The sequence below is a fragment of the Enterococcus sp. 4G2_DIV0659 genome (assembly GCF_002140715.2).
Lineage (GTDB): Bacteria > Bacillota > Bacilli > Lactobacillales > Enterococcaceae > Enterococcus_L > Enterococcus_L mansonii.
Genome location: NZ_NGLE02000001.1, coordinates 982,672 through 1,213,357, shown reverse-complemented (window position 1 = coordinate 1,213,357; position 230,686 = coordinate 982,672). Strand labels below are relative to the sequence as shown.

General features: G+C 35.7%; 203 protein-coding genes, 5 pseudogenes, 1 CRISPR repeat array and 1 other annotated feature (2 of these 210 running past the window's edge). Of the genes and pseudogenes, 162 read left to right on the top strand and 46 right to left on the bottom strand.

From position 1 onward, the window contains the following. From A5880_RS05680 to A5880_RS05630, 11 genes and pseudogenes are all read left to right on the top strand, one after another. A protein-coding gene (locus A5880_RS05680; RefSeq protein ID WP_086331173.1) for a cytosine permease crosses the window boundary here: on the top strand, positions 1–243 show its final stretch. Its footprint begins 1,209 nt before the window's first position; the window shows 243 of its 1,452 coding nt (coding positions 1,210–1,452); the start codon falls outside the window, past its left edge; it ends in the stop codon at positions 241–243. Between the two features lie 63 nt (positions 244–306). Then, positions 307–759 carry a nucleoside deaminase gene (locus tag A5880_RS05675; protein WP_086331174.1) on the top strand — a complete coding sequence of 151 codons (453 nt, stop codon included), beginning with the start codon at positions 307–309 and terminating at the stop codon, positions 757–759. Positions 760–1,147: 388 nt separating this feature from the next. Beyond that, positions 1,148–1,711, top strand: a complete 564-nt coding sequence (gene efp, locus A5880_RS05670; RefSeq protein ID WP_086331175.1) for an elongation factor P — start codon at positions 1,148–1,150, stop codon at positions 1,709–1,711. Between the two features lie 164 nt (positions 1,712–1,875). Next, positions 1,876–3,048 carry a cation:proton antiporter gene (locus tag A5880_RS05665; protein ID WP_086331176.1) on the top strand — a complete coding sequence of 391 codons (1,173 nt, stop codon included), beginning with the start codon at positions 1,876–1,878 and terminating at the stop codon, positions 3,046–3,048. A gap of 309 nt (positions 3,049–3,357) precedes the next feature. Further along, complete coding sequence (locus tag A5880_RS05660; protein WP_086331177.1) at positions 3,358–4,557, top strand: efflux RND transporter periplasmic adaptor subunit; 1,200 nt, start codon at positions 3,358–3,360, stop codon at positions 4,555–4,557. Then, positions 4,541–5,230, top strand: a complete 690-nt coding sequence (locus A5880_RS05655) for an ABC transporter ATP-binding protein (RefSeq protein WP_086331178.1) — start codon at positions 4,541–4,543, stop codon at positions 5,228–5,230. The genes A5880_RS05660 and A5880_RS05655 overlap by 17 nt, the downstream gene beginning before the upstream one ends. Next, positions 5,223–6,448, top strand: a pseudogene (locus A5880_RS05650) (ABC transporter permease). Before A5880_RS05655 ends, A5880_RS05650 begins: the two are co-directional and overlap by 8 nt. 93 nt (positions 6,449–6,541) lie before the next feature. Continuing rightward, on the top strand, positions 6,542–7,216 hold the full coding sequence (locus A5880_RS05645) for a response regulator transcription factor (protein WP_086331180.1): 675 nt from the start codon (positions 6,542–6,544) through the stop codon (positions 7,214–7,216). Next, positions 7,213–7,599: a hypothetical protein gene (locus A5880_RS05640; RefSeq protein WP_336577004.1), complete on the top strand. Its 387-nt coding sequence runs from the start codon at positions 7,213–7,215 to the stop codon at positions 7,597–7,599. Before A5880_RS05645 ends, A5880_RS05640 begins: the two co-directional genes overlap by 4 nt. 38 nt (positions 7,600–7,637) lie before the next feature. Continuing rightward, the gene (locus tag A5880_RS05635; protein ID WP_336577003.1) at positions 7,638–8,588 is read left to right on the top strand and encodes a sensor histidine kinase; all 951 of its coding nucleotides are present in this window, start codon (positions 7,638–7,640) and stop codon (positions 8,586–8,588) included. Between the two features lie 86 nt (positions 8,589–8,674). After that, positions 8,675–8,944 carry a hypothetical protein gene (locus A5880_RS05630; protein ID WP_086331182.1) on the top strand — a complete coding sequence of 90 codons (270 nt, stop codon included), beginning with the start codon at positions 8,675–8,677 and terminating at the stop codon, positions 8,942–8,944. Positions 8,945–9,223: 279 nt separating this feature from the next. On the opposite strand, the gene A5880_RS05625 is transcribed toward A5880_RS05630, so the two are convergent. Further along, a complete protein-coding gene (locus A5880_RS05625) occupies positions 9,224–10,693 on the bottom strand; it encodes a peptide MFS transporter (protein WP_086331183.1) in 1,470 nt (489 codons plus the stop codon). 215 nt (positions 10,694–10,908) lie between these two features. Between A5880_RS05625 and A5880_RS05620 the strand changes: the two genes are divergently transcribed. Further along, positions 10,909–11,307, top strand: a complete 399-nt coding sequence (locus A5880_RS05620) for a YbgA family protein (protein ID WP_086331184.1) — start codon at positions 10,909–10,911, stop codon at positions 11,305–11,307. A 40-nt stretch (positions 11,308–11,347) separates the two neighbouring features. Here A5880_RS05620 and A5880_RS05615 read toward each other — a convergent pair whose 3' ends face one another. Beyond that, positions 11,348–12,448: an NAD(P)/FAD-dependent oxidoreductase gene (locus A5880_RS05615; protein ID WP_086331185.1), complete on the bottom strand. Its 1,101-nt coding sequence runs from the start codon at positions 12,446–12,448 to the stop codon at positions 11,348–11,350. Positions 12,449–12,653: 205 nt separating this feature from the next. On the opposite strand from A5880_RS05615, the pseudogene A5880_RS05610 reads away from it, so the two are divergent. Both A5880_RS05610 and A5880_RS05605 read left to right on the top strand, forming a co-directional pair. Beyond that, a pseudogene (locus A5880_RS05610) lies at positions 12,654–14,299 on the top strand (peptide ABC transporter substrate-binding protein). A 28-nt stretch (positions 14,300–14,327) separates the two neighbouring features. Further along, positions 14,328–15,389 carry a C45 family autoproteolytic acyltransferase/hydrolase gene (locus A5880_RS05605; protein WP_086331187.1) on the top strand — a complete coding sequence of 354 codons (1,062 nt, stop codon included), beginning with the start codon at positions 14,328–14,330 and terminating at the stop codon, positions 15,387–15,389. 63 nt (positions 15,390–15,452) lie between these two features. Here A5880_RS05605 and A5880_RS05600 read toward each other — a convergent pair whose 3' ends face one another. From A5880_RS05600 to A5880_RS05590, 3 genes are read right to left on the bottom strand one after another with little or no spacing between them, the layout of a single operon-like run. Beyond that, positions 15,453–17,618 carry a transglutaminase-like domain-containing protein gene (locus A5880_RS05600; protein ID WP_086331188.1) on the bottom strand — a complete coding sequence of 722 codons (2,166 nt, stop codon included), beginning with the start codon at positions 17,616–17,618 and terminating at the stop codon, positions 15,453–15,455. Next, a complete protein-coding gene (locus A5880_RS05595; protein WP_218776227.1) occupies positions 17,608–18,654 on the bottom strand; it encodes a DUF58 domain-containing protein in 1,047 nt (348 codons plus the stop codon). The genes A5880_RS05600 and A5880_RS05595 overlap by 11 nt, the downstream gene beginning before the upstream one ends. Before the next feature lie 35 nt (positions 18,655–18,689). After that, the gene (locus tag A5880_RS05590) at positions 18,690–19,634 is read right to left on the bottom strand and encodes an AAA family ATPase (protein ID WP_086331190.1); all 945 of its coding nucleotides are present in this window, start codon (positions 19,632–19,634) and stop codon (positions 18,690–18,692) included. Between the two features lie 320 nt (positions 19,635–19,954). Here A5880_RS05590 and A5880_RS05585 point away from each other — a divergent pair, with 320 nt between their 5' ends. After that, positions 19,955–21,439, top strand: a complete 1,485-nt coding sequence (locus A5880_RS05585; RefSeq protein WP_086331191.1) for a MucBP domain-containing protein — start codon at positions 19,955–19,957, stop codon at positions 21,437–21,439. A 153-nt stretch (positions 21,440–21,592) separates the two neighbouring features. Next, complete coding sequence (locus tag A5880_RS05580) at positions 21,593–22,306, top strand: SDR family NAD(P)-dependent oxidoreductase (protein ID WP_086331192.1); 714 nt, start codon at positions 21,593–21,595, stop codon at positions 22,304–22,306. Positions 22,307–22,375: 69 nt separating this feature from the next. Here A5880_RS05580 and A5880_RS05575 read toward each other — a convergent pair whose 3' ends face one another. Then, positions 22,376–24,352: a MucBP domain-containing protein gene (locus A5880_RS05575; protein ID WP_086331193.1), complete on the bottom strand. Its 1,977-nt coding sequence runs from the start codon at positions 24,350–24,352 to the stop codon at positions 22,376–22,378. 351 nt (positions 24,353–24,703) lie between these two features. Between A5880_RS05575 and queG the strand changes: the two genes are divergently transcribed. Together queG and A5880_RS05565 are read left to right on the top strand one after the other, a co-directional pair. Beyond that, positions 24,704–25,849, top strand: a complete 1,146-nt coding sequence (queG, locus tag A5880_RS05570) for a tRNA epoxyqueuosine(34) reductase QueG (protein WP_086331194.1) — start codon at positions 24,704–24,706, stop codon at positions 25,847–25,849. Positions 25,850–26,027: 178 nt separating this feature from the next. Then, positions 26,028–26,864: a hypothetical protein gene (locus A5880_RS05565; RefSeq protein WP_086331195.1), complete on the top strand. Its 837-nt coding sequence runs from the start codon at positions 26,028–26,030 to the stop codon at positions 26,862–26,864. Between the two features lie 88 nt (positions 26,865–26,952). Here A5880_RS05565 and A5880_RS05560 read toward each other — a convergent pair whose 3' ends face one another. Together A5880_RS05560 and A5880_RS05555 are read right to left on the bottom strand one after the other, a co-directional pair. Beyond that, positions 26,953–28,728, bottom strand: a complete 1,776-nt coding sequence (locus tag A5880_RS05560; RefSeq protein WP_086331196.1) for an ABC transporter ATP-binding protein — start codon at positions 28,726–28,728, stop codon at positions 26,953–26,955. Continuing rightward, positions 28,725–30,470, bottom strand: a complete 1,746-nt coding sequence (locus A5880_RS05555) for an ABC transporter ATP-binding protein (RefSeq protein ID WP_086331197.1) — start codon at positions 30,468–30,470, stop codon at positions 28,725–28,727. The genes A5880_RS05560 and A5880_RS05555 overlap by 4 nt, the downstream gene beginning before the upstream one ends. 146 nt (positions 30,471–30,616) lie before the next feature. On the opposite strand from A5880_RS05555, the gene A5880_RS05550 reads away from it, so the two are divergent. Then, positions 30,617–31,381 (top strand): MerR family transcriptional regulator, encoded by a 765-nt coding sequence (locus A5880_RS05550; RefSeq protein ID WP_086331198.1) that lies wholly within the window; start codon positions 30,617–30,619, stop codon positions 31,379–31,381. A gap of 75 nt (positions 31,382–31,456) precedes the next feature. Further along, complete coding sequence (locus A5880_RS05545; RefSeq protein WP_086331199.1) at positions 31,457–31,789, top strand: thioredoxin family protein; 333 nt, start codon at positions 31,457–31,459, stop codon at positions 31,787–31,789. 107 nt (positions 31,790–31,896) lie between these two features. Here A5880_RS05545 and A5880_RS05540 read toward each other — a convergent pair whose 3' ends face one another. After that, positions 31,897–34,731: an RICIN domain-containing protein gene (locus tag A5880_RS05540; protein WP_086331200.1), complete on the bottom strand. Its 2,835-nt coding sequence runs from the start codon at positions 34,729–34,731 to the stop codon at positions 31,897–31,899. A 249-nt stretch (positions 34,732–34,980) separates the two neighbouring features. Between A5880_RS05540 and A5880_RS05535 the strand changes: the two genes are divergently transcribed. The 7 genes from A5880_RS05535 (at position 34,981) to apf (ending at position 45,539) form a co-directional block, all read left to right on the top strand. Next, positions 34,981–35,358, top strand: coding sequence for an OsmC family protein (locus tag A5880_RS05535; RefSeq protein ID WP_086331201.1), 378 nt, complete (start codon positions 34,981–34,983; stop codon positions 35,356–35,358). Positions 35,359–35,408: 50 nt separating this feature from the next. Further along, positions 35,409–37,043 (top strand): peptide ABC transporter substrate-binding protein, encoded by a 1,635-nt coding sequence (locus A5880_RS05530; protein ID WP_086331202.1) that lies wholly within the window; start codon positions 35,409–35,411, stop codon positions 37,041–37,043. Between the two features lie 338 nt (positions 37,044–37,381). Beyond that, positions 37,382–39,325, top strand: a complete 1,944-nt coding sequence (locus tag A5880_RS05525) for a heavy metal translocating P-type ATPase (RefSeq protein ID WP_086331204.1) — start codon at positions 37,382–37,384, stop codon at positions 39,323–39,325. Positions 39,326–40,225: 900 nt separating this feature from the next. Then, a complete protein-coding gene (locus tag A5880_RS05520) occupies positions 40,226–41,380 on the top strand; it encodes a coiled-coil domain-containing protein (RefSeq protein ID WP_086331205.1) in 1,155 nt (384 codons plus the stop codon). An 18-nt stretch (positions 41,381–41,398) separates the two neighbouring features. Then, a complete protein-coding gene (locus A5880_RS05515) occupies positions 41,399–43,237 on the top strand; it encodes a glucosaminidase domain-containing protein (protein ID WP_086331206.1) in 1,839 nt (612 codons plus the stop codon). 21 nt (positions 43,238–43,258) lie between these two features. Next, on the top strand, positions 43,259–44,494 hold the full coding sequence (locus A5880_RS05510; protein ID WP_086331207.1) for a hypothetical protein: 1,236 nt from the start codon (positions 43,259–43,261) through the stop codon (positions 44,492–44,494). Between the two features lie 481 nt (positions 44,495–44,975). Further along, positions 44,976–45,539, top strand: coding sequence for an aggregation-promoting factor (gene apf, locus A5880_RS05505; protein ID WP_086331209.1), 564 nt, complete (start codon positions 44,976–44,978; stop codon positions 45,537–45,539). A 391-nt stretch (positions 45,540–45,930) separates the two neighbouring features. Here the strand turns inward: apf and A5880_RS16230 are convergent. Both A5880_RS16230 and A5880_RS05485 read right to left on the bottom strand, forming a co-directional pair. Further along, a pseudogene (locus tag A5880_RS16230) lies at positions 45,931–46,859 on the bottom strand (transposase). A gap of 351 nt (positions 46,860–47,210) precedes the next feature. Continuing rightward, the gene (locus A5880_RS05485; RefSeq protein ID WP_086331210.1) at positions 47,211–48,311 is read right to left on the bottom strand and encodes a tyrosine-type recombinase/integrase; all 1,101 of its coding nucleotides are present in this window, start codon (positions 48,309–48,311) and stop codon (positions 47,211–47,213) included. Positions 48,312–48,761: 450 nt separating this feature from the next. Here A5880_RS05485 and A5880_RS05480 point away from each other — a divergent pair, with 450 nt between their 5' ends. The 15 genes from A5880_RS05480 (at position 48,762) to A5880_RS05410 (ending at position 70,869) form a co-directional block, all read left to right on the top strand. Further along, positions 48,762–49,469, top strand: coding sequence for a DNA-binding response regulator (locus A5880_RS05480; RefSeq protein WP_086331211.1), 708 nt, complete (start codon positions 48,762–48,764; stop codon positions 49,467–49,469). Between the two features lie 149 nt (positions 49,470–49,618). Continuing rightward, positions 49,619–53,740, top strand: a complete 4,122-nt coding sequence (locus tag A5880_RS05475) for an isopeptide-forming domain-containing fimbrial protein (protein ID WP_336577001.1) — start codon at positions 49,619–49,621, stop codon at positions 53,738–53,740. 18 nt (positions 53,741–53,758) lie between these two features. Further along, entirely contained in the window at positions 53,759–54,130 is a 372-nt protein-coding gene (locus A5880_RS05470) for an LPXTG cell wall anchor domain-containing protein (RefSeq protein WP_179190461.1), read from the top strand. Positions 54,131–54,132: 2 nt separating this feature from the next. After that, positions 54,133–54,930: a WxL domain-containing protein gene (locus A5880_RS05465; protein WP_086331213.1), complete on the top strand. Its 798-nt coding sequence runs from the start codon at positions 54,133–54,135 to the stop codon at positions 54,928–54,930. Positions 54,931–54,960: 30 nt separating this feature from the next. Next, entirely contained in the window at positions 54,961–55,752 is a 792-nt protein-coding gene (locus A5880_RS05460; RefSeq protein ID WP_086331214.1) for a WxL domain-containing protein, read from the top strand. 96 nt (positions 55,753–55,848) lie between these two features. Next, on the top strand, positions 55,849–56,925 hold the full coding sequence (locus tag A5880_RS05455; protein WP_086331215.1) for a WxLIP family cell surface protein: 1,077 nt from the start codon (positions 55,849–55,851) through the stop codon (positions 56,923–56,925). 24 nt (positions 56,926–56,949) lie between these two features. Continuing rightward, positions 56,950–57,615, top strand: coding sequence for a hypothetical protein (locus tag A5880_RS05450; protein WP_086331216.1), 666 nt, complete (start codon positions 56,950–56,952; stop codon positions 57,613–57,615). A gap of 17 nt (positions 57,616–57,632) precedes the next feature. Further along, positions 57,633–58,382, top strand: a complete 750-nt coding sequence (gene lepB / locus A5880_RS05445; RefSeq protein WP_086331217.1) for a signal peptidase I — start codon at positions 57,633–57,635, stop codon at positions 58,380–58,382. Positions 58,383–58,419: 37 nt separating this feature from the next. Next, entirely contained in the window at positions 58,420–59,094 is a 675-nt protein-coding gene (lepB, locus tag A5880_RS05440; protein WP_179190462.1) for a signal peptidase I, read from the top strand. 39 nt (positions 59,095–59,133) lie between these two features. After that, complete coding sequence (locus tag A5880_RS05435; RefSeq protein WP_086331219.1) at positions 59,134–61,728, top strand: YfhO family protein; 2,595 nt, start codon at positions 59,134–59,136, stop codon at positions 61,726–61,728. After that, complete coding sequence (locus A5880_RS05430) at positions 61,725–62,714, top strand: DUF5067 domain-containing protein (RefSeq protein WP_086331220.1); 990 nt, start codon at positions 61,725–61,727, stop codon at positions 62,712–62,714. The genes A5880_RS05435 and A5880_RS05430 overlap by 4 nt, the downstream gene beginning before the upstream one ends. Positions 62,715–62,741: 27 nt before the next feature. Next, positions 62,742–63,506: a hypothetical protein gene (locus A5880_RS05425; RefSeq protein WP_086331221.1), complete on the top strand. Its 765-nt coding sequence runs from the start codon at positions 62,742–62,744 to the stop codon at positions 63,504–63,506. A gap of 129 nt (positions 63,507–63,635) precedes the next feature. After that, the gene (locus tag A5880_RS05420; protein ID WP_086331222.1) at positions 63,636–66,512 is read left to right on the top strand and encodes an alkaline phosphatase family protein; all 2,877 of its coding nucleotides are present in this window, start codon (positions 63,636–63,638) and stop codon (positions 66,510–66,512) included. Between the two features lie 496 nt (positions 66,513–67,008). After that, positions 67,009–68,259, top strand: a complete 1,251-nt coding sequence (locus A5880_RS05415) for an MFS transporter (RefSeq protein WP_086331223.1) — start codon at positions 67,009–67,011, stop codon at positions 68,257–68,259. Positions 68,260–68,583: 324 nt separating this feature from the next. Next, on the top strand, positions 68,584–70,869 hold the full coding sequence (locus A5880_RS05410) for a glycosyl hydrolase family 18 protein (protein WP_086331224.1): 2,286 nt from the start codon (positions 68,584–68,586) through the stop codon (positions 70,867–70,869). Between the two features lie 50 nt (positions 70,870–70,919). Here the strand turns inward: A5880_RS05410 and A5880_RS05405 are convergent, their stop codons facing one another. After that, complete coding sequence (locus A5880_RS05405; RefSeq protein WP_086331225.1) at positions 70,920–71,522, bottom strand: hypothetical protein; 603 nt, start codon at positions 71,520–71,522, stop codon at positions 70,920–70,922. A 47-nt stretch (positions 71,523–71,569) separates the two neighbouring features. Next, positions 71,570–72,358: a MurR/RpiR family transcriptional regulator gene (locus A5880_RS05400; protein ID WP_086331226.1), complete on the bottom strand. Its 789-nt coding sequence runs from the start codon at positions 72,356–72,358 to the stop codon at positions 71,570–71,572. A 161-nt stretch (positions 72,359–72,519) separates the two neighbouring features. Here A5880_RS05400 and A5880_RS05395 point away from each other — a divergent pair, with 161 nt between their 5' ends. The 6 genes from A5880_RS05395 to A5880_RS05370 all read left to right on the top strand — a co-directional run bounded on the left by A5880_RS05395 (position 72,520) and on the right by A5880_RS05370 (position 78,325). Further along, the gene (locus A5880_RS05395; protein WP_086331227.1) at positions 72,520–73,968 is read left to right on the top strand and encodes a glycoside hydrolase family 1 protein; all 1,449 of its coding nucleotides are present in this window, start codon (positions 72,520–72,522) and stop codon (positions 73,966–73,968) included. Positions 73,969–74,289: 321 nt separating this feature from the next. Next, entirely contained in the window at positions 74,290–75,303 is a 1,014-nt protein-coding gene (locus A5880_RS05390; protein WP_086331228.1) for a lipoate--protein ligase, read from the top strand. 14 nt (positions 75,304–75,317) lie between these two features. After that, a complete protein-coding gene (locus tag A5880_RS05385) occupies positions 75,318–76,049 on the top strand; it encodes a methionine ABC transporter ATP-binding protein (RefSeq protein WP_086331229.1) in 732 nt (243 codons plus the stop codon). Continuing rightward, positions 76,046–76,720, top strand: a complete 675-nt coding sequence (locus A5880_RS05380) for a methionine ABC transporter permease (protein ID WP_086331230.1) — start codon at positions 76,046–76,048, stop codon at positions 76,718–76,720. Before A5880_RS05385 ends, A5880_RS05380 begins: the two co-directional genes overlap by 4 nt. A 17-nt stretch (positions 76,721–76,737) precedes the next feature. Continuing rightward, complete coding sequence (locus A5880_RS05375; protein ID WP_086331231.1) at positions 76,738–77,559, top strand: MetQ/NlpA family ABC transporter substrate-binding protein; 822 nt, start codon at positions 76,738–76,740, stop codon at positions 77,557–77,559. 157 nt (positions 77,560–77,716) lie between these two features. Further along, the gene (locus A5880_RS05370; protein WP_086331232.1) at positions 77,717–78,325 is read left to right on the top strand and encodes an HAD family hydrolase; all 609 of its coding nucleotides are present in this window, start codon (positions 77,717–77,719) and stop codon (positions 78,323–78,325) included. Between the two features lie 104 nt (positions 78,326–78,429). On the opposite strand, the gene A5880_RS05365 is transcribed toward A5880_RS05370, so the two are convergent. Beyond that, a complete protein-coding gene (locus A5880_RS05365) occupies positions 78,430–78,612 on the bottom strand; it encodes a hypothetical protein (RefSeq protein WP_086331233.1) in 183 nt (60 codons plus the stop codon). Then, positions 78,612–79,823, bottom strand: a complete 1,212-nt coding sequence (locus tag A5880_RS05360) for an MFS transporter (protein ID WP_086331234.1) — start codon at positions 79,821–79,823, stop codon at positions 78,612–78,614. The genes A5880_RS05365 and A5880_RS05360 overlap by 1 nt, the downstream gene beginning before the upstream one ends. A gap of 253 nt (positions 79,824–80,076) precedes the next feature. Here A5880_RS05360 and A5880_RS05355 point away from each other — a divergent pair, with 253 nt between their 5' ends. From A5880_RS05355 to A5880_RS05335, 5 genes and pseudogenes are all read left to right on the top strand, one after another. Further along, positions 80,077–80,733, top strand: coding sequence for a Crp/Fnr family transcriptional regulator (locus A5880_RS05355; protein WP_086331235.1), 657 nt, complete (start codon positions 80,077–80,079; stop codon positions 80,731–80,733). A 107-nt stretch (positions 80,734–80,840) separates the two neighbouring features. Further along, on the top strand, positions 80,841–81,311 hold the full coding sequence (locus A5880_RS05350; RefSeq protein WP_086331236.1) for a hypothetical protein: 471 nt from the start codon (positions 80,841–80,843) through the stop codon (positions 81,309–81,311). 87 nt (positions 81,312–81,398) lie between these two features. Further along, positions 81,399–82,337 (top strand): helix-turn-helix transcriptional regulator, encoded by a 939-nt coding sequence (locus tag A5880_RS05345; RefSeq protein WP_086331237.1) that lies wholly within the window; start codon positions 81,399–81,401, stop codon positions 82,335–82,337. Positions 82,338–82,427: 90 nt separating this feature from the next. Continuing rightward, positions 82,428–83,048 (top strand): DJ-1/PfpI family protein, encoded by a 621-nt coding sequence (locus tag A5880_RS05340; RefSeq protein ID WP_086331238.1) that lies wholly within the window; start codon positions 82,428–82,430, stop codon positions 83,046–83,048. A gap of 42 nt (positions 83,049–83,090) precedes the next feature. Then, positions 83,091–83,234: pseudogene (locus A5880_RS05335) on the top strand (type II toxin-antitoxin system RelE family toxin); the annotation flags it as partial. A 277-nt stretch (positions 83,235–83,511) separates the two neighbouring features. On the opposite strand, the gene A5880_RS05330 reads toward A5880_RS05335, so the two are convergent. Continuing rightward, positions 83,512–83,784 (bottom strand): hypothetical protein, encoded by a 273-nt coding sequence (locus A5880_RS05330; RefSeq protein WP_086331239.1) that lies wholly within the window; start codon positions 83,782–83,784, stop codon positions 83,512–83,514. 831 nt (positions 83,785–84,615) lie between these two features. On the opposite strand from A5880_RS05330, the gene A5880_RS05325 reads away from it, so the two are divergent. The 28 genes from A5880_RS05325 to A5880_RS05190 all read left to right on the top strand — a co-directional run bounded on the left by A5880_RS05325 (position 84,616) and on the right by A5880_RS05190 (position 116,525). Further along, the gene (locus A5880_RS05325; protein WP_143353658.1) at positions 84,616–84,717 is read left to right on the top strand and encodes a type I toxin-antitoxin system Fst family toxin; all 102 of its coding nucleotides are present in this window, start codon (positions 84,616–84,618) and stop codon (positions 84,715–84,717) included. Positions 84,718–85,396: 679 nt separating this feature from the next. Then, a complete protein-coding gene (locus tag A5880_RS05320; protein WP_086331240.1) occupies positions 85,397–87,826 on the top strand; it encodes a CRISPR-associated helicase/endonuclease Cas3 in 2,430 nt (809 codons plus the stop codon). A gap of 44 nt (positions 87,827–87,870) precedes the next feature. Beyond that, a complete protein-coding gene (gene cas5c, locus A5880_RS05315; RefSeq protein ID WP_086331241.1) occupies positions 87,871–88,602 on the top strand; it encodes a type I-C CRISPR-associated protein Cas5c in 732 nt (243 codons plus the stop codon). Then, complete coding sequence (cas8c, locus tag A5880_RS05310) at positions 88,602–90,524, top strand: type I-C CRISPR-associated protein Cas8c/Csd1 (RefSeq protein WP_086331242.1); 1,923 nt, start codon at positions 88,602–88,604, stop codon at positions 90,522–90,524. Before cas5c ends, cas8c begins: the two co-directional genes overlap by 1 nt. Before the next feature lie 3 nt (positions 90,525–90,527). After that, on the top strand, positions 90,528–91,385 hold the full coding sequence (gene cas7c / locus A5880_RS05305) for a type I-C CRISPR-associated protein Cas7/Csd2 (protein ID WP_086331243.1): 858 nt from the start codon (positions 90,528–90,530) through the stop codon (positions 91,383–91,385). A gap of 1 nt (position 91,386) precedes the next feature. After that, entirely contained in the window at positions 91,387–92,040 is a 654-nt protein-coding gene (gene cas4, locus A5880_RS05300; protein ID WP_086331244.1) for a CRISPR-associated protein Cas4, read from the top strand. Next, a complete protein-coding gene (gene cas1c, locus A5880_RS05295; protein WP_086331245.1) occupies positions 92,037–93,065 on the top strand; it encodes a type I-C CRISPR-associated endonuclease Cas1c in 1,029 nt (342 codons plus the stop codon). Before cas4 ends, cas1c begins: the two co-directional genes overlap by 4 nt. Before the next feature lie 9 nt (positions 93,066–93,074). Next, positions 93,075–93,365, top strand: a complete 291-nt coding sequence (cas2, locus tag A5880_RS05290) for a CRISPR-associated endonuclease Cas2 (RefSeq protein WP_086331246.1) — start codon at positions 93,075–93,077, stop codon at positions 93,363–93,365. Positions 93,366–93,536: 171 nt separating this feature from the next. Continuing rightward, positions 93,537–94,181: a CRISPR direct-repeat array (repeat unit 33 nt; unit sequence GTCTAGCTCTGTTTAGAGCTAGTGGATTGAAAT). Between the two features lie 797 nt (positions 94,182–94,978). Beyond that, positions 94,979–96,070: a tyrosine-type recombinase/integrase gene (locus A5880_RS05285; protein WP_086331247.1), complete on the top strand. Its 1,092-nt coding sequence runs from the start codon at positions 94,979–94,981 to the stop codon at positions 96,068–96,070. A 269-nt stretch (positions 96,071–96,339) separates the two neighbouring features. Next, positions 96,340–97,089, top strand: a complete 750-nt coding sequence (locus tag A5880_RS05280) for a helix-turn-helix domain-containing protein (RefSeq protein ID WP_086331248.1) — start codon at positions 96,340–96,342, stop codon at positions 97,087–97,089. 126 nt (positions 97,090–97,215) lie between these two features. Beyond that, positions 97,216–97,881 (top strand): hypothetical protein, encoded by a 666-nt coding sequence (locus tag A5880_RS05275; protein ID WP_086331249.1) that lies wholly within the window; start codon positions 97,216–97,218, stop codon positions 97,879–97,881. A 21-nt stretch (positions 97,882–97,902) separates the two neighbouring features. After that, complete coding sequence (locus A5880_RS05270; RefSeq protein WP_086331250.1) at positions 97,903–99,042, top strand: WxLIP family cell surface protein; 1,140 nt, start codon at positions 97,903–97,905, stop codon at positions 99,040–99,042. Positions 99,043–99,044: 2 nt separating this feature from the next. Then, the gene (locus tag A5880_RS05265) at positions 99,045–99,365 is read left to right on the top strand and encodes a hypothetical protein (RefSeq protein WP_086331251.1); all 321 of its coding nucleotides are present in this window, start codon (positions 99,045–99,047) and stop codon (positions 99,363–99,365) included. A gap of 9 nt (positions 99,366–99,374) precedes the next feature. Then, positions 99,375–99,599 carry a hypothetical protein gene (locus A5880_RS05260; protein WP_086331252.1) on the top strand — a complete coding sequence of 75 codons (225 nt, stop codon included), beginning with the start codon at positions 99,375–99,377 and terminating at the stop codon, positions 99,597–99,599. 86 nt (positions 99,600–99,685) lie between these two features. Beyond that, complete coding sequence (locus A5880_RS05255) at positions 99,686–100,429, top strand: WxL domain-containing protein (protein ID WP_086331253.1); 744 nt, start codon at positions 99,686–99,688, stop codon at positions 100,427–100,429. 341 nt (positions 100,430–100,770) lie between these two features. Beyond that, complete coding sequence (locus A5880_RS05250; RefSeq protein WP_336576996.1) at positions 100,771–102,426, top strand: hypothetical protein; 1,656 nt, start codon at positions 100,771–100,773, stop codon at positions 102,424–102,426. Further along, positions 102,411–105,080, top strand: coding sequence for a MucBP domain-containing protein (locus A5880_RS05245; protein WP_336576995.1), 2,670 nt, complete (start codon positions 102,411–102,413; stop codon positions 105,078–105,080). The genes A5880_RS05250 and A5880_RS05245 overlap by 16 nt, the downstream gene beginning before the upstream one ends. Before the next feature lie 172 nt (positions 105,081–105,252). Continuing rightward, the gene (locus A5880_RS05240; protein ID WP_086331255.1) at positions 105,253–105,789 is read left to right on the top strand and encodes an HdeD family acid-resistance protein; all 537 of its coding nucleotides are present in this window, start codon (positions 105,253–105,255) and stop codon (positions 105,787–105,789) included. 223 nt (positions 105,790–106,012) lie between these two features. Further along, the gene (locus A5880_RS05235) at positions 106,013–106,642 is read left to right on the top strand and encodes a nitroreductase family protein (protein WP_086331256.1); all 630 of its coding nucleotides are present in this window, start codon (positions 106,013–106,015) and stop codon (positions 106,640–106,642) included. Positions 106,643–106,670: 28 nt separating this feature from the next. Further along, a complete protein-coding gene (locus A5880_RS05230; protein ID WP_419469605.1) occupies positions 106,671–107,762 on the top strand; it encodes a FecCD family ABC transporter permease in 1,092 nt (363 codons plus the stop codon). Further along, a complete protein-coding gene (locus A5880_RS05225; RefSeq protein ID WP_086331258.1) occupies positions 107,759–108,523 on the top strand; it encodes an ABC transporter ATP-binding protein in 765 nt (254 codons plus the stop codon). The genes A5880_RS05230 and A5880_RS05225 overlap by 4 nt, the downstream gene beginning before the upstream one ends. Before the next feature lie 19 nt (positions 108,524–108,542). Continuing rightward, positions 108,543–109,559: an ABC transporter substrate-binding protein gene (locus A5880_RS05220; protein ID WP_086331259.1), complete on the top strand. Its 1,017-nt coding sequence runs from the start codon at positions 108,543–108,545 to the stop codon at positions 109,557–109,559. A gap of 710 nt (positions 109,560–110,269) precedes the next feature. Then, positions 110,270–111,199 (top strand): phosphate/phosphite/phosphonate ABC transporter substrate-binding protein, encoded by a 930-nt coding sequence (locus A5880_RS05215; protein ID WP_419469604.1) that lies wholly within the window; start codon positions 110,270–110,272, stop codon positions 111,197–111,199. Positions 111,200–111,423: 224 nt separating this feature from the next. After that, positions 111,424–112,191 (top strand): phosphonate ABC transporter ATP-binding protein, encoded by a 768-nt coding sequence (gene phnC / locus A5880_RS05210; RefSeq protein ID WP_086331261.1) that lies wholly within the window; start codon positions 111,424–111,426, stop codon positions 112,189–112,191. Continuing rightward, entirely contained in the window at positions 112,188–112,967 is a 780-nt protein-coding gene (phnE, locus tag A5880_RS05205; RefSeq protein WP_086331262.1) for a phosphonate ABC transporter, permease protein PhnE, read from the top strand. Before phnC ends, phnE (A5880_RS05205) begins: the two co-directional genes overlap by 4 nt. After that, positions 112,967–113,746 carry a phosphonate ABC transporter, permease protein PhnE gene (gene phnE / locus A5880_RS05200; protein ID WP_086331263.1) on the top strand — a complete coding sequence of 260 codons (780 nt, stop codon included), beginning with the start codon at positions 112,967–112,969 and terminating at the stop codon, positions 113,744–113,746. Before phnE (A5880_RS05205) ends, phnE (A5880_RS05200) begins: the two co-directional genes overlap by 1 nt. Before the next feature lie 17 nt (positions 113,747–113,763). Beyond that, positions 113,764–114,972, top strand: coding sequence for a metallophosphoesterase (locus A5880_RS05195; protein ID WP_086331264.1), 1,209 nt, complete (start codon positions 113,764–113,766; stop codon positions 114,970–114,972). Positions 114,973–114,998: 26 nt separating this feature from the next. Then, positions 114,999–116,525, top strand: coding sequence for a bifunctional metallophosphatase/5'-nucleotidase (locus tag A5880_RS05190; protein ID WP_086331265.1), 1,527 nt, complete (start codon positions 114,999–115,001; stop codon positions 116,523–116,525). A gap of 176 nt (positions 116,526–116,701) precedes the next feature. On the opposite strand, the gene A5880_RS05185 is transcribed toward A5880_RS05190, so the two are convergent. Beyond that, complete coding sequence (locus A5880_RS05185) at positions 116,702–117,241, bottom strand: LysM peptidoglycan-binding domain-containing protein (protein WP_086331266.1); 540 nt, start codon at positions 117,239–117,241, stop codon at positions 116,702–116,704. 717 nt (positions 117,242–117,958) lie between these two features. Here A5880_RS05185 and A5880_RS05180 point away from each other — a divergent pair. From A5880_RS05180 to A5880_RS05125, 14 genes and pseudogenes are all read left to right on the top strand, one after another. After that, a complete protein-coding gene (locus A5880_RS05180; protein WP_086331267.1) occupies positions 117,959–119,290 on the top strand; it encodes a dihydrolipoyl dehydrogenase family protein in 1,332 nt (443 codons plus the stop codon). A 255-nt stretch (positions 119,291–119,545) separates the two neighbouring features. Beyond that, on the top strand, positions 119,546–120,793 hold the full coding sequence (locus A5880_RS05175; protein WP_086331268.1) for an MFS transporter: 1,248 nt from the start codon (positions 119,546–119,548) through the stop codon (positions 120,791–120,793). 393 nt (positions 120,794–121,186) lie between these two features. Continuing rightward, complete coding sequence (locus tag A5880_RS05170; RefSeq protein WP_086331269.1) at positions 121,187–121,660, top strand: glutathione peroxidase; 474 nt, start codon at positions 121,187–121,189, stop codon at positions 121,658–121,660. A gap of 368 nt (positions 121,661–122,028) precedes the next feature. Continuing rightward, positions 122,029–122,168: pseudogene (locus A5880_RS16160) on the top strand (DUF3788 family protein); the annotation flags it as partial. Between the two features lie 130 nt (positions 122,169–122,298). Then, positions 122,299–122,385 (top strand): K(+)-transporting ATPase subunit F, encoded by an 87-nt coding sequence (gene kdpF / locus A5880_RS16155; RefSeq protein WP_086331270.1) that lies wholly within the window; start codon positions 122,299–122,301, stop codon positions 122,383–122,385. Beyond that, complete coding sequence (gene kdpA, locus A5880_RS05165; protein ID WP_086331271.1) at positions 122,382–124,064, top strand: potassium-transporting ATPase subunit KdpA; 1,683 nt, start codon at positions 122,382–122,384, stop codon at positions 124,062–124,064. The genes kdpF and kdpA overlap by 4 nt, the downstream gene beginning before the upstream one ends. A 19-nt stretch (positions 124,065–124,083) precedes the next feature. Further along, positions 124,084–126,144: a potassium-transporting ATPase subunit KdpB gene (kdpB, locus tag A5880_RS05160; protein WP_086331272.1), complete on the top strand. Its 2,061-nt coding sequence runs from the start codon at positions 124,084–124,086 to the stop codon at positions 126,142–126,144. A 36-nt stretch (positions 126,145–126,180) separates the two neighbouring features. Next, positions 126,181–126,711 (top strand): potassium-transporting ATPase subunit C, encoded by a 531-nt coding sequence (locus A5880_RS05155; protein ID WP_086331273.1) that lies wholly within the window; start codon positions 126,181–126,183, stop codon positions 126,709–126,711. Positions 126,712–126,788: 77 nt separating this feature from the next. Further along, complete coding sequence (locus A5880_RS05150) at positions 126,789–129,449, top strand: sensor histidine kinase (protein WP_086331274.1); 2,661 nt, start codon at positions 126,789–126,791, stop codon at positions 129,447–129,449. Continuing rightward, positions 129,449–130,132, top strand: coding sequence for a response regulator transcription factor (locus A5880_RS05145; RefSeq protein WP_086331275.1), 684 nt, complete (start codon positions 129,449–129,451; stop codon positions 130,130–130,132). Before A5880_RS05150 ends, A5880_RS05145 begins: the two co-directional genes overlap by 1 nt. A 49-nt stretch (positions 130,133–130,181) precedes the next feature. Next, positions 130,182–131,300, top strand: coding sequence for a glycerate kinase (locus tag A5880_RS05140; RefSeq protein ID WP_086331276.1), 1,119 nt, complete (start codon positions 130,182–130,184; stop codon positions 131,298–131,300). 228 nt (positions 131,301–131,528) lie between these two features. After that, the gene (locus A5880_RS05135; protein ID WP_086331277.1) at positions 131,529–132,209 is read left to right on the top strand and encodes an ABC transporter ATP-binding protein; all 681 of its coding nucleotides are present in this window, start codon (positions 131,529–131,531) and stop codon (positions 132,207–132,209) included. After that, complete coding sequence (locus A5880_RS05130; protein ID WP_086331278.1) at positions 132,210–133,493, top strand: ABC transporter permease; 1,284 nt, start codon at positions 132,210–132,212, stop codon at positions 133,491–133,493. Positions 133,494–133,647: 154 nt separating this feature from the next. Then, positions 133,648–134,589, top strand: coding sequence for an NADP-dependent oxidoreductase (locus A5880_RS05125; RefSeq protein WP_086331279.1), 942 nt, complete (start codon positions 133,648–133,650; stop codon positions 134,587–134,589). 47 nt (positions 134,590–134,636) lie between these two features. Here A5880_RS05125 and A5880_RS05120 read toward each other — a convergent pair whose 3' ends face one another. Next, positions 134,637–134,936: an ArsR/SmtB family transcription factor gene (locus A5880_RS05120; RefSeq protein WP_256924833.1), complete on the bottom strand. Its 300-nt coding sequence runs from the start codon at positions 134,934–134,936 to the stop codon at positions 134,637–134,639. 115 nt (positions 134,937–135,051) lie between these two features. Here A5880_RS05120 and A5880_RS05115 point away from each other — a divergent pair, with 115 nt between their 5' ends. The 6 genes from A5880_RS05115 to A5880_RS05090 all read left to right on the top strand — a co-directional run bounded on the left by A5880_RS05115 (position 135,052) and on the right by A5880_RS05090 (position 139,625). Beyond that, on the top strand, positions 135,052–135,690 hold the full coding sequence (locus A5880_RS05115; protein ID WP_086331281.1) for a nitroreductase family protein: 639 nt from the start codon (positions 135,052–135,054) through the stop codon (positions 135,688–135,690). An 11-nt stretch (positions 135,691–135,701) separates the two neighbouring features. Next, positions 135,702–136,067, top strand: coding sequence for a DUF1304 domain-containing protein (locus A5880_RS05110; protein WP_086331282.1), 366 nt, complete (start codon positions 135,702–135,704; stop codon positions 136,065–136,067). Between the two features lie 278 nt (positions 136,068–136,345). Further along, the gene (locus tag A5880_RS05105; RefSeq protein ID WP_086331283.1) at positions 136,346–136,942 is read left to right on the top strand and encodes a nitroreductase family protein; all 597 of its coding nucleotides are present in this window, start codon (positions 136,346–136,348) and stop codon (positions 136,940–136,942) included. A 25-nt stretch (positions 136,943–136,967) separates the two neighbouring features. Further along, a complete protein-coding gene (locus A5880_RS05100; protein WP_086331284.1) occupies positions 136,968–137,813 on the top strand; it encodes a VOC family protein in 846 nt (281 codons plus the stop codon). 415 nt (positions 137,814–138,228) lie between these two features. Continuing rightward, positions 138,229–138,867: an ABC transporter ATP-binding protein gene (locus A5880_RS05095; RefSeq protein ID WP_086331285.1), complete on the top strand. Its 639-nt coding sequence runs from the start codon at positions 138,229–138,231 to the stop codon at positions 138,865–138,867. Then, positions 138,867–139,625 carry an ABC transporter permease gene (locus tag A5880_RS05090; RefSeq protein WP_086331286.1) on the top strand — a complete coding sequence of 253 codons (759 nt, stop codon included), beginning with the start codon at positions 138,867–138,869 and terminating at the stop codon, positions 139,623–139,625. Before A5880_RS05095 ends, A5880_RS05090 begins: the two co-directional genes overlap by 1 nt. A gap of 240 nt (positions 139,626–139,865) precedes the next feature. Here the strand turns inward: A5880_RS05090 and A5880_RS05085 are convergent, their stop codons facing one another. Beyond that, the gene (locus tag A5880_RS05085) at positions 139,866–140,675 is read right to left on the bottom strand and encodes a TPM domain-containing protein (protein WP_086331287.1); all 810 of its coding nucleotides are present in this window, start codon (positions 140,673–140,675) and stop codon (positions 139,866–139,868) included. A gap of 6 nt (positions 140,676–140,681) precedes the next feature. Then, positions 140,682–141,281, bottom strand: a complete 600-nt coding sequence (locus tag A5880_RS05080; protein ID WP_086331288.1) for a LemA family protein — start codon at positions 141,279–141,281, stop codon at positions 140,682–140,684. A 299-nt stretch (positions 141,282–141,580) separates the two neighbouring features. Here A5880_RS05080 and A5880_RS05075 point away from each other — a divergent pair, with 299 nt between their 5' ends. From A5880_RS05075 to A5880_RS05010, 14 genes are all read left to right on the top strand, one after another. Then, positions 141,581–143,632 (top strand): BglG family transcription antiterminator, encoded by a 2,052-nt coding sequence (locus A5880_RS05075; protein WP_086331289.1) that lies wholly within the window; start codon positions 141,581–141,583, stop codon positions 143,630–143,632. Then, positions 143,629–143,910 (top strand): PTS sugar transporter subunit IIB, encoded by a 282-nt coding sequence (locus tag A5880_RS05070; RefSeq protein ID WP_086331290.1) that lies wholly within the window; start codon positions 143,629–143,631, stop codon positions 143,908–143,910. The genes A5880_RS05075 and A5880_RS05070 overlap by 4 nt, the downstream gene beginning before the upstream one ends. A 25-nt stretch (positions 143,911–143,935) precedes the next feature. Further along, positions 143,936–145,303 carry a PTS ascorbate transporter subunit IIC gene (locus tag A5880_RS05065; protein WP_086331291.1) on the top strand — a complete coding sequence of 456 codons (1,368 nt, stop codon included), beginning with the start codon at positions 143,936–143,938 and terminating at the stop codon, positions 145,301–145,303. Then, the gene (locus A5880_RS05060; RefSeq protein ID WP_086331292.1) at positions 145,303–146,133 is read left to right on the top strand and encodes a transketolase; all 831 of its coding nucleotides are present in this window, start codon (positions 145,303–145,305) and stop codon (positions 146,131–146,133) included. The genes A5880_RS05065 and A5880_RS05060 overlap by 1 nt, the downstream gene beginning before the upstream one ends. Further along, positions 146,133–147,059 (top strand): transketolase family protein, encoded by a 927-nt coding sequence (locus A5880_RS05055; protein WP_086331293.1) that lies wholly within the window; start codon positions 146,133–146,135, stop codon positions 147,057–147,059. Before A5880_RS05060 ends, A5880_RS05055 begins: the two co-directional genes overlap by 1 nt. 653 nt (positions 147,060–147,712) lie before the next feature. Continuing rightward, positions 147,713–151,156, top strand: coding sequence for an isopeptide-forming domain-containing fimbrial protein (locus tag A5880_RS05050; RefSeq protein ID WP_086331294.1), 3,444 nt, complete (start codon positions 147,713–147,715; stop codon positions 151,154–151,156). Further along, positions 151,156–151,524 (top strand): LPXTG cell wall anchor domain-containing protein, encoded by a 369-nt coding sequence (locus A5880_RS05045; RefSeq protein WP_179190463.1) that lies wholly within the window; start codon positions 151,156–151,158, stop codon positions 151,522–151,524. Before A5880_RS05050 ends, A5880_RS05045 begins: the two co-directional genes overlap by 1 nt. Further along, positions 151,514–152,314 carry a WxL domain-containing protein gene (locus A5880_RS05040; protein ID WP_086331296.1) on the top strand — a complete coding sequence of 267 codons (801 nt, stop codon included), beginning with the start codon at positions 151,514–151,516 and terminating at the stop codon, positions 152,312–152,314. The genes A5880_RS05045 and A5880_RS05040 overlap by 11 nt, the downstream gene beginning before the upstream one ends. A 28-nt stretch (positions 152,315–152,342) precedes the next feature. After that, positions 152,343–153,158, top strand: a complete 816-nt coding sequence (locus tag A5880_RS05035) for a WxL domain-containing protein (protein ID WP_086331297.1) — start codon at positions 152,343–152,345, stop codon at positions 153,156–153,158. 131 nt (positions 153,159–153,289) lie between these two features. Next, on the top strand, positions 153,290–154,369 hold the full coding sequence (locus A5880_RS05030) for a WxLIP family cell surface protein (RefSeq protein WP_086331298.1): 1,080 nt from the start codon (positions 153,290–153,292) through the stop codon (positions 154,367–154,369). Positions 154,370–154,401: 32 nt separating this feature from the next. Further along, entirely contained in the window at positions 154,402–155,067 is a 666-nt protein-coding gene (locus A5880_RS05025) for a hypothetical protein (RefSeq protein ID WP_086331299.1), read from the top strand. Between the two features lie 17 nt (positions 155,068–155,084). Next, positions 155,085–155,741: a signal peptidase I gene (gene lepB, locus A5880_RS05020; RefSeq protein ID WP_086331300.1), complete on the top strand. Its 657-nt coding sequence runs from the start codon at positions 155,085–155,087 to the stop codon at positions 155,739–155,741. Positions 155,742–155,897: 156 nt separating this feature from the next. Then, positions 155,898–156,431, top strand: coding sequence for a DNA-3-methyladenine glycosylase I (locus tag A5880_RS05015; RefSeq protein ID WP_086331301.1), 534 nt, complete (start codon positions 155,898–155,900; stop codon positions 156,429–156,431). A gap of 577 nt (positions 156,432–157,008) precedes the next feature. Next, entirely contained in the window at positions 157,009–157,158 is a 150-nt protein-coding gene (locus A5880_RS05010; RefSeq protein ID WP_179190465.1) for a hypothetical protein, read from the top strand. 226 nt (positions 157,159–157,384) lie between these two features. Here the strand turns inward: A5880_RS05010 and A5880_RS05005 are convergent, their stop codons facing one another. Continuing rightward, on the bottom strand, positions 157,385–158,632 hold the full coding sequence (locus A5880_RS05005; RefSeq protein ID WP_086331302.1) for an IS256 family transposase: 1,248 nt from the start codon (positions 158,630–158,632) through the stop codon (positions 157,385–157,387). A gap of 305 nt (positions 158,633–158,937) precedes the next feature. Here A5880_RS05005 and A5880_RS05000 point away from each other — a divergent pair, with 305 nt between their 5' ends. Beyond that, positions 158,938–159,372 (top strand): hypothetical protein, encoded by a 435-nt coding sequence (locus tag A5880_RS05000; protein ID WP_086331303.1) that lies wholly within the window; start codon positions 158,938–158,940, stop codon positions 159,370–159,372. Between the two features lie 73 nt (positions 159,373–159,445). On the opposite strand, the gene A5880_RS04995 is transcribed toward A5880_RS05000, so the two are convergent. The 5 genes from A5880_RS04995 to A5880_RS04975 form a co-directional block, all read right to left on the bottom strand. After that, positions 159,446–160,480, bottom strand: coding sequence for a trypsin-like serine peptidase (locus A5880_RS04995; protein WP_086331304.1), 1,035 nt, complete (start codon positions 160,478–160,480; stop codon positions 159,446–159,448). 390 nt (positions 160,481–160,870) lie between these two features. After that, the gene (locus tag A5880_RS04990; RefSeq protein ID WP_086331305.1) at positions 160,871–162,301 is read right to left on the bottom strand and encodes a 6-phospho-beta-glucosidase; all 1,431 of its coding nucleotides are present in this window, start codon (positions 162,299–162,301) and stop codon (positions 160,871–160,873) included. Between the two features lie 124 nt (positions 162,302–162,425). Next, positions 162,426–163,757 (bottom strand): PTS sugar transporter subunit IIC, encoded by a 1,332-nt coding sequence (locus A5880_RS04985; protein ID WP_086331306.1) that lies wholly within the window; start codon positions 163,755–163,757, stop codon positions 162,426–162,428. Positions 163,758–164,044: 287 nt separating this feature from the next. Then, the gene (locus A5880_RS04980; protein ID WP_086331307.1) at positions 164,045–164,788 is read right to left on the bottom strand and encodes a MurR/RpiR family transcriptional regulator; all 744 of its coding nucleotides are present in this window, start codon (positions 164,786–164,788) and stop codon (positions 164,045–164,047) included. A gap of 103 nt (positions 164,789–164,891) precedes the next feature. Beyond that, positions 164,892–166,403 carry an amino acid permease gene (locus A5880_RS04975; RefSeq protein ID WP_086331308.1) on the bottom strand — a complete coding sequence of 504 codons (1,512 nt, stop codon included), beginning with the start codon at positions 166,401–166,403 and terminating at the stop codon, positions 164,892–164,894. Positions 166,404–166,503: 100 nt separating this feature from the next. Between A5880_RS04975 and A5880_RS04970 the strand changes: the two genes are divergently transcribed. The 12 genes from A5880_RS04970 to A5880_RS04915 all read left to right on the top strand — a co-directional run bounded on the left by A5880_RS04970 (position 166,504) and on the right by A5880_RS04915 (position 176,842). Then, complete coding sequence (locus A5880_RS04970; RefSeq protein ID WP_086331309.1) at positions 166,504–166,932, top strand: GAF domain-containing protein; 429 nt, start codon at positions 166,504–166,506, stop codon at positions 166,930–166,932. A 9-nt stretch (positions 166,933–166,941) separates the two neighbouring features. After that, complete coding sequence (locus A5880_RS04965) at positions 166,942–167,952, top strand: sensor histidine kinase (RefSeq protein ID WP_086331310.1); 1,011 nt, start codon at positions 166,942–166,944, stop codon at positions 167,950–167,952. A 4-nt stretch (positions 167,953–167,956) separates the two neighbouring features. Then, complete coding sequence (locus A5880_RS04960; protein ID WP_086331311.1) at positions 167,957–168,604, top strand: response regulator; 648 nt, start codon at positions 167,957–167,959, stop codon at positions 168,602–168,604. A gap of 10 nt (positions 168,605–168,614) precedes the next feature. Next, the gene (locus tag A5880_RS04955; RefSeq protein WP_086331312.1) at positions 168,615–169,352 is read left to right on the top strand and encodes a sirohydrochlorin chelatase; all 738 of its coding nucleotides are present in this window, start codon (positions 168,615–168,617) and stop codon (positions 169,350–169,352) included. Continuing rightward, the gene (locus A5880_RS04950) at positions 169,340–169,771 is read left to right on the top strand and encodes a precorrin-2 dehydrogenase/sirohydrochlorin ferrochelatase family protein (protein ID WP_086331313.1); all 432 of its coding nucleotides are present in this window, start codon (positions 169,340–169,342) and stop codon (positions 169,769–169,771) included. The genes A5880_RS04955 and A5880_RS04950 overlap by 13 nt, the downstream gene beginning before the upstream one ends. A 272-nt stretch (positions 169,772–170,043) precedes the next feature. Beyond that, positions 170,044–172,446 (top strand): nitrite reductase large subunit NirB, encoded by a 2,403-nt coding sequence (gene nirB / locus A5880_RS04945; protein WP_086331314.1) that lies wholly within the window; start codon positions 170,044–170,046, stop codon positions 172,444–172,446. Between the two features lie 2 nt (positions 172,447–172,448). Beyond that, positions 172,449–172,754, top strand: a complete 306-nt coding sequence (gene nirD / locus A5880_RS04940) for a nitrite reductase small subunit NirD (protein ID WP_086331315.1) — start codon at positions 172,449–172,451, stop codon at positions 172,752–172,754. A 2-nt stretch (positions 172,755–172,756) separates the two neighbouring features. Continuing rightward, on the top strand, positions 172,757–173,743 hold the full coding sequence (cobA, locus tag A5880_RS04935) for a uroporphyrinogen-III C-methyltransferase (protein ID WP_086331316.1): 987 nt from the start codon (positions 172,757–172,759) through the stop codon (positions 173,741–173,743). Positions 173,744–173,766: 23 nt separating this feature from the next. Next, positions 173,767–174,552, top strand: a complete 786-nt coding sequence (locus A5880_RS04930; RefSeq protein ID WP_086331317.1) for a formate/nitrite transporter family protein — start codon at positions 173,767–173,769, stop codon at positions 174,550–174,552. 47 nt (positions 174,553–174,599) lie between these two features. Next, positions 174,600–175,508, top strand: coding sequence for a hydroxymethylbilane synthase (hemC, locus tag A5880_RS04925; protein WP_086331318.1), 909 nt, complete (start codon positions 174,600–174,602; stop codon positions 175,506–175,508). Beyond that, positions 175,505–176,176, top strand: coding sequence for a uroporphyrinogen-III synthase (locus A5880_RS04920; RefSeq protein WP_086331319.1), 672 nt, complete (start codon positions 175,505–175,507; stop codon positions 176,174–176,176). The genes hemC and A5880_RS04920 overlap by 4 nt, the downstream gene beginning before the upstream one ends. Before the next feature lie 132 nt (positions 176,177–176,308). Beyond that, positions 176,309–176,842 (top strand): dihydrofolate reductase family protein, encoded by a 534-nt coding sequence (locus tag A5880_RS04915; RefSeq protein ID WP_086331320.1) that lies wholly within the window; start codon positions 176,309–176,311, stop codon positions 176,840–176,842. A gap of 131 nt (positions 176,843–176,973) precedes the next feature. Here A5880_RS04915 and A5880_RS04910 read toward each other — a convergent pair whose 3' ends face one another. Further along, positions 176,974–177,591 (bottom strand): CPBP family glutamic-type intramembrane protease, encoded by a 618-nt coding sequence (locus A5880_RS04910; protein WP_086331321.1) that lies wholly within the window; start codon positions 177,589–177,591, stop codon positions 176,974–176,976. 354 nt (positions 177,592–177,945) lie between these two features. Here A5880_RS04910 and A5880_RS04905 point away from each other — a divergent pair, with 354 nt between their 5' ends. Both A5880_RS04905 and A5880_RS04900 read left to right on the top strand, forming a co-directional pair. Further along, on the top strand, positions 177,946–178,392 hold the full coding sequence (locus tag A5880_RS04905; protein ID WP_086331322.1) for a CopY/TcrY family copper transport repressor: 447 nt from the start codon (positions 177,946–177,948) through the stop codon (positions 178,390–178,392). Positions 178,393–178,427: 35 nt separating this feature from the next. Beyond that, positions 178,428–178,628: a heavy-metal-associated domain-containing protein gene (locus A5880_RS04900; RefSeq protein WP_086331323.1), complete on the top strand. Its 201-nt coding sequence runs from the start codon at positions 178,428–178,430 to the stop codon at positions 178,626–178,628. 127 nt (positions 178,629–178,755) lie between these two features. Here the strand turns inward: A5880_RS04900 and A5880_RS04895 are convergent, their stop codons facing one another. From A5880_RS04895 to A5880_RS04885, 3 genes are all read right to left on the bottom strand, one after another. Continuing rightward, positions 178,756–179,226 (bottom strand): GNAT family N-acetyltransferase, encoded by a 471-nt coding sequence (locus A5880_RS04895; RefSeq protein WP_086331324.1) that lies wholly within the window; start codon positions 179,224–179,226, stop codon positions 178,756–178,758. A 204-nt stretch (positions 179,227–179,430) separates the two neighbouring features. Beyond that, positions 179,431–180,813: a PH domain-containing protein gene (locus A5880_RS04890; RefSeq protein ID WP_086331325.1), complete on the bottom strand. Its 1,383-nt coding sequence runs from the start codon at positions 180,811–180,813 to the stop codon at positions 179,431–179,433. Between the two features lie 12 nt (positions 180,814–180,825). Further along, entirely contained in the window at positions 180,826–181,200 is a 375-nt protein-coding gene (locus A5880_RS04885; RefSeq protein ID WP_086331326.1) for a GntR family transcriptional regulator, read from the bottom strand. Between the two features lie 144 nt (positions 181,201–181,344). Between A5880_RS04885 and A5880_RS04880 the strand changes: the two genes are divergently transcribed. From A5880_RS04880 to A5880_RS04870, 3 genes are all read left to right on the top strand, one after another. After that, entirely contained in the window at positions 181,345–182,673 is a 1,329-nt protein-coding gene (locus A5880_RS04880) for a C1 family peptidase (RefSeq protein WP_086331327.1), read from the top strand. A gap of 898 nt (positions 182,674–183,571) precedes the next feature. Further along, on the top strand, positions 183,572–183,907 hold the full coding sequence (locus A5880_RS04875; protein ID WP_086331328.1) for a DMT family transporter: 336 nt from the start codon (positions 183,572–183,574) through the stop codon (positions 183,905–183,907). Beyond that, complete coding sequence (locus A5880_RS04870; RefSeq protein ID WP_086331329.1) at positions 183,904–184,218, top strand: DMT family transporter; 315 nt, start codon at positions 183,904–183,906, stop codon at positions 184,216–184,218. The genes A5880_RS04875 and A5880_RS04870 overlap by 4 nt, the downstream gene beginning before the upstream one ends. A gap of 172 nt (positions 184,219–184,390) precedes the next feature. Here A5880_RS04870 and A5880_RS04865 read toward each other — a convergent pair whose 3' ends face one another. The 3 genes from A5880_RS04865 to A5880_RS04855 form a co-directional block, all read right to left on the bottom strand. Next, the gene (locus A5880_RS04865) at positions 184,391–185,440 is read right to left on the bottom strand and encodes a chitinase (protein WP_086331330.1); all 1,050 of its coding nucleotides are present in this window, start codon (positions 185,438–185,440) and stop codon (positions 184,391–184,393) included. Positions 185,441–185,472: 32 nt separating this feature from the next. Next, positions 185,473–186,057 (bottom strand): lytic polysaccharide monooxygenase, encoded by a 585-nt coding sequence (locus A5880_RS04860; protein ID WP_086331331.1) that lies wholly within the window; start codon positions 186,055–186,057, stop codon positions 185,473–185,475. 254 nt (positions 186,058–186,311) lie between these two features. Beyond that, on the bottom strand, positions 186,312–187,157 hold the full coding sequence (locus A5880_RS04855; protein WP_086331332.1) for a helix-turn-helix domain-containing protein: 846 nt from the start codon (positions 187,155–187,157) through the stop codon (positions 186,312–186,314). Positions 187,158–187,619: 462 nt separating this feature from the next. Between A5880_RS04855 and A5880_RS04850 the strand changes: the two genes are divergently transcribed. The 4 genes from A5880_RS04850 (at position 187,620) to A5880_RS04835 (ending at position 191,091) form a co-directional block, all read left to right on the top strand. After that, positions 187,620–188,360 carry an acyl-ACP thioesterase domain-containing protein gene (locus A5880_RS04850; protein ID WP_086331333.1) on the top strand — a complete coding sequence of 247 codons (741 nt, stop codon included), beginning with the start codon at positions 187,620–187,622 and terminating at the stop codon, positions 188,358–188,360. Between the two features lie 273 nt (positions 188,361–188,633). Beyond that, the gene (locus tag A5880_RS04845; RefSeq protein WP_086331334.1) at positions 188,634–189,467 is read left to right on the top strand and encodes a DUF72 domain-containing protein; all 834 of its coding nucleotides are present in this window, start codon (positions 188,634–188,636) and stop codon (positions 189,465–189,467) included. Between the two features lie 35 nt (positions 189,468–189,502). After that, entirely contained in the window at positions 189,503–190,342 is an 840-nt protein-coding gene (locus tag A5880_RS04840; protein ID WP_086331335.1) for a Cof-type HAD-IIB family hydrolase, read from the top strand. Positions 190,343–190,563: 221 nt separating this feature from the next. Next, positions 190,564–191,091 carry a pyrophosphohydrolase domain-containing protein gene (locus A5880_RS04835; protein WP_086331336.1) on the top strand — a complete coding sequence of 176 codons (528 nt, stop codon included), beginning with the start codon at positions 190,564–190,566 and terminating at the stop codon, positions 191,089–191,091. Positions 191,092–191,190: 99 nt separating this feature from the next. On the opposite strand, the gene A5880_RS04830 is transcribed toward A5880_RS04835, so the two are convergent. Continuing rightward, the gene (locus tag A5880_RS04830; RefSeq protein WP_086331337.1) at positions 191,191–192,543 is read right to left on the bottom strand and encodes an aspartate kinase; all 1,353 of its coding nucleotides are present in this window, start codon (positions 192,541–192,543) and stop codon (positions 191,191–191,193) included. A 195-nt stretch (positions 192,544–192,738) separates the two neighbouring features. Here A5880_RS04830 and A5880_RS04825 point away from each other — a divergent pair, with 195 nt between their 5' ends. The 7 genes from A5880_RS04825 (at position 192,739) to A5880_RS04795 (ending at position 202,326) form a co-directional block, all read left to right on the top strand. Further along, a complete protein-coding gene (locus A5880_RS04825) occupies positions 192,739–193,404 on the top strand; it encodes an HAD family hydrolase (protein ID WP_086331338.1) in 666 nt (221 codons plus the stop codon). Between the two features lie 229 nt (positions 193,405–193,633). Continuing rightward, the gene (gene ezrA / locus A5880_RS04820; RefSeq protein WP_086331339.1) at positions 193,634–195,355 is read left to right on the top strand and encodes a septation ring formation regulator EzrA; all 1,722 of its coding nucleotides are present in this window, start codon (positions 193,634–193,636) and stop codon (positions 195,353–195,355) included. Positions 195,356–195,502: 147 nt separating this feature from the next. Beyond that, a complete protein-coding gene (locus tag A5880_RS04815; RefSeq protein WP_086331340.1) occupies positions 195,503–196,651 on the top strand; it encodes a cysteine desulfurase family protein in 1,149 nt (382 codons plus the stop codon). Between the two features lie 3 nt (positions 196,652–196,654). After that, positions 196,655–197,860 carry a tRNA uracil 4-sulfurtransferase ThiI gene (gene thiI / locus A5880_RS04810; protein WP_086331341.1) on the top strand — a complete coding sequence of 402 codons (1,206 nt, stop codon included), beginning with the start codon at positions 196,655–196,657 and terminating at the stop codon, positions 197,858–197,860. Positions 197,861–198,013: 153 nt separating this feature from the next. Beyond that, positions 198,014–198,667, top strand: a complete 654-nt coding sequence (locus A5880_RS04805) for a redox-sensing transcriptional repressor Rex (RefSeq protein WP_086331342.1) — start codon at positions 198,014–198,016, stop codon at positions 198,665–198,667. Between the two features lie 106 nt (positions 198,668–198,773). After that, positions 198,774–199,265: a thiol peroxidase gene (tpx, locus tag A5880_RS04800; RefSeq protein ID WP_086331343.1), complete on the top strand. Its 492-nt coding sequence runs from the start codon at positions 198,774–198,776 to the stop codon at positions 199,263–199,265. Positions 199,266–199,308: 43 nt separating this feature from the next. Further along, positions 199,309–199,529: a binding site (T-box leader), on the top strand. Positions 199,530–199,680: 151 nt separating this feature from the next. After that, the gene (locus A5880_RS04795) at positions 199,681–202,326 is read left to right on the top strand and encodes a valine--tRNA ligase (protein WP_086331344.1); all 2,646 of its coding nucleotides are present in this window, start codon (positions 199,681–199,683) and stop codon (positions 202,324–202,326) included. Positions 202,327–202,411: 85 nt separating this feature from the next. Here the strand turns inward: A5880_RS04795 and A5880_RS04790 are convergent, their stop codons facing one another. From A5880_RS04790 to A5880_RS04775, 5 genes are all read right to left on the bottom strand, one after another. Further along, the gene (locus A5880_RS04790) at positions 202,412–202,600 is read right to left on the bottom strand and encodes a hypothetical protein (protein WP_086331345.1); all 189 of its coding nucleotides are present in this window, start codon (positions 202,598–202,600) and stop codon (positions 202,412–202,414) included. A 13-nt stretch (positions 202,601–202,613) separates the two neighbouring features. Continuing rightward, positions 202,614–202,823 carry a DUF6973 domain-containing protein gene (locus tag A5880_RS16150; protein ID WP_419469603.1) on the bottom strand — a complete coding sequence of 70 codons (210 nt, stop codon included), beginning with the start codon at positions 202,821–202,823 and terminating at the stop codon, positions 202,614–202,616. Beyond that, complete coding sequence (locus tag A5880_RS04785) at positions 202,724–203,128, bottom strand: macro domain-containing protein (protein WP_086331346.1); 405 nt, start codon at positions 203,126–203,128, stop codon at positions 202,724–202,726. The genes A5880_RS16150 and A5880_RS04785 overlap by 100 nt, the downstream gene beginning before the upstream one ends. A gap of 139 nt (positions 203,129–203,267) precedes the next feature. After that, positions 203,268–203,861: a TVP38/TMEM64 family protein gene (locus A5880_RS04780; protein WP_086331347.1), complete on the bottom strand. Its 594-nt coding sequence runs from the start codon at positions 203,859–203,861 to the stop codon at positions 203,268–203,270. A gap of 15 nt (positions 203,862–203,876) precedes the next feature. Continuing rightward, entirely contained in the window at positions 203,877–206,438 is a 2,562-nt protein-coding gene (locus A5880_RS04775; protein WP_086331348.1) for a YfhO family protein, read from the bottom strand. Positions 206,439–206,789: 351 nt separating this feature from the next. On the opposite strand from A5880_RS04775, the gene A5880_RS04770 reads away from it, so the two are divergent. The 4 genes from A5880_RS04770 (at position 206,790) to A5880_RS04755 (ending at position 209,968) form a co-directional block, all read left to right on the top strand. Beyond that, positions 206,790–208,091 carry a bifunctional folylpolyglutamate synthase/dihydrofolate synthase gene (locus A5880_RS04770; RefSeq protein ID WP_086331349.1) on the top strand — a complete coding sequence of 434 codons (1,302 nt, stop codon included), beginning with the start codon at positions 206,790–206,792 and terminating at the stop codon, positions 208,089–208,091. 117 nt (positions 208,092–208,208) lie between these two features. Continuing rightward, the gene (locus A5880_RS04765) at positions 208,209–208,868 is read left to right on the top strand and encodes an HAD family hydrolase (RefSeq protein ID WP_086331350.1); all 660 of its coding nucleotides are present in this window, start codon (positions 208,209–208,211) and stop codon (positions 208,866–208,868) included. Between the two features lie 51 nt (positions 208,869–208,919). Beyond that, positions 208,920–209,615, top strand: a complete 696-nt coding sequence (radC, locus tag A5880_RS04760) for a RadC family protein (protein ID WP_086331351.1) — start codon at positions 208,920–208,922, stop codon at positions 209,613–209,615. Positions 209,616–209,767: 152 nt separating this feature from the next. Continuing rightward, positions 209,768–209,968, top strand: coding sequence for a cold-shock protein (locus A5880_RS04755; RefSeq protein ID WP_069636133.1), 201 nt, complete (start codon positions 209,768–209,770; stop codon positions 209,966–209,968). 261 nt (positions 209,969–210,229) lie between these two features. Here A5880_RS04755 and A5880_RS04750 read toward each other — a convergent pair whose 3' ends face one another. Beyond that, a complete protein-coding gene (locus tag A5880_RS04750; protein WP_086331352.1) occupies positions 210,230–210,379 on the bottom strand; it encodes a hypothetical protein in 150 nt (49 codons plus the stop codon). A gap of 175 nt (positions 210,380–210,554) precedes the next feature. Here A5880_RS04750 and A5880_RS04745 point away from each other — a divergent pair, with 175 nt between their 5' ends. The 3 genes from A5880_RS04745 to A5880_RS04735 all read left to right on the top strand — a co-directional run bounded on the left by A5880_RS04745 (position 210,555) and on the right by A5880_RS04735 (position 212,783). Beyond that, entirely contained in the window at positions 210,555–211,004 is a 450-nt protein-coding gene (locus tag A5880_RS04745) for a universal stress protein (RefSeq protein ID WP_086331353.1), read from the top strand. 127 nt (positions 211,005–211,131) lie between these two features. Then, complete coding sequence (locus tag A5880_RS04740) at positions 211,132–211,566, top strand: MerR family transcriptional regulator (protein WP_086331354.1); 435 nt, start codon at positions 211,132–211,134, stop codon at positions 211,564–211,566. Further along, the gene (locus A5880_RS04735) at positions 211,563–212,783 is read left to right on the top strand and encodes a glycosyltransferase (protein WP_086331355.1); all 1,221 of its coding nucleotides are present in this window, start codon (positions 211,563–211,565) and stop codon (positions 212,781–212,783) included. The genes A5880_RS04740 and A5880_RS04735 overlap by 4 nt, the downstream gene beginning before the upstream one ends. A 54-nt stretch (positions 212,784–212,837) precedes the next feature. Here the strand turns inward: A5880_RS04735 and rnjA are convergent, their stop codons facing one another. The 3 genes from rnjA to A5880_RS04720 form a co-directional block, all read right to left on the bottom strand. Next, positions 212,838–214,508 carry a ribonuclease J1 gene (gene rnjA / locus A5880_RS04730; protein WP_086331356.1) on the bottom strand — a complete coding sequence of 557 codons (1,671 nt, stop codon included), beginning with the start codon at positions 214,506–214,508 and terminating at the stop codon, positions 212,838–212,840. A 2-nt stretch (positions 214,509–214,510) separates the two neighbouring features. Continuing rightward, complete coding sequence (locus tag A5880_RS04725) at positions 214,511–214,723, bottom strand: DNA-directed RNA polymerase subunit epsilon (RefSeq protein ID WP_086331357.1); 213 nt, start codon at positions 214,721–214,723, stop codon at positions 214,511–214,513. 287 nt (positions 214,724–215,010) lie between these two features. Beyond that, positions 215,011–215,400 carry a YbaN family protein gene (locus A5880_RS04720; protein WP_086331358.1) on the bottom strand — a complete coding sequence of 130 codons (390 nt, stop codon included), beginning with the start codon at positions 215,398–215,400 and terminating at the stop codon, positions 215,011–215,013. A 190-nt stretch (positions 215,401–215,590) separates the two neighbouring features. Here A5880_RS04720 and A5880_RS04715 point away from each other — a divergent pair, with 190 nt between their 5' ends. From A5880_RS04715 to A5880_RS04705, 3 genes are all read left to right on the top strand, one after another. Continuing rightward, the gene (locus A5880_RS04715; protein ID WP_086331359.1) at positions 215,591–217,321 is read left to right on the top strand and encodes an ABC transporter ATP-binding protein; all 1,731 of its coding nucleotides are present in this window, start codon (positions 215,591–215,593) and stop codon (positions 217,319–217,321) included. Next, positions 217,318–219,084, top strand: coding sequence for a multidrug efflux ABC transporter subunit EfrB (efrB, locus tag A5880_RS04710; protein ID WP_086331360.1), 1,767 nt, complete (start codon positions 217,318–217,320; stop codon positions 219,082–219,084). The genes A5880_RS04715 and efrB overlap by 4 nt, the downstream gene beginning before the upstream one ends. 117 nt (positions 219,085–219,201) lie before the next feature. Further along, a complete protein-coding gene (locus tag A5880_RS04705) occupies positions 219,202–219,693 on the top strand; it encodes a gamma carbonic anhydrase family protein (RefSeq protein ID WP_086331361.1) in 492 nt (163 codons plus the stop codon). A gap of 189 nt (positions 219,694–219,882) precedes the next feature. Here the strand turns inward: A5880_RS04705 and A5880_RS04700 are convergent, their stop codons facing one another. Both A5880_RS04700 and A5880_RS04695 read right to left on the bottom strand, forming a co-directional pair. Beyond that, positions 219,883–220,503: a flavin reductase family protein gene (locus A5880_RS04700; protein ID WP_086331362.1), complete on the bottom strand. Its 621-nt coding sequence runs from the start codon at positions 220,501–220,503 to the stop codon at positions 219,883–219,885. A 20-nt stretch (positions 220,504–220,523) separates the two neighbouring features. Continuing rightward, positions 220,524–221,498, bottom strand: a complete 975-nt coding sequence (locus A5880_RS04695) for a ring-cleaving dioxygenase (protein WP_086331363.1) — start codon at positions 221,496–221,498, stop codon at positions 220,524–220,526. A gap of 215 nt (positions 221,499–221,713) precedes the next feature. On the opposite strand from A5880_RS04695, the gene A5880_RS04690 reads away from it, so the two are divergent. Together A5880_RS04690 and A5880_RS04685 are read left to right on the top strand one after the other, a co-directional pair. Beyond that, positions 221,714–222,535: an SPFH domain-containing protein gene (locus tag A5880_RS04690; RefSeq protein ID WP_336576989.1), complete on the top strand. Its 822-nt coding sequence runs from the start codon at positions 221,714–221,716 to the stop codon at positions 222,533–222,535. A 67-nt stretch (positions 222,536–222,602) separates the two neighbouring features. Then, the gene (locus A5880_RS04685) at positions 222,603–223,304 is read left to right on the top strand and encodes an HAD family hydrolase (RefSeq protein ID WP_086331365.1); all 702 of its coding nucleotides are present in this window, start codon (positions 222,603–222,605) and stop codon (positions 223,302–223,304) included. A gap of 121 nt (positions 223,305–223,425) precedes the next feature. On the opposite strand, the gene A5880_RS04680 is transcribed toward A5880_RS04685, so the two are convergent. Beyond that, positions 223,426–223,929, bottom strand: a complete 504-nt coding sequence (locus tag A5880_RS04680) for a cupin domain-containing protein (protein WP_086331366.1) — start codon at positions 223,927–223,929, stop codon at positions 223,426–223,428. Between the two features lie 254 nt (positions 223,930–224,183). On the opposite strand from A5880_RS04680, the gene nox reads away from it, so the two are divergent. From nox to A5880_RS04650, 6 genes are all read left to right on the top strand, one after another. Beyond that, complete coding sequence (nox, locus tag A5880_RS04675; protein WP_086331367.1) at positions 224,184–225,521, top strand: H2O-forming NADH oxidase; 1,338 nt, start codon at positions 224,184–224,186, stop codon at positions 225,519–225,521. A gap of 310 nt (positions 225,522–225,831) precedes the next feature. Further along, on the top strand, positions 225,832–227,250 hold the full coding sequence (gene mltG, locus A5880_RS04670) for an endolytic transglycosylase MltG (RefSeq protein ID WP_086331368.1): 1,419 nt from the start codon (positions 225,832–225,834) through the stop codon (positions 227,248–227,250). Positions 227,251–227,502: 252 nt separating this feature from the next. Beyond that, the gene (greA, locus tag A5880_RS04665) at positions 227,503–227,976 is read left to right on the top strand and encodes a transcription elongation factor GreA (RefSeq protein ID WP_086331369.1); all 474 of its coding nucleotides are present in this window, start codon (positions 227,503–227,505) and stop codon (positions 227,974–227,976) included. Between the two features lie 380 nt (positions 227,977–228,356). Further along, positions 228,357–229,088 carry a cell wall-active antibiotics response protein LiaF gene (gene liaF / locus A5880_RS04660; protein ID WP_086331370.1) on the top strand — a complete coding sequence of 244 codons (732 nt, stop codon included), beginning with the start codon at positions 228,357–228,359 and terminating at the stop codon, positions 229,086–229,088. Further along, the gene (locus tag A5880_RS04655; protein ID WP_086331371.1) at positions 229,085–230,152 is read left to right on the top strand and encodes a sensor histidine kinase; all 1,068 of its coding nucleotides are present in this window, start codon (positions 229,085–229,087) and stop codon (positions 230,150–230,152) included. Before liaF ends, A5880_RS04655 begins: the two co-directional genes overlap by 4 nt. A gap of 84 nt (positions 230,153–230,236) precedes the next feature. Continuing rightward, positions 230,237–230,686, top strand: the 5' portion of a protein-coding gene (locus tag A5880_RS04650) for a response regulator (protein ID WP_086331372.1). It continues 183 nt past the right edge of the window; 450 of the gene's 633 nt are visible here — the first part of the coding sequence; its start codon is at positions 230,237–230,239; its stop codon lies beyond the right edge, outside the window.

The following is a 230,686-nucleotide window of genomic DNA, read 5'->3' as shown; positions in this document are numbered from 1 at the left end:
AATTTAGACAACATTTATGTTGAAAATGGCGATTTAGGTGAATTTGAATCTGGTTATAATAAAAAAGCGATGATCACTTTAGCAACTAGTTTTGTAGTAACAATGTCGGGTGCTTTTTTACAAGCAATTCCATTGTTAAAAACAATCAATAACTTTGCTTTTTTCTCAGGATTAATTTTTTCATTTGTTGTTTATAGTATTTGGAGTAAAGGAACGAAAAGAAAAGGGAGTTACACAGCATAGTCTATCAAAAATCGGTTATAGCTGAATAGAGTTATAGCATGTTGAAATTTAGGAGGGGAAATCATGAACTACATGAAAATGGCGGCAGAGGCAACGGTCACTGGGATGAAAAAGAAATTTGGTGGGCCATTTGGAGCAACATTAGTTAGAAATGGCGAAGTGATTGTTTCGGTTAGTAATACTATGATGAGAGATACAGATCCATCAGCCCATGCGGAGATGGTCGCGATACGTGAAGCATGTAAAAAATTAAACACGATGGATTTATCGGACTGTGAAATTTATGCAACCTGCGAACCTTGTCCAATGTGTGTTGGCGCGATTTTATGGGCAGGAATCAAAACAGTTTACTATTCTAATACGAGAGAAGATGCAGCGAAACATGGCTTTTCTGATATGCATTTACGGAAGTATCTGGACGGAAGTGATGAATCACCATTAGCGATGATCCACACTGAGGGATGCCCAGAATGTGATTCATTATGGCAAACGTTTAAAGAGCTTTCTGCGGAATAAAAATCGTTATTATAGCGTCGACGAGTTGATTGGAAAAAAGAGGATAAGACAAACTCGTTTAGCTGCTTTTTCCTCACTGTTTATTCGGATTGAGAGAGTGAAGTGAGTGGGACATAACTCTTCGAGTCATATCCCACCCACGTGGAATCCGGATAAACGGTGGGAGTAGAAGCAATCCCTTCTTATTTTCTCGGAGTTAAACGCTTCTGTCCCATCCTCCTCACTCCTTTTTTTTCATTATTTCTCAAAAAATAATCATAGAAGAATATATTCGCTAGAATAACTGCAATTAATCTGCTACAATAGTTGAGAAGTATGGTGTAGTCTCTATTTTTCATCAATAAAAAATAGTAGCAATTAAACTTAACCAAAGAAGGAGAACTATAAAATGATAGCAGTAAGTGATCTTAAAGCAGGTATGACTTTTGAACAAGACGGCAAGTTAATTCGTGTCATGGAAGCAAGCCATCATAAACCTGGTAAAGGAAATACCGTTATGCGTATGAAATTGAAAGACGTTCGTACTGGTGCGACAACAGATACAACGATGCGTCCAGATGATAAAGTGAAAAAAGCATTTATCGAAAGTAAACCAGTTCAATATTTATATAGCCAAGATGATACAGCAAACTTTATGGATTTGGAAACATATGAACAATATGAAATTCCAACTTCTGTCATTGAAGATGAATTAAAATATCTTTTAGAAAATATGGAAGTAAAAATCCAATTTTACGGATCAGAAGTAATCGGTGTAACGTTGCCAACAACAGTTATCTTAAAAGTAAAAGAAACACAACCATCAATCAAAGGTGCGACTGTTTCAGGCTCAGGTAAACCAGCTGTTATGGAGACAGGTCTAGTAGTCAATGTTCCTGATTTTATTGAAGCAGATGAACTATTAGAGATCAATACACAAGAAGGCACATATTTAAAACGTGCCTCAAAATAAGAGAACGATTCAAAAAGCTGGCAGAATGGTAAAGTGTATCTGTCAGTTTTTTTGTCTAGATTTTGACGTGTATGTTCAGTGTCAAGGATCGTTGAAGAAGGAGTCAAAGTAACAGACATGGTACAATTGATTTATTAGCTTATTTATAAGAAAGGGAGAGATAAATGGGGTTTTTATTAACATTATGCATTGTATTATTATTTACGAAGCTTGCAGGACATTTCTGTAATCGAGTTGGTATTCCTTCTGTAATTGGGGAATTATTAGTTGGTATTTTAATAGGTCCAGCATTACTAGGATGGGTCAAACCTGATGAATTTATGCATTATTTTTCAGAAATTGGTGTCATTATTTTAATGTTTATTGCAGGATTAGAAAGTGATTTAGAGCTATTGAAAAAGTATTGGCGCCCAGCTTTGGCAGTTGCTTTACTAGGTATTTTGTTTCCAGCTGCAATGGGATTTGGTGTAGGGGAATTGTTCCAATTTTCCGTTCAAAATTCGATTTTTTTAGGAGTTCTGTTTAGTGCAACTTCTGTCAGTATCTCTGTTCAAGTATTGAAAGATTTGAAAAAAATAGATACTGAAGAAGGAGCGACAATTCTTGGTGCTGCTGTAGTAGATGACATCGTAGTTGTTTTAATATTAGGCGTTATGTTGAGTTTAATGAACCGATCAACGCCAGGGGAAGGATTACCGATGTGGGAAGTTCTGTTGTTGAAAGCCTTCTTCTTTGTGGTGATTTTTGCAGCAAGTAAATGGCTGGTACCTTGGGTGCTTAATCTAAGTGAGAAGTTGATTGCTGTTGAAGCAGTTTCTGCATTTTCTTTAGTCATTTGTCTAGGATTTGCTTACTTTGCTGAATTATTGGATATGGGAGCGATTATCGGTGCCTTTTTTGCTGGTGTAGCGATTGCTCAAACTAAATACCGTAAACGAGTAGATGAAAAACTAGAGACAATTGGTTATGCGGTATTTATTCCGATGTTTTTTGTTTCAATTGGATTAAATATGACTTTTTCAGGTATGTCAAATCATATTGTGTTTATTTTAGTCCTCTCATTAGTTGCGGTGCTTTCAAAATTAGTCGGTGGTGCTATTGGGGCTAGAGTCACTGGCTTCAAAGGAATATCTACATGGATTATTGGTTCAGGTATGGTGTCTAGAGGGGAAATGGCCTTGATTATTGCTCAGGTCGGATTAGCCTCAAAATTTTTAACAGAAGAATATTATTCTTCTGTGATTATGGTCATTATTGTGACAACGATTATTGCGCCATTACTTCTAAAAGCAACGATTGTGAAGCAACAATCACTGGGGCTTTCAAAAGATAAGTAGCATTAGTAAATGGACATGTGTAAAAATAGAAATGACAGAATTAATAGTGGAAAATGCTAAGAGCGTAGTGGTAGTTTGACTTTCAACTAGCTACGTTTTTCAAAAAGAGTATTTTTACTTCCACTGTTCATTTAGTTTTCATGTGACTGGGACATGACTCGTAGAGTTATGAACCAGTCTTTTTTTTACCATAAAAAGAGTAAATACATATTAATAAGCAAATATCCAGAAAAACTACAGATTAGATACAAATAGAATCCATGTGGTTTTGATAAATTAGAAGTATCAAATGAAGCAGGAGGAATAATCGTGAAAAATAAAAAAATACAAATAGGATTAGCCGCAATTATTTTAGTAATCATAGCAGGAAGTGCATATTTTATGTTAGCTAAAGGGGATAACAAAACAGATGCAACAGAAGCCGCACCTGTTGTATCTGAAACCGTGAATAACATAATGAAAAATTCTTTAAAGGGTTCGGATGCGATGCTAGCAGGTACTATCATTCCAAATTCTAAGAGTAAAATAACTCTGGATGCTACAAGAGGAATCGTAACAGAGCTTCATGTAGGTGAAGGAGATACGGTTACGAAAGGCCAAAATCTATTTACCTATTATAATGTAGAGAATGATGCAGAGTTAAAAGAAGCACAACTGACTGTAACAAATCAAGCAAATGCTGTAGCTCAAAAAAGAGAAGCAGCTGATTTAAAATGGAAAGAATACAATAAGAAAAAAGCGGATGCGAAGAAGGATGAAACGTCAGAATCAGATCTTAATGCAGCCTATATGGAAGCATCCAATGCGGAAGCAGAAGTTGCAAGTGCCCAAATCGAAGTAGACAAAGCACAGTTATTAGTCGATAAAGCAGAACAAAAAGCATCACAAAACACAGTAACTGCTCAATTTGATGGAGTAATAAAATCAATTGATAAGGATCAAATGAATAAACCAGCCGCTGAAAAAAGTGAAGTACCTTTCATGGAAGTAATTGATGCATCTATACAATATGTGGAAGGCAAAGTCGATGAATTTAACAAAGACAAATTTACGGTAGATCAACCAGTACAAATTATAGATCGAAACGATAACAAATTAATCTGGACAGGTAAAATTACAAAAATGGGTAGCTTAACTGTAGATGACGGGAATGAACAGAAAGAAGAAGATCAAACGACGTCAAAATATCCATTTAAAGTTTTGGTAGATAAATCAGATACGCCACCATCTATTGGGAAACACGTATACATTAAAGCCGCGCCAAAAGAGCCAGAACCAGGGAAAATTAACTTACCAAAAAGTTATCTGATGAAAGAAGAAAAAGGAACGTTCGTTTGGAAAGCCGTAAATAACAAATTAGTGAAGACAAAGGTGGAAACTGGAGAGGAAAATCAAGAAAATGCTACCGTAGAAATTAAATCTGGTTTGAAAAACGAAGATGCACTTGTACATCCGACCTCTAATTTAACCGAAGGGATGGAGGTCAAAGCCAATGCTCAACCTAAGTGATATTCGTAAATCTTATTGGCAAGGTTCAGAAGAGGTAGAAATTTTAAAAGGAATTAACCTCAATGTTTCAGAAGGAGAGTATGTTTCTATTATGGGACCTTCAGGATCAGGTAAATCTACATTAATGAATATTATTGGCTGTTTAGACAAACCATCAAAAGGAATTTATCGATTGAATGATAGAAATGTTGGAGACATGAAGGATTACCAGCTTGCTGATTTGAGAAACGAGACAATTGGTTTTGTTTTTCAAAATTTCAATCTAATGCCTAAATTAACTGCCTTGCAAAATGTGGAATTACCGCTTATTTATTCAAAGGTAGATCGAGCGGATCGTCGTGTTCGTGCTCTGGAAGCGTTGAAAAAAGTTGGATTGGAAGACAGAGTGTCTTTTAAACCTTCTGAATTATCGGGTGGACAAAAGCAAAGAGTAGCGGTAGCCAGGGCGCTGGTGACAAATGCTAATTTTATTTTAGCTGATGAGCCGACAGGTGCATTGGATACAAAGAATAGTGAGCAAATAATGGAATTATTTTCAGAGCTAAATATGGATGGAAAAACAATTATTATTATTACCCATGAACAAGAAGTCGCAGATTTTACAAAACGAAAAATTATTCTAAGAGATGGTCACATAACGAAAGATGAGGTGGAGGGAAAAGTTTATGCTTGAAAATATTATACTATCCCTACAATCCATTTGGTCACACAAACTTCGCTCTATTTTAACTATGTTGGGCGTAATCATCGGAATTGCCGCAGTTATTGCTATTTTCAGTATCATTGAAGGGAACACAGCAAACATGAAAAAGCAATTTGTTGGTGGAAGCAACAACACGATAGAAGTAGAGTATGGGAGAAAAAGTCAATTTAGTGGTGCAGGATTTACTGAAAATACAAAAGAAAAAAAACCGACTTATATTCCTGTCTTATCACAAGAACAAGTAAATAATGTGAAAAATCAAGTTGGGATCAAAAATATTGCACCAGTATATAAAAAGATGCCAAAGTTTATAAAGGGCAAAAAAGCGAAAGTGCAGAAATCTTAGCGACGACGAAAAACTATTTTGAAATGGAAACAAAAAAAATCGTTGAGGGTCGCTTGTTTACAGATCTTGACTATACAGGAAGCCAACAGTCGATTATAATGAATAAAAAAGCTTATGATTCATACTTTCCTGAAGGCAGCGGTGTTGGTAAGTATGTAGAAATTAATGGCTACCCGTTTCAAGTTGTGGGTGTCTATGAGGACATAGATAATAAAGAGCAGATGCCTGGATTTGAAAGAAATAGTGCGATTGTCCCGATTAGCCAATGGGATAAAATCACAAATGAGCTAAATCCAGAGCCTAGGGTAATCATTCAAACTGAAACAACAGATCAATTAAAGAATAAAGGATTAGAAACAGCGGATGTTTTAAATACGTTGATGCCAGAATCTGATTATGAATTTGGGATTAGAGATTCAGCCAATATCGAAAAACAAATTGAAGATTTTAATCGTTCAAACTTTTTACTACTAACAGGAATTGCCAGCATCTCTTTAATAGTCGGAGGAATTGGTGTGATGAACATCATGTTGGTTTCAGTAACAGAAAGAACCAGAGAAATTGGTGTGAAAAAAGCATTAGGTGCGCGAAGAAAAGTTATTTTAGAACAGTTTTTAGTTGAATCAGTTACATTGACAGTTTTTGGTGGAATATTAGGTATCTTTGTAGGAATAGGGATAGGCAAAGCTGTGACATCAATAATGAATTATCCATATATGGTTTCACCATTAGCCATTGTTGGAAGTCTTGCATTTTGTTCAATCATTGGTATTGTATTTGGGCTAATGCCAGCTATTAAGGCGTCTAAGCTAGATCCTATTGAAGCTCTTAGATATGAGTAGTATAATGTAAAAAAATGAACTATAGCTGATTAGCAACAAGCTGATCAACTATAGTTTCTCTGTATTTTTACCCGTATAAAGGAGGTCTGCTAAATGAATGTTAGAGTATTAGTGGTTGAAGATGACACGATGACAAATCAAGTTATTTCAGATTTTTTAGAAGAAAAAGGCTATGAGGTTCTTTCTGCTTTAGATGGTGAAGAAGCTTGGCAGTTTGTTCAAACAGAAGAGTTGGATTTGATTCTTTTGGATATTATGTTACCAAAAATCAGTGGCTTAGAGTTGTTAGAAAAGATACGAAAATCATCAGATATACCAATTATTATGTTAACGGCAATTGATGAGGAACACACACAATTAATTAGTTTTAAGCAAAAGATTGATGATTATGTGATAAAACCCTTTTCACCAACTATTTTGGTTAAACGAGTAGAAGCTGTACTTAGAAGAGCTAAAAAAGATGAGAAGAAAGAACAACAAGAGCTTCATTACGGGAACATTCATATCAATTTTGACTCAGCTATGATTTACTGTGATGGAGAACGAGTGGCCTTAACCAAAATAGAATATCGTATTGTTGAAACGCTAGCAAAAAGAAGAGGGACGGTTGTGACGCGAGAACAGCTGATCGAAACGATTTGGGGCTATGAATTTACAGCTAATGATCGAGTGATTGATAGTCACATGAAAAATATCAGAAAAAAAATACCTGATTTGACTATTGAAACACTTAAAGGAATTGGGTATATCTTAGAGGACAAGCAATGAACTCAAGAACAAAGACGTTTTTATTTACCTCAACGGTCATTAGTATTGTTATTACGAGTAGCTTTGCATTGCTGTATTTTTTATTACCCGTTGTTTATGAAAAAAATAAGCAGGATGAAGCCATACAAGGTGCAAAAGAAATTATCGCTAGACTACAAAATCAACCACTTGAAAAAATTATAGAAACAATCAAATTGGAACCTATGACAAGCAGTACAACCAGTTGGGCTTTGTTTGACAAGGAAGATAATATTGTTTATCCAGATACCTCGGTACCGATTGAAGACAATACAAGTAAAACAGCAGTTATAGCAGACGCTATTGTTAATATTTATAAAACAACGATTACTGATGCCAAAAAAATAACTATAAACTCGTTGTAAACATGTACTTAGAACCTGTTAGAGAATTAAAGCGAACCTTGATAAAAATTTATCCGTTCATTTTATGTATAAGTTATTTGATTGGAGGCGTTGGTGCGTATGTATATTCTTATTGGGCGACAAGAAGAATTGAGCGAATCAGCAAACGTACCAAGAATATGGTGATTCTTGAAGAGCCAACTGATTATATCGTTCAAGGAACCGATGAGTTAAGTGAATTAGAAAATAATATTCAGTTTCTGTATCTTTCATTATTAGACAATATTCATTCACTCAACAAAGAGTTAGAGAAAACCAATGCAGTCGAACATTCAAAATCAGAATTTATGCGAATTGCTTCCCATGAGTTGAAAACACCAATTACAGCTATGTTGGGGCTTATTGAAGGCATGATTTTAAATGTTGGGCGCTTTAAAGACCGAGATTACTATTTAAAAGTTTGTAAAGAAATATTAGAATCACAAAGTCAATTGGTACAAGATGTCTTGTTTATCTCTAAATTAGAAAGCATCGAAAAATTTGAAGCGACAAAAGAGCAGTTTTCGTTGACAGAGTTGATAAAGGAAACAATGACACTGTTTGAATTGATGGCTGTTCAAAAGGAATTAAATTTTGAAGTCGATTTAGAAGAAGTAGCTGTCGAAACCAATAGAGAAGACCTAAAAAGAGTGCTCATGAATTTACTTAGTAATGCGCTAAATTACACTAAAAAGCAAGGCACAATAAAGATCACGCTTAGGGCTAAAAGATTAATCATTACAAATCAATGTACGCCGCTAGAAAAAGAAGAAATCGATAAAATATTCTTACCTTTTTATAGACCAGATTACGCCAGAGCAAGAAAAGATGGTGGAACTGGCTTAGGATTGTATATTGTATCAAAATTGCTATTAAAGAATAATATGGTGTTTACGTTTGAACCAATGGAAAATGAAAGTGGCATGAAATTTGTTTTAAACATTGATCCTCCAGCTAAAACTATTGAATAATACAGAAAAAATCCACATTGCGTACAAATAGAATCTACGTAGCTTTGCTAAACTTACTGTATTAAGACAATAGGAGGAGTTCAATTATGAAAAAAAGAAGTATTACGATAATAGCGTTGTTGGTATTAATAGCTACAGTTCCATTAACTGCTTGCGGAAATAAGGAAAAAGAGGCTGAGCAAAAGTCAACAACTAAAGGGAAAAAGTTCGATAAAAAAGAAGCCGATGTTGTTAGTGAACGTACGGAAGTAATTGATGGGCAAGAAATGACCATCAAAACTTTTAATGACGGAACGGAAATAACGTTGCCAAAAGGAATCAATCTTGATGAAGTTGAAATGGAAGCCATTAACTAAACTTCTGACGAATAATAGGATTAACAAAACGTACAGGAAACTGTAGATGCTGTTGTGATAACCATTGTTTTTTTACAATAGGTTGTTGCAACAACATCTACTTTTTTTGATAACTAGTGAAAAATCAAGATTCCGATAAGGCAAATAACCGAAATAAAAAAAGAGCGAGAGCAATGCTCCTTTTTAGAGCCATTTCTCTCGCTTAAATAGAATCAATGAGCAGGGGATACGAATAAATTGACCGTGTTAATGATCTGCGTAAAACTCACTTCTCTAGAATTAGTGAATAGAGCCCATCAATTTTTTTATAGGATTTTTACAAAGAATTAATAGAATCCCTGCAAGTACAGCAACAAGACCCACGATTCCAAAATAGGCTGATTCTGTTTGAGGTGTATAAAAACGTGCGATTTGGGCATTGATCGCTTGTGAAGCGGCATCTGCTAACAACCAAATGGCAACAGTTTGGGATTCAAATGCTTTTGGCGCTAATTTTGTTGTGATCGATAATCCAACTGGAGAAATACACATTTCCCCAACAATCATAATGAAAAAACTAAAGAATAACCATAATGGACTTACCCGTCCACTTGTACCATGTAATAATCCTGGCAGCATTAAAAGAATAAAAGAGGAGCCCGCAAAAACTAAACCTAAAGAGAATTTGACAACGGTTGAGGGTTGTTTTTTACCTAAACGTGTCCATAAAGCAACGAATATAGGTGTTAGCATAACCACAAAAATTGGATTGAGTGACTGAAACCAGCTAGGTGCAATTGAAAAGCCGAATAAGGTATCATTTGTTCGTTCATTTGCAAATAGTGCTAAAATAGAGGAACCTTGTTCTTCTAATGACCAAAAAACAATTCCTGCAAGGAATAAGGGAATATAGCCAAGTACTTTTGGTTTTTCCTCATCGGTCACATTTTTAGAAGTCAGCATTTTAATAAAATAATAGACAGGCAATAAGATCCCTAAAAGGCTGACCGTATTGATAAAAAAGCCAATCGTTAAACGATCTAAAACAAAAGCTGAACCAAACAAAATAACAGCACCAATCACTGCAATTAAGAACGAACGCATGAATTTTCTACGTTCATTTGTATCCATTGGATTAGTAGGTGCAAGACCGATTGTTGCTAAGGATTTTTTTCCTTGTACGTAATACTGAATTAAGCCAAAAAACATCCCAAAAGCAGCAACAGAGAATCCCACATGATAATTATAGGTTTGACCAAGTGTACCAACAACAAATGGCGCTAATAATGCTCCAATATTGATACCCATATAAAAAATAGAAAAACCAGCATCACGCCTTGTATCTGTTTTGGAATAAAGATGTCCAACCATGCCGGACACATTTGGTTTGAGCATCCCAGTTCCGATGACAATCAGAAAAATAGAAAGAAATAAAGCCGCAACCCCAAAGGGAGTCGCTAAAACAATATGACCAACCATGATGAATAACCCACCGTAAAAAACGGTTTTTCTAGCGCCTAATACGCGGTCAGAAATCCAACCACCGATAATGCTGGACATAAAAACCAGTGAACCATAAATCGACATGATTGCTAGCGCTGTTTCTTTTGGTAAGCCTAATCCGCCATTTGCCACTGTATCATAAATATAGTAGAGTAAAATAGCACGCATACCATAATAACTAAATCGTTCCCACATCTCAGTAAAGAAGAGTGTAGACAATCCTTTTGGTTGCCCCAAAAATGATCTGTCTAACTGCTGATCGTCCATAAAAAATAACCTCAATTCTTTTTTTTATTCAAATAATGTATATAATCTCAAACATTTAAAAACACTATACATAGTTTATTGTAAACTGTTACTCTTTTAATTATCATAAATTTTCATGATTAGACCATAAGAAAAATGTATGATATATTCATTTTTTTTTAATAAATCGAGGAGACATTTAGGATTAGTCACACGTGACAAAGGGAGGAATCATTTTGACTGTAATTGTACAAAGACAACAAGAATGGGCCGAATTAAAGTATTTGATTTTATCAAAATCACAACAAGACTATCGAGCGATTAGAAAATTATTTGCAGATAATCAATGGACGCCAGAAAAAGAAGAAGCGTTTCGTTTTCATATCAATCATGCCTTAGCTGAACCAGTCGAAAAAGGCAATCAACGAAATGCCTATCAACATGTGTGGGGCTATTTTAAAAAGAAAGCAACAGAGGCAGAACGGGAAAAATATCAGTTATTACTCGAAACATTTTCGGTAGAACAGGATAAGCTATTGCCCTTTTTAAAAGAACTGACGCAAAAGTATCAAGAACAGTATTTACTACAGTCAAAGTTGCTTTTTGATGAAGAAGTGAGTGAGAAAAAAGGGTAGACGCCTAAGATCAACCGCTGTCTACCCTTTTTTATAGTTATTATTTTAAGTAATGATCGATTGTTTTTTGATACATAGACCATTCTTTCTTGCCGTGATTAAAATATTCGGCCAAAAGAAATCCTATATATGGACCTGTCGTCAGACCAGAAGAGCCTAGACCACTTGCGGCAACAGCGGTGGGGGTATTAGGCAATACGTTGAAAAATGGGGCGAAATCTGACGTATATGCTCTAGTTCCCACCCGATAGCTCCTTGCATATTCTTCAAAAAAAGACTCGTCTGAAAGAAAAGGAAGGGTTGTTCGTTTTAGCTGGTTAAACGCTTCTTTTGTTGGAGTTAGATCAAATCCCCCATCATTTTCATGTGTAGCGCCGACTAAAATGTTTCCCCGATCAAAAGGAATCAAATCACTTTCCCCGTCAAGCATTGCTACAGGCCAAGATCCACTGTCTTTGAATGCAGTTTCAAAAGCTAACAGTTGCCCTTTCTGTGGACGAATATCTGTTTTATAGCCAAGAGGCGCCAACAACGCTGGTAAACCAGCGCCACTACATAAAGCGATCCTATCGAAGGCCTCTACTTTGTCTAGAGTCGTCACGATCCATTGCTCTTGTTTTTGACTTAGCTGAACCTTCTCAGTGCTTAAAGTAATACCCTGATTCAGTGCTCGTTGTTTCAATACCTCTAGATAACTAGCACCATCCAGTTTTCCGCCGCCAGTAATGTAAAGGGCAGGTTGTTCTTTTAACAAAGGCAATTTTTGTGCGGTTTGTGCTCCCGTCAAGAGATGAATATCGCCAATTTCAGGGGCAGATAGTTTTCGCTCATGTGCCAGTTGAGCTAGCGAGTCAAGCTCCCCGTCTTTTCGGAGAATTAAGGTTCCTGTTTGTTGATAGACAGAAGAAGGCAACGAAAAATCGTTGATTAATTTAGGATAAAAAGCAGCACCATCTTTTGCTAATTGATACCATTTTTGATTGCGCCGTTTGGATAACCAAGGTGAAATGATTCCAGCACTAGCTTTGGTGGCTTGCCCAGTTGGATAATCATAAAGTGTAACGCTGTATTTTTTTAAATCAATATAATTGGCCAGTGTCATACCAATGATGCCGCCGCCAATGATTGCTAATTTCTTCATTGAAAACTCCTTAATAGTATAGACTTAAATTCAAGTAATTTATTTTCACATAAGTTTGTATAAGATGCAAGCGGTCGTTTTGTCAACAAAAAACTAGGCTTGTTGATGATAAAAAACTAAAAAAGAATAGGGTTTCATGAGAAAACACTTATTTTTATGGTATCATAATGAGTGGTATATTTATTAAAATTTAGGAGGTTACTGAATGAGAAAGACAAAGTTAGGGTATCTATTAGCAACATTAGGTTGTATTTTGTTGCTTAGTGGATGTGGTTTTGGGAAGGATAAAACGGATGACTCTGGACAAAAAAATACGACCAATAAACAAGAATTTTCAGTAGTTGTTAAACAAGAAATTCCTTCGATTGATGCATCTGTAACAAACGATGTGGTAGGTTGGGGTGTTTTGAAAAATACTGGGGAAGGACTGTTTCGTGGGGATAAAAAAGGGAAATTAGTGCCAGCAGGAGCTGCAGAAGCGCCTACGATCAGTGACGATGGTTTAACCTATACGTTCAAACTACGTAAAGAAGCAGTCTGGTCAAATGGAGAACCAATTACAGCCGCAGATTATGTTTACGGTTGGCAACGAACTGTTGAGCCAAAAACAGCATCTGAGGTGGCGTATTTATTTGAATCAATCAAAAATTACCAAGCGATCATGGATGGGAAATTACCAGCAACGGATTTAGGAGTCAACGCTTTAAGTGATCATGAACTGGAAGTAACCCTAAAATCCCCAGTTCCTTATATCGAATCATTGCTGTCATTACCGCCATTTTTCCCGCAAAATAAAAAGTAATTACTGACAATGGTGAAAAATATGCTAGTTCAAGCGAGCATATGGTCTACAACGGACCTTTTGTGCTTAGTGACTTTGAAGGAGCAGGCACAGATACTAAATGGTCCTATGTAAAAAATGAAACGTATTGGGATCAAAAAAATGTAAAAATGGAGAAAATCAATTTAGACGTTGTGAAAGAAGATGCGACAGCGTTAAATTTATTTCAAGATGGGCAAACAGATGATATCGTTGTGACAGGTGAACTAGCGCAACAAATGGTAGATGATAAAGCTTTCTTTTCACAAGAAATGTCAAATGCTACCTATGTAGAATACAATCAGAGTAAAAAAGAATTCCAAAATGAACATGTTAGAAAAGCTATTTCTTATGCCTTGGATCGTAAAACATTAGTAGAGCAAGTATTAGGTGATGGCTCAATTGCTGCTACAGGATTAGTCCCTAAAAATATGTCGTTTAATCCCGAAACAGAAGCTGATTTTGTGAAAGATTCCGGCAATCATTTGACGTACGATCCAGAAAAAGCAAAAGAAAACTGGAATAAAGCTAAAAGTGAACTAGGAATCCAAACATTGACCATCAATCTATTATCATCCGATGCGGATTCAGCTAAAAAAGTTGTTGAATACATGCAAGGAGCAATCCAAGAAACGCTAAAAGGAGTCAAAGTTGAAGTTTCATCTGTTCCGTTAGCTGTTAGACTAGAGCGAGGGAATAAAGGTGATTTTGATTTGATTTTGGTTGGATGGGGTGCGGAATATAATGATCCAAGCGTATTTTTAGAGCTATTCACTTCAGATAATATCAATAATAGCGGGAAGTATAGCAACAAAGCTTTTGATCGCTATTTAAAAGCCTCAGCGACCACTAATGCTAGTCATCCAAGTGCTCGTTGGCAAGATTTACTTGATGCAGAAGATGTACTGATGGACACGATGGGTGTCTGTCCTATTTATCAAAAAGCGGAGGCCCACTTACGTAATCCAAAAATCAAAGGTATTTTACCTTCTGGTCCGGAATATGATTATAAATGGACAACCATTGAGTAATAATAAATACTAGAGAAGGAGAATAGACATGATTCATCGTTATATAAAAGTATCAGGGTCAGCGTTTGAACGAGGTGTAACCATTGGCGAAGTGCTAAAAATGCAAATCGAAACCAATTTAGCTAGCCAAAAACTCTTCTATAAAGACTCAGAAGAAATAAGAACAAAATGGTTGGAAAAAGCACAAACCTATCTTGCATACACCGAAAAATTTGCACCAGATGTAGTTGCTGAAATGCAGGGAGTAGCTAATGGTAGCGGGCTGGATTTTCAAGAAATTCTTTATCTTTATACTGTTTATGAGCGTTCTTTTTTTGATGCGTTGATCAGTGATAAGTGTACATCTTTTGCGGTATCTGGACATGCGACCATCGACGGTTCGGTCATTTGCGGACAAACCAATGATGAACGTTTAGACGAATATCGCGCTGAAGTAGATTGTGTGGTTCATCATGTAGATACTGAATCTGAACTTGAATCATTGATTTATAGTCATCCGGGGATACCTGCTTATATGGGAATGAATAACTATGGATTAGCGGTTATGTGGACCTATATTGATAATGGACTTCGTCAAGAAGGCGTACCAACTGCGGGGATCATTCGAGAACTGATTAATAAAAAAACATTGAAGGAAGCACGGGAGTATTTATACACAGTTCCACATGCGGTGCCGAATCAATTTAGTTTATCCCATTCATTAGAAGGGATTGCAAGTTTTGAGTGTTTTCCCAACAAGATATATGAACATAAAACAAGCGATGTGATGATTCACGCCAATCACAACAGTATTGCTTTACAAGAACCAGAAGAAGGCGGGTCTAAAACCTCTCACTCTCGTTTTGAAGCAATGGAAGCAATCGTTACTGAAAGTTACGGAATGATTGATGCAAATGTAGGAAAACAGTTTTTAGCTAATCATCGTAACTTTCCTAAAAGTGTCTGTAATCACCCTTCACCAGAACATCCAATGTCAAAATCATTGGCTTCAATGGTTTTTGATTTAGGAAAAGGAGAAATGCATTTAGCTTTTGGAAATGCCTGTGAACAGCCATTTCATACGTATCGATTCAAACAATGGTTTGGATAAAATAAACAAACAGCTAGGACAAAAGCATCCTTTTGGGATCAAGCTTTTATCCTAGCCGTTTTTTTAATCATGAAATTTTTTCAAATGTGTTAAACACGTTGCTACATACCGCAATATTTCTGCATAATCAGCGTTCTTAAGTTTCGTTTCGCCGTAAAAGGTAGATTCATATAGAACTGTTAACTGGCTAAATTTACCACGAAATTGTGGGTAGATTTGTTCAAATCGTGTGGCATAGCTAGTTAAAGGTTCATTCACGTGACGATAAACAACTTTTTCAGCTTTCTTCAATAAAATTATATACGCACCAATAAAGTCAGTCGGTCTTATGCGTCGATAGAAAACAAAATGAAGCAAGAAAAAATATTTTTTCAAAAAGAAGCCACCAATGACTGTCAAGATAACACCTAAACTAATCGCGATCTTTCTAAAAAGAGGAAACCATTGAATCATTCCTTGACCCCAAGTTATTTTTGTATGCTCGCCTTTTGTATCGCTAGAAGTTGACGCAGTTATCTTTTGGGGAGCAGAGGAAGACAACGTTTCAGCGGTGGAACTTTCTGACGAAGGATTCTTAACGGACTCCTCAGTAGTTTTTTTCTGGCTAACAATAGTGGTAAAACCTGGTGTAGGTTCAAATGGAACCCAGCCAAAACCCTCAAAATAAACTTCTGGCCATGAGTGGGCATGACTCTCACGAACAATATATTCTTTATACTCTTCCTCAGAATTCGCATCAAGATCACCTTGAGTAAAGCCTTTTGTCCATCGACTGGATATCCCTAGAGAACGAAGCAAAATGATCATTGCACTAGAAAAATTATCGCAATAGCCTACATTTGACTCAAATAAGAAATAATCAACATAGTCTTCATTTTCTGGTGTATAAGGTGTATCTGTTTTGGAATAACGATAGTTCCCTTCTTTTTTTAAGTATTGTTCAATAGCTACTACTTTGTCATAAAGTGTTTTCTTATTTTTAGTTAAACGAATAGCCAATTCTTGAACACGAGTAGACACATTCGGAGGAAGTTGAGTCTCTTCCTGTGTTTGTTGCAGTGGTGTTTGCCTTAGTTGATCTGCGGTAAAGGTTGACTCTTGCCAAGTTAATTGAATTTTTGTGGGTTTATCTAAGAGATTGATCCGCTGTTTTGCTTCAATCTGTTCCGTACGACCAACTTCCTCCCAAGGGATAACACTATTTCCATAGGGATAAGGCAAAAATGTTTTAGACTCGTTAAAAGACAATGTAATCATTTTTTCAGGTGTAAATGAACCTTGGGATTCCGGATTTGTTGAAATACGTAGTGGTTGCTCAGATATTCCTCTAGTAACCTCAGAATTGTTTTTCCAGCCTTTCCCAGTATAATAACTTTTCGTTTCAACCCGCCAATAATGTGGAGTTGTTTGCAAGGCTGTAAACAACGCAGCCTGGCTATCTTTTATAGGACCGCCCAACTGAGCGTCATCTTCACCAAAACCGGTTTTGCTAGAAATTGGCGAGCCATATTCTTCAATCTGCTGGTAAAGCCCTTGTTTATTCAAATATGTTCGGAGTGAACTTGTTTGTATAAGCAGAGAATCTTTGACTTTAGGAAAAAGCAGAGGAAACAAGTAAGAACTTCCAGCAGTTAAAAACAATACGAGCACATAAACAAGAAACAGCTTACTTTTATCTTTACTTGGAAGTATTATTGAATAACGCTGTAAAAGATAAATGAGCGCTGCTGAACAACTGAGTATAAGCACATGGAAACTTAGATTTAAATTGTTAAAAACAGCTAACATTAGCAAATAGCCGATCAATAACAAGTAGCTAAACACCCAACGTTCATAGTGAATAAGCAGGTTTGCCAATAGAATCAATAAAAATAAGAGTATGGATAGTGCAAGAATATCAGGTATATAGTTTATTTCCTTGTTTATAATTTGGGAATAAACAGCCAGAATTTTCTGACAAAAAATAGCAATCCAAGTTAAGCCAAATGATCGATAGAAAGGAAAATAACAATACAATACAAAGAAATAACTAAAGAGATAACAAAGAAGCCGAAACAAGTAATTTTTGCCAATTACAGTAATGCTGCAGATGAATGCCAAGACAATTAGAAAAACAACTGGGGGTTGTTGGTTTAATTGATACACGTTAAAAAAAGGCAAACTAACAGTCGACAACATGACGAAACTAAGGAAAGCAAGAGTCCATTTCCGTTTAACTCTATTTTTCATGCATTGAACCTCCTTGATCAATAAATACAACTTGATCTTCCCAAGCAATATACAGACCACCAGTTGATTCAAGCGTGATGAGAACCACATCATTATTTTTCTTCAAAAAATCAATCTGTTGAGTGAGCTTTTTCGTTTGTGTAGGAGCAAAAAGTACTAGTTTTTTGTTAGAGAAAAACGGTAAATCCGTTTCCGTTGCCAGTGGTTGAATCTCTGCAAAAAGTTGATTGGTCGGTTGGGATTGCGAATATTCAGCTAAAATGGTTTGTTGAAAAGAAAGCTTGGATTCCGTAAATTGAATAAAAGAATAATAGATAGAGACCAACTCTTCAAATTTTTTATGAGGTAAGCCATAAAAAAGAAAATGAAGGACGGTTTCTGCTTCCTGTTCATACTCCCTGATAATCCACTTGTTTCTTTTTCCCGATTGCTTCCAATCGATACTGTTCAAAGAGTCACCCATTCGATATTCTCGGAAATTACGAACCGTAAATGTTCGATGACCAAATTGAGAAGCATGTTCAGGTTGAAACAATAACAATTGTTCATAAAGCTGTTGGGCAACATCAAGTTGTAACTGGGGTAATACAATAAAAGGCCCCTTCAAATGTCCGTTTCTTTGCTTAGACAGTACACCCAAGATATCAAATCCCGTTAGAACGAATGGAAGTTTGTCAAAAATGCCTCTTTTGGTAGGATGCCAATTAAAAACAATTTCTTTAGGTTGACCAGAATAAAGCGTGATATACAATTTTTCTGCTGTTGATTCATTGCCAAAAGAAACAACTAATAATGGTATTCTAAGTAAGTTTGGGTGATATCGGAACAGCTGAAAGTTGATTTGAGCTGTTTGGTGAATTTCATAGGTAGACTGTTTTGCTAAGACACAATGAATGTTTTTCAAAGATGGGATCAATGAAAGCACATCAATTACGGTTAAAAAAAACAAAAAGAAAAAAAGAATCCATCCAGTACTTTCGTTAAAAATAAGTGTATAGAGAAAAATGGCGACCAAAAAAAACAAAAGCCCAATCATTTTTATCCCTTTTTTAAGCCTGTATCGTCTCATACTCATTTCCTAACTGGAACAGGCACTTTTTTTAGAATCTGTTCGAAGATTTCTTGCAGCTGTTCTTTAGAAGCGGTATGAGGGGCATTTTTTAATAGTAAACGATGCCCAAAAGTTGCTGGTAAAATACGTTGTAAATCACTAGGTGTGACAAACGTACGTCCTTCAATAAACGCAAATGCTTTAGCCGCTTTAACAAAAGAAATTGCACCACGTGGACTGATACCAAGTGCAATATTCTCATGCGTACGAGACGCATGAACAAGTTGTAATGCATAGCGAGCTACTTGTGGATCGACATAAATGTCTTCAACAATTTTCTTTAATTGGCTAATCTCAGTAGTATCAAGAACTTGTCTGACTTGATCTAACTCTTTTCCCGTTTGATCCAGTAATAACGTTAGTTCATCCGAAAATTCGGGATAGCCAATATGAAGTTTGAATAAAAAACGGTCTAGCTGAGCTTCTGGTAACGGATAGGTTCCTTCATAGTCTAATGGATTTTGTGTGGCTAATACAAAAAAATGTTCATCTAGAGGATATGTATGATTATCGATTGTCACATGTTTTTCAGACATCGCTTCTAACAAAGCCGCCTGAGTTCGTGGTGTTGTCCGATTGATTTCATCAGCTAATAAAACGGTTGTAAAGATGGGACCGTAATGAAACTCAAAGGATTGAATCGATTTATTATAGATAGAAACGCCTAAAATATCGCTAGGTAAAAGATCGGGTGTAAACTGAATCCGCTGAAAGCTTCCATGGGTTGCTTTAGCTAATGTTTTAACCATCAATGTTTTCCCAACACCAGGAACATCTTCGAAAAGAACATGACCGCCAGCTAAAAATGCGGCCACAGTGAGTTGAATAATCGTGCGTTTTCCTAGAATAACTTTTTCCATTTCATCAATTAGTAAAGTAACTTTTTTATGAGCTAATTCCAACATATAATGTGTACCCCCTTTTTTACGCATAAAGAACTAGTTTGTGAAGTTAAATCAAGAGAAGAAGAGCGTCCTTTCATTTCATTGTATAGATAAGAATCGGTCGGTGCAAGAGGGCATAATGTTTTCTTAAATTACTACCGAGTGTGTAGCAAAAGTATTTAAGGTTAAAGAAGTAGGGATAAACTTATAAAAATATTTCTCATATTTTTGTGGAAAAAAGTAAAAAAATGAGAGAGCTTTTTCTCATAATTATGCTATGCTGAATTATAAGAATGAACAATAACATTCTTTAAAAAAAATATTCGAAAGAAGGAAGTAAAATGAAAAAATCTTTAAAAGGGATCATTCTAGCTTCACTGATCAGTACACAAGTATTAGCAGCGCCAATTTCAGCTTTAGCTGTGACTGCTGAGACTACTGAAACAAGTGAAACAGCTCCTCAACCTGTTGAAGAGCCAAAAGAAGAAGTTGTTGCACCAAAACCGGGAGAAGAATCAACTGTAACAGAAACACCAAATAAAGAAGAGTCTACAGACACGACTGTAGAAGAAGGCAAAAAGCCGGAAGAAACACCAGCTCCAGAAGAAACACCGACAACACCTACTACACCACCAACAGAAGAAAAACCAACTGAAAAACCAGCTGAAAAGCCAGGAGATTCAAAAGTAGTTGCAAGTGAAGCTAAGAAACAGGCTGTTAGAGCTGTAATTGCAGATGCACAAGCAACACTTGATGCTGGTACTTATACAGGTGAATCGATTGCTCCTTTAACAGCAGCAATGGCAGCTGCGACAACGCTTTTAGCCAAAGAGGGCGTAACAGATGCTGAATTAGATGCTGCAATTGCTGATATTGCAGCTAAAAAAGCAACTTTAGTTAAAGCGGATGTTGAGTTAAGTTTCTTGTTAAACTTAATTTCAGCTGTTGAAGAAGGAAAGAAAATTCTAAACAATGCAGATGAATTTAAAGATATCTATACACCAGCTTCTGTAGCAGCTAGAAAAGCAGCTATTCAAGCAGCTGTGGCTGCTGGCGAATCGCTTCTAGCAAGTCTAGTTGTTGGTGAGAAGATTGATCCAAGTTTAGCTATTCCTAAAGAAGCAGATATTAGAGCTGCAGCAGATGCAATCATCAATGCTATTCATAGCGATGGTGGTTTAGTTCGTAGAGATCATATGGCAGAAATCTTAGCTGAAGCAGATAAATTAGTAGGTTCAAATGCGGCTACTCTTCAAGACAAAGAAGCATTTGAAGCAGCGGTAGCAGCAGCCGTAGATGCTTATAACAATGCATTGACTGATAAAGAGTTAGATGATGCGATCAACGCTCTTAGAGCGGCAATGAATAATCTACAATTAGCAGTGATCATTTCTGCAGTTGATGAAAATGGTACATTGATTATGGATGAAACAACGATCACTGGCACTTACAAATCAGCTTGGTCTGTTACTCCTCCAGCCGTAGAAGGTTACGAGTTCGTTTCTGCTTCTAGCTTAGCACGTACAGCATTTAGTACTGCTTCATCAGGAACATTTGGTGATGGAACAAACAAAGTAACATTAGTTTACAAAAAAGTAGCAGAAGGTGTACCGACACCAGTACCAACACCACAAGATCCAAGTAATTCACTTCAAAAACCTGTAGTGATTGGTGCTTCAAATGATAAAGCGAAGAAAAATGTTACTGATACGAAGAAAAAATTACCACAAACAGGTGAAGAAACAAGCGCAGTGGCGAGTCTTGGATTTGTTGCATTAGCAGCAGGTGCTTTAGCATTTTTCAAAAAAAGAAAAATCGAAGAATAATTCGTTAAACTAGATAAAATAAAAAGAAGCGAGGGAGGGTACCTTTGCTTCTTTTTATTTTCGTTTACTTCTTTCTTAAGAAACAAAAAGTGAAGCAAACAGTTGAATGCTCTATCGGGAGCAACAATGCAAATCATGGTTGGAGGAGAAAAGATGATGAAAAAAGTAATTATTACAGGAGCGGCTGGAGGGATTGGAGTGGCCGCTGTGAAAAAGTGCTTGGATGAAGGATATCAAGTTCTTGCAACAGATAAGGATATCTCCGCATTAGAACAATTGCCAAAACATGAATATTTAGCTATTCAGGTTCTTGATATAACGAATACTAAGGCAGTTAAAGCCTTCTTTTCACGACTAGAGCAAGATTCCTCGCTCTATGGATTGGTTAATAATGCAGGAATTTATTTCGCCAAAAACATATTGGACTATTCAGATGCAGAAATGGAAAAAATTTGGCAAGTGAATATAAAAGGTCCAACGATTTGTACACGTTTTTTTGTAGAGTGCTTACTTTTTCAAAAATCAAAAGGTCGAATCGTAAATATTTCATCTATTTCAGGTCAAGAAGGGAGTTCAGATGCATTATATGGATTATCAAAAGCAGCTCTTTTAGGATTGACCAAAAGTACTGCTATGAATTTTGCGCCGAATATTTTGGTGAATGCGATCACACCAACGATGGTAGAGACTCAGATGATGGCCCACATTCCAGATTGGCGAAAAAAAGAGTACCAAAATCACCAGCTACTTACATCACCCGTTTTACCAGAAGATGTGGCGAATACGATTGCTTTTCTTTTATCAAAACAGAGTAGTCATTATACTGGAGCTACTTTTGATCTGAATAATGGTGGGTATTTAAGGTGAGTATTGATAACAAATAAAAAACACTCCACCTCAAAGGGCTAAGGAGTGTTTTCTATTTTTATGATCTGTTTACTTTTTTTGTTTTGCTTTTTTAAAGAAAAAAACAAAGCTTAAAAACCCAACAACGATTAGACCGAGGACGAGAAGGAGGTTGTTTTGTTGTTCACCCGTACTAGGTAATTTCTGTTTGTTTTCAGGGTCACTTGTCTTAGAAGATTCGCTAGTACTTGTTGATGTGTTCGCTAGTTTATTTGTTACCGCACTTCTTGTTTCAGTTGTTGACGTATTGTCGGTGGTAGAACTTGTTGTGTCTTCAGTTCCAGTTGAATCAGTAGATGTGGTAGGCTCTGTTTTATCGTCATTCTTGCTATAAATATAGGTAACTTCTTGATCTTCTTCGGTAAATAGACCACTAGTGTTGCCTTTGACCTCTTTAAACGTATACCCGTCAAAAACAAGTTTTTCAGTTTCAAAAGGACTGCCAACAGTGTCAGATTTTTCAATCGGGTTTATAATATTTTTGTTGTTTGTATCCATGTAGCGGATAATGACTTTTCCATTTGGCTCAATGATTGGTGCAGTTATTTTTTTGTAAACAAATGTTATCGTTTGTTCTTGGTCGCTGAACGTACCAGAAGTCTCACCTTGGGTCTCAACTAGTCTATAATTGGGAATTGTTGAAGCAGAAAATTCAAAAGATTGACCAACTAAACCTGAATGAGTTTCGCTCTCTAGTAATTTGTTGCCTTCAGTATCTTGATAGTGAACAGTTACAGGTTTTCCATCGTTAACAATATTGAACTGGTGTAAATAAGTGCCCGCCGAAATTGCATAAAAGGTAAAGCCTTCTGGTTTAGCATAAGTTCCTGCTAGATTATTTAGACGAGCGTTATATTTAAAGCTGGAAAGAGCTACAAATTCGTCTTTGGTCACGCCTAAAACAGTGATTCCTTGCTCTGTGATTTGTAGACGACTCGCTGGTAGCTGTTCACCATTAAAAGCAAAATAGGTATTGCTGGCAGAATTGGAGGTTGTAAATGGCGGGATGTATCCGTCAAAGTTTGTCAACCGATTCGGCATTATCGAAAATGGAATAAATAACGTTTCTTGATCAAAGTCATAGTCTAAGGAAGAACGCCCAAGTGTTGTTGGCAGGTCGCTTCTACCAGTGTTTTGTCCGAATGCTGCTAGATCATTAAGTGCAGGAAAATCATTGATTACAGTGAAATCTGTGATTCCACAAAACTGAACAGAAAGAGATTTCAGATTAGGAAGAGCTTTAAATGGTGCAATTGTAGTAATGTTTATATTCGAGTCCATGTAAATTCGGACTAATGAGCGTAACTGAGCAATTTTAGGCAAGACTTCATTGTCAATACTAGTACTACCTAGGCTAAGATTTGTAATCCCAGTACTTTTACTTAAATCTGGGAAGTTGGCGCTCGTCAAACTTCTGGTTTGAAGTGTGACATACGTCAATGAAGAGAGTTGTTCTAAAGGGCTAAAATCAGTTATGTTATTATCTGTATTATTATAAATAGTTGTTAAGTTTCTGGCATGTTCTAAACCTGAAAGACTGCTGATCTGGCTAGACCTAAGATCAAGATAGGTCAAACGCTCCAAGTCAGTTTTAGTAAGTTCGCTGCCATCAGGCAAACGTAAAGCAGTTATAATTTCTTGTTTTAAAAAAGGATCTGTAATAATCACAATATCATCTTTAGGAGCAGCGAATGTCGTTGCTTCTGATGTAACTGTGGAGTCTGTCGTTGTAGTAGTTACTTCAGTTTCATCCGAATTTGGTACGATTGCTGGTTCTTGTTGCGTCTCAAGAGTAGAACTTTCGACTGTTTCAGTAGAGTCAAAAGACGTTTCTGCTGTTTCCTCAGAAGCTTGCAGTTGAGACATGTTAGCTTGCTCAGTTGTGAGCGTGCTATCCTCAGCAAAAACAAGAGAGAACGTGAGAAAACTTGGTGCTAAAAGAGCAAGAAGCATGACTGTATGAATCGTTGTCTTTTTCAATATCCTTATGTTATTCCTTTTTTTCATGTGTGTTTCCTCCATAAATCATGATAATATGTGTGTTTGATATTAAAATAATAATATCATCATCATTTTATCATAAAAAATGAATAAAATTAACAAAATATTTGAAAAATAAAATATTTTAGTTATAAAAAAAGTATAAACATTGAGGTATAGGCGTTTTAGAGCGTTTTTTAAATTTGAAAAATCATGATAAATATACTCTATTCATATGGAAATTTATTTTTTTGGGAGTAAAGCTGAAAAAAATGACAAGGTTTTAAAGATTAGATTATAATAACAATGATAGGCTGAATGAGGGGAAGTTCTTTTTTTATTTCCCTACTTTCCAGCATTTAAAATAAGGAGTACATTATGACATTAAAACAAAAAATCATAGCTGAAAGCAAGCGTTTAGGGATTGATAAGATTGGTTTTGCTTCAGCTGAGCCATTTTATGAATTGGAAAATTCATTGAGAGAACAAAGAGAACGTGGATTTAACTCAGGTTTTGAGCATCAAGTGATTGAAGAACGAATTTATCCGGAAAAAACGTTTGAGAATCCTAAAACGATTATTTCCATTGCGTTAGCTTATCCTACCAAAATAGAGGGGAAAGTTCCAAGAGATGAAAAGCGCGGGATGTTTGCTAGGGCTTCATGGGGAATCGATTATCACGATGTTTTACGTGATCGTTTAACAAAATTGATTGATTTTATTCAATCGCAAGCAGAAAGTCTGGAAGAAACGGAAAACTGGCGGTTTGCACCTCAAGTCGATACAGGTGAATTAGTTGATGTTGCTGTTGCTCAACGGGCTGGGTTAGGCTTTATTGGAAGAAATGGGTTATTGATCACAGAGGAATTCGGTTCGTTTGTATATTTAGGAGAGATCGTAACCAATATTGATTTTGAAGTAGATGAGCCAGTACCTTTTGGTTGTGGTGAGTGCACTCGTTGTGTGACGGCATGTCCTACTCAAGCGCTTTTGGGGGATGGCAGTATGAATGCCAAAAAATGTTTATCTTATCAAACGCAAACAAAAGAGATGATGCCAGAAGAATATCGGAAAAAAATGCATAATGTGATTTATGGCTGCGATATTTGTCAGCTAGTTTGTCCATATAATCGCGGGAAGGATTTTCATTTTCACGAAGAAATGGAGCCGGAAGTGGATACTGTTTACCCTAAATTAAAACCAATGCTAAGTATTTCCAATAAAGACTTCAAAAAACAGTTCGGTCATCTTTCCGGTTCTTGGCGTGGGAAAAAGCCGATACAAAGAAATGCGTTGATTGCGCTGGCAAATTTAGGTGATCGTAGTGCGTTGCCAGAAATTTTAGTCTGTGCAAAACAAGATGTTCGTCCTGTAATCAGAGGAACAGCTGCATGGGCGATTGGCAAGTTAGGAAATAAAGAAGCGGATGTCTGGATAGATGTTTTGAATGAATTATTGAAAAAAGAACAAGACGAAGAAGTACTTGTGGAACTAAGAAATGCAATTAAACGTTTGGAAGGATGATACGTCATCATTGTTATTTGAGCTACTCTGATTTTCTATAAAACTCCAAGAAAAATATGAAATTCTGATACTATCACAACCTAAATATATGATAAACTTAATTAGGTGAATAATAATAAAATGAGTAGCGCTCTTTTATTGCTATTTAACTAAATGAATCATAAGGAGTTTGGGAGTAGTGAAAAATGTATTAAGTAGTCCGAAAAAAACAATGCTGATTTTTGTGGTATTGCTACTTGTTGTTGGGACAGGTTCTTTTGTTGGTGGCCATATAGTTGGAGAAACTAATGGATACCATAGTGGTAAAAAAGCAGGAGAGAAAGCTGGTCGCGAAAAAGGATACAAAGAAGGTCATTTAAAAGGCGAAGAACAAGGATTTGCAACAAAATTAGAAGAGGTAAATACTCAACCAAATACGTTTGTGTTACCAGATCTTGTTGGGAAAAAACTAGGTGCTGTTAATTTTAATACAACGCTTGGCGGGTACGTATTTTTGAGCTTTACAGAAGGTGACAAGAAGGCTCGGCTTTATATAAACACTGAATCAACGGATGGTGAAAAAGTTGATTGGAGTAAAAAGATGAGTTATGTAATTACAAAACAATCAATCGCACCCAATTCAGTATTTGATCTTACTAAGAACTTTTCAAAAGCAGAAACAGATGATTACTATGTAAGTGATGAAAAACTAGTATTGACTGTTGAAAAAAAATCTGCTGAAGCCTCTTCAAATTCAGACCAAGAAGCAAAAGCATTTGATATCATGGAAAAATCAACGGTAGGGAAAGACGGAATCGTTCCTGGAACCTATATCATGACCACAGATGCTAGCAGTGCATTAATTAGTATTGAGGACGCAGACGGAAATACAATTGTTTATGAGAATATGCAAAGTGTTGAAAGAGCTAAATCAGATTCAAGTAATAGTTTTATATCAGAAAAAACAGTCATACTTAAAGAGGGTTACACTATTTCGCCCGCTGGAAGTACATTGCACTTTGAGCCTAAAAAGTAAATATAATAAGTAAAAACAGTCACTTAAATTTCTTTAGCATATGCCAAAGAATTCAAGTGACTGTTTCTTATTTTTTAATTTCAAGCAATTATGTTTGCTGGAATTGACTGTTATACAAAGATGCGTACAATGAAGGTTTCGCCAATAATTCTTGATGATTCCCTTTTTCTACAATATCGCCATCTTTCATTACTAAAATCAAATCAGCATTTTCAATCGTAGATAAACGATGAGCAATAACAAAACTAGTTCGATTATTGGTCACTTCATCCATCGCTTTTTGAATATGAGCTTCTGTTCTTGTATCCACACTCGACGTTGCTTCATCCAAAATAACCACAGGAGGGTTGGCCAAAATGATACGAGCAATCGTCAATAATTGTTGCTGTCCTTGCGAAAGGGACCCGTTTTCGCTAGAAATGATTGAGTCGTAGCCATTTGGCAAGGTTCGGATAAAGTGATCACATTGGGCAATTTTTGCGGCTTCAATAATTTCTTCTTGTGTCGCATCCATTTTCCCATAAGCAATATTATCAGCCACTGTTCCTTCAAATAACCAAGTATTTTGTAAAACCATTCCAAACATTTCTCGAAGGTTCGTTCTAGAAAGCGTTGTGATATCTACGCCATCAAACGTAATCTTGCCGCTATTTAACTCATAAAAACGCATTAGTAAATTGACTAAGGTTGTTTTTCCTGCACCAGTAGGGCCAACGATGGCAACCATTTGTTTTGGCTTAACAGAAAAATCAACGTGTTTCATTAAGATTTTTTCTGGGGTATACCCAAATTGCACACTATCAAATGCAATCTCACCAGTGGGTTGTTCAATGAGTGTTCCATCAAGAGCTTCAGGAACATCCTCAGGGGCATCTAAGATGTCAAAGATCCGATCAATTGCTGCAAATGCTGCTTGAATAGAGTTGATCACATACGATGCTGTAGAGATAGGCTCCGAAACTTGATTGATATATTGTAAATAAGCTTGGAGTAAACCGATTGTAATCACTCCTTGTAAGACCAAAAATGCGCCTAAAATAGCACTGACGATAAAAGCTAGTTGATTAATCAAACGAATTGCTGGATAAATCGCGAAATTCATAAATTGAGCCTTTAAAAAAGCGTTATAATGCTTCTGATTTGTGTCCAAAATCGTCTGTTTCGCATGTGCTTGTTGGTTAAATGTTTTTGTTACCAAATTACCTGATAAAAATTCTTCTGTTTGATTGTTTAACCTCCCAAGTTCAGCTTGACTTTTGTCTGCTAATTCTTTGTTTTTATTGGCAATTTTCCCTGTTAAAAATGAACTTCCGGCAATTAAAACAATGACGATCAAGGTTAATTTCACATCAATGTAAAACAACATAACGCCTGCAAATAAAATAGTAGAAATTGATGTGAAAAATTGATTGATATCTGTCAGTAACACTTGAGAAAGTTGGTTCAAACTAGTTGTTGTTCTACTCAAAATATCCCCAACTTGATGTTGATCGAAAAATGACATAGGCAATGTTTTGAATTTTTTAGAAACTTCTTTTCTTACACGCAATGTAATTCGTTCGCTAAAAGAAGCCATCAACCTCTCTTGAATAAACGACATACCACTACTTAAAATTGAAAAGAGGACTAAAGTCAAAACAGGGAAAAACAATACGTCTGAGACCATTGAAGCTGTGAGTTGTGTAATCCCAGTCTCTTTGATCAAGGTCAGTAAATCATCAATAGCAATCCCCATAATAAAAGGCATAGCTATTACTAAAGCATTTCCAATCATACTGCATAAAATCAATAGGAAAAATATTGGACGCTCTTTATGAATTAAACGAAAGAATCGTTTCAATGTTTGTTTTTTTGTTTTTTTCATCCGATTTCCTCCTTCCATGTAAGTCCTTGTGAGCGGGCAAATTCTTGATAGGTTTGATTGTTGCCTAATAATTCTTGATGGGTTCCTTGTCCTACGATTTTCCCTTCATCTAAAACAATAATGTTGTCTGCTTGTTGGATGGTACTCAATCTTTGAGCGACAATTAGTAATGTCTTATCTGACATTTCTTCTTTTAATGCTGTTCTAAGTGCGGCATCTGTTCGATAGTCCAATGCTGAAAAACTATCATCAAAAATATAAATATCAGCAGGTTTGATTAAGGCTCGTGCAATACATAACCGTTGTCTTTGCCCACCAGAAAAGTTTGTACCCCCTTGTGCGACAAAAGAATCATATCCTTCTTCCAAAGTCGCTATATAATCAGAGAGTTGTGCAATTTTTGCCGCTTTATCCATCTCTTGGATTGAGGCAACTGGATTTCCCATGGCTAAATTACTTTGAATTGTGCCGCTAAATAAAAAAGCTTTTTGCGGAACGTAACTGATTTTAGAACGAAGCTTATTTTGAGGTAAATCACGAATATCAATCCCATCAAATAGGATCTGTCCTTTTGAAACATCACTGAGTCTTAACAGCAATTTGGAGAGCGTGCTCTTTCCAGAGCCAGTACCCCCAACGATCGCCGTTGTTTTTCCTTTTGGAATAGTGAAATGAATGTCTTCTAATACTGGTTCATCTGCTTGATCATAATGAAAGGTAACATGATTTAGTTGGATTAATGTATCTGTTTTTTGCTTTGGTTCTGTTTCTTGTATAGGAAGAGCGGCATCTAAAATTTCTTCATTTGTATTGATCACTTCCTCTAGTCGCTTGACTGAGGCAAAGGATCTAGGCATCATAACCAACACCATTGCAGCAATCATCAAATACGCCAAAGTTAGTAAGGAATATTCAATTACTGCTGAAACCGTTCCGATTTGAAGCGTACCTTCAGCCACAAAGTTTCCACCAAACCATAAAATAGAAGAAAAAACGACCCCCATCAATAAAAAAGCAACGGGTGTAATAAAAGAAAAAATCTTATTTACCCGTATCATTCCTTCCCCGTATTCAGAAAAACGTTTATTTGTCCGTTCTTCTTCATATTCTTGGTTGTTAAATGCACGAATCATATTGATCCCCGTAAAAAATTCCCTTAAAGTCACAATGATCTTGTCCATCTTCGGTTGAATCATTAAGGATAGAGGCGTTCCTTTTTTCATTAATACATAAACCACTAACACAAAGGCTAAAATCGCAATTAAAGGGACGAAAGCCAGTGTTGCTGAATACGTAAAGGTCATGTAAAGTGAAAAAATAGCGATGATAGGTGCAGGTAAAATCAATTGTAGAAATAAAACAGTCATCTGCTGAATATTATCCACATCACTAGTCATTCTGGTCAGCAAAGAGCCTGTTCCAAAACGATCTGCATCTTTAATAGAAAAAGCCTGTATCTTATCAAAAAAGAGTGTACGTATTTCAAAACCTAACTTAGCAGCCACTTTTGCTGAATAATAACTCCCGGCAATTGCTGCAAACGCACCAAATAAAGCCATTGCTAACATTTGTAAACCAATTGATTGAATTAGTTGGTTATTCCCACTGGCGATTCCTTGATCGATCAATTTAGCGACAAGTAAGGGAACGCCTAATGTACCGATGATTTGTAAACACAAGAAAAAGACTGTGGCAAGAATCAACCTGGTATTTTTTTTTATAAAAAATTGAATAAGTTTCATCTTAATTTCCTTCCTTTCAACTTCAGGGATTAATTATCACTCCCTTGATATAGATGATTGTAGTGTGTCACAATAAAAAAGTTTACACCTTCAAGCTACTTGAATGTCAATGCTTTTTATTTATAATTAGAGTAAGAGGTGAAAAGATGGAAAAAGACAAATTATTAACAATTGGACAAGTTGCAGAGATTATGAAGTTGTCTAAATCAAAAATCCGTTACTGGGATGATATGAATTTACTAACCTCCTCAAGAAATACTCACAACGGGTATCGGATGTTTGATATGGAAGATATATTAACACTTAGTGATATTGATTTTTATCGGAAGCTAGATATTCCTATTAATAAAATGACAAATTTATATCGAAAATCACCAGAAGAATTATGGACGATTTTAGATGAAACGCAAACGAGAGTTGCTTGTGAGTTAGCAGAATTAGAGAAGAAGTATCAAGGGATAAAACGCAGAAAAGAACAATTATTGAGTTTAATAGAATTGAAAGAAAAGGAAATCATTGATGAAGCACTGGATGTTGAAAGAATCATCCCAATTGATTTGGAGGATCCAGCAGAATTACAGACCTATATTGAGAACCCTTCAAGTTTGGTGGTGTACATCAATCCTACTCAAGCAAAAGAAATCATATATGGATTTGCGGTAACTAAAAACGAATTTATGGAAGAATCCACGATTTGGCAAAAAACAGAAGACAAAGTCTCGTACAAACAATTTTTACTAACCATCAGATCAGAAAACCCTTTAAAAAATAACGTACACTCAATTAAACAAAAATTAAAAAAACAAGGATATCAAACTGGAACAATGATAGGTCGTTATATTATGACGGCCGAGGACCAAGAGGGCTTTTATACAGATTATTACAAAGCTTGGATTGAGGCTGTAGATTAAAATGAGAGCAGAAAAATCGTCATTACACAGCTGAAGTGCTATGATGAGCCAAACAAGCAAAAAGGTGATGGAATCATGCAAAAATTAGAAACACTTGAAGAAATACGTTCATTTATAACGAACAATCATTTCGTTTTTCTATATGTGTCACAAGAAGATTGTTCTGTTTGTCATGCCCTTCAACCTAAATTAATGGCTCTATTAAGCAACTATCCAAAGATTGAATTAAGAGAAGTTGAAGCAGATAAAGTCAGAGAAATTTCAGCAGAATATTTAATTTTTTCAGCACCAACATTACTTTTTTTCGTTGCTGGAAAAGAATATATTCGTGAAGAAAAATTTGTTCAGTTTAAACAATTAGCCGCTGCCATTGAACGAATTTATTCCTTTGAAGAAGGTTTGCTATAAAGATAGAAAATATACGGAAAAAAGATAACGACTTTTTGAATGGCAAAAAAGACTAATACCTATGCAATGCGTTTTTACATACATTGCGTGGGTGTTAGTCTTTTAGTTTAAGGCCCTTTCACAAGAGACCACCAAAGTGTTGTTTGATAAGAACCTAGTTTATTTCCATAATACTCTTTTAAAAATAATCCAGAATCTTGATTTTCTGTTGAAGCTAAATTCAATGAAACATAAGGTGAAGTCGTGTTAAATTGGGCAAAAGGAAGACTTTCAGTTGTTAATTCAAATTCATTTTCAGAATCTTTATAAAATAAGTTTCCTTTAAATGTGCCGTTAGCATTTTGCAAGGGTTCAGCTTGTCTCAAGTAAAGGGTCCAGCTTTGTAGTTCTTTCGTATTTAGAATGTTAATTGTAGGATTATTGATAGGTGAATGATTAATCGTGCCTTTGTTTTTTATGGTAATTTCGCCAAAATCTACGGTATTTGCTTGATAGATATTAAATAAGCCATCGAAGTAATAGGCAATAGAAAAGTTTTTCTCTGGTACAACTGTGGCGCTAGTGATTTTTCCATCTATCTCTACTTCTGGAGAGGTAGAATGTAACGTGTAACCAAAATAAGTTAATGGAATCGCTAATGAATCAATAGTGTTTACCAGCTGCGCATCTGTGGGCATCTCATAATCAATACTTTCAACTTTTTTGGTAGATTCCCGAATATTTTGATAAATGGGTAATTTTGTATCAGAATAATAAAAATGAACTGTCATCAATACTTTATCTGGTACCCAAATAGCATACAGTGTTTCGTTTTGGCTTGTTGTCAAAAATGCATCTCCTGGGTGGTACGTTTTACCTGAACCATCTGCTTTTGTATTCCATTCCTTAAAATGATAACCATCTTTGGTTAATTCTTCTGGTGAGGAAATCGTCAATGATTGGTCTTTCTCGAATCGTTGTTTGGCAGGCGCTGTACCTTTAGAAGAACCATTTCCTTCATAGGTTAGATAAAAGGCGTATTGATCATAAATTGCTGTTGTATGTAACAACTCATTAGTAAACGTTCCAGTGATTGTATTTTTCGTTGGAAGCAAACTGCCATCGCCAGTAGCTTTTACTAATTTATAATCGCCAATAATCGCTGGTATATCTATAGCGTAATTGGGGTCATCAATGGATGTTTGATGGTGCATTGTTTTTTCTTTGAGAATGTCCCCTGATTGATTTTGATAAGATATAGTTGTTCGACCTAAAATATTTACCGTACTAGTAGCAATGGCTGTATTATGGGTTGTCCAATTATTTTTTAAGGTAAACGTGAGTGTGTTTTTACCAAGTCTAAATAAATTTTGTTGTTCAGAAGTCAAATCGCTCAATGAAAATGACCAGTTAATCGGAGCAGTATTTTTGGCTCCTTTGCCACTGTACACGGGAATTTCAACTGTAGAATCATTAATTTTCGCAGTTATTTCAAGGTCTTCCGCCTTTTTATCTATAAATGTTCCTGTGATAGAAGCTTTTGATAGATCCTCTACATAATAATTTAGTTCTTTGTCAGCAGTTATTTCTGGAGGTGATTGGTCAACAACAAAGCTTGTTGCTAAATTATTAGATGAAAAAAACTTATCGCCATACCCTTTAAATTCTAAGTAGTTTATCCCATTAGGTAAAGTGTCGGTTTGTGAAGCAGTCAGTTCATAACTGAATGTCGATGTATTATTTTCCAGAGCAAGATTTTCTTTGACTTTGTTGAACCCATCTAGATTTGTTTGGGTGAACAGGTCATATGTTTTAAAAAAGTTTGACTGCATTTGTCCAGTAACTGTTATAGATTCCCCAGGATAGATTATTGGTCGATTCTGTTTGTCAGTTGAATGACCACCAGTAATTTTTAAATTACTGATAACGGGAGCAGAGATATTGTCAAAGGATTCTAGGAACCACTGTTGGTTCATGTCGTTATTTTTGGTCTGAAATTGGATTTTTCCTAGATCTGTAATTGGATATATTGCGGTCAACAGTTCCTCAGTATAATATCGCCTTATAGAGTAAACATTCTTTTTGCCTGGTGTAGTAATAAAGCTAAATTGAATTTCCCTAGGGGGATTATTTACATCAATATTAAATTTTTTAATAGTTAGATTGGTATTGGCACCAGGATAATTTAACAAAAGCGAACGATTTTTATAATTACCAATCATATAGGAACCAATTGCAGGTACAAAGACGGAAAACCACTGCTGATTTGCTTGATTGATTCCTTTTGAATATACAATCAAGTCGTTACCGTCAACAACGCCGTTAGCGATATCCAATGTTTTTGATAAATTAGCATTTGGTTTGATATAGAAAAGCCCACTTAAGCTTGTAAACTTAAATAATTGTTTGTAGTCGGATGAATTAATGGTTTTCAGTTGGAGTGGTGCTGAATCATCATACCCAGAGTTAGTAAGAGCTAAATTGCTTTTTTTATTAACAATACTATAAAAGTTAGATTGGCTTGATGGTTCTATTTTCCACAAACTTTCGCCAGGAATATCTGCAAGGCTATTAATGAGTATATTCTTATACAAAAATCTACTGGCAGTACTACCATCAGTATTGCCGTCAGCGGTGACTAATTTTTGTTTATCCCCCCTAGCAAAAATAATATAGGCATCTTTATTTGGGATATATTCAAAAGCTAACGTTTGATTTCCTAATCCATGCTTATCGTAAAGTATTAATTTATTTGTAGTACCACTAATATCTAAAGCCTTATCTTCATTTGTGCTATTGGCGTAAGGAATTGAGATATAGTAATTAAATTTTATTGTTTCAGCTGCTTGAGAAATAGTAGGAATTGCTATTATAAATAGTAGAAACATTAGAGTAGCGCAAAACAGTAAATATTTGTTTGGCATTACACTTTGAGATGGTTGTTTTTTTAAGAAGATATTCACAATGATTAAATCCTCCTTTTCTATAGGAATAATATCACACTATATTTTAATGTGGTAATCCAATTATGATCATTTTTTGTGTCAATTTTGTATAATCGCGGTATAGGTTAAGCTGTTTCTAAAGATTAATATAGATAGTCTTTAGCTATCATACATAGGATATAACTATTATACGTTTACCATTATTTACATTATCATAGAAGAAAGAGAGTCATATGGACATCCAATGATAAAAAAGGGGGGGAAATCATGAAATTAATTCCAAGTGAAAAAGGATTTGAACTAGTTCATCAAAATGGAAATTGGGTATTGAAAAAAGAAATTGGCTTTTCACCAGTTGAGATGTTAGTGGCATCAATCGGTGCTTGCGGAGCCTATGTCTACGAAAAAATATTAACAAATTCTCACATTGCTTTTGCTATTGAGACAGTGGAGATTGCTTATGAACGTGCAGAAGAAAAACAAGCCAAACCGTTACGCCAAGTGCTCATCACTTTTTTTATCCGCGTTGGGGAAAACGAACAAGGCAAAGCAGAGCGAGCGTTAAAATTGATTGGGAAAAATTGTCCAGTAATGCAATCACTAGATCCTGAAATCAGCGTGATTGAACAAGTTATTTTTGTTTAATCTTATTTGCTAGACAGTGTTTTACCAATTTTTAACAATGGAGGAACAAGATGAAAAAATGGATACCTTTTAGTTTACTTGTACTTATAACACTATTGGCTAGTTGCACACCAACGAATAAAGCAGAAACAAAAAAAGCTGTTGTTCGTTTTACTGAACCCGCAGAATTATTGACTTTAGATACAACACAAGAAGAAGATTTCACTAGTTTTAATGCTCAAAATCAAGTATTGGAAGGTCTTTATCAGTTAGATGAAAACGATGAAATAATTCCGGCTGTTGCTAAAGCGCTTCCTGAAATCAGTGAAGATAAACAAACCTATGCAATCACCTTAAGAAAAGATGCAAAATGGTCCAACGGTGAACCCGTTACAGCAAATGATTTTCTTTATGCTTGGAGACGAGCAGTTACACCTGAGACAGCACCATCCTATGCTAGCTTATTTGTTTCTTCCATTAAAAATGCTGACGAAATCTATCAAGGAAAAATGACGCCAGATCAATTAGGAGTAGAAGCTCCTGACGAATATTCTTTAGTGATTCATTTGGTTAAACCAATTCCTTATTTTACTTCTTTATTGACATTTGAAACGTTTTTCCCGATAAACAAAGAATTTGCTGAAAAACAAGGAAAGAACTACGGAACGTCTAGTGAGACTACTTTGTATAACGGACCATTTACCTTAACCGATTGGGAACAAAATTCTGATACATGGAAATATGTAAAAAACCCTAAGTATTGGGATAAACAGAATGTCAATGTTGAAGAGATTCAAACAACCGTTGTAAAGTCAACAAGTACAGCAGTTAATTTATATCAAACTGGCGAACTTGATCGAGTTGTACTAGATGGAGAATTTTCAAAGCAGTATAAAAACGACCCTGATTTTCAAAATCAAAACGACACGAAAATGGGATATCTTCGTTTCAATCAAGATCAAGATAAATTATTACACAATACGCAATTACGTAAAGCCATTGCTTTAGCGATGGATCGTGAAACATTTGTAAATAATGTTTTAGGTGATGGCTCTATTGCGGCAACAGGTTTTATTCCCCAAAACTTTGTAAAAAATCCGAAAACTGGAGAGGATTTTCGTAAAGAAAATGGGGTCCAGCAAACCTTTGACAAGGATGCGGCAAAACAAGCATTCAATCAAGCGAAAAAAGAACTGAATAAAGAACACATGACATTCGTTTACTTGACGAAAGATACAGATACAGACAAAAAAATAGCTGAATATATAACAAGTCAAATAACGGAGGTTCTACCAGGAATCGAGTTTGAGATTGCTGCATTACCAAGCAATAACCTACAAGAACGCTATTTATCTGGTGAGTATGATGTTGCTTTCGGACAATGGATGCCTGATTTCAAAGATGCGATTACATTTTTAGATATGTTTGTATCTACATCAGGATTGAATCATGTGAACTATAACAACCCAACCTATGATCAATTGATTCAAGCTGCTGTGAGTACTGATGCCGCTAATGAGGAAAAAAGATGGTCTGATTTACGTCAAGCAGAACATGTTTTAATAGCTGAAGATTACACGATCGCTCCGATTTATCAGCAACAAACAGCATTATTACAAAAGAAAACGATTCATGGTGTGGTAAAACACAGTTTTGGTTCGCCGTATAGTTTCAAATATATTCAGGTAACAGAAAAAAATAAATAGAAATACACTGTAAAGAGTGAGGCTAGGACAGAATGCGTTTAGCCCCGAAAAATAAGAATCCATTCACGAAAATTGTTCTTCAAATTTTTGTGAATGGATTTTTATTTCCGAAGGGGTTGCTTCTGTTCCCGCGGTTTATTCGGTTTTTAGGGGTTCAAGATATGACTTTTAGAGTTATGTCACAGACCCATTTTTTTTTGAACAAAAAAGTATTTGTTTTTACTTGACACATGAGTGTTTGTTCATGTAATATAGACATAAGATATATGAGTAGTTGTTCATTTGAAAAAGATAAAGTGTATCTTTTCAGAAAACAACCAAAAGGGAGGATGAACGAAATGGAAACAACGAACACACACGAACGTAGCTGTTCAAATAAACAAGGCCATGATAGCCATGAGCACAATCATAATCATGGAAAATCTCCAGTAATTTTATTTTTTTTAGGATTAGCCATATTCATTACGGGATTTTTTATAGAAGAAGGTTCCTTAGTACAAAATATTCTTTTTATTAGTGCGATGCTCCTTTCTGGATATCACATCATGATAGAGGGGATCGTCGATACGATCAATGATACCAAAACGAAAAAAAAGTTTTCGCCAAATGTCCATATTTTAATGACTTTAGCAGCGTTTGGTGCAATGATTATCGGTAGCTATGAAGAAGGTGCGTTACTGATTCTTATTTTTGGTGCTGCTCATTTTTTGGAAGAATATGCTGAAGGCCGCAGTAAAAGAGAAATTACTAACTTACTAAAAATGAATCCCACAGAAGCTCGTTTGATTCAACCGGATGGGCGTGTGAAGATAGTGGATGTCTCTGTTTTAAAAATCGGAGATACATTGCAAGTATTAAATGGTGATCAAATTGCGACGGATGGTGTTATTCTTTCTGGAAGAACATCTATTGATGAGTCTTCTATTAACGGTGAAAGTATCCCAAGAGAAAAAACAGTTGGCGATGAAGTTTTCGGAAGTACGATCAACGGCAGTGGGACATTTACGATGGAAGTTACAAAAGATAGTAGTGATACTGTTTTTGCGAAAATTCTCCAACTAGTCAATCAATCTCAATCAAATTTGTCGAAAACAGCAACTAATATTCAAAAATTAGCCCCCTATTATGTAACTGGAGTATTGGTTATTGTGCCGCTTTTTATAGTAGCGGGCCCCTTTTTATTTCAATGGTCATGGGATGAAAGTTTCTATCGCGGGATGGTGTTCTTGATTTCAGCTTCACCCTGTGCGCTTGCTGCCAGTGCTGTACCTGCAACGTTGTCAGGAATTTCTAATTTAGCTAAACGAGGTGTGTTATTTAAAGGTGGTTCCTATCTTGCCAACTTAGCAACGATTAAGTCAGTTGCTTTCGATAAAACAGGTACTTTAACGAAAGGGAAACCATCAGTGACTGATTTTTATTTCTTAACAGAAAACACCGATACAACGGAACAAGAATGCATTGACGTAATTGTAGGGATGGAAAAAACAGCGAACCATCCTTTAGCTGATGCGATATTAGAAAAGTTTCAAGCAAAAGTTGAATTAACTTTAACTGTTGAAAATGAAATCGGTAAAGGGTTAGTGACGAGCTACCAAGGAAATACTTATCAAATTGGCAAACCAGAAATCTTTGGTTTAGTAGATACACAAATTAATGCACACAATGAACAATATGGGAAAGAAGGAAAAACTGTTGTTTATTTTGCAAAAAACAATGAAGTAATCGGCTTGATCGCGATGATGGATACGCCTAATGAACAAGCAAAAACCGTTATTAGCTATTTGAAATCCCAAGGTATCCATACGACAATGATCACAGGCGATGCTGAATTAACTGGTCAAGCTGTTGGGCGTCAAATTGGGATTGATGAAGTGATCGGAAATGTCTTACCAGAAAATAAGGCGGCAATTGTAAAAGAGCAGCAAAAACGATTCGGCAGTGTAGCAATGCTAGGAGATGGTGTCAATGATGCTCCAGCCTTGGTGAGTGCAGACATCGGTGTAGCCATGGGAGATGGAACGGATATTGCAATTGATGTTGCTGATGCAGTGCTGATGCAAAACGATTTAACAAAATTCAGTTATGCTCATAAAATATCTAAACGTTTAGATCGAGTTGTTTGGCAAAATATTATTTTTTCAATGTTTATTGTCGTTTTATTGATTACACTGAACATTCTCGGTAAAATGGACATCACGTTTGGTGTAATTGCTCATGAAGGTAGTACATTATTAGTTATATTAAATGGATTACGCTTATTGATTCCATCGAAAGAATAAAAAGTTAAAGTAGATTGATTTCCCCTACAGAAATCATTTGGATGTGACCAATAGATCGTCAAATGTTTGTGACAAGAGTTGTTTGGACTTGAACGATCGGACCAAAAACCGGACAATGTATTTTGTACATTGTCCGATTTTTAGTCCATTTCCGAAGATCACACCGATTAATCGGATTTTTCATGATGTTAATATAATAAAACTCAAAAAGTACTATCCCAAGCATCTTTTTACAAAGATTAACTCTTATCTTGCTTGTTGCATCAGATGATAAGAAGTATTGAATCAGAATAAACTATTCTGAAGGTAGGATTAAAGCGAAAAATGAAAGTATTACAGATTTCTTATTTAGTGGCGATCGAAAAAATTAATAACAAATAAATAACCAAATGATAACTATATAATCAATCGTGATTTCTACCTTTGTTTATTTTCAAATAGTTTTCAGAAGGTAAATGTTTATTTAATAGTACAAAATGATTAGATACATAAAAATAGATATGTATTTTTTTTGGATTTTTATACTAAAAATCTGAATTTCAAATCAATTAAATTGTATTTATATAATAAAAAAACAATTATTTATTTGGATTGAAAGGTGTTTCAGGACATAATCTAAACATGAACAACAATACTTCTACAAAAAAGAAAATAAACTGCTAATTCGGTTTGTTTGTTGAGTCATTATCTGATAAAATAGAAAAAGGTAGGTGCCTTTTTGGCTTTTTTGAAAGCAGTATTTAATTGAACCATGGATAGAATCTTTAGAATCTGAATAGCATATCATTATAGTTACATAAATAAACAATCTATAATAAATTACTTAATAGTCAAACCATACAATAAAAACAAACGGTAAAAGAGATAGCTTATATTATTACATTAGAAGGAAGTGAGCGTATGCTAAAAATTTTTGGCAAAGGTAAAGGGAAAAAAAGAAAAAAATATGAAGATTATGATGAATACGATGACGACTATGATGATGAAGATTACGACGATGATGAATATGATGATGATGACGACTATGATGACGAAGATTATGACGATGATGAATACGATGACGATGACGAAGATTACGACGACGATGATGAATATGATGATGACGACGAAGACTACGACGACGATGATGATGATGATGATGAATATGATGACGACGAAGACTACGACGATGAAGATTACGACGATGACGACGAAGAGGAATCACGCTCATTATTCTCAATGAAAAAGAAAAAATCTGTACCAGCACCTAGAAAACCTAAGCCAAAGAAAAAGAGACCACCAATAAATGAAGTCATTGATGACGAAGAGTTAGAAGAGCTTCAAGAAGAAAACGAACAGCTTCAAGCAGAGCTTAGAGACATAAAAGCAGAACTACGCAAAGCGAAAAGAGAAAGCACACAACTACAACATGAAGTAGAGGCTGCACGTAAAACAAATCAAACATTAGAAAATGAATTATCCATGGTTCAAGCTGTACCAAAAGATTATGATGCCCGTATGGCAGAACTTGAGCAAGTTAAAAGTAAGTACAACAGTCTTTTGAGAGAAAGCAATCGTCAAATTGATGAGAATGATTTAAACCGTAAAAAAGCAGAGCGCTTTGCAAATAAAATCAGACAATACGAACAAGAATTAATAGCGAAACAAGAAGAAATCGATAAACTTTCTGAAGATCGTATTGTGATTATGGCTTCGGACACACCAACGGATACAGCTACTTATGAAGAGTTAGCCAAAGTTCGTCATGAGTTAGAAGCGACAAAACGTCAATTAGCACAAAAAAGCATTGATATCGACCAACAATTATCAAAAGAAGATATTGGTGAAGTGCTGTTAGAAGCGAAGAAACAAGCAAAAGAGATCATTAACCAAGCCAATCAACGTGCAAATATGATTAATGAAGAAACGAAAAGAAAAGCTGGCGTTTTAAAACGTTTAGAACGTGCAGAACAAGAATATCAAAATTACTACAAACGAATCAAGGATGTGAAGGAAGAGTCAGAACATGCATTCAACCAGATCATTAACTTGGTGAAAGAAGACCCATATCAATAAAAAACGAGAGGACACAAGATGAAAAAAAGAAATCTAAACAGTAAAAAAATGCGTTTGTTGAGTGTAGGGTTGCTTACTTCAAGTGCTGTCCTTTCTGTTACAGATGCTCAACCGATTGTCGCAAAAGAAGTAGACAACCAAGCGACCATTGATTCTGAAGGACAAGAAAAAGTAACAATTTTATCTTCGACTAAGGAACGTGAAACAACAGAAAGTACAACAGAAGGCATGATTAGTAGCTCTTCTGCAGAGTCTAGTACAACAACTTCAGAAGAGTTATCTTCTGAAGAGACTACTGTTGATACGAGTGAATCGACAAGTACAACAGACGATACGAGTACAACACAAGATACAACAGATTCAACAAGTACAAGTTCGTCTGATACATCAACAAGCACAAGTACAAGTTCAAGTAGCTCGAGCAGTTCATCTAGCTCAAGTAGTTCAAGTTCAACAAGTACGACGAGTTCATCAACAACTCCGTCAAAACCTAAACCTAAACCTAAGCCAAAACCAAAACCGTCTCAACCAGCGAAACCGAAACCGTCTCGTCCGTCGACGACACGTCCGACTCAGGGACCTACACCGGCACCGCAACAGTCAGGCACGGCTTTGCCAAGTAGACCAAATACGGCAATTATTAATAATAGTAGCGTGAATAACTCAGCAGGGTCAGATCAGTCATTCCATATTAGTCCTAATCTGACAACTAAAAGTTTTGTTAAAGTTATTGGTGAAGATGCACGCTCAATTGCTGGTGAGAACAATCTTTACGCATCTGTAATGATTGCTCAAGCTATTTTAGAAAGTGCTTCTGGAAATAGCGCATTAGCTTCTGCACCAAATTATAATCTTTTTGGAATTAAAGGAAGTTATGAAGGTGCAAGTGCTAATTTTCTAACTAGTGAAGACAATGGTTCAGGTGGTATGTTCACGATTCGTTCTAATTTCAGAAAGTATCCATCATATAAAGAGTCACTACAGGATTATGTAAAACTTCTTAGAGGTGGTACTGATTATAGTAATGCTTTTTATAGTGGTACTTGGAAAACCAATACGAAATCATATAAAGATGCGACGAAGTTTTTAACAGGTCGCTATGCGACAGATACTAGCTATGCATCAAAGCTTAACGGTCTTATAGATGCATATAACCTAACACAGTATGATACGCTAAAAGACAAGAAACAAAACAAAAAAGCGAAAAAAATTACGCTAAACACTGCTTTTGATAAGCTAGAGAAGAAAAATGATCTAACTGATCAAAATATTGAATACCTGACTCACATTGTGAAAAAGGGTGAGTCGCTTAAATCAATTAGTGAGCTATACAATATTTCTACGTTAGCTATTTTAGAAAAAAATCAATTAGACCGTCGTATGTTATTTATCGGTCAGAAGCTAAGTATTCCAACGCAAGAAAAAACAGCTACTTCTGAGCCAAAAGAAGCCGCTGTTGATCGCTCATTAGACATGGTTCAAAAATTATCTAATGCGTTCAATGGAAAAGAATCTAAAAAAGAAACGAAGAAAAACGAAACAACGTCAACTACAAGTAAAAACGAAACAACGTCAAGTTCAAACAAAAAAGAAACGAAAGAAACAACCGAAACATCAAGCAAGAATGAAACAATCAATGCACTACCTAAAAAAGAAACAAAAGATTATCAAGTAAGTGCAACTAGAAAGAAAACAAAAGAAACCTATGAAGTAAAAAAAGGTGATACATTAGCAAGTATTTCGAAAAAAACAGGTATTTCTGTCTGGTCGTTAAAAGAGTGGAACGACTTAGATCAATACTTCTTAACAGAAGGACAATTACTTGTGTTAGCGCCAGTGTATGATCTTCAATCGTAAACAAGAAAGGAGAACGGTCTAATGAATGATTATTTTGATGTGTTTTTTCATCAGCAAGCAATCCCATTCACAACTGGGACCGTTCTCTATCAAAAAAATGCAGAAAAAATAGTTGATACGTGTGAAACACTCTATGAACGTTCAACAGGCGATTTTTTGACTGTACGGGAAAATGATGAAATTTCTAGAAAAGTTAGTTCTTCACCAATCAAAAAGCATATTGAAATTCAATTCTTCAATACGGAACTGAATTGGGACGTTCTGCTAGAAGAATTAGAATCACTTTTTCCTAAATTTATTTGGACCAAAATAGTTGAAGAAGTTGATGACCTCTTCAGTACATACTTCTGTGAGTTGATCCCAGTATCCTTTAGTAAGGAAGATGAGCCTGTTCAATTTACAGTTTCTGCTAGTTTAGAGCAGATGGGTTATTCAAAAAGTGATTCCGTTAGTAAGATTTTAGAAAGAAAATTACTTTCTATTTTTCAAGAAGAAGAAGCACCTTTTGTTCAAGAAACACTTAGCTTTCCAGTAGAATTTTCCATAAAAGAAGAAGTCGAAGAAGCGTTTGAAGACGATTATGAACAAGAGTTAGATTTTCTAATGGATGAAGAAAAAACATACGATACGCAAATAAGTGAAGATGAAGACGTCGACGTGGAAATAACAGCACCTATTCGTTCAGAAAAAAGTGAAGTTCTTTTTCTTAAAGAAAGCTTGAAACGAGAAAAGGCGTCAAAGGAACGCGTGCGAGTGGCAAAAGAAAAATTGGAATACGAGCTGCTCGCCATCGAAAATAGTTTGCTTTTTAGTGGACTCAAAAGATTTAAGAAGCATCAAAAATCCTCAATAGATGAAGAAGACTGGTATAAACCCGTTCGTATTGACCTTATTCAATACGATGATTTATACAAAAAAGCGAAGTTTATTGAACAATCATGGCGATTGAACCGTCAATTAGTAACTATTACAGAAAAAATGACTGTAACGAAAGATCAATGGATCTATGAACGAGCACGCGTTGAAAAAGTCAAAAATAGTGTTTCAGAAATGGATTTGCAGTCAATGATGGAACAATGCCATTTAATCAATGAACGGGTAAAAGTTCGTCCAGGTTTTCTCTTTTTCAAGCCAAGAGTGAAGCTATATCAAATTGATTATGAACAATTAGAAAAAATTAGTGCATTTTTTGATATTATTCAAACAGAGAACAGGTTATTAGAGTCAGTGATTGAACAAAGAGATTTTATTGAGTAATGTTAAAAGCAAGGACGAGGTCGAAAAATTAATATCTATTTTCTTGCTGATTATTCGGATTTAGAGAGGGAAACAAAACTGATTGTTGGTTTTGTTTTCCTCTTTTTTTGTGTAGTTTAATGTTTAAATGAGATTTATCTAAACCGAAAAAAGGCTGATTCAAGTGAAAAATAGTCATCTGAATCAGGAAGAGTGGGTAAAAATGTCTGTAATAATTCAAAAATTTTGTAATATGACGATTGTTATCAAGCTAAAAAAAGTTTTTTTCAGAAAAAATCATGTTTTTTTTCAGATGAAAGATCAAATGGAAATGCAGAGCGAACAAGTGTTTCTACGGTCCTTTTTAATAAACTGTTACTCAATGAAAATACTTGTAATGAGTTGTCATTGAATGTTCACCTATGAAATATTTTTAGATGGTAAAGTATGCAAAGTCGATAAACAAACGACAAAAAATATTTTTTTATAAAGGAGAAACAACATGAAATCACTTAAAACGATTTTATTAGCAACAACTTTGACTGCAGGATTTGGCATTTTTATGGGAACGACTGACGCGCATGCTGATAGCTTATATACAGTAAAATCTGGAGATACATTATCTACTATTTCTTATCAATTTAGCGGAGATAATCGTTTGATTGATTTAATTGCTAAGGATAATCATATTTCAAATATAAACATGATTTTTGAAGGAGAGCAATTAAAAGTCCGTACAGAAGAAGAGGCGCCACAAGCTGAGCCTTTAACAACCACAACTCCTACTGAGAATACTTCAGCAGTTCAGACACCGAATGTTGAGCCAACACCAGCAAATGCTGTGACAACATCGTCAGCTAAAGAATGGATTGCACAAAAAGAATCTAGCGGTTCATACAGTGCCACAAATGGTAAATATATTGGTAGATACCAATTAGATGCTTCTTATCTCAATGGAGATTATTCTGAAGCCAATCAAGAACGCGTAGCAGATAGTTATGTAGCAGGTCGTTATGGCTCGTGGGAAGCTGCTCAAGCATTCTGGCTAGCTAATGGCTGGTACTAATTAGTCAATTTTTTACGAGCTAAAGTTCTTTATAAATGAACTGCGAGAATCAACTGATGAGAATTCATTGGTTGATTTTTTTGTATGGACACTTAATTGTAGTTGTTGACTATTTTTTTAATAGAATCTAGCATTCTTCAAATAATCAGTATTATGAACAAAGCTACCTTTTAGCATGAAAACAGAAGTAGATCAAACAGATTGAAATTTAAGAGTGGTTTGAAGTGAAAGGATGAGGGAGGTGTGTACAAGCTAAATAAGACTTATCCAAGCAATTTAAGCTCTGATAAGCCCTAATTGAATTTAGGAGTGATTTAATTAGGCAACTAATGTTAATGAAGAAAACCCAAAGAATTAAATCGATTATTATGATTCCTAGAGGAACTTTCCTCTAGGTTTTTCTGTTTGCTTGAAAAAGAATGGTGCCAAAACATAAAGAAATTCTCAACTTGAAATTGTAAAAGTTACGAACCCCATAAGCATTTCTCTTCAACACTTTAATATGATTATTTAAACATTCCAGTGGTCCATTAGAATAAAGCAATTCTAGCGCATTTTTAATTTCATTTTGGCACTTCTTAAAAGTACCAATCGTCTTTTGATAGTAGGGAGGAAGACAGCGAAAATCTTCGTCTAATAGTGCATAAAATCGAGCGGAAACATTTGTCTGTACGGCATAAAGAAAGACTTGATAACAGGTGTAGCCACTTTTCAACTCGTTATCATACGCAAGTAATCGATCAACGATTTCTGTTTCAGTTAATAGGGTGCGAAAGGAAGAACGCTAAATGGTTTTTTCAAAATCAAGCTTTGATTGATTTTTTTTCCTCTTCATTTCCCAGATGAAGAAAGACATTCATTCTCTGAATACGGTGTTTTAAAAAGGCTCTCCCATCCATCATGATGAAACTCATAGAAGCCGCGACTTGCTTGACTGATTTAAATTCATCGTTGAGGTAAGGTGAGTCGATCAGCAATGGCTAACTTTACTTTAGTAGAAATCGAACAACATTTTTCAACAAGACTCGATTCAGCAACGAACGATCGATTGCAGGATTGACAGAAAAAACGACGTTTCTTCAAGCGTAAATACGTTTGATACTCCGAGACATCATTCAATAAGATCAAACACGAGGTGTAGCCCCGACGAATAATCGCGGATTTATCTTCAAATGCGCAATGTGGACAAGCATGAGCTGAATAATCAAGCGTACCTGAAAAGACCTTACAGCTTCTTCCTTTGATTCGTTCCTTTTTTAAGCAATTTTCGTTAAAGGGAATGTTTAAGTCTAGAATACCTAAGGGATTTGACACCTTGATTTCCCCTTTTGAATGGTTTTAGACGACTTAATTCTAAAGGATATCAAGGTGTCTTTTCTATTATTTTGCATTAAAAAAGATGCAGGTGGTTTTTCACCAACATCAGAAAGTATAGAGCCTAATACTGTTATATGTTTCAATCAGTTTTGTCTTTTAATTATAAAGAAAATACTATTTTTTCGTTTAATTTATAACAAAATCTACTTGTTTTTTTATACTAAGTAAGACTGGAATTTCTTGTTCTAAATAAGAACAGGAATACAGCCTCTAAACTCCTGCATATAAAGGATTGAGAATTTTTGTGACGGCGAATTTGACGGCGTAAACGATAACTTTATTCACTGGTTTCATTTATAAAGAGGCTATTGCTTCTATTGCGATTCTCTCTTCTGCTAGATTTGAGTTTGTATAAATATCAAGTGTCATTTTAGTTGAAGCATGTCCTAATAAAGAACTGATAACTGCAACATTTACTCCTTTTTCCAAACAGCGGGTGGCAAAAGAGTGTCTTAATGCATGAAAAGAACAATCTATCAACTTGAATTTTTGTAGAAGTTGTTTAAATTGATAACGAATAGTTCTAGGTTCTGTAAAACCTTGGTTATTAGAGATAACATAAGGGCTATTACTTTTCTTTTTTTTGTTCATTAGTAATTCTAATAGATTTCTGGATAGGGGAATCATTCGTTCTGAACTTTCTGATTTAGGTTTTTCTTCAATAATGCGTGTTTTAAAACCATTTTTTTTATATGATTTGACTCTTTGAAGTGTTCGTTTAACAGTTAGTATTCTATTTTCAAAGTCAATATCTTCCCATTTTAATCCTGAAATTTCTCCAATTCTCATTCCTGTTTTCAGTGAAATCAGCATAGGTAAACCATTCACTTCTTTGCTTGCTTCTTTTACTAAAAGCTTATGTTCAGATTGAGAAATACTTACTACTTTAGTTTTTCTGACTTTTGGTAACTCTATTGATTCATAAATTGAACGATGAATGAAATTAAGTTTTTCTGCATATTTTAAAGCTGTTTTCAATACTCTAACAATAGAATGAAGTGAATTTATCGAGATTTTTACTTTTATATCATTGATAAGTTGATTGAGATGACCAGAATTTAAATTACTTAAACGGATTTCACCAATAATTGGACGAACATGACAATCAAGTTTACTTTTATAGCTGTCAAAGGTTCCTGGTTTCACTTTAGTGGCAACTACTGTATCTAACCAATAATCCAACCAATTGTTCAATGTGCCGTAAAATTCTTCTTTATTTTCTTTTTCTAAAAAAAATGCTGCCTTTTTTATAGTTAACTTTTTCTTTACTTCTTTATAGGATTGACTATAGACATAACCATAGTGGATACCTCCGTTAGCTTTTCTACCTTTGACATACCGCCCTTCCCAGCGCCCATCTTTCCGTTTGTAAATGTTTTCACCTTTTCTAGCCAAGATAATCTTCCTTTCAAAAAAATTTTGACGGCGAATTTGACGGCGAAAAAGAAATAGGTTTTTCTCATTTTATTTAGAAATTAGTTAAAAAATTGATATTTTCTTATTAAGAAAATGAGTTATACTGAAAAAAGATATTTATAACACATAATTAACAAGTTTTCTATTTAAAAAAAGTAAATTAAAAAACACTGCACAAATAATATAACTTTTCAAAATAGAAAAATAAGATATAATATTTGTTTTTCTATTTTCTCGCAAATTCTATTTCCTGTTCTTATTTAGAACAAGAGAATTTCTACGGTGTTATAAAAAAAAGAGAATCAGCAACAAGTCTATCATAAATTAGATTAAAATGATACTTTTGGTCTAAATGTGAATATTATATTTGAGTCAAAAGGATTGAGTTTAAATTATTATCTGCACATAAAAAATCTAAGGAGGAAACAAATGTACAACATAGCAATAGTTAACAGTATTGAAAGTAATGAGACTCAGTACATAAAGGCATTGGAAGAAAAAAAATGCTCAATTCATCAGATTCATCCAACTGAACTAGATGACGGAATAAAAAAAATGGATGCTATCCTGATTTTTGAAGCCTCTCTTGAGGAAATTGGTCTGACATGTGAATTGATTATTAAAGTAAGAAGCCTGACGAACAAATTCGTCTGGGTTTTATCTGACGAGTCAACCAAAATTAATCGAATCGTCCATCTGCAACTTGGTGCGGACGGTACATTTGATAAACGAACAGAAGCAGATGAATTCTGTTTATATATCATGAGCACACTTGAGCGAAGATTAAATAAAAAAATACAGCAAACAGCAATTGCAACCAATACACAATTGCTAAAAACTGAAAAAGTCGCTGCAATCCAATTAGTTCCTAATAATTTCTCTGTAAATATAGAAGGAAAAGGTGAAGTAGGTCTAACTAAATTGGAATTTAAAGCCTTAGAGTCATTAATCCGACGCAAAGGTGAAGCGGTCACGTACGAAGAACTTTACAAAAGTGTTTGGGGCGAAGAAAAAGGCGAAAAAAAATATCGCGTAGCGAATCTAGTCTTTCATTTAAGAAAGAAACTAGAAGACGATTCGTTCAAACCAAAATATATCCGAACGGTGCGTTCAAGAGGATATATGTTGTCTAGTTAACAAGGAAATAAACAAAGGAGTTTTACAATTAGAGTTGTTTTCACTTTTTCAATTCAAACTGAATACCTTTAGTTTGAGTTGGAAAATTGAAATATAGTGTGATCCGACACACAAAAAATCACATGAATAGAGAGGAGTTGAGAAAAGTAATGAAATTCGGAAAAAAAAGTTGTTTTTCTGGGATATTTTTGGTGGTAATAAGCCTGTTTCTGATAGCAGGATTCAAATCAAACTCGATACTAAAAGCCTCAGAGAAAACAACAAAGTATTCAATAGAGGTACAGAATCAAGAAAAATTTATAGACGAAACCACCTCCTTAAAGGCTAAAATTAAGGTGGAAAACTCTAATCAGCAATCTTTCTTTTTGATGATGGAAGGAATGGAAACAGTTAAAGCAGAAGATTTTCTGGAAAGCTTAGATCAAGATATAGTTGATAAAATAAAGGTTTTCCAAAAAGATACTGGACTTTTAATTACATCGAAGGTTGATCAGAATCTAGAACTTGTATTTCCTTTATATTTTGAACCTCGACATTTTGGGAAAGAAGTAACAATAAAGGTGATGAGTTCAGATGAAGAACAGGAATTAACCAAGGTAAAGATAAAGGTTCCTAAAGCTAAAAAGAAGAAAGCTGAGCCAGAGCTACCACAACTAAAAGTTGATGCTACTAAAAATGATGTGACAATTACTTCGTATGGAAATGAAGTACATGCTAATGTAAGCGACTGGAACCAATTTCAAGTTGCGTTAGCTACTCCAACAGTTACGCATATCAATATTTTAAAGGATATAAATAATCCTGATCCAACAGCTAGTGTTGCTACTTCTGCTGGTATGATTAATCGATCTGTTACGATTCAAGGTGTAGATCAAATTGATGGTTCTGGAATCCCTATATCATTTGCAAAAAGACAAATTAATTTTGGGGATTCAGGCGGCACCAGAAATGTAAAAGGAATAGAACTGTCAGTGGTTACAGATCCGAGCACGTTAAGTATTAAGAACATTGAAATAGCGGGTCATTCTTCAAGTCGGAACGATAGCAGTACTGCATTGATTTATTCAAAAGGCACAGAAAGTGAAATGTGGACTGTAAAACTTACTGATGTAGATACTGTTGGAAATATTAGTAAGCGACTTGTCTATAATCAAAATGGTGATGTGATTTTCGATGGTGGAACAAATACTTTAAGCACGAGTTTTGGTACAGAGACTAGTTATACGGGTACTACTGCTGGTACGGGTTTTTCTTCCTGGTTCTCATTGATTGAATCAAAACGGTTAACTGTTACTAATAAGGCAAGCATTGTTTCTCACGGACAAAACTTATTTTATAGTTCGGTATCAGAAAACTCTGAGCTAATTGTAAACGACCAAGCAAACATAGACATTAGTTCACAACAAACTCCATTTGTTTTAATTAATGCGGCAAATTCAAAAATAGAATTTACTGGCGATAAGACAGTTGGAAATTTTTCTTCAGCAACTAGAAAATATGAACATTATGGCGGAGCCATGGTTATTGAAGGAGATAATGCACGTATTAACGTAGATGAGAAAGCGCATCTAAAATTTCATGCTACAAACAGACCAACAATCCTAATGCAAAGTCGATTTGGAATATTTAATATTGATAATGAATCAATTTTAGATGTTGTTCAAGATACAGATACGGTCAATTCAATGGGGGCGGCTATTCGTTTTAGATATGTTGGACAGATGACGTTTAATATTCGGAATAAGTCTAAATTGTTCGTTGAGAAAAAAGATGGAGATGAACGCTCGGCAGCAGTTCGAATGTATGGAGATAATAATGTAATCAATGTGGATTCTGGCTCAGAGTTTGAAGTTAACAATAACGGCACAGGGCCAGCCATACAATACGAGTCTGGATCGAACGCTGAATTTAATTTGAATGGAAAGTATTCTACCGTAGACATCTTTACCACTAAATATTCAGCGAGTACATCAACTGGTAATGGTACTGCAGCTATGGCTGGTCGCGCAATTACTGCTGATAATAATGTAACTGTTACTGCTGGAAAGGATACCATATTTAAAGTTAAAGGAAACACAAGAGGACCAGCTTTTAGAACTAATACAGGAAGTGGGACAAAAACGTTTTTTGAGTTTGAGAATATGTTGTATTATGATTTCAAAAATATTGGTGGAGGAACGCTGTTTTTCAATGGTGGTTCTAATAGTATTTTAAAATCAGTTTATTCCGATTTAAGTATTTGGCCGCTAGGAGACGAAGCCAGTTTCGAAAGGAATCCACAAAAAGCCTGGACTTTAGTTAATTTGGCTATGAGTGGGGCTAGAGGTGTATTTGATACAAATATAACAACTCCATTTTCAATGGATAAATTACAACCTACTTTACCTGGACCTTATATTATGGAAAAAGAAGTCTCTGACTATCTAAATGCTAATAGTAATCAAAGTATATCTAAGATGGGGCGTCTAAGTGGTAATAATGCTAGTCCGATCGTTGATGAATTAAGAAGACCAACAAATGCGGATAAGCACATAATCGGCCATGTGGGAATTCCGGAAGGTTTGGATGGTAATCGTGATGCTTGGACTGATGAAGTAACAGTTGAAGTTGAAGTTACACCGAAAGATAGTAGCAAGGCTCCTTATAAACTAACTGGAAAAACTTATGGAGCTGATGAAACTAATTTAAATGGGATTTCAATCTATGGTGAGTCACCTAGAGCTGGAATGTTCAAAATTCCTAATAAAGTCAATGGTCAAATTGAGTTTCTAAATATTGGAGATTCAGTGAAGGTAATAAGAGCATGGCGTGGGGGAGCTGGTGATGATCCGAATAAAATTCATGAGGGGAATCCTAATGATGATAACGCTGATCAATGGGTTCAAACTGCTGAAGTAACTATTGATGTTACGCCACCAACGCAAACCAAAGTTTCAACGACATTAACTAATGCAACAAAACAATTATCCGGTACTAGTGACGAAGATGGAGCAAAAGTGTTTGTTAAAGTGAATGGCACTGAATGGCTGAAAGATGCTAATGATGTTCTTCTTTCAACGACAGTTACTAACGGTGAATGGTCACTTGATTTGCCGAGATATTTAACAAAAGAAGACAAAGTTGATATTTATCTAAAAGACAATACAACAATTACACCATTACCAGCATATACATTACCAGGTACTTACACACAAGAACCAGATGGTGTATTCGGTAATATTAATGTAGATGTAGATGGATATGATGCTTATCTAGGATATCACGATGCGCTTAAAGAAGGTACGAAGGATGAACGCCTTAACTCGGCAAAACGTTTGATTGTGAAAGATGTTTTACCTGATCAACCTTCCTTGACTAAAACAGTCGTATCTAGTGGTGGTACAACTACAACTGTAGGAGATATCCTAACCTACACGATTACTGCTGGTAATAATAAAGGTGACAGTTTTGATACTACTTGGAAAGATGTAGAAATCACAGATATCATACCAGAAGGGCTAGTGTTTGATCCAGCAAATCATGGTATTACAGTTAATGGAACGCCATTAACTGATACTAGCAAATTTGGCTATAATTCAGAAACAAAAACACTATGGGTCAAAGTAGGGGATCTTCTTTCTGGAACTGGTAAAACACCTAAATCTGTAAAAGTTACATTTAATGCAAAAGTTGATGTTTCAGCAGTAGGTAAGCAGATTTTCAATACTGCTAAGGCTGCGGGCACAACGCCAAGAGAAACCCCATTTGTTCCTGGGATTAACCCTAATCCGGTATATGAAGTCAAGGACATCTCAGTTAAAGACAGTGGAACTCATACCATATTAGGTGCGTTAGTTCTCAAATCAGCACCAGAAAGTATCGATTTTGGTAAATTTGCATCGAATAAGAATAATAATGAAATTCGTGTAGATGAACCAACACTAAATGGTGACGATTTAGTTATTTCCGATACACGTAACCCTACGAAAGAATGGGAATTATATGTTCGAATGAAGGAGCCTTTCAAAAATACTGATGCTCCCACCGATCCAGCATATAATTTACCAGATGCAATCGTTTATAGACGCGGGAACAAAGAAACACCGATTACAGGGATTTCAACTCAAGTTTTAAGTAACAACAATAGTAATCAAGGTCAAGTTGAGTATAATGTGAGCGCAGGTTGGACCAAAGATGGTGATGGTATTAAATTAAGGTTACCAGCGGGTTCTGTAAATAAATTAGGGAAATATAAAGGTGTACTCGAATTTAAAATCCAAGATGCAAAATAGAACAGGAGAAAATGTGAAATGAGAAAATTAAAAAAAAATGTTGATATCCTCTCCTCTTTGGTGATTTTGAGTATGATATTTTCTTTGTCGGTATCTAATGTAAAAAGTGAAGCATCAGAAATCGGTGGAGCTGTTCAGACTAATGGTAAGATTAATTTTTATGAAGAATCTTCTAGCTCTGAACCGCCTAAATCAGATACAGAGCCACCAACTTCAAGTGTACCAGAAGCTGAACCGCCAAGATCAAAACCTAAAGGCGGATACCCGTCAACAGGTGAACTAGTAATGAAGAGCTTGTCTACAAGCGGTGTAGTTGTTGTCTTAACTGTCTTGATATTCTTTTTGCGCAAACGCAAAAAGGAAAAAGATGGACAAAGAAAGGAGTTCTAAAAATGAAGAGATATTTTCTAACTTTTGGTACGATATTCTTTCTTTCCTCAATCGTAATGACTAATGTTGAAATTGCAGCAGCTACAAGTAAAACTGGTGATGGGACTATTATCTTTGAAGAGGTGGAAGAAGATACAGGGGTGCGAGATCCAGAAAAGCCTGATGTAACTGTAGATCCAGGACCAAGTCCGAGTACTGATGGAAAGCTGCGGATTGATTTTGTTCCGCAACTAAACTTTTCCAGTAATAGTATTTTGAACAAAGATCGAATATACCCCGTGAATGCTCAGTTGTTCAAAGATGATACAGGGCCAAGAGCCAACTTTGTACAAGTATCAGACTACCGCGGAGGATCATTCGGTTGGAGTTTACAGCTCCGTCAGGAAACTCAATTTAAAAATGAGCAGACACAAAACAGTCAATTAAATGGTGCTGTACTATCTTTTGACAAATCTTGGGCCAATTCTAGACAAGACTCAAAGGTTGCGCCAGTTGTTTCTCAAGATATTATTCAATTGAATAACATTGGGGAAGCTTATGTATTAGCAGAAGCAAAGCCTGATACAGGTTCAGGAACTTGGGCTATTTCTTTTGGTGCATCTAGTACCAATCAAAATGGTCAAAAGGACACGCTAAAACCAAAAGTAGACTTAAAAGAGCAACCGATTGTAGATCCAGACTTTAATAATAAACAAGTCTATGAAAATAATGCTATCACATTGTCCATTCCGGAGGCAACTAAAATAGATCCGGTCGATTATACTACGGTGTTAACTTGGGTATTAGCCGAGTTGCCATAAATAAAACACAAATTTTAGGAGGAAACACAAATGAAAAACACACACAAGCTTTTAGGCGCTGCATTATTAGCAGCTGTAGGAGTATCAGTAGCAATTCCAAACACAACGAAAGCAGCTCCAGATTCAAAAACAGGCGATGGATACATTGAATTTACAAGAGATGGAAGTGGTGGAACAACTATTACTAAACCTGGTGACACCTCTTCTATCATCACAAACATAACTGGTGTAGAAAATAAATTATTCGGTGTGCTTGCAATTACACCATTAGATTTTAAATCACACAAAATTTTATCAGATGGAAGCGGACGTACCTATCCAGTTAAACCATTCCATGCAAACCCAGGCACTACTGATCCAAATAAATATCCAGAATTTCAACAAGCAAACTTTGTAAAATATAGAGATGACCGTTCTACATTAGATCACAAATACAAATTAAGCGGAAAAATCACAACTAACTTTACAACGACTTTAGCGAATGGAACTGATACTGCTGAATTAAATGGTGCTGAAATTACATTTAGTGATATGTCATTAAAATCTATCGCAGATCCAGCTTTACGCCCTGCTGCTAGTGCTCTTAAAGCAGGTCCTCATGTATTGAAGGCTAAAAACGGTACAGTTGAAGCTAACAGTGTTGATTTTGTTGTCAATGATGATCCTAAAAAAGGTCGTGGAGACTATGAATTAGTGTTTGGTGATGCTGCTGTTGCTAATAGTGCTGAAAATGCAGTGAAACTATCTGTACCAAAAGAAACTGAAATCATGCACGGGAAATATAAAGCTGTGATTACTTGGACATTGTCAGACACTATCTAAAAAGATTTAAATATAACACATGAACCAATTGAAACAAGATCGCCGATTCCTTTGAATCGGTGAGCTTGTTTTATGATTGATAGAAAGGGTAGGACCATGAAAAAAAGAATAATTGCACCAATCATTTTAGTATTATACATAGCTTGTTTTGTATGCTCATCAATTAGTGCACAAGCTGATAGTAAAACGGAACAAGCAAAAGCTTCAGCAATGAAATCCTTCACTTATAATGTTATTCATCCTGAAAACCAAAGAAATAAGGTTGGATATTTTGATTTACGAATGACACCAGGTCAAAAGCAAACCGTAAAAATAGAGCTAACTAATCCGTCAGATAAAGAAATTAGTGTAGCTATTTCTTTAAATAGTGTGAAAACAAATGGTAATGGCGTTTTAGAATACGGACCGACGTCGATTGAAAATGATAAATCATTGAAATATGATTTCGTAAATATAGTCAAAGCTGCTGAAAAAGTAGATATACCAGCTGGAGAAACAGTTCCTTTAGAGTTGGCAATAGATATGCCAGAGGCTAGTTTCGAAGGTGTTATTTCTGGTGGGATTGAAATGAAGCAATTACCGGATAAATCAGAAGAAAAAAAAGAGCAGACAGGTATCATTAATGAATATGCATTCTTAGTAGGTATGCTTTTGAGTGAAACAGATCAGCCGGTTGAACCAGACTTGGTGATGAATCGTGTTTATGCAGAGCTGGAAAATTATCGTAATGCAATTTTTGTTAGTATGTCTAATATTAAGCCAGAATATTTGAATGATGTGACTACTGATGTTCAGATCATGAAAAAAGGATCAGATGAAGTACTTTATGATAAAAAGAAAGCGAGCATGCGTATTGGACCGAACAATATGATTGATTTTCCAGTATCGATGAACGGAGATAAAATGATTCCTGGAGATTATACAGCCCATGTATTAGTCGTTTCAGGTGAAAAGCGTTGGGAATGGACGGAAGATTTTAAGATTACAGATGAAGAAGCAGATAAATTCAATTCTCAAGATGTTTCCTTACTTCAGGAGCGTGGGATTGATTGGAAACTAATTGGAATGATTGTTGGTGGAGTTATAGTTGTTATAATTATAATTTTCTTCATTGTTCGTGGTGTAAATAAAAAGAAAAAACAGAGTAAAAAAAGAAAACCAAAAAAAAAATAGATTCGGACTAGGAGGATAGATATCATGAATGTACTGGATCTAACATTTATTGGTTTACTGTCTGGCGCCATCCTCTTTCTCTTTTTTAGCATTATTTGCTTACTATTGATGATTAGAACGGCACGAAAAAGAACTGTTTTAAAAAAAAGTCGGCCAAAAAATAAGCGAAAACAAAAACTCTGGAAGAGAAAACTAAATAAACTACAAAAGCAGAGAAAGTCATTGCTACGTAATGCTATTTTGTTATTTCTGCTTATGCTGGTAACTGGCAGTGGTGCAGTTTATTCCCAATACTATCAAATGACAAACTTAAGTGCTGTAGACTCAGAGGCACTGGTAAAAAGTTACTATTTATTAGGAGAAACAAAAAAACAATTGGACAGTGTAAAAAATGGTGCAAGTCCAGAAAAAATTGCCAACAATTTAAGAGATATAACGAAACAGTTGGTTAGTGCAGTCAATCATTCGCCGAATGAGCGTTTGACAGAAGAAGGGCAACGGCTGTTGAAACGTTACTACACTGGTGCAACAGATGTTGCTTCAAATATTCATACACAAAGTAGCATGATTGTTCAAAATTCTTCAGTAGTAGAGGAATACGTAGCAGATCTTGATAAAGTTTTAGCTAACCAACAATCTGTATTTAAACACTTTAAAGTAAATGAATCAGCATTGAAAGAGAAAAAGTAAAGCTAGGAGTGCCGAACATGAAAAAAGTGCCTCCCAAAAAAAAACGGACTTATGAACAAGACAAAAAAAGAAAAAATAAGCCAAAAAGACTGACTAGAAAGAAAGTCAAGAATGTAAAAATAGCGAAGAACGAAAAAAAACGAATAAATAAGTCTACTAAGCAAAAGGAAAAATCTGTCAAAGATAGCAAAAGAGTAAAGCAAAAGAAGCACTCAAAGAAAAAAAGAAAGACTTCATTTCTTAAGCAAGTGATGATCGAGTTACTTGTTACATTTGGAATTGCAGTGGTCTTACTAACCCTAGTTAGTCATTTTACGATAGCTTTACCTTCAATTGAAGGATATTCTATGACGCCCACAATAGACAATGGGGAGCGTGTTTTAGTTAATAAATTGGGAAAAATAAAAAGATTTAGCTTAGTTTATTTCCGTATTCCAGGGAAGAAAGAACTGGCTGTTCGACGAGTAATCGGTTTACCTAAAGAAGAAGTGAAATATAAAAATGATCAACTGTTAGTTAATTCTGAAGAAATACCAGAGCGCTTTTTGACTGAACAAAAAAACGATGCCAAACAACAGTCATTTCTTTTTACAACGGATTTTTCTGTTGCACAAAAGACAAATCAACAGACGATTCCTAGTGATGGTTATTTAGTGTTGGGAGACAATCGTTTATATGCAACAGATAGTCGTCAGTTTGGCTTGATTAATAGAAAAGACATTGTTGGAGTGGTGGAAGCTAGAATCTTTCCGCTAACTCGTTTCTAATGAAAAAACGATATGTATGGGAATGAAGAGGATCAAAATGCTTACTAACAATCAACGAAAATTTCGTAAAAAGATGAAAAGCAAACATAGTCACGGCGTTCCGTTAAAAAAGGAACGTCGTCGTTCAGTAAAAAAAGTAAAGAAAAAAACATACATACGTGGTATTCATAATTATTTTTTAAATGGTTTGTACGTTTTTTTTGTCATAGCAGCCCTCTTTTTTTTGATCGCTTTTAAATCGCATCAAGTAGATGGGCATTCGATGGATCCAGCACTTGCTGATAAAGATCGAATAATTATTAAAAAAAAATCTTTACCTGCGCGTTACGATTTGGTTACCTTTGAGCCTAAGAATAAGCCAAATGCATCATATGTTAAACGTGTTATTGGCATGCCTGGAGATACTTTATGGATTGAAGGAAACTCTCTGTATATCAATCAGCAAATCGAAAGTAAAAAAACAGAGAAGATAAAAGATAAAATGCCAGCACATGATTTACCGGACAGCACAATCAAAATAACGGTATCAAAAGAAGTTTATGATCAAGCAAAAGGATTAAAAAAAATTCCTGAAAAAAAATATTTCGTTTTAGGAGATAATCGTAAACATTCTTCTGATAGTCGGTCATTTGGTTTTGTTACACAAGAGCAACTTGAAGGTGTCGTTACTTTTCGATATTTTCCATTGAACAAAATAGGAAGTATTCATTAAATTGATAGATAAAGAAATATATATCATAGAAGGTGGAGTATGAAAAAAAAGATAATAACGTTTTTTAAAATAAATGGCCTTTCATTTAGCCTCAGTATAGTAGTGCCTATGCTGATAATGGTTTTTGTTTACTATTCTATAGGAATATATCCTGGTAGTGATAGAACAGTCTTAGCAAGTGATGCTTTTACGCAATATGCCAATTTTCATGCTAGTTTCAATAATGTGCTACATGGAAAACAAAATATTTTTTATACCTGGTATGGTTCTTTAGGTTTAAATTATTGGTCGTTTATGGCCTATTATCTAAACAGTATATTCACTTTTTTTGTGTATTTTTTTGATAATATAAGCATGCCTGATACGCTATATTTTCTAACTATTCTGAAATTTGGTGGGATAGGAGGAGCTTTTTGGATTTTCGCTTCTCGGACATTCACTATCTCTAAATGGCTTTGGACAGGACTAAGTGTAGCTTATGCATTGATGTCTTTTGCAACAGCGTATTCAGCAGTTATTATGTGGCTAGATGCTTTAATGTATTTACCGTTAATTATTTTAGGTATTCATTTAGTCATGGATAAAAGAAAACCAACAGTGTTGTTTATCAGTTATTTATTGCTGTTCGTATCTAATTTTTATATGGCTTTTATAGTTGGCGTTTTTTCATTTCTTTATTATGTTGTACGAATGCTTACTGACTGGGAACGGTATAAAAAATCAATCACAACATACTTGATTACATCATTCTTAGCAGGTGGTGCTTCAATGGTGACAATTTTACCGACGATTTTAGATTTAAGCAATAATGGAGAAAGTTTAAATAATTTATCTAGTTTTTTGACAGCTGATACAGGTACTTGGGATTTTATTTCAAAAAGTATGGTAGCAGTTTATGATACAAGCAAATATGAAAGTGCTCCGTTTATTTATATTGGCTTATTTCCAAGTATTTTCTGTATCTTTTTCTTTATAAGTAAGAAATTTCCTCTAAAAAATAAAATACTCTATGGGTGCTTGGGAGCATTATTGATTGCCAGTGTCTACATTGAGCCTTTAAACCTATTCTGGCATGGTTTTCATAGCCCAAATATGTTTCTGTTTCGTTTTAGTTTTCTGTGTTCATTTTTAATTATTTTATTAGCTGGTTTTGCTTTAGAAAAAGTAACTAAAGAAGATTTTGATCAAATATTTAATATTATTATAGGTCTGTTACTTATTTTTATAGCATTGATTTTGTTTGCGAATAAACGAAAATATGATTATATCACTACGGAATCTTCTCTAGTAACCATTGTGTTTCTTATTTTATATTTAGTTTCATTATTTAGCTATTTTAGAATAACGAGAGTAAAAAAGTGGATACCGCTATTGCTTATGCTCTTACTTTTTGTTGAAGCGGGAATTAATACTAAAGGTATGATAGATGGTATCAGTCGTGACTGGGGATATCCTGATCGCAAGTTTTATGCAGAACATTATCCTAATATAAAAGAATTAGTTGATTATACTAAAGAAAAAAATCAAACCTTGTATAGGATGGAATCGCTAAATGGCATGACAAGAGATGATAGTTTTAACTACGGTTATAGTGGAATTACAATGTTTTCTTCTATTCGTAATCGTCATTCATCGTCTTATTTGAATAATTTGGGTTTTCGCTCTAATCATAGCAACTTAACAATCAATTATGAAAATAATACCTTGATCATGGATGCGATTACAGGTATACGCTATAATCTGGCCAAAGATGATCCTAAAAAATTTGGGTTTAAAATAATAAAAAAAAGTGGCGACTATTCTTTATATGAAAACGCATATGCATTACCTTTAGGCGTTCTAACGGATAAGGGAATTTATGCCAAAGATGCTGTAGAAAATCAAACATCATTGATCAATTATTTAGCTGGAAAAGAGACAGAACTCTTTTCATTTGTAGAAGCAAAGCAAATAAAAGCAGACAATGTCATCATTGAATCAGATGGAGAAAAAGTAGCTTATTCAGAACAAAATCCAGGGAAAAAAATGAATGTAACTTTTTCAGTAGAAGTTCCAGCAAAGAAACAAGCCTACTTGAGTATGTATCCAGTCCAATATACAGGAATGCGGGATGCGAGTGCGACTGTGACAGTTAATGGCGTTTCTCATGAAAGTAACATTTGGGAAAAAGGTCAATATTATAATTTAGGATACTATCCAGAAGCAAAAACAATCAATGTAACTGTAGCTTTTAGTGGTGAACCAACAATTCGAATCTTTACGCCAGATGTAGCCTTATTAGACACACAACGCTTTGAGCAAACGATAAAAGAGGTGCAAGAAAAAGGGATAGACTTTCAGACAAGTGGACGCAAAGCGTGGACTTCAGTTGAGTTGGATCAAGCAGGTGTCGTATTGACCACAATTCCTTATGATAAAGGGTGGAAAGCCTACATCGATGGGAAAGAAGTAGAGATACCGACATTTAAGGAGGCATTCTTAGCTGTACCAGTACCATCTGGAAAACATAAATTAGAATTGATATTTTTACCTCAAGGCTTTAAAACGGGAGTAAGTTTATTTATCGGTTGTAACCTATTGTTTGGATTATTCTTAGTTACTGAAAGAAGAAAGAGAAAGGGAGAGAGAAAATGAGCTTAGCAAAAAAGAATAGTAATAAATCGCTTTTTCTTCTAGTAATCGTATTGATGTTTCTTGCTGGTTGTACGCAAAAGTTGTCAGATAAAAAAGAAAAATTCAATGGAAATGGAATTTCCTACGAAATGAAATTACCAAGTAGTTGGGAAGTTCAAAAAGATCACAAGGAAAAATATAATGAAGCAGCATCATTTGGTGCAAAAGATAAAAAGAGTAATTCTGACATGTTTGTCCTTATCAATAAAAAGGTTGGTATGGATTTGAAGGGGTTTGGAGATAAGACAAGAACCGAATTGAGTGAAGCCTATGGGTATAAGGATGAAAAAGAACTATATATGAATACCTTTGAACTAAATAAATTTCCAGTTTATAAATATACAGTTTATTCAACATTTAAAGAAAAAAAGGTTTGGGGACATTTGTATTATGTTGAAACAGAGCATAGTTTAGTTCAATTAATTTTTTACTCGGCAGATGATAGTAATTATGAAAAAAGAGCTGAGATTATTGATGAATCTGTCAGAAGTCTAGTCGAAACCTCTTATAAAGAAGTTTCTGATGAACCTGTTAAAGACAAGGCTAGTGAAGAAACGGTTGAAATTAAAAATGATCAATTGACTTTTTCTATCAAGGGATTTCAAGTTCTAGATATAAAAAATAATGATAAAATCGTCTCAGTTCGATTTGATATGATGAATAATTCAGAAGAAGCAATTTCAGCTGAACGCTGGTTGCAGTTGATTAAAATGAAACAAAATGAAGAAGAATTAAAGAGTACGGATTTACCAGAAGCAAAAAAAGGAACAGTGATGGAAACTCAGTTCTTGAAACTAAAAGAAATGGTCAAACCAGGAGAATCAATAGAAACGATAGTATTTTATGAGTTGTTAGACGAAGAACCAGTTATTCTATCGTTTGATCAAGAAGCGTTTAATGATCAAGAAGATATGGTTTTAGATATTCCTGAGTACTATGCTAAATAAATGACAGAATATGAAAGGAACATATTGATGGGCAAAAAGAGTCTACTTTTGACAACAGTATTAGTTGTATTATTATTGAGCGGTTGTTCAAGTCAAAAAGAAGAGCGAATGTTGTCGGGTGTGGAGCAAACATTTGTTTATGAAAAAACGAGAGAAAAACCTTTTGGTGAGTTGGAGTACATGAATATTTCTGAAAAAGAAGCATTGGAGTTAATGAAAGATAAATTTGATGTTGCTGTTCCTGATGTATTTGATACTTATAAAAAACTAGGTTCTGAACAAATGGAATCAGAAAAAATGCCATTGGTATCAACGAACTATTCTGTGTATTCTCAAGGAGATGAACTCTATTTTTATGGTGAAAAAGCATATGGTGAAAAGGCAGATCCTCTATTGTATGACACGATTGAATTTAAATACAATTTTGATAGAGTGAAAAAAAAGGTTGTACTAACAAATATGTGGATATCTATTTATAACTTACCTATGGAAGATGGGGGGTATCGTGGGAAAAACTTACAGCAAACCTTAGAATTACTTGGTTCGTATTTACAGATAGACGATGAAGAGAACTTTAGTAATTTTGAAAAAGTTGCTAATGTTCCAATGAAAAACAGAAAGAATAAAACCATTCCATTTTTCGATAATCGGCAGACGGCTGAACAAGAAAAAGGACTTCGACGTGCAGTATTAGTGAAGTATGGAGAAGATGGAAGTCTGGTAAAAATAATGGCTGGATTTCAAGATTTACAACTTGTAGCAGAGGAAGAAGAAACCTCTAAGAGTGAATAATTATCAGATATGAGACAAAGTCATGGAAGTTTTTCAAGAAAGACTTTGTCTCAAATTTTCTATAGAAAAGAGTTTTAGGAATAAACATACATAAGTGTAATTTTTATTGAGAGACAAGGAGTATGGGAAATGGAAAAAGGAAACAATAATCAATTCTATGCCATCAGTATAATAGGATTTATTTTATTTATTATTAGTAGTTTTTTTCAAGATGTTTATAATGCAATGGATACGAGGGCAGTTAGTATAGAATTATTTTTATTGGGTATTTGTGCCCCAATAGGATTAAACGTAGTTTTATTGGTTTGGGGTTATTTATATGCAGATCGTTTACCTGGAAAAAAGGAACGACGTATTGCAATCAGTCAAACATATCTAATTACGATTTCTATCACAGTAGGTCTTTTTTCAATGGGGATTTCAATGTATACACAGCAATTATTTCTTCAAATGTTAACCTTATTTTTAGCTCCTCAAAATAGTATATTAGTTGGAGTATTGGCTTGGATCTTTTTAGGGAGTACGATTATTGAAGAGTTCGATAAAGTGTCCACTAAAAAGCAAATATCTATACTGATTTTTCTAACATGTTTGATAAGTTTGATCCCAACTTTTCTAAGTATAGCTAGTTTTTTATCTAAAGAATACTTTTATGTAATCTTATTTTTCTGGCCTAGCTACCTTTTTTTGATTGGTAGAACGATCCAAAAAAATAAAAAAACTTTGGATGTGTTACCCAAAAAAAGTAAGCGATCTTTTCTAATTGGTTCGTTAGTTTTAGATATTGGAGGATTAGCAACGTTATTTTTTTTATTAAAATATCAAGGTTTTTTCTTGGGAAAAGTGAGTTATTTGACAAATCTAGCATTTAATCTATTTCCATTACTAGTTGCTATTGGTATGGTTGTTATGATAGTACCTATGAGTTTTTCGATTCGCTTCTCTTTAAAATCTATCTATATTAAATTATTTGGTATTTATTTAGTGACAAATCATTTTTTGTTGCGCGAGGTACTGATTTCCGATTTTCTTCTAACAGATGAAGGATTTACTAGCTTTTTTGAGGTAGTGATTCGTATTCTGGAAATTAGTATAGGATTGCTTTTAAGTGGATATCTTTTAGCGTTATTAGTAGATAGAACCATTCATGATAGTAAGGAAAAGAAACATTCGTTTAGTTCAGTTTTTTTAATTTCGCTTGTTACTATTTTGGTCATTAATTTTACGTTGAATATGTTTTCTTATTTGTTTGATTTTAAAGCATTGTTTGCGTGGCATCATTACTTTTTTTGGTTGATGTTCTTAAACTTGATTTTTTTAACATTGATTTACTTAGTGTTGTTATCCATTATTAATCGTTTGTGGTTGACTATCTTAGTTTTCTCAGTAACTTTTATTGCCTTAGGATTTGCCAATTATCAAAAGTTGATACTACGTGAAGAACCGTTGTTACCTCTGGATTTTTCTAATATCACTGCTCTGCCAGAGATTGTGCAAATGGTTGGCGTTCAAAAAATTATGTTTGTTTTACTAGGAATTATCGTAATTTTTTGTGTGACGCTTTTTATTCATAAGACGTTGTTTTCTAAAAAAGTATTTAAGTTACCTTTTAGAATTGGTTTAGCAGTCATTACAATATTTATTTTATCAAGTTTAACAAAGGCTTTAGGTGATTTTCGTTATGCTTCAGAGTGGACAATGAGTATGAAATTACTCAAGAATTTGGACTATGAACCTCATCCAGAAGGGCTAAAATATAGTTATAATCGAAATGGTCCAGTGTTAACATTTGCGAGTATGCTTAAAGTTGAAACGATGAAAAAACCACAGAATTATTCAAAAGATACATTATTAAAACTTCAAGAAAAGTATCAAAAAAGAGCAGTTGAATTGAATCAGAATCGTCAAAAAACAATCAAAGATCAAACAGTTGTTTATATTCTAAGTGAAAGTTTTGCTGATCCAAGGAATATCCCTACTGTTCAAATCGACAAAGAACCTATTCCCTACATTAAATCTATTATGGAAGAAACAACTTCAGGTCATTTATTTAGTATGGGCTACGGTGGAGGGACAGCAAATATTGAATTTGAAGCGTTAACTAGTTTGTCAATGGATCATTTTTCGCCAGCTTTGACCTCAGCTTACTTATTTTTATTTCCTAAGCACGATAATTTACCCAGTGTCACTAGACTATTTGATACAACGACGGCAATTCACCCTTATACAGCTTCAACTTATAAGCGGGATAGAGCTTTTGAATTTTTAGGATTTGATAATTTTTATTATGAGGGGAGTAAACGCCCGCTAAAATATCAAGAAAAGCTAGAGAATCACATTTATATTTCTGATGATTCTGCTTTTAAAGAAACGTTGGATCAAATTCGTTCGGTGGATGGTGGACAGTTCATTCAATTGACGACAATGCAAAACCATACTCCGTATGATGAAGAAATTTATGAGAATAAATTTAAAGCAAAAGGGTACCTTAATCATGAAAGTATAAAAAAAATAGAAACATACACTCAAGGAATTCATTATACGGATAAAGCGATGAAACAATTCATTAAAGAAATTGATCAAATGGACAAACCTGTTACCATCGTATTTTATGGAGATCATCTACCAGGAATATATAAAGGCGATGCAGTTGATGAAGATAAAAACCACAACTTGTTGCATCAAACAGACTATTTTATTTATAGCAATCAAGAATCAAAAAACGTTTCCAAAAAGTATGTAACTGCTAATATGTTTACTCCGATGTTATTAGATCAGCTTAATCAACAAGTCACTCCGTATTATGCATTAATGACAGATGTTTATCAGAATTTGCCTGGTATGGAGTTGCAGAAGGTTATGAATGATCAAGGTGAATATATACTAGAAAAAGAGTTAACAAAAGAACAAAAAGAACTCATCCACGAATATCGATTGATTCAATATGATATTACAGCTGGAGAAAAATATGTATACCAAGGCAATAATTTTTTTGACTATCCGTAGAGTATAAAGATAAAAGGAGTTTAGTTAAATATCAGAAACAACACTTACAATTGTAGTGCCGTTTAGGCTCTATACTTTTTGATGTTAGTGATTTTTCATCAATATACAGAAAGTACAGTGTCAGTTTTCTGATTATCTTCTCCTTTTTTGCATACTCTGAGAATCATTTGCTATAGAGATACGTTAATTTTACAGTAAAAAATCCTCCTAATCTTCAGCCATGGTTTGTTTCTCGACCAACAAACTAAAAGCAAATATATGTTTAAAATGCATCTATACATGGTAAGTATTTCTCCAGAATTGAGCGTTTTTCATTTATTAATTATTGAACCTAAATTCCTTCAATAAAAATCTCGAATCTCCTTTCATTCATACAAAAGTCCGAACAAAACCAAGACTTTTGTATGAGTAGAAATCTATTTTAAAATGGTAAACTTATAAAAAAGGAATAACGAATAATTATATTTGCGTAATGAAAAAGATTGGGGAAGAGAAAATGAAAAAAGGGAAAAGGAATATTTTATATTTAATACTGGGGCAAGCGATTTCTGTGCTGGGGGGCGGAATTTTACGTTTTGCCTTATCTTTGTTTGTGTTAGATCAGACTGGAAGGGCAGACATTTTTGCAACAGTTTTAGCGATTTCAAGTATTCCAGTATTATTTGCTCCAATCGGAGGAGCGATTGCAGACCGCTTTGATCGGCGAATGTTGATGGTTTTAATGGATGTAGCAAATGCCGTTTTGGCAGTAGTTTTATTTTTAGTACTTGGAATGAATCAGTCTATTTTTTTAATAGGAGGATTATTGTTTGTATTGTCGATTGTGGGTAGTTTTGATACACCAGTGGTAACGGCTAGCATTCCATTATTAGTAGAAGAAAGCCAGTTAGAAAAAGTGAATGGCTTAGTTAATGGTGTTTTATCTATGTCTAATGTTGTAGCGCCGATTATTGGTGGGATTTTATATAGTCTTCTGGGAGCCCGAATTCTTGTTGCTGGCAGTGTCATTTTATTTATTTTAGCTGCAGTAATAGAAGTTTTTCTACAGATACCTTTTGAAAAAAGAACCACGGAAAAAGGAATGCTTCAAACGTTAAGAACCGATTTATTCGAGGGATTTAAAGAAGTTCGCAGGAACCAAGTGATTTTAAAATCCATTTTGATTGCGGCATTAGTCAATTTTGTTTTAGCGTCATTTTTCATTGTAGGTACGCCGATAATTTTGAGAGTAGTTTTGCAGGTTAATGATTCTATGTATGGTTTAGGAATGTCCTTACTTAGCTTAGCAACCATTTTAGGCGCAGTATTTGCAGGTTACTTTACGAAAAAACTGCGATTGAATAATCTGTATTTAACCTTTACGATATCAGGTTTATTATTGTTTATGATGAATATTAGTTTGGCTTTTACAGGAATTCTTTTTGGAAATACGGTCGGTTTTATCTTATTTGCAAGCACGGGTATTCCGATTGGGGCATTGATGAGTATTATTTCTATTTATTTGATTTCTATGGTTCAACGAGTGACACCAAAAGAAAACTTAGGAAAAGTAATGGCGACGATTGTTGCTTGCGCGCAGTGTGCTGTTCCTTTTGGTCAAGTAATGATTGGCATGATTTTTCAACAAACAACCAAAAATGTTTTTCTACCAATGAACGTTATGGTGGGTCTTGTTTTGCTGATATCTGGATTATGTTACTATCTTTTCAGAAAAACAACAGAAGCAGATATTTACGCGTCGAAATAAGCAGGTTAGGGAAAAACAAAAGTGATTCAGTTTTAGGCAGGCCATTTTTTGGCTTGTCTTTTTTATTTACCATAAAGGGGACAACTTGGCTACCGATCGATGATAAAATCTTTTATATTTTTTATGTAATAAAAAAATATTTTTGGAAAAGTATATCGTTCGCTTTAGATAGAAAAATATTATATTATTATGAAGTGGAATGAAAAGAATAACAGGGAGGTGCAACTTCAAATAATGTGTGATTTTTTCTTGTTAATAGAGAAGATCTAAATTAGTATGTTAAACCAAACAACACGCACAAAAACTTAAAACGAGGTGGAAAATTTGAGAAAGCTGTTTAAAAAGAATGTAAACGTTTTATCTGTTTTAGTACTTGTTATTTCTAGTGTGGTTTTATCATTACCTGTATTATTATCTGGGAAGGCTGCCCAAGCAGTAGAAACGCCCCAATATCGGAATGTCATGTATTATGGTGATTGGTCCATCTGGGGCGGGGAAGAAAATTTCTATCCTAAAGATATTCCTGCCGATCAATTAACGCATTTAAATTATGCCTTTTTAGATTTTGATAGTAGCGGTAATTTGAAATTTACAGATAAAGACGCCGCTGTTGGTGCGCCTGTCGGACAAGACGGAGTTCAATGGAATAGCGCTAGTGCAGGAGTGTTGAATGCGATTCAAGATATTCGTGCGAAGAATCCCAATTTAAAAATTGGTATTTCAATTGGTGGCTGGTCTAAATCAGGAGACTTCTCTGATGTAGCAGCAGATCCAACTATTAGAGCTAATTTTGTTAGTAATATCGCTAAATTTATTAAATATACAAATATGGATTTTGTTGATTTAGATTGGGAGTATCCTGCCTCTGTTCGTGAACCAGACAAAGTGGATAATACGAATGACGAAGGAACACCACATGCAAAACCTGCAGATAAACAAAATTTTATCACGCTTTTACAAGAGATTCGCACAGCAATTGATAAACAAGGGAAAGACTTAGGCAAAACCTATGAGCTTTCAGTTGCCTTACCAGCTGCACAAAATACCTTAAAAAATGGAGTAGACGTTGGGGAATTATTTAAAGTAGTCGATTTTGCTAACGTGATGACGTACGATATGAATGGGGCTTGGACACCAAATAGTGCTCATCATAGCGCGCTATACGGCAATCCGGCAGACCCTAATTATGCAAGTGGTTTTTCTGTGGACCAAACAGTCAAATACTTGCAAGCAAATGGCGCACCAGCAAGCAAAATTGTGATTGGCGCAGCCTTTTATACACGTGGATGGAATAAAGTAGCTCAAGGAACGGATGCACAACATCCTGGATTATTCCAAGCGGCTGAGAAAAACAATAAAGATGCTGATTTAACACCAACGTATGGTGCCAATAATAAAAATCCATTAAAATCAGGAGATGGTGGACGTGCTGGCGGTGTTTGGCCATATCGTAATATCGCTGACCTTAAAGTGAAATCACCAGACTTAAAAGAATATTGGGATGACGTAGCGAAAGCACCTTATATGTACAATCAAAAAACAGGCGAGTTCTATACTTACGATAATCCTCGTTCAATTGGTTATAAAGCAGAATACGTAAAAAATAACCAATTAGGCGGCGTGATTTCTTGGATGCAATCTCAAGATAAAGCAACAGATACAACGAAACGAGATGAACTAACAAAAGCAATCAAAACAGGTTTGTTTGGTTCAGCAAGTTTGGCAGCCAATAAAACGGTTTATGCTGATTTAAATGTCAAAGCAACCATTGCACCATACAGTGAAAATGGAGCGGGCTATGAAATTACTGTTAAAAATAATGAAACGTCTAATGAAACTGGCGATGTTTTAAAAGCCGTAGAAGCTGCCTTTGAAACAGTGAAATTACCTAAACTATATATCCCAGTCAATGCAGCTGAAACGTTGACTGCTGGAGATTATAAAGCAGGAACAGTCACTGTAGAAAATGGCAATGTGGTTGTTGATTTGTCTTCTGTATACGACGCACAACAAATTCCACAAGGTTCAAGTTATACTTTCAGATTAAAATCAAGTGCAGCAGCCGTTGATGTAAACCGTATCAGCAGTATTTCTCTAACACAACGCATTGCCAAAAACGGTGCTGAACTTAGCAAACAAACAATTTATGGTGGGGGTGCAGTGAATCCAGACCCAAGTGATACCACTCCGCCGACAACACCAGGCAATTTAACAGCTGGAACAATTACTGAATCAGCAGTTACTTTAAACTGGTCTGCTTCAACGGATAATGTTAAATTAGCTGGATACAAAGTTTTCCGTGATGGTGCATTAGTTGGAACGGTGACGAATACAACATTTACTGATACTAATTTAAAAGCGAATACAGCATACAACTACACTGTAAAAGCGTACGATGCAGCTGGAAATCTTTCTACAGAAAGTAATGCTGTTGCTGTAAAGACAAAAGAAAGCACTACACCACCAGTAACGAATGCGTGGGATGCAGCAAAAGCTTATAATGGCGGCGATATTGTTACCTATCAAGGCAAAACCTATAAAGCGAAATGGTGGACTCAAGGAAATGTACCAGGAACAGAACAATGGGGACCTTGGGAATTAATTGGTTAAATAAAAAGAAGTTAGGTCTAACACTCTTGTTAGCCTAGCTTCTTTTTTTGTTACGCTGGCGGTGTATCCAGATAGTCGTGGATAAAATCTGCGTATTTTTCAACGATAAATCTTCCTTTATCCGTCAAAGCATAAATGCCTGGATCAATCATATTCACAAGATACTCAGGTGTAAATTCTTTTTTCACTAATTCGATCGCCTGTTCTTTGGTTTCACAGGCTTCTAGACCATTTTCCTCTAGTACCTCATTTAACTGGAATAACGACCAATGCTTCATAACAGAGACATCCGTTAAAGTATTCAGATAATCAGAAAAAAGTAGCTGATTTGTTGCTTCGATTGGATCAATACCTAACTCCATTTCAAAAAAATCTGGGAAATTTGCATTAACTGCTACCTTTTCATTAAGCCAATCAAGCAAAATAACTTCTCCAGGCAATAAACCGTCTTCGTTTCGGATCATCATTTCTTTAGCAACGATTTTTCCAGAACCATTGGCAATGGTAACCAACCATTCATCCACATTTCGATCGGCCGACATGGCTGGAAATTCGGGATAGGTTTCATAAATGGCGATGATTTTTGCCACTTCCTTATCCAAATCAATCTCTTTTTTTTCTTCTTTTTGTTTAAAAAAATCAAATAATCCCATACCTAACTCCTTTTATTTATGTTAATCAATTTATTTTATGTGTGTTACTAATACAAACTTGCGTAGCGTCGTACAAAGTAATCCATGAAAAAAGTCAGCGGATAATTACCAATCCGAACATAATTAGTAGTAGTGACGTTGATGGATAAATCGAACTGGTTCGTCAATGTATTTTGTGTATGTTGGGTCAGTAGCACTGACTTTGCTGGGCTATCACTGATTTTTCTCATTAGCTCAGCACTTCGATTCAGTAGTGATCCATAAGAGGAAATCACAATAACGATCGATTTGGCCGTCAGTTGTTCGACGAATGCGTGCTGCGTTTCTTCGGTTTCCCCGACAAAAATCAATTTATGGCTTAATAAAAAAGATGTTTGTAAATCTTTTGCTAGTTCCAAGTTTGAACTATAGCCAATAATAAGGACATCTTCAGCTTGGTGGATATCAGCCAATAGTTGATCTACTTGGGCAATATCGATCGTCTGTAAAACATCATGGATAGCCGTGATGATCTCAGCGCCATAAGAATCAAGATACTGCTTTGGATCATTTTTTAAATCGATCAACTCTTGTTCTTTCATTCTTAAACCCCTATGATTTTTCATGCTTCCGAGAGAAACTAATGAGTCCCTTAAAGAAGTAAATGACGAAAGACCAAAATGTCGGCAAAAACGTGTCAGTGTTGCAGGCGAGACAAAACAGCGCTCGGCAATTTCAGTAATGGTCAATGAACGAATCTCGTTTAAATGGGTGAAGAGATAGATAATGATGCGAGAATAGGTGGCATCTCGTTTATTTGTGTTTAAATAATGAAGAAAATCGAACAGATCCAGCATCCCAAAACTCCTTTACTAGCTTTCATTTTCATAAAGGTGAAAATGAAGAGCAATAATGAAAATAATACACCAAACAAAAAAATCGTTTTCTCATAACTCATGCTAAGATATCTTTAGTAAGTTAATTATACACTAAATGAATGAGCGAGAGGATGGAAAATATGAGCGGATTTCCACAAAACTTTTTATGGGGCGGTGCAACAGCTGCCAATCAATTTGAAGGGGCATTTTTAGAAGATGGTAAAGGCTGGTCGACAGCTGATACTGCTCGTTATATCAAAGAAAATGGTGTAAGTATGGCAGAGTTGTTAAAACCAACGACAAAAGCAGATGTCGAATTTGCGATGAATGACAAAGAAGGAATTTATCCTAAACGCCATGGGATTGATTTTTATCATCGGTACAAAGAAGATATTGCCTTATTTGCGGAAATGGGTTTTAAGACATTTCGTTTATCGATTTCTTGGCCGCGTATTTTTCCAAATGGAGACGAGTTAGAGCCAAATGAAGCTGGGTTGGCTTTTTATGATGCTGTTTTCGATGAGTGTTTAAAATATAATATTGAACCTTTAGTAACGATTTCTCATTATGAATTTCCGTTAGGACTTGCCTTTAAACAAAATGGCTGGGAAAGTCGTAAGACGATTGAGGCTTTTGAACGGTATGCTCGAGTTCTTTTCAATCGTTATAAAGACAAGGTGAAATACTGGTTGACGTTTAATGAAATCAATATCATTGGAATGACTGGGTATTTAAGTGGAGGGATTTTAGCAGATGGACAGAAGAATATGCTGCAAACACAATATCAAGCAGCCCATCATCAATTTATTGCAAGTGCCTTAGCGGTCAAAGCCTGTCACGAAATCATTCCAGAGGCGAAAATTGGCTGTATGCTCGCTCGAATGGAAGCTTATCCAGAAACCTGTAATCCACTGGACGTAATGGAAAGTGTAAACAGCGACCACACGAATTTATTCTACTCAGACGTTCAAATTCGCGGCTATTACCCAAGTTACATGAATAAGTTCTTCCGTGAACACAATATTACGATTCAAAAAGAAGCCGGTGATGAGCAACTCTTGCGTGAAGGAACAGTTGATTTTATGTCCTTCAGTTATTACATGAGCAGTATTGCTTCACATGAGAAAGATGGCGATACTACTGGAGGAAACTTACTAGGTTCTAAGAAAAATCCTTATTTAAAAGCAAGTGATTGGGGCTGGCAAATCGATCCAGTCGGTTTACGAGTGACTTTGCATAAACTATATGATCGCTATCAAGTACCATTGTTTATTGTGGAAAATGGGCTAGGTGCTAAAGATGTAGTAGAGGCAGACGGCAGTATTCATGATAGTTACCGTATTGATTACATGCGAAGCCATATCGAACAAATGGAACAAGCAATCGATGAAGGTGTTGATTTGATGGGCTATACACCGTGGGGCTGCATCGATTTAGTCAGTGCAAGTACGAGTGAAATGTCAAAACGTTATGGATTTATCTATGTTGATCTGGATGATGAAGGATATGGAACATTGGCGCGCTCACGAAAAGACTCTTTTTATTGGTATAAAAAAGTAATTGAAACTAATGGAGTGGATTTAGCTTAATCAAAAGTGGACAAGATGAAATAAACCACTTATTTTCGTGTTCAAGAGATGACTCTTTGAGTGATGTCTTGAACACTTTTTTGTGTTCCTAGAGCGTTTATTAAGAGTATCTGTGTACTAAAAACTGTCTTTATAGAAAAAAACTGTTATATAAAAATAGAAAATATTCGAATTTATAAGGCTTTGTTGAGCAAATAAGTGTAATCTTAAAGTAGAGGATGATAGACTAAATCTGTTATTAAAGGGATCTCACTTTTTGCTAACGAATAGTGAAAGCACTTTTATAGAAAAAATGAGACTAAAATAGAAAAGAGGAAGACTATGTATTATGTTCTTATGCCCTCTCAGGATATTCGTCGGAACTTAGCGACTGAACAATACTTATTAAATCATCGTTCATTTGATGAACCTGTTGTGTTGTTTTACATTCAAAAGCCTTGCGTCATTGTTGGTAGAAACCAAAATGTTCGAGCAGAAGTTGATTTGAATTATGCTAGAGAACATCAAATTACGATTACGCGGCGATTATCCGGCGGTGGCGCAGTATATGATGATTTAGGTAACTTAAGTTTTAGTTTTGTGGTCAACACCGATCACGAATCCTTTGGTAATTTCAAATTATTCACTCAGCCGATCATTGATGCGTTGCATGAAATGGGTGCAGTGGGTGCTGAAGTGAGTGGGCGCAATGATTTAATGATCGATGGAAAAAAGTTTTCTGGAAATGCGATGTATACAAAAAATAAAAAAATGTACTCTCACGGAACGTTGATGTTGGATGTAAATTTAGATGAGGTTAGTCGGGTTCTGACTGTTTCTGAAAAAAAGTTAGCTTCTAAAGGCACAAAATCGGTTAGAAGTCGTGTAACCAATCTGAAACCCTATCTAGCAAAAGAATATCAAGCTATCTCTACAGAAGCTTTTCGTGATCGCTTACTCTTACATTTGTTTAAAGCCAATACGCTAGACGAGATTTCAGATAAAGAATATCGTTTAACAGAAGCGGACGAACAAGCCATTGACCAGTTGGTCGCTGATATTTACGGGAATGACGAGTGGATCTTTGGGGAAGAGCCTAAATACACCATCAAACGAGAAGAAAAGTTCAAAGGCGGCTTGCTGGAAGCCAATATTTCAGTAGAAAAAGGGCGAATGACCGCTATTACCATTTATGGGGATTACTTCAATCAAAAAGAAACACCAGAGATTGAAGCGTTATTAAAAGGATGCAGATATGAACGAAAAGATATTGAGCAGCTCTTGGAGGACATTACTATTGAAGAATACTTCAATAATGTGACCAAAGCTGAATTTGTTCAGTTACTCATTGACTAAAATGGAGGAGAAAAATGATTCGTTTTGAACGGGTATCAAAAACATATCCACACCACGGAACAATCGTCACAGCCTTAGATAATGTGGATTTACAAATCAAAGAACATGAATTATTCGGTGTCATTGGTGAAAGTGGCTCAGGAAAGTCCACGTTGCTAAGAATGATTAATACATTAGAAGAACCAAGTGCTGGTTCTGTTAAAATCGCTGGAGTGGATGTAAGTACATTGGATGATCGTGCAAAGAGGCAAAGTCGAAAGGAAATCGGCATGATTTTTCAGCAGTTTAACTTATTGTACAATCAAACAGTCAACGAAAACATCGCGTTACCGTTGCGTTTAAATGGACTGCATGACCCTGAAAAAGTGAAGGAAGTTCTAGAGTTTGTTCGACTTGCGGATAAAGGCAATCACTATCCAAAACAACTCAGTGGTGGAGAAAAACAACGGGTAGGCATTGCGCGAGCATTGATCACACAACCTAAAATTTTACTGTGCGATGAGCCTACATCAGCTTTAGATGGGCAAAATGCTTATGATGTCATGGCGTTATTACGAAAAATCAATCAAACCTTTGGAACAACGATGGTAATCGTTAGTCATGAATTGAATTTAATCAAGCAATTATGTAATCGGACGGCCGTACTAGAAAAAGGGAACGTACTTGAATTACTTGATATCGCTCCTGAACCCTCTCAAAAACAATTTGGTTCTTATTATGAACGGGTCAGGGAGAGTTTAGTATGATAAATGCCTATATTGAGAAAGTCAGTTACTATTTTCCAGAGATGGTTAAAGCCATGTCCGAAAGCGCTCAGATGATTTTAATTTCCATTATTGCGGCAATTTTTCTAGGGTTGCCCCTTGGAACGTGGGTTTATTTAACGAAAAAAATGCCGACAAAGGTCAATCGTCTTACAGGTGTCCTTTTAAACGGATATATCAATATTGTTCGTTCCTTTCCATTTTTACTATTTGTTGTAGCATTAATTCCTTTTACCCGTTTGATTCTTGGGACAGCTTTTGGTACGTATGCGGCAGCTTTGCCGTTAAGTTTTGTTGCTGTTGCGTTGTATGCACGTTTAACAGAGCAAGTGCTATTGGAAGTACCAAATGATATTTTAGAACTAGCTCAATCCTTAGGCAGTACCAAACGGCAATTGATTTTTCGGTTCTTGTATGTGGAAGCTCGTTCTGGGTTGGTTTTAGCATTGACATCGGTCATTATTAGTATGGTTTCTTATTCGACGGTGATGGGTGTGATTGGTGGTGGTGGAATTGGCGATTTTGCTTTACGCTATGGCTATCAGCGCTATGAATACGCTGTGATGTATACAGCGATTGTTTTGATGATTGTTTTTGTCAGTTTTATTCAACTTAGTGGAAGTTGGCTGGCAAGGAAAATAAATAAAAAATAAGGATTAGGAGAACGTGTATGAAAAAGAAGTTATTGATTAGTATGTTAGTGGTGGCAAGCGTAGTTGCAGCAGGGTGTAGCAAGCAGAAAAAAACAGCAGACTCGGAAAAAAAAGAAGATCAAATCATCAAAGTTGCTTCTCATATCCCGTCAACGGTTGAGGTTGTTGAATTAGCCGGGAAAGAAATTGAACCAGGCTATAAAGTCGAATTGGTTCAAGTGAACGACAATATCCAATACAATGAGTTGCTAAAAGCAAAAGAAGTCGATGCAAACTTTGCTCAGCATGAGCCGTTTATGCAAAAATTCAATGAGGAAAAAAAGGCAAATCTTGTTGTTGTACAAAAAATATACAACGCAAAAGTTGGTTTCTATTCTAAAGACTATAAAGAGATCAAAGACCTTCCAGAAGGAGCTACGATTGCATTGCCAAGTGATGTGTCCAATGAAGGACGTGCATTAGCAATTCTAGATGATGCAGGGTTGATCAAGTTGAAAAAAGGCGTTGGATTTAATGGAACCATCAAAGATATCGTAGAAAATCCGAAGCAGTTTAAATGGTTATCCGTAGATTTATTGAATTTAGCAGAAGCGTATAATGAAAAAGATGTAGCGATGGTCTACAACTACCCAACCTATATCGCTAAAATCGGTTTAACGCCAAAAGATGCGATTTTACTGGAGAAAAAAGTGGATGAACGCTTTGCCATCAGCTTAGTGGCAAGAGAAGATAACAAAGATTCAGCTAAAATAAAAGCACTGAAAAAAGCAATGACCAGTGACAAAGTGCGAGAATTGCTAGAAACAAAATATAGCGAAACATTGACCCCGGCATTTTAGAAAATAAAAGTATTTAGTTAGTTGCCAAGTTCCTTTTGTATCCAAAGTAAAGACTTCCTTAAGTCTGTTTAAAATGAGCCGAACAGAATCATTTGTTGTGCTAGACTATTATTATTAAGGAAATTTGAAAGGCAAGAACAAAAGGAGGCGGCATAGTTTGATTAAAAATATTGTCTTTGACATGGGGAATGTCCTGCTTCGATACAAGCCAGCAGAATTTATTAAAACATTCACCGATAATGAAGAATATCAAACCATTTTGCTAAAAGAAATCTTTCATTCGATGGAATGGATACAATACGATCGTGGTACGATCACAAAAGAAGAGCTAGGTATGAAGGTCTGTAAAAGGGTTCCGGAAGCGCTCAATGAAATGGTTTCAAAGATTTTGCTTCATTGGCATGAAGAAATCAAACCAATCGTGGAAATGGAACCTGTAATCAAACAGTTAAAAGAAAAAGGCTATCAGGTGTACTTGTTATCGAATGCATCCAGTGATTACTATACGTTTTGCAAAAAAGTCCCTGCTATTGCCTATTTTGATGGTGTATTTATCTCTTCTGATTGGAAATTAATCAAGCCAGAAGCGGAAATCTATCGCGCTTTTTACAGTCATTTTCAGTTAGTACCATCTGAATGCTATTTTGTAGATGATCTTCCTATAAATATTGAAAGTGCAGCGAATACTGGTATGCCTGGATGTGTCTTTCATGGAGAGCTCGCAGAACTCTTGGCAAACTTTGAAAAAGCCGGTATTCAACTTTAAAATAAAAGAACTAAGAATACCTTCACAAAAAATGGCAGAACCATTTTCGTGAAGGTATTCTTAGTTTTCAAGGCTGAGCGCATTCTGTCCCAGCTTCCAATTTTTTACCCCATAATATTGTTATTTTCAAGAGATAACTCAATTTCTTCTGCATAATGGGCAATGTTCATTCGATAATGTTCATCGGATGTCAAGTCATGCTCAATATGACTTAAACGAGTATTCAGTTCTTCTATTTTAGCTAATGTTTGTTGTAGCACTTCAAGCATACGTTCATCTGTAGTCATTATAATTCTCCTTTTAAGTGTTCAGTATAAATAGGTGTTTTTGAGCGGTAAAACAAAGCATAAAGAACGGTACAAACGACTGGAATCAATCCAGCAACGAAATACAATCCTTGGAAAGACAGGAAATTGTGTAACTCTCCTAAAACATAAGGACCAACACCAAGACCAAGATCTAAGCCGATAAAATAAGTAGATAAAGCAATCCCGATACGATGACTATTAGGACTCGCTTTTAAACAAATCGCTTGCCCATTGGACATAAAAGTACCATAACCAAGTCCAATCAATCCTCCAGAAACAAATAACATCCAACTACTTGTCGTCACACTTAATACCAACAAACCAGCCGTTAGAAAAAGAAAGCTAGGATACATGACCGCATTTTCACCACGAGCATCAAAGATTCGACCAGACATCGGACGAGTTGCTGTAATCACCAAAGCATAGACCACAAAGAAAAAGGAACTAGCATTCACAAGATCGATCACTTTGGCGTAAGATGAAAGAAAAGATAAAACACTTGAATAAGAAAGCCCCATTAAAAAAGCAATAAACGAAATAAACAACACTTTTTTTTCAATGAAACTATCCACTGTCCAACGAGATAAGCTCGCTTTATGTTCTGCACTCAATTGAATATTTTTTACAGGGAAGATAAAACAAGTAATTGTAGTGAAGAAAATTAGGACGATCGAAAATAAAATAATAAAATAGAAATTCATCGTATTCAGTAAAACCATCCCGATAAATGGACCAATAGCAGCAGCTAAACTCGTGCTTAATCCATAATAATTAATCCCTTCGCCATGTTTTGATTTAGGAATATACGCTGTTACGATAGCATTTGTTGCAGTGGAGACAGTTCCGTAGCCAAAACCATTTAGCAGGCGGACAAGATAAAGAATGCCAATACTTGGTATATAAAGATAGGCAATCGTTGTGAGGAGATAAAACAAGGCTCCGTACCGTAAAACAGCTTTTCTACCAATTAGTTCCAACAGTTTTCCCATAAATAAACGAGCAAATAACGTTCCGATAATATAAATCCCAGAGGCAAGACCTGCTTGACCTAATGAGGCGTGCAAGGTATCTTGAGCAATCACTGCAATGATTACCATTAATAAGTAGTACACAAGATACACCACGAAATTGATCAACGTAATACTAATAAACCCTTTGTTAAATAATTTTTCTTCTGAATGTTCCGTCATTGTAGAGAGTTCCTTCTTTCTTAGTGTGATAAGCTTAAATTGCAAGTTACAATTTTTTTCTGAAAGCCAGTTGTATAGATACTATACGAAAAAAGCCATGAAAAAAAATGCGGATTTGTTTTCAAAAAAAGTTAGCAACAAAAAAACACAACAAAAGTCATATACATTTGTTATTGTTTTTCGATGTGTTATGCTTTTAAATAAGAATAGATTTTTTACAGAAACTGGTCAAAAAAGAATAAGGAGTTAGTAAATGGATAGTCATGTCTTACAAGAATATTTAGATAATCATTCATTTCCAATCGTTGTGAAGAAAAAAAGAACCTATTTAACCTATGAAGGATTACAAGATCGCTATGCCTATATTTTGAAGAGCGGCACCATCAAAACTAGCGTGATTTCGCCTGATGGACGAGAGTTTAATTTGAGGTATATCAATAGTTTGGAAATCGTATCGTTGTTGAGAGATGAATACTCCCAGTTTATCGATGCACCGTTTAATATTCGGATCGAATCAGAGCAAGCAGAATTGTATCAAATCGATCGGGTTCAGTTTTGGAAGGATATCAATCAGAGTAAAGAATTACAGATGTATGTGAAAGACTATTACCGTGTCCGATTGATGTATTCGATGAAGAAGATGCAGCAAATGTTGATGAATGGCAAATTTGGGGCGGTTTGTACGCAAATCTATGAGTTATATGATACGTTTGGTGTGCAGTTAGATGATGGCATGTTGGTTGATTTTGTGGTCACCAATGAAGAAATTGCTCATTTTTGCGGGATCACCTCTGCTAGTAGTGTGAATCGCATGATGCAGCAATTGAAGGACTTGGGGGCAATCAAGATTCAGGATCGAAAGATTGTGATTACGGATATGGAGATTTTGAAAGATAATATTATTTTGTAAAGGTATGAAAATTTCTATGATGTGGTATCAGATGTAAAAGGTGGAATTGTGTTACCCTTAGTTACACAGTATAATGATAGTAGAAAATCAAGAAAGAAGGAGTGGCGATGAAAAAAAGGTTGTTGGTGATGGTTGTAGTGTTACTTGGTGTAGGAGTTACTGCTACAAAAGTAAATTCTGCTGAGATAAATAAATTTTCTGAAACGGTAGTATCTAGTGAAGAGTCGCAGAAAAAAGCGTTGAACGTATCGGAAGAAAAAACGGATTCTTTAACTGTTCCAATCTATGAGTTAAATGATAGTGAGTTATATCAACGCTTTGGTTACCTAGATGAGCAACAGATAGCAGAATATTTTATAGGGTTTGACGATACGGAGAAAGTCGTTCTTTTAAAAAATGGTGGCGTTCTTTCAGGTGGAATGATTGACAATTCTAATAATAGAGAGGTAGATAGTTATACTGATCCAAATGGTGTAACTGTTGAGGAGATCAAAGCCTTATTAAGAGAGCGCCAGGAAGCACTTTATCAAATACGAGAATCAGGTGAAGTAGAGGTTTTAGAAGAGGGCGAGTTTTGATTTTGTTTAATTGCACGAAGGAATCGATGAGCGATAAGCAAATAGATTCCTTCTTTTTAATACCTGACATATGAAAAGGAGAAACGCATGAAAATTGATCGTTTACTAAGCTTGGTACATTTGTTAGCAGCAAATGATCGCATGACAGCCAAGGATTTGGCTGAACGTTTGGAAGTATCTAAACGAACGATTTACCGTGATATTGAAACGCTGAATTTAGCTGGAATTCCGATTGTTTCTTATTCAGGCATTTCTGGTGGCTATGGCATTGTTGCAGGCTACAAAGTGAACAAACATATTTTTTCTACAGAAGATATTTCAACAATTTTGACGGGACTTTCCGCGATTCAAAGCATTTCAACATCCACGAACATTAGCCCTTTATTGGCAAAAATTGCACCGAATACGAGCTTACAGCAACCGCAAAGCGATTTATTGATCGATCTTTCTTCGTGGTTTACACCGAATGAAGGCAAGAATAAACTAAATGATTTACGACAAGCAATAGCGCTGCAGCGGACCATTATTATTCAGTATCATTCTAAGAAAGGCTATTCTAAGCGAAAAGTTGAACCATATAAGCTTGTGTTTAAAGCGTCTCATTGGTATCTTTATGGTTTTTGTTTAAAGAGAAAGGCCTTTCGCTTATTTAAACTGACCAGAATTCAAACATATAAGTTGTTAGATGAGGGATTTGAGCCTAGACTTTTAGAAGCTATAAAGCTGACTATTGAGTCTGAAAATGATTATCTAGAAGCGATGGCATTGCCAGCAAGTCAACAAGTGGTTTTAACTTATGATCAAAAGGATAAATTATATTTGATTGACAAATTTGGTGCAGAATTTTTTGAGGAACAGGATAAAGCCTCGGCTGTTGGAACAATCGTCTTTCCGTTGATCAATCAGGAAAAAACAGTTGATTTTATTTTACGTTTTCAGGACAAGATACGAGTCATTGAACCGCCAATAATCGTTGAAGCAGTCAAAGCGAAAATTGAACAAATGTATTTTCTTTATAAAAGCTGACAATCAGTTGTCACACTTCTGTTGTATGATGAACTCCTAAAGGTTAAAGAACCAGCTACGTTTTGACCTATATATAAGGAGGAATGAAACATGACAGAAGTGTTTTTTGTATTGTTAGAAGAGTATGCAGATTGGGAAGCAGCATCAGTTGCGGCTGTTCTGAATCAGGAAAAAGGGTTCACCGTTAAAACAGTGTCAAATGAAAAACAAGCCATTCGATCAATGGGCGGTTTTTCGACATTGCCAGATTATACACTTGCTGAAGCGTGTCAAAAAGAGTTTGCCGCATTGGTTTTGATTGGTGGAAAATCTTGGCGAACGGAGAAAGCAGAAGCTGTTGCAGCTTTAGTAGAAAAAGCGGAACAACAAGGTGCTTTGATCGCTGCGATTTGCGATGCGACTGTTTATCTGGGGACTCTAGGGTTACTAAATGATGGCAAACATACAAGTAACCAATTACAAGACTTGCAAGAGTACGCAGGTGATCGCTATACAGGTGGGAATCAATTTGTAGAAACCCAAGCAATTAGAGAGAATAATTTGATTACAGCTAATGGAACTGGGTATTTAGAGTTTGCTAGAGAAATTTTGTTGGCCCTTCAAGTAATATCGGAAAAAGAAGTCGCACAATGGTATAATTTTTTCAAGTTAGGGTATTATGAAGCGTTAAAACAAGAGCTTAGAAGTACAAGTGATGGGGATGCTGATTAAAAGTAGTGCTTCATAGGATGAAGGATTATTAGAGAATTTCGTTGCGGAAATTCCAGAATGATAGGAAATGGCTTGCTGGGCAATAAAAGTGGTCAATGGCGCTACCGAATTGGAGACTATCGTATTATTGCGAATATAGAAGATGAGACGATAACAATTGGACATAAAAAAGACGTGTATAATTAGCAGAAAAGGCTTAGAAGATGGTAATGAACTTCTAAGTCTTTCGTTTGTTTTAAAAAGGAAAATTGAAGTTTAGTAGAAAATGTTGCGCAACATTAAAAAAAGCCTTTGTTTTTAAATGACCGATTATTTGAAAAGTCAGTCCACCTTTTTCTGTAAAATCTGGTGAGTAAACTTGTTACATCTTGCAAAATTTTTCTGCTGCAGTAACGTATGCGTTTTTTCAATTTATCCCTTACAATATCTAAATACGCAAAAAATAGTCCTTTTTATTTTTTGATTAGATCTTTTGATTTTGTATAATACTGGCTAATTGATTTTGTGACTCGGCTATCAAAAGCGCATACTCTCTATGAAAGGTTTCAAATAATTTTGCACTTGCGTAGTATTGTTTGACTACTTGCTTTTTATTGATTGGTGTAGTTGGATTGGTAAAATACTTTTCCAAAACTTCTAGTGGTTTTTTCCAAGATTCTAAACGCTCGAGTGAATCTCGAAGGTTTAGAATCTCTTGATAAGGGACAGTTTTGATGCAGATGGCTGAATTTTTCATGGGAATGCTCCTTTTCTTTTTAGTATGTAGAGCAAAAGAAAAATGTAAAAGCTGTCCGTCTCTATCGTTCAATTATGCTAGTTTGTAGGGAACTTCTTTGGGTACCCAGAGAAAAATTTCAAAAGTGTCTAGAAATTCTTACAAGAATTAGGTACAATAAAGAAGCTGGTACTACGGTACTGGTAAATGGGCAACTTGGATAGAGAGGGATTGCTTTCTATTCAGGGCTTCATTGAACGGTTGGCGCCGAACGATGAAGTGCCTATTTTTCTTTTTCTCAAAGTTTGTAGGATAGAAATAAAAAAGACGATCTACAGGTATCCTGTAATCGTCTACAAATAGGCAAGATAAAGAGGCTATAAGAAGTGTTGTCGCTGTAAAAGTGTACAACAAAAAATAGATTTATCCTTATGCTATTGGCAAAGTTGTTTCACAGGGATTGCTGTTTCAACAGGGCTTCTGGTTTGGTTGGCGCCAGACCACGAAGAGCCAATTTATTTAGTTTTAATGTCAGTTATTTCTATCCTATGTGTTTTATTATACATAAAGAATAGCTTGTTCACAACGAGTTTTTTTGTGGAACGGCATTAAATAACATAAAAATCATGCTCCCTTATATATATAAAGAAAAATAACAAAAATTTTTTGAAATGCCTATTTTTTTCTGCGAAGTAAAAATTAATGAAAATAGTCAAAATAGTTTTAAAAATAGGACAAATTTGACAAAAGCAGAATTAATTACGGAGAAAAGGTAGTAAGAAATAAAACCTTTGCTATGCTAAAAGTGGTCGCTTTCTCTTTTGCGATGGCGATACGTATCGCATAAAGGAGGTGAACCTATTGTTTATTTTATTTTCCACAATCATTGGCCCGATTATTGTTGGAGTAGTCTTAGGATTATTCAAACATTGGCTTGATAATCGGCAGGACTAGAAAGCGGCTAAAAGCCAAAATAAACCCCATCACTTTCAGAGGAGTGATGGGGTCTTTGGTGAACCCATTGCTTATTATTTTCTATCTATAAGATACATGAAAAGGAAGGTGGAGTCAAGTTTTTCTTGCTTGATAGCTTTATTTATTGAAGACGGATTTAATTAGATAAATGAAAACCAGCCCAAATTCTAGAACTTGGGCTGATACTATCATTAGGTACTAAACACAGAATTATTTCAATCCACACATTTAAAATGTGACAGTTTCTAAAACCAATATAAATTATAACATATTATTTGTATTTAAACTAATTAGAAAGAAAAAGTTGACTATTTAGTTTTTGTGTAGTACGCTAAACTAGTAGATAATTTTACGCTCAATTCAGTGTTTAGTATATAAATTAAAAGATGTAGGAAGGGTAATAATAAAATGATTAATAGAGAAAATGGTAAAAAATTGTTGTTGGTAGCTATTAGTGCACTCGTTGTAGTTATGGCAGAGAAGCTTTGGGATGTTCTTTCTGTTTTGTTTATTTTGTTATTGCTAATATTAATACTAGTCTACCTTTTTTTCTTTAACTAAAAAATTAATCCAATTATTTAAAATTTTAGATAGTTCTTTTTTTTATAAGTGGTATAATTTATTTAAGACATTTAGAAATTAATTAAGGAGTTTAAGTATGTATATCGCACATGTGAGGAAATCAGATGGAGAAAAGCAACGTTTAAAAGATCACCTACTAGAATGCGCTGTATTGAGTGGTGATTGGGGGGCAAAAATTGGATTAAGAAAAGTTAGCTATATAGCAGGTTTACTTCATGATTTAGGGAAATATTCCAACGAATTCCAAGAATATTTGCGAAAAGCTATTGCTGATCCGAAAAGTGTGACACGGGGTAGCGTGGATCATTCAACAGCTGGCGGTAAACTTCTTTTTGATTATTGCCACAAAAATAGTCGTGATCCATTTTCATATATTTTTGCTGAATTGGTGGGGAATGCGATTATTTCTCATCACAGCAGTCGGGGGCTGCAAGATTTTTTTACACCAGAAGGAGAAGCAACCTCTGATTATCTTAGGCGAGTAGCGGAAATAGAGGTTGTGGACTATGAGCAGATTAAACTTCGTTTTTTTGAAGAAGTGATGTCAGAAGAACAATTTCAACAATTACTGTCAGAAGCAATAGAAGAATTGAAAGGGTTTTATCAATCAAATGGAAAAAGTAGAATCAAACAAAATGATACATTTTTCCTTTTGAAATTCATTTATAGTTGCTTACTGGATGCCGACCGAACAAATACGATGTTGTTTGAAGAAAATGAAAAATTTAAAAAGCATGAAAATGATGAGTTGCTGAAATCTTATAGTCAAAGCCTAGAAGAATATATTTCAACTTTTACCGCTGACACACCAATTAATCAACTTCGTGGGCAGATGTCAAATCAATGCAAGACCTTTGCTGAACGAGAAACGGGAATTTACACTCTTTCGATTCCCACAGGAGGCGGAAAGACATTAGCCAGTTTACGATTTGCCTTGAATCACGCTATAAAACATGGAAAAGAGCGCATCATTTATGTCGTGCCATTTACAACGATTATCGAACAGAATGCTGCGACAGTCCGAGAGATTTTAAAAGATGAAGAAAATATTCTAGAGCATCATTCCAATGTTTTTACAGATCAGGAGGAAACGAAAACAAGGAAATCCGAAGAATCCGAAGCTGAAAAAGAAGCGTTAGAACAAAAGCAAGCATTAATGAAAGACAATTGGGAAAGCCCTGTAATTTTTACAACAATGGTGCAGTTTCTAAATACGATTTACAGTCGAGGAACTCGAAACCCACGTCGTTTTCATAATTTAACCAATGCTGTGATTATTTTTGATGAGGCGCAAGGCGTGCCAACGAACTGTACGCATTTATTTAATGAAAGTTTGAATTTCTTAAAAAAATTCGGTGGGACAACGAGTGTTCTATGTACAGCAACTCAGCCGTCTTTAGAAAATGTTGGACGAGCGTTAACCAAAGACTCCGATGGCGAAATGGTTTCGAATTTATCAGAAGTAGAATCCAAGTTTAAACGAGTAGAGGTCATTGACCGAACAACAGATGAACCATGGAAGCTTGAAACTTTAGCTGATTTCAGTCAAGACATTTTAGTAGAGAAAGAAAATTTGCTAATTATTTTAAATACCAAAAAAGCTGTTCGGAGTTTATATCAATATTTGGAAGAACAGCAATTAGAAGATGTTGAATTATATCATTTAAGTACCTCAATGTGTGCCAAGCATCGGAAAGATTTGTTGGATGAATTACGTGAGAAACTAAAAAATAGCGAAACAAAACTAATTTGTATCACAACCCAATTGATTGAAGCAGGTGTAGATATCAGTTTTCAATCTGTGATTCGTTCGGTGGCTGGTTTAGATTCAATTGCTCAAGCTGCGGGACGTTGCAATCGACATGGTGAAACTAAGCAGCAACCAGTCTACCTAGTCAATCTTTCCGCAGACCTTGAAAATCTGACTCATCTACCAGAGATTAAACAAGGACAAACAATTACGCTAGATATTCTTAAAGAAAATCGTGAACTCGAACAAGAGGAATTACTTTCTCATGATGTTCAAAAGCGGTATTTTGATCGATATTATGATCGTTTTAAAAATGAATTGAACTATCCAGTTAAAAAGACATCGCTCGAACTATTTGGTCTATTAGGAGAAGGTGTTAATGCGCTGGAACATTATAAACGAACACACAGCTCTGCACCTATTTTGGCTCTTAGAAGTAGTCCTAAAACAGTAGGGAAATATTTTCAAGTCATTGATAGTCCAACGACATCAGTGCTTGTTCCGTACAAAGCTGGGAATGAATTGATTGCGGATTTAAATGGTGAGCTAAGACCTGAAGAGTATGCGCCAACGTTGAAAAAAGCACAGCAATATATGGTCAATATCTTCCAGCACGAATTGATGGAACTTCAAGCAAGTGGTGGAATTTATCCACTGTTGAATGGCGATATTTTGGCTCTGACCAGTAATTCATATGATTTGAAGTTTGGAATAGATATAGAAGCAGAAGCGGCTAGTGGTTATTTAGGATTTTAATGTTATCTAACTTCAAGAGTTTGATCATAAAGGAGGAAGCAACGATGAGATACAAAAATCAGATTTCATTTAGAGTTGAAGGTGAATACGCTCTTTTTACAGATCCTTTGACAAAAATGGGGGGTGAAAAAATGACCTATCAAGTCCCCACCTATCAAGCGCTAAAAGGAATCACAGAAAGCATTTATTGGAAACCATCGATTATGTACTATATTGATGAAGTTCGCGTGATGAACTCGATTCAAATGGAATCCAAAGGCATGCGACCGATGAAATACAACGATAGCAGAGCTAGTGATTTAGCGTATTATACGTATCTGAAAAAGCCTGTTTATGAAGTAAAAGTCCATTTTGAGTTTAATCCACATCGTCCTGATTTAAAAGGGGATTGGAATGAAGACAAACATTATCAGATTTTAAAACGTTCAATCAAAGCTGGCGGACGGAGAGATATTTTTTTAGGAACAAGAGAATGTCAAGGATATGTGGAACCAGTTGAGTTTGGGAAAGCTAAAGGCGACTATGACAATTATGAAGGGGAATTGCATTTTGGCACAATGGTGCATGGTTTATCTTATCCTGATGAAACAGGAAAAGAGGAATTGGCAGTTCGTTTGTGGCGTCCGATTATGGAAAAAGGCATTATTAAATTTATACGACCAGAAGAATGTAGCTTAGTTCGACCGCTTAGAACGATGCAAGCGAAAATATTTGACCCTTCAGGAATGGAAACTGTTGATCGACTATTTGAAACCTTGGAACAGGAGGTTGAATGATGAGTTGGTTAAATGATTTATATGAAACATACAAAGAAAATGCAGATCAAGCAGGGAAAGTTCAACGAACATCTTCTGGAAAAGAAATCGTTCTTTTGCCAATTGCTCATGCTTATCAAAATGCACAAATCGAAGTAACGATAACGCCAGAGGGTGAATTTTACGAGGCAGATGTCGTACCAAAAGAAGAGGCTCAAACAATGATTCCTGTAACGATTGAGTCTGCTGGAAGATCAGGTTCAACGTCTGCACCGCATTTAATCCATGATAATTTAGTCTATGTGGCGGGTGATTTCGAGGAATATGGTGGTGTTTACAAAAAGAATAAAGCTGGGAAAAATTCTTATCGGATGTATTTAGAAAATTTACGGGCATGGTGCGAATCAGATTATTCTCAGACAGCTGTTAAAAGTGTTTTGCAGTATTTAGAAAAAGGAACATTGATTGAAGATTTAGTACAAGCAAATGTAATGGTTGAAAAGAATCATCAACTTATCCCAAAATGGTCAAAAGAGCTTGAAGCAGAACTTGGTGAGAAGCCGCCGTTATTTAGTGTAGTAGTTGGGGAACAATCAGCTTCTTTTGTCAGATTTGCTGTTCAAGAAAAGGGAAAAGAAAAACGACCGCTCTGGGGAGATAAAGAAATAATTGACTCATTTGTCGCTTATTATACAAACGAACTGACAAATGAAGGGCTAGATTATGTCACTGGAGAAATGTTACCACTAACAGAAAACCATCCCTCAAAAGTACGCTATGGCGGTGATATGGCGAAATTGATTTCAGGAAATGATTCTACAAATTTCACATATAAAGGTCGTTTTACTGATAAAAATCAAGTCGCTTCGATCAGTTACGAAGTTTCTCAAAAAGGACACAATGCTTTGAAATGGCTGATTGGCAAACAAGCCTTTGTTTTAGACGGACGAGTCTTTTTAACCTGGGGGAAAAAAGAAACAAAGGTGCCTAATCCAGAAGAATCAAGTGCTGACTTTCTTGATTTTGATGCTATTTTTGCCAAAGATGAAGAAGCAGAAATGTTATTAAATCCAGATACAACGCATCAACAATTTTCTGAGTTATTTAAGCAAGCCTTAAATGGTTATAGCGTGAAGCTTTCTTACCGTGAGCCAATTTATATTATGATTTTAGATGCTGCGACTCCTGGAAGAATGGGCGTTCTCTACTATCGTTCATTTGAAAAAGAACAATACTTTACACGAATTGAAGCATGGCATCAAACCTGTTTTTGGCGTCATACGTATGGTAGTAAAAATAAACAACGCTACACATTTTGGGGTGCTCCATCACTTAGAGACATTGCTGAAGCGGCGTATGGTGCACGAGCTAGTGACACGCTAATAAAAAATACAATCCATGAATTATTTCCTTGTGTTGTGGATGGTAAAAAGATTCCAATCAATCTTGTTAGAAATCTCCTGCAACGAGCGTCAAATCCTGTAAGCATGGAAAAATGGGAATGGGAAAAAACACTAAGTATTGCTTGTGCAGTCATGAATAAACATTTTAAAAAGGGGGAAAGAATTGTGGCATTAGATAAAAATGAAACTGATAGAAGTTATCTATTTGGAAGAATGTTGGCGGTAGCAGATAAGGTGGAGAGAAAATCACTTTCTTTGGGTGAAAAAGATAGAATGACAAATGCAATGCGTTACATGAATACATTTAGTAATCATCCCTTACAAACTTGGCAAACACTTCAAGAAAACTTAATTCCATATTACGGACGTTTGAAAGATAGAGGTCTGTATTATCAACATTTAATAGATGAAATTGTTGTATCTTTTGAAAAAGGGGAAAGAACTAACAAACCATTAAATGGAGAATATCTTATGGGCTATTGTGAACAACGTTATGAATTAGACACTTATAAAAAATCAGAAGACAAAACGGAGGAATAAATCATGAGTACATTAGAAAATAAAATCGATTTTAAAGTCATTGTTTCAGTAACAAATGCAAACCCAAACGGTGATCCATTAAACGGAAACCGACCACGCCAAAACTTTGATGGTTTCGGCGAAATATCAGATGTCGCAATTAAACGTAAAATTCGTAATCGACTACAAGACTTAGGTGAACGTATTTTTGTTCAGTCTGATGACCGTGCGGATGATGGCTTTAAAAGTTTGAAAGACCGAGCAGATGCAGTCGAAGAACTAGAAGCAATCAATAAAGACAAGAAAAAAGATGCGGATCGTTACGCACAAGTCGCTTGTAAAACATTCATGGATACTAGAAGTTTTGGGCAAGTCTTTGCGTTTAAGGGCTCTGATTTATCGGTTGGTGTTCGTGGACCTGTTTCTATACAGACCGCTGTAAGTGTAGATCCAATCGATATCAACACGATGCAAATTACGAAAAGCGTGAACTCCGTTACGGGGGATAAAAAAGGCTCTGACACCATGGGAACCAAACATTTCGTTGATTTCGGTGTTTATGTCTTCAACGGCAGCATCAATGTTCAACTAGCCGAAAAAACAGGCTTTACCGAAGCGGATGCAGAAAAAATCAAAGAAGCTCTAACAACTCTTTTTGAAAATGATGCATCCTCTGCTCGTCCGGACGGCAGCATGGCTGTAGAAAAAGTCTACTGGTGGGAACATCCAAGCAAAATGGGCAAAGCCTCATCCGCTAAAGTCCATCGTTCTGTAAAAATCGAAAAAATTTCTGAAGTGGATCGGGCAAAATCATTCGACGATTATAAAGTAACGGTCGAACCATTAGAAGGAATCGAGCTAACAGTTATCGAAGGGCTATAATATGTACGACGAACAAGATTATTTAATGATTTCTGGGATTCAACATTTTCTCTTTTGCCGCCGTCAATGGGCGTTGATTCATATTGAACAACAATGGCAAGAAAATGTGTTGACGCTGGAAGGACAATATTTACACGAAAAAGCTGATCAGCCGACGATTCGGGAAAAACGCAAAGATCGTTTGATTGTTCGCGCGCTGCCTATCCATTCACCAACTTTGGGCATTACTGGAATCTGTGATGTTGTGGAATTTGTACAAGATCTAAATGGCGTACCGTTACACGGAGAATCAGGAACATTTTCACCGATTCCAGTTGAATACAAACATGGTAAGCCAAAGCAAGAGCTCAGTGATATCATGCAGTTAACAGCTCAGGCAGTTTGCTTAGAGGAAATGCTTGTTTGTGAAGTGCCAAAAGGCTATCTTTATTATCATGAAACAAAACGTAGAGAAGCAGTTGATATTACACTTGCTTTACGTGACGAACTCAAGAAAAATGTAGCTGAAATGCATCAATACTGGGCAAGACGCTACACGCCTAAAGTTAAAACCGGTAACTTTTGTAAAAAATGTTCACTACAAAATATTTGTTTGCCTAAATTGATGAATGTTCAAACTGTCAAAGGCTATTTAGATCGGAGGTTATGTGAATGAAAAAGCTATTGAATACCTTATTTATAACATCCTCAGATGCATACATGGCTTTAGATGGTGAGAACATTGTTGTTAAAATAGACGAAAAGAAAAATAGAGTGCCTCTTCATAATATAGAAGCCATTGTTACTTCTGGTTATTTAGGAGCAAGTCCGGCATTAATGCGCAAATGTGCTGAGAAAAATATAGGTATCACATTCTTAACAAATACCGGTAAATTTGGTAGTCGGGTGACAGGCGGCACAACTGGAAATGTGACGTTGCGGAAAAAACAATATCGTTTATCTGATAGTGAAGTAGAAAGTTTGCAGATTGCTCGTCATTTTATTATCGGTAAAGTGTACAATCAACGGTGGATGTTGGAACGTATGACTAGAGAAAACCCGATGAGAGTGGATATTGAACGGTTTAAGCAGATTTCTGGAGAACTGAAAAAATACATTGAAGATATTCGCCAAGTGGAGGAGCTAGAATCGCTAAGAGGGATTGAAGGACAAGCAGCAAATCGCTATTTTCTCTTGTTTGACCAAATGATTTTGCAACAGAAGAGTGATTTTGGTTTTTATGGTCGAAACCGCAGACCGCCCTTAGACAATGTCAATGCAATGCTTTCTTTAGCTTATACGTTGTTAGCTCAAGAATGTGCAGCCGCTTTAGAAACGGTTGGACTTGATCCTTATGTTGGATTTATGCACCAAGATCGACCTGGAAGGGCTTCTTTAGCTTTGGATTTAATGGAAGAGTTAAGGGGAATTTATGCGGATCGTTTTGTCTTAACGTTGATTAATAAAAAAATGGTGACGGAAAAAGATTTCGTTAAAAAAGAAAGTGGTGCAGTGATTTTAACAGATGCGGGTAGGCGAACCTTCTTTCAAAAATGGCAAGAAAAGAAACAAGAGCAAATTCAGCATCCATTTTTAGGTGAAAAAATTAATTGGGGCTTGGTTCCTTATGCTCAGGCATTGTTGTTAAGTCGGTTTTTAAGAGATGATTTAGATGGTTATCCGCCGTTTTTATGGAAGTAGGTGGGAAGTATGTTGATATTGATAACTTACGATGTTGCAACAAGTTCAAAAAATGGTACCCGTCGTTTAAGGAAGGTAGCAAAGAAATGTCAAGACTATGGGCAGCGTGTTCAGAATTCTGTTTTTGAGTGTGTCGTTGATGCGACGGAATTGACTCAGTTGAAAAAAGAACTGATTGATCTAATTGATGAAGAGTTGGATAGTCTTCGGATTTATCGATTGGGAAATAATTATCAAAACAAAGTGGAGCACATAGGTGCCAAAGAAAGTTTTGACGTAGAAGCGCCTTTGATATTTTAGCAATGGCAATGTGGTGCGGATCTAAAGTGCACATGGAAATACTGGGAGATCCGCACCAAAAAATAGCTATTTTTCATTGATGGAGAGCTGTTTTTATCATTGAAATTTAATTTTAAAGTTGTTTTTTTGTGAAATAGCAAAAATATGTCGTGTATTGTTGCCAATTTCACGGTCTAGCTCTGTTTAGAGCTAGTGGATTGAAATATATGCAGGCTCAACAGATAGTGACATCCAACCAAGTCTAGCTCTGTTTAGAGCTAGTGGATTGAAATTGCTAAGCGAGAGTTTAAAGCTTCTTCTTCTTGGTCTAGCTCTGTTTAGAGCTAGTGGATTGAAATAATTTCCACATTTGGGAAGATGCGGCGGCAAGAAGGTCTAGCTCTGTTTAGAGCTAGTGGATTGAAATAACAAATTAACTGAAAATGTTGTAAACGGCATGGGGTCTAGCTCTGTTTAGAGCTAGTGGATTGAAATAGAATTGATGAAATATATGTACCTAGTGAAGTGTCAGGTCTAGCTCTGTTTAGAGCTAGTGGATTGAAATATCAACAGTGAGTTCAGTTGTGATTTTTTTATCGTCTAGCTCTGTTTAGAGCTAGTGGATTGAAATAACAAATTAACTGAAAATGTTGTAAACGGCATGGGGTCTAGCTCTGTTTAGAGCTAGTGGATTGAAATAGAATTGATGAAATATATGTACCTAGTGAAGTGTCAGGTCTAGCTCTGTTTAGAGCTAGTGGATTGAAATCTAGAGTTTGGGGTTACGGTTGCTATAAACCCTGCGTCTAGCTCTGTTTAGAGCTAGTGGATTGAAATATTATCTGGCAAACTGCTAAAATATCTATAATTAGTCTAGCTCTGTTCAGAACTGGACTAATTATAATGTTTATCGGAAAAAGCAAAGAGTAATGTTGCTGTGTTTCGCTCTATTTAGAGCTAAACAATATATTTACATCATGGTTAACATGATGACTCTTTAATACATTAAATGAAAGATCCGTCTGTTTAGCGAGGGGTCTTTTTTTGTTTGGATTTGCAGAGAAGAGGAGATAGTACAGGCTATATGGTTATAACCTGGGATTATTACTATACAAATACAAGACCTTTTAGAATCAGTAGAAAAGGTAGGGAGTATGGATACAGGGATTGTATGTCTGTTTAAAATAACTTATTCGTTTCTAGGAAGAGGATTTGTTTAGGTTTGGAGTTAAAGTAGGCAACTCAAGAGTGTAGAAATTCTATATATTATAAGAAAAAACACAATTTTATATAACGTAATAACGATTATTAACAAATAAGGTAATACAAAAAAGGATAAAGAAGAAGAATTTTAGGATATAAACTACCTAATAAATGTGTATGTTTTTTATTTGTTATTTATTTTATTTTTTCTTGTTTTATTTACGAACGAGAAAAACTTGCTGTTAGCTTGTGGTCTGCGTTTCCTAGATGATGATATAACGTATATTTTGTTTTGTCAACAGTATTTTGTTTATTTTTTTATTTTCTAATTATTTAATTCTTTTTTATATCTTGATGTTTAGTAGTTGTTATACAATAAGTTTTATTCGCCGTCAAATCGCCGTCAAAAAAAACGAAAGGGGAGATGATTTATGGTAAGAAAAGGTGAGAATATTTATAAAAGAAAAGATGGTCGCTGGGAGGGAAGATATATTAAAGGAAGAAACAGCGATGGAAGTGCTGTATATGGCTATTTATATAATAAAACATATACAGCTCTAAAAGAAAATCTGTTAACAATGAAAGCATTACATTCACATAATTATACATTTAAAACTATTGGCTATAAAGGAACTCTTAATGATTGGGTAACTTGTTGGCTAACGGAGATACAAGAACAGCTAAAACCTAGCACATATGCAAGCTACACCAACAAAATGATAAAGCACATTCTTCCATTTTTAGGTGACGTCCCTTTACAATCAATCACCACCTCTATTTTAAATGATTGGATAAAAAAAATAGAGAATCATTTATCTCCTAATTCTGTTCGAATCGTTTATCAAGTGTTGATGACTTGCTGCACTGCTGCGGTAAAAAGAGAATTAATCTCGGAAAATCCTTGTAAATATGTTGTTTTACCTAAGAAAACACCGAACAATATAAAGGCCATAACATCAAAAGAACAAAAAAAACTGAAAGAAAAAGCCGCTGTGCATCCAAAGGGTCTTGCGATCATATTAGCATTAGAAACTGGAATGCGAATTGGAGAAATTGCTGGATTAAAGTGGCAGGATATTGATTTTTCGTCTAATATACTGACTGTACAACGGACGATTCAAAGAATACAAGTTGCCAGCGGTATAAGCAAAAAAACGCAACTTATTGAAGGAACCCCTAAAAGCATTAGTTCTAAACGAACGATCCCTCTATCGAAAAACGTAAGCCAACTTTTGAACAAACAAAAACAAAAAACTAATGGAGAGTTTGTGTTAGGTGGTAATAAGCCTGCAGAGCCACGTCTCATTTCAACGTGGCTAAGAAAGTTATGCCAAAGTTTTCATTTCCCTACTATTCGTTTTCATCAACTTAGACATAGTTTCGCTACTAGGTGTTTAGAAAAAGGTGTTAACATAGCAACGATTAGTGCACTATTGGGGCATCATTCCACTAAAATGACATTAGATACGTATGTAAACTCTTTTATGTCTGAGAAAAGAAAAGCGATTAATTTAATAAGTTAAGCGATCTTCTATAAACATTATAATGTTTATAGGGTGATTGCTTTTCTTTTTATTTTCATTTAACGTTCTTTTTTTGAAAGTGTGGATAGTATTGTTCCTTTTAATAATGCAAAGGAGGTTTCTAGTTAAATTTTAATATAATTTACGCCGTCTATTTTGCCGTCATATAGGAAAAATTTTGTTGGTATAAAGGATTTTTCAGAGGTTTTTCTTGTTTGTAAATAAAACAAGAAATAATGGATAGAGAAATTGGAGGAGGAAGAAGCCAAATGGAAAATACAATTGGCATATTACATATCAGCGATCACTCTGAACAAAACGAAAACATAGGTTTGCTGATTAAAACAGCTCTTGATGAGCAAGAGTATACATTAATTGAAGTGACAGAAAAAAAACAAATAGGTTTATTAGATGGTTTAATTATTAATTTAGAAAAATCATCAGATTATTTTAAGGCATTGCAATGGCTTATTGATTTGCAGGATGATCACTCCTTATTTATTTGGATTCTTAGTGGAGAAAAAGACTCGGAATTAACCAAACTATATCCTCATTTGAGTAAAAATTCAATCATTGAAATTATTCAATCAGATCAAGGCGTGGACACACTAGGGATTGTAGTAAAAAATGCAATCAATTATAAGAATCAATTATTGGAGAAATCAAAACTAAAAAGTAGACCTGATAATCACTTTCTTGATGCATCAAAATTAAGTTTGATGGTTTATGACCAAATCATAGCATTAACTCGAAAAGAATTCAAAATCATTGAACTGCTATATGAAAATATTGGGAACGTTGTTACATATGAAGAAATTAATAACGCTATTTACGGAGAATCAACAGGAGAGCTGATTGAAAAGTATAGAGTAGCAAACTTTATTTTTCATATCAGAAATAAATTAAAGGAACAGGATTACTTCGAAATTGAAATCATCCGAACAAAAGGATACTTGCTTACTTATTCGAAAAGTGAAAAACCTATTTTAGAAGAAGTAAATGAGAAAGTTTTACAATAATCAACATTCAAATCAAAAAAGGGAGAAGAAAATACGTCCTATTATATCAATGATAGTGACTGGATAATGAACAATTATCAGTTGGATAGCTTAAGCAATTATCTAAAGAAATGGATGGCTAAATGTGTGAAAGACAAAAAGAATTACTATCAAAACTATCGAAATTTTTATCTCTGCGAAATAACTCTTTTAATAGGATGGATCACTAATTTTATCCTTTTTTCAAGATTCTACGAAGATGCAGTGTTTTATGTTGATAAAGACGCAAGGTTCATTATTCAACTATTATTTATTGCAAATTACTATCTAGGCGATTTACTAAACTATTTATTCGCAGCGTTCTTGTTGATGTCGTTAAATCTTTTACTGATTTTGATGTTTTACATCAAAAATAAAAAAGAAGGGAATGACGCGAAAAAAACGAATTACTCAATCATTGCATTTCTGGCGATTATTGGAGTAAATAGTGCCATGTTACTAAGGACTATTGTGTGGCCGTTATTCTTATTACTATTTATTGCTTCTCTAACGCTTGTTTATATCATATATGTCATTACCAATTATTTATATGAAGAAAAAGATGAGACCTATGAAGAAAATGAACGACTTAAAATAGAAGGTCCTTTTCAATCAAGAGAAGAAGCTGAAAAATATAGCAAAGAATTTTTGTTGCACTGGACGGACTATTTTGCTAAAAAGGGCTATCGTTTAGTCGAATCATTGAATAGCGATGAACAAAATGAATGGTATGTAGAAATCACTATTCAATCAATTAATAAGAACAAATATTAGTAGTTAGGAGAAACTTTTTTCATGAGAAAGATTAATGCGGTATATGTAGCGTTTGTCTGTATCTTTTCATTATTTTTTTTAGCGGATCAAGCGATAGCAGCAGATGAAGATAATAATTTAGGGTATACGGTAACGCTGGTACAGTCGAGCAAGCAAATAGACCCCAACAAAAGTTATTTCTATGTGAAGACAACGCCAGGAGAATCACAAACATTAGAAGTGAGAGTAAAAAGCACCAAAAATGAGAGTGTTCACTTAAAGATATTTGGCGTCAATGCAATCACAGGAGATGCTGGAACGATTGAGTATAGTGATGATAAAACTTATTACGATAAGACGTTAAAAGAACCAATGACATCTATGTTGAAAATAGCTACCCCTACTATCACGGTTGGTAACTATGAAGAAAAAACAGTGAAAATCCAATTAACCCCTCCAAAAGAAAAATACGCTGGAGTCAAAATGGGCGCAATAGTCTTTGCTCTAGACAACGAAGAGAAAGCCCAAAGTGGTGTTTCTACCGAATTTTCTTATCGGGTAGGAGTGATTACATCAGAATCAGGAGACGAATTTAATAATGCACAAACATTGAATTTGAACTCCGTAAAAGCATCGATCAAACGTGGGAAAAAAATGGTTCTAGCTAATTTGCAAAATCCAGAACCTAAAGTCTTGGAAAATCTAAATATTGTAGCGACCATGACTAAAAAAGGAACGGAAGAAGTCGTTAAACGAAAATCTGTGGAAAATTATAGTATGGCTCCTAACAGTGTATTTGATTTTGAAATGGATTGGGGAATTGCCGACCTGCCTTCTGGAACATACACCTTGAAATTAGATGCGTCGAATGACTATCAAGAGTGGCAACTGAGTAAAGAATTTACGATTACCAATGAACAAGCGAAAAAAATGAATGAAGAGAGTGCTTTCAAAATTATTACGCCAACATGGATTAAAGGTGTCTCTGTTTTCTTGATGTTACTCACCGTTTTGATTATGTCAATGACTCTTTTTAGACGGAAAAAATGGGAACAGCAATGGAAGAAAGTGAGAATTGCGAAACGAAAAAAACAAGGGAATCAAAAAGGAAGTAAAAAAGAGACTCAAAAAGGAAATCAAAAAAAGAAACGAAAAAAAATCAACAGAAAAGATGGTGAATAAGTATGGAGAAGCCTTACATTATTTGGCCGTTAAGTATTATGATAACTCTCTTTATTGTTTTGTTTAGCCAAAGTGCTTATGGTTTCGCTGCTGATCAAGATAAAACTGAAACAGGTATTTCCTTCAATCAATTTATCGAACCAGAAAAACCAAAACCACCCATCTATGAGACAAAACCAGCAGAGTACCCAGCTACTGATGGTGCTCTACCTCATCTAGGGCAAATGATGACATCATTTATTTTACTGTTATTGGGTGTAGCGTGCTTGATTATCTTTTTAGGTGTCGTTAGTCTACGCAAAGTTTATAGCATACATGTATAGGAGCGTAATATGAAAGATTATTTATGGATTTATATACTAGGAGGAATTACCTCCGTGTCATTATTATTTTTCCTTGTGACACTTTCTAGAGATGTATTTTTGGTAAGAAGATTAAGGAAAAAAAAGGGTGAATTAGTCTTTAACTTTAGTTTATTAGTGGTATCTATTACAAGCTTAGCGTTGATTATTTATTTATTTATCTTATTAAAAGATCAAATAAAACTAATCGGTTAGCCTGTAAGGAAACTACGATTCTGTGAACGATTTATAACAGTAACTGTCGCCAATTTTATTTACAACAATAGAAGGGTGATTAAATTTTGAAAAAAATACTATTTACAACATTACTTGCATCATCAGCATTGATGATTTTTGCAAAACCTGCGAATGCAGAAGAAATAGGAAAAGAACAAACAGATTTGGGGATTCGTTTTGATACTGACGGACCAGTAAAACCTGGTTCAGGACCATTTAAAGATAACTTAGCGTTGGTATGGACACCATCTAAGTTTGATTTTGGTCGTCAATCAGCAACAGCGAATATTGCTACATATAGCAATACTGTAGCCGGAGATCAATATATTGTCGTGAATGATGACAGACAAACTGCTGAAACTGGTGGAGAACACGGTGGAGAAGGCGAACAAACAAGAGCTGCAACAACTTCAGCTTGGAAAGTGACTGCTTCTTTGTCTAAATTAGTTTCTAAAGATGATTCAGCTACAGAATTGCCATCAAAACTAACATTTACTTTAGGCGATCCTCAATCATATGATATCGGTGAAGTTGACCCAGATATCAATGACTTCTCTCCAAGTGTTCCTGGTGCTGGCAACTTAGGCAAATTGGATGATCCTAATAATATTGTTGTTGGTAAAAATGTAGTTTTAGAAGCAGGCAATACAACAGCAACAAACATTCTTGCAAAAACAAAAGCAGACAGTGTTAAAGGCGGTTTCGCTACAAAATTAACAGATACTAAATTAACTGTTACAACAGGTACAGGTGCTGCTGGTAAAGCATTTAAAGGTAGCGTGACTTGGAGTTTAGATAACACATACTAAAATTAATTGAGGGTATGTTGACAGATAAAAAGTAAGTAGATTGGTTGACAGTTATTGTTATAAATTGTTCACAGAATTGACTATTACCACGGGATTTAGTGATAACTACAAATGAAGGAGAGGATAGCAAATGGTCATGGATAGATGATTTCGTAATCACTACGCTAAAGGCTAAAAAATCTTAATAGGCAACTTAAAGAAAATAACCATATACAAATCTATTTTATGTGTAGGTATGTTTGTATTCATTTTAAGGTATAAAAGGATCAAACGTAGAAAAGTAGAAAATGAAAAGAAACGTTAAGCATCCTTTTTAAAAATTAAATAAGAAAGGAGAAAAAATGGATAACGAAAAAAAGAATCCTTCTAAAGCTAAAATACTATGGACGCTCGTTGGGCTGATAATAGTTGGCATTTTTTCTGTCACCGTTTTATTCACCACAACAAATCCTATATTAGCACAACCAGAAGTAGTTGTGAAAAAAGTAACAAAACAGACGACCAATAATGACTCTGCTGCAAGTGCCACTAAATCTGCAACAGTAAAAGCGCAAAAAAGTGATATAGTCCGGGGGTTGGATCCAGTAGAAAATGAAGCGGGCATGAAAGCGACTCCTAAAGTCTTGACAATGAAGCAAAATGAAGCATTCCCAGATCTCAACACTGAAGCTGGATTGACAAAACTTTTTTCAGAAAGGATTATTCCACATCCGGAGTATGGCGCTTTATATGGATATGTGGATGCAGATGGAACACCGGTTACTCCTAGCAGTGAACAAGCGGGATTTCAAACAATTTATGTGGAAATTACCGAAAATTATGAGCTGACCAGTATCCGTGTTCCTATACCAGTAACGGTTACTGACTTAGGAACGTCCTTTTTACTGGATAATACGATTGCTCTTCAAACAGATAGCGTGAATGGCAAAATTATTCTTTATCCAAACGAAATTGCGAATAAAACGGAAGAGCAGCTACAACAATTGGTTAAAACAAAATCCAATGTTCGTTCTTGGTATGTGGAAGACGGTGTGTCTGTTCCTGTAAAAGTGCTCAAAACAACGATTTTAACAACATCTGTAGGGGGTTACAAGGCTGAATTTGAAATTACCGTAGGAGCAGGTGGAGAAGAACAAAAAGCATCTGTTCAAAAAGACGTAGTTGTTTTTGGGGCTGATCCACAAGCTTTTGTGTCTGTTGCACAAAATGCAACACTCGCTTTAGGGACAATTCCAACCAATTTATTTTCGAAGTTTCAAACAGTGAATAATGCAACAGCATCAAATGCTTCCTATCAGTTCGTCAATGAAAACGGCGAAGTGTTGGAAAAATTTGATACAAGTACAGTCGGATTTCATTGGGCTTATGTAAAAATCACAGAAAAAACGAATGAACATGTAACAACGACAATCAAGGTTCCTGTCAATGTGACAAGCGCAGATACTACGGCATTATTAAGCAATAAAGTCATGGTGAAATCTGATGCAAAAGTGATACTTTATCCTGATGAAATTAAAGGGAAAAGTAAAGAAGAATTGATTGCATTGATTCAATCAAGAGCCCATCTAAGTGCCTGGAATACGAGTACAGGATCAGCTGTACCGGTATCATTTACCGATACGACTGCGGTTAATGATTCTGTTGGATTTTATAAGGGTACGATTAAAGTAGAACTAGACGGAGCATCTGCAACAACGACACGAAATATCACAATTTTTGGTGCGGATGTGAAGTCTCCTTATTATTTTAAAGTCGATCAAAATAAAGACATGGCGATGGGGACAAATGCAGCGAATATTTTTTCAAAATATCAGTCCTTAAATGATGGGATAGCTACCAGTTCCACATATGAATGGGTCAAAAACCCAGCTGGTGATCCTACTGAACCTGTCAATAAATTTGATACGAGCAAAACAGGATTTCACTGGGGTTATATAAAAATGACGGATAAAAAGATACAAGTATATCGACAATTATTCCTGTGCCGATTACAGTAACGTTGGAAAATCAAACAGTTATTGTAGACGCAAAAGCAGGGATGAGTTTCAATTATCTACCATTCTTAAATGTGAGTGAGATCAAAGGAAAAACTGTTCCGCAAATCATTCAAGTATTGACCAAAAAATTAGCACCAAAAGCTTGGGATTTGACGACAGGGCAAAATCTGGATGTACAGATCACCAAGTCAATGATTGTTAACTCCAGCAGAGGATTAAAAGAAGTAACGTTCACCATAACATTGAGTGAACAGTTATTGAACTATAAATTTAATTTGATGATACTTCCTGATCAGGTATTCGGAGACGGTGCGATAGATGGATGGAGAACTGTTCCTTTATCTTCTAATGATGGAGTTATTACGAATCCTCTGAATAATTCTAAAATGGGATTTCCAGAAAGAGGTATATCTGTATCGTCAATTAAAAATGAATTAGGTTTTATAATCAAAGATAGTGCTGGCAGAGGGTATGTTTATAGTGGCGGTGAAAGCAAAGTAACCGATATTCCAGGTGTGAATAATAGTGGTTTATATGGAAGAACTTGGGATAGAAACTATGGAATTGGCCGAGATGGGATTGTTTCAAAAATCACCTCTAAATACTTTTTACGAAAAGGGAACGCGTTGAAGCAGATTCTAATAGATGAGCCTAATCAGATTCTTTATGTATATAGCCTTTCTTTGAATCGAAATTTAAATTTTACTGTCCAATTAGATATGTATAACCTTTCTAATACAACCAAGAATTTTTCTATGTTAGAAAGTGTAGATACGGATTACTATACAGATTTTGTTCCAATTTATTCATTGGGGAATAATAGTGGTTTTTATATTCAGCCTTCATCGGGCAAGAGATTTACCATTCGATTAAAAGACTCTAGAGGAAATTGGCTGTCTGACTATACTAAATATATAGCAGGTTCTTATAGTAGCATTGGTGTTTCTGCTGCATTTAATTACTTCGGAAACGATTATATGAGAACGGGTTCAGAAAGTAAAAACTATAATGCCGGACAAGTTATTGCATCAAATGTTGATTCGGCGTATCAATTAGGTGCGCCATGGAAAAATATTGCACCAGATGAAGCATTAAATACAGGTTATGAGATATTTGCGGGCGATGAGCTTCCGTATATGCAAATAAAAGCTGACCCAGAAGTATTTGATATTTATCCGGACTACGTAGGTGATTTTGATACTAATTATAAGCTAAGTAAAATTCCTACAGAAACGGATCATGGAACGGTTTATGTCACCTATCCTAATGGTGAAGAAATAACAATGCCTTTTACTGCAAATAGTCAAAAAGAATTTAATAGTCCGTTGACTATTCCAAGGACAGAGTTACCTGAACAGATAAATGGAGAAGCAGGTACAATCACAAGGTATGACATTTCTTTACTAGCAGTCAATGAAGCAGAAGGTTCTTATAAGGGGTTGCCTTCACAAGATTATGCGGTACAGATTAAAGTTTACAATCTCGGAGCAAAACCGATTCCGCAAATTCTAAAAAAAGGAACAGTATTTAATAAAAAGGCCTCAGAAGTAATCCAAGATACGGTAATTTTGCCAGGTCATACAGCTTTGTATGAATACGAAGGAGAAATGCCAGATACATCAACTGTTGGCTTGAAAAGTGTAACAGTACGAATGACGGATTCAGATCAACCAGATAAGACGGCTTTAATCAAAGTTCCAGTGCAAGTAATCGATGAAACACCGCCAAGTAAGGGACTTTATATCGGAGTCAATGATTTTAACAGTCGACCTGAACATTTTCAAAATCTAAATGAGAGTGAAACCAATCAGCTAATTCTAAAAAAATCGGAAGCAATTGCTTGGGATGTTGCGACTGGTTCAAGTAAAGATATTATCCTTTCGGTCGAATCAACGACGATACCTAAAAATCCTAAACAAGGACGGTATAAGGCAACGCTCAAGGCGGCTAGAGATTCAGAAACAATCAAAAAAACAATCACGATCGATATTCAAAGTAATCAAAAAGTGAACGTGGAATTTGTAGATGAAACAGGAGACACATTGCATGATAAGATCACTTTTGATAAAGCAATTGGAACAACCATTGATTTAACTGAAGAAAAAGAAGTCCTGCAAGCACTGAATGATATTCTGAAAAAAAACTATCAACTCGAGAAAAAACCAGAAAATGAAACCCAAATTCCGGTTACAAGTGAAGAAAGTACTGTTCAATACCAATTCAAAGGACGTTTGTTTGTCCAATCTTCCCCAAATTTCTTAAACTTTGGACGTAAAACATTAGGAATTCCATTTATAAAAGTAGAAAAAGCCAAATACGATCAACCGTTGATCGTTTGGGATAATCGTAAAAATAGTGGTGCTTGGCATTTAACAGCTACTTTGACCAAACCACTAACAAGTCAAGAAGACCCAAGTAAAATTTTACCATCTGCTATTCGCTATAAAATAAACAATACAGAAACAGTTATTTTATCCGAAAATACCACACAATCAATCGCTGAAAGAACACATGAAAACAAAGGGCAATACAATATCAGCAAAGAGTGGGATAAAAATGAATCAGGATTTATTCTGGAAGTCCCCTCACGAGAGGTTTTACAGTCTGGTAGTTATCGAGCGACGATCTTATGGCAAGTAGAACAAACACCGTAATAAAAGAATGAGAAAGTTTCGCCCAGATAATTGAAAGATGGGCGAAGCTTTTTTGATTTGAAGACGTAAGATTCATAAAAATAACCCTCAATAATCCATATTATTCGTCTTATTCAAAGAAATTCTATACAATGTAAGTATAAATAACGAGAGATAATGGAGGGGATAATTCGTGAATAATGTTATGGAGCAATTAAGAAAATATGCACTTTTGCGGGGAATTGTTTATATTATTTTTGGTTTTTTAATTTTGATTAATCCGAGAAGTGTTTTTCAATTAGCAGTCTATTTTATATCTGCTTACATTGCAATTATGGGGATTTTAAATCTGTATGATGGCTTTAAAGTAAAAAAAGTGACTGGAACATATGGGATGAGTTTTCTTGGAGGAATTTTATTAATCGTAATGGCAGGGATCGTCTTAGTTTTTGCTAAGGGGATTGTTAGTATCTTGCCAATTTTTCTAGGTTTAGTCATTGTGGTGGTTGGTGTTACTCGTGGCATTCAATCAATCAATTTGCGTAGCTACGCAACTGTTAATTGGCTACCAATGCTGATTTATAGCGTAGTTTTAGTTCTTGCTGGCTTGGTTTTAACCTTTAATCCTTTCAGCAGCCTATTAGTTTTATTTCAATTATTTGGAGGCATTCTGATTTTCATGGGGATTGGCGAAATGACCTCATATTTTCAATTGCGTCATATTAAATAGAGCGAGGAAAAGCTTTGAAAAGTATTCAACACTGAATTTTAAGGTGCTGAATACTTTTTTTGTATGGAAGTGTTCCTTTCTTTTTTTTTGAGAGCTGAAATCCACTTGCAAAAAAAAGGATGAAATGGTACTCTTAAATTCTAATTGAGAATGATTTTCATTTTCAGTTAAAGTGTATCATTATATTAATAATAAATTAATCACAGAGGGATAGGAGATAACGATGGATAGAGAATCAATCCAACAAACAATTAGAGAGCGTCGAACGATACGCACATTATCGGATCAAGAAATCTCTATAGATATTATAAATGAACTGCTGGAAAGCGCTAGTTATGCACCCTATCACTCAAAGAATGAGCCTTGGGAAGTTATCATAGTCAAAACATTACAAGACCGTCAGCTATTTGTTGAGAAGATAATGGAGAGTTATGATCGATTGAATAGTTGGGCGCGTTATGATCAGCAAAATCAAGGGAGCGCTCGGAAAAAAACGCAAGACTATTTTCTTAATGTTCCACTGACGTTGATTGTTACAGCGCCAATTAACGAAAGCCCCAAAAAAAATTTGGAAGCTATTGGAGCTGTTTCAGCATTTATTCAAAATTTTCAACTGGTTGCGTGGTCAAAGCAGATTGGTGTTACTTGGCGGACGATTCCAGTGATTTTTGACGAGGCATTTAAACAAGAAATAGGCGTAGTTGCTGACCGACAAATTATTGGTTTACTTAGTGTGAATAGGATAGATGAACCTATAAAATTACCGACAAGTTATAGAAAGCCAGTAACTCATTGGAGCGCTCACTTATCAGAGAAATTAAAAGGAATGAGTGAGTCTGATGAAATCTCTTAAGTTTAACAAGATGCAGGAGTGTATGTTTGTGCGGTTGGGTAAGGAAAAAAATAGTAGAACTAAAATAATGCAGTATTACCCATTAATTCTATTCGTACTGGTGCTACTTATTCTTTTTTCAATCGTTTATTCCTTAATCAACGGACAAGCAAATATTTCAATAGAAGATATAGCTCAGATAATGTTAAACAAAATATCTGGCGGAAAACTCGGCTCCCTAGATGGGCTTGTCAGTAATTCTTCAGTAAATATTATTTGGTTTGTCCGAACACCTCGAGTAATACTAGCTGTTTTGGTTGGAATGGGTCTGGCAATAACAGGTGCTGTGATGCAAGCTGTTGTTCAAAATCCACTCGCTGATCCATATATCTTAGGGATTTCTTCTGGTGCTTCATTAGGCGCAACTTTTGCTATTTTAGTTGGTTTTGGCTCAGCAACGATTTTTTCTCAATTGGGGTTGGCTTTTGGTGCATTTATCGGTGCAATGGCAGCGGCTTTTGGCGTATTGATTTTGTCTGGGATTGGCGGGCGGATGACATCAGTCAAACTAGTGTTATCAGGCTCTGTGATTGGTGCGTTGTTTAGTTCGTTATCTAGCTTCATTGTGTACCTCGCAAATAATGCAGAGGGGATGAAAACAGTGACGTTTTGGGCAATGGGGAGTTTGGCTTCAGCTAGTTGGAACAAGCTAGGGGTGTTAGGGATAATTGTTGTCGTGATTACTGGATTTTTTTTATTTCAATATCGTATTTTAAATGTGATGTTGTTAGGAGATGAAGCTGCAATTACTTTAGGGATTCCTTTGAGTAAATATCGTCAGCTATATCTACTGTTCGCGGCTCTTTTGACTGGTGTGATTGTGGCTTATTCAGGAATGATTGGATTTGTAGGATTGATTGTTCCTCATATCGTTCGTGGATTGGTTGGTTCCGATCATAGACGATTGTTGCCTTTAGTTGCTTTATCGGGATCGCTTTTTATGATTTGGGCGGATGTTTTGTCTAGAACACTGATTTCAAGTGTGGAACTGCCGATAGGGATTATCACATCAGCTATTGGAGCGCCGTTATTTATCTATATTATTGTTAAAAAAGGGTATAATTTCGGAGGTCAACAATGAAATTAAGTGTAAAAGATTTAGACATTAGTATCGGTCAAGAGTCGATTGTTAAAAGTATCTCTTTTCAAACAGAAAAACAGCAGTTTGTGGGGATTGTTGGTGCCAACGGTTGTGGAAAATCAACCATGCTTAAAGGTATTTATAAAGGAATCAAACCTCAAGCAGGACATGTATTTTTAGATGATTTAGACTTGTTGTCTACATCGGAAAAGAAGGTTGCACAAAAATTAGGCGTGGTGAATCAATTTAATGAATTGAATTTTGATTTGAGTGTTTTTCAAATGGTTTTGCTTGGACGGACACCACATAAAAAATTGTTAGAGTCTGATACGCAAAAGGATCTAGAGATTGTGATGGATGCGTTAGTTAAGACCAATTTGACTAGTTATGCGGATCGCAGTTTTTTATCACTATCTGGTGGTGAGAAACAACGAGTGATATTAGCACGGACGATTGCCCAACAACCTAGTTACATGATTTTAGATGAACCAACCAATCATTTGGACATTCGTTATCAATTGGAAATATTGCGATGTGTGAAAAAATTAGGGATTGGTGTTTTAGCTGCACTTCATGATCTAGAACTGGCGGCCGATTATTGTGATTATATTTTTGCGATGAAAGCCGGGAAAATCATTGCGGAAGGAAAGCCGGAGGAGCTATTTACAGGAGAATTAATTGAAGAGATCTATGGCGTTAAATGCATCGTTTATCAAAATCCAGTAACTGGTCGTTTAGGATTTTCCTATTCGCTAGATTGAAATGAAAAGGATGAAAAAAATGAAAAAAGTATTTACGATTAGTTTACTAAGCTTACTTCTATTGACAAGTTGCGGTCAAAAAACTCAACAGACTGCTGAGAAAAATCAATCAGAAGGCTATCCTGTGACTGTTCAGAACTTTTCTAAAGCAGAAGGTGCAGAAACTTGGCAGAAGAAAGAACAAACGTTTGACCAAATACCTAAAAGAGTTTTAGCCAATACACAACCAGCTGCAGAATTGTTGTTGCATTTAGGCTTGAAAGATAAAATAGTTGGTGTAGGGGCTGTTTTTGGTGCACCAGATAAAACGGTTGAAAAGGATTTTAAAGAATTAAACCATTTATCGCCGGACTATATTGGTAAAGAGATGGCGTTGAGTGTTGATCCTGATCTTATCTATGGTCGTGGAGGGTTGTTTGATAATCAGGACTGGGGTGTTGGAACCGTTGATACATTAAACGAGATGGGCATTAAGACATTTGTGTTAAACTCATCTGTAACTGGCGGTACATTTGATTCAGTCTATACGGATATCGATAATTTAGGCAAAGTATTCAATGTAGCGGATAAAGCAGAGGCATTTAAATCAGAATTGAAAGAAAGACAAGCAGCGGTTCATAAAAAAGTAGCTAAAATCAAAAACAATCAAACCTTTGCGTATCTTCATACGACAGACCCAGCAGAGGTATATGTTTACCCTGCCCGCAACGAAACATTTTTCAATGATATCTTTGAAATGGTGAAATTAGATAATGTATTCAAGGAAGAAAAAGGAGAGGTGAGTGTAGAAAAATTAATTGAAACAGATCCAGATGTTTTAATTGTTGCGGACTGGAAGACATATAAGAATGGTATTTCTGGTGAAAAAATGATTGATGCTGTATTAAATAATCAAAAATTATCTAGTATGAAAGCAATCAAAAATAAGCAAGTCTATGCTGTTGATTATAATTATATGTTTGGTTATGGGTATCAATCCTTAGAAGGGATCGAACAATTAGCAGATGAAATGTATCCAGTATCAAAATATAATTAAGCGGCTGAAAAGAGCGGCTAACCTGTAGTTTTACGAGTGATATGACAGTTGAAAAAAATAACTGTTACCTAATTTCAACAAAAATCCCAGACAACATTATTTTCGCTTGTCTGGGGTTCTTTTTATCATCTCAAAGGAATAAAATCATTCCATAGTATACTGAGTGTAAAAAAAGAATGGTTTTGTTAATGAAAATTCGAGGTTTAATTTAGAAATAAATCCTTATTATAAAAGCTATTGTAGTGCTGGGGTGAAAATAACGAATTTAAAAAAGAGAATTTCAGTATGATCAGCTCTTTTGTTGGATTGTTCGTGAATTAAAGGATAACAAGAATTTAATGTAATCAGTCAATAACAATTAGTAACGAACAATAGAAAACGCAGTGAATAAAGGTTTTAAATACCTTTAAATAAAGAGAATAGCAATAATTAAATAAGAAAAAAATGAAAACGAGTCTAGAAAAAACTTGAATTTATGCTATACTAATTTTAGTTTGGTCATTTTATTTTTTAGTGAAAAATACTGTAAAAGCCGAACATTGATGTGGTTATTCAATGTAAATAATAGTGAAGTGGATTTCAAGAAAATTTACACAATGTTTACTTCATTATTATGATAAATTTACACCACTAAAATACAATGGGGATGACTGGGGCAGAGAAATAGCTAGCTGCTTTAGCAAAGCCAAAGATGCGAAGGGATGGAAAGAGTGAAAAAGAGAACGAAATTGTTAGGATTGCTGTCAGTTATTGGATTAAGCGTAGGACTACTTACTGGATGTGGGTCAAGTAGTGATAAAAAAGCGACCGATGAGAAGAAACCACTAGAATTACAATTTGTACCAACCAACAACGATGGCTCAATGGAAGCAAAAGCGAAACCTTTCGCAAAATATTTAACAGAAAAATTAGGCCGTGAAGTTAATGTTACTTTGGCAACAGACTATTCGACGATTGTTGAAGCAATGGCTTCTGGCAAAGTAGATATCGGCATCATGCCGCCATCCGCCTATGTTCAAGCACGTAATCAAAAAGCAGCAACCGCCATTTTATCTTCTGAATTAGGTGCGTACAATAGAGAAACAGGTAAAGCAGAAGCGGATAAGTTATCTAGCACATTTAAAGGTGAAGTTTTAGTTAGAGCAGATAGTGGAATCAATTCTTTAAAGGATTTAAAAGGGAAGAAAATTGCTAGTTTAAGTCCAAATTCAGCGAGTGGCTACATTTATCCTGTTGTTGAAATGAAAGAAGCGGGGATTGATCCAACGAAAGATGTGACATTAACAACGGTTAATGATATCCCAAGTGAAATTACTGCTGTTTTAAATGGTCAACAAGACGCTTGTTTTGTTTTTGAGGGTGCGCGGAATGTATTTGCTTCAAAATTTGAAAAAGATGATTTATTCAAAGATTTGAAAGTTCTTTATTTAACAAAAGGTGATATTCCCAATGATGCAATTGCTGTTCAACCAAAAATGGACAAAGAGTTGCAAACAAAAGTTAAAGATGTATTTTTGGCAATGCCTAAAGATAAAGAAGGTTCAGAAGCAATGGCGATGTGGGGACACAAAGGTTATGTAGAAGCAGATGATAAAAATTACGATACAGTTGAAGAATATACAGAAAAAGCAGCAGAATAAAGCTTTGCTACATGAATGAGTGACATTTAGAGGATGAGGCAAAACGAACGAACAGTTTTGCTTTATCCTCTAAAATTAAATAAACGGCGAGATATAAATAGCTCCTTCTTATTGCTGGAAAACACAATAAGGTACAAGTCAATGGTGTACAATACGGACTTGTTTCTCGGAGCTAAATACGTTTATCTCGACCTTTTTCTATTTTTTATTCAAAAGGAGAAATCATGATTCAGTTTGAAAATGTAACGAAAACCTATAAAAATGGGGTCAAAGGTCTTAAAAATATTAATTTAACAATCAATGACGGTGAGTTTGTTTCTGTGATTGGACTCAGTGGTGCGGGGAAAAGTACCTTATTACGCTCGATTAATCGTCTGAATGATATCAGCGAAGGAAACATTATTATTGATGGTGCTTCGATCACTAAAGCAAAGAAAAAAGAGTTACGTAAAATTCGCAGAAATATCGGCATGATTTTTCAACACTTTAATTTAGTGAAAAAAAGTTCAGTTCAAAAAAATGTTATCTCGGGTAGATTAGGCTATTATTCAACCTTTAAAAGTATAGTTGGATTGTTTTCAAAAGAAGATTATGCCTTAGTTAGTGATGCTTTAGGACGTGTTGGTTTAGCCGATAAGTTACATTCAAGAAGTGACGAACTAAGTGGCGGCCAACAACAACGTGTATCTATTGCACGAACTTTAGTACAACAAGCTTCGATTATTTTAGCTGATGAGCCTGTAGCTTCATTAGATCCTATAACCACCCAAAAAATCATGAAAGATTTGAAAAAAATCAATCAAGACTTAAACCATACCGTTGTCATTAATCTTCATTCAGTGGAGTTAGCCCGTGAGTTTTCTAGCCGAATCATTGGACTACGTGATGGAGAAGTCGTATTTGATGGAACGGCAGAAGAAGCAACAGATGAAGTGTTAACAAGTATTTATGGTGCGGATATTTTGAAACAAACTGAAGGTATCAGCGAATGAAGTTAAAAGATACGATTCATCGGGATTTATATAAGCATTTATTTATTGTCGTGCTAGTTCTTATTTGTGTGTTTTCTAGTGCTCGTGTTACAGGAGCCCAGATGGCAGATGTTTTTAATAATTTGGATCAGATGGGGCTTTTTTTACAACGATTTCTTAGCCCGGATTGGAGTTATATTCCAAAAATTATTGAACCGATGTTAAAGACGATAAAAATGTCAGTGGTAGGAACAACATTAGGTGTAGTGTTCGCTGTACCATTTGCCTTTTTAGCAACAACGGTCGTTACGAGAAACTTTTTTGTAACAACAATCATTCGTTTTTTGATGAGTATTGTTCGAACGATTCCTAATTTATTGTTGGCAGCGTTATTTGTGGCGATGTTTGGAATTGGTGAATTTACGGGTGTCTTAACGATCGCTGTTTTTACATTTGGAATGGTTTCACAACTTGTATATGAAGCGATTGAAACGATTGATCATGGACCAATCGAAGCAGCAGAATCAGTTGGCGCAACAAAAACACAGATTGCCTTTTGGTCTATTGCCCCTCAAATCACCCATCAAATTGCTAGTTATTCATTATATGCCTTTGAAGTTAATATTCGTGCATCTACGATTTTAGGTTATGTTGGAGCTGGAGGAATTGGTGTGATTTTGAATTCTTCATTGAGTTTGATGCGCTATGATCGTGTATCAATCATTATTTTGTCTATTTTAGTTGTTGTCATTACAATCGACTGGATTAGTGAAATTATCAGAAAGAGGTTGGTATAATGAGCATAAATAGAAAAATAAAAAGCTATGTACCAATAATCGTTGTTGTAGCAATCATTCTTTATTCAGCCGCTGGTATTGATTATTCAGAAGCTGGGAATATGTCCTTTGCGATGGTTAAATCGGTTCTTTCAGGTTTGTTTCAACCTGACTGGGGATATGTGTATGACGGCAGTGGGGAAGATTTACTGAGTTTACTTCTTTTAACGATTGGCATTGCTTTTTTAGGAACGGTTATTGCAACAGTCTTGGCTTTGCCGCTTACCTTTATCAGTGCGCATAATTTATGGAAATCAAATACGATTGTTTCAAAAATCGGGAAGTTCATTTGTAATGTGTTAAGAGCATTTCCAGAACTTGTTTATGCCATTATTTTTGTAAAAATGGTTGGTCCAGGTCCCTTTGCCGGAGTCTTGGCGATTGGTGTTCATCAGATTGGTATGCTGGGTAAATTATATACAGAAGAAATTGAATCGATGGACGAAGCGCCGGTTGAATCAATGAATGCTGTGGGCGCTAATTTTTGGCAAACGATGTTTTATGCTCGATTACCCCAATTGATTCCGACATTTTTATCGTTGGCTTTAAATCATTTTGAAATCGCGGTTCGTAGTGCGGCTACGCTTGGATTAGTTGGAGCAGGCGGAATCGGCGCACCAATGATTTTTGCGATTCAATCAAGAGCGTGGGATAAAGTCGGTATTATTTTAGTTGGTATTATTATTACGGTATTCTTAATTGATGCCGTGACTGGATATCTGCGTAAAAAATTACAGTAGTTCGTGAGGATAAAAAAATGAATGAATTAACACTATTAAGTACGACAGACATTCATGGTTTTTTAACAGCTTCTGCACAGGAAGAAAGCGGTATTTGCTCTCTTCCTGCGATTGCAGAACAGTACCATGAACCGATTTTAATTGACAATGGGGATTTTTTAGTAGGTAGTCCTTTGACTACTTTTTTTAATACAACGACTGCCATTTCTCCGTTGGTTGAGTTGGCAAATCAGCTTGAATTTGATGTGATGGTTCCAGGTAATCATGATTTTGATTATGGGATCGATTTTTTGAAACGTCAGGTGGATGCTTTTAATGGCAAATACCTTTGTGCAAATGTTTTGGATTTAAAAGATGAACTTATTTTTGATCCGTATACAATTATTGAACGTGGTGCTCTTAAAGTGGGGATCATCGGTGTTATCACTAGCGCAATGCCTCAAATTACCGATTACGATCGAATCAAAGAGGTGAAATTTATTCGTGTGCTTGATACCTTAAAACACTGGGTGCCTATTGTTCGTGAGAAAGTAGATATCTTGATTGTGAGCTATCACGGCGGCATTGAGCGAGATATGGTTAGTGGAAGCCCTACTCAATATGACACAGGTGAAGATCAAACCTATCGCATCCTTAATGAAATTACAGGTATTGATGGACTGATTTGTGGACATCAGCATCGAGTGAATCAAGGAAGTTTAAAAAATACACTTTTTGTACAACCTGGCTATCGAGGAAATTATATCGGACAATTTACGTTTTCTGTTCAAGATAATAAAGTGATCGACAAAAAAGCGCAATTGATCAGTACTAAGGAATATCCGATTACTAGCTATCAGCTATATAGTAAAGCTGAGTATGAAAACTGGTTGCAAAAGCCATTAGACTTAAGTCAATTTAATCAGTATTTGGCAAAGAAAGTGCCTGAACATTATTACGCAATTGAGTTGAAAGGAACAACGATTGGCGATTTTTTAGCTAGTTTTAGACCACCTTATACGCTTTCCACATATCATATGTCAAAAGAAGAGGTACGCAAAGTATTACGAACGCATACAATTGATGGTGTAAAATTAGAAAATGCAGAACTGATCCCAAATCAAGCAGATTATCGTGTTACTACGAATACAGAGTTTTTACCAAGTTATCGTTTAGAAAGTAACTTTATCTATAATGTTTTTGATGAATATATTTCTAAAGTGAACAACTATTCTGATTGCTTGTGACTAAATGACAGATGAGGTGAAACAAGATGAAACAACGTATAAAAATCTATTATACATCTGACGTGCATGGCTATTTGTTTCCAACGAATTATGCAGATACAGAAGAAAAAGCGATGGGGTTACTAAAATGCGTCCCTAATTTTCACAAAGATGAAAATACATTGATTATTGATGGGGGAGATATGCTTCAAGGTTCCGCAATGGCAACCTATTGTCAAGCAAATCCAGAAGAAGGCTTTCCTCAAGCGACCGTATTAAATGAAGCGGGGTATGACTTTGTGACATTAGGCAACCATGATGTTAATTATGGCACAGGGTACTTACATCAGTATTTAGAATCACTAAAGGCTACCTGTGTTTGTGAAAATATATTAGATGCCAAAACCCAAGAGAGGAAGTTTCCTTTTACAATCAAAACATTAGCAAATGGATTGAAAGTCGGAATTGTCGGCGCGGTCACTGACTACATCAATGTTTGGGAAAAAGATGAAAACATTCAAGATATTATAGTCGCAAATCCTTTTGAAGCGGTGAAACGTGCCTTAGATGAACTGAAACCCCAGGTGGATGTGACGATTTGTATCTATCATGGTGGTTTTGAAAAAGATGTGAAGTCGGGAGCTGTGTTGTCGAAAACAAATGAAAACATTGGCTATAAAATCTGTAAGGAACTTGATTTTGATCTTTTATTGACAGGTCATCAGCATTTATTGATTGAAGGCCAATTACTACATGGCACCTATATTGTTCAACCATCTGCCAATGGTATGAGTTACTTTGATATTACTATTGAAAAAACGCAAAACAAGATAGAAATAATGTCAACGATTGGTAAACCTAGTCAAAAAGCAGAGCCAGACTTAATTAATCAGTTGCAATCGTTGGAATTGAATGTACAAAATTGGTTAGATCAAGCAATTGGTCAATTGGATAAACCAGCATTAGCTGAAGATAAATTACAAATGGCCTTATACGGCAGCCCCGTTGTAGAGCTAATTGGAGCTGTTCAACTACAAGCAAGTCAAGCCCAACTCACTGTTGTATCTTTAGCCAATACCTCTCCTGGATTTCATGAAAATGTGACGATGCGGGATGTAATTGCGACGTATCCTTATACGAATCAATTGATTACAATGAAGATTACCGGAGAGCAATTAAGACAAGTGATTGAGAAAAATACAGATTATTTTACCTTGAATGATCAAAACGATGTGATCATTTCGCCAAGTTATTTGTATCCTAAAATTGAGCATTATCATTTTGATTTTTTTGTCGGTGTGGACTATACGATCGACCTTTGCCGGCCAATTGGAAAACGTTTAGTAGCATTAAAATACAACAATGAAGAAGTTAAAAATTCGGATACCTTTACAATTGCTTTGAGTGATTATCGTGCTAGTGGTGGCGGCGGTTTCCCTACCTATAAAGAGTGTCCTGTGATGAATGAGGGAGCTGAGGAAATTATTGGGTTGATTGTCAAGTATATCCAGTCTCAATATAAAATAAATGTGCCGAAGAACTTAAAGTACAGAATCAACCACTCATGTATTTAATTTTAATGTTGCCATGGACAGGGTGAAAAAGTGTGTAAAATGAAAGAAATAAATCCGGCTGATCGTTAAAAACGATTAGCCGGATTTATTTTTTAGTAAAGGAACGCCCCAGTTTTCCTTTTATAAATAACACACGTGATTGTTTGGATAACTGTATGTAAGGGCTGAATAGTTAATTACTTTAATGATAATACTTGACCGATATAAACAGTTGAATCAGTCAAATTGTTTTTAGTCATTAATTCTTGAAGCGAAAGTTTATTTTTTTCGGCAATACCTGAAAGTGTGTCTCCAGATTGTACTGTATAAGTAGTGGCTGCAGGAGTCACTACAGGTTCTGCCGAAGGTTCGGTTTGTTGCTCAACAGCCTGTGATGAAGGCGTTGTTTGATTAGGCTGAACAGAATTTTCAGTGATTGACTCAGGCTCTTGCGCTGTGCTTACTTGAGTAGAGTTTTCTTTTACAGGTACATTGTGCTCTGTTTTAGCAACGGATGAAGGTTGTGTGTTTGTTCCTTGCGCTTTGTCAATTTGGCTGACATGTTTTTCTATAGTACTCAATCGTTCTTCTTGTTTAGAGTTTGCTTGGAAGTTTAAAAACAGTAACATGCCCAAAGCAAGCGTATTTATCAATAACAATAAAATAACAAGTACGATCGATGATTTTGATGACGACGAAGGTCGTTGTTGTTTACGTCTTGAGTATTCTTTTTCCAAAATAGGTTCACTCCTTTCATAAAAAATTCACGAGAGAAATACTGTAAAACAAAGCATTATTAGTATATCACACTGTTATAGCACTCTCCAAGAGGAATTTTAATGGGAAGTAAAGCGGTCAACTTTTTTTGAAAAAAATATGAAATAAAAAAACGAGTAAATTTAAAAAAAACAGGTCACAATGACAAATTTTGAAAAAAATAGTTCTATCTAATCTGTAACTTTGGTAATTATTTTATTTATATGTATTTTTATTTATAAAAATCATTCGATTTTTTTTTGATTTTCCTGTTTAATGAGCCTATAAAAATTAGAGGTTGTTGAAAAACTTGAATTTTATAGCTTGTTTCAGAGAAAAGGGATGATTGTATTCATGAAAACCATGATTTTCAGTTGCGAGATTTATTCTAAATATCATTTTAACTTCTTTATTTTAAAAGATTCAATCGTAGGTATTTTTCTCATCACTTGCTATAATGAATTTGTATTGTAAGATCTAGAATCATGCTTGATCGGTGTGTGATTAAACAGATAGGTATCTACTTCGCGGGCCAGCACCACTGGGGTATAAATATGAATCTACGGGCGTATCCTAGCCACCTGAAAATCGAATAAACGGTGGGAAAAAAGAAACGCCTTCGGAACTAAGCTTCTATCCAAGTCTTCAGTCAGAGCAGAAAGAGCCCATTATGCTTTTATTATAAGGAGGATATGCACATGAAACGATTTGAGATCATCATTATCGGCAGTGGACCAGGGGGGATGGCCGCTGCTTACGATTTGAAAGAGGCAGGAAAAAGTGTTGCTGTAGTAGAAGCCGACTTGTGGGGAGGCACTTGTCCTAATAGAGGCTGTGACCCCAAAAAGATTTTATATGGAGCTGTTGAAGCTAGAGATATTCTACTTCAATTAGAAAAAAAGGGATTTAATACAGTCCCTAAAATTAACTGGTCAGATTTGATGACTTTCAAAGAGACCTTTACTCAAAAAGTACCAGTGGAACAAAAAGAGGGGCTAACCAGTATGGGGATTCAAACAATCACTGGGAACGCAATATTTAAAGATAGTCACACGATTACAGTTGGTAATCATGAGTATCAGGCGGACAAGTTTATCTTAGCAACGGGCCAACGTTCAGCTATAGTAGATATTCCGGGAAAAGAACATTTTGGTACGAGTACTGATTTCTTGAGTATGAAGAAGTTACCTAAAAAAATCGCTTTTGTTGGCGGTGGATATATTTCACTTGAATTGGCGAATATTGCAAATAGTTGTGGCAGTGAAGTGCATTTGATTCATCATAATGAACGACCCTTAAAAGAGTTTGATGAGGAATTGACTAAAGAGTTGCTCGATCATTTAAAAAGTCGTGGGGTTCATATGCATTTCAATGAATCTGCTGAGCTACTTACTAAGCCAAGCGATCAAATCAATATTACTTTGACAAGCCAATCAATATTGTCAGTCGACCGTGTCTTTTGCGCAACGGGGAGAATACCCAATGTTGAAGGGATGAATTTGGAAAAAATAGGTGTGGGCTATACTCCTAAAGGAATTAGTGTTAATGAATATTTGCAAACAACCATAGAAAACATTTATGCATTAGGAGATTGCTTACAAAAAAAACAACCGAAATTAACACCAGTTTCTAGTTTTGAAGGCAGGTATCTCGCCCAACTTCTTACCGGACGATCGCAAGAGAAGATCAAATACCCTGTGTTGCCAACGATCCTTTTTAACTCACCGAAACTAGCTCAAGTTGGCTTAACGAATAAAGAGACATTGGAGAATGAAAAATATAAAGTTCAGGCATTCGATTTATCTCAATGGTTTACATATAAACATTTCAATGAACCTTTAGCCAAAGCTAAGATTGTTACTGAAAAAGCGACTGGTCAATTGGTAGGAGCGACTGTGTTGGGAAATGAAGCGGATCAATTGATCAATCTATTTACTCTAATGATCAATCAAAAATTATCATCTGAGAAGATCAATAAGATGATTATGCTTTATCCAACGGTTGGGAGTGATTTGAGTTATCTTTACTGATAAAAAGCTATAAACGCTAGATTTATTGATGCGTTTATAGCTTTTTATTTTAAAGGTTGACTTGTATGGATAGCTAAGTAATAATAGGATAATTATATCAAGACACGTAGCAGTTTCTCAAGAAATGAACCAATTCATAAATAATATTTATCGATTGTATAAAAATAAAGCATTAGATATTATAAACATTTCTTTTTAAACTATAGATAGTGAACAACTGAACAAAGTTGATTTTAAATAGCTAGGAGAATTAGGATGGAAGCAAAGAAAAAAAACTATACCCCTTTGATCGGCTCTTTATATACAAATTTCATTTTCCAAGGGATGGCGGCAATTATTTTATCTCAAAATCTTCATGCTTTGATGGATAATTGGCAAGCGACTGTGCAGCAGGTTACTTTGGTAATTAGCGGTATTGGTTTGGGGCGTGTGCTGATTTTGTATTTTGCTGGATATTTTTCAGATAAATTTGGACGTAAGAAAACGGTACAGTTGGGCATCGTTAGCTATTTGATCTTTTTTTTAGGCATCCTGATTAGTCAAAATTATTTACAAGGACTCTTTTTTGCTTTATTTGCTGGATTTAGTAATGCGTTTTTAGATACAAGTACGTATCCGACGTTGATGGAGGCCTACCCAAATGAAAAGGATAATAGTTCTCTTAGTGTGTTGAATAAAGCGTTTATTTCTTTAGGACAATTTATTTTGCCGCTGCTTACTCGTTTTATGTTGGATCACGAAATTTATTTTGGGCTTGTTTTTATTGGTTGTGCATTAGGCTTGTTTATTAATTTACTTTATATTTCTAAACTAGGGTTTCCAGACAGAATGCAAGTAGATGAGTCCACTTCTAAAATAGTCGTAGAAGAGAAGCCGATTACTGAGAAAAAACAACCACTATTTAAAGTTGAGGGATTGGCGCTACTGGTTTTCAGTTTTACTTGTGTGTCGACGTTTAATATCTTTATTTTGTGGGTTCCCACTTTTGCTGAGTCATTAAATCTGATGAATCACTCGAATAGCCTAGTTTTGGTTAGTGCGTATAGCATAGGATCATTTGCGTCAGTCTTTTTAACATCCCTGATTGTAAAACGAGGTGCTGCGCCGACAATATTACTTGTCTGGTGTACCTTAATTTCATTATTCTTGTTGATTGGAATGACTCTTTTTCCTAGTATACCAATGTTTTTGGTTGGCTCAATTGGTATCGGTGTCTTTGCTGCAGGAGGGATTTGGCAATTAGGGTTAGCGGTATTGCTGGAGTTGTTTTCAAAAGGCAAAGGGCGAATCACTAGTTATTATTCAATTGCGACATCTGTTTCGGTGATGATTGTTCCTTATATTACAGGGCAATTGGAAAAGATCAATGTATCAATGATTTTTGGCTTAAATATTGTTTTAACAGCTATCGGTTTCGTTGCATCAGTAATTATTCGGTATCGTTATAAAAAGGTAATGAGTGAGTGGAAAGAAATGGTTGAATTAAAAGAGATTGTTGATTGATTTGTAAAAAAGTAGGCGGAGGAGACAAACGTGTTCAGTTCCGATAAATAAGAGGGAATTCACGACAATTACTTAAAAAAATTTTGTGAATTCCAGCTTATTTACGAAGCCTTCAACTAGCATTTAGAAATTGATGTGATCGAAGCGTAGTAGCTGCTTTTTTGCCGTTTATTCGGGTTTTGGGTGTCTAAGATATAACTTGTAGAGTTATGTCCTAGACACTTACTTTTTTGACTTTGGTGGATAAGGAATTTATTAATGGAGGGGATTTGGTAGGTTATAGGCATTTTTTTAAAAGAAAAAAAGCAAATGAAGAAGTCTGTTTCCTTGACGAGAAACGATCAACTAGCTACTATTTTGGTAAAGATGAGTAACATGAGAGGAAGATAAAGCATGAGTATTTATGATTATCAGGTGAAAACAACAAATGGTGAGACTGTTTCACTAGAAAATTATCGAGGAAAAGTGCTTCTGATCGTGAATACAGCGACAGGTTGTGGATTTACACCTCAATATGAAGGGTTAGAAGAACTGTATAAAAAATATCGTGAGCAAGGTTTTGAGATTTTAGATTTTCCTTGTAATCAATTTGGCAATCAAGCACCTGGGACAAATCAAGAAATCAGTGATTTTTGTCAATTGACCTATCAAACAACCTTTCAAACGTTTGGAAAAATTGATGTAAATGGTGAAAATGCGGATTCGTTATATCATTTTTTGAAAAGTGAAAAAGGTGGTCTTTTAGGCGGTGCCATTAAATGGAACTTTACTAAATTTTTAGTCGATCGTAACGGACAAGTCATAAAACGATTTGCACCGACAGTAGAGCCAGAAAAAATTGCTGGAGATATTGAAAAATTATTGTAAGAAATACTTTTTTATTCTTGTTATTAATGAGGAGCTCATGGTATAATTATTTTGCTAAGAATGAACATAAAGAGTAAGCCCCTGGAGAGTGCGATCTCCAGGGGCTTTTTGGCTAATGTCGCCTTATTTTCTGTTACTTCTTGTATTTGTTCGTTAGCCAAAGCTCAAATAATGAGAGCAATAGTCCAACAAGAAGTTGGCAGACAAATGCTATGAACATAAAGAGGACACCTCCTTTCAGTCGCAAGACTGTTAGATAGGCGACAAAATAAGATACGCTAAACGGAGTCTAAATCCATTATTTTAGTGAATGAAAAAGTAAAAATTTTTTCATGAAGAATAAAAGTGAAGAAAATCAATTCTATTAAAAGAGGACGAGACAAAAGTGTTTAGCTCCGAGAAATAAGAAGGAATTCACGAAAATTGCTCTTCAAATTTTTGTAAATTTCAGCTTATTTCCGAAGGAGCTGCTTTTTTCTCGCCGTTTATTCGGATTTTGGGTGTCTGAGATATAACTTGCAGAGGTATGTCTCAGACACTTTTTTAGCGTATAAAGATTGTATAAAGAAACAGACGTAACTTTAACACTATCTTTATATAAAATTTGATATCATACTCTCATCAAATGAAGGAGAGGAATGTCGATGACGATTATTTCTGGAATTATTGCAGTATTACTGCTAGTTTACTTATTTTATGCACTATTTTGGGGGGAGCAACAGTGAGCGCTATTTTTATTCAACAAGCTATCTTTTTTATTGTCTTAATCGGTTTAGCGATTCCGCTAGGCTTTTATATTCATAAAGTGATGACGGGGCAAAAAACAATACTGACTAAAATTATCCGTCCGCTAGAAGAAATAATCTATCGGTTTTTAGGAACGCCAGCTCGTAAAGAAATGAATGCCAAACAATATGGGCTAAGCGTGTTGTTTTTTAGTTTCTTTTCATTGATTGTGCTAATGGCGATGATGTTAGGACAAGGTTTTTTACCTTTAAATCCAGAGAATTTACCTGGAACAAGCGTATCCTTAGCCTTTAATACAGCAGCAAGTTTTGTGACGAATACCAACTGGCAAGCCTATGCAGGAGAAGATACTTTGTCGATTTTTACTCAAGCATTCGGTTTAACCGTTCAAAACTTTGTTTCGGCAGCAGTAGGAATTGCAGTACTCTTTGTTTTATTAAGAGGATTTACCAATCGGACGACAAAATATATTGGGAATTTCTGGCAAGATTTAACCAAAATTACATTATATATCTTATTGCCGCTTTCATTCATCGTTTCATTGATTTTGATTTCTCAAGGAGTCGTTCAAACCTTTGCTGGTTCAGTTGAAACAAGTAGTTTGGAATTAGGCGAAAAAATCTTTTTACCTTTAGGAACAGTTGCCAGCCAAGTAGCAATCAAACAACTTGGAACCAATGGTGGTGGATTTTATGGTGGGAATTCTACCTATCCATTTGAAAATCCTAACCTAATTAGTAACTTTGTGGAAAATATATCGATTTTATTGATTCCAGCAGCGCTGATTGTTGCTTTTGGTTTGTTTGTTAAAGAGTGGAAACAAGGCAGAACAATTATGATCGTTTCACTAGGCTTTTTAATCGCCGCAATGATTGGTGTAACATTGAGTGAGTATTATGGACCTGAATTTACTCATGTACTTGGTCGAATGAACTTAGAAGGAAAAGAAATGCGTTTTGGTATTGGTTGGTCAAGTCTGTGGGCAGTTAGTACGACCGCGGCTTCTAATGGATCGATCAATGCGATGCTAGATAGTTTTATGCCCCTTGGCGGATTAATTCCAATGTTTCTAATGCAGTTAGGTGAAATTATTTTCGGTGGTGCAGGTAGTGGCTTATATGGTATGATCGCGTTTATTTTATTAGCGATTTTCATTGCTGGTTTATTGGTTGGACGGACGCCGGAATATTTAGGCAAAAAAATTGAACCTTTCGATATGAAAATGGTTTGTTTAGTGATTTTAACACCGCTTCTTTTAACGCTGATTGGAACGATGCTCTTTATCTTAAATCCGCAAGCAATGAGTTGGCTGACAAATTCAGGCCCTCATGGTTTTTCTGAAATTTTATACGGCTTCTCTTCATTAGCAAATAATAACGGGAGTGCTTTTGCAGGGTTGACTGCAGATACCACATTTTTAAATTTTCTAGGTGGCGCGATTATGATCCTTTCTCGTTTTATTCCTATGCTAGCGATAATTTACCTTGCCTCTAACTTAGGGAAAAAGAAAATCGTTGCAACAGGTTCGGGTACACTCTCAACAACAAACGCTACATTTGTGACAATGTTGATTATTGTTATTTTGGTAATTGGAGCATTAAGTTTCTTACCAGCGATGGCGTTAGGTCCAATTGCAGAACATTTCATAACAAAATAAGAAAAAGAAGGGGATTCTTTTGAAAAATACGCAAAACAAACGCAGTGTTTATATGGATGCATTTGCATCTTCTTTCAAAAAACTTGCGCCAAACATTCAAGTCAAAAATCCAGTGATGCTGGTGGTTTACACAGGAGCAATTTTAACAACAGTTCTTTATGTATTAACATTTTTTGGTTACACTGATGCGAATCCGTTCTTTATCTTAGCAATCGCTGTTATTTTATGGTTGACGATTTTATTTGCCAATTTTGCAGAAGCGATCGCAGAAGGACGAGGCAAAGCACAAGCAGAAAGTTTGAAACAAGCCAAAAAAGACGTAACAGCCCATAAAGTGAACGCTTTAGAGGATGTTAAAAAGAAACAATTTATTCAAATCAAATCGTCTGAATTAAAAAAAGGTGATCTGGTTTATGTCGCAGTTAACGAGCAAATTCCGATGGATGGAGATGTAGTTGACGGTGCTGCTTCTGTTGACGAAAGTGCTATTACGGGTGAGTCCGCTCCAGTTATTCGTGAATCAGGTGGTGATCGTAGTGCTGTGACAGGTGGTACAACCGTCGTTTCCGATTATCTAGTCATCAAAGTGACTGCTGAAAACGGTGAATCTTTCTTAGACAAAATGATTTCAATGGTGGAAGGTACCGAGCGGAAGAAAACACCAAATGAAATTGGTCTTCAAATTATTTTGATTATGCTGACTATTATCTTTCTAGTCGTTTCGGCAACGTTATTGCCATTTACTCAGTTTTCAAGTGAGTTAGTTGGCACAGGTTCTGCACTATCGTTAACAGTGATTATTGCTTTACTTGTTTGTTTAGCGCCAACGACGATTGGTGCCCTTGTTTCTTCTATTGGAATTGCTGGGATGAGTCGTTTAAATAAAGAAAATGTAATTGCGATGAGTGGTCGTGCGATCGAAGCTGCTGGTGATGTAGATATTTTGTTGTTGGATAAAACAGGAACCATCACATTAGGGAATCGTCGTGCGAGTGAATTTCTTCCGGTAACAGGTGTGAAAGAATACGACTTAGCTGATGCTGCGCAGCTCTCTTCGTTAGCTGATGAAACAGCAGAAGGTCGTAGTATCGTTATTTTAGCCAAAGAAAAATTTGATATCCGTGGACGTGAATTAAAGGATGTAGACGTTGAATTTATCGAGTTTACAGCTAAAACACGGATGAGTGGAATTAACTATCAAGGCGCTGAAATCCGCAAAGGCGCTGCCGATACTATGAAACAATACGTAGAAGAAAACGGCGGTATCTATCCAGAAGAATGCGACACAATCGTTCAAAGAGTGGCTAATGAAGGCGGAACGCCTTTAGTTGTGGTAAAAAATAATCAAGTATTCGGTGTAATCTACCTAAAAGATATTGTAAAAAATGGTGTAAAAGAAAAATTCGATGACATGCGTAAAATGGGCATCAAAACAATTATGATTACAGGAGATAACCCTATGACCGCTGCGGCAATTGCAGCCGAAGCAGGTGTAGATGATTTCTTAGCTGAAGCAACACCAGAAAATAAAATGAGTTTGATTCGTGAGTACCAAGAAAAAGGACATCTTGTTGCAATGACAGGAGATGGTACGAACGATGCGCCAGCATTAGCACAAGCTGATGTAGCGGTAGCGATGAATACAGGAACCCAGGCAGCGAAAGAAGCTGGGAATATGATTGATTTAGATTCTAGTCCAACTAAATTAATTAGCATTGTAAAAATTGGAAAACAATTATTAATGACTCGCGGTGCACTAACAACGTTTAGCATCGCCAACGATATTGCAAAATACTTTGCGATTATCCCTGTGTTGTTTTTCAGTATTTATCCTGCATTAGATGCCTTAAATATTATGCGATTAACTAGTCCGACAACAGCAATTTTATCAGCGATCATCTATAATGCATTGATTATTATCGCGTTGATTCCATTGGCTTTAAAAGGGGTTTCGTATAAAGAAAAACCAGCCAGTCAAATTTTACGTCATAATTTATTGGTTTATGGATTAGGCGGTGTCATTGCACCGTTTATCGCGATCAAACTGATTGATATGTTTTTGACATTGATTTTGTATTAATTAATTCCTTACACTTTTAAAATAGGAGAGAAAACCGTGAAAAAGATAATGATTGCGTCATTAAAAAGTATTTTATTATTCACTCTATTGTGTGGTGTCGTTTATACGGTAGCAGTGACAGCTGTTGGACAGATCGTTTTTTCTGCACAAGCAAATGGTAGTTTAATAAAAAAACAAGAAGCAGGAAAAAACGTTGTGATCGGCTCTAAGTTAATCGGCCAAACCTTTACAGGAGAAAAATACCTTCACGGACGTTCTAGTGAAGTTAGCCAGTTATCTCCTGTTTCAAAAGAACAAAAACAGCGAGTTGAAGAACGCGTGAGAAAAAGCAATGCAACTGCTGTTCCTGTTGATTTAGTGACAGCTTCAGCTAGTGGTGTTGATCCTGAAATTTCTGTAGAAGCAGCACTTTTCCAAAGCGAACGAATTGCAGCCGCTAGAAATATGAAAAAAGAGGATGTCCGTGCTATAATCAAACAAAACATTACTGGCGTAAAAATTGGCGGGATAACTTCACAACGTGTGAATGTTTTAGGAGTCAATCAAATGCTGGATGAATCTAAATAAATGATAGGATTAGAGATGACTCCTTCAAAAAGAGGACACTCTCTATTCCTAATTTTTGAATAAAGGATGGAGCAAAAGTGGAAGAGGAACGTTTAGATCCAGAACAACTTTTAGCAAAATGGAAAAAGAACGAACAAAGCCTGAGGTCTGGAAGACTGAAGGTTTTCTTCGGTTATGCGGCTGGTGTAGGAAAAACCTATGCGATGCTAAAAGAAGCACACGAACAACAAAGTGAAGGAAAAAAAGTGTTGATTGGCTATGTTGAACCACACGCTCGACCAGAAACCCAAGCCTTGGTCAGCGGGTTACCAACATTGCCTACTAAAACCTATGAATATAAGGGGATCAAAATCAATGAGTTTGATGTGGATGCGGCATTACAAGAAAAACCAGAGCTTATTTTAGTCGATGAGTTGGCACATACAAACGCTGTCGGCGCCAGAAATCGCAAAAGATACCAAGACATTGAAGAATTATTAAAAGCAGGAATCGATGTGTATACAACCGTTAATGTTCAGCATATCGAGAGCTTGAATGATGTGGTTGAACAAGTCACAGGAGTACATATTTCTGAAACGGTACCAGATACTTTTTTTGAAACCAGTTCACTAAAAGTTGTCGATATCGAAACAGAAGAATTATTGGATCGACTGAAACAAGGAAAAATTTATCACTCAGAAAACGCTAGAAAGGCAATGGCTAATTTTTTTACGTCTGATAATTTAACGTTATTAAGAGGCTTAGCGATTCGTAAAGCGTCGGATCATATTAATACAACGAACCAACAAGAAACACAAAAAAGCACAGGAATTCATTCCAAGTTACTGACTGTAATTGATGAAAAGAATCCAGATATGACAAAAAAATGCCTGCGCTGGACGGCACGTCTAGCTCAAGCGTTAGGGACAGAATGGATTGCATTAGAAATTTTAGAAGACACATCGGAACATGCAGAATCTGAAAATTCAAAACTAGCGGCTAAACTTGGCGGTGAGGTGGTCACATTAGAAAGTGACAATCAACGAGAAACTATTATTCAGTATGTCAAAATGCGGGGAGTCACCGATTTAGTGATGGGCAAAATCATCAATCGCTCTCGTTTTATTCGTCTGTATCGTCCAGATTTAGAAGATGAACTCATCGCTTTTATACCTGATGTAGATATTCACTTAGTTCCATATCAATCAAACAAATATTTGTTGAATAAATACGCAACAAAGAAAAAAAATCTCAAAAGCATCTTTACTTGGCAAGACTTTTATATGACTGTAGGATTACTTACTTTAGCAACAATACTTTCTGAATTAGGTTCATATTTTCGCATCGGGGATCAAAATTTGATTTTGATCTATATTATGTTTGTTTTGTTGGTCGCCAGAGTGACAACTGGGTACTTATGGGCAGCCTTGTCATCGATTGCTAGTGTATTGATGTTTAATTGGTTTTTTGTTGAACCTCTCTACTCGTTAACCGTCTATAAACAAGGTTATCCGTTAACGCTGATTTTTATGCTCTTAGTCGCTTTATTAGTCAGCAATTTAATGATGCAAATCAAAAAGCAAGCCTTCTATGCTATGAAACGAGAACATCAGCTAGAAATTCTATATGAGCTGAATAAAAAATATTTAGTTACCCATGACCAAAAGGAAATATTGGCAACAACGGCTGACTATTTATCAACGATGTTGGATCGGGAAGTTGTCCTTTACGGAGAAGAAGAACTGAAAAATCCGTCAGGCGCGCCAATTAAAGGTCCTTTAAGAAGCTTGGAAGAATTGGCGGTAGCCAACTGGGTGTTTGTAAACCAAAAAGAAGCAGGTTATGGAACAGATACATTGATGGGAGCGAAAGCTCTTTATTTACCAGTATTATCAAATGGCCTGACTTTAGCTGTTATTGGGATTGAAAAAAGTAAAGAAAATCCAATTACAGATGAAATTATCACCTTCTTAGACTTGATTTCTACCCAATTAGCTCTAGCCATAGAACAAAATAACTTGACCTTAGAACGTCAACAAATTCTATTTGAAAATGAGAAAGAGCGTATGCGAGGCAATTTATTACGAGCAATTTCCCATGATTTGAGAACGCCGCTGACAGGGATTTCAGGTTCTGTAGAAACGATTTTAGACGATCACGAAGCAACAAAATTACCAGAAGAAACCAAACGGAAACTGCTTGTTGGAATCAAAGACGACGCCAATTGGTTGATTCGGATGGTGGAAAATCTACTTTCGATCACTCGTATTAATGAAGAGACCATGAAAGTTGCAAAAAGCAAAGAAGCTGTAGAAGAAGTTGTTTCATCAGCGATTCAACGTATCAAAAAAAGCTATCCTAAAAGTGAAATTAGTGTCACCTTACCAGAGGAATTTCTGTTTGTTCCAATGGACTCAATTTTAATTGAACAAGTCTTATTCAATTTAATGGAAAATGCAATCCGGCACTCAAATAGTCGTTCCCCTATTTTTGTGACTGTTTCAGCGAATGATAAAGAAGTGTCGTTTGAAGTAGCTGATCAAGGAAAAGGATTGACCAATGAGCAAATTAAACTGTTATTCGACGGTATGAATAAACAAAACACACCTGTTGATTCTAAAAGTGGAATGGGAATTGGTTTATCCATTGTAAAAACAATTATTATGGCTCATGATGGCACACTAAATGCAACCAATCGAGCACAAGGCGGAGCCGTATTTACCTTTACATTACCCTGCGAAAGAAAGGAGCAACTATAATGGCGACAATTTTAATTATTGAAGATGACCATGTGATTGCAGAATTTATAGGTGCTGTTTTAGAAAAAGAAAAACATGACATTCGTTTAGCTCATTCAGCTCTAGAAGGATTATCAACTTTTCGGATGTGGCCAGCAGATTTGATTCTCCTCGATTTAGGGTTGCCAGATCAAGATGGGATTGAAATCTTAAAGAAAATTCGCGAAACCTCAGCTGTCCCAATCATTATTATTTCTGCTCGTGATCATGAACATACCAAAGTTGAAGCACTAGATCTCGGTGCCGATGATTACATTACAAAACCTTTTGGGACACCGGAATTACTTGCGAGGATCAGAACAGCTTTACGGCATGCTGTAACTGGAACGAATGCCCCAGAAATCAAGAAAATCATCAATGGCGAATTATGTATTGATAGTGAAAATCACATAGTCAGTAAAGCTGGAAAAGTCATTCACCTCACACCGAATGAATATAAAATTATTCAAGTACTTGGGGAAAATGTAGGAAAAGTGTTGACCCATACGTATATTTCTCAAAAAGTTTGGGGACCATACAGTAATGAGAGTCAGACACTACGAGTGAATATGTCTAATATCCGAAAAAAAATTGAAGACAATCCTGTCGAGCCAGAGTATATTTTAACTGAAATTGGCATTGGCTACCGCATGTTGGAAAAGTAATGATCACAAGTATAGAAAAAAATACACTGTTCTAGAGAAGAGGGATAAGATGAAACTATTGACAGCTATTGATTCAATGAAAGGTTCTTTAACCAGCATTGAAGCAAATCAAATCATTGCAGATACGTTTACTGCATGGGGGCATCAAGTAGCGCAAGTAGCCATTGCGGATGGTGGAGAAGGAACGGTGGATGCCCTTATAAAAAATAAGAATGGACAAAAAAAGGTTGTACCTGTTCAAGCTCTAAATGGTCGTCAACAGTTCGCCTCTTTTGGCTGGTTTGAATCCGAAAAAATGGCAATTATTGAATCCGCCGCAGCATCAGGTGTGCAATTTCTGGATGGTACACTAGCGACTCATCCTAAAAATACCTCTTCTTATGGAACTGGACAATTGATCTTAGCGGCAATGGATCAAGAAGCCAAAAAAATTGTCATCGGTTTGGGTGGGACGGGAACCGTTGATGGAGGAATTGGTCTATTAAGTGCTCTAGGTATAGAATTTTTCGACGAGAATCATCAACGATTACCAGCTAAAGGAAGTAGTCTAGCGAAAATAGCTTCTTTTTCCAAAGAGAAGTTAGATCCTAGAATCCAAACAATTGATATTCAAATTGCTGCAGATGTTGAAAGTCCTTTAACGGGGGAAAAAGGTGCTGTCAAAATGTTTGGTCGCCAAAAAGGTCTACTCGAATCAGAAATTGAACCCTATGAAACAGCGATGAAGCACTATCAATCAATTGTAACGAATGAGGAAAAAACACTATCAGGTGATGGTGCTGCTGGAGGACTTGGGTTTGCGATTAGAATTTTTTTAAAAGGGACTGTTCGTTCTGGGTTTGAATTGATTTCAGAGCAAACCGATTTAGAACAATTGATCCAGCAAGTGGATGTGGTCATCACAGGTGAAGGGAAAATGGACTATCAAAGCTTACAAGGAAAAGTACCGATCGGTATCAGTCGACTCGCTAAAAAGTATCAGCTTCCTGTCATTGCGTTTGTAGGAAGTTTTTCAGGAGATGACGTGCTGTTTTATCATGAAGGTATATCAGTAATCATTCCGATCGTTGACCAAATTATGACGTTAGAAGAAGCGATGACATCTGCTGATGAACTACTTAAACGGGCGGCAAAACGTTCCCTTCAGTTGTTAACCTTACTAAAATAAAAAAACAAGATCGATTGGTAGATACTTGCCAATCGATTTTGTTTTTATGTAAGCGTGTACTTGCATGAAATAGACAAAGATATAGGTCTTAGGTACCATGACAAGGCACTTAGCTTCCTTCAAAATAGATAATAGTGGGAGGAAGAAAAATGGAAAAAGGGTGAACAAGCTTGGGAATTTTGAATTATATAACAAAGATCAAGTGAATAGAATCAATGGAGGGATAACATGTCTGTAATTGAAGCAAGAAATATAAAGAAAAGTTACGGTCGCAATGAGTCAAAATTTGACGCATTAAAAGGTGTAAATCTACAAATCGAAGAAGGGGAGTCCGTAGCAATTATTGGAAAAAGTGGTTCAGGTAAATCAACCTTGATGCATATTTTAGCATTATTAGATAAACCAACTTCAGGAGAAATCTTACTAAATGGTCAAAACGTTACAAGTATCAGTAAAAAAGAACTTGATAAAACAAGAAATAAACAATTTGGGTTCGTTTTCCAGCAATTTTTTATGAATCCTAAAGATACAGTGTTAAATAATGTGATGTTGCCGCTAAAAATCGGTGGTGTCTCAAACGGCAAGCGAAAACAAATGGCTTTGGATGCACTAAAAGCTGTTGATTTAGAAGATAAAGTCAACAACAAAGCAAATAACCTTTCAGGTGGACAAAAACAGAGAGTCTGTATCGCTAGAGCATTGGTCAATAATCCACAAATTCTTTTTGCTGATGAGCCGACAGGAAATCTAGATTCTACAACAGGAGAAAAAATCGAAGAGTTATTATTCAATTTGAATAAAGAAAAGGGGATCACGTTGATTATTGTTACCCATGATCCTGAGCTTGCCGAGCGCTGTGACCGTCAAATCCATGTGCGAGACGGACTAATTGTAGGAGGAGACGAATAAATGAAATTTAGTGATATTTTAAAATCAGCAAGTTCCAATTTGATGCGTAATAAAGGACGAACAATATTGACAATTATAGCAATCTTTATTGGTGCCTTTACGATTTCACTTACGACGGGTGTCAACATTGGTGTCAATGATTATATCGACAAACAAGTAAATAATGTCGGCGCAGATAGTCAAATTATCATCCAGCCAAAAGTCAGCGGTAGTTTTGGTGAAGACGGTGAGCCACAAAAATATGATGCTGACAAAAAAACAAGCACAATGTCACAAATGAAACAATTAGATAGTAATGATATTGAAAAAATCAAAAAAATCAAAGGGATCAATAAGGTAAGCCCTTTAAAATCCTTTACGATTAACTATATTTCAGGCGTAAATAAAGAAAAGTACGTATTTTCAGCATCTGAAACAGTAGATGATTTGAAAATCGATCTTGAAACAGGAAAAGAAATAAACCAAAAAAGTTCTGATTTTGAAGTGAATTTAGCACCAGAATATGTAAAAGCTTTAGGTTTTAAGTCTAAAAAAGAAGCAATCGGAAAAAACATCAAAATTGCCGTCTCTTCTTCAGTCACACAAAAAGAGACCATTCTTGAAGCCAAAATTGTTGGTATTCGTAATGCAAGTTTAATTCAAGGCGGTATGTCTATTTTAAATAGTGCTCTTGTCAATGAAATTACGAAGATCAACGAAGAAGGTCTGCCAGAATCTATGACAGGTCAATATGGTGCCGTAATTGGAGAGATGAACAAAGATGTGACTGCTGATGAAATTAAAGATGTGAAAGAACGTTTAGATAAAGCTGGTTACGCAGGACAAACAGTTGAAGATCAAATCGGTATGATCCGTAATGTAATTAATGCAATTACTAGTGTCTTAACAATGTTTGGCGCAATTGCTTTACTGGCAGCAAGTTTTGGAATCATCAACACGCTGTATATGTCTGTTCAAGAACGCACAAGAGAAATCGGTTTGATGAAAGCAATGGGGCTTGGCAGTGGAAAAGTATTTACGATTTTCAGTGTAGAAGCGGCGTTGATTGGATTTTTAGGTTCCCTTTTAGGTATTTTAGGAGCAATTGGCGCAGGAGCATTGATCAATCAAATTGCAGCCGATTCGTTCTTGAAGTCACTGACAGGATTTACCTTGATTCAATTTTCACCAACTTCTTCTGCTGTGATCATTCTTGTGATTATGGGCATTGCCTTCCTTGCAGGAACTCTGCCAGCACGAAGAGCAGCCAAATTAGATCCAATCGAATCATTACGTTATGAATAAAAATAAACAGTAAGAACGCAAGAACCTAGAACAAAGCTTGATTTTGAGCTTTGGTTTGGGTTCTTCTTTTATTATAAGCATATTCTTTACCTAAATAAAAAATAAGGAGTATACTGAGTTCACATTTTGTTGAATAAACGGAGGCACAGAGAATATGAAAGCAGTAGTTATCAATCAATACGGTAGTAAAGAAGAATTAACAGAACAAGACATAACATTACCTGAGTTAAAAGAAAACCAAGTGCTAGTCAAAGAACATGCAACGTCAATTAATCCGATTGACTGGAAATTAAGAGAAGGCTATTTAAAACAAATGTTTGACTGGCCATTTCCAATCATTTTAGGCTGGGATGTTGCTGGTGTTATCACTGCAGTCGGCAGTAAGGTGACAGACTGGAAAGTAGGGGATAAAGTTTTTGCTCGTCCAGAAACTACACGCTTTGGCACTTACGCAGAGGAAACAATCGTTGATGAAAACCTATTAGCGAAAATTCCTGAGAATATTACTTTTGAACAAGCAGCTGCTGTTCCTTTAGCTGGTTTGACGGCATTACAAGCGTTATTCGATCACGGAAAGCTTCAAAAAGGGGAAAAAGTGTTGATTCATGCTGGTGCTGGTGGCGTTGGAACGTATGCAATTCAACTAGCAAAACAATCAGGTGCCTATGTAATAACGACAGCTAGTGAAAAAAATCATGGGTTGTTAGAAAAACTTGGTGCAGATGAAATCATTGATTACCACACAACAAACTTTGCTGATGTGTTGACGGATATTGATTTAGTCTTTGACACGATGGGCGGAGACATTCAAAAAGAAAGTATTTCTGTATTAAAACCAACTACTGGTCGTTTGATTTCAATTGTTGGGATTGCAGATGAAGCATTAGCGAAAGAAAAAAATATTAAAGCAGAAAGTATTTGGCTTCAAACAAACGGAAAACAATTACAAGAAATTGCAGATCTTATGGCTGAAGATAAAGTGATTTCAGTAGTTGGCGCAGTATTTCCATTTTCTAGACAAGGAATCTATGATGCTCACGCATTAAGTGAAACCCATCATGCAGTAGGAAAAATCGTCATTACTATGGATAAATAAACAAATAAATAACCAGTTATCAACGAACGAAAATAGTTGATAACTGGTTATTTCTCTGTCCTTTGTGCTCTAAAGCGAATCAGTTCCAATAATCCAGGTAATTCTTGTTGGATGTAATCATTGTTTATAATATAGGTTTTGTATGTTCCGATTTTAATCTCTTGAATGAGTTGAGCATCCTTAAGCAATTTTATATGGTGGGATAATGTAGATTTAACAATGTTATATTTTTCTGAAGTAATACGTTTCTCTCCATCAAGTAATAAGCAAGTAAGGATATTTAAACGGATTGGATCACTGATTGCTTGTAGTGCTTGAAGTACAGGATCGTTGTTGTTGGTAGTCATTTTGTTTTTCATACACAGATTATAACACAAACATTCTACTTTACATATTGCTTTGGGAATGATATATTCTTAATGTTCGATGGAAATCGAACAAAAGAGAGAGATGAGGGATATTATGGAAAACACATATAAAGAAAACAATTTTGAAACAATTATGAAAGGCAGAAGATCCATTCGTAGCTATGATCCAGCGGTTAAAATCAGTCAAGAAGAGATGGAGCAGATTATTAATGATACAGTCAAAGCCCCTTCTTCAGTGAATATGCAGCCTTGGCGTTTTGCTGTTGTTTCAAGTGATGAAGGTAAGGAAGCTTTGGCACCTGTCGTTCGTTTTAACAAACTACAAAATGAAACATCTGCGGCTATGATCGTTATTTTTGGTGATTTAAATAGTTTTGAACATGCAGAAAAAATCTATGGCACAGCAGTTGAACAAAACCTTATGCCACAAGAAGTCAAAGAACGTCAATTAGAAATGCTAAGCCCGTTATTTGCACAAATGTCTACAGAAGAAAAGAAAGAAATGGCCATCATTGATGGTGCTCTAGCCGCAATGAACTTGATGCTAGTTGCTCGTGCGTATGGTTATGATACAAATCCTATTGGTGGTTTTGATCGTGAGAAAATCGCAAAGGCTTTGGATATGGATGAAGAACGTTATTATCCAGTTATGATCATTTCAATCGGTAAAGCAAATGAAGAAGGTTATCCTTCTTATCGTTTACCAGCAGCAGATATCACCACTTGGAAATAGGGGGAGAGACAATGCAGATTATTCCGTTAATTTTCGCAGTGATTGTTGCGCTGGAACATTATTACATTTTATATTTAGAAATGTTTCAAACAACTTCTCCAGCAGCGCAACGTTCATTTGGTCTTGATAAAGAATTTTTAGAAGATCCACGTGTTCAAACCTTATTTAAAAACCAAGGTTTATATAATGGCTTTTTAGCTACAGGTATTTTATGGGGCGTATTTTTTGCTTCAAACAGTTGGAGTGTAGTCACATTTTTCATTATTTGTGTAGTAGTGGCTGCGGTCTATGGTGGTGTAACTTCGTCTAAATCGATTTTATTGAAACAAGGAGTTCCTGCAATTATTACATTCATAACTCTGCTCATTTTTAGATAGCCAAAGAAAAGTTTAGGACAGGAATGAGGTTGAGACAAAAGGCGATTAGGTTCGAGTAATTTTTGCGAAATTGCTGAAGAACCTGACTTTTGGCCAACGTTTATTAGGTTTTAGGGTGCACATCAAAACTATTTTTTAGTTTTGTTCCGCACTCTTTTTTCTGTTCTTTTGAAAAAAACTTATAAAAAGTAAGTCAAATCTCTTTACTTACTTTTAGTAAGGAATTATACTGTGAAAGTAATCTAAAAACTAATTGAAATCGAAAAGGAGCAATACACATGACAGAATTTACTCAAGCATTAAAAAAACGCCGTTCAATCTACGCTTTAGGAAATAACCTTCCACAATCACAAGAAGAAATCACAGCTTTGGTCAAAGAAGTGGTTAGAGAAAGTCCAACTTCATTTAACTCACAAACACAACGTGTGGTTTTCTTATTTGGTGACGCACATAAAAAATTATGGTCAATGACAGAAGAAGCATTGAAACCTCTAACTCCAGCAGAAGCATTTCCAAATACACAAGCGAAATTACAAAGCTTTGCTGCAGGAACTGGAACAATTCTTTTCTTTGAAGATATGGATATCGTAAAAAATCTACAAGAACAATTTGAATTATATGCAGATAATTTCCCAGTATGGTCAGAACAAGCGAGTGGTTTGACACAAGCTAACGTTTGGACTGCATTAGCACAAGAAAATATCGGCGCAAACTTACAACATTACAATCCAGTAATTGATGAAGCTGTAGCAAAAGAATGGTCAATTCCAAGTCAATGGAAACTAAGAGCACAACTTGTATTTGGTTCAATCGAAGCTGAAGCTGGCGAAAAAGAATACATGGAAGATAGCGCTCGTTTCCTAGAATTTAACTAATTACAAGCAAATGGGGGAGAAAAGTATGGTGTACACATTACCTAAAGAGACGATCGTAAAACAAGTAAAATTGAACGTGAAAAATCTGGATGTAATGACAGAATTTTATACGCAGATGATTGGTCTTGTTTTATTAAAAAAGGAAACTAACAAAGCTTTCTTAGGTGCACAAGGGTCCTCTGAAACAATAGTAATTCTAGAAGAACTTGTTGATCCTATCGTAAAAGATAAAACAACAGGATTGTACCATACTGCTTTTCTCTTACCAACTCGTAAAGATTTAGGCAATAGCCTGCTATGGCTAATGCAAAACAATATTGAAATTGGCGCGGCTGATCATGGTTACAGTGAAGCAATCTATCTAAGCGATCCAGAAGGTAATGGCATCGAAATCTATCGAGATAAACCAATGACAGAATGGGATATTCGAGCGGATGGAGAAATCATTGGTGTGACGGAAGAGATGGATGGTGACGGTGTGGTTGCTGAAGCTGATGGACAATGGTTAGGGATGGCACCAGATTCCAGAATTGGACATGTTCATCTGCAGGTTGCAGACTTGGATGAAACGGAGACGTTTTACGAACAGCTTGGATTTTCGTTAAAATCCAATTTTGGCCGACGCGCAAAATTCTTTGCAGCAGGTGAGTATCATCATCACATCGGGACAAATACTTGGAATGGTGAGCATGTTGCATTAATTGGTGAGAACCAATTAGGTTTGGCATGGTATAGTTTCCAACTACCGTCCGAAGAAGCTTTTGAGCTGTTTACCAAGCGGTTAGAGGAATTAATCGTCGAATATGTAAGCAAGAACAATCAGATAACCATCCCAGATCCAAATGGAATGCAGATTAAGTTTGGGTATTGAATCAAGAAAGTCAACTTTGTAATAGAGGTTGGCTTTTTTTATTTTTAAACAGTTGACTAAAAGCTACAATGGATATAATAGTGAGAAGTTTATCAGTAAATAGTCAATAAACTATTACTTCGGAATAGTTACTTTTTTATCTTATGGTATTTCAACTTTCCGCTCATTTTAGAATACACTCAAAAGAATGTTGGCATGAAGAAGATTTTTGAATTGAGTACAAAAAAAGCCAGAAGATATTTTTAATTAAGTCTACTTTTGAAACATATTTCGTTGGTAACATTGAAATTTGAACTAGTTTGGCTCATGAGTGAAAAACGATTATAATGGTAATAGTTATAAAAATTTTTTGTGAGTATTCGGTAGCCAATGCTAGAATTCTCCCAAAAAATAACATAGGAAGGAATGCATAAACTTGTTAAAAACGGAACATATCTCTTTCCAACTAGAAGAGCAATCAATAGTAAACGATATTACAATGAATTTTGAAAAGGGCAGTCATACAACGATCACAGGCCCTTCAGGTAGTGGAAAAAGTACCCTGCTCAAGCTACTAGCATCATTATTGACACCGACTAAAGGAAAGATATATTTCAATGACCAAGATATTGAGACGTTTACGCCTGAAAGTTACCGCATGCAGGTGTCTTATTGCTTTCAGCAACCCTCATTATTTGGTGAAACAGTGCGGGATAACTTTATGCTTCCATACGAGATCCGTAAAAAAGAATTCCAAGTGGAGCATGTAGTAGAGTTATTAAAAGAAGTACAATTGTCTGAACGTTATCTTGATAAAAAAATAACGGAATTATCTGGCGGAGAAAAACAACGTATCGCTTTGATTCGTAATGTGATATTTTTACCGGAAGTGTTACTCTTAGATGAGGTGACAGCAGGGCTAGATGAAGAAAGTAAGAAAATCGTCAATCAATGGCTAATGCAATTGAATCAAGAAAAAAATGTGACCTTGATTCGAGTGACCCATGATACAGAAGAAATTGCTCAATCAACTATTGTCAAAAAAATCGTAGCGGGACGATTGGAGGAAGAATAATGGATTTAGCAGTAAACGATCTGTCGTTATTATTTGCAGGAATGTTAGTGATTGTGGCTCTACTGATTAGCTATAAAGAAAAATTAGGCTTTACCAAAGACATCATTATTAGTGTATGTCGTGCAATTATTCAGTTAATTGCAGTCGGTTATTTACTTAAATATGTTTTTCAAGTAGATAATAAGATATTGACTGTTGTGATGGCTGGAATCATTATCATTAATGCTGCCTTGAATGCGAACAAGCGTAGCGATCATTTAAAAAAAGGTTTTTTGATTTCGTTTATCGCTATTGCTTGCAGTACAGGCATCACAATCAGTGTGTTGGTTCTTTCAGGTGCCATTCGTTTTATTCCTTCTCAAATTATTCCAATCAGCGGCATGATCGCAAGCAATTCGATGATAGCGATTGGGTTGTGTTATCGGAATATGGACAGCTTATTTCATGATCAAAGACAGGCGGTTTTAGAAAAACTAGCATTAGGTGCTGATAGTAAATTGGCTTCACAATCAATTGTAAGAGCGAGTATTAGAACGGGCATGGCACCAACCATCGATTCTGCAAAAACTGTGGGGATCGTTAGTTTACCTGGGATGATGTCAGGACTGATTTTTGCTGGGGTAGATCCTGTCCATGCAATCAAATATCAGATCATGGTGACATTTATGTTATTGTCTGCGACAAGTATTGGTTCAGTAATTGCCACTTATTTAGCATATAAGAGTTATTATAATGAACGGAAGCAATTACTTGTTTGATTTTTTATTAATAATCTGTTGATAAAAGGTAGAGAAAACGAATTATACGTACTTATAGTAGATGGAACAGAAGTGTCTAATCCTGAGAATGATATTGTGCAACATCAACCGTTTATACGGAGTTCACGTGAGTCTGGGATATAAAATCTAAAAATAGAAAAAATCGCATCTAATCAGTTTTTTAAACCGTTGATTAGATGCGATTTATATTTTTTAAAAAGGTAAGACTTGTTAAAAAAACTAAATACTAGCTCCGCCGCCGCCAGAAGAACCTCCTCCGCCAGAGAAGCCACCACCGCCGCTGCCACCAAAACTTCCGCCACTTGAAGAACCGCCGCCAAAACCGCCGCCGCCCCAATACCACGGACCACCACCACGACCGCCGCGACCTCCTTTAGAAAGTAAGAAAGGCAAGATAACAAGTAATACAATGAAAATACCGAAAAATCCATCCCCATCGGAGCTGTCATCTGAGGTGACTTGATCTATGTCAGCATCAGATAAGGCATTTTCGTCTGCTGGGTACTCATAATGTTTATCAATTAATGTGCTGACTGCGTTAAATGCATAGCGTAATCCTTTATTGATTGATGCTGTATTATCTGATTTCAAGTCCTCTTTGGCTTGTTGCAAGATATTTCCAGCGATACTATCTGTAATTATATCTTCTAAACCATACCCGACTTCAATTCGAACATTCCGCTCGCCATCATTAACAGCGTAGAGAATCAACACACCATTATTTTCGGTTTGGTTTCCGATTCTCCATTTTTGAAATAAATCAGGTGCGTAACTGTCAATGCTATCACCGTTAGTCGAATCGATCACAGCTAAAACGACTTGGGGAGCTTCTTTTTTCCCTTTATAGAGTTCGCCTTTTTTATCGACTAAATGTTTAGTTGTTTCATCAAGAATTCCAGGTTGATCTAAATAAAAGTGATCAGGTGCTTTAGGCAATTGATCAGCAAAAACAGGTGTTTGGAAACTGACGAAAAAGGCGACAAGGAAAAATCCTACGCTTAAAAATAATCCTCGTCTAAAAAGTTTCATCGTTCATCACTTCCCACTTGATGAGCTAGTCGAATTGTCAAAATTAACAGAAGGCACACTACTGGCTGTGGGTTCTGCTTTAAAGTACTCCTTTTTACCTAAGCCCATCATATTTGCAAAGATATTTTTAGGGAACGAAACGACTTGTTCATTGTATTCTTTTACGACGTCATTGTAACGTTTACGCTCAACGGAAATTCGATTTTCAGTGCCTTCTAATTGAGTCATCAATGTTTGGACGTTGTTGTTAGATTTTAATTCTGGATAATTTTCATTGATCACATTGATCAGTGTACCCACAGATTGATCCAATTCTTGACTGGCTTTGATTTTATCCGAATCTTTATTTGCTGAGCCGTATGCTTCACGAGCTTTAGCGATATCACCAAAAACCTTTTGTTCTTGTTGCATGCTGCCTTTTACGCTATTGACTAAGTTAGGTACCAGATCGGCTCTACGCTGCATGACATTTTCAACTTGGCTCCATTGTGATTCTACGGATTGTTCTTTTTTTGCCAAACCATTGTACTGACTGATGCCAAAAATACCAAATAAAATAACGACGATCAAGGCAATCAATCCAATTTTTACGTTGTTTTTTTTCATTCTTTTTTCCTCCTAATGATTGAAAGTTAAACAATTAATGAAACTTTAAAGTAATGATATTGTAACAATTCTGTAATGATAAAACATCCATCTTAAGTCCTATTTTTTGATAGAGGAACTGTAGCTCAGGGTGTTTTTGACTGACTTTATTATAATGAGTTTTGTAAGATAAGCCAAAGGAAGGGACTTATTGAATAAAGAGTTAAGCCCAATTATTTATGAAAGCTAAACGAAAATTAGACCCAATGTTTCTTTTGTCTGTAGCGCTTACATTATATATTGAGTATAGGAGGAACAAAATGATTGATTATCGAATGAGCTATCTTTTCAATATGTCGGACAAAGTAGAGTATACCCTTCAGGAATTTCATGTAATCACAGGATTGTCTGCTGAAACTATAATTGATCAGCTAAGAAAAATAAATGACGTATCCACGCGATTTTCTTATGAAAAAATCGGTGTTGAAAATGACCATGTTTATTTTCCAAAACAATTAGCTGATAAATGGTTAGAGATTCATTTTGGCCAACAAGAAGTGGATATTTATTATTCAGAGCAAGAAAGACAGGCATTGCTTTATTTGTTGACACTGATTGCAGAAGAAGATTTATCAGTCTATCATTATCAAGAATTTTTTCAAGTCAGCAAAAATACAGTTTTAGCAGATATTAAAAAATTACGAAAACGTCTAGCGAAAAAGGAGCTGACCTTAGATTATTCTCGTAAAAAAGGGTTTTATTTATCTGGTAGTGAAGAAAAAATTCGTATTCAAACCCATCAAATGATTGCCAAAACAATTCAATCAACTGCTGGAAAATGGGGACTGAAAAAAGGCTTGATTATGGTTTCTAAAACATTTGAGGCAGATGTTCGCGTTGCTTTTTTTAAAGCGATCAAAGAAAGTAAATTGGTGATTGTTCCAAGTAGAATCGAAGAGACAGTCTATTTTATGGCTTATGTTTTGTGTCGAAGTCAGAGGTATTCATTTCGTTTGACTCAACAGGAAGAAACGTTTTTAAAAACGTTGAATGCCTTTTGCGGAAGCCAGATATTTTTGTCGAATTTCTCAACAATTTTGGATATTCAAAACGAAGAACTGTATTTTACTTTAGTATTTATGACTATTACCCAAGGAGAAATCAGAGACACATCTTTGGAATTTTTATTGGAATGTGGACGTCAAATCATTCATGAAATGGAGCGTTTGGCAGCGATTGAATTTAAGTCATATCGTAAGTTGCTGTTGGATTTGTTTTATCATTTAGTACCGGCTTTTTTTAGAATCCACTACAATTTTTCTTTATCCAACGTTTTAATTGGGGAAATTAAGGATCAGTACGGTGAAATATTTACCCTAACCAAAATGGCGCTATTACCTTTAGAAGCGTTAATCGGCAAACCAATTCCAGATGAAGAAATTGGCTATTTTACGATTTTATTTGGTGGAGAAATTGGAAATCAGCGGGAATTAAATCGTGTGATTCGATATAAAGCGTTAGTGTTATGTCCAAATGGGATTAGCTCATCATTGATCATGCAATCGGAGCTAAGAGAATTATTTCCTACGATCGACTTTAGTTTGGCTACAACTGTGGATCAACTAGAAAGTATTTCAGAAACGGAGTATGAGGTGATTTTTTCAAGTGTGCCACTGAATACCTCTAAAAAACACTATCTTGTTAATCCAATCATGACGCAATTAGAAAAAAATGATTTGATTCGTCGTGTGCAAGAAGAGTTGTTAATTCCAGGAATCGTTGTTCCTTCTGTAAATGAAATTATTGAAGCTTTGCTACCTTACATTGAATTAAAAAAAGGGGTGACCAAAGAAAAAATTTACCGTATTTTGAATCGAAGAATGATCAAAAAAATGAAAATGAAAGAAGATGAGAGACCGATGTTATCTGAGTTGCTGACAAAAGACATGATCCAGTTGACGGATAAAAAATTAAATTGGGAAGAAGCGATCGCCTATGCTGCAAGCCCTTTAAAAGAACAAGGACGAATTACAGAGAATTACATTGACGCGATGATCCAAAAGGTCAAAGATTATGGTGCGTTTATTCATATCGGCAAAGGAATTGCATTACCTCATGCTAGACCAGAAGATGGGGTTAACCAATTAGGAATGTCGCTATTAAAGGTGACAGAGCCTGTTTTACTGTTAGATGATCCTAGACATGAGATCAGCATTTTTATCTGTTTAGCAGCTGTAGACAATGAAATGCATTTAAAAGCGTTGGCGAGTTTGACGAAAATACTTTCAACGAAAGAAAGGTTAGAAAATTTATTAGCAGCATCAGATCAAGCAATCATTATGGAGTTATTAAAGGAAGGGGAATTGTTATGAAAATAGCAGCAGTTTGTGGATCAGGATTAGGTTCTAGTTTTATGGTGGAGATGAATATTACTAGTGTGTTAAAGGAGTTAGGGGTGACAGGGGTTGAAGTAGCTCATTATGACATGGGGAGTGCGACGTCCGATTTGGCAGATGTCTTTTTTGTGGGTGGAGATTTAGCAGACAGTGCCCAGCATTTAGGCAATGTAGTTGTTTTAGACAGCATTATTGATATGGATGAGCTAAGAGAAAAAGTCAGAGCCGTTTGTGCAGAAGAAGGATTACTCTAAAGACTAAAGAAAGTGGGAAAAAAATATGAATAGTATTTTAACTATATTAATTGATATTGCAAGTACGCCGGCGATTTTAGTGGCACTGATCGCTGTTCTTGGATTAGGTTTGCAGAAAAAGCCGATTTCAGATGTTGTCCGTGGCGGTATCAAAACATTTGTTGGTTTTTTAGTTGTTACGGCAGGTGCTGGTGTGATTGAAGGTTCGTTAGCCCCGTTTGGTGAGATGTTCCAGCATGCGTTTAATATGCAAGGGGTGGTGCCGAATAATGAAGCGATTGTTGCCTTGGCTTTAACAAAATATGGTACCTATACAGCACTTATTATGTTAGTAGGAATGGCATTTAATATTTTGATTGCGCGTATTACGAAATTTAAATATATCTATTTAACAGGGCATGCGACGCTTTATATGGCGTGTATGATAGCAGTGATTATGAGTGTAACCAAGATGAGTGCTGTTCCGTTAGTTTTAGTAGGCGGTTTAGCGCTAGGGTTGGCTAATACGATATTTCCAGCGATTGCCCAACCCTTTACCAAACAAATTACGAAAAATGATTCAGTTGCGTTAGGTCATACAGGGAATGTTGGTTATGCTCTGAGTGGTTTTATTGGGAAATATGTAGGAAACAAGGAAAAATCCACGGAAGATATTAACTTTCCTAAAGGACTAGCCTTTTTAAGAGATTCTACAGTTAGTATTACGTTGACAATGGGGATCGTCTACACAATTGTGGCGTTGTTTGCAGGAAATGAATTTATTTCCGAGAAGCTTAGCAATGGGACGAATTACATCATTTATGCGTTGCAACAAGCAGGAATGTTTGCTGCAGGTGTTTTTGTTATTTTGGCAGGGGTTCGTTTGATTTTAGCTGAAATTGTACCTGCTTTTAAAGGGATTTCTGAAAAATTAGTGCCGAATTCGATTCCAGCGCTAGATTGTCCAATTGTTTTTCCTTATGCACCAAATGCGGTATTGATTGGATTTTTAACTAGTTTTCTTGGGGGGATCGTTAGTCTGTTTATTATGATTCTGACAGGGACGACGGTGATTATTCCTGGTGTAGTACCGCACTTTTTCTGTGGGGCAACAGCAGGTGTGTTTGGCAATGCGACAGGCGGGATTCGTGGAGCAGTTGTGGGTTCCTTTATTCATGGGGTGATTATTAGTTTTATGCCAATTTTGTTGATGCCAGTTATGGGAGATTTAGGTTTCCAAGGATCGACGTTTTCGGATACAGATTATGGCGTGGCAGGAATCTTCTTGGGGAAACTAGCAGATATGGGTGGACAACTAGCAGTGGTTGTTGGCGTATTAGCTGTGTTGGCTTTGTTAATCGGATTGACTGTTTTTGGTAAGAAGAAAACGACTGAAACAAAGGAGGTTGCATAATGAACACACAGAAATTTGCAGATCAGATTCGTTATTACACAATGAGAGAGCTGGCTCATTTAGGCTTTGGGCATTTTGGTGGCAGTTTATCGATTGTTGAAACGCTAGCGGTGTTATATGGAAAAGTGATGGATGTGTCACCAGCAAAAAAAGACGATTCTGATCGTGATTATTTTGTTTTATCTAAAGGACATGCAGGACCCGCTCTTTATGCTACCTTATTTTTAAAAGGTTATTTTGATGAAGCATTTCTTTTCAGTTTAAATCAAAATGGAACGAAACTTCCTTCACACCCCGATCGAATCAAAACCCCTGGTGTAGATATGACTACAGGTTCCCTAGGTCAAGGGATTTCAGCTGCAACAGGAATTGCGAAGGGCAATCAGTTGTTTGGAAAAGAGAATTATACGTTTGCGATTGTTGGAGATGGGGAATTGAATGAAGGTCAATGTTGGGAAGCTTTTCAATTTGCCGCGCATCAAAAATTAGATCATCTGATTGTATTGATTGATGATAACAAGAAACAGTTAGATGGTTATACTGTTGACATTTGCGATCCGTTTGACTTTGTCGAAAAAATGCAGGCTTTTGGGTTTAATAGTTGGCGTGTAGATGGAGGAGATGTAGAGGCAATTGAAGCAGCTCTTAAACAGGCAAAGGAATTGATCGGAAAACCGACAGCGATTGTTTTAGATACGATTAAAGGACAAGGCGTTCCTTACTTTGAAGAATTAGTGGACAATCATCATGTTCGTCCAGATGGAGCAGGTAAAGTAGCCATCAAAGAAGCGATTGAAGCGTTGGCTGAAAAGATTGAGGTGAATCAGTAATGAAAGACTTAGAAATGAGACAAGTCTACACTAAAACAATATTGGAATTAGCAGAAAAAGATCCAAAAGTCGTAGCGTTAGAAGCAGATTTGGCCAGTTCGATGGGAACAAGTAAATTAAAAGAGCAACTGGGCAAACGCTACATCAATGTGGGCATTATGGAAGCGGAAGAAATGGGGGTAGCAGCTGGTTTGTCTGTTACAGGATTTATTCCATTTATTCATACATTTGCTCCATTTGCGACCAGACGCTCCTTTGATCAAGTTTTTCTTTCTCTTGGGTATGCTCAAAATCATGCAGTAATCGTGGGAACTGATCCAGGCGTTACTGCTGAAATGAATGGCGGTACCCATATGCCGTTTGAAGATATTGCTTTGATGCGAGTAATTCCAGGAAATCATATCTATGAAGTGTCAGATCCGTACCAGTTTAAAGCGATTTTAGACTATGCACATGTGACAAAAGGACTGTTTTACATTCGGACGATACGTAAACAAGCAAAGTCATTTTATAATGGAAATGAAGATTTTTCTAAAGGATACTGTAAGTTGAAAGAAGGGACGGATGGCACGATTTTCGCAAGTGGGATTATGGTGGAAGAAGCACTTCAGGCAGCAAATGATTTAGAGGAACAAGGCATTTCAGTTCAAGTGATTGATTTGTTTAGGATTAAGCCGATGAATGAAGATATTGTGATCGAAGCAGCTAAACGAGGACCGATCGTAACTGCGGAAAATCATAACGTTATTGGCGGTTTAGGTAGTGCAGTTGCAGAGATTATTGTTGAAAATAATCCTGTACGAATGAAGCGAATCGGTGTAAAAGAGCAGTTTGGTCAAGTAGGTAAATTAGAGTATTTGAAAGAAGTCTATGGATTAAGGGCATTAGATATTTGTAAAGCAGTCAAAGAAGTCATTACTGAATGAAATGAAGAACGAATAGCGAGAAAGTTGGATTTTGGAAGAAAGGATGAAAAAAACGTTTAGAATCGAGTAATTAGGACAAAAACCGCAATGCCTTTTGGGTATCGTGCGGTTTTTTGTTCTATTTGTGTAGTGGATTTCACTAGTTTTATATAGAAATTCACTTGATTTTTTAGAGAATTTTAATTTTTATTGGCTAGTTGAAAAAAATAAAAAGAAAATTTGTTTTAAGTAAAATGAATTTTCCTTGGATTTTAATTTTATATTTTTGTTTTTATTGTATGAAATCATGATTTTGTCTGTCATTTACACTTGTTTATTTCATTTTAAATTATTTGTATATCTTTATATATTTGTTATGTTTTAATTATTTTATTTAATGGAAAAAACGATTTTTTTTGGGTGCTATTGTAAAAAAATATAAAATTGTTAAAATGAAAAAGTGCTATATATCGTTATTATTTTTTTTATATCTCTTTAACGAGATGGTTTTCGATAAATTGGGTAGTTACTTTTTTAGAAGTAACTTGAATCAGGAAGATAGTTTTTTATTTGGAAGAGATGAGAAGTAAGGTGAACAGCATTTTTTATCTAACTTAGTGCTGAAGTTTGAGCAATCGATAAATTATTAAGTAGCGAAAGGGGTTAAAAAGGAAATGCAATTCAGAACAAAAATGTATTTTATGGGGATAGTTATCTTAATGCTTAGTCTATTAATGCCGATTTTTTTTAATGGCTCTAAAAAAATCAAAGCCTCCAATGAGAACTATAAAATCGAAATTTCTTATAGTGCAAAAGGCTCAGCAATGACAGCTACTTTAACAGTAACTGATCCTGTTGACGAAGAACTTTATTTTTCTTATGAAGGGATTGAATCTATAAGCAATGAACAAATTCAAGAAGGGGTAGCCTCAGATTACAATGGAAAAATCAAGGTTTCAAAAAGAGACGGTGCTCATGAGAACATACTAAAAATAAAAAAAGATTCAAAGCCATTAGTGATCACATTCCCAGTTAAACCTAGAAACGGGCAGAAATCAGGCTATCTCAAATTATTAAATTCGGCAAATCAAGAATTAACTTATCAAAAACTGCAATTTGAACGTGCTGATACAAAGATAAAGGACAGTGAAAAAGATACTGAATCCATCGAAGAACAAGTGGTTGATGAAAATCAAGTTGCTTCAAAAGCAATAAAGCCAAGAGCTGAAAATATTGTTTCAGTGGGGACATGGCCAACCTTTCTGGCAGCTTGGAACAATCCAGCCGTGACAAAAATCAAAATGACTAGTGATATCACAAGATCTGGATCAGCCAGAGTTGAAGCAAGGACAACAGATATTGAGATTGATGGAAGCAAAGAAATACCTGGTGTAGGACAATCTAGATATTATAAGTTGGATCTAACCTCAACTTCTCTGCCATTAGGAAAGATAGGTTCAGGCACAGCATTACTACATGTGCATGATTTAGTCGTTCAAAATCGTTCAGATGATGGTGCGCCAAGCTCACACGGGAATACAGCCGCTGTTTTTGGGGATCAATATTATGATCCAAATAATACACAGGTGGCGACCAATCGATGGAATTTAAGATTTGGAAACGTAATTGTTCCAAGAGGGACGACTTCTAGATTAGCTAGAGTTCCTAGAGGAAAAGTGACAGTGTACGGTGATATGAATTTGCATACGCGTTCTGAAAATTTTTACTTAGGAGCAATGTATGTTGAAGATGACACGACTTACTACGGCGCAATAACTAACTCAAACTATTCAACTATTTGGTTTCGTCAAGCATCAATAGAAGGAGATACAGGGGATAACAAATTTGTTGTTGGAAAAAATTCAGATGTCAAATTAAGAAATGTAGGTAATGGTACAACGTTTCCAGCAATCTACAGATATTATAAAGAAATTATTATAAATGAAGGCGCTAAGTTTTCAGCGACAGTACCAGGGAATGCGGTAGGTTTTGGTGGAGTGAATCAGAAATTCATTGCCAAAAAAGGAGCTGTGGTTACCCTAACCAGTAAAAATAGTAATTCTAGTGTAGCCACAGTAGGGCCAACTCTTGCTAGCGGTAATGGTCCAGCAGATAGTGGTTTTGGAGATAATGGAACAGCAAATGATGTACTTTTTCACATAGAACCAGGGGCTTCATTTTATTCAATTGGTCGAGCAGGAGCGACTGGAATGATTAACTGGTCAAGAGGTACAGGGAATAAATTTATTATGGATACACCAGAAAAGTATGATATACGTAATAATGAAAGTAATGTAGCGGTCAATGTAGCAGGGACAGGAAATACTTTCGAAATTAGAAATAGCGAAGTAAGTCTTTGGAAAAATACGACCAATGTTTCTTCAGTTGCCGACTATAGCCATGATAACATTACAAATTTTTCAATACTTAATCGAACAACTGCTTCCAGCCTACCAACAGATTTAGCTACAGATTTTAATAGCAATCAAGGAAATTTTCGGCGGATTCTTGGTTTGAATACAGATCCTTCAATTGAAATGAAGCCATTAACCGATGCGGATAAAACAATCACGAATTATTTTCGTGTGAAACTGGGTGAAGTTCCAGATGATTCTGGTATTGCAGAAGATGGATCAATAAATTTTATCCCTGTGTATGCTAAAAAAGATCAGGCAACAGTGACTATTAATTATCAAGGAGAACTTCAGAATGTTTTGACAAATAGTGAAGGGTATGCAAATTACGTCATTCCTGAATTTTATAAAGCAGGCGAAAAAATCACAGTTAAAGCAAAGCGTTCTGGTTTAGAAAGTAGTTTACAAGAAACGGAACCCGTTATTGATATCACTCCGCCAGAACCAGCTAAATTAACTGAAGGAAGAGTGACGACTCACACGAAACAATTAAAAGGAACAAAGGCAGAACCTAACGCAAAAATCTACGTTGATATCAATGGTGTACGACAAGCAACTGTTGGACGAGTTAAAGAGGATGGGCAATGGATGTATGATTTGCCACGCTATTTAAATGCAGGTGAAGTCGTTGAGATATTCTTAGAAGATAACGCTGGTAAGATTACCGAAACACTTAACCCAGCTGTGCCTAGCACGAATAGTGAAAATGGAAATATCAATCCAAGTAAGACAATGAAATACAGAGATGCAGAGTTTAAAGCACCTGAAAAATATACAGTAGTTGATACGTTACCCGATAACCCTCAAATGACTAAAGAAGTCGTCTCTTCAGGGAATACAACGACTCAAGTAGGAGATACATTAACCTATACGTTAACTGCAAAAAACGGAAAAAGTGATACCCTTTTAGAAGCCGTTTGGAAAAATGTAGAGATTGTTGATGTAATCCCAGACGGTTTGATCTTTGAGCTTGAAAAAAATCCAGTCATGATTAATGATCGAGCAGCTGTAGCTGAAGAGCATTCTTACGATCCTAATACACGTAAGCTAAAGGTTAAAGTTGGTGATTTAGGAGCAGGAGAGTCTGTCAAAGTGACATTTACAGCGAAAGTGGATCGTTCAGCGGTTGGCATAATTATCAAAAACACAGCTGAAGCAACTGGGCATTCTTTACGAGAATCCGGTACATTTAACCCTGGACCGCCAGACCCTGATAGACCACTTGAAAATTATTCAAAATCGGCGAGTGTTGAGAATCCAGGAGGCAAAGTTTTAGGGACATTGGATTTAATTTCTGCTCCTAAAGAAATTGATTTTGGTGAAAACATTTTTAACGGAAAAACAATTCGAATAGATAATCCCTTGTATAGGGGAGGAGAACTAATTGTGAGTGATAGCCGTGAAGTTCGTAAAAATTGGACATTGACAGCTAAATTAGACCAAGAGATGAGACATACTGCAAATAAAGATTTAGTTTTAAAAAATGCTGTTCGCTATGTAACCAATAAAAATGAATTCGTTCTGAATAGGACTGATTCAATAGATGTATTGGTGCATAAAAACGTGACTGATTCAGATTACAATGTGACGAACACTTGGACTCCCAACGGAGATGGTCTGAAATTAGAGGTTTCCGCATCTGATGTGAAACAGACCGGTTCCTATAAAGGAGTCATTTTATGGCAATTAGGAGATACAAAATGATGAGTAAAAAAAATAATGAATTATTGAAATGGTTAGTTATTTGTTTGTTGTGTAGTATCTTTTTGTCCGGTTACTTATTGTTTCCTCTTGAAATAAATGCGCAAGAAGGAGGAGCGGTTGAAACGAAAGGGATCATAAATTTTTACTCAGAAGAAACACCGCCGACTTCTTCAAGTGAGGAAAAGCCACCCACTTCTTCAAGTCAGGAAGTACCTAAAGTAGAGAAACCTAAAGGACGATACCCAAGTACTGGTGAGATGGTCAAAACGAGTTTGATGATTAGTGGCTTGCTCTTGATTTTATTTGCTGTTCTTACAAAACGATTGAAAAAAAGTGATAGCAAAGGGGTGTCAGACAATGAAGGATAAAACAAAAATAACTATATTTTTTCTCATAATCGTTGTCCTTTTTCAATCGTTGTCTTATGAAACGGCCGCTTTTGCTGAACCATCGACAGTGGATGGAGAAGGAAAAATTGGGTTTTCTGGCAAATATGAGCAAACTATCCTAGATCCGGAAAACCCAACAATTGAAGTAGATCCTGGGGAGAGTCCCAAAACGGATGGTAGCTTAAGAATTGACTTTGTTCCTACTTTAAATTTTTATAAAAATAAAATCTCGGATCAAGGTAGAACCTACTATGCAAACGCGCAGAACTTTTTTTCAGATATTTCTGCGCGAGGGAATTTTATACAGGTAACCGATCGAAGAACAGAGCCTAAAGGTTGGACATTACAATTAAAACAAGAGAATCAATTTGTGAATACTACAGAGAATAGTGAATTAAAAGGAAGCTTTTTATCTTTTGATAAATCTTGGGCTAATTCAGCGGAACAATCAGCGGCTCCCCAGATTTCAAAAGATGCCATTATTCTTGATAATTTGAATACATCATATGACTTAGCTAAAGCAGCTAAAGATGAAGGGATAGGTACATGGGCGATTGTTTTTGGCGCATCCGCAGAAAACACTAGCAATCAGCTAGCGACCTTAGAACCCAGAATAGATGAAAAGCAACAAACAGTGGTCGATACAGAAGTTCAAAATAAACCTTTATATCTAAATAAGGCTGTATCACTGCATATTCCTGAAGCGACTCAGATCGTTTCAGGCGATTACTCAACGGTGCTAACTTGGATTTTAGCCGAGTTACCATAGATAACACAAATAATAGGAGGAAAACACAATGAAAAAAACAACACTATGTTCCATCGCTCTTGTAGCGTTTATCGGAGGAGGGGCTTTACTACCTTCAGTAGCATCAGCAGCACCAAAGGAACAAAAATCAGAAGGATTCATCAAATTTAACGAGGATAGTGACGGTGCAGAATTAGGAGATCCTGAAAAACCAGAAGAAAATATTGATAAACCAGAGATAACTGATCCAATTAAACCAAATGAAGATCGTGGTACGTTTAGTGTGGATGCAGTAACAGAACTACGCTTTGGCGATACTCACAAAGTTGGTGCAACAAATGATGATAGAAAATTCTTTGCAGCACCAGTTACTGCTAAATCGAATGGTACAGATATTATTCGTGGGAACTATGTTCAATTTACAGATAAACGAGCAACATTGAATCATAAATATACACTAACAGCACAAATGACTCGTCCATTTGAATCCAAGGCTGCAGGTAGCTCAGCGAAATTAAAAGCAGCAGATATTACTTATACAAATGGCGTAGTAACATCGACAACAAAAGATGAATTATGGCCAAGTTCTGAAGCTGATGGGAGTAAGTTAGTAAAAACAATTCCTACATTTACCTTAGCACCAGATGCAACTGGCTTAGGTGCTGGTGATACAGTAACGGTTATTGATAATAAGAGTGATGATCGTGGGATTGGAACGTATTATGTTGAATTTGGTCAATACGCTGACGGATCAAAAGAAAAAGATACAAGTGGGAAATCCGTAGAATTACGAATTCCTTCAACAGTGAACTTGACAGCAGAAGAATATACTGCTGATATCACTTGGACATTGTCAGAGATCTAATAATTTAAGTAATTGAAAATTGTACGTAGAATAGCTAATAGATGCTTTATTGCCATTTTGATGGCTATTCTACTTCAATTTTAGCAAGTATTGGAAGCACTATACTTGCTTATTAAATGAGGAGATGAACCATGAAACAACGTTTAGTCTATTTTAGTCTATTTTTAATTTTAATTATGTGGATGTTTCCATCTGCACCAATCTATGCACAGGACTCCGATTCTGCTGGAGGAGTAGCTGGTTTTACCTATGAATCAATTAAGCCTGACAATCAAAGAAGTGAAGAAGGGTATTTTGATTTAAGAATGAGCCCAAGTCAAAAACAAACGGTTCAAGTGCGAATCATGAACCCAGCAGATAAAGAAATTGAACTTACAGTAAAATTGAATGGTGTTAAAACAAATGCTAATGGTGTACTTGAATATGGACCAAACCTAATTGAAAATGACGAGTCATTAAAATTTGATTTTACGGATATTGTAAAAGCACCAGAAACAATAAAAATCCCTGCCAAAGGAGAAACACGTTTAGATATTGATATTTCGATGCCGGAAACCAGTTTTGATGGCCTAATTGCTGGCGGTATACAATTACAAAAAAAGGACACAGAAACGCAGAATAAAACAAAAGGTGCAGGAATTATTAATAAATATGCTTATTTATTAGGAATGGTCCTATCAGAAACCGATGTTGTTGTGGAACCAGAATTAAAATTTAATAAAGTCTATCCAGAATTAAATAACTATCGAAATACATTTTTTGTAAATTTCTCTAATATTAAAGCGAATTATTTAGAGAATATGACAACAGACGTTCAAATCATGGGTGAAAAAAGCGATAAGGTTTTGTATGAAACCAAAAAAACTGGAATGCGTATGGGTCCAAATACAAAAATTAATTTTCCAGTTAGTATGGATGGTGACAAAGTAGTCCCTGGTAACTATCGGGCACATATCCTTGTCACATCAGGTGCTAAAAAATGGGAATGGAATGAAACCTTTAAAATCACCGATGAAGAAGCAGATAAACTGAATCAAGAAGATGTAAATATGCTAGAGACACAAACCGTTAATTGGAAATTCGTTGGGATTCTTGTAGGAAGTATTTTAGTTGGTTCCTTGCTCTTATTTTTTGTTATTCGGTTTATTGTAAGTAAGAAGAAAAAATCTTCCAAGAAAAAACAAGTTCCTAGAAAGCACAAAGAAAGATGATCATACTTAAATGAAGGGCAGGAGATAAATAAATGATAGTGTTAGATTGGATTTTTATCGTTGCTTTATCTTTTGCCACATTATGTGTAGCGATAATGGTAATGAGCTTAATTTTACGTGCAGGAGCACGAAAGCAATTAAAAGTTATTTTAAAGAAGCGACCAAAGAATAAACGAAATAAAAAAAAATGGTTGTTACATAAGAAGAATTTAAGTAAGAAGAAGAAAAAATATACCGTACGAAGTATTATTTTTTTGTTTTTGACATTGATTTTAAGCGGGATTTCATACGGTTCTTTGTATTACCAATCAATTCGTTTAAATATGGAAGATTCTAAAGCTGTGGTAAAAGGATATTATTTGTTAAGAGAGCTTGATGAAGAAATGAAAAAAGCGAAAGAAACTGATAATCCTGTAAAAAGTGGTAAAAATATCCAAGTATTATCAGCAAGATTTTCAAGTTATGGTGTTCAAACAGCGACTGTTCGAAATACCGTAGAAAGACAAGCGTTGTTGAATAAGTATTACAAATATATGAAAGAACTAGGGATAAATCTCTCTTCTCAGCCAACTCAATTTTTTGAAGATGAGACAATGTATGACAGCTTTATGGCAGATATAAAGAAAATAAAAGGGTTCGAGAAGGAAATTTTTGATTTATTTAGTGTGAACAAAAAAAGTCTTGAAAAAAGAGAGTAGACTGAAGTGATAAAAGGATGGCCAGACAAGTAAAGAATAAACAATCCAAAAAATCTAATGTTCATGGGAAAGTGTCAGATGCTTTACAATCAGATAAAAAACGAATGTATAGAAAGAAGAAAAACATTCGTAAAATCCGTAAAATGAAAAGAAAGAAACTTTTATGGCAGATGTTTTTTTCTGTCGTTGGCTCAATTATTATAGTCATTTTCTCAGTGTCTTTCTTTTATTCTTTGACGTTGGTCAAAGGATACTCAATGATTCCCATGTACGATAATAATGATTTGCTTTTAGTCAAAAAAACGAAAAAAATTAAACGATTTGATCTAGTTTGTTTTAAAATACCAGGAGAGAAGAAAACATCGGTTCGACGTGTAATTGGGTTGCCTGGTGAAAGCGTTGAATATAGGCAAGATCAGTTGTACATAGATAATAAAGAAGTGTTTGAACGTTTCTTAGTAGCTGAATTGGAAAAAATAGATCAGTTAGATATGGTGTATACATCTGATTTTAAAAGCGATCAGTTAACGTATGATAGCTTTACCAAGAAATCTGATCTAAAAAAATATCTTGTTTTAGGGGACAATCGCCCCTATTCTACGGATAGTCGTTATTATGGGGTTATTGATGAAGACATGATTATCGGGATCATTGAAGCGAAGATATGGCCTTGATTAGGAAAAATGGTGAAAGGGCTTTTAAGTGTCATGTTTTTTTTGTATACTTTTTAGAAAGACGATGGAATTATTGAAAATTTACATAAGTATTCGATCGATTCATTGGTCATTTTGAGAGAAAGTAAGTCATCAAGACAAGCATGGGGTAATGAGATGAATAGCCAAAATGGAAAAAAATACGGCTGGTATCATGAGCAATGGGGAAAGCCTACACGTGATGATCGGTTGCTTTTTATTTTGTTGACTGTGGGAACATTTCAAGCAGGATTAAGTTGGAAAGCAGCGGCAGGGAAGTTGGATGTGTTTTTAAAAAATTTCTATAATATGGAGATTCAAAAAGTTGCGGGAATGATGCCGGATGATGTGGAGAGAATCATGAAAGATCCCGATATGATTCGTAATCCAAGAAAGATCAATGCAACAATTCAAAATGCTCAGGCGATTTTAGCTGTGCAAGAGGAATACGGTAGTTTCGCTGAGTATATGTGGGATTTTGTAGGAGGAGTTCCTCGGTTGAATGTCTATGAAGAAGCCTATGAAGTGCCTAATGTCACACCTTTGTCTAAACATGTTGCTAAAGATATGAAAAAACATGGGTTTACTTTTGTGGGGCCAGTAGTGACATATATGTTTATGAAAGCAAGCGGTATGATTCAAGACGAAGTGTTGAATCATGAACAACATTAGAAATAAAGCGAGACAAACATCTATAAAGGCGATAGTCCTCATGGTTGTTTGTCTCACTTTATTTTTTGTGTTTCAATAAAAATCAGAACTAGGAAAATCTTCAAAAAAGTCAGGCTCTAAAAATTGAATCAACGCATAAATATATTTGGTAGAAATCATTTGACGCTTCAGTAATTCATTCAAAGCACGTAAGATGAGAGATATGCTACTACTATTTACAAAAATGGTATCGAAAGTAATGATCAATTTTTAATGGAAATTTGGGATACTACTACTGGGGAGTTTGAAATAGTGTTTAATTTCAGTGCGTTAGATAAACAATCTAGCTACAAACTCGAAGTGAATCAAATCGACGATACAGGAAATGCCATTAACGCAGTTGGATCATTTGAAATAGATAATAAATGAATTTTAGATTTTTCTTGAGAGTTGTAAAGTAAACTATAAAAAGGCTAGTATATAATCCGATTTCAGAAGGCTTCATGACTGAAGAAAGCTCTAAGGCGTATGTAGAGATTATTGAAAAAAATTACTTGAAAATCAGGAAGAAGCAAAAGAAGATATCCTGCCAGAGGTAATGGAAGAGACTCAAGATTTAGAAGTAATAGATTCAGAAACGTTACCTGAACCACCTGCTGATATGAGTAGACGTGCTAGCAAACCAACAGCTGTAAGATATTTAGACGAAATTCCTATGGACAAAGGTTCAGGAAGTGGATGGAGATAGTCTGTGTTTTTACAATCATTATCAGTTATTGCACACTAACTATATAGGCATTTTAACAAGTAAAAAAAGTTCAAAAATGGGTTTGTCAACTAAAGTGTGTAACTGACAAATCTAAGAACGAAAAAGAACATTAAACCATTCCTAAATAACCTTCGGTTAAAAGGGTATAAGAAAGAAACCTTACCAAAAAAGGAAAATTTGATGTTCTTTTTTGATGCGTTAGTGACTAAGAAATATATAAGCTATAAGTGTTGATGCGCTCAGAAAACTGTTCATTCGCCATTAATTGATTTAAGACCATCGGCCAATTGGGAATAAATCCAGCTGTCCATTTCTTTTCCAATTCTGTTGCTCGTAGATAAAGAAGTTTTAAAAGAGCGGTTTCATTTGGAAATGCGCCTTTTTTAGTTACTTTTCTAAAGCTGTAATGAATACTTTCAACGGCATTTGTTGTGTACATAATTTTACACACTGCGCTACCATAATCATAAAGTTGTTCCACATGAGAAAAATTCCGTTTCCAAACCTCTACTGCACCAGAGTAGTGAGACCAACGTTTTTGAAAAGCATCAAAAGCACTTTGACAAGCTTTTAATGAAGGAGCACCATAAAACTTTTTCATTTCCCGAGAAAATTCCTTGTAGTCTTTATAAGGAACATACCGAAGCGCATTACGCACTAAATGGACGATACAGCGTTGAACGATCACCTTTGGAAAAATAGATTTTGCGCCATCTTCAAGCCCAGAAACACCATCCATAGACATAAAGAAAATGTCCTGTACACCGCGAGAGTTCAATTCATCAAAAATCTGCATCCAGCGGTTTTTACTCTCGGTTTCATTCAACCACAACCCTAAAATATCTTTTTTCCCTTTTAAATCATAGCCAAGAATTGTATACACAGCGTATTCTTTGACTTCATAATTTTCTCTTAACGTCACATACATACAATCCACAAAAACAAAGGCATAACACTTCGCCAAAGGGCGATTTTGCCATTCCTCCAGTTCTGGAAGAACAGAATCGGTGATTGTAGAAATCATTTCGTGAGAAATGGAGAACCCATAAATATCATCAATGGTATGAGCGATATCTCTTTGAGACATGCCTCTGGCATACATGGACAAAACCTTTGATTCGATAGCTGAAACATCCCGTTCACGTTTCTTAATAAGTTCTGGTTCAAACGTGGCTTCTCTGTCTCTAGGTACATCAATAGGGACTTCTCCAAAGCTTGTTTTTACTTTCTTAGAGCCAAATCCATTTCTTCGATTGTTCGTTTCTTTCTCCTGTTTTGAATGAATATCGTAGCCTAAATGATGGGTCATTTCGCCTTGAAGCATTTGTTCAAATAAGGGACCAAAAATATCTTTTAGAGCGTCTTGCATGTCATCGACATTTTCAGGATTGTAGCTTTCTAGAATGGTTTTCGCTAATTCAACAGTTTTAGGATCTCTTTTCTGTCTCGCCATATTCTCGCATCCTTTCATTTTTATTTTATCTGAATTTCCTTTGCATGAAAAGAAAAACTGTATAAGTAGCTTATCTAAAATGAGCTACTTACACAGTTTATTTTACACTCTCTCAAAAATCATCATTAGGCACCACAAGAAAAATTTTTTTCTTGGTCAATAAAATCTCAATTACCACGGGCAAATTATATTTTCTAATCAGAACTCAAAAACCTTCCTTGACTAATTATTTCATCATTCGAAGGTACTATGTGATATGCTATAATAAACTTTAGTATTGATTCTACATGAAATGGAGGATAAAAATGAAATTTTTGCTGCTTACGCTAGCTCTATTTTTTTTAACTAGTTGTTTCCCCCCTGTTAATACTACCCATAATGAGTCAACTACCGATCAAGATACTAAAGATATTACGATATCTTTTAAACTTAATAAAAATACACCTATAGAATTCTTTATATCAAATAGCTCTAATAATAATATGTACTGCGATTTAACAAAAACTTATTTCGAAGTTTATGAAAACAATCAATGGAAAAGTACTTTAAGTGAAATTACTGGTTCTAGTAGTATTGGGTTCACTCTCCCAATACCTCCTAAATCAAGTATTCTAGCTCCTTCCACAGAAGAAATAGATAGTTTAACTACTAATAAAACTTATCGAATCGTATACACTTTTTATCATGACCAAAAACTAGAATCATCACCTATCGTTGTTTCTTGTAAATTTACACTATAGCTACTTAAAAGTATATAAAGAGCATCGTAAACTGACTTATTAAATCAGTTTACGATGCTCTTATACTATTGTTCTAGTTTGCTAAAATTTGGTTATATGCAACTGAATTCATTTTAGTATACACTTTAGTTTTAGATGGATCACCCATTGATGAAGAATTGATTCCAATAACACGTCCAGAACTGTCTAATAATGGTCCCCCGCTCATTCCACTGTAAAGAATTCCCAACCGATCTTCATATACCCAACCAAACCAGTCACTCCTTAAAGCACTCGTCTTCACATTACCTACCGAACGAGTTAAATATCTACTTGTCGCTCCAAATCCCCAAGAAACTGTATTATTTGCAGACTTAGGAGGATTCGCCAACATTGTTACGTTAGGTGGAGTTATTCCAGATGAACGTGTCACGTGTAACGAACCAAAATCAGAACGGATGCCTTGAGAATGATCCTTTGCGTTAATATAATCGTTATTAGTAGTCATTTTTTTCACAGTGTAAACAGAGCTTGCAGACCACCCAACTCTTGGATCATTCCGAAAGCCGAAATTTAATGTGACTATTTTAGCCCAACCTAGCCTACGCTGTTTATCATAAACAACATGGGCAGCTGTTCCAACTTTGGTAGCAGATACTTTAAAACCACTGCCCTCAGCCATTGCTAAATTGCCGCCACCAGTATCAAAAAACAGATACGCTTTCGCTATATTATTATTTGATACATTAGGTCCCGTTGTTGCTGCTCCTCTTGTCATTTTTTGACTCTCTTTAGTCTCAAAAAGCTCTTCAAGAGTTCTATCCCTGACTTCCTCTGGCTTTTTACCAGCATCATATTCATCCATTGTCATAATTGTGACCTGACCATCAAATTCTGGTTGTTCCTCCACAAATTCACGCTTTATCTCTTCTTCCCATTTGTCCATGTCAATCTTGACTTCTTGACTTCCGCTACGAGTTCGTATAGGTGAAGTATATTTTGATGTATCTATTTCAAGAGTTTCTGATGAAACTGGCTCTAGAATACTCTCTTCCGCTAAAACTATATCTGCGTTACCAATTATACCTCCTAGTAAAATTATTGACATCATCCCTAAAAATTTTTTCAAAAAATCACTCCTTATTCAAGATATTCTTATTGTATTGTTATTCATACTTATAGTCAATGTTAAAAATGTAATTATTTATATAAATCTATTTTATCAGAAATTCCGAATAAGAAAGATACTAGTCTTAAAATTAATAAATAGCATAGGCATTAATGCATAAAAACTGTTGTACTTAATTACAGTGGATACTATTTTAGGTTTAGGAACACAAAGGCTAATCCTGATTATGCAGTTGCTGTTTCTGGAGATTCTTTTCTACGTTTAACTATGTTCGCCCAAAACGAGCAGAAAGATTCTTGTCTGCCCATTTTTTTGCTCTTTATCAACTAATATTGGTAAAGAAAATCCAAAGAATTAAAATGAGTATTATGAAGTTACTCATCTAAACTCTTACAACTCTTCACCATTACTATTAATCACTTGTTGATACCAATCAAACGACTTCTTCTTAGAACGCTCTAACGTCCCTTGCCCCTCATTATCCTTATCCACATAAATAAACCCATACCGTTTCTTCATCTCACCAGTCCCCGCAGAAACCAAATCAATAAAGCCCCAAGGCGTATAACCAATCAAAGGAATCCCATCAAATTCAACCGCTTCTTTCATCATTTCAATATGAGCTTTCAAATAATCAATACGATATTGATCGTTAATTGTGCCGTCCGGTTCAACTTCATCAATCGCGCCAAAACCATTTTCCACAATAAACAAAGGCAATTCATAGCGCTCATTAAACCAGTTCATCGCATAACGCAAACCAAGTGGATCTATTTGCCAACCCCAATCAGACGCTTTTACATAAGGATTCTTGACTAAATCTTGCGACTCATCATAATCAAAAGCAGGGCCCTTATCATGGTCTTTGATAGCAAAGGACATATAGTAACTAAAGCCGATATAATCCACACAGCCATGGGCTAAATCAGTTAAATCTTGTTCTGTAATATCTAAATCAAACCCTTTACGAGCTAGATAATTTTCCATAAAACTTGGATAATGCCCGCGCACATGAACATCGGTAAACCAGTAACGTTTTTGCATCGCACTGACCGACATCATCATATCTTTGGGATCACATGAATACGGATAAATGGGGCACATGGCGATCATACAGCCAATTTGGAAATCAGGATTGATTTCATGCCCAAGTTTAACTGCTTGTGCACTTGCTACTAACTCATAATGTGCCGCCTGATACATGATTTTCTCACGATCTTCCCCTTCTTGATACTTGATGCCAGAGTTGGTGAATGGCGCAAAATCTTCCGCATAGTTCGCTTGATTGTTGATTTCATTGAAAGTCATCCAATACGTGACTTTATCTTTATATCGTTCAAAACAAACACGAGCGAACTTGGCAAAGAAATCAATCATTTTACGATTACGCCAACCCCCGTACGCAGTCACTAAATGATAGGGCATTTCAAAATGTGATAGGGTGATTACAGGTTCGATCCCGTATTTTAAACATTCATCGAATAAATCATCGTAAAACTGTAAACCTTCTTCATTTGGTTCTGCTTCATCACCATTGGGGAAAATCCGTGTCCAGGCAATCGATGTTCGGAAACAATTCAAGCCAAGCTCCGCAAATAATTTTACATCTTCTTTATAATGATGATAAAAATCAATCGCTTCATGGTTAGGGTAATTTTCACCTTGCAATACACCAGCTGTGATTCGTCTAGGTACACCATGAGCGCCGACGGTCATTACATCAGCAACACTAACCCCTTTACCACCTTGATCCCAACCGCCTTCTAATTGATGAGCAGCGACAGCGCCGCCCCAAAGAAAATTTTCTCTTAAAATCGACATACAAACGTCTCCTTTTTATTTGTTATGGTTCATGTTTAACGATTAAAATCACCACACAGCTGGGAGGAATTACTTGAACGGAATCAGCCGTGTAGTGATGTTTACGTCAGTTTGAAATGGATGTTTAAGCTTCCGCTTCAATTTCTTCTAACACTTCTTCTGTTACTGGTTGATTGGTTTCTTGTGCATAGTTAATGGCATCCATTTTTCTAGCAAATGGTAAGTAAATAAAGAATCCTAAAGTCAAAACGAATGCTTGAAGTAACGCTGCTTGCCAACCGCCGACTAATAATCCTGAGATAATCGGAGGTGTCGTCCAAGGAACCTGAACCGCTGTAAATAATGGCACTAAACCAGTATATAAAGCAAAGTAAGTAATAATTGATGAAACGACTGGTGTTAAAATAAACGGAATCGCCATGATTGGATTCATGACAATCGGTGTAGCAAAAGTGATGGGTTCGTTAATATTAAACACTGCTGGACCAATGGATAAACGGCCTAATTGTTTGAACTGTGCAGATTTTGCAAAGAATACCATATAAACGACTAATCCAAGCGTCATCCCAGCCCCAGTTACAGTTAAAAATTGATCTAAAAATTGTTGGGTTACGATATGTCCACCGTTTGCCACCGTTAATTCTTTACCTGCTTTTAAAATCTCTGTGTTTTCTAAAGAATTAGCTTGTAAAATCGGTCCCATGATACCACCAACAATCGTTGAACCATGCACTCCGAAGAACCAGAATAAAGGAACTAAGAAACCAAGGACCAAAGCACCGCCTAATGAATCAGTCACGCCTTGAAGTGGTGATTGTAACACGTCGTAAATAAAATCAAAGAAGGTTGTTTTAAAGACTTTATCAAAGAAAATATAGACAAGCATTGCGCTAGTGATTAAAGCCGAAGCTGGAATCAAGGCAGTAAATGAGTTCGCTACATTTTCAGGAACCGCTTCAGGTAATTTGATCCGAATATCATGACGTAAGAACCAGCTGTAAACCCAGCCAACAATCAATCCAACGATGATCGCTGTAATCATTCCCTTACCAGCAGTCCAGTCTTTATTGATGATATTGCCAATTGTCACACCGCTATCTGCATCAGTGATTTCAGAGGACATAAATAAAATAAAGACAACAAGTGAAATCATCCCAGCAGGCAACCCTTCAAAACCTTCTGTTTTTACATAAGAGTAAGCAATTCCGATAACCGCAAAGACTGACATGATCGCAAACGATGCGCCATACGCCTGATTAAAGTAAACAACCAAACCACTGTCAGTAATCCATTTTGCAACAGATTCAATCGGTAAATTGGCTAATAATAGAAAAATCGAACCGACAATCGTAAATGGCATCGTGTACAACATACCATTTCTTAACGCTGTAATTGCTTTGGTATTGACGAATTTTAAAACGGGTGGCAGAACTTTTTCGTTGATCCATTCATTCATTCTAAACCTCTCCTTTGCTTAACTAAAGTAACGGAAAATAATTGCGTGTAGTAATTTAATAGAGCGGCCGCTCGTATATTAATTCACTGAATGCGTTTACATGTATACTATAAAAGAATTTTTCTTTCGTTTAAATAGATAAAAGGTTATTAGAAACATGTACCATGTGAAAAAACAAAATAAGAGAAGTCGCTAATTCAAGATGCATACAGAGAGAAAGTTGTCAGAGAAACAAAGGAGCGTTCAAAAACAAGTACCACATAGGTCGTTGTTTTTGAACGCTCGTTTTATTTGTCGGATAGTTCTTTACCAGCTTGATGTGCAAGTAATTCCAATAAAGCAATGACTGGAACTTGTGTTGTGAGGTTGATGAATGGATCAAGAGAACTTGCCCGTTCATCCGGCATATAATACGAAATATTGTAATCGGCTAAACGAGCAATCGTTGAATGTTCATCGTTTGTGATACTCAAAATCTTAGCACCAGACCGTTTTAGCTCAGTAATCTGTTTAATTACTTCTTGGGTTTCTCCTGAAACAGACAAAATAATGGCTAGTGTATTTTCAAATCCTCGTTGAGGGATCGGGGTAAATGGATCGTCAATACTATATGCATTAATCCCCATATTTGCAAAGTAACGACTGCCGTAAGTCCCTAAGATACCACTAGTACCAATTCCAGAAAAGACAATGTGACGAGCGGAGCAAATCATTGTAATGGCAGGTTTTAAGGTTTCAAAATACGTTTGTTGGTTCAGTCGTTTCAAAAAAGAATCGACATGAATCGTTGCATCATAAAATTGTTCAAACGCCTGCTGTTTTTTTTCTTTTTTTAAGGCATATTTTAATTCTGAAAAACCATCAAAGCCCATTTTAGAACAAAATCGTAAAATAGTTGATGTAGATACATGACAATTAGTAGAAAACTGACGAATAGTTAATTTTGGTACACTATCCATATGTTCTAAAATATATTGATAAACAAGCATCTCTAAATCATTTAATGACTGAACTTTTTCTACATCGAACAAACAGATCCCTCCTGTACAAATGATAAAAATGTAAATAAACTTTCCTTATCATTGTACAGGAAATAAAGGGATTTCGCTTATTATTACTTTTCTTTCAACTAAGCTAATTATCCCAATTGGCTTGTGCTTGTTTTTTTATATGAAAGTAGCTATACAATAAATAAGCAGTTAAAGAAAATAGCAAAGGTCCAACAATTAAAGCAGCACTTTGCAAGATATTTCCTTTTGAAAGAGGTTGATACAATTGAAAGCTGATAGCCAAAAGAATACTAACAATCACGCTGCGGCTAATAAACAAACTAAGCCTTTGTGAATGAATGAATTGAGAAGCTGGACAGGCAATCAATTGACGTTTCTTAAACTCGGGATAAGCAAGAGCAACCAATAAGTAAGGAACGGCTCTAGAAATATTGGTCATCAAAGTTAGTTGATTATATAAAAAGACCACATAATGACTACCAAAACTAATTCCTAAAATAAATAAACTGATTAAACCACCTTGAATCACTAAAGCATAAATCGGCATATCATGTTTATTTTTTTGTTTCAATTGAGCATGCCAATAGTACTTTGGTGTCCCTTCTATCAATGTCCGAATGGGCAGATAGAAAATAGTCGATAGCAAACTACTATAAGAAAGCAACAAGGTTAGTGCGGTAAATCGGATGAATAATTGTGCTAATAAAGTAGACTGATTTTTTGTTAAAGCAAGAGCTTGTCCAACAGAATGACCTAAGTTTGCCATTAATTCGTACATTAAATTTCCTAAATGAATGCTTTGATTTTCTTTTAATGTCGCTAAATCATTGCCGCCACTCCATAACAGTATCCCTAAAAAATAACAACCAACCACTAAAAGGCTACTAAAAATCAATAACTTTGGGAAGTGTTTTTTTTGCTTGCCTGTTTTATCAACTAAGCTGGCAATCGTATCTAAACCGCCAAAAGCTGTGATAGCAAAAATTAAAAAAGACAGCTGAGTAATGACTGTTTGACTTGTGGAAGAACCTGATTGAACTCCTTTAAGACTAGTCAAAAGATTTGGTAATATATCTTGTTGATTCTTGATCCAAAGCAACATATTTCCACCAAAACTGATGCCAATCAGCACAATCATCATTAATCCGCTTAAATACAATACCGAAGCGATTCCTTTAAACCCTTTACTGACAAAAAAGAGTGTAATCCCCACTGCTATTACCGATAAACAGCCAATCAAAGCAGAAGACGATAGAAAGGAAATCGGGCTACTTTTTTTGGTTAAATCTTCACCAAAAAGTAAAATAGACAATGGAATCCAAAGCTTCATAAACAAGCTAATCATCCAGATAAAATAACTACAATACCATAAAAAAGCCGCAATAAAAGCAACCTTTTCAGACAAATGACCAGCTAACCAATGATATAAACCACCAATATGATTTTTATAAACACCTGTAAATTCTGCTATAATAATAGCGTAGGGAATAAAATAGAACAACGCAGCTGCAATAAAATAGGGAAAAGCCTTGATTCCCATTAAGAAAAAAGCCGTTGTCATACTAGAAAATGAAAAGACAGTCATCGTAATAATCATGACTAACCGTTTCGGACTAAAAGTAGTTGTTGTTTTCATAAAAAATCCTTCTTAATATAAGTGATGTTGGCTTAAGAATAAGAGAAGTGAGAGTGGAAAACAAGCCTTTTATTAAAAATTAGGGAATAGGAGTAGTCGAATGACCGACCAAGTTCAACAGCAAATTGATCAAATTAAATCAGAGTTAACCGTTGATTTTGTTGCCTTAGCTCTTTCTACGATCAATAATGTAACCAAAGTACGTGAGATTCGCTGGAAATATGTTGCTGGAAATACAAATCAAAATTATCAACGCATTCGTTTACAAGTAGGAAAAGGAATTGGTGGAATTGTTTGGCGAACAGGTAGAGCATATCAGGCAACCAATTTGCAAAACCAGTCAGAAAAGTTAGTTGAATTGCCGATTACACGAATGGAAAAATTAGAAACAATTGCTGCAGTTCCAGTAGTGAAAAAAGGCGAAGTTAAAGGGGTTCTTTTAGTTGGTTATCGGCAGAACGTAACTATTTCAGAGGGATTTATGATTGTCACAAAGGACAAAGCAGATGAACTTCTTGCTTATTTATAGGTGAAAAATATGAATAAAACGAGTTTAGAACATTTATTTACAGAAGCAAAAGATGCTCTTTTTTTGATAGAAGAAAATCGATGCATTAAGTGCAATAAGAGTGCCGTTGACTTAGAAACCCGCTATTGTTTTTCTTTAGAGAAAGTCTTGGAAATTGCTAGAGGAGAAGGGTGCATGCTTCATTCTACAATGGAGAAATGTTTAGATTGTGAAGTCAAAGAAGAATGGGATCAAGGGGCTTTTCCATTGGTTTTAGAAGATTCAAAAGGGGTGCAAGAACAATTCAGCGGAAGTTACACACGAATCGATCAGAACGCTTCATTGTTAAGTCTTCGCCGTGTAGCTGTGCAAGACCGTCTCCAACAAGTCATCCAAAATAAACGCTTGATTGAATATGTGAATCAAGCGCATGAAAACGAAAGACGCGCCCTGTCTCAAGAACTTCACGATGGACTGGCGCAAAGTATTTATAGTTTGATGTTGGAAACACGCCAGCTAAAGCGGAGCAGAGAACCAGAAGCCTTAGCAGATAAATTACAAAAAATCGATGAAGATTTTGTCGCGTTACTTGGTGAAGTGAAACAATTAGCTGTTGATTTACGTCCGACAACATTAGATGATTTAGGCCTGATCCCAGCAATCGAAGCCTTATTACAGCGCTTGACGGAGACAACAGGGGTAGCGATTCATTTTATTCCGATGATAGACAATCTACGTTTTTTGGAGAAGGTCGAAACAATTACGTACCGTGTCCTGCAAGAAAGTGTGATGAATAGTATAAAACATGCTGACGTGGATGAACTGTGGGTAACCCTTAGTAAAGAAGATACATACTTAGTTCTTAACGTAAGAGATCATGGCAAAGGATTCGATCTTCAATCGGTGAATGTGCATAGTCAAGGTTTAGGTCTGTTACATATGCAAGAACGCGCAGAATCAATTGGTGGTTTTTTAGAGATTCAATCAGAAAAAGCAGAAGGAACAACGGTGACATTACGTTTGCCTATACAGTGGAGGTGACAAGATGAATATTATCATAGCGGATGATCATGCCGTTGTTCGTAGTGGCTTAAGGCTGCTCATAGAAGGGCAAAAAGAATTAACGGTGGTAGGCGATGCGGCTGATGGAACAGAAGCCTTTTTATTACTTGAAAAATATCCCGTAGATGTGGTGTTAATGGATATGCGGATGCCGCCAGGAGAAAATGGGTTGTTAACAACGAAACGAATCAACGAGCATTTTCCTAAGGTAAAAACGATTATTTTAAGTATGCACGACGAAGAAGAATATGTTCGTACCGCCTTAGAATATGGAGCGAAAGGATATATTTTGAAAAGCTCACAAGATACAGTATTATTAGAGGCGATTCAACAAGTTGCTGCTGGAAAAATTGTCATAGATCCCTTCTTTGGGGAGTACGATCAAGAGCGTTGGTCAAATCAAAACCAACTATCTAAAAAAGACGAAAAATATGAACGCTTGTCTAAAAGAGAACGTGAAGTATTGCCTTTAGTAGCACTAGGTTACAGCAATAAAGAAATTGCTGAACGTTTATTTATTTCTGTAAAAACGGTTGAAGTACACAAATCTAACTTGATGAAGAAACTAGCATTTGAATCGTTTAGCGAATTATTGCAATATAGTATGAAACATCAATTAATCGACTTATGAGGTGAAAAAAATGATTGGAATTCTGTATGTCTTTCATGGTAGTCAAAAAAATGAAAAGAACCAAGCAGCAATGGCATTTATTCAACAATTAGAAAAAAAGATTGATCCAACGATCCATCAAGCAATAGCTTTTTTAGAAAACCATCCAGATAGGATTTCGACGGTTGCGAAAAAAATGATTCAAAGTGGTGTCAATAAAATGATTGTTGTTCCAGTGCTGTTATTTGCAGCCAAACACGCTTTAGTGGATATTCCCAACGAACTGGAACAAATAAAAGAGGATTATCCAGAAGTTGAATTTATTCAAACTGAAACCTTTGGTAGTAAAAAAGGAAGTCGTCAAGTATTATTGGAACGATTTCAAGAAGCAGCCGCTACTTATTTAGAGGAGCAATTAGTGGGTATTTTAGTTGCTCATGGAACGAAACAAACCAATAAACCGCAACGAGTTTTAACTGAAATTGCCGAAGAAATTCAGCAACAAGTTGGGTTTTCCATTATCCCGACAAGTCTAAAAGGACAAGAAGATTATGTGGCAGACATCAAAAAACACGTATCGAAGAAGCAACAAATCGTGATTGTGCCTTTCTTTTTATTCGATGGACACTTGATTACAATCATGAAAAACAAATTAAGCGAAGTGTTTCCCGCAGAAGAATTTGTTATCACACGAACGTTAGAATTCGATCCACGAATCTTAACTGATTTGGAACACATCGTCAATGAGGCTGTCCAATGTATCCAATAATGCTTGAACTAACAGGGAAAAAAATTGTGATTGTTGGTGGTGGAAAAATCGCGTTGCGTAAAACCTTAGGGATTTTAAAAGCAAAAGGGAAAGTGACGCTAGTTGCACCAATATTTCTGAACGAATTCAATGAATTGGACAATATAGAGCTAATCAAGACAACGTATACTCCTGACCATATTAAAGAGGCTCATCTTATTTTTGCTTGTACGAATTCTAAAGCGATCAATCAACAAATCGTGAATGATGCATCGGAACACCAATGGGTCAATGATTGCAGCCAAAAAGAAAATAGCGATTTTTATAATATGAGTACGATTGAACAAGGAGAATATCTGCTGGCATTGTCGTCTTATGGGAAAGATCCGGCAGCTGTGAAAAAAAAGCAGGAACAGTTGAAAAAAATGTTTGAAGAATAAAAAACATTTTATCGATTGTTGAAATCTATAGTTAAGCAACCTCCAAAAGTTAGACTAGAAAATCTAACTTTTGGAGGCTGTTTCATTTGATAGCTCTTTTATCTTGAACATCAATACTTTCTCTATAAGAGAGTGACTGAATTTATTAGAGTCCTTCTTTCAGTTATTAGGCAATTCCCTAATAGTCACCTCCCGTCATTCTTGCTATTCTAAAAAAGACAAAGTATCAACTAGATTGCTCAAAAAATCACAAAAAGGAGAACCTACATAAAATGAAAGAAAAGCTTGTCTTAATTGGAAATGGAATGGCTGGTGTCCGTACAATCGAAGAAATCTTAGATCGTGATCCTAAACGCTATCAAATCACCATCATTGGAGAAGAAAAATACCCAAACTACAACCGAATCATGCTAAGTAATGTTTTACAAAAGAAAATGACTGTCTCAGAAATCATTACCAACCCACTTGAATGGTATGAAGAAAATCAAATTGAATTGATTAATCATGATCCCGCAGTCAAAATGGATACCAATAATAAAAAAATTACCACAAACTCAGGAAAAGAAATCACTTATGATAAGTGTATTTTAGCGACCGGTTCAAGAGCGTTCATCTTACCTATTGAAGGCGCTCAATTGTCTGGTGTTGTTGGCTTTAGAACAATAGATGATACAGAAAATATGCTTGAAGCCGCCCGGAAATACCAAAAAGCAGTCGTGATCGGCGGCGGTTTACTTGGGTTAGAAGCGGCAAAAGGTTTGTTAGATCAAGGCATGGATGTCACTGTGGTTCATTTAGAAAAATGGCTAATGGAAACACAATTAGATGAAAAAGCAGGAAAAATGCTGCAAGCTGATTTAGAAAAACAAGGATTAAAATTCTTAATGGAAAAAGCCACGCAAAAAATTCTTGGTGAATCTCGTGTGACAGGTTTAGCATTTAGTGATGGTACAACGATCGAAACAGATATGGTTGTGATGTCGATTGGGATTCGTTCTGAAACAACATTAGCAAAAACAACGACTATCGAAGTGAACCGAGGTATTGTTGTCGATGACTTTATGAGAACCACTGTTGAAGATGTTTTTGCGGTAGGCGAATGTGCGGAACATAATGGCAATGTATACGGCTTAGTTGCGCCGTTGTTTGAACAAGGAAAAGTCTTGGCAGATATGTTGACCGATAACGAAACAAAACCGTATCAAGGTAGCACCACATTTACCTCCTTAAAAGTGTCAGGCTGTGACTTATATTCTGCTGGAACGATCAGAGAAACAGAAGGCGTCAATAGCATTGAAGCCTTTGATGGTATCAACTATACGTATAAAAAGATTTTTGTTAAAGACAATCAAGTTATAGGCGTTGTGCTATATGGTGATACAAGTGAAGGGAATCGCTATTATAATATTTTAAAGAAAAATGAAAGCATTGAAGAATATACGCCGGTTTCTTTACTCCATATGGTAGGTGAGGAAGCTAGTGCTGATGTCAGCGAATGGCCGGAGGATGAAGTAATTTGCGGCTGTAATGGAATCGACAAAGGAACGATCATGACGGCCATCAACGAAAAAGAGTTAACCTCAGTTGCTGATGTCACAAAGCATACCAAAGCTGGTGGTTCTTGCGGTAAATGCAAATCAGTAATTGGCGATGTTTTAGCTTATGCATTAGGCGGTGAAGTTGTTTCTGCTCCAACTGGAATTTGTGGTTGTACGGATTTAACAAGGGATCAAATCGTTACCCAAATCTACGCCAAAAAACTCACTTCTTCTGAAGAAGTCTATCGTGAACTGCATTTCGTAAATCCAGAAGGTTGTTCAAAGTGCCGACCTGCAATCAATTTCTATTTAAATGTAGCGTGGCCTAAAGAACACAAGGATGAAAAAGAATCTCGTTACGTTAATGAACGGCTATATGCCAATATCCAAAATGATGGTACATTCTCTGTGATTCCACGAATGCGCGGCGGAAAAACAAATCCACAGCAATTGCTATTGATTGCAAAAGTTGCTGAAAAATATGATGTTCCAATGGTGAAAGTAACGGGGAGTCAACGGATTGGACTATATGGGGTCAAAAAAGAAGATTTACCAAAAATTTGGGAAGAATTGGATATGAAAGCAGCAGGCGCGTATGCTAAAGCTGTTCGTTCAGTTAAAACCTGTGTAGGTGCGAATTTCTGTCGTTTTGGCACGCAAGATTCAATGGGGCTGGGGATCAAATTAGAACAACGTTACGAATTTATCGATACACCACATAAATTTAAGATGGGTGTTTCGGCCTGTCCAAGAAGTTGTGTGGAAAGCGGTGTAAAAGATTTTGGGATCATTGGTGTAGACAATGGCTTCCAAATTTATATCGGTGGAAATGGTGGAACTGAAGTGAAAGAAGCTGTTTTACTGACGACGGTTGAAACGGAACAAGAAGTGATTGATATTTGTGGAGCAATGTTGCAATACTACCGTGAAACCGGCGTTTACGCTGAGCGGACTGCGCCTTGGATTGAACGTATGGGCTTTGAAGTTGTGAAAGAAGTCTTGTTAAATCCAGAAAAACGTCAAGAATTGTTAGCGGCTTTAGATGAAGCGGTCGCAGGTCGTCGTGGCAATCCTTGGGATGAAGTCGTTGAAGATTCAAAAACACGCCAAGAACTATACACAGTGGGGAGAGTATAAGCATGGAAAAAATTTTTGTTGCACAATTAGATGAACTAGCACCTAGAATAGGCAAAGAAGTCATTGTAGGAGAGCAAAAACTCGCTGTTTTTCGTTTGAACGATAATCGTGTGAAGGCAATTGAAAATGTTTGTCCCCATAAACAAGGGCCATTAGCTGAAGGAACGGTTTCAGGTGAGTATGTTTTTTGTCCGCTGCACGATTATAAAATCAATTTAAATGATGGACAAGTTCAAGAGCCAGATGAAGGTTGTGTTCGTACTTATGAAACGATTGTTGAAGATAACCTTGTGTATGTCATGGTGTAGTTATGGGTAAAGTTTATTTTGTCGGTGCAGGGTCAGGTGATCCGGAGCTATTGACACTTAAGGGGAAACGATTGCTGGAGTCAGCGGATGTTATTATTTATGATCGACTCGTACATCCCGTATTATTATATTTGGCTAAAGATTCAGCGCGTTTTATTTATAGTGGAAAGTATCCCAAAAATCATGTGTTAAAACAAAAAAATATCAATCAATTGCTTTTAGAAGAAGGTGGAAAACACCAAAGCGTCGTTCGCTTAAAGGGGGGCGATCCTGGGATTTTTGGTCGTGTGGGTGAAGAAGTTTCAACACTTCAAGCTAAAGGAATCAGTTATGAGATCGTACCAGGTGTTACTGCTGCATCAGCTGCTAGTAGCTATAGCGGTATTCCGCTGACACATCGTGAGTATAGCAGTAAAGTAACCTTGGCAACTGCTCATCGACAGGCGGGGGAATCGATTGATTTCAAAGGACTAACAGAAAATGGAACGATATGTTTATATATGGGCGTGGAGCGGGTAGAAGACACTCAGCGTAAGCTTTTAGAACAAGGTGTCTCACCCAATTTACCAGTAGCAATCGTTGAATGGGGTAGCTTAGGTCGTCAACGCACAATGACAGCATCGATTCAAACGATGGTAGAAGCAATTGAAAACTATCAACTCCAAAATCCCTCATTGATTATTGTAGGCGAGGTTGTTTCCTGTCGTAAGGGTGCAGAGTGGTTTGAACAATTGCCGCTATTTGGACAAAAAATTTTGTTGCTTGATATCGAAAAAATCGATTTTGAAATAATTCTATCCTATACACAAAAAGGAGCGGATGTCTATGCGATTCAAGTTGGCGAGCAAAGAGATCTGCGCTTTGATGAGGTACACCGTTGTTATTTAAGGGATCATTCTTTTGATGAAGTTGTTTATCTAGATCAAAACTTGAAGAACATGTATATAAAAGAATTGGATAGTTTAAATGTAAGAGTTCGCAAACGATAATTTAAATTAAAGGAGATAAATAGATGGGTTCACTTCAACCACCAGAGATAGTCGATGTTACGATTGAAAAAGGAGTTCAAAAAGCGCGTGCAAGCTTTTTGACTTTAGCAGTATTAGGATTTTTAGCAGGGGTGTTTATCGCTGTTGCAGGGATTGCCATGATTCGGGCGATGGGAACGATGCCAAAAGAGTGGGGAACACTTGTAAATGTGATTGGCGCAGCAGTGTTTCCGTTTGGTCTGATTTGTTTGTTATTGGCTGGCGGAGAATTGGTTACAGGGAATATGATGGTTGTTTCTATGGCGTTATTTGCTAAAAAAATCAACGGGAAAGAATGGCTGAGAAATATTGTGATTGTGACGCTTTTTAATTTAATTGGGTCGTTATTTGTTGCTTATTTCTTTGGGTATCTAAGTGGAGCATTACAGGGAGATTTTGCTGAGCGAGCGATTCAAGTTTCTCTTGGACGTACCAAGGATACCTTTTTACAAGGCTTTCTTTCAGGAATTGCCTGCAACTTTTTAGTCAGTACGGCTGTCTATCTGAATTTTGCTGCTAAAGATTTTATTGGAAAAATCGTCGGTATTTTCTTACCTATCATGGGTTTTGTGATTTGTGGATTTCAGCACGTGGTCGCTAATATGTTTTTGATTCCGATGGGGATTCTTTTAGGCGGCAATACATGGGCGGCTTTTGGACAAAATATGATTAGTGTGTATCTGGGGAATATTATTGGCGGAGGCTTTTTTGTAGCTGGGCTGTATTTTTTAGCCTATAAAGTTGGCACAGGTCAGTTGTCAAATAAGTAAAATCTAGTATGATTAGAAGATAAGAAAAGATAAAGGAAGTAAGTAAAATGAAAACCGTCCGAGTCGGCACCAGAAAGAGTCCGTTAGCGATGAAGCAAACCACGATTGTTTTAAATCTACTGAAAAAAGTTCATGGAGAGTTTCCCGTTGAAATCGTTCCGATGACGACGAAAGGAGATCAAATGCTTTCAGTCAGTTTATCTAAAATTGGCGGAAAAGGCTTGTTTATCAATGAAGTAGAGCAAGCATTATTAGCAGGGAAAATCGATTTTGCTGTCCATAGCTTAAAAGATATGCCAGCTAAAATAGCGGAGGGACTGACACTAGCAGCTATACCTGAGCGAAGTGATCCAACCGATTGTTTGATTTTTCGGGAAGTCACTTCATTGGCTGAATTGCCGCTTGGTGCCAAAATAGGAACAAGTAGCTTGCGTCGTGAATTTCAAATGAAAAATTTACGCAAAGATATACAAGTTGAATCCATTCGAGGGAATGTCGGAACACGTTTAAAGTGGATGGAAGAACAACAATTAGATGGGATTGTTTTAGCTACAGCCGGGTTAAAACGTTTGAACTGGTTTGATAAACCTTCTTACCCTTACTCAATTTTGACTAGTGAGCAGTGTATACCTGCCGTTGGTCAAGGAGCTTTAGCTGTAGAATGTCGCAGTGAAGATTATGATATGCTTAAGTTTTTGACCCCTATCAATCACACAATTACTAAAAAGTTGGTTATGGAAGAACGAGCCTTTTTAGCGATGCTCAACGGCAATTGTGATATTCCGATCGGTGCATTCGCTTGTCAGGAGAAGGATGGCTACCGCTTTTCTGGTTTTCTCGGCGATAGGAAACTGCAGCAATCTTTTACGCAGACCCTTGTAGTTCAGAAGTTAGCAGGAGTTGGAGGCCGAGTGGGGGAAAAATTATTGAAAGAGATGACTAGGGAAACTACATGAAAAAAGTTCTTTTAACGCGTTTAATTGAAGATAATCAAGAAGATCGCGTATTTTTTCAAGAAAAAGGGTTTGATATTTTAGAGATTCCGTTGCTTACTTTGAAAAAAAGAGAATTAGGACTGTCTTTTGAAAAACAGCTAAAGCAAAGTGAATGGGTCTTTTTGACAAGTCAGCATGCAGCAGAGTTTTTTTTCCGCCAATCAACGATCGATGATTTAAGGACGAAAAAATTCGCAGTTATCGGCGCAAAAACTGGTCAAGTTCTTATAAATAACCGTGTAAAGATTGATTTTCAAGCACCGATGCCAACCAAGCAGCATTTATTTGATGCATGGGCAGCTTATTACAAGTCACCAACAACGATTTATTATCCTAAAAGTAATTTGGCAGACAGAGTCGGAGAAAGGAAATTAATAGAAATGGGGCATCGTTTGTTTACACCGGTTCTTTATGATAATTTCTTTTCTGATGAGAGCCGACAACAATTAAAAAATTGTTTAGTTACTGAAAAAATCACAGCAGTTTATCTAGCAAGCCCTTCTTTGTGGCGACGATTTTTATCTGTGTTTATTGAAACTGGGCTAACGAAAATGCCAGAATTATACTGCCTTGGTCAAACGACACGACAGGCAATTATTAAGGATGGCTATAAAGTAGTCATAAAATAAAACATAGTTGGAAGGGGGAATCATTTTTCTTTTAACTATGTTTTTTTATTGAACAAACTAGTTGACTAGAAAAATAAAACCAGTACAATGAATAGTTCAGAGTGTCTTTGTGAAAGAAGGGAGAGATTTTTAATGAGTAGAGAAGTTATTTTATACATTGCTGCAAGTCTGGATGGATATATCGCAGAACTTGACGGCAGCATCGATTTTTTAGGCGGCGGTATTGAATTGGTCGAAGAAGATACGAGTTATCAAGAGTTGATGGAGAAAATCGATACAGTCGTAATGGGGCGTACCACGTATGATCAAGTCGTTAACGAGCTATCACCAAATGAGTATCCTTACGAGGAGCAAACGTCTTATATTATCACCAGTCATCCAGAAGAAAATACGGAAAACCTTCTCTTTACGAGGCAAAATCCAGTTGAATTGATTCAAGAATTAAAAGAACAAGAAGGAAAAGCGATTTGGGTCGTAGGTGGCGGCAGCATCATTGCTCCTTTAGTAGAAGCCAATTTGATCGATACCTATATTCTCACCACCATTCCAACGATTTTGGGAGACGGCATTCCTTTATTCAATAAATTCGATGGTCCGGTGAATTTAAACGTAGAGCAAGTCTATGTAAAAAACAATATGGTGTATACAACTTATTCAAGAAAATAAAGTGAACTGTGCTTAAACAAACTAAAACAGTAAGTAATCTGTCAAAGTTAAACAATAGCATTGGCAGAAAAATAACCAATCAACTGAATCCAGTCATTAGACAAAAGATAGATTCAGTTGATTATTAATAATCACATAGCAACTGATAAAGCAATTAAATCAATTAGTACATGAGCGATCCATGATCCCCAAATACTTTTTCCTGTTTTTAGATAGACAATATTTAAAATTAGTCGAGCAACGCCCTGTAAAAGTAAAACATGTGCTAGTGTAGAAAACCAAGAACCATCCCAATAAGCAGGGATATGTAAAAGACCGAAAATAAGAGCACTTAATAACGTACTTGTGCTAAGAGAAAGACCTTTACTTTGTGCACCTTCAAGTATGCCGATGCCTAATAATTCTTCTCCCATTAACATAAAAGGCAGCATAAAAATAATCGCGTTCAAATGACCATTAGCAGGGTTTGCAGCCCAATGGAATCCTAGAAAGTTGGATAAGAGTCCAATCAGTATTCCAACAACAAAATAGCTAATGACAGCGATTGGAATCGTCCATAATTTGCGTGGAACACGAAAAGCAGCTAGGCTATTTTTTCCAAAAGCTAATGCCCAAGCAAGCACACCACCAGCAAAAAGTCCCCACCAAAGCCAAGAAAAACTTAACAGTCCCCAAAAGCCAACAAGCATCAATAAAGCACCCATAATAAGTCCAGCAGTTGAGCTTTGCATAGTGTCAGTTGTTTTCATATATACCTCCTTATTTTATATACTTCAGAAAAACCAGATAAAACTATTCTAAAAAATCTTTATGACTTAGTATAGTATTTATTAAGAAATTCACCAAAAGATATGATCGTTCTATATAAAATAAGATAGAGCTTAAAAAATTACATAAAGTAACATGGAATGAAAGAACGCATGACTGACGGGTATTATTTTATAAGTACAGTACAAAATAAGGGGTGGAAATTTAGCGAATTACATAGCGAGTAAAATCTCTCTTTTGACAAATCAAAAGAAAAGAGCTATTATTAATACATAGTTTGACTACATATGTAGTTTCATCCTTTTAAATACTACGGCTAAAAAGGAGACTTTTTTATGTCAGATAAGAAAAAAGGACTAAATATTACCGATGCAGAATGGGAAGTCATGCGAGTTGCTTGGGCTTCTGGAGAAACGACCAGTAAGGAAGTTACAGAGATTCTTAACGAAAAGACTGAATGGAAAAGCACCACAGTCAAAACGTTACTAAGTCGTTTAGTTGACAAAGGAATGCTGGGAACAACGCGTAATGGAAACAAGTTCACCTACTTGCCATTAGTTGAAGAGCGTAAAAGTATTGAAGCTGTTTCAGAAGAAATGCTGTCTAAGATTTGTAGCAAAAAAGTCGGTAAAGTTCTTGAATCAATGATCAATGATAGTCTATTGAGTATTAATGACATTGACCTACTGGAATCGATTCTAAAGAACAAGCGTAAAACAGCAGTGAAAGAAGTACCGTGCAACTGTACACCTGGACAATGTCAGTGTCATTTGGTTCATTAAGGAAACACAAATAAAAAATTGAAGGAGTGTCTATGATGGAAAAAACAGTAACAATTAATGGAATGAAATGTGATGGTTGTGTCACAATCGTGAAAGAAAATTTTGAAAAAATTACAGGGGTTCAAGTGGCTAGTGTTGATTTGGAAAATAAATCAGCTTCTGTCACTAGTGATAGAGAAATTTCCAACGAAGAACTTCAAGCAGCATTATCTGAAACAAAATTTATTGTTGCATAACTATAAAAAAACATCTGTTTGGGAACGATCTTAAGCAGAAAATAAGCGGCTATGACGAAAATCCTTCGTTCAGCCGCTTATTTAACTTTCGAGTATCTGAGGATATCTCAAATATTCCTAACTTATTTTATTTTTCATAAACCATTAAATAGTTGATCAGCAATACATTACTACGATAATTATTTCTTTGTTCTACAACGACAAATCCAAGTGACTCAAAAAATGGTTTTGCAGTAATGGATGAATGGACAGTAATTTTTTTTGCCCCTGCCTTAAGTGCGTGATCAATCAAATTTGTCGCTAGTTTTTTCCCAATACCATAGCCAATCCACTCTCTATCTACATATAAATACTCAAGATAACCTGAATCTGAAATACTACCGAAACCAAGCATTTTATTGCCTAATTGAGCAATACATGTATACGAAGATGAGAACGTTTGGTCCAATTTTTTATCATCAGGTATTGACTGAATCCATTGCTCGATTTGTTTTTCAGTATAATCTTTTTTATTGATTGCACGTACAGTTGTATTGAATAAAGTAACCATCGCCTGTAAATCTGATTGTTGATAGTCTCTTAGTTTGAATCCAATCATTGTTATTTCACTCCTATTCGTTATAGTTTAGTTTAATCATACTGATCGAATATGTCAAAAGGATAATCTAAAAAAACGAACTATTTTGATTTATTTGTCAATTTTGGTTATTAGATGAGAAATAATATTAGTGAAAATAGCTAAAAAGGTTGGGATCAAACGCAATTTTCATAGAAAAAAGTCGCTGACCTCAACCTTAAGTCGTTACTTGTTTATTTTTTTTTGAATCTCGTGATAATAGTTTTTAGTTAGCTTGCTGTCTTTATTTGTATAGTAGTAAAACTTATCTTTCGTTTGGATTCTTAAAATCGGTTGTTTATTTTTAAGTACAAGCAAATAAGCTGGTTTATTGTCTACTTGAAATTCGCCGGTCAGATAATTTTCTGTTGCAGTACCATATACTCGAATGAAATCTTTTGGCATCGTATCCAATAATTCCACACTTTCGATGTCTTTCCAAGCAATTTTTCTACTTTGAGACAAAGGAGCAGATAAAGAAACCGTTGTACGAGAAGTAGATAATTGAAATGGATTGGCTGAAAAATCACTAATCAGCATTGGAATACTAGATGCAATCAATGCAATCAATACTAAAATTCCTACAATCCCCATACTTAATTTTCCGCCCAAATTGCCTAAATTTGTCGAAATATTCATTCCCACACGATCAGGAACAAGAATTCGTTTATCGTTTGGATTGATATAAATACCGTATTTCCAATATTGATCTTCATCGTTATAACGATATTCTTGCGCCAATGAAATCAATTGATCTTGTTTTTTTCTAGATGAGAACAAATAATAAAATGTGAAAAACACGAATGCAAGAATAAAGAAGGCATAACCAATAGTAAGCATCATCATTTGTTCATATGGAATGGTAATGGAAGCAGCCGGCATAAAAGCTAAAGGACTCATAACTAGTGCAGAAACAGCCATTAAAACAGACCAATGATGCCGCATTAGATCATTAACTTGTTGGTTGATTGTTTCGTCACTTGTTAACGGTTTAACTGGAAAACGAGCAATAAAGTAATAGAACGCTAAAAACATTCCAACTATACCAATCGAAACAAGAGCAATAATCCATGAGCCATTGGCTAAATCAAGTACGCTAAAAGAATAAAGACAACCGACAATAGTAAGCAAAATACTAGGTAAAAACCACCAGACTGAAATCAATTTTCGATTCTTATTTGCGACAAGTTTTGTATCAACGAGTATCGGACTGGTTGGCATAGTCCAATTATTTTGAACTTTCACAGTGGTCATTTTTCGAATGTAGATGACCTGTAAGTAAAAAGAAGTGCCGATAAAGCCAAACATTTGCACTAAAAAATAAATCAAAGTTAATGAATCATAAGGAATAACGATGATCGGTAGTGCAATAATAGAGAAAATAAACGCGCATTGCAACAATCTTTTTTTATAAGTTGTGCTTACAGTAAGCACTTGCTGATCTTGTAGTTTTTCTTTAGGCAATGTTGTTTCTAAAATAATATTTTTATGAGGATTTGCAGGTATTCTTTGAGCAAACGCCATTAAAAAGTTGACTCCGACGAGTATTAAATATAAAAATAAATTCATTTTATCCACCTTCTATTGTTCGAATTTTTGATACGTCTGTTTTATCTGTTGTAATAGCTCACTTTCGGGTACTTGATGAATGTATGCTTCAGCTAGTAATAATTCTAAACTGTCTGAAAAATGCTGTTGAAATGAGAGCGTAGCTTCTTGTTTTGGAGCTATCTTCGTTCCATTCCGTCGATCGGTTACAATATATCCATCATTTTTCAATAAAGTGTATGCCTTTGAAACAGTCATCATATTTACACCGATTTCATCCGCCATTTGTCGCACGGAAGGAAGCACCTCATTTGGTTGTATCTCATTTTTAGCGATTCCTAGGATAAGTTGATTACAAATCTGTTGATAAATAGGGATGTCACTTTGGCTATCGATTTCTAATAACATGTTTTCACCTCTTTTGTTCTTTGTATTGTACATAGTAATACACGTGATGCAAAAAAGCAATGTTTATTTTGTTAAAGACTTGAGGGATTGAACATTCAGGCATATAATAATGAAGAAATGTTATGAGTGAAAGGATGAATCAATATGTCAGCAATTGAACCAAACGTGACAAAAAAATTCTATGATACATTTATGAACAATAATAAAAAAAACGCTTTACAGCGCGGAGTTGTTAAAAATGGAATTACCGCTTCTGCACAAAATCAGAGTGCCGAAGTAACAAATGTACCTGTTTTTTCAGTAGATATCACAACTGGCAAAGTAGCAAATCAAAAACAAAGCGGTCGTTGCTGGATGTTTGCGGCGTTAAATACATTTAGACACAAAATGATCCACAGTTTTAATTTAAAAGATTTTGAACTTTCGCAGAACTATACTTTTTTCTGGGATAAATATGAAAAATCCAATTATTTTTACGAAAATATTATTGCAACGGCCGACCAACCGTTAGATAGCCGAAAAGTTGCTTTCTTATTAGCAACGCCGCAACAAGATGGCGGCCAATGGGATATGATCGTCTCTCTTTTCCAAAAATACGGTGTTGTACCTAAAACCGCAATGCCTGAAAGCAGTAATAGTTCAAACTCTCGTGATTTAAATAATTACTTAAACAAAAAATTAAGAAAAGATGCAACAATTTTGCGTGAGCTAGTAATAAATGGGGAATCTTCTGAGAAAATTCAAAAAAGAAAAGAAGGAATGTTAGAGGAAGTCTATCACTTTTTAGCGATATCATTAGGAACACCACCAGAAACATTTGATTTTGAATACCGAGATGAAGAGAAAAATTATCACTTGGATCAAGGGTTAACACCACAATCATTCTATGATAAATATGTTGGTGTCAATCTGGATGATTACGTAAGTGTAATCAACGCACCTACAGCTGATAAACCATACAATCAGACTTATACTGTAGAAATGTTAGGAAATGTGGTTGGTGGTAAAGAGGTAAAATATATCAACGTAGATATGACTACATTCAAAAAATTAGCTATTGCTCAATTAGAACAAGGAGAATCCGTTTGGTTTGGCTGTGATGTAGGTCAATCTTCTACGAGAGATACTGGGATTATGGCTTTAGATGCTTATGATATGAATGATTTATTTGATATTGATTTTACGATGACTAAAGCACAACGCTTAGATTTTGGTGAAAGTTTGATGACCCATGCGATGGTTTTAACTGGAGTAGATGTGGTTGCTGGTGCTTCTACAAAATGGAAAGTCGAAAATAGTTGGGGTGAAAAAGTCGGGGATAAAGGATTCTTTGTAATGAGTGATGAGTGGATGGATGAATATACGTATCAAATCGTTGTTCGTAAAGAATTATTATCGCCAGAATTACAAGAAGCGTGGAAACAAGAGCCAACAGTTTTAGCACCTTGGGATCCAATGGGCGCATTAGCATAATAAAAAAGACAAGACTCGCAAAACGTATTAAAGGATTTGGAGCAAACGAGATAGACTTAAAAAGGACTGGACAAGCATTCTTTTTACCCTGATTAGGCACCGTCTTTTAAAAAGTTCTTAGTATGTTATGATTTGCCTATAAAAAAGAAAGACGCTGATATTACTACCGCCTAAAGTAAGTAACATCAACGTTAACCGATTCACTAAGAATCTTTTTTTGATGAATTAAGTGTATCATATGTTGATTGAATTTACAAAATCATGATGCCTGAATTTTCAGAAAAACTTATTTCGAGAACGTTTCTTTATATTTGGAAATTATCCCTATAATAAAATCAGGCTATTTTTGTTGGAATAATTGAGCTGTGAGTCTATCTAAAGTACCATTAGGTTGGGGGATCATTCATTTTAGGAACAATAGTTAGCTAGTGCATTAATTTATTAAGTTTTTTTTAATAATTAATTACGTATACAAATCTATTGCTAATTGGTTTGTTATAGAGTAGAATGGGAATCAGTTTTATAAACGTAAAGTCAAAATAAATAACTTTAGATAAGAAACGCCGGTTACTTATCAATAAAAGTGTGAACCAATTATTCTTAGGCCTTAGATAGAATAATTGATTGGCACTTTTTTTGTTATCTAGCGAGAAGAGCTAGCCTTTCGGGAAAAAGATAAAAATAAAAAGGAGCAAAAAGCACTCCTCATATTTTTCCTATTTTCCATTCAAGGCTGGACGAGCTCATCTAGCTTTTAGATGTTATCTAGCGAGAAGAGCTAGCCTTTCGGGAAAAAGATAAAAATAAAAGGAGCAAAAAGCGCTCCTCATATTTTTTCTATTTTCCATTCAAGGCTGGACGATTTTACTGTACTTTTAAATTTTAAGGAGGAGTTTCTATGAACAAAGATTGGTTAAAATTAATGATTGGTGCTTTTTTCGAAGTATTATGGGTGATTGGCATGAAATACAGTACGACTTGGTGGGAAATTTTGTTAACTGCTTTGCTGATTTTGATTAGCTTCTATGCGTTGATTAAAGCCGGAGAAACTTTACCAGTGGGGACAGCTTATGCAGTATTTGTCGGTTTAGGGACTGCAGGAACTGTTATCACAGGAATTCTATTCTTTGGTGAAGAATTCAGAATATCCAAAATTTTATTGATTGTTGTGTTATTGATTGGTGTTATAGGATTGAAAGTTGTAACAGGTGAGAAAGGAGAAACAAAAAGATGAGTTGGTTATTTTTAATGATTGCAGGGATTTTTGAAATGTTAGGTGTTGGATCAATCAATCGTTTTAATGTAAATAAAGACAAAAAATCTTTATTATTGTTGTTTCTAACGTTTGGTAGTAGTTTTCTTTTTCTTTATTTAGCTATGGAAAGTTTACCTATGGGTGTTTCTTATGCTATTTGGACAGGTATCGGGGCTGCTGGGGGAGCTATTTTAGGCATGATTTTTTATGGAGAATCTAAAGATTGGCGCAGAATTGCTTTTATTGGTGTGATTTTAGCGTCTGTGATCGGATTAAAATTGATTGGTTAAGTAGTGAAATAATAAAGACTGTTTGGAGAAAAAACTCAATAAGTGATCAACCTACAAGCAACTGCCATCATCTTTAGTATGACAGTAAATACATGTAGGTCGATCACTTTATTTTCATTCTGATTGGTGAAGACGATAGTCCTCATGGAGGATTGTTTCGTCCTCTTATTTACTATTGTAAAAGTTGAACATATCTATTAGCAAATTCGTTGTTATAAGGAACACCACTGGAATTAGTCCCTACATCCCAATTAGCAGACCAAGTCATTAACCCTTTGATTGGGTTTCCGTCTTTGGCTAATTGACCAAACGTTTTATAAACAGCCGTTGGATCAATGACATACCCGCTTCCGGCACCATCGTTGTTGGCAGGAAGACCAAGCACCAATTTATTATTTGGAATCTTCAAGAATGTTCGCGTGCCATGAATCATTGAGTCAGACATATAATAAAGAAATTCATATTTCAACGCATCATTGCTTTGTGGAATCCATTTATTGATCTCGTCCACCCAAACGCCATCCCCACCTTGATTGTATAGCTGAGGTGCAATATAGTCATAATAGCCATCTAGGGAAGTTAGGTATTTTTCATATGCGCCTCCTGGTTTTAAATAGGGAAATTCAGGTGCCATTGTAATAGTGAATGTTTTTCCTTGTGCTTTATAGTAGTCTTTAACTTTTTTCAACGCTGTTGGAATAACGGTTTGATTGTCTCCAGCAGTAATCGCTGACTGTTCTAAGTCAATATCTAATCCGTCAAATCCATACGTCTCTACTTGGCGAATAATTTCATCAGCAAAAGCTTGCTCATCCCCAGTTTTCAATTGGATATGTGCATCTGCACCACCTAAAGCAAGTAAAACAGTTCGCCCTTGACTGTTGAGTGCTCCTACATCTTTACGAAAATCTGCATCTGTTTTATTGTAAGGTGCGAATGTTGGAATACGGTTAATCCCGTCACTTTTCATAAAAGAAACAGGAACAACATTGTACGCTTTGTTTACTTCTGCTAATGAAATATTGGCAGAAGTTCCTTGTTTGTAGCCATCTTTTCCTTTAGAAGCCCAATTGTGCCAATAACCAACAAGGACTTTTTTGTTCGTAACATTGACCATCTCACTTGCAGAATCGGCAGCATTCACAGGTGTTGTTACAAATATATTTGCAGCAAGGATACCCGAAAGTAATAAAAAATGAGGAATAAGTTGTTTGATTTTCATAAAAGACGCTCCTTTTCCATATGCTCTATCAATTATTTTACATTTACGTCAATGGCTTGATAAAAGGCATTAGCTGTGTCATAGACATTCCAGACAGCGTAAATCACATGATAACCTTTACGGTCAGTTGGAACAGTGATTGTATGATTAACGGTTGTTTCTGGAATCGTTGCTTTATCATCAATTTGTCCGATCAATTCAAAATTTTTAATATCCAAAGGTTGATTAGGATCCCATCCTTGTTTTGTCATATAATAATCCCAAGTAGATGTTCTGTGGCGAGCGGTCAATGTCCATTTAAGGGCAAGAGGACCTGTTGTAATATCTGATTTATACCAACGATCCGCAGTTTGGACATCTAATGGTTCAAAGCCGCTAACACCCGCACTTGCTAATTTTCCTGAAATAAATGTATTTTTAAATGTTTCGATACTTTGAGGTTCCCATTCAGCTCTGCCGACATTTTTGTTAAGCTTTCCGCCTTGGCTGCTACCAAAATAAGCACGACTTCCTGGTGATGAAACGTATCCATGAGCGTGTGTGACAGTAGAGGCAATAGATAATCCTCCTACCAGTAAACTTAGTGTAAGAACTGTTTTAAGCATTACTTTTTTCATTGTGATTCCTCCTAAAGTATTTTTGATATCGTTTACAATGGAGAATATATCATAAATTATTTTATTATTCAAATTATATACAATTATTTTGTAAATAATATGCAAAAAGTTTATCGAATAATCCATGATTTAAGTAAAAAAAGCTGGATCAGAAGCAACCCCTTCTATTTATCGAGGGGAAATACTTCTGTTCCAGCTTTACTGCATTATTCTCAAAACAAACTTGTGGTTTAACTATTCCAAATCGCTCTGTTTTAACGGAGTAAGGTTTTTTCATCATTAGCAATCGCAGTTAGTAAGTGGTGATTATCATTAAACGAAGCAAAAACCTTTGCACTAGTATAATCAGGTGCAGCTAAATCAGGTGTTCGCATAAAATCATTGAATGCAACTTCATAAGCGAGAATATCTAGCATATACAGTGATTGGTACGTTTGATTCAAAGCCATTCCTTGTGAGGCTAAACGATAAGCCTCATCATAGTTTTTGATCAGTGAATAGAATTTAGCTGTATTATAAAATATTTTTGTAGCTTCAATTGGCATAACAGTAGTCATTTTGTTTAGCATATCAATTGATTTTTCATAGTAAACTTGAGCTTTATCCAATTCATTAGCCATTTCATAAACAATTCCTAAGCTATTTACGGATAAAATTGCGTAGATAGAATTTACATCACCAAGTTCATCTGCCCTATAGAAATAAAACAAACTATCTGTTGTATTATTGAAACCTAAAAGATTAGTAATACCCATAAAATAAAACCAGCGTACTTCTAATTCTTTATTCTGAAAATCAGCAACATTGATTGGTGTCTCTTTTAGTAAAGAGTATGCTTCTTTATGTTTTAATGTGTTGCATAATTTTTCTACGTGATTTAATAAATTTGTTAGCTTTTTTTCATCATTATCATCTAATACGCTTTCTAGACTGAGGTTTAACCTTTTACAAATTGCATCAAGGATTTCAAGACTATCGCAGACATTTTTATTTTCAATATTACTAATGGTTCCTTGAGTACAAATACCTGCTGCTAAAGTGACTTGCGACAATTTTTTTTGTTTTCTTACTGAACGGATGATGTCTCCTTTGATTCTCATAAATTTCCCCTCTATGTTTATGCATTATAGTTATAGTTTTATATAATAGTATGGTATTATTCATTTAGAATCAACTAATTTTTTTGGAGGGATAAGAATGGAAACACTTTTTGGACTGTTGAACGAAGTGCTTACGTACGGTAATGTAGGACACGTATAGTGAAAAAAAAATATTGAATAGCAGTATTTTTTTGACAATTAGGGAAAGCAAAAAAACTTTTTAAATTTGGGGTTTGCCTCTATTATTTATAAAAAGTTTTTTTGTTTTTTTTTTTAATAAAAAATAGTTAAAAAGTCGAATTGTATCTTTTTTATAACAGGGGAGTAAAGGATCTGTCTATAGAAAAAATGAGGGTGTTAATTTTGATGCATTTTAGGAAGGAATCGTTGTTTTTACTAATCCAATTAATAATGTATGCTATAATTTAAGTAGCTACTTAAGTAGAAGCAGGAGGAAAAACAGTGGCAAAAAAATATACAACCCCATACGAAGTTGCCTATTATGATGGTGACATAACTAGAAGGATGACCATACCGGCAATGTTAGCAGTTGTGATAAAAACATCAGAAGAACAAAGCGATGCGTTAAATCGCGGTTCAGATTATGTAGCATCGTTTGGTCTAGGCTGGGTTATTACGAATTACGAAATTCATATCACACGCTTACCAAGAGTTGGAGAAAAGATCAACGTGACAACTCAAGCGATGGCGTACAATAAATATTTCTGTTACAGAAACTTTTGGATTCATGACCAACAGGGAAATGAATGCGTATTGATCAAGTCCACTTTTGTGTTGATGGATCAAGAGAATCGCAAAATGAGCAGTGTATTACCTGAAATTATTGAACCATATGAAAGTGAAAAAATCACGAAAATTTATCGTGGTGAAAAAATCGAAAAAATCGAGAATGGTCAGTTTCTCCCTTATCGTGTGCGCTATTTTGATATTGACGGCAATCAACACGTCAACAATGCTATTTATTTCAATTGGTTACTAGATGTTTTGGGGTATGATTTTTTGGCTACTCATGAACCAACATTTATCAATGTAAAATTTGATAAAGAAGTAGAATATGGCCAAATGGTAGAAAGTCATTATGAAATGCTGGATGATCAAGACCAGATAGTTACACGACATGAAATTCAAATCGATGGTCAAATCTATTGTGAAGCAAATATGACGTGGAAAAAAAGTCAATAAACGATAGATAAAACTATTTTAAAGGGTGTGGGACAAAGGCAGATAGCACTTTTGTTTCACACTTTAAATACGAATAGACGGCAGAATCAAACGTAAATTCTTCTTATTGCTGTAAAATACAGCGAAGTGTGAGTTGATGCTGAACAGTCTTCATTTGGTTCTCGGGTAGAAAGATTTCTGCTCGACCTCCTTTTTTATTATAAAATAGATGTGTATAGTAAAATGAATGATAAGCAATAGTTATTGATAAAAGCAAGGAGGAAACATACATATATGATTCGATTAGGATTGACCTCTTTTAATGAGCATGATAAATTAACTGGAAAAAAGCGCTCGACATTATATGAATATGCAGGGTACTTGCCTTTGGTCGAAATGGATACAGCTTATTACGGTATTCCAAAGCAAAGCTCCGTTCAGGAATGGGCAAAATCAGTTCCCGATAACTTTCGTTTCGTGATGAAAGTGTACAGTGGAATTAGCTGTCAAGGTGAGTGGCAGCAATATTACGCAAATGAGGAAGAGATGGTGGAGGCCTTTTTAACAAGTATGGCTCCAATCGTTGAAAGTGGAAAACTATTTGCTTTTCTTGTTCAATTTTCTGGGACATTTGGCTGTACGAAAGAAAATGTTCAATATTTAGAGAAAATTCGTCAATGGTTTGCTGGGTATCCAGTTGCAATTGAATTAAGAAATGGTTCATGGTACACATCGGAGTATATTAAACAAACATTGTCTTTCATGAAAACACAACAATTCTCCTTGGTGATTGTAGATGAACCTCAAATCCCAACAAACCCAGTTCCTTTTTTTCCATTTGTAACAAATGATCAATTGACTCTATTTCGTTTTCACGGACGCAATGCAGCTGGTTGGATGGCTAATGATAAAGATTGGCGCAAGAAGCGGACATTATATCGCTATAACACTGAAGAAATTGCCGAACTAAGTGAATCTATTGAAAAAGTGTTGACTCAAACACAAGAGATTGGTGTAATCTTTAATAACAATTCTGGCGGGGATGCGGCAGAGAATTTGTTGGAAATGAAAGCAGCATTAAAACTAGAATACGAAAATTTAAATCCGAAACAAATGGATCTATTTTAATAAAAAGGTATAGATCTATCATGGAAAGGAAACCTATGATTAAAGCAATTTTCTTTGATATCGATGGCACACTGGTGAACAGAAATACAAAGGTATTGGCATCTACGAAACAAGCAATTGAAAAAGCGCAAGCCCAGGGGATTATTTGTGGCGTTGCGACAGGTAGAGGTCCGGTTCATTTAAGTCAGCAGATCGATGAATTGAATTTGGATGTTTTCGTCACCTACAATGGTCAACTTGTTTATACAAAAGAAGAAACGATTCGAGCAAAGTCGTTTGCTGATGATACACTAGAGCAAATTGTGTCATTTTCAGATCGTTATCATCGTCAAATTCTTTTCGGTTCAAGGGATAATGTAGAGGGAAGTTCATTTATGCGCTTTGGGCAAAAAAAATGGGCAAAAAAGCTAGTCCGTTTTCTGCCAAAATATTTCCCGACAAGGTTCGTAAAAGACTTGATCAGCCGACTCTCCATCCATAGAAAAGCGCAGCGTTATCATGGTCTTAGTATTTTGAAAGAGCCGATCTTCCAATGTGTTTTACTAAGCCCTAAATCAGAGTTGGATTTCTTAAGTGAACACTTACCAAACTGTCAATTGACTCGTTCGAATCCTTATACCCTTGATATAATTCCAGCAGGCGGCTCTAAAATTGTCGGCATTCAAGCATGTGCTGAGTATTTTGAATTTACGTTAGATGAAGTCATGGCTTTTGGTGACAGCTGGAATGATGTTGAAATGTTACATGGTGTGGGAATCGGTGTAGCGATGGGCAATGCGGAAGATGAGGTAAAACAAATTTCAGATTATGTCACTAAAACAAATGAAGAAGACGGAATTTACCACGCTTTGAAGCATTATGATGTTATTCCTTAGAGAACTGTAGAAAGAGGGAAGGAGCCCCTCAGTCACCAATGCCTATTTTACACTCAAAGCTAACCAGGCTCATTCAGCTTTTATATAGTCTAGCTAAACGGGCCAGCTCTTTGGTAAAAAGAGAATTGGAGAAAGAGGGAAGGAGCCCCTCAGTCACCAATGCCTATTTTACACTCAGAGCTAACTAGGCTCATTCAGCTTTTATATTTAGGAGGGATTTAATGAAAATCGATAATCCGTTTGAAAAAACAGAAGCATTTCATAAAAAATTTGATAATAGAAGACCTGATACCCCAACACGATTTTCTGCTAAACAGGCATCTGATCGTGCAGGATTTAAGATTGAAGAATTAGTTGAATTTTTATATGGTTCAGCGAACAATGATCCGCTTGTCTTTAAAGATTTAGTAAAGCAATTAAAAAAATCTGTCGATCAGGCAGAAGAAAAAGTGCTTGGTAAGAAAAAAGTTGTAACGGATCCTTTGGTTGAACAAGTAGATGCGTTAATCGATTTACTGTACTTTACTTATGGTTCTTTTTCGCTATTAGGCGTTGATCCGACTGAAATTTTTTCTATTGTTCATGAAGCTAATATGGGGAAAATATTTCCTGATGGAAAGCCACATTATCATCCAATAACGCATAAAGTGTTGAAACCAGACAACTGGGAAGCTGATTTTGCGCCAGAACCCAAGATTAAAGCAGAATTGGAAAGGCAAAGAAAGAGTGTTGAAACCCAGGATAAATAGCCTTAAAGTCAAAAAAGTTGAGAGCGGAACAAAACGAAAGATCAGTTTTGTTTCGCTCTTTAAAGGCATTCTATCTCAACTTTTATTATTTTTTACAGGCTATTTTTCAAAAAATGTTTGATACAGCGCTTGAATGGCTTTTTTCTCTTGTGATTCCTGAATACCAAACATGATACTGACCTCAGAAGAACCTTGGTTGATCATTTCTAAGTTGATCTTGTTAAAAGCTAAAGCAGCAGTACTATCAGCCATTACCCCGATTCTTTGGCGCATGCCTTCACCTACGACCATCAACATTGATAAGCCATGAGTAATTCTTAATTCGTCGGGTTCTAGCTCTTTTTCTAAACGCTTCATCAACTCTTCTTCGATTTCGATGGTTAATTGGCGTTCTCGTAAAATGATTGAAATATCATCAATACCAGATGGCATATGTTCATAACTCAAACCTAATTCTTCAAGAATTTGCAATAAACGACGACCAAAACCTAATTCTCTATTCATTAAATATTTACTAATATAGATACTGGCAAAACCTTGGTCACTAGCAATGCCGACAACAGGATCATGTTTGATTGTACGTTTTGTCGTAATCAATGTTCCAGGATGTTCGGGATTATTCGTGTTTTTTATTACTACAGGAATGCTAGCGCGATAGGCAGGCATTAAGGCTTCATCATGTAATACAGCAAATCCAGCATAGGCTAATTCACGCATTTCACGATACGTTAGCTCTTTAATTGTTTTTGGCTCACTGACGATTCCTGGATGGGCTACGAAAATGCCATTTACATCAGTAAAGTTTTCGTAAATATCTGCTTGTACACCAGCGGCCACAATTGATCCTGTAATATCTGAACCGCCTCTTGAAAAAGTACAAATCTCCTCCGCCTCTGTATAACCAAAAAAGCCCGGAATAACTAAAATCTCTTCAGTGTTGCTAAATTGATTGATTTTACTTAACGAAGAAGGTAGAATCCGAGCATTTCCAGGTTCGTCTGATACAATGATACCAAGATCTAAGGGATTTTTATAAGCCGCATTTAAACCGCGTTGTTGGAAAAAGGCTGCCACCAGCTTTGCGTTGTTATCTTCCCCACTGGCTAAAAAAGCGTCCAAAAGATGAGGATTATTCTCTTTTGGCAACGTAGCCAAATGTTGGATAGCTTTTTGAATATCGTTTAAAACAGCTTTGTTAAGAGCTAATTCATCTAAAATTGCCTCATAACGAGCTACAATTTTTTTAATGATTATAGTAGTATCTTCATTATTTATATACGCATGATAGTAGGTAATTAGTAGATCGGTTACTTTAATATCTTCAGAAGACCGCTTACCAGGAGCTGAAACAACAACAAACTTTCGTGAAGTGTCTTCTTTTACGATTTGTAAAACTTTTTCTAACTGTGTTGCAGAAGCAAGTGAGCTTCCACCGAATTTTATGACTTTCACTTTTTTCACTCCTAATTTTAATAGATTTTTCATTATAATAGTAAAAGAATACCGAAATATCTGATGAAAAGCAACCGTAAAATGGACAATTATTTATTCTTTTCCATTCTTTTTCGACAAATTTCTTCATTTTTTTTCAAACTTTTGTTAGACTAGTAGAGCTGAACAAGAATAGTTAAAAAAGGGGAACCAAAAATGACGCAAAGCTTTGAAGGAATTATTTTCGATATGGATGGCGTATTGGTCGATAGTGAAGCGTTTTATTATCAACGCAGAAAAGCTTTTCTTAAAGAATACGATTTATCTATTGAACAAATCCCGATTCCTGAATTTATTGGAGCCGACATGCGAAGTTTATGGGAGACGATTTTTAAAGTGAATGAGACCCTTTATGATCAAACTTTCTTGAACGAAAAATATCTACAATACAAGAGTGAGCATCCGATCAACTACGAGCGTTTGATTGATTCAGACGCTAAACGAGTGTTACAATTTCTTAAAAGAAAAGGCTATAAAATTGGTTTGGCCTCTTCTTCAACCAGAGATGCGATTCAAGAAGTGCTCAATGCGGGACAATTAAGTAGTTACTTCGATGTAGTGGTTAGTGGTACTCAATTTAAAAAAAGTAAACCAGCGCCTGAGATTTACGAGTATACAGCCTGTGCGTTAGGAATCGAACCAAGAAAGTGTCTTGCGCTGGAGGATTCTGAGAAGGGAATTCGTTCTGCTTATGATGCTGGACTGACGGTTTGGGCGTTAAAGGATGTTCGATTTGGAATGAATCAACAGTTAGCGGATGCTCACTTGGATAGTTTGAGCGAGGTCTGTAAAAAGTTGCAATCCGCTGAAGTTATCGTTTAATTTTGCCAATAATCAAAGGAAATTTGGTACAATATTACAAAGTCAAAACATTTCTTAAGAAATTACAATTAATTAGTGCTTGATGGCGTGGTTTGTGATATAATTTTCTGTAGGTGTTTTTAGGAATTTTATGTAGATAAGAGACTAGTGCAATTGCAGATAGGAGTGATTTTGTTATTTATCAGCGGTTGTATAATCATATATGGATAAATAAACGGAGGAACCATGAATGAAGAATAATCTGATCATTATCGTAGTTTTAGCTATAATAATCATCGCAGCTGTTTTGTATTTAGTTGGTTATTTTATGAGAAAGAAAAATCAAATGAAACTCGATGATCTGGAGAAGAGGAAAGAAGAGCTATTTGACTTGCCAGTGATTGAAGAGGTCGATGATGTCAAAAGAATGCACATGGTCGGTCAAAGTCAAAATACCTTCAGAGAATGGAATCAGCGCTGGACTGAGATTTCTACTCGTTCTTTTGCAGAGTTGGAAAGTCAGATATTTGAAGTCGAAAATTTAAATGAAACCTTCCGTTTTATGAAAGCAAAAAAAGCTGTAGCTGAAGCAGAGGAAACAATGTCTGAGATGGAATCAGAAGTTGAGATCATTCGTAATGGCTTGAAAGAACTTCGTGAGAGTGAAGAACGTAACTCGCTTGAAGTCCAAAAAGCTTTAGATGTATACGAAGAGATCAGCAAATTGCTTCATGATGAAAAATCAGAATTTGGTTCTGCTTACCCAGAATTACAAAAACAAATCAAAAATATCGAAATCGAATTTACACAGTTTGTTACATTGAACACATCTGGTGATCCGATTGAAGCTCGTGAAGTTTTAGAGAATGCAGAACGTCACACTTACGAATTAGATGATGTGATGAAACGTATTCCACCGCTTTATGACGAATTAACTAGAACCTTCCCAGATCAATTGAAAGAGATTGAAGAAGGATACAAACGTCTGCGTGCAGATCATTATGTATTTCCTGAGAAGAACTTTGAAGATGAATTAAGACGCGTCCAAAAACGTGTGAAAAATTCAACTGTCGATTTAGAGAAAACAGAGGTTGATGCAGTTGAAGTAGCCAACCGTGATACAGCGAATGCTATTGATGCATTGTATGAGATTATGGAACGTGAAATCAATGCGAAGAAATATGTATTTACTAACCAAAAAGTAGTTGGAGATTACATTGCCCATGCATTGAAAAATAATCGTCAATTAATGATCGAACTTGATCATACCTCTCAAAGCTACACATTGAATCATAATGAATTAGGGCGTTCAAGAGGTTTCCAAACCGAAATCGAAGAATTGATTCGCCGTTATGAAGACTTTGAACCGAAAATGAAAGAACATACAGTTCCGTATTCAGAAGTTCAAGCATTCTTTAAAGATTGTTATAAGATTTTAGATGATATCGAAAATCAACAAGTTGAGATTGATGATTCATTGAAAGAATTACGTAAAGGTGAAAAAGCAGCTCAAGAAAAAGTAGATCAATACGATTTCCGTTTACGTAACATCAAGCGTTATGTTGAAAAACAACGTTTGCCTGGGTTACCAGCTGACTACTTAGAATTTTTCTTTGTAGCAACAGATCGTATTGAAGAGTTAAGTAAAGCTTTGAATAGAATCCGTATTAATATGGAAGAAATTAAGAAGCTCTCTGATCTTTGTAATGAAGATCTAGAATTACTAGATAAGAAAACAAATGACTTAGTAAATTCTGCTGCGTTGACGGAACAAATGATGCAATATGCGAATCGTTACCGTCACACGCATGAAGCAATCCGTATGGCAATGGAAAATAGCTTAGAACTATTTTCAAAAGAATACAGATATCAAGATGCACTAGATGAGATTGGTACAGCACTTGAACGAGTGGAACCAGGAGCATTTAGAAGAATCGAAGATTTCTATTTTAACAATCTTAACGCTATATAATTGTAAATAGAACTTGAAAAGGTAAGACATTGGTCTTGCCTTTTTGTTTGTTTTCACTTCTTATTCAATGAATTCTGTTTGTGCGGTTGAACTACTAAAATAGAAAGTATATAATAGGAAAGAATTTTAAAAGAAGAAGGTTTTTAGATGATCTATTTTGATAACAGTGCAACAACTCCGATTTATCCCCAAGCGTTAGATACATATATAAAAACCAGCCAACGAATTTTTGGTAATCCCTCCAGCTTACATGGATTAGGTAGCCAAGCTAGTCGTTTGTTGGAACAGGCGCGAAAACAAATTGCTGATTTAATGCAAGTCAAGTCAAGTGAAATCTATTTTACAAGTGGTGGCACAGAAGGAGATAATTGGGTCATAAAAGGAACAGCGATGGAGAAAAAAGCTTTCGGACGTCATATCATTATTTCAGATATTGAACATCCTGCTGTTTCTGAGACGGCCAGTCAGCTAGCTGAGAACGGCTTTGACATTTCCATAGCACCAGTGGATGAAGAAGGCTTTGTAAAAGTTGATGAATTAGCTAAACTGATTCGTAAAGATACAATCCTTGTATCGGTGATGGCGGTTAATAATGAAATAGGTTCAATTCAGCCGATTCAGGAAATCAGTGATTACTTACAAGCGTATCCTACGATTCACTTTCACGTTGATGCGGTTCAGGCAGTCGGTAAAGTTAGCCAAGAACAATGGTTGACGCCGCGAGTAGATTTCGCGACATTTTCTGCTCATAAATTTCATGGGCCAAGAGGCGTTGGTTTTATTTATTGGAAACACGGACGTAAATTAGCACCGCTTTTAAATGGTGGTGGACAAGAAAATAATTTAAGAAGTGGCACTGAAAATGTAGCTGGAATCGTTTCGATGGCTAAGGCTTTGCGTTTATATGTAGATAAGAAGGCTGAAAAACCAGAACATACTGCAACAATCCGCCGATACTTAATTGAAGCATTACAAGAATATAGCATGGTTACAATCTTTTCAAAGGAAAACGCAGATTTTGCTCCACATATTCTCTGTTTTGCTCTAAAAGGAGTCCGTGGAGAAGTTCTTGTCCATGCGTTAGAGGAAAAACAAATTTATACATCAACAACCAGCGCATGTTCCAGTCGAAAAAAAATTTCTAGTAGCACATTGTATGCAATGAAAGTTCCTGATTCACTAGCAACATCAGCGATTCGGGTGAGTTTGGATGAAAGCAATACGATTGCAGAAGTTGAACAATTTATGATTATTTTCAATCAATTATATAAAAAATTCTCAGTATTAAGGGGTTAAAGAATGAATTATACAGAAATAATGATTCGCTACGGTGAGCTTTCGACGAAAGGAAAAAATAGAAAACTATTTACTTCTCAGTTAGCTCAAAATGTTAAAAGAACACTTGGCGAATTTCCAGCAGTAAAAATTCACGCAGACCGTGATCGGATGCACTTGTTGTTAAACGGAGAAGATAGTTCTCAGATCATGCCAAAATTGGAAAAAGTATTTGGGATTCAAACATTTTCTCCAAGTATTCGAGTAGAAAAATCAATGCCAGTCATTCGTGAAATGGTTCAAACAATTATTAAAGATATTTATCAACCTGGACAAAGTTTCAAAATAACTTCTAAACGTTCAGATCATGACTTTGAGTTAGATTCAAATGAATTAAACCGAGAGCTTGGTAAGGCAGTTATCGATGTGTTTCCAGATATTGCAGTTCAAATGAAAAAACCAGATATTAATATTCGTATCGAAATTCGTAAAGAAGGTTCTTACCTTTCTTATGAAACCATTCGGGGTGCAGGTGGATTGCCTGTAGGTACAGCAGGTCGCGGTATGCTTATGCTGTCAGGTGGGATTGATTCTCCCGTTGCAGGTTATTTATCAATGAAGCGTGGAGTAGAAGTTGAAGCAGTTCACTTCGCCAGCCCGCCATATACGAGTGAACAAGCGTTACAAAAAGCGAAAGATTTAGCAGCAAAGATTGCCCCTTATGCGGGGAGTATTCAATTTATTGAAGTGCCTTTCACTGAAATTCAAGAAGAAATCAAACGAGTCGTTCCAGAAGGCTATTTAATGACGGTCACTCGTCGTCTAATGTTGCGTTTGACTGATGCCATTCGTGAATTAAGAAAAGGACTTGTTATTATCAATGGCGAGTCATTGGGACAAGTTGCCTCACAAACACTTCAAAGCATGGTAGCTATCAATGAGGTAACAACGACACCTATCATACGCCCAGTTGTATCTATGGATAAAGGAGAAATTATTGAAATCGCCGAAAAAATCGATACATTTGAATTAGCGATTCAACCTTTTGAAGATTGCTGCACAATCTTTGCGCCTCCTCAGCCAAAAACTAGACCAAAGCTAGATAAAGCACAAGCCTATGAAGCACGTTTAGACATAGAAGGGCTAATGGCACGAGCAATGGCTGGTTTAAAAGTTAGTGAAATAACTGAAAAAAATGACCAAAATGAAGAATTTTTTGATTTACTATAAATGAGTGAAAGAACAGACTTGATAACGCTATCGAGTTTGTTCTTTTTTATTAGTCTTTTCTAATAACAAGTATCTTTTTCACAAACAAGTTGCTCCAAGTCTGAAAGCATGCTAAACTGGATATGTGAAATAAGTAACAAGGAGAGTTGAAAAATGAAAGAACTACATAAAGATAAAACAATGCCAAAAGCAACAGCTAGACGACTGCCGCTATATTTACGTTATTTAAAAATGTTGGGAGATTCTGGTGTGACACGAATCAAGTCCAGAGAATTCAGTGACGTAATCCAAGTCCCGCCAGCAACAATTCGTCGTGATTTTTCCCATTTAGGCGAGTTAGGTCGTAGTGGGTATGGCTATGACGTCCCTTATTTGATTGAGGTATTTAGTCATATCTTAAATACACAAGAAGAAAAAAGAATTGCGTTGATTGGTTGTGGGAATTTAGGAAAAGCATTAGTTAAAAATAATTTCCGTAGAAATGAAAATCTAAATATTGTTTGCGCCTTTGACACACAAGAAGACCTTGTGGGGTTATCTATTGATGATGTGGTGATACAACCAATGGACAATTTAGCAGAAGAGATCAAAAAAACAGGTGTGACTGTTGCGATTTCTACTGTGCCAAGCCAATTTGCACAAGAGGCAATCAATAAAATCGTCGACGCAGGTATTACTGCGATTTTGAATTTCGCACCAGACCGAGTAACTGTGCCCCATCATGTGAATGTTCAATATATCGATTTAACGACTGAACTACAGACATTGATTTATTTTGATGAAACTTTTTCAAGTAAAAAAGCTTAGAAAGCAGGAATTTTGTCATCTGTGCTTCTGTACTCTATACTGAATGAAGAGAAATAATGTTGAATCAGCTGTGAAGTTATTCAATGTTTCTGAAGGAGGAAAAAAGATGATTGTAACAAAAAAAGGCGAAGAAGTAGAAATCGTCGGTGTGCAACCTGAAGTAGGAAGTCAAGCACCGGATTTCTCATTAAAGAATTTAGAAGATGAGGTAGTAAAACTATCAGATTTTTCGGGGACACCTGTTTTGATTAGCGTTGTACCAGATATTGATACGAGAATTTGTTCATTACAAACAAAGCATTTCAATCAAGAAGCAGCAAATGTTGAAAGCGTAAACTTCATCACAATATCTAACAACACAAAAGAGGAACAAGCAAATTGGTGTGCAGCTGAAGGTGTGGATATGGAAATTCTTCATGATACAGAAGGTACATTTGGCGAAGCATATGGTCTTTTCATTCCTGCAATGGGACGATTAGCTCGTAGTATTTTTGTGATCGATAAAGAAGGAAAAATTAGTTATGAGGCAATTTCTACAGAGATTGCGGAAGAACCAGATTATGCTACTGCTCTAGAACACGCAAAAGCAGTTCGTTGATTTTTTTCAAATTGACTTATCGCTCACTTCAATGTAAAATAAATCAAAGACCATGATCAAGAGGAGTACTACTGGCATCGTTATAGAGAGAAAATCACTTGGTGGAAGATTTTTACATAACCAGTAAGAAGGTAGCTTGTGAGTCAATGATTTGAATGAAGTAGAATGATTCGAGTAGTGATCGTTACCTCACGAATGAAGCGGTGTTTGGCATTTTCAAACACAATTTAGGTGGTACCGCGTATTTGTATATACGCCCTAAAATACGAAAGTATTTTAGGGCTTTTTTCATGTTCATCACAGATTGTGAAGCAACCTGATGTTGAACAGTACAGGGCGACTGATAAGAAGAATTGTTACCTTAGTGCGTCGCTTCACCATTCATTTAGATTAAAATCAGAAAGAAGGAACGTATATGTCAGAAGAAAAAAATCTACCGACAAAATATCAGCCAACAGAAGTAGAACAAGGCCGCTACCAAAAATGGCTGGATCAAGATTTATTTAAACCAAACGGCAATAAAGAAGCAAAACCCTATTCAATCGTTATTCCACCACCCAATGTTACTGGTAAACTTCATTTAGGACATGCGTGGGATACAACCTTACAAGATATGATTATTCGTCAAAAAAGAATGCAAGGCTTTGATACTTTATGGCTTCCAGGAATGGATCATGCGGGGATTGCAACACAAGCAAAAGTCGAAGAAAAGCTAGCAGAACAAGGCATTTCGCGTTATGACTTAGGTCGTGAAAAATTTGTGGAACAAGTCTGGGATTGGAAAGAAGAGTATGCCTCTCATATTCGTGAACAATGGGCAAAAATGGGTCTTTCTTTAGATTACAGCCGTGAACGTTTCACTTTAGATGAAGGATTATCTCAAGCGGTTCGTAAAGTGTTCGTTTCTTTATACGAAAAAGACCTGATTTATCGCGGTGAATACATCATCAACTGGGATCCCAAAGCGAAAACCGCCTTATCTGATATCGAAGTTATCCACAAAGATATCGAAGGTGCCTTTTATCATATGAGTTATCCACTGACTGATGGAACAGGCGTTGTGGAAATCGCAACGACTCGTCCTGAAACAATGCTAGGAGATACAGCAATTGCAGTTCATCCTGATGACGAGCGCTATCAAGCAATCATTGGTAAAACAGTGACATTGCCGTTAGTAGATAAAGAAATTCCAATCATTGCTGATGAATACGTAGATATGGAATTTGGAACAGGTGTGGTAAAAATTACGCCAGCTCACGATCCTAACGACTTTGAAGTGGGGAATCGCCACGATTTACCTCGCGTAAATGTAATGAATGAAGATGGTTCTATGAACGACTTAGCCGGAAAATACGCAGGCATGGATCGTTTCTCTGCACGTAAGTTGATTGTTTCTGACTTGAAAGAAATGGGTCGTCTAATCAAAATCGAAACAATGAATCATAGCGTAGGTCACTCAGAGCGTACAGGTGTTGTTGTTGAACCTCGTTTATCCACACAATGGTTTGTTAAAATGGCACCTTTAGCTGAAAAAGCGATGAAAAACCAAGACACGGATGATGCAGTAGAATTTTATCCACCACGTTTTAACCAAACCTTCTTACGTTGGATGGAAAATGTCCATGACTGGGTTATCTCACGTCAATTATGGTGGGGGCACCAAATTCCAGCATGGTATCATAAAGAAACTGGCGAAATGTATGTTGGCATGGAAGCACCAGCTGATTCAGAAAACTGGATTCAAGATTCAGACGTATTAGATACATGGTTCAGTTCAGCATTATGGCCATTTTCAACAATGGGTTGGCCAGATGAAGAAGCGCCTGATTATCAGCGTTACTTCCCAACAAGCACATTAGTAACAGGCTATGATATTATTTTCTTCTGGGTTAGCCGCATGATGTTCCAAAGTTTAGAATTTACTGGACAAGCACCATTTAAAAATGTCTTGATGCATGGATTGATCAGAGCAGAAGATGGTCGTAAAATGAGTAAATCACTAGGAAACGGAATCGATCCAATGGAAGTGATCGACAAATACGGGGCAGATGCGTTACGTTGGTTCATGTCAAATGGCTCTACACCAGGTCAAGATATGCGATTCAGCTATGAAAAAATGGATGCGTCTTGGAACTTTATCAATAAAATCTGGAATGCCAGCCGTTTTGTGATCATGAACGTGGAAGGGATGTCTTATGAAGATATTGATTTTAGTGGAGAGAAAACTGTAGCAGACCGCTGGATTTTAACCCGACTAAATGAAACGGTTGCTCGTGTGACAGAGTTGTTCGATCGCTTTGAATTTGGTGAAGCGGGTCGTCAATTGTATAACTTTATCTGGGATGATTTCTGTGACTGGTATATCGAAATGAGTAAAGAAATTCTTTACGGAGAAAACGAAACGGCTAAACAAACAACACGTAGTATTTTAGTGTATACATTAGACCAAATCTTACGTCTATTGCATCCAATCATGCCATTTGTGACAGAAGAAATTTGGGAAAATATTCCACATGAAGGTGTCTCTCTTGTCGTGGCTGACTACCCTGTCGTTCACGAAGAATTTTCAGATGAAACAGCCGCTCGTGGAATGGAAGTGTTAAAAGAAGTCATTCGTGCAGTTCGTAATATCCGTGCAGAAGTGAACACACCACTTTCAAAACCAATTACTCTGTTGATTAAAACCAGTGATGAAGCAGTGGATAAATTCTTGATCGAAAATACCAATTACATTGAGCGCTTCTGTAATCCAGAAGAGTTAACTATTTCAAGTGATATTACAGCACCTGAATTAGCGATGTCAGCGGTATTGACTGGAGCAGAGTTATATTTACCTTTAGCAGGTTTAATCAATGTAGAAGAAGAAATTGCCCGTTTAGAGAAAGAATTAGATAAATGGACCCAAGAAGTCAAACGCGTACAAGGAAAATTAGCAAATGAACGCTTTGTTTCCAATGCACCAGACGACGTTGTTGAGGCTGAAAAAGCGAAAGAAAAAGGTTATTTAGAAAAACAAGTGGTTGTGAAAGAACGAATCGCACAACTTCGTACAGTGAAATAAGAATAAAAGAAAAATACCTCAATAATCAAAGGATTACCTGATTATTGAGGTATCTTTTTATTGGTGATTGTTATTTAAACCACTACTATTTTGTCTCCAAATTAAATTGTATTCTGCTTCTACGAATTCCTTTTTGAAAGTAACCGGCATATGTTTCTTTCAGCTCGCCATTTTTAGTTTCATAGAGTAGTAATAAATTTCCTTCTTTAGGCAAAGGTCTTTTATACACAACCTGAATAGAATCTTTTTCTTTTATTTCTGTAATAGTAGTCAATAAAATAGCATCTTCACTCAGAATTATTAGCTAAATCCATTCTCGTGTGAATATCATTGAAACCATGAGCTTCATGAGCAGAAGCCCATCTATCAGCCACAGCAGTACCATATCTATTAGTCATTAACATGTTCCAGTAGAAATGCTGCATCGCATTGCCATCTGATCCGTCCCAATCTGCAGTTTTGATTTTAAAGGTTTTACTTGCTGCATTACTTGCCATATCTGCATAAAAAAACAATTGACAGCTTGAGATGGATATTGTTTTGCTAATTCCTTTTCTTTTGAATTTAAAGAAATACCGAATACATTTGAAGCTCGTATTCTACTTTGTTCAATTAATAACTGAATCGTGAGTTTATCTAATTCTTCTGTTGTCATGTTTGATGTATCATAGTTTTCATTAATATTTTTTGCGACTTCCACCATGTGTTTATCTGTTAATGGAATATCAGTTAGTTCAGATGCTTCTGAATGAAAAGCAAATCCCAGAATAAATATCCCTAAAACTCCTAGCGACGCTACCAAATATACAACCTTTTTCTTTTTTATTGGATATAAAATATATCATTTCATTTAACTTTGGTGAAAGAATACCTAAAAAAGGTAGAGTAATAATAATCAAATTTTCACCTGATTATTACTCCACCTTTTCATTTTTATTGCATCAACCAATCAAAATCCGATGAAACAAAAACACTAATGCATACCCATACGTTCCAACAGACCAAAATTTAAAAATAAGCAAAATCTTCATATATTCTTTAAAAGGTAAATCTGCAAGACCAGCGACCAAACAGACTAAATCATCTGGTGCAAAAGGAACCAACAAAGTAACAATCATTAATTTTTTGATTCCTTTTTGAGGTCTATCCAACATTTTTTCAAATTTCAAGTATCGTTTTTTAGTTAAAATAAGCCGAGCAAAGGATTTTCCATAATGACGAGCTAACCAGTATACAATGATTTCACCGATAATCAAACCAACATAACTATAAAGTAACCCTTGTATATTACCGAACATCAACATGCCGACAACCGTGGAAATTCCCCCAGGAAGAATCGGCACAATGACTTGAAGCATTTGCAAAAAAATAAATATCAGTATGGCAAACTCGCCAAATTGTTTAATAAAATCCTGTAACGACTGAACAGAATGGAAAATACCTTTAGAATAACCATAAATCACTAAACCTGTAAAACAAATCACTCCTATAATTGGCAATACATAGATAATTCTTTTAAGAATAGTCCTCCCCATGGCTGTTATTTCCTCTCATTGTTGCTTTGATTTTCGTTTTATTAATTGATAAAATGATACGCCCAAAAGAACAGAAATGCTAATTAAACTACCTATAAAGAAATTTTTAGGCTGATAATTCATAGCAACTTGATGTTTTCCAATCGGCAGTTCAATGCCTATGAAATTGCCTAAAATACGTTTGGCGGCAATTTTCTTCCCATCAACTGTGATTTGCCAATTTTTATCATAGGGAATAGCTAAATACAGGAGAGTGTGGTTAGAATCTGTAACAGTGATTTCACCAGTTAAAGTTCTTGAACCTTGTTTATTTAGTTGAATAGCCTGTGACTTCTGTTTGGCAATGAAAGAATCAAATAGATCTTGTTGCAATGTTTTTACTTCCATATTCTTATCTTCTAACTCTTTTTCTGAATCAAACTGTAATTGGATGGTTTCATCTTTCTTGAAGTAACCAAGGTTAAATAATTGATTCGTAGCAATATAGACAGAAGGCTGAATTTTTTTTCCATTTACCGTAAAGGAAGTCATTTTTTGCCAATCAATTTCGGGAGCATAGAGATATAATTCACCGTCAGAAGTGGTTTTTGTGGTGACAGTATACTGATTTTCAGACAAAGCAGTCCATTTTAATTCCCGTGTTTCTTTAAAGTAACTTGTATCTTTTTGCTGGATAGTTTGCAAAATCATTTCTTGATTTTTTAACGGTTGCTCTTTTTCTAATTTGATTGCACGAAAACCTTGCGGGACGAGAAAGCCCATACCGATTGCTTCTGGATTTTTGTAGACATTTGTAGAAGGTTCGGTTGCTATGATTTGCTGTTTTTCCTTATGTTCTGGCGTGATTTGATAGGCCACGTTTAAAAGTAAATTAATGACTTTAAATTCATCTACATAAGCAATTCTACGATCATTTTTTTTGTATAACCCTAATGCTGTCAAGGTATCTTGCATTTTAGCATCTAAAGTAGAGGTATAGCTAGAAACCCCAGCATAGCCATATAAAAGTGCATTATTGTAGCCGTTATTTTGTTCGTTATAACCAGCAGTACGGGAATCAATGGTCTGTTTCAGTCGGAATAAATCAGATTGCTCTTCGTTTAATTCAGAAATAACCTTGTCTTGTGCTTGATAAGTCGCGGCAAATTTCTCTTGGTTGCCAAAAGGAATCTCTTTTAAGCTGATCCAAAAATTAAAAATCAACTCTGAGCAAACAAACAAAAACAATAATGAATACAGCACATGCCTTTTCAGCCCCAATGATTTTTGCCCTAAAACAATCAAACAATAGATGAGCCAAATGCCCAGTAAACTAATAAAAAGATAAATATTAGATAGCAGAAAGTCTTTCTCTTTTGAAAAACGCAAAGAAAGATAGCCTACCAGTAGCAACATAGAAAAAATAGTTGGAACAAACACTTTTAATGTGGCGCCTTGTTTTAACTTAATAAAAGCCTCATACGCGAATTTAATAACCAAAAAACTAAAAATAAAGCTATTTCTATAAGGAAAGCCTGCAGGACTTTGAAACATGTGCCAAACCGTATTAACCATTTCCAACCAGAAACTCAAGAAAATTAGACCAATTAAAACCAAGGTATTCCATTTTTCTTTTCTAGGAATAACTGACAATTGAAAATAAGTGATAAAAAGTAAGACCATTAACAAACCAGAAAAAATAATTGGCAGATGTTCCAGTCGTAGCTCAAAATTGACACTGCCAATTCCTAACTGAGAAAAAAAGTTTAAACCAAATTTAGGCAATGGTAAGAAAGTGTCTAGATCAAAGCTTGTTTTCTTTGTTGCCAACATCCCTTCGATTGCTGGGATTAGGATAAAACTAGTGCTAATTCCGGTTAAAAAAGAAGCAACGAAAAACAATCGTCCTTCTTTAATAAAGTGCCAGACTCCTTTTTTATCAGTAGACAGCGTTTGTTGATAATACCAATAAAAACTATAGAACACGGCAAAAATACAAAGCATATACCCCATATAGTAGTTAGTCACAATTGCGAAAAATAATACGAGGGAATAAAGCCCATATTTTTTATGATCCCATAAACGTTGAATCCCTAACACCAATAAAGGCAGTAAAATCAATGCATCCAGCCACATAAAATTCAACGCATAAATTGTAACAAAACCGCAAAAACTATACGAGGTGGAAAAAAGTAACGTATAAACAGTCGTTTCACGATAGGTTTTTTGAAGATAATAGTACATAGAAGTGCCCATAAAAGCAATTTTAAGTGTAATAATTAATAAGATAGCAATCGGAAGCTGCTCATAAGAAAAGAGCAACACGAGAAAATTAAACGGACTCAACAAGTAATACGCACTTAGCGGTAAAATAGTGCCGCCAAGAGCATCCGAGAAAGAATACAGTGAATGATTTCCAGTTTGAAAAAATTGTTTAAAAGCACTTAAAAAAGGCATATATTGTGATCCTAAATCACTCACTAAAAGTGTATTGTTTCCAAATGGGGCTAATCCCAAGATAGACCACAAGATGATCAATAACAGGAAAGGTAATAAAAAGCTCCCACCGGTTAAGAAGTTATTTTTTATTTTTGACATATGTTTTACTGCTCCTCTATTCTAATAATTTATAACTGCTTTAGGATAAAGGTTCAATCAATTGTGTAAAATCAAACGAACTACCTGCAACATTATTTATAAAGTAATTTATGATAAATGTATTCCCAAGGTTCTAGTCTATCACGAGACTTTGGATTGGTGCAAAAAAGATGCTAGGCTCTCCTAGTACATTTAGTCTTATTTATTTTAACATACTTGAAATGTATTCAAGTATTTCTGTTATTTCTTTACCACTTTTTTATAAAATCTAGCTTTCTATTATTTTAAGCCCTAAATTAGTGAAAAGAGTGTCGGCTTTCGATATAATTAAAGAAGCGAGGAGTTGAGAGCATGTCATTGACAATTGATGAAGCAATTGAATGGATTCATAGTCGGCTGCCTTTTGGTTCTAGACCAGGGCTGGATCGAGTAGAAGAATTATTAAAACGGGTGGATCATCCAGAAGATAAAGTTCCAACGATCCATGTTGCAGGAACCAATGGAAAAGGCTCTACGGTGACGTATCTAAGATGTATGTTAGAAGAGCTTGGCTTGAAAGTGGGCACATTTACCTCTCCGTACATCGAACATTTTAATGAACGGATAGCGATTAATGGACAAGGGATTTCAGATGATCACATTGTTCAATACGTTGAAAAATACCAAGAATTGGTCAAAAAAATGGATCAACAGCCAAAAAGTGCGGGAATTACTGAGTTTGAAACCCTAACGGTGATGGCTCTTGACTATTTGCTTGAAGAGCAAGTAGACATAGCGATTGTAGAAGTTGGCTTAGGTGGATTACTGGACAGTACAAATGTAGTGAAACCCATGTTGACAGCCATCACTACAATTGGTAAGGATCACACTGAGATATTAGGTGATACTCTTGAAAAGATTGCTTTTCAAAAGGCAGGCATTATTAAAGAGGGGGTGCCTGTTGTCACAGGAAATATTGAAGAAGTTGCCTTTGATGTAATTGCTGAAGTAGCTAGGAAAAAACACAGTAAAATCTACCGTTACGCTTACGACTATAAATCAGAATACCTACATCCAGATAAAAATTGGGGAGAAGTCTTCCATTTTTATGGAGAGGCAGGAAGAGTACCAAATGTAAAAGTTCCATTATTAGGCCGTCATCAAGTGGAAAATGCCGCGGTAGCGATTGAATTGTTTTATCGTTATTGTCAGTTGAATCAAATCAACTATTCAGATCGAGATATTTATCAAGGATTAACCAAAGCGAAGTGGCCAGCACGTATGGAAAGAATTAGTGAAGAACCATTGATTATTTTAGATGGCGCACATAATGATCATGCGATGTATCGATTAGCAGAAAATATAAAAAAAGAGTTTCCAAATAGAGAAATCAATATTCTATTTTCAGCATTGGCAACGAAAGATGTGGAGCAGATGGTTGGTATATTGAAACAACTGCCGAATGTCCATTTATACCTAAGTACATTTGATTATCCTGGTGCCCTGGACTTGACGAATTTGGAGCATTTTGAGGATGAAAAAACCGAAATCGTTTCATTGTGGCAATTTGGTTTAGGGGAAGTGTTGGAAAAAATGTCAACGGATGATCTTCTTTTGGTGACAGGCTCCCTTTACTTTGTTTCACAAGTAAGGGAATTATTATTAAAGTTATAACGTTGCTTTACGAGCGAACCTTTCAGAAAAAAGATAAACTGTAAATGCAGCCAAAAGCGCTGCTTTCAAATTTCCCTATTTTTCTTCAAGGTTAAACAATTAAATGAGGAGGAAATAATGAATACGATTAATGGAGTCATTTTTGATATGGATGGGTTATTATTTGATACTGAATTGATTTATTATCAGTCAGCACAAAAAATAGCAGATGCTATGGGGTTTCCGTATAGTAAAGAATTGTATTTACAATTTTTAGGTGTATCAGATGAAGAAGTGCAAGAAAATTATCATCGAATCTTTCAAGCGTTTGGTAAGGAAAAAGTGGAAGAATTTATTCAACGTTCTTATGAAGATACGTATCAAGTATTTGAATCTGGACAAGTCCCTTTAAAAGAAGGCGTTCTGGAATTATTAGATTTTCTTGATCAGCAAGAGATTCCAAGAATCGTTGCATCAAGTAACGTTCGACCAGCCATCGAACTTTTGCTAGATGGAGCAGGAATCAAAGACCGTTTTGCTGGGATTGTTTCAGCAGAAGATGTCACTCGAGCAAAACCTGATCCAGAAATTTTTAAAAAAGGTTTAGCGTTTCTTGGAACACAAGCGGAAAATACATTGATTTTTGAAGATTCTTTTCATGGGGTGACCGCTGCACAAGCTGCTGGTATTCCAGTGATTATGATACCAGACTTATTACCACCAACAAAAGAAATCAAAAACAAAACACTAGAAATTTTTGAAAGCCTAACACAAGTTCCAGCATATTTAGAAAAATAAAAAACTCACTTCTTTGCGTATCTTTTATTTAGAGAGCAAAGGAGTGAGTTTTTGAATAAAGAAGAAAAGTTATTTATTAGAGAGATGCCAGAAGATTGTTTGCCTCGTGAAAGGCTGGAAGAAGTGGGGGAGAAAGCATTATCTAATCAAGAATTATTAGCTATTTTACTACGAACAGGTTCAAAAGATAGTCATGTAATGGATGTTGCATCTAAATTTTTGAATTATTTTAATCATCTATATGAATTAAAAAATGCCACATTGAATGAAATGATGGAAATAAAGGGCATTGGTCGAATCAAAGCGATTGAGTTACGTGCAGCAATTGAGTTTGGGTATCGAATTCAACAAAGTACTCAAATGAAGTTTGGAAAAGTATCTTCCAGTTATCAAATTGCTCAAAATTTGATGTATGAATTACAAGATTTACAACAAGAACATTTAGTTTGTTTATACTTAAATACGAAAAATGAAGTCATTAAACAAGAAACTGTATTTAAAGGTAGTTTGAATCAAAGCGTTGCCCATCCTCGAGAGATTTTCCGTAGTGCGGTCAAATATTCTGCGGCACGTTTGATCCTCGCGCACAATCATCCATCAGGGAATCCAACCCCTTCGGAGAGTGATATCCATTTTACCCAGAGAATGCAGGAATGTGGGAAAATGATGGGTATTGATGTTCTAGATCATATCATTATCGGAGAACAAGTATACATCAGTATGAGAGAAGAAAATTTTTTAGTGTAGAGTAGCTAGAATTCTTGCAAAAATAAGGCTTCGCATGTACAATATATGTGTAATCTTGTTTGGGACAATATAGAAGTTTTAATTTTAAAACCCTCTATCGTACACGGGCAATGTTACAATATTTAGTGCTTAAGCACGAGGAGGAACAAGGAATGGAACAAGGAACAGTAAAATGGTTTAACGCAGAAAAAGGCTTCGGATTTATCTCTCGTGAAGACGGAAGTGACGTATTCGTACACTTTTCAGCTATCCAAGGAGACGGATTCAAAACTTTAGAAGAAGGTCAATCAGTAAGCTTCGATGTTGAAGATTCAGATCGTGGACCTCAAGCAGTAAACGTAGAAAAAAACTAATTCATCCATTCAAAAACATCTGACAATTGTGTCGGATGTTTTTTTTTGCTGCGAAGCATTGTGATTGCTATGCAGAGCAGATATTGAACAGTATTAGGCAAGCGAAAAGAATGGAACCACCTACTAGTGAAATAAATCGTTTAAAACAAAATATTTGGAGTAAAACATGTAGACAACAAAAAAGGCATCCGTGATTTATCATTCACCAGATGCCTTTAAATCGTATTAGAACTTGAATCGCTCATTTAGGTTGCTAACTCCTTAAATAGATTTTTTCAATTCTTTTACTGCTTGTGTAATCGTGATACCATAAGCGATATTTGCTTGGTTATTTGCATCGATAGCCATAAACAAATTTTTCTTTGTATCAAGTGCTACACGGTATTTTAATACGTTATTACCAAATGTCATAGTGATTCTCCTTTCTTGATTCATATGAAAGGCAACGATATTTGATAACGAAATTCCATGGTTACTATAACATGCTTTTGAAAAAGTGTAAAGAAGATTTTTTTAAACAGCAGTATTTTTGATGAAAGCCCTTTTTTGTAGTACAATCGAAGTAGCAAAGAAGGGGGTTTTTATCGTGGGAGAATCGTATAAAAATATTTTAGTTGCAGTTGATGGTTCTGATAAAGCAGAAAAAGCGTATCAAGAAGCTGTCAAGATCGCAAAAAGAAATGATGCTACCTTGCATATCCTTTATGTAATTGAGGAAACAGCCAATTATTATGGTGAATTGACCATCTCAATGGGAAGTGTGATGGAAGAATTACGAACAAGAGAAGAAGCTGAAATGAAAAGAAGAAAAGATGAAGCCCATGCTGGTGGATTAGACAATGTAGTAACGTATGTTATGTATGGTTACGCCAAGTCATTGATCGCTGATTTTACAGAATCAAAAGAACCGATCGATCTAATTGTGATGGGGAGAACGGGGTTAAATAGCTTTGAGCGTTTATTAGTTGGTTCAACAACCTCTTATGTTGTAAATCATGCTAAGGCAAATGTATTAGTTGTGAATAAGACGGCATAAAATTTTAATAAACAAGAGATGAACAGCTAGCAGGCATGCTTATTATGCCTGTTAGCTGTTTTTTTAGCTATTGACATTAAAGTAAAGTTTCATGTTATAGTTCTAGAAAAGAAGCTGGAGGAAAAAAATGGGAAAAACAGTAAAAGAGGTCGCGGAAATTCTGAATGTTCCAAAATCAACGCTAAGATATTATGATAAAGTCAATTTAGTAAATCCAAGTAGGGAAAGTAATGGTTATAGAATGTATCAAGAGGTCGATCTTAGAATAGTTAAATATATATTAGTTATGAAATATGGAGAATTTAATCTGGAAGAAATTCAGACAATTTTAAAAGTTATGGACACAAATACTACGGCTGGATGTAGAGAAAGAACAGAGTTATTAATAGAAAAAAAGAAAAAATTTTTTCAAGATAAAATAAACTATTATGAGCAAATGCTAGCATTATTTGAGCAGGTTCCAGAAATAAAGGATTTCACTCGTGAAGAGGAAAGTGAAATTGATTCTTACATTGAAAAAATCTACGATCTAATCGTAAAAAATGGAGAAATTAGTCGATGAGAACATTACTATTTGCCCCAGAAACCTTTAATTTAGCAGAGACAACTAGAATGATTGAGGTAGCTAAAAAATGCCAATCTCAAGCGAATTGTATTTTCATGGGATATAGTCGGGAATTTGCTTCTTTCATTGAAAAAGAAGGATTTGAATTTAGGTTTTTAACACCCCATTTAACCGATGCTGATATTAGAAATATTATGAAATTTGACCAGTTGAAGACATATAAAATCCCTTTTACATATGATAGGTTAAAGATGAGAGTCAACAATGAACTTCAGCTGATCGAAGAACTTCATCCAGATGGGATAATCATCGGTTCCACAATCAGCTTATTACTAAGTGCTCGTGTAAAAAAAGTTCCACTAATGTATGTTAAACCCTACGCATATAGTAGAGCCCATATAGAAGGCCCAGAGTTTATGAAAAATTCAAATCGCTACCTAAAAAAAATAGTAAAATACCTCATTTTAAACTTAAAATGGCTGCCAAAAGATATAAAAAGACTTATAAAAGAATTGGGAATAGAAGATCAATTCACCTATACAATCGATGCTATGTCTGGTGACTTAAATTGCATCACCACACCAGAATTATTAACAAAAAATCCTGATTTACCAAATAATAGTGTATATGTAGGTCCTATTTTTGCAAAATTAAAAGAAGAAGTCCCATTTTCCTTACAACAATTGCTGGAAAAGGCCACAAAACCGCTTATTTATTGCAGCATGGGAAGTTCTGGGAATCGTCAACTGATTTTTGAGTTATTACAAAATTTTGATGAGTTGCCAGTTGAAGTAATCAGTCCGATGAAAAACTATTTAACAGAAGAACAGATGAATCAGCTTCCAAGAAATGTTCACATTTATGATTGGTTACCAGCCAAAGAAGTTCAAGAAAAAGTAACTGCCTGTGTTTTGCATGGTGGGGAAGGAACCATTCAAACTGCTTGCTTATCAGGCAAACCATTCATTGGGGTTGGTTTGCAAAAAGAGCAGGAATATAATATTAGTTGTTGCGTGGAATATGGCAGTGCAATTCAGATTAAAAAGCATAAATTAACTGATCAACGATTATTTAAAAAAAAGTTGCAAGAACTTTTGAGTAATCAACTATTTGAGCAACAAGCAAAGAAATTACAACAACAGCTACAACCAATCGAAGGTAGTTTTTTAGCTGCTAAAGAGTTGATGAAATTTTTGGATATACACGAAAAATAAAAAAGCAACAACAAGAATCTCACAATTCCTGCTGTTGCAACACTGTATTCAAACTCACGAAGTCATAATCATCGGTAAAATCATTGGATGACGTTCTGTTTTTTCAAACAAGAAGGGCTGTAATGCAGCGGAAATCGCATCACATAATTTAGCTTCTGTACAATTTTCATCTCGTAAAGCTTCACGGATAGCATTAAACAGCAAGCGTTGTCCTTCATGAATCATTTCTCCAGATTCTCTCATGTAAACAAAACCACGAGATAAAATATCTGGACCAGCTAAAATTTCTTTATTTTTAATATCGACTGTAGCAACAGCAAGAACCAATCCTTCTTCTGAAAGAATTCTACGGTCTCGCAAGACTACATTACCGATATCCCCGACACCATTCCCATCAACATAGACGTCATTGGCATTAAAGTGTCCAGCCATACGAGCACTATCTGCTGTTAAAGCTAAGACATCGCCATTTTCCATAATAAAACTATTTTCATTAGGAACACCAACGTCATGTGCAAGTGATGCGTGAATTTTCAACATTCTAAATTCACCATGGACAGGTACGAAATATTTAGGTTTCATTAAGCGTAACATTAATTTTTGTTCTTCTTGTCCGCCATGTCCAGATGTATGAATATTGTTGATTTTGCCATGAATAACCTCAGCGCCTGCTTCTGAAAGCAGATTGATTAAACGATTAACACTTGTTGTGTTTCCTGGAATTGGAGAACTTGAAAAAATAACTGTATCGCCAGGCTGAATAGAAATTTGGCGGTGTGTCCCGTTTGCGATTCGGCTTAAAGCAGCCATGGGTTCACCTTGAGAACCAGTACATAAAATCATTGTCTCGTTTGCAGGCAATTGATTTAACTCTGCTGCATCTACGAATGTCCCTTTAGGAACATTAATATAGCCAAGTTGCTCACCATTGACGATGGCATTTTCCATACTACGTCCAAATACAGCAATCTTACGTCCTGTCTTAACAGCTGCATCTGCTGCTTGTTGTAGACGGAAAATATTTGAAGCGAAACTAGCAAAGATGATTCGCCCATCAATTTTTTCAAAAATCTTCAATATAGAAGAGCCGATTGTTTTTTCCGATTTTGTAAATGTTGGAATTTCAGCATTAGTACTATCAGAAAGCAAACATAGCACGCCTTCTTCACCTAATTTTGCCATACGGTGCAAGTTTGCCGGTTCACCCACTGGCGTAAAGTCAAACTTGAAATCTCCTGTAGCAACAATATTACCAGAAGGTGTTTTGACAACAACACCTAAAGCATCTGGAATACTATGAGTCGTTCTAAAGAAACTGATCGCTGTTTTACGGAAACGAATAACGGTATCTTCATTGATTTCATGAAGTGTTGCATCACGTAATAATCCATGTTCATCTAACTTGTTTGTGATCAAAGCTAGCGCTAATGGTCCTGCATAAATAGGGATATTTGCTTGACGCAATAAGTAAGGGACACCACCAATATGATCTTCATGTCCATGAGTGATAATTAGCGCTTTGACTTTATGCAGATTTTGAACGATATAGCTGTAATCTGGAATAACATAGTCAATCCCAAGCAAATCATCTTCTGGAAATTTGATTCCAGCATCAATGATGATGATTTCATCTTGAAATTGAACCCCATAAGTATTTTTCCCGATCTCGCCCAAACCGCCTATCGCAAAAACGCCAGTTTCGTTGTTTTTTATGTTTACTTTCATATTTAAAACTCCGTTAAAGAGAATTCCGCATGTTCTTGCTCGTAAGCAAGATGATTTTCATCAAGTGCTTGAATATATTCAATATTGTATGGGGTATTTTCTTCTACTTGTTGGCGAACGATTACATCGTTTTCAGCTTCAACATAAAGCGATTTTGTATCTTCTCTTTTTGGGTTTCTTGTTTTTGTTTCTTGGTAGTAAACTTTATAAATCATAGTCTTTTCTCCTTTATCTGCCAATGCAGTTGGTTATTTATTTTCAATAATTTCTTACTGTAATTTTGAACACAACAAAATGAGGTGGTTGCCCACCTGAAAAACAATTGTCATCAAAAACAGCTGTTGATGATGAAATGAAGCCTCGACTTTGCTTCACTTTACTTGTTTTAAGGAAATCTTACTTTCTTTCAACCGTCCGTTGTGTTGTACAACAATTACCCGTATTTTATCATAAAATAATGAATAAGTATAGAAACAGACTTAGGACTTTAAAGAATCGTTTATTATTCAGTCGGCTTTTGCGAAGAGGTCTGTTTCTTTTTGTTGAAATACCAATTTAGACCGATGAAGTGTATTAAATAGACGGTAGCTAAAGTAGCTGTCATAAATGGATTACGCACGATCAAGCAAGGAATAGCAAAGACAATAAGTAATGTTGAAAATAGTTTTACACGCCCGAGAGGAGTGATTTTATTTTCGACAATCGATTCTTTAATATATTTTTGATAATAGACAGAGCTCGTAAATTTTGTGTACAAATAGTCAGAGCTGCGCATCCAAAAAAAAGCAGTTAAAATATAGAAAATTGCTGTTGGCAATATAGGTAGAAAAATGCCTAACGTTCCCAAGCCAAATGTGAGACAACCTAGAGCTATATAAAGTATTTTTTTCATCAATATAATCCCATCGCTTTCATTTATTCTATAAAAAAATAAAGTAAACTTCATTATACCATAATAAACTGGTACAGCTTATTTTTAAGGTAAAAAGAGTGGCGGGTTCATCTAAATATAATTTACCTGACCCTTGTTTTTGTGCTATAGTGAAAGCACTGGATTAAAAAGTAGAATAGGAGATGATTGATTGAAATTGATGTGGCGTTACACAATGAGATATAAGAAATTATTGCTTTTAGATTTCATTTGTGTTTTCGGGTTTATTTTAATAGAGCTTGGATTACCTACGATTCTAGCACGAATGATCGATGTTGGGATTAAAAACAACGACTATGAGTATGTAAAACAGCAAGGATTGTTAATGATTGTGATCACAGTCATTGGCGTAGTGATGAATATTATGTTGGGGTATTTTGGCGCGCGTATGACAACGAATATTGTACGAGATATTCGAGATGATTTATTTGAAAAGGTACAGACTTTTTCTCATCGTGAATATGAAACAATTGGTGTTTCTTCATTGATTACCAGAACAACAAATGATGCATATCAAATCATGTTGTTCATGGGAAATATTTTACGAATCGGGTTTATGACACCAATGATGTTTTTTGTCAGTTTATTCATGGTTATGCGGACGAGTCCTTCGTTGGGCTGGTTTGTTCTAGGAGCATTACCATTTTTATTAGTGGCAGTCATATTGATAGCTAAAATTTCAGAACCATTATCGAATAAGCAACAAAAAAATCTAGATGGGATCAACGGGATTTTAAGAGAAAATCTTTCTGGTCTAAGAGTAATCAGAGCTTTTGTAAACGAAAAGTTCGAAGAAAGTCGTTTTAGTAAAGTAAATGAAGACTATACGAAAAGTTCTAAAAGCCTTTTTCGTCTGATGGCAGCAGCACAACCAGGATTTTTCTTTCTATTTAATATAGTGATGGTGCTGATTATTTGGAATGGTGCCCTTCAAATTGATCAGGGAAGTTTACTCGTAGGTGATTTGATTGCCTTTATCGAATATATATTTCACGCCCTGTTTTCTTTCATGTTATTTGCTAGTGTCTTTATGATGTATCCTCGTGCCGCAGTATCAGCTCGACGGATTCAAGAAGCTTTTGATATGGAACCTGTGATTCGTGAAAATGAAGCCGGCATAACAGAGACACAAACAAAAGGATATTTAGAGTTTAAAAATGTAACATTTGCTTACCCAGGACATTCTGAAAGCCCAGTTATCCGTAATGTTAGTTTTAAAGCTTCACCGGGAGAAACGGTAGCATTTATTGGAAGCACAGGAAGTGGGAAATCAACATTGATTCAATTAATCCCTCGCTTTTATGATGTGTCAGAAGGTGAAGTTTTACTAGATGGGGTCAATGTTCAGGAATACAAATTAAGCGCATTACGCAACAAAATCGGCTATATTCCACAAAAGGCATTATTGTTTACAGGGACGATTGCGGACAATCTTCGCTACGGTAAGGAAGACGCTACGATGGAAGAAATGGAGATGGCAGCAGATATTGCTCAAGCTTCAGAATTCATCTCACAAAAACCAGATGGCTACGATGAACTTCTTTCAGAAGGTGGAACGAACTTTTCAGGTGGTCAAAAGCAACGTTTGGCAATTGCTAGAGCTGTAATTCGCCGCCCAGAAGTGTATATTTTTGATGATAGTTTTTCTGCATTAGATTATCAAACGGATGCTAAATTAAGAGCACGATTGAAAAAAGAAACGACAGAATCAACGGTTTTGATCGTAGCTCAACGAGTTGGAACTATTATGCATGCAGATAAAATTATTGTTTTGAACGAAGGAAATGTTGTTGGTATTGGAACCCATCGTGAATTACTTGAGAATTGCCCTATCTATTATGATATTGCTGCTTCTCAATTGTCAGAGGAGGAATTAGCATGAAAAAAGCCCTCTCTTCTATTCGACGCTTAAGTAGATATATCAGTCCATACAAAGGAACATTTATTTTGGTCATTATTTTTACGATTTTGACTGTAGCCTTTAATGCAGCATTGCCCTATGTTTCAGGTTTACCGATTACTGAAATTAGTAATAATGTCGCAGCAGGAGATGGATTGAATTACGCCTATATTATCAAATGTTTGATCTGGATATTACTTGTTGGCCTAGGCTATTGCGGTGCTCAATTTCTATCAGGATTTTTGATGGCGACTGTTGTTCAGCATTCTATGCGCGATTTACGTCGAGATATTGATGAAAAAATCAATCGTTTACCAGTTTCTTATTTTGATAAAAATCAGCAAGGAAATATCTTGTCTCGTGTGACGAATGATGTTGACGCTGTTAGTAACGCGATGCAACAAAGTTTCATCAATATCGTTTCGGCGATTCTTGGAATTGTCATGGCTGTTGTAATGATGTTTTATATCAACTGGTTGATGGCGTTGATTTCGATTGTGATGATTCCGCTATCGTTGTTAATTTCAAAAACAATTGTTGGAATCTCTCAAAAGTATTTCCAAGGCATGCAAAATGCTCTTGGTGATTTAAATGGATACGTCCAAGAAAACATGACTGGTTTTAGCGTGTTAAAACTCTATGGACGAGAAAAAGAAACATTAGAAGGATTTAAAAATGTAAATCATAACCTCAATAGCTTTGGGTTTAAAGCAGCGTTTATCTCTGGTTTGATGTTACCACTTGTACAAATGACTGCGTATGGTGCGTATATTGGAATGGCCGTTTTAGGTAGTTATTATGTGATTACAGGTGTAATTGTGGTTGGGCAGTTGCAAGCATTCATTCAATATATTTGGCAAATCAGTCAGCCGATGGGGAATATTACCCAATTGTCGGCAGCTTTACAAAGTGCTTCTGCTGCAACGACAAGGGTTTTTGAAATCTTGGATGAACCAGAAGAAGAAGTCAATCAATCTGATATCGCCTTACCAGAAACCATTCATGGTTCTGTTCAGTTTGAAAATGTTCGCTTTAGCTACGATCCTGCGAAGCCTTTAATTAAAAATTTGAACTTTAAGGTGGAAGCGGGACAAACCGTTGCTATCGTTGGACCGACTGGTGCGGGGAAAACAACCTTAATCAACTTGCTGATGCGCTTTTATGATGTAACTGAAGGTGCCATCAAAATTGACGGTATTGATACGAAAAAAATGGATCGAAGTGATGTGCGTTCAGTCTTTGGTATGGTTTTACAAGATGCTTGGCTATACGAAGGAACAATTGCAGATAACATCCGTTTTGGGAAATTAGATGCAACAGATTATGAAATTGTTGATGCAGCGAAGACAGCCAATGTTGACCATTTTATCCGTACGATGCCAGATGGTTATGAGATGGAAATCAATTCTGAAGGAGACAATGTTTCCTTGGGGCAAAAACAATTGTTAACAATTGCTAGAGCGGTGATTTCTGATCCGCGTATTTTGATCTTAGATGAAGCAACAAGTTCTGTAGATACTCGTTTAGAGGCGTTGATTCAAAAAGCGATGGATCGTGTGATGGAGGGGCGCACAAGTTTTGTGATTGCTCATCGATTGTCAACGATTCGTGAAGCGGACTTAATTCTTGTAATGAACCAAGGAGAAATCATTGAAAAAGGAACACATAATGAGCTATTAGAACAAGGTGGCTTTTATGAAAAATTATATAACAGCCAATTTGCCGAAGATGGCGATTATGATTAAATGCTGAGGCCATAGTATTTGATCTTACTTTAGAGCTCAAAGCAAAACGCAGGTTTTGTTTTGGGTTCTTTTTTCTATAGATCTGATATACTAAATGTAGTAAAAGAGGTGAACTGTATGACGAAAGAAAACTTTATTGCAGCGAGTGCGGATGTTTATGGAGATGTGACACTTGCTAAAGATAGCAGTGTATGGTTTCAATGCGTATTAAGAGCGGATAATAATTCAATTACGATTAATGCAGGAAGTAATATTCAAGATGGAACGGTGATTCATGTTGATGAAGAAGCACCCGTTTTTATTGGTGAAAATGTAACCGTGGGACATCTTTGTATGCTACATGGTTGTACTATAGAAGATGGTGCATTGATAGGAATGAATTCCACTATTTTAAACCACGCGAAAATCGGGAAAAATAGCTTAATTGGGGCAGGATCATTAATTACTGAGGGGACGGAGATTCCGTCTAATGTATTAGCATTTGGACGTCCGGCTAAAGTAATTCGTCCGCTAACAAGAGAAGAAATACGCAAGAACAAGGAAAATGCTCAGCATTATGTGGAATTAGCAAAGAGATTCATGGACGAGAAGTTTCCTAGAATGACTTAGTGGAACGAAATTATTGTATATAAAGTTAGCTCTAAAAGGTATACCTTACACTCCTATAAAATGGACAAACAGCAGGAGCAGAAGCAACCCTTTCGGAAATAAGAATACATTCACAAAAATTTGAAGAACAATTTTCGTGAATGTATTCTTATTTCTTGGGTCTAAACGCATTCAGTCCCAGTTTTTTATTCAATCTGGTCTATTTACATCAAATAATGTATCGATATGGGCATAAGTATTTCCCGCTAAGCGTGCAATTGGGTTGAACTTTTCAGGCAAAATATATTCATGCTCTCGATCAAAAACAGTTTCATCAAAATAAAAGTCGGTGACTTCTACAATAAATAAGTCAGTAATAATATGACCATCATGATTTTTAATTGGAACATATTGATGTAAACGGGCCTCCATACGAATGGGGGCTTTTTTGATTGCAGGAACTGAAACCGTTTTGCTAGTAACTGTTTCTATTTGGTTTAGCGTGATTTCGCTTTGACCAAAAGGGAGTGATGCTGCGGTCTGATTCATTGATTCAACGACTTGATCATCGACTAAGTGGATGACTAACTCATTGCGTTCAATGATATTTTTAGCAGTATCTTTTATCTGCCCGTTTCGCCTTAGAATAGATAAGGTTGCTAACGGAATGTCAGATGCGGCAGCATTGAAAAAACTGAATGGTGCCGCATTTACTGTCTTGTTATCTGCATTTAACGTTGTTACCCATGCGATTGGACGAGGAATAATACTGCCGGATAAAAACTTATACGCTTGTTTTTGGGATAGAGATTTTGCTGAATAATGTAACATTTGGCTTCTCCAATTCTTTGTTATCCACGCATCTTATTAGCATCAGAAGTATCAAAAGGTCGAACAAATTCTTCGATTTCTTTTCTCTTTTCTTCTAAAAACGGTGGTAAAGATAGTTTTTCACCTGCTGCTTCATATGTTTCATCTTCTAAGAAACCAGGACCATCAGTTGCTAACTCAAATAAAATATGTGGGGCTGCTCTGAAATACTCAGATTCAAAGTAAAAACGTTCCACAAAACCGGAATGAGGAAATTGAAGTTGGCTGATTTTATTAATCCAAAAGCGTAATGCTTCTTGATCATCAACACGAAGTGCTAAGTGATGCACATTTCCAAAACCTTCTTGTGCTACTGGAAGATCGTCACGATGCTCAACAATAATACTACCACCATTACCGCCTTCGCCAACTTCAAATAAATGAAAACTTCCCTGTGCATCCACTAGTTTAAATCCTAAAACCTCAACTAACACACGTTGCATATGTTCAAAATCTGAAACAGTGACAAAAACAGGACCTAATCCAATCAAAGCATGTTCAGCTGGAACGTCTGTTTTTTTCCAAGGGACACCAGCAGAAACACCGTGATTATTTTCATCTGAAATCAATTGGTAGCGTTGATTATCAAAGTCTTCGAATGCCACATATTTTTTCCCAAACCGTTCTTGTATTTCACCATGTTCAATATTCTTTTCATTAAAACGATTGATCCAATAAGTTAAAGAAGCATCGTTTTTAACACGAAATGATGTACGAGAAATGGCATTTGTTCCTTTAGTACCTTTTGGAATTCCTGGAAAATCAAAAAAGGTCATATCTGTGCCAGCAGAGCCAAGATCATCAGTAAAATAAAGATGATAGGTTTCAATGTCATCTTGATTAACTGTTTTTTTTATTAAGCGCAATCCTAAAACATCTGTAAAGAGACGATAGATTTTCTTTGCACTTGATGTGATTGCTGTTACGTGATGAATGCCGCGAATTTGTGTATCCATATGTTAAATCCTCCAAATTGAAATTATTTTGATTTTTCACTTACTAAAAGTAAGTATAATGGTGATTGGAAAATAAAGCAACTTTATTGCCCACTCTAATCGTTGATAGAAAGAATAAAGAAGAGTAATATGAGGATATCAATCTAGCAAAGAAAGTAGGAGAGTATCATGAAAGATAAAAAACATTTCACGTCAATGGATATATTGCTTTAGTCGTGTTGGTCATTTTAATTATTATTGGTGGGTATTGTTTTTATTTAGGCATGACTGATGAACGTTTTGGAATGATTACGCTTAGTTTGATTTTGTGGATGATTTCCGCTTTATTTTTAAGTTCCTTGACCATTGTTAGCCCAAATCAAGCCAAAGCAATCTTGTTTTTTGGACAATATTTAGGCACTATTAAAGAAAACGGCCTATTTATAACAACACCATTAACTCAAAAAATAAATGTATCATTAAAAGTGCGCAACTTTAATAGCTCGCTACTAAAAGTGAATGATTCGGATGGAAACCCTGTTGAGATTTCCGCTGTTGTGGTGTTTAAAGTAGTTGATACGGCCAAAGCTCTGTTCGATGTTGATCGCTACCAAGAGTTTATTGAGATCCAAAGCGAGACAGCGATTCGTCATATTGCGACCCAGTACCCATACGATACATTTAATGACGATGACGTAACATTACGTGGAAATACAACTGAAGTTTCAGAAGAAATGGCCAAAGAATTACAAGAACGCTTATCTGTCGCAGGGGTTGAAGTCATAGAGACACGGTTAAATCATCTAGCCTATGCCACTGAAATTGCCAGCGCAATGTTACAAAGACAACAAGCAAAAGCAATCCTATCAGCTCGTCAAACGATAGTTGAAGGTGCTGTCTCTATGACACAGATGGCGCTAGAACAAATAGAAAATGGGCAAGAGATTAACTTTACAGATGATCGTAAAGTACAATTGATCAATAATCTTTTAGTATCGATCATAACAGATAAAGGGACTCAGCCTGTGATTAATACAGGAGATGTTCATGAACGCTAGGAGGAGACCATAAAAAGAGATAAATGATATCCAAGTAGAATGGAAAAAAATAGAAAGTGAGTTTTTTATGCTGTATAAAACAATTTTATTCGATTTAGATGGAACGGTCACAGATTCTGCTGAAGGGATCATCAACTCGGTGAGCTATGCTTTAGAAAAAATGAACATACAAGTGCCAGAACGAACGCAATTGTATTCTTTTATCGGTCCCCCTTTAAATGACTCATTTAAGCAATTCTACCAGTTAAATGATGCATCCGCGAAACAGGCTGTAAATTATTATCGTGATTACTATCAAGAAAAAGGAATGTATGAAAACAAAGTATATCAAAATATTCCAGAAGTGCTAGGGATGTTGAAAAAAGCAGGATGCAAGCTTTATATCGCAACATCTAAACCTGAAATGTATGCGATAAAAATCTTAACGCATTTTGCTTTAGCAAACTATTTTGACGGTATTTATGGTGCTAGTTTGGATGGAAATCGTTCAAAAAAAGGAGAGATCATCTGTTACGCGTTAGAAAAAGCAAAAATTACAAACCGACAGGAAACAATAATGATAGGAGATCGCCGTCATGACATACTAGGTGCCAAGGAAAATGGCTTAGCTAGCATGGGTGTATTGTATGGATTTGGGGCTATTTCTGAGCTGAAGGATGCAGGTGCAACGTATATCGTTGAAAAACCAGCAGATATAGTAGCGACAATTATCAAAAGAAAAGAGGACGAAACAAAAGTGTTTAACTCCGAGAGAAACCTTCAACTCTAAGTGCTTTAGCCTTAGAAGTTGATGTGATCGAAGGGAAGCGTAGTAGCTGCTTTTTTCTCGCCGTTTATTTGGATTTTGGGTGTCTGAGATATAACTTGCAGAGTTATGTCTCAGACACTTTTTATTCTTGAAGTTGGTCGTAAGCCAAATGCTCAATAATTTCTTGATGCTCTGGATAAATAGAAATTAACTGATCTTTTGTAAAGAGTTCAAAATCTTGATAATCAAATCCAGGGGAAACCATGCAGCTTACTAAAGAAAATTGACGATCGCCTTCAACCGTAGAACCAAAAATCACGTTGCTCGGCACGACTGCTTGTAATACGTCCCCTTTTTCCAAATTATTCCCTAGTTGAACAATTTCGTACCGACCATCAGGATGTATCATGTGGATACTTAATGGTGAACCATAATGATAATACCAAACTTCATCAGAGTTTAATCGATGAAAGTGTGAAGGGTTTTCCTGTGTGAGTAGAAAATAAATACTAGTATAGTACGGACGTGTTTTATCAGGAGCAACATGTAGTGATTGTTTGGAACATAGAAGTTGTTTGAAATAACCACCTTCTGGATGAGGCTCCAGTTCAAGTTGTGAAATCCAATATGCTTGATTTTTTTCCATGATGATTCCTCCAATATAATCTCAGCAATTCAATGGGAACAATGTCCTTTCACGAATCACCGTTTAGTAATATATCTATTGTACCTGTTACTATAAAGAAAATGAATCTTTATAAGGTGAAAATACAAAAAAATGATAATAAATGAAAAAATGAATAATTCTCAAATATTTTAAAACAATGCTTATAAATTGAGAAAAGAAAGCCCTTTCTTCTGGTATGATTAAGCTCAATACATCACATGGAGGGGAATCTTATGGGCAAAACAAAAACAGTTATTGTAGGGGCAAATCATGCAGGAATTGCGGCAGCGAATACATTATTAGACACGTATCCAGATCAAGAAGTAGTGATGATCGATCGAAATACAAACCTCAGCTACTTAGGTTGCGGAACTGCATTATGGGTAGGACGTCAAATCGATTCATACGAGAACCTATTTTATACGAATAAAGAAGCCTTCGAAACAAAAGGAGCCAAAATCTATATGGAAACAACGGTAGAAGGCGTTGATTTTGAACAAAAAACCGTTCACTGCAAAAAACATAATGGAGAAGAATTTACAGAAAGCTACGATAAATTGATTTTGGCGACAGGTTCAGCACCGATTAATCCTGAGATACCGGGGCGTAGTTTAAAAAATGTTGAGTTTCTAAAACTTTTCCAAGATGGACAAATCGTAGATGCTGCTATGGCCAAAGAAGAGGTTAAAACAGTTGCTGTGATTGGAGCCGGTTATATTGGTGTTGAAATTGCAGAAGCAGCGAAGCGTCGTGGCAAAAAAGTGTTATTATTTGATGCAGCGCAAAGATGTTTACCCAATTATTATGATAAATGGTTTACAGATGATATGGACAAAGTATTAGCAGATAATGGCATTGAGTTGCATTATAATGAGTTAGCCAAAGAATACAAAGGGCAGGAAAAAGTAGAAGCGATTGTAACGGATAAAGGAGAGTATTCTGTAGACTTGGTAATCAATGCTATTGGTTTTAGACCAAATAATGAATTAGGTAAAGATCATTTAGAATTATTTACTAATGGTGCATACCTTGTCGATTTACATCAACAAACTAGCGATCCGAATGTCTATGCTGTAGGAGATTGTTCAACCATTTTTTCAAATGCTGTCCAACAAACAACATACATTGCCTTAGCGACAAATGCGGTTCGATCAGGTATTGTTGCAGCCCATAATATAGGTGGGACGTCATTAGAATCTATCGGTGTACAAGGATCAAATGGGATTTCTATTTTTGGCTATCACATGGTTTCTACAGGTTTAACCGTTCAAGAAGCGGAAAAATTAGGCTTTAAAGTAAAATACACTGAGTTTGAAGATTTACAAAAACCTGGATTTATGAAGGAAAATAATAAAGTAAAAATTAGAATTGTATATGAAGAAGCCTCACGTCGCATCGTCGGTGCGCAAATGGCTTCATATGAGGATATTTCGATGGGGATTCATATGTTCTCGTTAGCTATTGAAGAAAAAGTAACCATTGATAAGTTGAAATTATTAGATATTTTCTTCTTACCTCACTTTAATCAACCTTACAATTATATTACAATGGCTGCTCTTAGTGCAGAATAATCTTTATAGAAAGATGAATGAATGAACTAAACGCGACATAGTCCAGTTCTGGTTTCCACATAAAAACATGACTAAAGGTCTAAACAAGCAGGTTAAAAGCCGTACAATGCGTTTTTGCATTGTACGGCTTTTAGACACAATTTAATGATGGGAAAATACGGTATTGATATTATTCACTTTCATTAAATCAACTAATTAAAACAATTCTTACAAGTTAGTGACTTTTTTTTAAAAAAGTTTAAATTTAAAAAGCTTTCATGTATAATGGTAAAAGTTAAAGAAGATCCATAGAAAGTTAGGAGGATTTGTTTTGGCAGATGATAACCAAAATAATCAAGATCATTCCACGTCTTCATTTAAAGACCAAGTCTTGCGTTCATTGCGAGGAGAAGATATTGGTAATGATGATTCAGCTTCCTCTGAACATAACGCTCAGAATTTATCGCAGCATAACGAAGCAGAATATAATAGAGAAAATGCACATTACAATAAGCAGGAAGAGCCGGTGACTCTAGAAAACATGGAATCTGTTGGTTCCAGAAGTGCAGAGCATCATTCAACAATTAACAATGAACCATTAGAAAGCAATAGGCAAGCGCCTAAAAAAGAACCTGAGAATAAACGAACTAGAAAACGAGAAGATCGAATTGTGAGTCGAATCGTATTGATTGTAGCCTCTGTTTTATTATTGGTAATTGCTATTTTCGGTTTTACCTTTTATAAATATGTAGATGCAGGATTACAACCATTAAACAAAAAAGATAATAAATTAGTTCAAGTTCATATTCCAGAAGACTCATCTAATAAAAAAATTGCAAGTATCTTGGAAGAAAGTAAAGTAATCAAAAGCGGTATGGTTTTTAATTACTATGCAAAATTTAAAAATTTAACCAATTTTCAAGCTGGTTATTATCAAATGTCACCTGACATGTCGCTAGATGAGATTGGTACTTTATTGCGAGAAGGCGGTACAGCAGAACCTACGCAACTTGCGGATGGAAAAGTAACGATACCAGAAGGATTTGATATTGATAAAATTGGGGATGCAATCGAAAAAAATACAAAATTTAAGAAAAACCAATTTATTGAATTAATGGAAAATCAAGAATTTTTCAACACGATGAATCAAAAATACCCTGAACTATTAGGTAGTGTGGCGCAAGCGACAGATGTTCGTTATCGCTTTGAAGGGTACCTATTCCCCGCTACGTATGATTACTACAAAGAGATAACACTAGAAGAGTTTGTCGAAAAAATGATTGATAAATCGAACAATGTAATGGAACCATTTATTCCGATGGTTCATGCAAAAGGAATGACCATTCATCAAGTTTTGACATTGGCATCACTTGTTGAAAAAGAAGGGGTAAAAGAAGAGGATCGCAAAAAAATTGCCCAAGTTTTCTTCAACCGCATTGCTGCAAATATGCCGTTACAATCAGATATTTCCATTTTATATGCGTTAGGTGAGCATAAAGAATTGGTTTCTTATACTGACCTAGAAGTAGATTCACCTTATAACCTCTATAAAAATACTGGTTATGGGCCAGGACCAATGGATAGTCCTAGTGAGCAAGCGATTAACGCAGTGTTGAATCCAACACCGAATAATTATCTTTATTTCGTTGCTGATATTTCAACAGGAAATGTTTATTTTGCTGAAACCTATGAAGAGCATCAAGAATTTGTTGCTAAATATGTAAATAAAGAAACTCAAAAAAGTGAATAGTCTTTAAATTTGCGTACTATTATTACGAGCCAACCTATAAGATAGGCGGCTCGTTTCGCTTTAACCAGAATAGATGACCAATGAAGGAAAATAGTTCTGATAATTGACTAAATTTTCTATCAGAATTATAAAAATTAAGTGAATATTATTTACAATTTGCTTAAAGCGTGGTACTCTTTTCTGGATTGAAAGCGGAATTTTTCAATGAAAACAAAATCAGACAATGTAGTAAGTTAAGAAGGAGAAATTAGTATGGTAGAAAAAGTATTTCCTATGACCCTTGAAGGGAAAGAAAAATTAGAACAAGAATTAGAAGAACTAAAAACAGTTAAACGAAAAGAAATCGTTGAACGTATAAAAATTGCTAGAAGCTTTGGTGATCTATCAGAAAACTCAGAATACGAATCAGCAAAAGATGAGCAAGCTTTTGTAGAAGGTAAAATCACGACCTTAGAGAATATGATTCGCTTTGCGCAAATCATTGACAATGATGGCGTTGATTCAGATGAAGTGTCAATCGGAAAGACAGTGACCTTTATCGAATTACCTGATGGGGAAGAAGAAGAGTATACCATTGTAGGAAGTGCTGAAGCAGATCCTTTTTCTGGTAAAATCTCAAATGATTCACCAATTGCTCAAGCGTTGATAGGTAAACGCTTGGATGATCAAGTTGCAATTGCAACACCAGGCGGAGATATGCAAGTTAAAATTACAAAAGTGAGCTAAAGATAACAGCAAAATATTTACTAAATCGAATCATCATGAGCCCGGGACAAAACTAAAAATCAGTTTTGTTTTGGGCTCTAAGTACGAATAAATGCTAAAAGCACAAGTAACTACTATGTTCTGCTTCGATTACATTAACTTCTAAGTATTAATGTACTAAGGAGTGAAGGTTTTGGAAATAAGATTCGATGGTTGTAGAATACAGTGGATGTAGTGAGCTGATGGTGCAAAGTTCCTACTCAATTCTTGGCGTTAAACATTTTCTGTTTCAGCCTGATTGGTGAAAATTAGGGCTAAAGTCCTATAGTAAAATGCGACTGCAGCAACTAACATTAGTATGGGAATTAAGGTATACTTATTTCATAGAAAGGGGGATTATAATGAATAACCCATGGCGTTTTTTTATTGTAGTAGAAGCGTTACTTTTTATTTTAACTTTATGGCAAATTTTACATAACCCAGGTTTGGTCGTGTTATTAGTCCTGGGAATTTTAAGTGTTATTTATGCAATGAAAAAAGTTCATCGCAGTAATTTTAATAATTTTCAATTAGTATTAGGCGTTATTTTGATCTTAATTGGCGTGATGAACAGTCCCGCTTTTTGGTTGATGTTAGTATTTGGTGTCTTATTTGTTGGATTAAAAGGGGTAGAAATTGCTGGTGTAGATATCACTCAGCGGGCACCTTGGAGAAAAAAACAAATGATTATGGTAGAAACGACCAATGTTGAACCTAAAAGTGGTCGTCGTTTCAAGCGACCGTGGTTTGCCAATGAGCGAATAGGCAGCAATGTTTATGAATGGGATGATATTAATATTGATATTCTCTCAGGAGATACGATTGTTGATCTAGGAAATACATTACTGCCTAAAGAAGATAACATTATCATTATTCGTAAAGGATTTGGACGTACCAGAATTTTAGTTCCTCTTGGTGTTGCGGTCACTTTAGAGCATTCAACTTTCTATGGGAATGTGAATTTTGAAGAAGAAAAATATCACTTAAAAAATGAATCCTTAAAAGTTTATAGCAGTGATTTTGATACGAACAATCGCCGTTTGAAAATTCTTACTAATACATTGGTAGGAGATATAGAGGTGATTCGGGTATGACGGGTAAAATATCACGACAGATGCTTTCTTTGTATGCTGCATGTAGCACGTTTATTGTGGTATTGATTACTCTGTTTTCTTATTTTCATTCAATTAAGCAAAAAAATTGGATGTTGGAGCTAATTCAGCGAAAAATATTTTATATTCCGCTGATTTTCCATATGATTTTAATCTCTCTTTTAGTAGGACTTTCAACCTTTTTACTCGTATCTATTGTACAGAAAGCACAATATGGTAGAATTGAAGAAAAACTTCGTTTATTAGCTAGAGGAAGTTACGAAAATCCGGTGATCACCAAGAGTGTTCCTCACGCTAGTAATGATCAATACATTGGGGAAGTAGATCAGGATATTTTAAAAATCAGAACCAAGCTATTAGAGATGTCAAAGGAGTTACAACTGCTTAATAGCCGTCCGCAAATTATGGATGGAGAAACCAAAGAAGAAATTTTAGAAGCTGAGCGTCACCGCTTAGCAAGAGAACTACATGATTCTGTTAGCCAGCAATTATTTGCTGCTATGATGATGATGTCTGCTTTAAATGAGCAGGCCCAGAAAACAGAGACACAAGAGATGTTTCGTAAGCAATTAGTGATGGTAACAGATATTATCAATGCTTCCCAGTCTGAAATGCGGGCATTGTTACTTCATTTACGTCCTGTAAGTTTGGAAGGAAAAAGTTTACGAAAAGGGATTGAACAATTATTAAAAGAATTGCAAACCAAAATTAAAATTGAGTTGACTTGGGATGTTGAAGATGTTCATTTGAACAGCAGTATTGAAGACCATCTTTTTAGAATCGTCCAAGAGTTGCTTTCTAATACATTACGGCATGCCAAAGCAAAAGAACTTGAAGTTTATTTGCACCAAGTAGATAAAAATGTTTTATTACGTTTGGTTGATGACGGTGTTGGTTTTGATATGAATGAAAATGAGAATAAAGCTGGAAGCTATGGGTTAAAAAATATTCGAGAGCGTGTAGCTGGTATGGGTGGTATCGTTAAGATTATCAGTTTTAAGGGACAGGGAACTAGCGTAGAAATCAAAGTTCCTGTTGTAGATTAATCTGTTTAATGTGTATGCATATCTAATGCAAATCTTTTATACTGAACGAGCCATTACGTTTTTAATTTAAGGAGGAAATATCAAGTGATCAAAGTGATGTTAGTGGATGACCATGAAATGGTACGATTAGGCGTATCCTCTTATTTGTCAATACAAGAAGATATTGAAGTTGTTGGAGAAGCTGAAAATGGTCGTATTGGTTATGAAAAAGCATTAGAATTACGTCCAGACGTGATTTTGATGGACTTAGTTATGGATGAAATGGATGGTATTGAATCAACCAAAGCAATTTTAAAGGATTGGCCGCAAGCTCGAATTATTATCGTTACAAGTTTTATTGATGATGAAAAAGTTTATCCTGCCATTGAAGCCGGCGCTGCGGGCTATCTTTTGAAAACGTCCACAGCACACGAAATTGCGAATGCAATCCGAGCGATTTCAAGGGGAGAGCGTGTATTAGAGCCAGAAGTCACGACCAAAATGATGGAGCGTTTGACTAAAAAACAAGAGCCTGTTCTGCATGAAGACTTAACG

What these genes read in the sequence shown, in the direction of transcription:
- A5880_RS05675 (WP_086331174.1), top strand. Translation starts at nt 307, where the DNA reads ATGAACTACATGAAAATGGCGGCAGAGGCAACGGTCACTGGGATGAAA.
- efp (WP_086331175.1), top strand. Translation starts at nt 1,148, where the DNA reads ATGATAGCAGTAAGTGATCTTAAAGCAGGTATGACTTTTGAACAAGAC.
- A5880_RS05665 (WP_086331176.1), top strand. Translation starts at nt 1,876, where the DNA reads ATGGGGTTTTTATTAACATTATGCATTGTATTATTATTTACGAAGCTT.
- A5880_RS05655 (WP_086331178.1), top strand. Translation starts at nt 4,541, where the DNA reads ATGCTCAACCTAAGTGATATTCGTAAATCTTATTGGCAAGGTTCAGAA.
- A5880_RS05645 (WP_086331180.1), top strand. Translation starts at nt 6,542, where the DNA reads ATGAATGTTAGAGTATTAGTGGTTGAAGATGACACGATGACAAATCAA.
- A5880_RS05640 (WP_336577004.1), top strand. Translation starts at nt 7,213, where the DNA reads ATGAACTCAAGAACAAAGACGTTTTTATTTACCTCAACGGTCATTAGT.
- A5880_RS05630 (WP_086331182.1), top strand. Translation starts at nt 8,675, where the DNA reads ATGAAAAAAAGAAGTATTACGATAATAGCGTTGTTGGTATTAATAGCT.
- A5880_RS05625 (WP_086331183.1), bottom strand. Translation starts at nt 10,693, where the DNA reads ATGGACGATCAGCAGTTAGACAGATCATTTTTGGGGCAACCAAAAGGA.
- A5880_RS05615 (WP_086331185.1), bottom strand. Translation starts at nt 12,448, where the DNA reads ATGAAGAAATTAGCAATCATTGGCGGCGGCATCATTGGTATGACACTG.
- A5880_RS05605 (WP_086331187.1), top strand. Translation starts at nt 14,328, where the DNA reads ATGATTCATCGTTATATAAAAGTATCAGGGTCAGCGTTTGAACGAGGT.
- A5880_RS05600 (WP_086331188.1), bottom strand. Translation starts at nt 17,618, where the DNA reads ATGAAAAATAGAGTTAAACGGAAATGGACTCTTGCTTTCCTTAGTTTC.
- A5880_RS05595 (WP_218776227.1), bottom strand. Translation starts at nt 18,654, where the DNA reads ATGATTGGGCTTTTGTTTTTTTTGGTCGCCATTTTTCTCTATACACTT.
- A5880_RS05590 (WP_086331190.1), bottom strand. Translation starts at nt 19,634, where the DNA reads ATGTTGGAATTAGCTCATAAAAAAGTTACTTTACTAATTGATGAAATG.
- A5880_RS05585 (WP_086331191.1), top strand. Translation starts at nt 19,955, where the DNA reads ATGAAAAAATCTTTAAAAGGGATCATTCTAGCTTCACTGATCAGTACA.
- A5880_RS05580 (WP_086331192.1), top strand. Translation starts at nt 21,593, where the DNA reads ATGATGAAAAAAGTAATTATTACAGGAGCGGCTGGAGGGATTGGAGTG.
- A5880_RS05575 (WP_086331193.1), bottom strand. Translation starts at nt 24,352, where the DNA reads ATGAAAAAAAGGAATAACATAAGGATATTGAAAAAGACAACGATTCAT.
- queG (WP_086331194.1), top strand. Translation starts at nt 24,704, where the DNA reads ATGACATTAAAACAAAAAATCATAGCTGAAAGCAAGCGTTTAGGGATT.
- A5880_RS05560 (WP_086331196.1), bottom strand. Translation starts at nt 28,728, where the DNA reads ATGAAAAAAACAAAAAAACAAACATTGAAACGATTCTTTCGTTTAATT.
- A5880_RS05555 (WP_086331197.1), bottom strand. Translation starts at nt 30,470, where the DNA reads ATGAAACTTATTCAATTTTTTATAAAAAAAAATACCAGGTTGATTCTT.
- A5880_RS05550 (WP_086331198.1), top strand. Translation starts at nt 30,617, where the DNA reads ATGGAAAAAGACAAATTATTAACAATTGGACAAGTTGCAGAGATTATG.
- A5880_RS05545 (WP_086331199.1), top strand. Translation starts at nt 31,457, where the DNA reads ATGCAAAAATTAGAAACACTTGAAGAAATACGTTCATTTATAACGAAC.
- A5880_RS05535 (WP_086331201.1), top strand. Translation starts at nt 34,981, where the DNA reads ATGAAATTAATTCCAAGTGAAAAAGGATTTGAACTAGTTCATCAAAAT.
- A5880_RS05530 (WP_086331202.1), top strand. Translation starts at nt 35,409, where the DNA reads ATGAAAAAATGGATACCTTTTAGTTTACTTGTACTTATAACACTATTG.
- A5880_RS05525 (WP_086331204.1), top strand. Translation starts at nt 37,382, where the DNA reads ATGGAAACAACGAACACACACGAACGTAGCTGTTCAAATAAACAAGGC.
- A5880_RS05520 (WP_086331205.1), top strand. Translation starts at nt 40,226, where the DNA reads ATGCTAAAAATTTTTGGCAAAGGTAAAGGGAAAAAAAGAAAAAAATAT.
- A5880_RS05515 (WP_086331206.1), top strand. Translation starts at nt 41,399, where the DNA reads ATGAAAAAAAGAAATCTAAACAGTAAAAAAATGCGTTTGTTGAGTGTA.
- A5880_RS05510 (WP_086331207.1), top strand. Translation starts at nt 43,259, where the DNA reads ATGAATGATTATTTTGATGTGTTTTTTCATCAGCAAGCAATCCCATTC.
- apf (WP_086331209.1), top strand. Translation starts at nt 44,976, where the DNA reads ATGAAATCACTTAAAACGATTTTATTAGCAACAACTTTGACTGCAGGA.
- A5880_RS05480 (WP_086331211.1), top strand. Translation starts at nt 48,762, where the DNA reads ATGTACAACATAGCAATAGTTAACAGTATTGAAAGTAATGAGACTCAG.
- A5880_RS05475 (WP_336577001.1), top strand. Translation starts at nt 49,619, where the DNA reads ATGAAATTCGGAAAAAAAAGTTGTTTTTCTGGGATATTTTTGGTGGTA.
- A5880_RS05470 (WP_179190461.1), top strand. Translation starts at nt 53,759, where the DNA reads ATGAGAAAATTAAAAAAAAATGTTGATATCCTCTCCTCTTTGGTGATT.
- A5880_RS05465 (WP_086331213.1), top strand. Translation starts at nt 54,133, where the DNA reads ATGAAGAGATATTTTCTAACTTTTGGTACGATATTCTTTCTTTCCTCA.
- A5880_RS05460 (WP_086331214.1), top strand. Translation starts at nt 54,961, where the DNA reads ATGAAAAACACACACAAGCTTTTAGGCGCTGCATTATTAGCAGCTGTA.
- A5880_RS05455 (WP_086331215.1), top strand. Translation starts at nt 55,849, where the DNA reads ATGAAAAAAAGAATAATTGCACCAATCATTTTAGTATTATACATAGCT.
- A5880_RS05450 (WP_086331216.1), top strand. Translation starts at nt 56,950, where the DNA reads ATGAATGTACTGGATCTAACATTTATTGGTTTACTGTCTGGCGCCATC.
- lepB (WP_086331217.1), top strand. Translation starts at nt 57,633, where the DNA reads ATGAAAAAAGTGCCTCCCAAAAAAAAACGGACTTATGAACAAGACAAA.
- lepB (WP_179190462.1), top strand. Translation starts at nt 58,420, where the DNA reads ATGCTTACTAACAATCAACGAAAATTTCGTAAAAAGATGAAAAGCAAA.
- A5880_RS05435 (WP_086331219.1), top strand. Translation starts at nt 59,134, where the DNA reads ATGAAAAAAAAGATAATAACGTTTTTTAAAATAAATGGCCTTTCATTT.
- A5880_RS05430 (WP_086331220.1), top strand. Translation starts at nt 61,725, where the DNA reads ATGAGCTTAGCAAAAAAGAATAGTAATAAATCGCTTTTTCTTCTAGTA.
- A5880_RS05425 (WP_086331221.1), top strand. Translation starts at nt 62,742, where the DNA reads ATGGGCAAAAAGAGTCTACTTTTGACAACAGTATTAGTTGTATTATTA.
- A5880_RS05420 (WP_086331222.1), top strand. Translation starts at nt 63,636, where the DNA reads ATGGAAAAAGGAAACAATAATCAATTCTATGCCATCAGTATAATAGGA.
- A5880_RS05415 (WP_086331223.1), top strand. Translation starts at nt 67,009, where the DNA reads ATGAAAAAAGGGAAAAGGAATATTTTATATTTAATACTGGGGCAAGCG.
- A5880_RS05405 (WP_086331225.1), bottom strand. Translation starts at nt 71,522, where the DNA reads ATGGGATTATTTGATTTTTTTAAACAAAAAGAAGAAAAAAAAGAGATT.
- A5880_RS05400 (WP_086331226.1), bottom strand. Translation starts at nt 72,358, where the DNA reads ATGCTGGATCTGTTCGATTTTCTTCATTATTTAAACACAAATAAACGA.
- A5880_RS05395 (WP_086331227.1), top strand. Translation starts at nt 72,520, where the DNA reads ATGAGCGGATTTCCACAAAACTTTTTATGGGGCGGTGCAACAGCTGCC.
- A5880_RS05390 (WP_086331228.1), top strand. Translation starts at nt 74,290, where the DNA reads ATGTATTATGTTCTTATGCCCTCTCAGGATATTCGTCGGAACTTAGCG.
- A5880_RS05385 (WP_086331229.1), top strand. Translation starts at nt 75,318, where the DNA reads ATGATTCGTTTTGAACGGGTATCAAAAACATATCCACACCACGGAACA.
- A5880_RS05380 (WP_086331230.1), top strand. Translation starts at nt 76,046, where the DNA reads ATGATAAATGCCTATATTGAGAAAGTCAGTTACTATTTTCCAGAGATG.
- A5880_RS05375 (WP_086331231.1), top strand. Translation starts at nt 76,738, where the DNA reads ATGAAAAAGAAGTTATTGATTAGTATGTTAGTGGTGGCAAGCGTAGTT.
- A5880_RS05365 (WP_086331233.1), bottom strand. Translation starts at nt 78,612, where the DNA reads ATGACTACAGATGAACGTATGCTTGAAGTGCTACAACAAACATTAGCT.
- A5880_RS05360 (WP_086331234.1), bottom strand. Translation starts at nt 79,823, where the DNA reads ATGACGGAACATTCAGAAGAAAAATTATTTAACAAAGGGTTTATTAGT.
- A5880_RS05355 (WP_086331235.1), top strand. Translation starts at nt 80,077, where the DNA reads ATGGATAGTCATGTCTTACAAGAATATTTAGATAATCATTCATTTCCA.
- A5880_RS05350 (WP_086331236.1), top strand. Translation starts at nt 80,841, where the DNA reads ATGAAAAAAAGGTTGTTGGTGATGGTTGTAGTGTTACTTGGTGTAGGA.
- A5880_RS05345 (WP_086331237.1), top strand. Translation starts at nt 81,399, where the DNA reads ATGAAAATTGATCGTTTACTAAGCTTGGTACATTTGTTAGCAGCAAAT.
- A5880_RS05340 (WP_086331238.1), top strand. Translation starts at nt 82,428, where the DNA reads ATGACAGAAGTGTTTTTTGTATTGTTAGAAGAGTATGCAGATTGGGAA.
- A5880_RS05330 (WP_086331239.1), bottom strand. Translation starts at nt 83,784, where the DNA reads ATGAAAAATTCAGCCATCTGCATCAAAACTGTCCCTTATCAAGAGATT.
- A5880_RS05320 (WP_086331240.1), top strand. Translation starts at nt 85,397, where the DNA reads ATGTATATCGCACATGTGAGGAAATCAGATGGAGAAAAGCAACGTTTA.
- cas5c (WP_086331241.1), top strand. Translation starts at nt 87,871, where the DNA reads ATGAGATACAAAAATCAGATTTCATTTAGAGTTGAAGGTGAATACGCT.
- cas8c (WP_086331242.1), top strand. Translation starts at nt 88,602, where the DNA reads ATGAGTTGGTTAAATGATTTATATGAAACATACAAAGAAAATGCAGAT.
- cas7c (WP_086331243.1), top strand. Translation starts at nt 90,528, where the DNA reads ATGAGTACATTAGAAAATAAAATCGATTTTAAAGTCATTGTTTCAGTA.
- cas4 (WP_086331244.1), top strand. Translation starts at nt 91,387, where the DNA reads ATGTACGACGAACAAGATTATTTAATGATTTCTGGGATTCAACATTTT.
- cas1c (WP_086331245.1), top strand. Translation starts at nt 92,037, where the DNA reads ATGAAAAAGCTATTGAATACCTTATTTATAACATCCTCAGATGCATAC.
- cas2 (WP_086331246.1), top strand. Translation starts at nt 93,075, where the DNA reads ATGTTGATATTGATAACTTACGATGTTGCAACAAGTTCAAAAAATGGT.
- A5880_RS05285 (WP_086331247.1), top strand. Translation starts at nt 94,979, where the DNA reads ATGGTAAGAAAAGGTGAGAATATTTATAAAAGAAAAGATGGTCGCTGG.
- A5880_RS05280 (WP_086331248.1), top strand. Translation starts at nt 96,340, where the DNA reads ATGGAAAATACAATTGGCATATTACATATCAGCGATCACTCTGAACAA.
- A5880_RS05270 (WP_086331250.1), top strand. Translation starts at nt 97,903, where the DNA reads ATGAGAAAGATTAATGCGGTATATGTAGCGTTTGTCTGTATCTTTTCA.
- A5880_RS05265 (WP_086331251.1), top strand. Translation starts at nt 99,045, where the DNA reads ATGGAGAAGCCTTACATTATTTGGCCGTTAAGTATTATGATAACTCTC.
- A5880_RS05260 (WP_086331252.1), top strand. Translation starts at nt 99,375, where the DNA reads ATGAAAGATTATTTATGGATTTATATACTAGGAGGAATTACCTCCGTG.
- A5880_RS05250 (WP_336576996.1), top strand. Translation starts at nt 100,771, where the DNA reads ATGGATAACGAAAAAAAGAATCCTTCTAAAGCTAAAATACTATGGACG.
- A5880_RS05235 (WP_086331256.1), top strand. Translation starts at nt 106,013, where the DNA reads ATGGATAGAGAATCAATCCAACAAACAATTAGAGAGCGTCGAACGATA.
- A5880_RS05225 (WP_086331258.1), top strand. Translation starts at nt 107,759, where the DNA reads ATGAAATTAAGTGTAAAAGATTTAGACATTAGTATCGGTCAAGAGTCG.
- A5880_RS05220 (WP_086331259.1), top strand. Translation starts at nt 108,543, where the DNA reads ATGAAAAAAGTATTTACGATTAGTTTACTAAGCTTACTTCTATTGACA.
- phnC (WP_086331261.1), top strand. Translation starts at nt 111,424, where the DNA reads ATGATTCAGTTTGAAAATGTAACGAAAACCTATAAAAATGGGGTCAAA.
- phnE (WP_086331262.1), top strand. Translation starts at nt 112,188, where the DNA reads ATGAAGTTAAAAGATACGATTCATCGGGATTTATATAAGCATTTATTT.
- phnE (WP_086331263.1), top strand. Translation starts at nt 112,967, where the DNA reads ATGAGCATAAATAGAAAAATAAAAAGCTATGTACCAATAATCGTTGTT.
- A5880_RS05195 (WP_086331264.1), top strand. Translation starts at nt 113,764, where the DNA reads ATGAATGAATTAACACTATTAAGTACGACAGACATTCATGGTTTTTTA.
- A5880_RS05190 (WP_086331265.1), top strand. Translation starts at nt 114,999, where the DNA reads ATGAAACAACGTATAAAAATCTATTATACATCTGACGTGCATGGCTAT.
- A5880_RS05180 (WP_086331267.1), top strand. Translation starts at nt 117,959, where the DNA reads ATGAAACGATTTGAGATCATCATTATCGGCAGTGGACCAGGGGGGATG.
- A5880_RS05175 (WP_086331268.1), top strand. Translation starts at nt 119,546, where the DNA reads ATGGAAGCAAAGAAAAAAAACTATACCCCTTTGATCGGCTCTTTATAT.
- A5880_RS05170 (WP_086331269.1), top strand. Translation starts at nt 121,187, where the DNA reads ATGAGTATTTATGATTATCAGGTGAAAACAACAAATGGTGAGACTGTT.
- kdpF (WP_086331270.1), top strand. Translation starts at nt 122,299, where the DNA reads ATGTCGATGACGATTATTTCTGGAATTATTGCAGTATTACTGCTAGTT.
- A5880_RS05145 (WP_086331275.1), top strand. Translation starts at nt 129,449, where the DNA reads ATGGCGACAATTTTAATTATTGAAGATGACCATGTGATTGCAGAATTT.
- A5880_RS05140 (WP_086331276.1), top strand. Translation starts at nt 130,182, where the DNA reads ATGAAACTATTGACAGCTATTGATTCAATGAAAGGTTCTTTAACCAGC.
- A5880_RS05135 (WP_086331277.1), top strand. Translation starts at nt 131,529, where the DNA reads ATGTCTGTAATTGAAGCAAGAAATATAAAGAAAAGTTACGGTCGCAAT.
- A5880_RS05130 (WP_086331278.1), top strand. Translation starts at nt 132,210, where the DNA reads ATGAAATTTAGTGATATTTTAAAATCAGCAAGTTCCAATTTGATGCGT.
- A5880_RS05125 (WP_086331279.1), top strand. Translation starts at nt 133,648, where the DNA reads ATGAAAGCAGTAGTTATCAATCAATACGGTAGTAAAGAAGAATTAACA.
- A5880_RS05120 (WP_256924833.1), bottom strand. Translation starts at nt 134,936, where the DNA reads ATGACTACCAACAACAACGATCCTGTACTTCAAGCACTACAAGCAATC.
- A5880_RS05115 (WP_086331281.1), top strand. Translation starts at nt 135,052, where the DNA reads ATGGAAAACACATATAAAGAAAACAATTTTGAAACAATTATGAAAGGC.
- A5880_RS05110 (WP_086331282.1), top strand. Translation starts at nt 135,702, where the DNA reads ATGCAGATTATTCCGTTAATTTTCGCAGTGATTGTTGCGCTGGAACAT.
- A5880_RS05105 (WP_086331283.1), top strand. Translation starts at nt 136,346, where the DNA reads ATGACAGAATTTACTCAAGCATTAAAAAAACGCCGTTCAATCTACGCT.
- A5880_RS05100 (WP_086331284.1), top strand. Translation starts at nt 136,968, where the DNA reads ATGGTGTACACATTACCTAAAGAGACGATCGTAAAACAAGTAAAATTG.
- A5880_RS05090 (WP_086331286.1), top strand. Translation starts at nt 138,867, where the DNA reads ATGGATTTAGCAGTAAACGATCTGTCGTTATTATTTGCAGGAATGTTA.
- A5880_RS05085 (WP_086331287.1), bottom strand. Translation starts at nt 140,675, where the DNA reads ATGAAACTTTTTAGACGAGGATTATTTTTAAGCGTAGGATTTTTCCTT.
- A5880_RS05080 (WP_086331288.1), bottom strand. Translation starts at nt 141,281, where the DNA reads ATGAAAAAAAACAACGTAAAAATTGGATTGATTGCCTTGATCGTCGTT.
- A5880_RS05075 (WP_086331289.1), top strand. Translation starts at nt 141,581, where the DNA reads ATGATTGATTATCGAATGAGCTATCTTTTCAATATGTCGGACAAAGTA.
- A5880_RS05070 (WP_086331290.1), top strand. Translation starts at nt 143,629, where the DNA reads ATGAAAATAGCAGCAGTTTGTGGATCAGGATTAGGTTCTAGTTTTATG.
- A5880_RS05065 (WP_086331291.1), top strand. Translation starts at nt 143,936, where the DNA reads ATGAATAGTATTTTAACTATATTAATTGATATTGCAAGTACGCCGGCG.
- A5880_RS05060 (WP_086331292.1), top strand. Translation starts at nt 145,303, where the DNA reads ATGAACACACAGAAATTTGCAGATCAGATTCGTTATTACACAATGAGA.
- A5880_RS05055 (WP_086331293.1), top strand. Translation starts at nt 146,133, where the DNA reads ATGAAAGACTTAGAAATGAGACAAGTCTACACTAAAACAATATTGGAA.
- A5880_RS05050 (WP_086331294.1), top strand. Translation starts at nt 147,713, where the DNA reads ATGCAATTCAGAACAAAAATGTATTTTATGGGGATAGTTATCTTAATG.
- A5880_RS05045 (WP_179190463.1), top strand. Translation starts at nt 151,156, where the DNA reads ATGAGTAAAAAAAATAATGAATTATTGAAATGGTTAGTTATTTGTTTG.
- A5880_RS05040 (WP_086331296.1), top strand. Translation starts at nt 151,514, where the DNA reads ATGAAGGATAAAACAAAAATAACTATATTTTTTCTCATAATCGTTGTC.
- A5880_RS05035 (WP_086331297.1), top strand. Translation starts at nt 152,343, where the DNA reads ATGAAAAAAACAACACTATGTTCCATCGCTCTTGTAGCGTTTATCGGA.
- A5880_RS05030 (WP_086331298.1), top strand. Translation starts at nt 153,290, where the DNA reads ATGAAACAACGTTTAGTCTATTTTAGTCTATTTTTAATTTTAATTATG.
- A5880_RS05025 (WP_086331299.1), top strand. Translation starts at nt 154,402, where the DNA reads ATGATAGTGTTAGATTGGATTTTTATCGTTGCTTTATCTTTTGCCACA.
- lepB (WP_086331300.1), top strand. Translation starts at nt 155,085, where the DNA reads ATGGCCAGACAAGTAAAGAATAAACAATCCAAAAAATCTAATGTTCAT.
- A5880_RS05015 (WP_086331301.1), top strand. Translation starts at nt 155,898, where the DNA reads ATGAATAGCCAAAATGGAAAAAAATACGGCTGGTATCATGAGCAATGG.
- A5880_RS05010 (WP_179190465.1), top strand. Translation starts at nt 157,009, where the DNA reads ATGGAAGAGACTCAAGATTTAGAAGTAATAGATTCAGAAACGTTACCT.
- A5880_RS05005 (WP_086331302.1), bottom strand. Translation starts at nt 158,632, where the DNA reads ATGGCGAGACAGAAAAGAGATCCTAAAACTGTTGAATTAGCGAAAACC.
- A5880_RS05000 (WP_086331303.1), top strand. Translation starts at nt 158,938, where the DNA reads ATGAAATTTTTGCTGCTTACGCTAGCTCTATTTTTTTTAACTAGTTGT.
- A5880_RS04990 (WP_086331305.1), bottom strand. Translation starts at nt 162,301, where the DNA reads ATGTCGATTTTAAGAGAAAATTTTCTTTGGGGCGGCGCTGTCGCTGCT.
- A5880_RS04985 (WP_086331306.1), bottom strand. Translation starts at nt 163,757, where the DNA reads ATGAATGAATGGATCAACGAAAAAGTTCTGCCACCCGTTTTAAAATTC.
- A5880_RS04975 (WP_086331308.1), bottom strand. Translation starts at nt 166,403, where the DNA reads ATGAAAACAACAACTACTTTTAGTCCGAAACGGTTAGTCATGATTATT.
- A5880_RS04970 (WP_086331309.1), top strand. Translation starts at nt 166,504, where the DNA reads ATGACCGACCAAGTTCAACAGCAAATTGATCAAATTAAATCAGAGTTA.
- A5880_RS04965 (WP_086331310.1), top strand. Translation starts at nt 166,942, where the DNA reads ATGAATAAAACGAGTTTAGAACATTTATTTACAGAAGCAAAAGATGCT.
- A5880_RS04960 (WP_086331311.1), top strand. Translation starts at nt 167,957, where the DNA reads ATGAATATTATCATAGCGGATGATCATGCCGTTGTTCGTAGTGGCTTA.
- A5880_RS04955 (WP_086331312.1), top strand. Translation starts at nt 168,615, where the DNA reads ATGATTGGAATTCTGTATGTCTTTCATGGTAGTCAAAAAAATGAAAAG.
- A5880_RS04950 (WP_086331313.1), top strand. Translation starts at nt 169,340, where the DNA reads ATGTATCCAATAATGCTTGAACTAACAGGGAAAAAAATTGTGATTGTT.
- nirB (WP_086331314.1), top strand. Translation starts at nt 170,044, where the DNA reads ATGAAAGAAAAGCTTGTCTTAATTGGAAATGGAATGGCTGGTGTCCGT.
- nirD (WP_086331315.1), top strand. Translation starts at nt 172,449, where the DNA reads ATGGAAAAAATTTTTGTTGCACAATTAGATGAACTAGCACCTAGAATA.
- cobA (WP_086331316.1), top strand. Translation starts at nt 172,757, where the DNA reads ATGGGTAAAGTTTATTTTGTCGGTGCAGGGTCAGGTGATCCGGAGCTA.
- A5880_RS04930 (WP_086331317.1), top strand. Translation starts at nt 173,767, where the DNA reads ATGGGTTCACTTCAACCACCAGAGATAGTCGATGTTACGATTGAAAAA.
- hemC (WP_086331318.1), top strand. Translation starts at nt 174,600, where the DNA reads ATGAAAACCGTCCGAGTCGGCACCAGAAAGAGTCCGTTAGCGATGAAG.
- A5880_RS04920 (WP_086331319.1), top strand. Translation starts at nt 175,505, where the DNA reads ATGAAAAAAGTTCTTTTAACGCGTTTAATTGAAGATAATCAAGAAGAT.
- A5880_RS04915 (WP_086331320.1), top strand. Translation starts at nt 176,309, where the DNA reads ATGAGTAGAGAAGTTATTTTATACATTGCTGCAAGTCTGGATGGATAT.
- A5880_RS04910 (WP_086331321.1), bottom strand. Translation starts at nt 177,591, where the DNA reads ATGAAAACAACTGACACTATGCAAAGCTCAACTGCTGGACTTATTATG.
- A5880_RS04905 (WP_086331322.1), top strand. Translation starts at nt 177,946, where the DNA reads ATGTCAGATAAGAAAAAAGGACTAAATATTACCGATGCAGAATGGGAA.
- A5880_RS04900 (WP_086331323.1), top strand. Translation starts at nt 178,428, where the DNA reads ATGGAAAAAACAGTAACAATTAATGGAATGAAATGTGATGGTTGTGTC.
- A5880_RS04895 (WP_086331324.1), bottom strand. Translation starts at nt 179,226, where the DNA reads ATGATTGGATTCAAACTAAGAGACTATCAACAATCAGATTTACAGGCG.
- A5880_RS04890 (WP_086331325.1), bottom strand. Translation starts at nt 180,813, where the DNA reads ATGAATTTATTTTTATATTTAATACTCGTCGGAGTCAACTTTTTAATG.
- A5880_RS04885 (WP_086331326.1), bottom strand. Translation starts at nt 181,200, where the DNA reads ATGTTATTAGAAATCGATAGCCAAAGTGACATCCCTATTTATCAACAG.
- A5880_RS04880 (WP_086331327.1), top strand. Translation starts at nt 181,345, where the DNA reads ATGTCAGCAATTGAACCAAACGTGACAAAAAAATTCTATGATACATTT.
- A5880_RS04875 (WP_086331328.1), top strand. Translation starts at nt 183,572, where the DNA reads ATGAACAAAGATTGGTTAAAATTAATGATTGGTGCTTTTTTCGAAGTA.
- A5880_RS04870 (WP_086331329.1), top strand. Translation starts at nt 183,904, where the DNA reads ATGAGTTGGTTATTTTTAATGATTGCAGGGATTTTTGAAATGTTAGGT.
- A5880_RS04865 (WP_086331330.1), bottom strand. Translation starts at nt 185,440, where the DNA reads ATGAAAATCAAACAACTTATTCCTCATTTTTTATTACTTTCGGGTATC.
- A5880_RS04860 (WP_086331331.1), bottom strand. Translation starts at nt 186,057, where the DNA reads ATGAAAAAAGTAATGCTTAAAACAGTTCTTACACTAAGTTTACTGGTA.
- A5880_RS04855 (WP_086331332.1), bottom strand. Translation starts at nt 187,157, where the DNA reads ATGAGAATCAAAGGAGACATCATCCGTTCAGTAAGAAAACAAAAAAAA.
- A5880_RS04845 (WP_086331334.1), top strand. Translation starts at nt 188,634, where the DNA reads ATGATTCGATTAGGATTGACCTCTTTTAATGAGCATGATAAATTAACT.
- A5880_RS04840 (WP_086331335.1), top strand. Translation starts at nt 189,503, where the DNA reads ATGATTAAAGCAATTTTCTTTGATATCGATGGCACACTGGTGAACAGA.
- A5880_RS04835 (WP_086331336.1), top strand. Translation starts at nt 190,564, where the DNA reads ATGAAAATCGATAATCCGTTTGAAAAAACAGAAGCATTTCATAAAAAA.
- A5880_RS04825 (WP_086331338.1), top strand. Translation starts at nt 192,739, where the DNA reads ATGACGCAAAGCTTTGAAGGAATTATTTTCGATATGGATGGCGTATTG.
- ezrA (WP_086331339.1), top strand. Translation starts at nt 193,634, where the DNA reads ATGAAGAATAATCTGATCATTATCGTAGTTTTAGCTATAATAATCATC.
- A5880_RS04815 (WP_086331340.1), top strand. Translation starts at nt 195,503, where the DNA reads ATGATCTATTTTGATAACAGTGCAACAACTCCGATTTATCCCCAAGCG.
- thiI (WP_086331341.1), top strand. Translation starts at nt 196,655, where the DNA reads ATGAATTATACAGAAATAATGATTCGCTACGGTGAGCTTTCGACGAAA.
- A5880_RS04805 (WP_086331342.1), top strand. Translation starts at nt 198,014, where the DNA reads ATGAAAGAACTACATAAAGATAAAACAATGCCAAAAGCAACAGCTAGA.
- tpx (WP_086331343.1), top strand. Translation starts at nt 198,774, where the DNA reads ATGATTGTAACAAAAAAAGGCGAAGAAGTAGAAATCGTCGGTGTGCAA.
- A5880_RS04795 (WP_086331344.1), top strand. Translation starts at nt 199,681, where the DNA reads ATGTCAGAAGAAAAAAATCTACCGACAAAATATCAGCCAACAGAAGTA.
- A5880_RS16150 (WP_419469603.1), bottom strand. Translation starts at nt 202,823, where the DNA reads ATGGCAAGTAATGCAGCAAGTAAAACCTTTAAAATCAAAACTGCAGAT.
- A5880_RS04780 (WP_086331347.1), bottom strand. Translation starts at nt 203,861, where the DNA reads ATGGGGAGGACTATTCTTAAAAGAATTATCTATGTATTGCCAATTATA.
- A5880_RS04775 (WP_086331348.1), bottom strand. Translation starts at nt 206,438, where the DNA reads ATGTCAAAAATAAAAAATAACTTCTTAACCGGTGGGAGCTTTTTATTA.
- A5880_RS04770 (WP_086331349.1), top strand. Translation starts at nt 206,790, where the DNA reads ATGTCATTGACAATTGATGAAGCAATTGAATGGATTCATAGTCGGCTG.
- A5880_RS04765 (WP_086331350.1), top strand. Translation starts at nt 208,209, where the DNA reads ATGAATACGATTAATGGAGTCATTTTTGATATGGATGGGTTATTATTT.
- A5880_RS04755 (WP_069636133.1), top strand. Translation starts at nt 209,768, where the DNA reads ATGGAACAAGGAACAGTAAAATGGTTTAACGCAGAAAAAGGCTTCGGA.
- A5880_RS04750 (WP_086331352.1), bottom strand. Translation starts at nt 210,379, where the DNA reads ATGACATTTGGTAATAACGTATTAAAATACCGTGTAGCACTTGATACA.
- A5880_RS04740 (WP_086331354.1), top strand. Translation starts at nt 211,132, where the DNA reads ATGGGAAAAACAGTAAAAGAGGTCGCGGAAATTCTGAATGTTCCAAAA.
- A5880_RS04735 (WP_086331355.1), top strand. Translation starts at nt 211,563, where the DNA reads ATGAGAACATTACTATTTGCCCCAGAAACCTTTAATTTAGCAGAGACA.
- rnjA (WP_086331356.1), bottom strand. Translation starts at nt 214,508, where the DNA reads ATGAAAGTAAACATAAAAAACAACGAAACTGGCGTTTTTGCGATAGGC.
- A5880_RS04725 (WP_086331357.1), bottom strand. Translation starts at nt 214,723, where the DNA reads ATGATTTATAAAGTTTACTACCAAGAAACAAAAACAAGAAACCCAAAA.
- A5880_RS04720 (WP_086331358.1), bottom strand. Translation starts at nt 215,400, where the DNA reads ATGAAAAAAATACTTTATATAGCTCTAGGTTGTCTCACATTTGGCTTG.
- efrB (WP_086331360.1), top strand. Translation starts at nt 217,318, where the DNA reads ATGAAAAAAGCCCTCTCTTCTATTCGACGCTTAAGTAGATATATCAGT.
- A5880_RS04705 (WP_086331361.1), top strand. Translation starts at nt 219,202, where the DNA reads ATGACGAAAGAAAACTTTATTGCAGCGAGTGCGGATGTTTATGGAGAT.
- A5880_RS04700 (WP_086331362.1), bottom strand. Translation starts at nt 220,503, where the DNA reads ATGTTACATTATTCAGCAAAATCTCTATCCCAAAAACAAGCGTATAAG.
- A5880_RS04695 (WP_086331363.1), bottom strand. Translation starts at nt 221,498, where the DNA reads ATGGATACACAAATTCGCGGCATTCATCACGTAACAGCAATCACATCA.
- A5880_RS04685 (WP_086331365.1), top strand. Translation starts at nt 222,603, where the DNA reads ATGCTGTATAAAACAATTTTATTCGATTTAGATGGAACGGTCACAGAT.
- A5880_RS04680 (WP_086331366.1), bottom strand. Translation starts at nt 223,929, where the DNA reads ATGGAAAAAAATCAAGCATATTGGATTTCACAACTTGAACTGGAGCCT.
- nox (WP_086331367.1), top strand. Translation starts at nt 224,184, where the DNA reads ATGGGCAAAACAAAAACAGTTATTGTAGGGGCAAATCATGCAGGAATT.
- greA (WP_086331369.1), top strand. Translation starts at nt 227,503, where the DNA reads ATGGTAGAAAAAGTATTTCCTATGACCCTTGAAGGGAAAGAAAAATTA.
- liaF (WP_086331370.1), top strand. Translation starts at nt 228,357, where the DNA reads ATGAATAACCCATGGCGTTTTTTTATTGTAGTAGAAGCGTTACTTTTT.
- A5880_RS04655 (WP_086331371.1), top strand. Translation starts at nt 229,085, where the DNA reads ATGACGGGTAAAATATCACGACAGATGCTTTCTTTGTATGCTGCATGT.